The organism is Nocardia sp. CA-145437 (assembly GCF_050956485.1).
GTDB lineage: Bacteria > Actinomycetota > Actinomycetes > Mycobacteriales > Mycobacteriaceae > Nocardia.
In genome coordinates, this window is record NZ_CP191204.1 from 3124457 (window position 1) to 3350528 (window position 226072).

Sequence of the window (226072 nt, forward strand, 5' to 3'; positions counted from 1 at the left end):
CTGGCCGACCCCAACCTGCTGTTCGTGAACGCGGGCATGGTCCAGTTCGTGCCGTACTTCCTCGGTCAGCAGACCCCGCCCTTCGACACCGCGACCAGCGTGCAGAAGTGCGTGCGCACCGGCGACATCGAGAACGTCGGCGTCACCACCCGCCACAACACCTTCTTCCAGATGGCGGGCAACTTCTCCTTCGGCGCCTACTTCAAGCGCGGCGCCATGGAACTGGCCTGGTCGCTGCTGACCGGCCCGGTCGAGGACGGCGGTTACGGTTTCGACCCCGAAAAGCTGTGGGTCACCGTCTATCTCGACGACGACGAGGCCGAGCAGATCTGGCGTGAGCTGGGCGTCCCGGACGAGCGCATCCAGCGCCGCGGCATGGCCGACAACTACTGGTCCATGGGCATCCCCGGCCCCTGCGGCCCGTGCTCGGAGATCTACTTCGACCGCGGCCCCGAGTACGGCGTCGAGGGCGGCCCCGAGGCCGACGAGGACCGCTACCTCGAGATCTGGAACCTCGTGTTCATGCAGAACGAGCGTGGCGAGGGACGCGGCAAGGACGACTTCGAGATTCTGGGCCCGCTGCCCAAGAAGAACATCGACACCGGCATGGGCATCGAGCGCGTCGCGTTCCTGCTGCAGGGTGTCGACAACGTCTACGAGACCGACCTGCTGCGCCCGATCATCGACAAGGCCGAGGAGCTGACCGGACGCTCCTACGGTGTCGAGCACGCCGACGACGTCCGCTTCCGCGTCATCGCCGACCACGCCCGCACCGCCGCCATGCTGATCGGCGACGGCGTCAACCCCGGTAACGACGGCCGCGGCTACGTGCTGCGCCGCCTGCTGCGCCGCATCGTGCGCTCGGCCCGCCTGCTGGGCGCCGATCAGCCGGTGATGGGCGAGTTCATCAAGGTCGTCGCCGACCTCATGTCGCCGTCCTACCCCGAGCTGCTCACCGACTTCCAGCGCATCGAGAACGTCGCCGTCGGTGAGGAGGCCGCCTTCCTCAAGACGCTGAGCACCGGCACCAAGCTCTTCGACGAGACCGTCGACGAGGTGAAGACCAAGGGCAGCAAGAAGATCAGCGGCACCGACGCCTTCACCCTGCACGACACCTACGGCTTCCCGATCGACCTGACCCTGGAGATGGCCGCCGAGGCCGGCCTGCAGGTCGACGAGGAGGGCTTCCGCTCGCTCATGGCCGAGCAGCGCAAGCGGGCCAAGGAGGACGCGCTCTCGCGCAAGCACGCGCACGCCGACCTCACCGTCTACAAGGAGTTCGTGGACCGCGGCGCGACCGAGTTCACCGGCTTCGACGAACTGGCCACCGAGGCCACCGTGCTCGCCCTGATCAAGGACGGCGTCCGGGTCCCGGTCGCCCAGGCCGGGCAGGACGTCGAGGTGATCCTGGACCGCAGCCCGCTCTACGCCGAGGCCGGCGGCCAGATCGCCGACCGCGGCTCGCTGAGCTCCTCGCACGGGCTCAAGGTGACGGTCAACGACGTGCAGAAGATCGCCAAGAAGGTGTGGGTGCACAAGTCCACCATCGAGGCCGGTCAGCTCACCGAGGGCGACACCGTGCTGGCGCAGGTCGACCCGACCTGGCGGCACGGCGCCACCCAGGGCCACTCCGGCACCCACATGGTGCACGCCGCGCTGCGACAGGTGCTGGGCCCCAACGCCGTTCAGGCCGGCTCGCTCAACAAGCCCGGCTACCTGCGTTTCGACTTCAACTGGCAGGGCGCGCTGACCGAGCAGCAGAAGGCCGACATCGAGGCGGTCTCCAACAGCGCGGTCGGCGACGACTTCCCGGTCAACACCTTCGTCACCGACCTGACCTCCGCCAAGAAGATGGGCGCCATGGCGCTGTTCGGCGAGAACTACGGCGACGAGGTGCGCGTGGTGGAGATCGGCGGACCGTTCTCCATGGAGCTGTGCGGTGGCACCCACGTGGCGCACTCCTCGCAGATCGGCCCGATCACCGTGCTCGGTGAGTCGTCGGTCGGTTCCGGTGTGCGCCGCGTCGAGGCCTTCGTCGGCCTGGACTCGTACAAGTACCTGGCCAAGGAGCGCGCGCTGCTGGCCGGTCTCGCCTCCTCGCTGAAGGTGCCCTCGGAAGAGGTGCCGGGCCGCGTCGAGCAGCTGGTCGAGCGGCTCAAGGTCGCCGAGAAGGAGCTCGAGCGCACCAAGATGGCCGCGGTGCTGTCCAGCGCCGGCACCTTCGTGGAGCAGGCGCAGCGGGTCGGCAAGGTGCTGCTGGTCGCGGCCGCCGCCCCGGCCGGGGTGGGCGCGGGCGATCTGCGCACCCTGGTGCAGGACATCAAGGGCCGCTTCGGTTCCGAGCCCGCCATCGTGGTGCTGCTCGGCAATGCCGACGGCAAGGTGCCGTTCGTGGCCGCGGTCACCAAGGCCGCCCAGGATCTCGGCATCAAGGCCGGGGACCTGGTGTCCGCCTTCGGTCCCGCGATCTCGGGCCGCGGTGGCGGCAAGCCGGAGATGGCGCAGGGCGCCGGCTCCGATCCGTCGGGCATCGAGGCGGGTCTGGCCGCCCTGCGGTCGCGGGTCGCCGAGCTCGCCGGGTAGATGGACGACTCCGACACATCGCGGCCGGAGCCGGGGACAGCACGGCCGGAGCCGGCCACATCGCGGACTGATTCGGGAGATTCCTCCGGATTTGCCCGGACGCCCACCGAGGCGTCCGGGGTGTCCGCGGACGGGCGCGGCTTCGCGTCCGAGCGGCCCAGTGTCGAGGCCGATCCGGGGCGTGGCCGCCGCATCGGCATCGACGTGGGATCGGTCCGGATCGGTGTCGCCTCCAGCGATCCCGACGGTCTGCTCGCCACCCCGGTCGAAACCGTGCCGAAGGCCAAGAAGGTCGCGCCCGGAACACTCGCGCCCGACCTGTCCAGAATTGCCGAGATTGTGCGGGAGTACGAGGCGGTCGAGGTGATCGTCGGCTTGCCGCGCACCTTACGCGGAGAAAGCGGCGCGTCGGCTAAGCTGGCGGCCACCTTCGCGGGACGTTTGCGGAACCTCATCGCGCCTGTGCCGGTGCGACTTTCCGACGAACGGTTGACTACGGTGTCTGCTGCACGTGCGTTGCGAGACAGTGGAGTTCGCGCACGCGGGCAGCGGCAGGTCATCGATCAGGCCGCCGCCGTGTCGATCCTGCAAGGATGGTTGGACGAACGGAGTGCCCTATTGAAGCCGCGTGGTGAGGACGCATGACCGACCGCTGGACGCGGGCCGAGGAACGCTACCGGCAGAACGCCGAACGGCGTTATCGCCGCGACGATCTCGATTGGTCCGAGGCGGACGATTACGAGGACGACACCACCGTCATCCCGCGCTACGAGGACGAGCTCTACGAGGGTGAGCCCTACGCGGGCGAGGAATTCGACGGCAATGCCCCGCTCGACCCCGAACCCCCGCGCCGCAGCGCTCCCCAGCGCACCGAGCGCGGACGGGCCGAGCGCGGCCGCCGCACCGAGCGGCCCGGCCGTGCGGGTGCGAAAGCGGGCGGTGGCCGGGGCCAGCGGCCCAAGCGTTCCCGGATGGCGTCGCGGAAAGCCGCCGAGCGCAAGCGCCGTCGCCGCAACCTGTTCGTCATCGCGGGCGTGTTCGCGGTCCTGTTCGTCGGCGCGGTCGGCTTCGCGGGCTGGAAGTTCCTGGGCAAGCTGAGCGGTCCCGAGGACTTCTCCGGACCCCAGGGCCCGCTGGCGATCATCCAGATCAAGCCCGGCGACACCGCCACCCAGATCGCGGACACCATGGCCGACAAGGGTGTGGTGGCCAGCAGCGGCGCGTTCTACGAAGCGGCCGTGCGCAATACCAACATGAACTCCATCCAGCCCGGGTACTACGCCATCCCCAGCCACAGCAAGGGCGCCGAAGCGGTGACCGCGCTGTTCGGCAAGGACGCCCGGGTCGGCAATGTGGTCATCTCCGAGGGCCGCCAGCTGCACGACTCCAGCGACGTCAACACCGGCGCCCGCAAGGACGGCATCTACCGCAAGATCGCGGAGGCCAGCTGCGTCGGCGCCGGCAGCGCCGCCAAGTGCGTCACCTACGAGCAGCTCGACCAGGCCGGGTCCACGGGTGATCCGATGGCGCTGGGGGTTCCGACGTGGGCGCTGGAACGGGTCAAGACCGTGCCGGACCGCTCACGTCAGCTCGAGGGCCTGATCGCCGGCGGCACCCTGGATTTCGATCCGACCGCGGGCCCGCAGGACATTCTCAAGCAACTGGTGACCGCGAGCGCGAGCAGTTACGAGGCGTCCGGGCTCATGCAGTCCGGCGCGGCCAACGGCCTGAGCGCCTACGACACGCTCATCGCGGCGTCGCTGGTGGAGCGTGAGGCGCTGCCGCAGGACATGTCGAAGGTGGCGCGGGTCATCGTGAACCGGCTCGCCGTGCAGCAGCCACTGCAGTTCGACTCCACCGTCAACTACGCGCTCGACAAGACCGAGGTCGCCACCACCGACTCCGACCGCGCGCACAAGACCCCGTGGAACACCTACGCCATGCCCGGCTTGCCCGCGACGCCGATCTCGGCGCCGTCGCTGGGGGCCATGCGCGCCATGGAGAATCCCGCGCCCGGCCCGTGGCTGTACTTCGTCACCATCGACAAGCAGGGCACCACGTTGTTCACGGAGAACTACAACGAGCACCTGCGCAATATCGAAAAGGCCAGGCAGAGTGGAATTCTCGACAGTGGACGGTAAGCGCAGGGCCGCCGTGCTCGGCAGCCCGATCGCCCACTCCCGTTCGCCGCAACTGCATCTGGCCGCCTACCGGGCGCTGGGCCTGGACTGGACCTACGAGCGCATCGAGTGCACCGGCGAGCAATTGCCCGGACTGGTCGACGGACTCGGCCCCGAATGGGTGGGCCTGTCGGTGACCATGCCCGGCAAGGTCGCCGCGCTCGGGTACGCCGACGAGCGCACCGAACGCGCGGAACTGGTCGGATCGGCGAACACGCTGGTGCGCACCGACTCCGGCTGGCGCGCCGACTGCACCGACGTGGACGGCGTGCGCGGCGCGCTGGAAGGCGCGGGCGTGCAGGAGATCTCGCGTGCCCTGGTGCTCGGCGCGGGCGGCACCGCCCGGCCCGCGCTGCTCGCGCTGGCCGATCTGGGCGCGCACACGGTCACCATCGTGGCCCGCGACCGCGGCCGCGCCGCCGAAACCCTGGAATTGGCCGAGCAATTGGGCATGTCGGCCGAGATCCTCGGCTTCGACCCCGAGGGCCTGCTGTTCGTCTGCTCCGACGTCGACGCCGTCGTCAGCACCGTGCCCGCGGAAGCGGCGGCGGCCGTGGCGGATTCGGTGGCCGCGGCGCCGGTGGTGCTCGACGCCATCTACAACCCGTGGCCCACCCCGCTCGCCGCGGCGGTGGAACGGGCGGGCCACACCGTGGTGAGCGGCCTCGAGATGCTGCTGAACCAGGCCTACGGCCAGGTCGAGCAGTTCACCGGCAAGCCCGCTCCGCGCGCGGAGATGGCGGCGGCGCTGCGGGAGTGATCCCGCGGCTCGGCTCGACCGCCGCCGCGTGTCGGCCCCGGATGGGTGCTGACGGCCCGGTCGGCTATGGTTCTGTAACAAGTTTCAGTTCATTCGGTTCGGCCGGACGGCCGCGCGGGTTAAGGTGATCACATGAATGCGTGGGTGTTGCGCGCCGTGGGCTTGGGGGCGCTGACCGTTGTGCTGGAGACGCTGCTCGGAGTGGGCATGCGGTACTGGCCGACCGCGGGTGTGTGGATGCGCATCCTGGCTCTGATCGTCCTGGTCGGCGCCGTGGTGATGTGGGGCCTGCTCGACGGCCGCGCCGACCGGCGCGCCAACCCGGATCCCGAGCACGGGACCGACCTCACCATGCGCTGGCTGAAGGCGGCGCTGGCCGCGGGTGTGGGCTCCCAGCTGGTGGCCTGGATCCTCGACTTCGTCCCGGGCTTCGATCTCGGCGACCAGGGCCTGGTCTTCAACGTCACCTCGGCCGCCGCGTTCATCGTGCTGCTGATCTTCATCCCGAGCATGCTCGGCGTGGTGCTCGGCCGCTGGCTGGTCGGCCGCGAGGGCACGAAGTCGGCCCCCGCCGCGCCGACCCAGGAGCCGGTCAGCGCCTGACGCTCCCGCTGAACTCGACCCCGCGCCACATTCCTTGTGGCGCGGGGTTTTTCGTATGGACAGTCGCGGCACGGTTCACCCCGGCGCCGCGAGGCCGAGGAGTTGCCGGGTCCGCGATGGCATCGTGGGGGCAGAATGAGGCTATGGATACTGTCACCGCTCTTGATCTGCGGAGACTGTTGGCCGCAGACGACCCCGATGCATGTCTGGTGCTGGCCGAAGGCCGCACGCAGGTAGCCACCGGCGCCGACGCGCCGGGCATGAGGCTGATCGACCGGTCCCAGGTGCTGGCTCGGCTGGGCTCGGATCCGCAGGAACTGGCGCTGGTCGAGTACGCGGCGCTGCTGGACTCCGAGATCCGGATGCAGGGCGGCTGACCCGCCCGGATACGACGAAGCCCGTCGCCGATTCCCGGCGACGGGCGTCGTCGTGACTACCGCCGTGTCCTACGCGCGGGCCGCGTCCTACAGCAGGATGGCTCCGCCGGTCGGGCCGTCCTCGCGGGCGATGGCCGAGTAGGCCGCGGCCAGCAGGCTCGGGTCCGGGCCCTCCAGCCGGCCCGGCTTGGCCAGGCCGTCGAGCACCACGAAGCGCAGCACGCCCGAGCGGGTCTTCTTGTCGGTCTGCATGGCGTCCATCAGCTGCGACAGCGCGTCGGCGTCGTAGGTGGTGGGCAGGCCGATGCTCTCCAGGATCGCCTTGTGCCGATCGGCGGTCTCGTCGTCGAGACGCCCGGCCAGGCGGCCCAGCTCGGCGGCGAAGACCAGGCCGACCGAGACGGCCGCGCCGTGCCGCCACCGGTAGCGCTCGCGGCGCTCGATCGCGTGACCCAGGGTGTGGCCGTAGTTGAGGATCTCGCGCAGATCCGATTCCTTCAGGTCGGCGGCCACCACCGTGGCCTTGACCTGGATGGCGCGGCGCACCAGCTCGGGCAGCACGTCGCCGGTCGGGTCCAGGGCGGCCTGCGGGTCGCGTTCGACCAGTTCCAGGATCACCGGGTCGGCGATGAAACCGGCCTTGATGATCTCGGCCATGCCCGCCACGATCTCGTTGCGCGGCACCGTCTCCAGCGTGGCCAGGTCCACCATGACCGCGGCGGGTTCGTGGAAGCAGCCGACCAGGTTCTTGCCCGCCTCGGTGTTGATGCCGGTCTTGCCGCCGACCGCGGCGTCCACCATGGCGAGCAGCGTGGTCGGGACGTGCACGATGTCGACGCCGCGCATCCAGGTGGCGGCCACGAACCCGGCCAGGTCGGTGGCCGCGCCGCCGCCGAGGCTCACGATCAGGTCCTTGCGGGTCAGCCCGATCCGCCCGAGCACCTCCCAGCAGAACCCGGCGACCTGCAGATCCTTACCGGCCTCGGCGTCCGGGATCTCCACCCGGTGCGCGTCGATCCCCTTGTCCACGAGGGCCTTGCGCACCACCTCGGCGGTCTCGGCCAGCGGCGGCTGGTAGAAGATCGCGACGGTCCGCACCGCGGACCGCCCGGTCACCTCCTCGACCAGATCCCCGAGCAGGCCCCGCCCGATGATCACCGGGTACGGGTCCGCGGTACGAACCTCGATGCGAGTCGGCTCGCTCATGCTTGCTGCTCCGATTCTGCTTGTGCGGATTGATCTGCGCTGTGCTCGGCGCGCGCCCGCGCGCGTGCCCGCCTGGCGCGGGCGCGGCGGGACCGGCCGCTACCGGGCGCAGCCACGGTGCCGGAGGCCCGGTCCGAACCTGGTTGCGCGGTGGGAGTGTCCGGGCGCGCGGCGGCTGCGGTGGTCTCGGACGCCGGTGACGATGCTGCCTGGGATGAACTCTGGCCGCCGGTGATGGAGTTCGAGGGCGCACCGGCCGCGCGTGCGGCGCGGCGACGCCGTCCGCCGACCGGTCGCTCCGAGACGGCGGACCCCGGTTCGGTGGCCGGTGCGGCCGTGGAAACCGCGGCGGGCGTACCGGATTCGGCGACCCGGCCGCCCCGGCGGCGCGAACGGCGGTTGCGGCGACCACGTTTCGTGGTGTCGGATCCGTCGGCGGGGTCCTCGGACCGGCCGCCGGGGCTGCGGCCATTGCGCTCGGGAGCGCTGGAATCGGCGGTGGCGGTGGTCGTTTCGGGTCCCGTCGCGGGGTTCTCGCCGCGGCTCTTGCCGCCCCGGCGGCGTTTGCGGCGCGCGCGGGAGCGGGAGGACGCCGCGGGCTCGGCGGGCGTGGTGTCGGTGGCCGGATCCTCGGGGCGCTCGACCGGCTCGATACCGAGTTTGGCCAGGATCATGCGGACGACGCGGCCGGGGCTGCGGCCGTCGGTGCGGACCCGCACGGTCGCCACCTCGCGGTAGAGGGGGCGGCGGGTCTTCATGAGTTCGCGGTACTTCTTCGCCGGGTCGTCGCCGTTGAGCAGCGGGCGATTGGTGCTCGCGCCGGTGCGGCGCAGGCCCTCGCCGACACTGATCTCCAGGTAGATGACCGTACGGTCGCGCAGCAGCTCGCGCGTCGCCGCCGAGAGCACCGAGCCGCCGCCCAGCGACACCACGCCGTGTCCGGCGAGGACGGCGTCGCGGACGACCTCTTCCTCGATGCGCCGGAACTCCGGCTCGCCATCGGTGGCGAAGATCTCCGGAATCGTGCGCCCGGTGCGCTCCTCGATTCCGGCGTCGGTGTCGTACAGCTCCACGCCGAGCTCACGGGCCAGCTTGCGCCCGATGGTCGATTTGCCCGCGCCCGGCGGGCCGACCAAGACGACATTCGGTGCGGGCCGGTCGGTTTCGCCCGGCGCCGCACTGTCCTCGGTGGTCACTGCCCGGCGTTGCCCGGAATGTGCGGGCGGGCGTTGATCCGCTTCAGGTAGGCGTGGATGTTGTCGATGGTCTCGGGCAGCGAGTCGCCGCCGAACTTCTCCAGCACCGCCTGCGCCACGACCAGCGCCACCATGGCCTCGGCGACCACACCGGCCGCGGGTACCGCGCACACGTCGGAGCGCTGGTGAATGGCCACCGCCTCCTCGCCGGAGGTCATGTCCACCGTCGACAGCGCGCGCGGCACCGTCGAGATCGGCTTCATGGCCGCGCGCACCCGCAGCGCCTCGCCATTGGTCATGCCGCCCTCGAGGCCGCCGGCCCGATTGGTGGAGCGCAGCACGCCGTCGGGTCCCGGGCGCATCTCGTCGTGGGCCTGGCTGCCGCGCCGGCGCGCGGTCTCGAAACCGTCGCCGACCTCGACGCCCTTGATGGCCTGAATGCCCATGAGGGCGGCCGCCAGCCGCGAGTCCAGGCGCGCCTCACCGGAGGTGAACGAGCCCAGACCGACCGGCAGGCCCTCGATGACGACCTCGACCACACCGCCGAGGGTGTCGCCGTCCTTCTTGGCCGCCTCGATCTCGGCGATCATGGCGGCCTCGGCGTCCTTGTCGAACGCGCGCACCGGCGACTCGTCGATGGCGTCCAGATCCGCGGCGGTCGGCACCACACCGGTGGTGTCGGCGGCCGCGCCGATCGACACCACGTGCGAGATGACCTCGACCCCGAGCGCCTGACGCAGGAAGTTCTTGGCGACCGTGCCGGCCGCGACGCGAGCCGCGGTCTCCCGGGCGCTGGCGCGCTCCAGCACATTGCGGGCGTCGTCGAAGCCGTACTTGAGCATGCCCGAGTAGTCGGCGTGGCCTGGCCGCGGACGGGTCAGCGGCGCATTGCGCGCCAGCTCGGCCAGCTCGGCCTGATCGACGGGGTCCGAGGCCATGACCTGGGTCCACTTGGGCCACTCCGAGTTCGCCACCTCGATGGCGACCGGTCCGCCCATGGTGCGGCCGTGCCGCACGCCGCCGACCATGGTCACCACGTCGGCCTCGAACTTCATCCGCGCGCCACGCCCGTACCCGAGTCGACGCCGGGCCAGCTGCGCGCCGATCTCGGCGGAGGTCACCTCGACACCGGCCACCATCCCCTCGAGGATGGTGACGAGAGCAGGACCATGGGATTCTCCGGCAGTTATCCAGCGCAACACGAGTGACATCCTTTCATGAATACCGAGGTGCCCGGACACACGGCCCGCGCGACGCCCGATGTCAGCGCCCGGCCAGCAACGCCGCCACGCTCGCCGCGCACATGGCGGGCCCGTGCGGGAGTGTCGCGGCGGGGGACCACGGCCTCCTGCTGCCCGGCCACCACGCTGGGGCCGGGGCGAGCGGGCGGCGGGTGCCGACGGTGGGCGTCATGAGCGTTCCCACCGCGACGCAGGCGGTCAGCATCGGGGCCGCGAGCGCGGCCCACGACCAGGTCTGGGCGCCGCCCAGGGCGGTCGCCGCGCCCAGGCCCAGCGCGAGCTTCACGTCCCCCGCGCCGAGGGCGGCCGGGCATAACAGGTGCACGACCAGGTAGGGGAGTGCGAGCATCAGCCCGCCCAGCACCGCCAATCCGGGTGTGCCCACGGCGAATCCGTAGCCGAGGATCACCGCCGCCCCGGGCAGGGTGAGGGTGTCGGGCAGCCGGCGCTCCCGCGCATCGAAGGCGCTCAGGGCCGCGCACCACACCGTGAGCACCAGCATCGCCGTAGAATCCATGCTTCGAGGTTCTCGCGTCCGCGGCCAGCGTGGGACCTGCCATCGCGAAATGTGGATAACTGCTTCGGTTGTGAATACCGGGGTTTCCCTCACCACCCCATTCACGTGTTGCGGGCCCGTGTCGCGGCGTGTCGGCGGTAGCTTTGACGCATGTCTGCTGATCACGATCCGGCCCGGCGACCCGACTACGCGCTGCGCCGGGCCAACCTGCGGAATCTGCTGGTGGAGAACCGTGTCGACGCGCTGCTGGTCACGGACCTGATCAATATCCGGTACCTGACCGGTTTCACCGGGTCGAACGCCGCGCTGCTGGTCTACGCCTGGGATTCCAGCGAGGACCGCACCATCATCAGCACCGACGGCCGCTACCTCACCCAGGTCGGCGTGCAGGTGCCGGATCTGCGCGCCGAGATCAACCGGTCGTGCGCGCGCCGGGTGATGGAGATCGCGGGTGAGTGGCAGACCGGACGGGTCGGTTTCGAGAGCCACGTGGTCACCGTCGAACAACATCGCGGCCTGGCGGCCCTGGGCACCGGTCTGGACCTGGTCCCGGTGTCGGGCCTGGTCGAGCAGCTGCGCATGGTCAAGGACGACTACGAGGTGGACTGCCTGCGCGCGGCGTGCGACGCCGCCGACGCGGCCCTGGCCGCCCTGCTCGAACGCGGTGGTCTGCGTCCGGGTCGCACCGAGCGGCAGGTGGCCCGCGATCTGGAGTGGCTCATGTTCGAGCACGGCGCGGAGGCGGTGTCCTTCGAGACCATCGTGGCGGCGGGCGCGAATTCGGCTGTCCCGCATCACCGTCCGACCGACGCGGTGCTGGCCACCGGCGATTTCGTGAAGCTCGACTTCGGTGCGGTGTCGCACGGCTACCACTCCGACATGACCCGCACCTTCGTCCTGGGCGAGCCGACGGACTGGCAGCGCGAGGTGTACGACCTGGTCAGCGCCGCGCAGAAGGCGGGCCGGGAGGCCCTGGCCCCCGGCGTCTCCACCCAAGCCGTCGACGCCGCCTCGCGCCGGGTGATCGAGTCGGCCGGTCACGGCGACCTGTTCGTGCACGGTCTGGGCCACGGCGTCGGCCTGCAGATTCACGAAGCGCCCGGAATCGCCAAAACCGGCACGGGTACACTGCTGGATGGCGTGGCGGTGACCGTCGAGCCAGGTGTGTACTTCCCCGGCCGCGGTGGCGTCCGGATCGAGGACACGCTCGTGGTTCGCCAGGGGGGCCCGGAGCTGCTCACCCGCACCAGCAAAGACCTGACCGTCGTCGACTGACGCGCGGTTGCAACACCACGGCGAGCCGTGAATTGGACACAGAGTAGGAGATCCGAGGACAGTGGCGGACACCAGCGACTTCAAGAACGGCCTCGTGCTGAAGATCGACAATCAGCTGCAGCAGATCGTCGAGTTCCAGCATGTGAAGCCGGGTAAGGGTCCCGCCTTCGTGCGCACCAAGCTGAAGAACGTGGTCTCGGGCAAGGTCGTCGACAAGACCTTCAACGCCGGCGTCAAGGTGGAGACCGCGACCGTCGACCGTCGCGACATGACGTACCTCTACCACGATGGTGAGGACTACATCTTCATGGACGGCGACACCTACGACCAGATCCACCTGGGCGAGGCGCTGCTGGGCCGCAACGCGGGCTTCCTGCTGGAGAACATGGCCGTCCAGATCGCCATGCACGAGGGTGAGGCGCTGTTCGTCGAGCTCCCGGTCGCGATCGACGTCATCGTCACCCACACCGAGCCGGGCCTGCAGGGCGACCGCTCCTCGGCCGGCACCAAGCCCGCCACCGTGGAGACCGGCGCCGAGGTGCAGGTGCCGCTGTTCATCAACCAGGGCGACAAGCTGCGCATCGACACCCGCGACGGCAGCTACATCAGCCGCGTCAACAACTGACGCGACGGATAATGTCTTCCGTGGCCGATCAATCGGACAAGAAGTCTTTCAAGAAGCTCGGCGCACGGCACAAGGCGCGTCGGCGTGCGGTGGATCTGCTGTTCGAGGCGGAGGCCCGCGACATCGACCCGGCGGACCTGCTCTCCGAGCGGGTCTCCCTGTCGGTGCGTGAGGAGTCCATCGCGCCGATCAACCCCTACACCCGTGTCCTGGTCGAAGGCGTAGCCGACGATCTGGACCGGGTGGACGGCACCATCGAGTCGTACCTGTCCCAGGACTGGACGCTGCCGCGGCTGCCCGCCGTGGACCGCGCCATCCTGCGGGTCGCGGTGTGGGAGTTGTTCCACGCCAACGACGTTCCGCCCGTGGTGGCCGTGGACGAGGCGGTGGAGCTGGCCAAGGAGCTGTCCACCGACGATTCCCCGTCGTTCATCAACGGCGTGCTCGGCCAGGTGGTCCAGGTGGCTCCGCAGGTGCGGGCCGCCGCCGCGGCCACCCGCTCGACCGTCGCCGACGACGACAAGTAGTTCGAAGGAGAAGCGCAGGGTGCGCAAATATCTGGTCATGGCCATGCGCACCCCGCGCTTCGACGATTCCGTCGTCGTTCCGCACAAGGAATGGCTGGCGGCGGTCCGCGAGCGCGGACAGCTGGTGGAAACCGGCAAGTTCACCGACGGCAGCGGCGGCGCGTACGTGATCACCGCGGAGAATCTGGCCGCCGCACAGGAATTGATCCTCACCGACCCGATTCACACCACGGGCGCATCGGAACTGACCGTGTACGAGTGGGAGATCACCGGCTGAGCTCGGCTCGCCGCGTCACGGACCTGCGTTCAGTCCGTCCGGTCCAATTCCGCGAGCTTGTGCGCGATCCCGCCGCGACCGGTGAGTCCCAGTTTGCGCAGGACGCGACCCAGGTGGTCTTCCACGGTGCGCGGGCTCAGGAAGAGCTTCTCGGCGATGTCCTTGTTGGTGAGTCCCCGCGCCGCCAGCTCGGCGACCTCGCGTTCACGTTCGCTCAATATGGTCGCGCCACTCACACTGCGATGACCCGCCAGCTTGCGTTGCGCGGTGGTGGCGGCGGTGAGTAGCTCGTGTGCGCCGGCAGCCGTGAATTCCTCTCGGGCGGCGGCGATTCGCGCGGTCGCGGTGGCGAAATCGCCTCGCTTCCCGTCGATTTCGGCGGCCACCAACATGGCCTGGGCGCGAAAGACCGGCATCCCGGCCTGACCGTAGTGCGCGATCGCCGCCGTGGCCGCCCGGGCGGCGGCCTCGAGATCGCCTCGGGCACAGAGATATCCAGCGCGCGCCCGCGCGGCCGAGGCCCGCTGTCCGGGCAGGTCGAGCCGTTCGGCCACGTCGTGGGCCCGCTCCACCAGCGCCCCCGCCGCGTCGAGGTCGCCGTGGGCGAGGCAGGCCAGTGCGCCGACCGCGAGCTCCGCGGCCCGCATCGGATGTTCCCGCGACGCCGCGTCCACGGGTTCCGGTGTCACGGCCGTATCGGCGACGGGCTCGGCGGAGCCCATCGACGACGGTGCGGTCGCAACCCGGGGGAGTGCGACAGACGTTGTGGCGGTGGGCAGGTCGGATGCCATGGCTTCGGTGGCCCGGGGCCGGGCCGGATGCGGTAGCCGCGCGGCAATTTCGGCGAGGGCCGCGTCGACGGTGGCGCACCACCACCGCATGGCGGGCCGGGGGAGGGCGTCGAGGGTGCGCCACCAGCGCAGCACCTCCGTGGCGGGCGCGGTGTCCTGGAGGATGCGGAGTTTGACGGCCCCGGCCAGTGGCGCGATGCCCGGGTATCCGTACAGCCGTGCGGTTTCCAGGGCGTCCTCGGCGGCGGCGAGCGCGTCGTCGTAGCGGCCGAGCTTGGCGAGGGAGTAGGCGTGGACGGTGTGCAGCTCCGGCAGTACGAAGCTGCGACCGTGCCGGTGGCTGACGGTGATAGCGCGTTCGATGTGTGTGAGGCCGGTGCGCTGGTCGTCGAGGAAGTACGCCATCCAGCCGAGCGCCGCTACCGCGTGCACGCCGTCGAGCAGGCGAGTGTCGTTGAGCTGCGCGAATTCTCGTTCGGCGATGCGGTACTCGGCCCGCGCCGCGCTCAGGTCCAGGCCGTTGAGTTGCCCCATGCTGCGCAGGGTGCGTGCCGCCGCTCGAATCGCCGGATCCCGCACGGCTCCCGACGCGAACAGCGCCCGAATCCGCACCTCCGCCTCCCGATCGCGGTTGTCCTGGGACTCCAGGATCGCCAGTTCCAGCTGCACCGAACCACTCTCGCCCGGATTCAGCCGTTCGACCGCCGATGCCAGCAGCTGTCGCGCACTGTCGATCCGGCCGAGAATCCGCTCGCATCGCGCGTACAGCAACACTGCCTCGTTGCTCGCCGGCTCTGCGGGGACGTCCGTCGCCGGCAGAAGTGATTCCAGCACGTCCCGTGCCCGCTCGGCGGACCCGGACAACAGCAGCGCCCGCCCGAGCAGTAGTCGTGTCGCGTCCGCATCGTCGTCGAGGGCGGTGGTGGCACCGGGTGAGCCCGGGTCGGGGGCACGGTTCGGGGTGAGGCGGAGGGCGGCTTCGATCCAGCGGGCGCTGGTGGCGGGGGCGGTGGCGAGGGCTTGTTCGGCGGCGCGGATCAGTTCGGTGGCGGCGAGGTCGTCGCGGCTGCCGAAGGCGTGTTCGAGGTGGCGGGCGCGGCTCAGGACCGGGGCGTCGACGGTGCGCAGGAAGCGGGCGGCGCGGTCGTGGGCGGCGGCGCGCCAGGCGGGACCTGCGAGGCGGTAGGCGGCGGTGCGCATGAGGGGGTGGCGGAAGGCGAGGGTGCCGCCGGTGACGGTGAGCCAGCCGCGACGGGCGAGATCGTCGACGGCGGCGTCGAGGTCGGTGCGCGTGACTTCGGCGGTGGCGCCGAGCAGTTCGGTATCGGCGGTCGCGCCGCAGACCGCGGCAGCCTGGGCGACGAGTTGTTCGCGGGGCGCCAGATGCGCGAGTTCGGCGCGCAGGGTGCGGTCCAGTGCCGCGTGCCCGAACCCGGTGTCGACACGATCGTCGCGCAGTGCCTGATCCAGTTCCGCGGGCGTGAGTTCGGCCAGGACCTGCAGGTACAGCGGATTGCCGTGGGCCGCGGCGACGAGCCGGGCCCGGTGCGCCGGCGTCAGGTCCGGGAGCAGCGCGGTCGCCTCGTCCGTGGACAGCGGCGGCACGCTCAGGTGGGTCACGTCGGCGCGCGGGCTCCGCAGGGCGGCACCGAGTTCGGCGGGAAACTGTCCGGTCCGATAGGCGAGGACCACGGTCGCGGGCATCGGCGACTGCCGGATCAGCACGGCCAGCACCTGTAGTGACGCCGGGTCTGCCCACTGCGCGTCATCGATGATCAGGACCGTGGGAGTGCCTGCGAGCCGGTGCCGCAGCCACCGCGCCGACTCCCTGGTGTCGGCCGTCGCGATCCCGTGATCCGGTGTGTGGCCGCCGGGATCGCCCCCGCGGGCATCGCCGTTGCCTTCGCCGTAGCCAGGGGCGTCGTGGTCGAGTTGGTCGGCGAGATCCAGCAGCGCCTGGCGGGGCGTGGACCGCTCGTACTCGGTGGCCGCGACCGTGATCGCGCGCAGCCCCGCCGCGCGGGCATGCCGCACGGATTCGGCCAGGAGTCTGGACTTTCCGATGCCCGCCGGACCCTCGACCAGGAACACACGGTGCCGGCCCCGCACGTGGTGGGTCGCGTCCAGTGCGGCGAGTTCGTGAACGCGGCCGACGAATGGCTCGATCACGCACTCCTTTCCGGGCGAACGGTCCCGAGCGGAGCCTAGCTCGACGCCGGGTTCGGGCCGATGCCGGGCCGATCCCGTGGTTCCACGGATGCTCGCCGATCGCGGTCCGGGTTTGGTTGTCGGGGTTCGAATGATGACCGGTGAGAGAGGTTCGTGGCAACGATGCAGGTGAGTTCGGTGGGAACGCGGCGCTGGTGGCGGCTGATTCCGGTGGCCGTGGCGGTTTTCGCACTGGCGCTGGCGGGTTGCTCGGTCGTGCAAAAGGGTGCGGACAGCATCAAGGACGCGGGCAAGTCCGAGACCGGACGTTCGAAGGTCGGCGATTGCATCAACGTTATCGAGGGGTCGATGATCAATTCCAAGACCGAGCCGGTGGACTGCGCCTCCCCGAAGGCGGTGTACAAGGTGGCCAAGCACTCCAGCGCCAAGGCCGAGTGCGCCGCCGATTACACCTCCTACGAGGAGACGCTCAACGGCGCCTCGATGGCCTACCTGTGTCTGGCGCCGAACTTCCAGCCGGGCGCCTGCTATCACGAGAGCATGATGACCGGCTATCAGTACGCCGAATGCGGCACCAGCAACGCGAGTTTCCAGGTGCTGACCCGGATCGACGGCCAGTCCGACGAGAACCTGTGCGGCGAGGAAGCCGACAAGGTCATCACGCTGACCGAGCAGCCGACGACCTTCTGCCTGAAGGACCTCTGAGCTCCGCTCAGCCGGCGCGCAGGATGATCGTGCCCTGGGCGGCGCGATCCTCCAGCAGCCGGTGGGCGTGCGCGGCCTGGTCGAGCGGCAGCACCCGATCCACCAGCGGCGTCAGCGAACCCGTCGCCGCCCGCCGCAGGGCGGGTTCGCGGGCCGCCGCCACCCCGGCCAGCCAGGCCGGACCGGAGCAGCCGGTGAGCGTCAGGCCGCGCATGATCAGATCCATCGCGCCGACCTGCGCGGGCGCGCCGGACAGGAAGCCGTAGCTGAGCATGCGCCCGCGCAGCGGGGTCATCAGGTCCAGGAGTTCGAGCGCGGATTCGCCGCCGACGGAGTCGAAGACGACATCCAGCGTCGCGCCGCCGAGCAGGTCGGCCAGCTGCCGCGTCCAGCCGGGCGTGTGGTGGTCGACGACGAGGTCCGCACCGAATTCGCGTGCCCGCGAGGCCTTTTCGGGACCACCCGCGGTGGCGATGACGCGGGCCGCGCCGTACTCCTTGGCGAGCTGGGTGAGATAGGCCCCGACGCCGGTGCCCGCCGCTTCGACGAGGATGGTCTCGGTGCCGGTGAGCCGTGCGGTCTCGAGCAGGGGAATGGCGACCGACCCGCTCATGGCGACGGCCGCGGCGCCGTCGGTGCTCAGTCCGTCGGGAATCGGGGTGGCGGCGTGGGCGGGGACGCGGACCTGTTCGGCGTAGGTGCCGAAACTGTTGCTGCTCACCACGACTCGCTGCCCGACGAGTGCGGCGTCCACGCCCGCGCCGACTTCGGTGACGACGCCCGCGGCCTGGGTGCCGAACACGAGGGGGAACTGCACCGGCAGCGGGAACGCCCCCGACCGCATCATGGTCTCGGGGAACAGTACGGGAATCGCCTCGGCGCGCAGCAGGATCTCCCCGGCCTGTGGGCGCGGCGCGGGGACCTCTCCGGCCACCAGGACGTCGGGTCCGCCGGTACCGGTCAATAGGATTGCTTGCATGGAGAACCTCACAAGTTGACTGACGGTCAAGATATGTCTGCGAAGATATTGACCGTCGGTCAAGTTGTCAATGGAAGTGGTGATATGAATCCGCCCAAGGAACGCGCCGACGCGGCCCGCAACCGTCAGGCGATCCTGGCGGCGGCCCGCACGCTGTTCGCCGAGGAAGGTGCGGATGCGGCGACCATGGACCGCATCGCCGCCGCGGCGGGGGTGGCCAAGGGCACGCTGTTCCACCGGTTCGGCAACCGTGCGGGCCTGCTGTACGAGCTGGTCGCGGAGGGAGCGGTCGGTTTGATGGAGGCGGTGACCAGTGGTCCGCCGCCGCTGGGCCCGGGCGCGCCCGCGGGCGACCGCCTGCTCGCCTACTTCGACGCCATGACCCGGCTGATCGCCGACGACCTCGAACTGAACGTCGCCTACCAGGCGCTCCCGCCGCATCCACGCCGCGATGAATTCCACGCCTTCTGGGCGAACCACATCAGCACCCTGCTCCGCGAGATCCGCCCCGATCTCGACGCCGAGGTGGTCGGCGGTCTACTGCTCGCGCCGCTCGGCGGTGAACTGGTGCCCTACCTGGTCCGTTCGGGCCAGCGCGACCGCCTCCTCGACGGTGTCCGGCAACTGGTCCTCTCGGTGATCGATCAGCCCGCGGCGTCGTAGCTTTCGCGGGCCGCGAGCACATCCTCGATATGCGTCTCGGCCCAGTTCTTGATCGCCCGCATGACCGGCAGCAAACTCTGCCCGAGTGCGGTGAGCCGATAGTCGACCCGCACCGGGACCGACGGTGTGACGGTGCGGCTCACCAGTCCGTCGCGTTCCATGCCGCGCAGGGTCTGGGTGAGCATCTTCTGGCTGACGCCGGCGACGATGCGATTGAGATCGCTGTATCGGCGGGGACCGTCGGCGAGCGCGTTGAGCAGCAGGCTGACCCATTTGTCGCTGATCCGGTCGAGCAGGTGCCGGGTGGGGCATTCCTGGATGTAGGCGTCATAGTCGCGCCGGGCCTCGGTGCGCCGCTGGGCGGCGGTCTTGGTCGCCATGACTCTCCCTGACGTTCGGTACGCACTCCGAGGTGCGTACTTCCCGATGGAGAGTAACACTCCCTAGGTTCGGTGACGGGGTGGGAAACCGTACAGCGGAGGAGATTTCACATGCGTACCGTCATCGTTCGATCGTTCGGAGGCCCCGAGGTGCTGGAGGTGGCCGAGGTTCCGGTGCCCGCGCCGGGCCCCGGGCAGGTGCGGATCCGGGTCGCCGCCGCGGCCGTGCAGCCGGTCGACCTGCACACCCGCTCGGGCGGATTGGCCCAGGCGGGTCTGATGCCGGCCCGCGAGGTGATCGGCTTGGGCTGGGATGTCGCCGGGACCATCGACCACATCGGTTCCGGTGTCACGGAATTCGCCATCGGTGACGCGGTGTTCGGCCTCTCCGATCGGCTCGATGTAGCCCTCGGCACACACGCCGACCAGGTGATCCTGGATTCGTCGGCCGTCGCCCTCGCACCACGCACGGTCTCCGCGGTCGAGGCGGCGACGGTCCCGCTGAACGCTCTCACCGCCGCGCAATCCCTGGACCTGCTCGGCCTGGCCCCCGGCGCGACGGTGCTGATCACCGGCGCGGCCGGCGCGGTGGGCGGCTACGCGGTGGAACTGGCCGTGGCGCAGGGCATTCGAGTGGTCGCGACGGCGGGGTCCGCCGACGCGGACGCGGTGCGCAAGCTGGGCGCGGAGTTCTTCGTCCCGCGCGGCGAACGACTCGGTGACGCGGTGCGGGCGCTGGTCCCCGGCGGTGTCGACGGCGCGCTCGACGCGGCGGTGCTGGGCGTGGAGGCGCTCGACGCCGTCCGTTCGTCCGGTGCGTTCACCGCCCTGGTGGGTGGTGCCGAACCGGCGGCGCTGCGCGGAATCCGGGTGGCCAACACCTGGATTCGAGCCGACGGCCGCCGCCTGGCCGAGTTGGCGGCCCTGGTCGACGCGGGCCGCCTGACCCCGCGCGTCGCCGAGACCTTCCCACTCGACCGCGCCGCGGACGCTCACCGCCTACTGGCCGCGGGGCAGCTGCGCGGTCGCCCGGTGCTGATCCCCTGACGCTCACCGAGCCGGGCCGAATCCAGGCCGGCGTTTCCGCGTTGGCGGCTCGTCGCGCGGATGGTCCCGGCGGTGGTGTGCCGGACCGCGTTCAGGCGAAGGACCACACGGCGGCCGGGCGTCCGGTGGCTTTCACTCGGACGCGTTCGCCGGTGCGGGACAGGCCGGGCAGCGCGGCCAGGGTGCGGTTGAGGTTGCCCGGATCGGGTTTGGCGCCGTGCAGGGCGGTGGTGAGGCCGACCGCGCGGGTGGCGGTGAACTGGTCGCCGGTGAGGGCGCGGGTGAAAGTCAGGTCCTTCCACAGCATGTCGGCCAGCCGGTCCCGGGCGGCGGCGACGATCTGATTGTGGTCGAACGCCAGCGGCGGGACCGCGTCGAAGGGCACCCAGGTCGCGGTGTCGGATTCGTGTGCTCCGACGACCGCCCACATGGCGATGGACAGGGTCGGGCCACGCGGGTCGCGGTTGGGTTCGTCGAAGGTGGCGACCTGTCCGACGGCGAGGATGGCGTCCTCGGGCACCCCGAGTTTGGTGTGCACCGCGCGGTGGGCGGCCTCGGCGAGGCGTTCACCGAGGCCGAGCAGCACGCCCGGCAGCGCGAGCTCTCCGGCGAACGGTTCCCACCGCCGCGCGGCGATGCCGAGCGTGGCGGTGGGGTCGTCGGGCCCGTAGCGCAGGGCGATCACGTCGATGGATACCGCGGATTGTTGCTCCACAAATGGACAATCATGCCTGAGCGGTGATCCGGACCGTGCGATCGGCTCGATCCGGGCCGTGGGCGGTGAGCACCACCGGCGCGCCGAGTTCGGCCTCCAGGTAGCCGGGGACGTCGCCGGGCAGGTCGGCCAGGGCCGGGGTGGCGGCGCTGAGCAGATCGGTGAGTCCCCGCTGGTGCTTCAGGTCCTGCCAGACCCCGCAGTCGAGCCGGTCGACGCAGCCGTCGGGGGTGAGATACCCAGTGGCGGTGCGGATGTCGCCGACCGCGTCGAGGTGGTTGACGGCCAGCCCGTCGATCCCGCCGCAGGCGTCGATCGCGTACCGCAGCAGCAGCGGATCGAGGTGCCCGCGCCGGAACGCGCCCTGGTAGACGCCGGTTCCATTGTGCGGCTCGGGAATCGACAGCGCGGGGTCCTCGGTCGGGAAGGGCCCCGCCCCGTGCCGCGTCAGGTAGGCCCGGGTCACGCCGAGCACGTAGCCGGGAGCCCCGATGCGCGCCAGCATGTCCCGCGCGTTGCGGGGTTCCACGGTCGACCAAGTCGTGTACGGGTGGGTTCCGCGCCATTCGTCGAGCAGCACGCCCTGCGCGCCCTCGAAGACCAGCCGCCCGCTGCGCGCGAACCCCGCGAGCTGCTCACCGGGCAGGATGGCGACCGCGCCGGCGAAGGCGGTGTACGCCGCGACCAGATCGTCGATCGGATCGTAGCGGTGCCGCCCACCGGCGAGCAGCGGCGCGTAGTGCTCCTCGAGCGCGATCAGTTTGCGCCGCAGCACATCCGGTCGCGCGCAGTCGGCGACCCGCGGCGCGTCGTGGTCGAGGGCGTAGCTCGCGGTCTCCCCGATGCCGATGCCGCACGAACCGTGCCGGGCGGTACCCCTCGTATCCTCCCGGCAGCGGTTGGCGGCCCCGTGGATCGGCGTGGTGAGCAGCGCGCGTTCGTCGACGTAGAGCAGCGACAGCGGATCGGCGACCCCCAGCGCGGCGAGTTCGCGGGCCTCGGCCGCCAGCGTCAGGGGCTCGACGAGCATGTGCCGCGACAGCAGGGTCGGCACCCCCGACAGGGTGCCGGACCCGAACTGCCGGAAGGTGTGGTGGCGGCCGTCGGCGACCACATTGTGGGCGGCCTGCGCCCCGCCGTTGAACCGCACCACCGCGGCCACGTCGAGCCCGGCCCGCGGTGAGCACAGCCAGTCGACGGTGGCCCCTTTCCCGGCGTCACCGAAGCCGAGATCCACCACGATCAGGTGCCGGTCGCCGAACATGAGCTTTCCCTTCGTTTTTCGTGATCAGAGATCGACGTCGTCGGTTCCGGTGGCGGCGGGCAGCGCGCCCACGCTGCGGCCGCGGCGGACCCCGCCCAGCGGTGCGAGCGCCCTGCCGACCGCGTCGGCCTCACCGGTCGACCCGATATCGCGCAGGTCGGCCAGCCCGGCCCCCAGATCGACGCGGTCCTCGCCGATCCCGATGGTCAGCGCGATGAGCTCGCACACCGCGGCCGGATCGTCGAGCCGCAGGAATCGCTCGCCCAGCAGCTCCCGCCAGTGTTCGGCGATCTCCGGATCCCGGTAGTAGCTGGACTGATTGGGCAGGATGTAGTGCACGTTCCACCGGTCGCCCAGCTCCCGGTAGATGGAGTCGACGGCGATATCGCTGCGCACGTCGTCGCCGATGACGGCCTGGATGTGTCGCGCGGGCAGGCGCTTCTTGTTCAGCTCGTCGCCGACGATGAACAGGTAGCCCTTGCGTCCGCGCTTCTCCCACGCGTCGGTGACGGTGTGGCGGGCGATGAAATACGCCGCCAGCTCATAGCTTTCGGACTTCTGCCCACCGCCGCCGCCTTCGAGCAGGATCAGCCGCAGCTGTTCGTCCATGCGATTGTCGGATTCGAACTGCCCGACCTGCAGCGGCACCCGGTCGCTGTCGGCGTCGCCGATGGCCCCGAACAGGATCTGCGGATCGTCGGCATATCCCTTGCGCTGCAACAGTCCGTGCAGTGTGGCCAGCTTCTCCTGCATGACCCGCGGCACCCGGCCCATGGATCCGGTGACGTCGAAGAGCACCGCGATGGGCAGTGAGTTGCCGTGGTCGTCGGAGTCGCGCGACTCCCGCATGCCCACCCCGAACGGATCCAACGTCGGGTGCGCCTTCCACTGCTCCCACGGCGTGGACCGCATGTCGGCGGTGTAGCCGAAGTCGTCGAGTCCCGAGGCCGCGCGGAAGGTCCGCGCCGCGTCGTAGGCGCTGTCGTCCCAGCTTCCGTAACCCATGGTGATCACTTACCTTTCGTGAGCTCGAAGGGCCGGAAGCGGCGCTTCCCGTAGAGCCGGTCGAGCAGGTCGTCGAATTCGCCGAGCAGGTCCGCGGCGTCGGGCCGCAGTCCGGGATCGGCTTGCAGGCACCCGGTGGCGTAGGCGCGCATCGGGTCGGGCGCGCGGTCGCCGAGCATGGTGAGCATGAGGCGATGCGCGAGGTGGACGTCGGTGGCGGGGGAGACCGCGTCGCGGATCTCGGGCGGATAGTCCAGCGACTTCAGTGTGGCCGCGGCGGGATTGCCCGGCCGGGTCGCGAAAGACCAGCCCACCAGCACGATTCCGTGCAGTCTCGGATGGACCAGCACATTGGCGGGGCTGATCGCGGTGTGCACCCAGCCCGCCAGCTGCGCCCCGGCGAGGCAGCGCAGCAGCCGCCGGTGCATCCACGCGTAGTCGCGCGGGTCGAGCCCGTCCGGATAGGCGGCGCGGACCTCCTCCATCGTCACGAAGCCGTCGGTCAGGCCGGCCAGCACATTGACCGTGCGCTGCTCGCCGGTGCCCGAGTCGAGATGGTCGACGGTGTCGACGAGTTCGGGGAAGTACGGCCGCAGCCACGCGTGCTCGTCGGCCACGGTCGCGATGTCGCGCAAGGCGTTTCGCTCACCGGCCAGCAACCGGTTGGCGGCCGCGCGGCGCGGGATCTTCACCACCCGATCCGAGCCGGAGCGGTACACGTCGGCGATGGATCCGGCCGCGTGCAGCGCGCCGACGGGATGCCGCCCGCGCGCCCCGGTCACCTCGAAGGCGGCTTCGTCCAGGTCCAGCCACCGCTGGTACAGCTCGGAGAGCCGGGCGAAGGCGGCGCCCGCGGCCGCCGCGTCGACAGCTTCGACCCGGTCGGGGTGGACCAGCGCGGCCAGCCGGTGATACCGGCGTCGAGCCGTCTGTCTGCTCGTGGAATCCGTTGCGGCGAAACCGAAGAGGTCTTCGGGCCGCCGAGCCGCCCGGATGGTCTCCACGGTCTCTCGCGCTGTCGTCATGGTTTTAGGTTAGATGACTAAAACTAGGAACGCCAGCGATTTCGCCAACTTTTTGTAGTTTCGACAAAAACGCTGGTGGTCACTGGTTTGCTGTCTCGAAACTCGTGCTGCGGCAGCGGGACTCGGTCCGAGTCAGCGGAAAGTGGCCATGCGATTTGTTCACTTTCCCCACATCGGATGGCCGCAGAGCATTCGTCGTTCCGGCGCATGGCGGTTCTTAATATTGCGCGGCCCCGGCGGTGCTGCCGGGGCCCGCTCGAGTCCTTCAGGAGGATCTGTGTTCAGGAAGCGCATCGCTGCCGCCGTCATGTCGGCCGCCGCGTTCATCGGTATGGCGACGTCCGCGGTCGTCAATTCGTCGGAAGCCGCTGCGGCGGGCAGCGTTCCGGTGTTCGACCACATCGTGCTGGTGATGTTCGAGAACCATTCGTACTCGCAGATCAACGGCAGCTCCAGCGCGCCGTACTTCAACAACCTGGCCGGGCAGGGCGCGAAGTTCACCCAGTCCTACGGCGTCACCCACCCGAGCGAGCCCAACTACCTCGCGATGTTCTCCGGCTCCACCCAGGGCGTCACCGACGACAGCTGCCCGCACACCTACAGCGGCAACAACATCGCCAACCAGCTGCTCACCGCCGGCAAGAGCTACAAGAGCTACTCCGAGGCCATGCCCTCGGACGGCTACACCGGCTGCTCGAGCGGCACCTACCGTCGCAAGCACAACGCGGTCCCGAACTTCAGCAATGTGCCCGCGAGCGCGAACGTCCGGTTCAGCACCTTCCCGACCGACTTCTCGACCCTGCCGACGGTCTCCTACATCGCCCCCGACATGTGCAACGACATGCACGACTGCTCGGTCGGCACCGGTGACACCTGGCTGAAGAACAAGATGGACGCCTACGCGCAGTGGGCCAAGACCCACAACAGCCTGCTCATCGTCACCTTCGACGAGGACAACGGCGGTTCGTCCAACCACATCTTCACCACCTTCGTGGGCGCGCACACCCAGGTCGGCAGCTTCTCCAACCAGATCAACCACTACAACGTGCTCAGCACCATCGAGAGCGCCTACGGCCTGACCCACCTGAACCCCGCGGCGGAGATCACCAACGTGTGGAACTGACCGTTCACCGGGCAACCGGACCGATCGGCAGCTGACATGACCCCGCTCGCGGACCCGACGATGTGTCCCGAGCGGCTTCCCGGCGACTCCCTGAGGTAGTACACCCATGTACATGTCCACGATCGACCGCCCGCATTCCGGGGGCGACGACGCGACACCGTCGCGCCGCAAGGCGTTCTTCCTGTTGAGCGGCAATGTGTTCGCGCTCGGCGCCGTCAGCCTGGTCACCGACATCTCCTCGGAGATGATGACCGCGGTGCTGCCGGTGTACCTGGTCGTCGGACTGCATCTGAGCCCCGCCGCCTACGGCGTCGTCGACGGCACCTACACCGGCGCGACCGCGCTGCTGCGGCTGATCGGCGGCTACGTCGCCGACCTGACCAACCGCCGCAAACTCATCGCCGGACTGGGCTACGGCCTGTCGGCGATCGCGAAACTCGGCATGCTGGCCGCGGGCAGCGCCGTCGGCGCGATCAGCGCGGTCATCGCCGTCGACCGCACCGGCAAGGGCCTGCGCACCGCCCCCCGCGATGCCCTGATCACGCTGTCCACCCCGCCACGGCTCTACGGCCGCGCGTTCGGCGTGCACCGGACGATGGACACCATCGGCGCGTTCGCCGGACCTTTGGTCGCGATCGGCATCCTCGCCGCCACCGCGCAGGCCTACGACGCGGTGTTCGTGGCCAGCTTCTGCATCGCCGCGTTCGGCGTCCTGATCCTGGTGTTGTTCGTCCGCGACCACCGCGACGAGCAACCCGCCAAGGGCGCGGTGTCACCCCGCGCGCTGGGCGGGCTGATCCGGCTCGCACCGGTGCGCAGGCTGGTGGCCGCGGCCTGCCTGGCGGGACTGGTGACCATCGGCGACGGCTTCGTCTACCTGTTGCTGCAGCAGCGGGAACACCTGAGCGTCAGCTGGTTTCCGCTGCTGGCGGTCGGCACCAACCTGTCGTACCTGGTGCTGGCCACCCCGCTGGGCATGCTCGCCGACAAGATCGGCCGCCTGATCGTGGTGCTCGGCGGCTACACCGCGCTGGTGCTGGTGTACCTGCTGCTGTTCGGGCCGTTCGGCGGCACCGCACTGCTGGTGGTGGTGCTCGCGCTCTACGGCCTGTTCTACGCCGCGACCGACGGCGTGCTGATGGCGCTGGCCGGTCCGGTGCTGCCGAAAGCCCTGCGCACCACCGGGATCGCGCTGATCCAGACCGGGCAGGCGCTGTCGTACCTGGTGTCGTCGGTGCTGTTCGGGCTGGCCTGGAGCCTGTGGGGTCCGGAGAACGCGAGCCGGGTCGCCGCGGGTCTGGTGGCGGTGGCCGTGGTCGTGATCGCCCTGCTGCTGCGCGGCGTCCAGGCCGCCGGGACCGTCGAGGACGTTACCGAGACCGCGGAGGAGCACGCGTGAACCGTCGCATCGTACTGGCCCTGCTCGGGGCGGTCGTCCTGGCCGCGGTCGCCGTCGGCTACGGCGTGGTCACCGGGACGCGCGCGCAACCCGCCACCGCGTACGAAGCGCTGAACATCGCGCCCGGGCCCCGAATCTTGTTCCGCAGCACCGCGGCCGAGAGCAAGGGCCATGTGGCGATGGTGTCCGCCGCCGACCCGGGCGCGGCGCGCTCGGTGTCGAAACTCGAATGCCTGCGCGTGGCCGCGGCGGCCGGGACCGGCATCTGCCTGCGGCCCGACGGCCCGCTGGCCACCTTCCAGGCCGCCATCCTGGACGCCGATCTGACCGTGACGCGGGAGATCCCGCTGGTCGGCGTGCCCAATCGCACCCGATTGTCCGGCGACGGGCGGATGGCGGCCTGGACGGTGTTCGTGGCGGGCGACTCCTACAACAACGGCCGCTTCTCCACCCGCGCCGGACTGGTCGACCTGACGACCGGCGACATGATCGATTCCCTGGAATTCCTGTCGGTCGTGGTCGACGGCCGCCCCTACACCGCCGCCGATCTCAACTTCTGGGGCATCACCTTCGCCGCGGACCACAACACCTTCTACGCCACCATGTCCACCGACGGCCGCCGCTATCTCGTGCAGGGCGATATGGCGGCGAAGACCGTCCGCACCATCGCGCAGAACGTGGAATGCCCGTCGCTGTCGGCGGACGGCAAGCGGATCGCGTTCAAGTCGGCGAACGACGGCGACCCCGCGAAGGGCTGGCGGCTCTCGGTACTGAACCTGGCTTCGGGCGTCCGCACCCCGCTGGCCGAAACCCGGAGCGTGGACGACCAAGCGGCGTGGCTGGACCCGAACACCATCGGCTACGCCGTCTCGCGCGGCGGCGATGACGCCGACATCTGGGCGGTCCCGGCCGACGGCTCGGGCAGTCCGCGGCTGCTCGTGCCGCACGCCGAATCGCCGGCGGCCCTGGGCTGAACGGCCCGCGGCCCCGCGGGAACCAGTATCGACATATTCGGCCAATCCGGTCGTCAGAATGTCACTGGAGCTCTACCGGCCACCGCCGGGGCCGCCGTTAGGGTGAGAGAAATCCTGTCGTCCACTCTCACCAAGGAGATCATGATGGTTGCCGCCGACTCGGCGACGGACGGTGCCGCGCGCCTGGAGACCCTGATCGCGGGCGTGGCCACGGCGGCCCAGGCCTGGGATCTGTTCGACAGCCTGCCGCCGGTGGACGTGGACGAGGTCACCACCGGTCGCTGGCGCGGCGCGGAAGTGGGCACCGGCCACCCGTGGGACGGCATGCTGGTCGAAACAGGCTGGTACGGAAAGCAGTTCGACAGCGCCGACCATGTCCAGCCGCTGCTGTTCCGGGCCCCCGACGGCGAGATCTTCCCGGTCGACCCGCGCCGGGTGCCGCTGTTCCTGGCGGGCAGGGTGCCGGTGACGGCCCTGTCCCCGGTACGCCGCTCCCTCGGCGTGCTGCGGCCGATGCTGCGGACGGCCGCCCCGAAGGCTCGACTGCGGAATCTCGAGTTCCGTGGAAAGTCCAGCGCCGCAATGATCTACGACCACCTGCCGATCATCGACATCTTCCGCCGCGTCGACGCGGACACGCTGCTCGGTGTCATGGATATGCGCGGACTCGGCGAACCGTATTTCTTCGTCCTGTACCGCGACCGCTAGCCGCGGTGCGACGGCTGTGCCCGAGCCGGACTCGTCCTACCATCGACGGTGACGGCGTCTTCGGCTCGGGAGGTCCCGATGGAACGCACGACCTGTCTCATCGCCGGTGGGGGACCGGCGGGCATGTTCCTGGGGCTGATGCTGGCCCGGGCGGGCGTCGAGGTCACCGTGCTGGAGAAACACGGTGACTTCCTTCGCGACTTCCGCGGCGACACCGTGCACCCCACCACCCTGGACCTCATCGAGGCCCTCGGCCTGAGCGAGGGCTTCGCGAAACTGCCGCAGCGGCGGCTCACCTCGATCCAGACCCCGATCGGCGGGCGGCTGGTTCCGCTGGCGAGCTTCGACCACATCCCGGGGCGGCACAAGTACATCGCCATGGTGCCGCAGTGGGATCTGCTCGATCTGCTCGCCCGCGCGGGCGACAACGAACCGACCTTCCGGTTGCGCATGCGGACCGAGGCCGTCGACCTGCTGCGCACCGGCCCGACGGTGACCGGCGTCCGCTATCGCACCGCGGACGGCGCGACCGGGGAGATCCACGCCGACCTCACCGTGGCCGCCGACGGCCGCGGTTCGGCGCTGCGCGCGGCGGCCGGTCTCGGCGGTCGCCAGTGGGCGACGCCCTTCGACGCCTGGTGGTACCGGATCCCGCGCCACGGCACCGATCCCGCCGGACTGATCCCGGTGGTCAGCGCCGACCGCGTCGCCGTCCTGTTCGATCGCGGCGACTACTGGCAGAGCGCGACCCTCATCGCGAAAGGCAGTGACACGCGGCTGCGGGCCGAGAAGCCGGTCGGCGAGATCATGCGCGCCCTCGCCGAGGTGGTCCCGTGGCTGGCCGACCGCGCCGACGCCGTCCACGACTGGGACGAGGTGAAACTCCTCGACGTCAAACTCGATCGGCTCGACCACTGGTACGCCGACGGACTGCTCTGCCTCGGCGACGCCGCCCACGCCATGTCACCGATCGGCGGGGTCGGCATCAACCTGGCAGTCCAGGACGCGGTGGCCGCCGCCCGCATCCTCGCCCCCAAACTGCTGTCCCACACTGTCACCACCGCCGACCTGGCCCGCGTCCAGCGCCGCCGCCGGCTGCCCACCGCCGTCATCCAGGGCATGCAGCGCTTGGCTCACGCGCAGGTCGTGCGGCCCGCGGTGTCGGGCCGGTTGAATATCGCCGACCTCCCGCGAACGCCCTTGCCGCTGCGGATCTTCCGCCGCATCCCGGTCCTGCGCGAACTCCCGGTCTTCCTGGTGGCTCGTGGCGTCGTGTCCGAACCGATCCCGGAATTCGCCCGCGCTACCGGACGCCGCGCGGACGGAACTGGATGCTGATGCGCGGCCCCACCGGCCGCCTCGTCTTGGGCACCGCGTGCTCCCAGGTGCGCTGACACGAGCCGCCCATCACGATGAGGTCCCCGTGTCCGAGCGCGTATCGCACACTGGCCCCGCCGCCGCGCGGGCGCAGCAGCAGCGACCGCGCCGCACCCACCGACACGATCGCCACCATGGTGTCCTCGGTCGCCCCGCGCCCACTCGTGTCCCCGTGCCAGGCGACGCTGTCGTCCCCGTCGCGGTAGTAGCACAGGCCCGCCGTGGTGAACGGCTCGCCGAGTTCCCGGGAGTAGAACGCGCTCAGCGCGTCGCGTGCCTCGGTGAGGATGGGGTCGGGTAGCTCGCGCTCTTCGTCGTAGAACGACAGCAGCCGCGGCACATCCACCACTCGGTCGTACATGGCCCGCCGATCCGCCCGCCACGGCACCTGGCTCGCGAGCCGCTCGAACAGTACGTCGGCCCCGCTCAGCCAGCCGGGCAGCACATCCACCCACGCGCCGTCGCCGAGCTCGGTACGCCGGACCGAATCCAGCGCACCCAGCTCGACCTCCCCGAACCCGTCGAGCAGAGATCCCTGCAATGGCGTCGACATGCGCACGAAACTACCACAGTTCGAACATGTGTTCCCATCGAATTACCGACTCCGCGCCGCGCGCGTGTGCTACTTTTCGCTCTGGGTCCACAGGCATCACCACCACTTCCGGAGGTTGAGACATGGATCAAGAGACACTGCTGCAACTCGCCGCCGATGAGCTCGCCAAGCGGTCGCTCAGATTCCGCGAGATCGAGATTCTCGACTACGTCCCGACACAACCGGATCGGGCACTGCTGTGCCAGGAAGGCTGCGTGCGGGTCATCGTCGCCCCCGAAGGCGATCCGCTGCTGCAACGGGTGCGAGAGGCCGTCACCCTGCGCAACGGCGACGATATCGACCTGATGGAGAATGCGATCAAGCCTCGTTTCGAGGGGCGTACCCAACTGTCGCCCTATCAGGCCTGGCGGTTGCTCGAGCGCGCTCCGGTATTCGCGACCATTCGATACGGCGGCCGCACCCTCGCGACGAACGTCTTCCCGCCCGACGGTCTCGGCCTGGTAGTCCTGGACAATCCGTACAACGGTGGCGCGCTGAGCCCGACACATCTGACCCTGGTCGAGCACCGGCGCGAAGGTACGGACGCCGGGTTGCAGGCCATAGCCCTCAGATTCGAGCCGCGGCTGACCCCGGCCGAACGCGCCGCCCTGGCGCAGGTGCCCGAGGACCAGCTGGAAGGCAACCTGACCATCAACGCGAGTTGTTGCGACAACGCCACCTTCATCATGTGGGCCGCCATGGCCGTCACCGTCGCGGTCATCTGTACGGCCGCGGTCATGGCCGACGTGGACGAACAGCAACATCTGACGGACGAGCGGATACGGAGTCTGGGCCCGGCGGCCACGGCGCGGGAACTGCTCGACATCCGGCGCGAAGCCCTCGGGCACGTGCACTGACATGACGCTCGATGACCTGATATTCGTCGCACTCGCGATATTTCTGTCGTCGTGGCTGGCGCTGTCGGCGCTCTGCCAGATACCCCGGGACATCGAGAAATGGGAGGCCACCCGGTGGGAGCGGTGGATCCGCACCCGCGACGTCTGCGGACTCGTCCCGCGCTGGCACTTCTTCGCGCCGACACCGGCCACCGATGATCTGCATCTGCTGTACCGCGATCGATTGCCGGACGGGCGCATCACCCGCTGGCGTCAGATACCTCCGGGCGCGTCACCGAAATGGATCGGTCCGGTGTGGAATCCGCGCCGACGGCAGAACAAGGCGCTGATCGACATCTCGGTCGAACTCGGGAAGACGGCCGTGTCCCTGGCCGGCGACACCGCCGGGATCCAACTCTCGCTGGCGTATATCGCGACGCTCAACTTCGTGAGCGGTCTGCCGCGGGACTACCGCGCCGACGGCACCCAATTTCTCATCATGCGGTCGAAGGGAATGGACGAGGACGTGGACCACGACGTGATCTTCCTGTCGCCCATGCATTCGTCCGAACCCGCGCTGAGCGCCCGGTAGTCGGCCGATGTTCGCTCCCTCGGACGCGCTGTATCTGTCGGCGGCGATCGCTTCGGTCGCCGTCGTCATCGGATCGTCGGAGCGGCTGGCGGCGCCCCGGCTGCTCGCCGACGGCGCCCTCGCCGGATGGCCGGTCTCGGCCACCAGCATCCCCTTGCTGACCAGGAGGTCCTTCCAGAGCAGCGTCGGACGGCTGCTGGTCTACCCGCGAGTGCTCGGCCTCATCGCCGCCTGTCTGGCCTGCGCGGTGCTGCTGGTCCTGCATCCGTCGTCCGCTCTGAACGCCTTGGCGGCCACCGTGATCGCGGTGACCTACATTCTGCTGAGCATGCGTTCCCGCTTCGGCGGTGATGGGGCGGACCAGATGACGATCGTCGTCTTCGTGGCCCTGGCGCTCGCCTTCGCCATCGGGCAGGAGCGCGCCGAGGTGATCGTGCTCTGGTTCATCGCGGCCCAGGTGTGCCTCGCGTATGTCACCGCGGGGGTGGCGAAGCTGGTCAGCCCGGTGTGGCGGAGCGGCACGGCACTGCCGGAGATCTTGGCGACCCGAGCCTACGGGCATCGGCGGGCCGCCAAGCTCCTCGCGCGTCATCGCACCGCCGCGGCGGCGATGTGCTGGTCGGTGATCCTGCTGGAATGCGGTTTCCCGCTGGTCCTACTCGGTATCGGACCGCTCACCTGCCTGCTCGTGATCGGCGGCGCTCTCCTGCACATCGGCACCGCGATCCTCATGCGCCTCAACACTTTCCTGTGGGCATTCCTGGCCACCTATCCGGCGGTCATCTTCTGCGCGACGGCTTGATCAGGCCCGCACCTGATCGTGCTGCTCCACGAATCCGAGGAAGCGCGGAATCACCGTTTCCGGTATCGCCCACAGCATTTCGTGCCCGACCCCGGGGTAGATCTCGATATCGGCCGCCGGAATGCACGCCCGCGCGTGCGCCGCGGCCGCGTGCGCGTCATTGGCGATCGTCTGCTCCCCGAACAGCACCAGCATCGGCGCGGTGACCCTCGACAGCTGCTCGTCGGGCAGCAGCCGCGACCACGGCATCGCGATGCGGAACTTCAACGCGGCCAACGTCAGAGTCCACATCTCCTCGGTGAGCTTCACCCCCGGAGTCAACCACTCCATGAACTTCTCCATCTTCTCCCGAGTGGGTCGGATCCCGCCGAGCAGGAACTTGAACAGCAGCCCCCACTTCGGCTTGGCGAACGACGCCGCATCGGGTTCGAGCATGGTGATACTGGCCAGCCGATCCGACCGCTGCGACGCGAACAGCAGCGATATCCACGATCCCCCCGAATACCCGGCCAAATGCACCCGCTCGGCCCCGATCCCGTCGAACACCTCGACCAGCCACCGCACGATGTCGTCCTGCCCCTTCAATGGCGCGGTCTGCTCACTGCGCCCCGCCCACCCCAGCGGATCCACCGTGTACACGACATGCTCCCGCGACATCTCCTCGATGAACGGCATCCAGAACAACCCCATCCCCGGCATCCCGGGCAACAACACGATCGGCACCCCCTCGCCATTGCCGGACCTGCGCACTCGCGTTGTGCCGAAAGAGGTCTCGACATCGAGGTCGGTCGCCGCCACCGGCCACTGCGCGGCCAGGTCGTCGTAGGCCCGCAGGTAGTCCGCCTTGGCCTGCGCGTTCTTGAATCGCCCGATCTTGGCCATGTGAGCCTCCCCGTTCATCATCGTTGATGATACGAACGTACCATAAAAATGATATGGGCGTACCATCAAAATCTTCGTTGCCCCAGAAGTAGTGAGAGAGCTGGTCAGATGCCTCGTTTGGTCGATCACGAGCAGCGTCGTCGGGAGATCACCACTGCCGCACGGACTGTCATCGCCACCGGTGGGCTCGACGCCGCGACCTTCCAGGCGGTGGCGGCCGAGGCGGGGATCTCGGTGCGGCTGATTCAGTACTATTTCGGGACCAAACGGGAGTTGATGCTCGCCACGCATACGGCGGTCGTGGCGGACTTCGGGGTGGGGTTCACCGAGCAGTTCACCAAACTCGGGCCCGAGGCCACGCCGCGGGAGATCATCCGGACCTTCGCAGTCGGACTCCTGCCGCTCGATGATCAGCGGCGGCAGGACAATCTGGTGTTCGCGGCCTTCCATGCGGCCAATCTGACCGGGAACACCGTCACCTCCGACGAGATGATGGGGGCGCCGCGCTATCTGGTCACCGTGATCACCGACCAGCTGCTGCGCGTTCGGGGGGCCGAATCCGATACGCACACGGCGGAATTGGACGCCGAGATCATCGTCGGCGGGGTCAGCAGCATCACCCAGTTCGTGCTGGCGGGTGGCGCTACCCGGGAGCGGGCGGTCGAACTGCTCGACCGCCTGCTCGACAGGATGCTGCCGTAAGGGCGGTCAGCCCTGCTGGTCGCCGATATGGGCGCGGACGAAATCGACCACGGCGTCGGTGAATTCGTCATTGGCGTCGCTGGCTGCGGTGTGGGCGGCGGTGCCGATCTCGATGTACTCGGCGTGCGGGGTCAGGGCGCGGAAGGCCGTGACGCCCTCCTCGCTGACCACGTCGGAGAGCGCGCCCCGCACCAGCAGGGTCGGGATGCTCAGCTGCTTCGCCGCGTTCTCGAGGGCCTCGGTGTGCACGTCGATCTCCTCGCCGCGTCCGTCGCGCGGGCCTCCCATCATGGCCGGATCCCAGTGCCAGTACCAGCGGCCGTCGGCACGCTTGCGCAGATTGCGTTGCAGCCCTTCGGGATTGCGGGGCCGGCGGCGGTGGGGGAGGTAGGCGGCGACGGCGTCGGCGGCCTCCTCGAGGCTGGCGAAGCCCTCGGGATTGCTGGAGAGGAAGTTGATGACGCGCTCGACGCCCTTGCGTTCGGGGCGGGGCACGACGTCGACGAGGACCAGGCCGGTGATGCGCGCGGCCTCGGGGTGGGTGGTGGCCATCAGGCCGGTGAGCCCGCCCATGGACGCGCCGACGATGAAGGCGGGCTTGCCCAGTTGTTCGAGCACCGCCATCAGATCCTCGACCATGGCCTCGCGGCGGTAGTTGCCGTCCGGATCCCAGTCGCTGTCGCCGTGGCCGCGCGCGTCGAGCAGCACCGCATGCATGCCCGCTTTGGCCAAGGCCAGTCCGGAGTCCTTCCAGGATCCGCGGGTCTGCCCGCCGCCGTGGAGAAATACCACCAGTGGGCCGTCCTGGGGTCCCCAGCTGTCTCCGGCGATGGTGATGCCGCCGTACCCGCGGAAGTTGACCCGGGCGGGTTCGGTGAATTCAGCGTCATTGCTCACTCTCCGAGCATCGCACACGTCGGTATACGGTGTATGACAACCGGCCGGTAGCTAGGACCGGGGGAGTGATCAGGCGGCGTGAACCCCGCCACACTGGCCGGACGACCGTATTGCTGCGGACTTGCCGGTGACCCCGGCGAACGCGGGTTCCGGCAGGTCGCGGCGGGTACGGCGGTGGTGCGCCGACCGCGGACGCGCGGGGGGTGCGGGGTCGGGGGCGCATTCGCGCGCTGGTAGGGTCACTGCCCGAAAGACATCCTTTAACGGACCGTCCCGTGAGGCGGGGAAGGAGGTCGGCATGGCTGTGCCCGAAGACCGGGCGGCCAAGTCGAGCGCTGCCGAGTTCTCGCAGCGGCACGACCCGGACCGGGTCGAGACCGGACGCGAGCTGCTCTCCGATTCCGACGTCGGCCGGACCATCGCCCGCATGGCGCACCAGATCATCGAGAAGACCGCCCTGGACTCCGGTGATCCGCAGGTTGCCCGCGTGGTGCTGATCGGAATCCCCACCCGCGGAACCACTCTGGCCCATCGCCTGGCCGGCCGGATCGAGGAATTCTCCGGCGTCCGCCCCGCGATCGGCTCCCTCGACATCACCCTCTACCGCGACGACCTGCGCTCCAAGCCGCACCGTCCGCTCGAACGCACCTCCGTGCCCGAGGGCGGTATCGAGGACGCCCTGGTCGTGCTCGTCGACGACGTGCTCTTCTCCGGCCGCACCGTGCGCTCGGCGCTCGACGGCCTGCGCGACCTGGGCCGCCCCCGCGCGGTGCAGCTCGCCGTGCTCATCGACCGCGGCCACCGCGAACTTCCCATCCGCGCCGACTACGTCGGCAAGAACGTGCCGACCGCGCGCACCGAGGACATCTCGGTGCTGCTGCGCGAGCACGACGGCCGCGACGGCGTGTACCTGCGCCAGGAGGGTGACGCCCAGTGAAGCACCTGCTCTCGGTCACCGACCTGGACCGCGAGACCGCCAACGGCCTGCTCGACGAGGCCGAGCGGTTCGAACAGGCGCTGCTGGGCCGCGAGGTCAAGAAGCTCCCGACGCTGCGCGGCCGCACGGTCATGACCGTGTTCTTCGAGAACTCCACCCGCACCCGGGTCTCCTTCGAGGTCGCGGGCAAGTGGATGAGCGCCGACGTCATCAATGTGAGCGCGTCGAGTTCCTCGGTCTCCAAGGGCGAATCGCTGCGCGACACCGCCCTGACCCTGCACGCCGCGGGCGCGGACGCCCTCATCGTGCGCCACCCCGCCTCCGGCGCGGCGCATCAGATCGCGCGCTGGTTCGCCGAGATGGACGAGGCCGCGAGCGGTTACGCCGGTCCCGGCCCCGCCATCATCAATGCCGGTGACGGCACCCACGAGCACCCCACCCAGGCGCTGCTGGACGCGCTGACCCTGCGTCAGCGCCTCGGCGATCTGGAGGGCAAGCGGATCGTGCTGGTCGGCGACATCCTGCACAGCCGGGTCGCCCGCTCGAACGCCTTCCTGCTCAGCACCCTGGGCGCCGAGGTCGTGCTGGTCTCGCCGCGCACCCTGCTGCCGGTCGGTGTGGAGGCCTGGCCCGTGCGGGTCTCGGACTCCCTGGACGCCGAACTGCCCGGCGCGGACGCGGTCATGATGCTGCGCGTGCAGGCCGAGCGCATGAACGGCGGCTTCTTCCCGTCGGCGCGCGAGTACTCGATCCGCTACGGCCTCAACGAGCGCCGCATGAAGATGCTCGACGAGCACGCGGTGGTCCTGCACCCCGGGCCCATGCTGCGCGGCATGGAGATCGGCTTCTCCGTCGCCGATTCCCCGAAAGCGGCTGTGCTGCAACAGGTCAACAACGGAGTCCATATGCGCATGGCGGTGCTGTTCCGCCTGCTGGTCGGAACCGACGAGGTGGTCGCGTGATCGGGTCAGGCCCGGAGGCGGAAGCCTGCGTAACCACGCAGGGCCCCCGAGTGCGCGGAAAGGAAGCAGCATGAGCATCCTGATCAAGAACGTCCTTCTCTACGGTGAGGGCGACGCGGTCGACGTGCTGGTCGCCGACGGCGAGATCCGTGAGATCGGCGCGGGCCTGAGCGCCCCGGACGCCGAGATCGTCGACGGCAAGGGCCAGTTCCTGCTGCCGGGCTTCATCGACCTGCACACCCACCTGCGCGAGCCGGGCCGCGAGGACACCGAGACCATCGAATCCGGTTCCGCCGCAGCCGCTCTGGGCGGCTACACCGCGGTGTTCGCCATGGCCAACACCAGCCCGGTCGCCGACACCTCGGTCATCACCGACCACGTGTGGAAGCGCGGCCAGGAGGTCGGCCTGGTCGACGTGCACCCGGTCGGAGCGGTCACCGTCGGCCTCGAGGGCAAGCAGCTCGCCGAGATGGGCACCATGGCCGCCGGCGTCGGCGCGGTGCGCATGTTCTCCGACGACGGCCACTGCGTCTACGACCCGCTGATCATGCGCCGCGCCCTGGAATACGCGAACTCCCTGGGCGTGCTCATCGCCCAGCACGCGGAGGAGCCGCGCCTGACCAAGGGCGCCGTCGCCCATGAGGGCCCGACCGCCTCCCGTCTGGGCCTGGCCGGCTGGCCGCGCGCCGCCGAGGAGTCCATCGTGGCCCGCGACGCCCTGCTGGCCCGCGACGCCGGAGCCCGCGTGCACATCTGCCACGCCTCCACCGCCGGCACCGTCGAACTGCTGAAATGGGCCAAGTCCCAGGGTATTTCGATCACCGCCGAGGTGACCCCGCACCACCTGCTGCTCGACGACTCGCGGCTGGAGACCTACGACGCGGTGAACCGGGTGAACCCGCCGCTGCGCGAATCCTCCGACGTGGCGGCGCTGCGTCAAGCCCTCGCCGACGGAGTCATCGACTGTGTCGCCACCGACCACGCCCCGCACGCCGACCAGGACAAGTGCTGCGAGTTCGCGGCCGCCCGTCCCGGCATGCTGGGCCTGGAGACGGCGCTGTCGATCATCGTGGAGACCATGGTCAACCCCGGACTGCTCGACTGGCGCGGTGTCGCGCGGGTCATGAGCGAGAACCCGGCGCGGATCGTGGGCCTGGACGATCAGGGCCGGCCGCTCGCGGTCGGCGAACCCGCCAACCTGGCGCTGATCGACCCGGCCGCCGAATGGACGGTGGAGGCGAACGAACTCGCCTCGATCGCCCGCAACACGCCCTTCCAGGCGATGACCCTGCCCGCGAAGGTGACCGCCACCTTCCTGCGCGGCCGGCTCACCGCCCGGGACGGCAGGATCGTCGCCGGATAGCGGCGGGTGGGGAACCCAGCAATGAACGGTCAGGAGCCGGAGGCGGAAGCCTGCGTAACCACGCAGGCTCCCCGCTCATTGCTCAATGGACACGGAGAACCGTCATGCGACTGTTGCAAGTGCTGATTCTGCTGGCCTTGTTCGTGCTGTGCCTGGGACTCATGTACTGGGCGTGGACGGGCCGGGCCAAGAAGCAGGCGGGCGCGATCGGTGACCTGCCCGCGGTGCCCGCCGACTGCGGCGCGCAGCTGCTGGAGCCCACCACGGGGCTCTACCTCGGCAGCACCCTCGCCCCCAGCTGGATTCAGCGAATCACGGTGGGCGACCTGGGTTTCCGCGCCACCGCGGAGCTGACCCGGTTCGAACGCGGCATCCTGCTCGAGCGGGATGGCGCGGCGACGATCTGGATTCCGCAGGAATCCATCACCGCGGTGCGCGCCGAGCGCGGGCACGCGGGCAAAGTGATGACAGAAGACGGTGTGCTGGTGATTCGCTGGACGCTGCCGACCGGGACCGAGGTGGATACCGGTTTCCGCGGTGACGACAAAGCGGTGTACCCGGCATGGACCGCAGCAGCTACGAAGACGGGAGACGAGGCATGAGCAGCGGAAATACTGCCGTGATGGTGCTCGAGGACGGCCGCGTGTTCCGCGGGACGACCTTCGGCGCCGTCGGGCAGACCCTGGGTGAGGCGGTGTTCTGTACCGCCATGACGGGCTATCAGGAGACCCTCACCGACCCCAGCTACGACCGCCAGATCGTGGTGGCCACCGCGCCGCAGATCGGCAACACCGGCTGGAACGACGAGGACGACGAGTCCTCGAAGATCTGGGTGGCGGGTTATGCCGTGCGCGACCCCGCGCGCCGCGCCTCCAACTGGCGCGCCAACCGCACCCTGCAGGCCGAGCTGGAGAACCAGAACATCGTCGGCATCGCGGGCATCGACACCCGCGCGGTGGTGCGGCACCTGCGCACCGCCGGTTCCATGAAGGCGGGCATCTTCTCCGGCGATTCGCTGGCCGACTACGAGGAGCTGGTCTCCCGGGTCAACGGCCAGCAGTCCATGCTGGGCGCGGACCTGGCCGGTGAGGTCTCCACCGACGAGATGTACACCATCGACCCGATCGGCGAGCACCGCTTCACCGTGGTCGCGGTCGACCTGGGCATCAAGTCCAACACCCCGCGCATGTTCGCCCAGCGCGGCATGCGGGTGCACGTGGTCCCGTCCAACGTGACCCTGGACCAGATCAAGGAACTGAACCCCAACGGCGTGTTCCTGTCCAACGGCCCGGGCGACCCGGCCACCGCCGATGCGCAGGTCGCGCTGACCCAGGGCGTCCTGGGCGAGGGCATCCCGCTGTTCGGCATCTGCTTCGGCAACCAGATCCTGGGCCGGGCGCTGGGCCGCAACACCTACAAGATGAAGTTCGGCCACCGCGGCATCAATGTGCCGGTCGTCGAACATCATTCGGGCCGGATCTCGATCACCGCCCAGAACCACGGCTTCGCCCTCGAAGGCGAGCGCGGCGAGGTCTTCGACACCCCGTTCGGCAAGGCCGAGGTCAGCCACGTGTGCGCCAATGACGGTGTCGTCGAAGGCGTGCAGCTGGTGAACGGCAAGGCCTTCTCCGTGCAGTACCACCCCGAGGCCGCGGCCGGACCCCACGACGCCGCCTACCTGTTCGACCGTTTCGCCATGCTGATGGAAGGAGCCTGATGCCACGCCGTACCGACCTCAACCACATCCTGGTGATCGGCTCGGGCCCGATCGTCATCGGCCAGGCTTGTGAGTTCGACTATTCGGGAACCCAGGCGTGTCGCGTCCTGCGGTCCGAAGGCCTGCGCGTGTCGCTGGTCAACTCCAACCCGGCGACCATCATGACCGACCCGGAGTTCGCGGACTCGACCTATGTCGAGCCGATCACCTGGGAATTCGTCGAGAAGGTCATCGCCAAGGAGCGTCCCGACGCGATCCTGGCGACCCTCGGCGGTCAGACCGCGCTCAACTGCGCTGTCGCCCTGCATGAGAACGGCATCCTCGAGAAGTACAACGTCGAGCTGATCGGCGCCGACTTCGAGGCCATCCAGCGTGGTGAGGACCGCCAGAAGTTCAAGGACATCGTCGCCAAGGTCGGCGGCGAGTCCGCGCGCTCCAAGGTCTGCTTCACCATGGACGAGGTCCGCGAGACCGTCGAGGAACTGGGCTTCCCGGTCGTCGTGCGCCCCTCGTTCACCATGGGCGGCCTGGGCTCGGGTATGGCCTACAACCACGAGGACCTCGACCGCATCGCCGGCGGCGGCCTGGCCGCATCGCCGACCGCGAACGTGCTCATCGAGGAATCCATCCTGGGCTGGAAGGAATTCGAGCTCGAGCTCATGCGCGACCGCAACGACAATGTGGTCATCGTCTGCTCGATCGAGAACGTGGACCCGATGGGCGTGCACACCGGTGACTCGGTCACCGTCGCCCCGGCCATGACCCTCACCGACCGCGAATACCAGAAGATGCGCGATCTGGGCATCGCCATCCTGCGCGAGGTCGGTGTCGACACCGGCGGCTGCAACATCCAGTTCGCGGTGGACCCGCGCGACGGCCGCCTGATCGTCATCGAGATGAACCCGCGCGTGTCGCGCTCGTCGGCGCTGGCGTCCAAGGCCACCGGCTTCCCGATCGCCAAGATCGCCGCCAAGCTGGCCATCGGCTACACCCTCGACGAGATCGTCAACGACATCACCAAGGAGACCCCGGCCTGTTTCGAGCCCACGCTCGACTACGTGGTCGTGAAGGCTCCGCGCTTCGCCTTCGAGAAGTTCCCGGGCGCCGACACCACGCTGACCACGACCATGAAGTCGGTCGGCGAGGCGATGTCCATGGGCCGCAACTTCTCCGAGGCCCTGGGCAAGGTGCTGCGCTCGCTCGAGACCAAGGCCACCGGCTTCTGGACCCTGCCCGACGGTGAATGGACCGACGTGCAGGCCATTCTCGACGACCTGAAGGTCCCCACCGAGGGCCGCATCTACCAGGTGGAGCGCGCGCTGCGCCTTGGCGCGAGCATCGAGGACACCGCCGCCGCCTCCGGCATCGACCCCTGGTTCGTCGCCGAGGTCGCCGCCCTGGTGGAGCTGCGTCAGGAGATCATCGACGCCCCCGTGCTGGACGAGCCGCTGCTGCGCACCGCCAAGCACTACGGCCTCTCCGATCGCCAGATCGCCGCGCTGCGACCGGAACTCGCCGGTGAGGGCGGCGTGCGCGAGCTGCGCCACCGCCTGCAGATCCGCCCGGTGTTCAAGACCGTCGACACCTGCGCCGCCGAGTTCGAGGCCAAGACCCCGTACCACTACTCGGCCTACGAGCTCGATCCCGCCGCGGAGTCCGAGGTCGCGCCGCAGCGGGAGCGCGAGAAGGTCATCATCCTGGGCTCGGGTCCGAACCGTATCGGCCAGGGCATCGAGTTCGACTACTCGTGTGTGCACGCCGCGCAGACGCTGTCGGCCGCGGGCTACGAGACCATCATGGTCAACTGCAACCCGGAGACGGTCTCGACCGACTACGACACCGCCGACCGCCTCTACTTCGAGCCGCTCACCTTCGAGGACGTGCTCGAGGTGTACCACGCCGAGACCGAGTCCGGCACCGTCGCGGGCGTCATCTGCCAGCTGGGCGGGCAGACCCCGCTGAGCCTGGCGCAGCGCCTCACCGACGCGGGCGTGCCCGTGGTCGGCACCTCGGCGGCGGCCATCGACCTGGCCGAGGACCGCGGCGAGTTCGGCGATGTGCTGGTCGCGGCGGGTCTTCCGGCCCCCAAGTACGGCACCGCCACCACCTTCCCGCAGGCCAAGAAGATCGCGGCCGAGATCGGTTACCCGGTGCTGGTGCGCCCGTCCTACGTGCTGGGCGGCCGCGGCATGGAGATCGTCTACGACGAGGCCACCCTCGCCGACTACATCTCCCGCGCCACCGAGATCACCCCGGACCACCCGGTGCTGGTCGACCGGTTCCTGGAGGACGCCATCGAGATCGACGTCGACGCCCTGTGCGACGGCGACGAGGTCTACCTGGGCGGCGTCATGGAGCACATCGAGGAAGCCGGCATCCACTCCGGTGACTCGGCGTGCGCCCTGCCCCCGATCACCCTGGGCCGCAGCGATATCGAGGCCGTGCGCCGCTCGACGGCCGCCCTGGCCAAGGGCATCGGCGTGAAGGGCCTGCTGAACGTGCAGTACGCGCTCAAGGACGACGTGCTCTACGTCCTCGAGGCCAACCCGCGCGCCAGCCGCACGGTGCCGTTCGTCTCCAAGGCCACCGCGGTGCCGCTGGCGAAGGCCGCGGCGCGGATCGCGCTGGGCGCCACCATCGCCGACCTCCGCAAGGAGGGCCTGCTCCCGGCCGAGGGCGACGGCGGCACCGTGCCGATCGAGGCCCCGGTCGCGGTCAAGGAAGCGGTTCTGCCGTTCCACCGCTTCCGCCGCCCGGACGGCTCCGGCATCGACTCGCTGCTCTCGCCGGAGATGAAGTCCACCGGTGAGGTCATGGGCATCGACGCCGACTTCGGGACCGCCTTCGCCAAGTCGCAGTCCGCCGCCTACGGGTCGCTGCCGACCGAGGGCACCGCGTTCGTGTCCATCGCCAACCGCGACAAGCGCGCCATGGTGTTCCCGGTCAAGCGCCTGCACGACCTGGGCTTCCGCATCCTCGCCACCGAGGGCACCGCGGAGATGCTGCGCCGCAACGGCATTCCGTGCGATCGGGTGCGCAAGCAGTCCGACAACGCGCCGGACGAGGCCGGCATCGTGGACATGATCAAGGACGGCGACGTCGACATCGTGTTCAACACGCCCTACGGCAACAACGGCCCGCGCGTGGACGGCTACGAGATCCGCACCGCCGCGGTCGGCGCGAACATCCCGTGCATCACCACCGTGCAGGGTGCGGCCGCGGCCGTGCAGGGCATCGAGGCCACCATCCGCGGCGGCATCGGCGTGCGCTCCCTGCAGGAACTGCACGCGGTGCTGCGCGGATGAGCGCCTCCGGCGCTGAGCGGATGAGCGCCTCCGGTGCTGCGCGGACGACCGGCTTCGGGCTACGGCTGCGGGAGGCGATGCGCGCGCACGGACCGTTGTGCGTGGGCATCGACCCGCATCCGCCGCTGCTGCGGGCCTGGGGCCTGAGCGAGGACGCCGCCGGGGTGGCCAAGTTCGCCGACGCCTGCGTGCGGGCGTTCGCGGGCCGGGTCGCCCTGGTCAAGCCGCAGGTGGCGTTCTTCGAAACCTACGGTTCGGCCGGAATGATGGTGCTGGAGGAGACCATCGCGGCGCTGCGGGCGGCGGGCACCCTGGTGCTGGCCGACGCCAAGCGCGGCGATATCGGCTCCACCATGGACGCCTACGCGCACGCCTGGCTCGGTGACGGCCCGCTGGGCAGCGACGCGGTCACGGTGTCGCCGTATCTCGGATTCGGTTCGCTCGCACCGGCTCTGGAGCTGGCCGCGGCCAACGGGCGCGGCGTGTTCGTGCTGGCCGCGACCTCCAATCCGGAAGGCGCCGAGCTGCAACGCATCACCGGCGCGGACGGCCGCAGCATCGCCCAGCGCATGGTCGACGATGCCGCCGCGGCCAATGTCGGGGCCGAATTCGGTTCCGTCGGTGTGGTTGTCGGCGCGACCCTGACCGAGGCCCCGGACCTGAGCGCCCTCAACGGGCCCATCCTGATGCCGGGTGTGGGCGCGCAGGGCGGGGGAGCGGACTCCATTCGCGCCCTGGTGCCCGCGCGCGACCTGGGCGCGGTGCTGCCCAATGTCTCGCGTGAGGTGCTGAAGGCCGGTCCGTCGGTGGCCGCGCTGAAGGAGAAGGTCGCCGAGCTGTCGGAGGAGTTCGCCTTCCTGCAGCGCTGATTCCAGAACACAGTTACTCGCGGCACCGGGTCCGATCCGGTGCCGCGAGTGTTTTCGGAGGGATATCCTCCGCTTCCTTGTCGCGGCGGATACAGTGGCCTCATGTCTGCCGCGATGCCGCCCAAGGGAATTCGCCGTGCGCTCGTCCTGGGTGGAGGTGGTGCGGTCGGCCTGAGCTGGATGGCGGGTGTCGTCATCGCCCTGCGCGCGGCCGGAATCGACCCGGCCGCGGCCGACCGGATCGTCGGCACCTCCGCCGGAGCGGTCGTCGGCGCGGCCCTGGCCGCGGACGTCGACCTGAACCTGCTGTTGCGGCGGCCCTCCACCGAGACCGCCGAACTCGAGCCGATCGAGTTCGACCCGAACAGCTTCGGCGAGATCCTCGGCCTGCTCGGCACGCCCGGTCTGGACCCGGCCGAGGCGCGTCGGCGCGCGGGCGCCCGCGCCCTGGAGATGAATCTCGGCGATCCGGCCACCCACATCGCCCGCATCGGCGCGTTCGTCGGCCACAGCGACTGGCCCCAGCGCGATCTGCTGATCACCGCGATCAGCGTCGACACCGGGGAACTGCAGGCCTGGACCCCCGGCGGCAAGGCCACCCTGCCCGAGGCGCTGGCGTCGAGCACCTCGGTTCCCGGTGTCTTCCCGCCCATTCCGATCGACGGCGTCCACTACTTCGACGGCGGCATGCGCTCACCCATCAACGCCGATCTGGCGGCCGGAGCCGAGCGGATGCTGGTCATCGAACCCCTGGCGCACCTGTTCCCGCACGCCCCCTCCGACCGCGACCTGGGCGGCGCGGCAACGACGTTCATCGTCCCCGACGTTGATGCCATCGCCGCCTTCGGCCCGAACCTGTTCAGCGCGGACGCGCTGGTGCCCGCCTACGAGGCGGGGGTGCGGCAGGGCGGGGAGGCGGCGCCCGGGCTGCGGGATTTCTGGCGGGCCTGAATCGGACCGCTCAGTAGAAAGGTGGGATTTCTCATGTCCGATGCCGCCCTCGGCCTGCTCTCGTACGCCCAAACCCGCATCCTGGTCGACGATTTCGCGTCCAGCTTCCGGTTCTATCGCGACGTGCTGGGTCTGCGCCTGAAGGCCGAGATCGAGGGTGACGTGCCCGAGACCGAGGAAGGGCCCTACGCCTGCTTCGCCGTCGGCACGCAGGATCTCGCGCTGTTCACCCGCGCCTACATGGACGCGGCCATCGGCGCCGAGCACCGGCCGCGCGGCGAGATCGATACGGCCGTGGTGGTTTTGCGGGTCGCCGATGTCGACGAGGCGATCGCCGTGCTGCGCGAGCGCGGCGCGGTCGTCGTCGGCGAGCCCGCCGACCAGCCGGCGTGGGGCATGCGCGTGGGTCACGTGCGCGCACCCGAGGGCACGCTCGTGGAGCTGTGCCAGTACGCGGATTGATCCGATCCTGTTCGCTCTCGGCGAACCATCCGGCGGCCCGATCGAACGCTTGTCCGGATCGACCCGCTCCCGCCCGCCCGGGCGATGGGCGGGTTCTCGCATGTATCGGCCGGGTTTCGCGCGTCAGCGGCCGCCTGAGGGGCGGAAACGGGCCGCTCGGGCGTCGTCCCCGGTGGCCGCACCGGGTCCGACCTGCATCGAAGGGTGTCTGATTTGCGAGTTTTCAAGGTCTCGGAACGGGCCCCGGTGATGCGCGACACGCGCTACGGATTCGAACGACACGCCGAGAAATCCAAGAAAAATCCAGGTCGCGTGATTACAGCTCGGTCACGGTTTCATCCGGGGCCAGTCCGGCCCCTCGAACGCGCGGTCGAGAAACCCAAAAACCCCTGGCCGCAAGGCTATTCGCGGCCGTGCGCGGCCGTGGGGCGCGCCCGGTGCGGCGGCGCCCGCGGCGGTGTGCATCCGGCCCGGTCGCGCGCCGAATCACGCGCTGACCTGGGGGGTGGGTTCGCAATCGGCAAGCGTCGTGGGTACGGTCGCTGAGACCACCGGGTTACCGGAGGTAGATCAAGCAATGAACGATGAGACGGAGGAACCGTGGCCCTTCCCCAGCTGACTGACGAGCAGCGCGCCGCTGCTTTGGAGAAGGCGGCTGCCGCTCGCCGCGCTCGGGCGGAGCTCAAGGAGCGCTTGAAGCGTGGTGGCACCGATCTGAAGACGGTCCTTGCGGACGCCGAGAAGGACGAAGTCCTCGGCAAGATGAAGGTTTCGGCCCTGCTCGAGGCCCTGCCGAAGGTTGGCAAGGTCAAGGCTGCCGAGATCATGAGCGAGCTCGAGATCGCTCCCACCCGCCGCCTGCGCGGACTGGGCGACCGGCAGCGTAAGGCGCTGCTGGCCCGGTTCGACTTCAGCGCCGAATAATCCGAGGGTGGTCGAACACACTCGGAAGGGTCGACTGGTAGTACTGGTCGGCCCCTCGGCCGTCGGCAAGTCCACCGTCGTGCGCTGCGTGCGCGAACGACTGCCCGAATTGGTATTCAGTGTGTCGGCCACCACCCGGGCTCCGCGGCCCGGGGAGGTCGACGGTCAGGACTACCACTTCGTCACCCGCGAGAAGTTCGACGCCATGATCGACGGCGGCGAAATGCTCGAATGGGCCGATATCCACGGTGGACTGCAGCGGTCGGGCACCCCGGCCGCACCCGTGCGGGAAGCGCTCGCCTCCGGACACCACGTCCTGATCGAGGTCGACCTCGAGGGCGCGCGCTCGATCCGCGAATCCATGCCGGAGGGCCTGCTGGTCTTCCTGGCCCCACCCAGCTGGGACGAGCTGGTGTCCCGCCTGACCTCGCGCGGGACCGAATCGCCCGAGGTCATCGAGCGTCGGCTACAGACCGCGCGCACCGAACTGGCCGCGTGTGACGAGTTCGACATCGTGATCGTGAACGACCACGTGACCAGCGCCTGCGAGCAGTTGGTATCGTTGTTCGTTAGCACAAATTCGGGGTCCTAGTTCTCGAACTGCGGAACCCGAACATCCGGCTCGTCTTCGAAGTGAGCCGGGAAGCCATCCTTCCGAACAACCCCGCAGGAGCCTTCCTAGTGAGTACGGACCTCAAGACCGTTCCCGCCTACGACACTCCGGTCGGCCTCACCAACCCGCCGATCGACGAACTCCTGGAGCGGACGTCGTCCAAGTACGCGCTGGTCATCTACGCGGCCAAGCGCGCGCGTCAGATCAACGATTACTACAACCAGCTCGGCGACGGCATTCTCGAATACGTCGGTCCGCTGGTCGAGCCGGGTCTGCAGGAGAAGCCGCTGTCGGTGGCCATGCGCGAGATCCACGCCGACCTGCTCGAGCACTCCGAAGGGGAGTAAAACCGCGGTGACCCGAGTCGTCGTCGGCGTCGGCGGCGGTATCGCCGCCTACAAGAGCTGCAACCTCGTGCGCCGGTTCACCGAAACCGGGCACGAGGTTCGTGTCATTCCCACCGAGTCGGCGTTGCAATTCGTCGGCAAGGCCACCTTCGAGGCGCTGTCCGGCCATCCCGTGCACACCGGTGTCTTCGCCGACGTGCCCGAGGTGCCGCACGTGCGCCTCGGCCAGGAGGCCGACCTGGTCGTCATCGCCCCCGCCACCGCGGACCTCATGGCCCGCGCCGCCCAGGGCCGCGCCGACGACCTGCTCACCGCGACGCTGCTGACCGCGCGCTGTCCGGTTCTGTTCGCCCCGGCCATGCACACCGAGATGTGGGAGCATCCGGCCACCCGGGCGAACGTGGCGACGCTGCGCGCGCACGGCGCGACCGTGATGGAACCCGCCTCGGGCCGCCTGACCGGCACCGATACCGGTCCGGGCCGGCTGCCCGAGCCGGAGGAGATCTTCGGTCTGGCCCGTCTGCTGCTCGAGCGCGCCGACGCGCTGCCGCGTGACCTGGAGGGCCGCCGCGTGGTGGTCTCCGCCGGTGGCACCCGCGAGGCGCTGGACCCGGTCCGCTTCCTGGGCAACCGGAGTTCGGGTAAGCAGGGCTACGCGATCGCCCGCCTGGCCGCCCAGCGCGGCGCGCAGGTGACGCTGATCGCGGGCAACACCATCGGCCTGGAGGCTCCGGCCGCCGTCGAGGTGGTGCACGTGACTTCCGCCGACCAGCTGAAGGTGGCCGTCGACAAGCACGCGCTCGGCGCGGACGCCGTCATCATGGCGGCCGCGGTCGCCGACTTCCGGCCGGTCAACGTCGCCGCGTCCAAAATCAAAAAGGGTGCGGGCGAACCGAATTCGATCGAGTTGGCCAAGACACCGGATATCCTTGCCGGGTTGGTTCAGTCCCGTCGCGACGGACACCTACCGGGCACCGCGATCGTCGGCTTCGCCGCCGAGACCGGGGACGAGCACGCCGACGTGCTCACCCACGCCCGGGCCAAACTGGCCCGTAAAGGCTGCGACCTGTTGGTCGTGAACGCCGTCGGGGAGGGGAAGGCCTTCGAGGTCGACACCAACGACGGCTGGTTGCTCGGCGCCGACGGCACCGAGATCGCCCTGGACCACGGGTCCAAGGCCCTACTGGCTAGCCGAGTGCTCGACGCACTCGGTCCTCTGCTCCGCTGAAGCCTCGGCACCGCAGGGTTCGGACGGCTGCCGCGCAGGTCGCGGCGGGTGTCTGAGTCACAATGTGCTCGTCACGGTGGCGCTCGCCCCTGTGACGCGCATATTGGAATAACCTGAGACAAAGGGTTGTGCGATGGCGCGGAGACGCTACTGTCGCCACCCGATACGAGAAACCCGTTGAGGGAGAGGGAACAACTGTGCGCACGTCTGGCAGCCGCCTATTCACCAGTGAGTCGGTGACCGAAGGTCATCCCGACAAGATCTGTGATGCCATCAGCGATTCCATCCTCGACGCGTTGCTCGCGGCCGATCCGCGCAGCCGGGTCGCGGTGGAGACCCTGGTGACCACCGGTCAGGTGCACGTGGCCGGTGAGGTCACCACCTCGGCCTACGCCGATATCCCGACCATCGTCCGCGAGAAGGTCCTGGAGATCGGATACGACTCGTCCGCAAAGGGTTTCGACGGCGCGTCCTGTGGCGTGAACGTCGCGATCGGCGCGCAGTCGCCCGATATCGCCCAGGGCGTGGACACCTCGCACGAGGCCCGCGTGGGCGGCGAGGACGACGAGATCGCCCGTCAGGGCGCGGGCGACCAGGGCCTGATGTTCGGGTACGCCACCGTCGAGACCCCCGAGCTGATGCCGCTGCCGATCTCGCTGGCGCACAAGCTGTCCCGGCGTCTGACCGAGGTCCGCAAGACCGGCGTGCTGCCGTACCTGCGGCCCGACGGCAAGACCCAGGTCACCATCGAGTACGACGGCGCCATTCCGAAGCGCCTCGACACCGTGGTCATCTCGACCCAGCACGCGGCCGACATCGACCTGGACAACCTGCTGGCCCCCGACATCCGCGAGAAGGTCGTCGACGCGGTCCTGTCCGAGCTGCGGCTGCCCAACCCGCTCGACACCTCCGACGTGCGCCTGCTGGTCAACCCGACCGGCAAGTTCGTGCTCGGCGGCCCGATGGGTGACGCGGGCCTGACCGGCCGCAAGATCATCGTCGACACCTACGGCGGCATGGCCCGCCACGGTGGCGGCGCCTTCTCCGGCAAGGACCCGTCGAAGGTGGACCGCTCGGCCGCGTACGCCATGCGCTGGGTCGCCAAGAACGTCGTCGCCGCCGGCCTGGCCGAGCGGGTCGAGGTCCAGGTCGCCTACGCCATCGGCAAGGCGGCCCCGGTCGGCCTGTTCGTCGAGACCTTCGGCACCGAGCAGATCGACCCGATCAAGATCTCCGACGCCATCGGCGAGGTCTTCGACCTGCGTCCCGGCGCGATCATCCGCGACCTGGACCTGCTGCGCCCGATCTACGCGCCGACCGCCGCCTACGGCCACTTCGGCCGCACGGATGTCGATCTGCCGTGGGAGCGCACCGACCGCGCGGAGAAGCTGCGCGCGGCCGCCGGGCTGTAATTGACCGGCACCCAACAGTTCTCGACGGGAGCGTCGGGCACGGAGTCCCCCTCCGAGCCCGACGCTCCCGCCGTCGTTGGCACCGCTCCCAGCGTCGTTGGCACAGCACACCCCATCGCCCGCGTCCTGCCCCTGCTCGAACCCGCCCACCTGGACCGCGATTTCGACTACGTCGTCCCTCCTGAGCTGGACGAAATCGCCCAACCGGGCGTCCGGGTCCGAGTTCGCTTCTCCGGCCGCCTCATCGACGGCTACCTCCTCGAACGCCTCGAAAGATCCGCCCACACCGGCAAACTCGTCCGCCTCGAACGCGTGGTGTCGGGCGAGCGCGTCCTCACCCCCGAGATCCTGAAGCTCGTCACCGCCGTCGCGGCCCGCTACGCCGGCACCCGAGCCGACGTCCTGCGCCTGGCCATCCCGCCCCGCCACGCCAAGGTCGAAACCGAGGGCACGGAGAAGCCCGAAAAGCCCAAGCGCACCACGAAGAAGAGCACCGCCGTCGATCCGATGACAGCCCCGGGCGGTGTGGTCGACCTCGACGCGATCGCGCCCGCCGGCCCGCAGCAGCCGGGCGATGCGGCCGCCGCGTCGGTCAGCGCGGCACACCGAACCGCTGATTGCATTGCCGCGCAGACTGATCCGCGAGACGTCGAGGCCGCGTCCGCTGACTCCGACACCGCAGCGTCCGGTGACTCCGACACCGCAGCGACCGGCGGCGCTACCGGCGGTGGCGTGCCCGGCGACGCCGCCGACGGCGATGTCCTCACCCGCGGCGAGCCGGTCGCCGGTACGGGCTCGGAGCAGGTGCGGACTCCCACGACGGTCGAATCGGCGAGCATCGAGGCCGCGGTCGCTCCTGCGGACACCGCGGACGATCCTGCCGCACAGCACGATCGGTCCGCGGCCGTGGACGGAACCGAGGCCACGCCGGCGGCATCGAACAGGGCGATCGGGCCGAGTGCGGTGAGCGCTGCTTCGTCACAGTCGTGGGTGTCCGAGTTCGCCGAGTGGGGCCGGTATGCGCACGGGCATTCGTTCCTGGGTGCGCTCGCGGCGGGACGGGGGCCGCGGGCCGGGTGGCAGGCGTTGCCGGGGGAGGATTGGGCCAAGCGGCTGGCGGAGTTGGCGGCGGTGACCGTGCGGGGTGGGCGCGGGGCGGTGATCATGGTGCCGGATCAGCGGGATCTGGATCGGGTGCTGGCGGAATGTGTCGCGCTGATGGGGGAGTCGGCGGTCGGGCTCGCTGCGGGGTTGGGGCCGTCGGCGCGGTATCGGCGGTGGTTGTCGGTGCTGCGGGGGCAGGCGAAGGTGGTGGTGGGGACGCGCAGTGCGGTGTTCTCGCCGGTGCGGGATCTCGGGTTGATCGCCATCTGGGACGACGGGGACGACACGTTCGCCGAACCGCGGTCGCCGTATCCGCATGCGCGCGAAGTGGCCATGCTGCGGGCGCACGAGACGGGGGCGGCGTTCGTGGCGGGCGGGTTCGCGCGGACCGCCGAGGTGCAGGCGATCGTCGAATCCGGGTGGGCGCACGACCTGCTCGCGGATCGGGCCGTGGTGCGGCAGGCGATGCCGCGCATCACCGCGCCCGGCGACACCGACGCGGCCTTGGAGCGGGATCCCATCGCGCAGGCGATCCGCATTCCGGCGGTGGCGTTCATGGAGGCGCGCAAGGCGCTCAAAGCCGGTGGGGCCGTGCTGGTTCAGGTGCCGCGGCGCGGCTACATCCCCGCCCTGTCGTGCGCGAAGTGCCGGACCCCCGCGCGCTGCCGCCACTGCAATGGACCCCTGGCGCTGCCGGACTCCGCGCCGGCGTCACGTGGCGCATTGCGCACCGGGCGAGAGGGCGTCGCCGAGGCGCAGAGCCCGGCCTGCCGCTGGTGTGGAATCACCGAGGCCGCGTTCCGCTGCGGATCCTGCGGGTCTCGTGCGCTGCGGGCGGTCGTCATCGGTGCGTCCCGCACCGCCGAGGAGCTGGGTCGCGCGTTTCCCGGTGTGCCCGTGCGGGGTTCGGGCGGTTCCGCGATTCTCGACTCCGTCCCCGAGGGTCCGCAGGTGGTGGTTTCCACCATCGGCGCGGAACCCCCGGTGCCCGGCGGCTACGCGGTCGCCATGCTCCTGGACGGCTGGGCCCTGCTCGGCCGCGCCGACCTGCGCGCCGCCGAGGACGCCCTGCGCCGCTGGATGTCGGCCGCCGCCCTGGTCCGCTCCGACGGCCGGGTCATCGTCATGGCCGACGCCGGTCTCCCCACCGTGCAGGCCCTGGTCCGCTGGGACCCGGTGTGGCACGCCGGTTTCGAGCTCGACCAGCGCGTCGAGGTCCGCTTCCCGCCCGCGGTCCGTTTCGCCGCCATCGACGGCACCTCCGACTCCATCGCCGAATTGCTCGGCGAGGCCGAGCTTTCCGGCGATGTCGAAGTCCTGGGCCCGGTGCCACTGCCCCCCGGTGCCCGAAAGCCCTTCTCCTCCGGCGACTCTCCCGCCGAGGTGGAACGCATGATCCTGCGCGCCGACCGCTCCGGCGGGGCCGCCCTCTCCCGCGCCCTCACCGCCGCCCAGGCCATCCGCAGCACCCACCGCTCCGACGCCCCCCTGCGCGTCCAGATCGACCCGATCGACATCGGCTAGCGTCGAAACAAGATCAGGGAGCTCCCGGCGCGGAATGATGTCCGCATCATCGCGCTGACTGCTCCCTGATCCTGTTCAAGCGCTGGTGATTTCGTCGCGGGGGAGGGCGGCGAGGGTGGTGAGGGCGTTCAGGAAGCCGCGGCGGTCGGCGGCGGGGAGTTTCGCGAGCAGGCGATCCTCGCGCGCCTGGATCTCGGTCTGTGCCGCGTCGCGCAGGCGACGACCCTCCGGGGTCAAGGCCAGCAGCCGCGCCCGGCGGTCGGCCGGATCGGGGCGACGTGCGATGAGCCCACGTTCCTGCAGGTCGTCGAGCACCGCGATGATCCGTGTCTTGTCCGCCCCGATCTCCTGCGCCAGCACCCCCTGACCCCGTGCCGGGCCTTCATCCAGATGCAGCAGTACGACATACGCCCACATGGTCAGCCCGTGCCCGGCCAGCACCGGTTGTTCGGCCGCCATGAGGGCGCGGCCCAGGGGGACGATCATCGCTGCGAGGTCCGGACGGTCTGTCATGCGGACCAGACTATGCGGCGAGCCGGTGCGTCCTGTCGATCGTCTCGCCCGCGCGGGTCAGGACGGCGTCGGCGTCGAAGGCGTCGGCCTGCCAGGAGTCGAGGCCGATCCCGATGCGGCCGCGCCAGGCGCGCACGATCTCGGTGTGGACGGGCCAGCGCACGAAGCGGCGCATGTCCCGTTCGAACTCCCACACGGAGATCGAGCCGCCCCGGAACTCCGCGGGCCGGCCCCACAACCACAAACCCACCGCGCCCTGCATGACCGGCCACGTCCGGCCCAATTCCAGCCCCGCCGTATAGATGTCGCGTGCCTCGGCCTCGGAGTCCGCGAGGAAGTCGGTCACGCTGACGAACACCGGACCCGGACGCCGATCGTTCGGGCCGGGATTCCAGGGCATGAGCACGGTGCCTTCGGAGAATGTTTTCGTATGCATGTGTAGACGATAGGCGGATGCATACGAAATAATCAATGGTGACGTCAGCGGAAGGCGGGGGCCACCCGGGCCGCCCATTCCGCGTACGAGGTCGCGGGCCGTCCCAGCACCTTCTCGACATCGCCGCTGACGAGCTGCTCCTCCGGTGTCGGCTCACCGATGATGTCGAGCGTGTGATCGGCGACCGGCGCCGGCATGAAGCGCAGCATGTTCTCCCGTGCCTGCGCCCGGGTGAGTTCCACGAACCGCAGCGATTCCCCGAGCGTGTCCGCCAGCGCGTCCGCCTGCCCGCGCGGAGTGACGAGTTCCGGCCCGGTGACGGTGTAGTACTGCCCGTGGTGACCGTCCTCCCGGAGCGCGGCCGCGGCCATGGCCGCGATATCGCCCGGATCCACCTGCGGCAGACCGACGTCCCCGAACGGCGCGGGAATCATCCGCTGGGCCCGGACCGGTTCGATCCAGGCGAAGGTGTTGCTGAAGAAGCCGCCCGGCCGCAGTACCGTCCACTCCAGTTCGGAGTCGGCGAGCGCCTGCTCGAAGGCGATGCTGCGCGCGTAGCCGTCGCTGTCGGGCCGGGTCACCGCGCCCTGGGAGGACAGGAACACCACGCGCTGGACACCTGCTGCCGCAACGGTTTTCAGTACCTCGGCGGGTGCGGGGCCCTCGACCAGCTGCGGTCCGGTGATGAGCAGGAACAGTGCCCGCGCACCCGCCGCTGCCTCGGCGAGGCTGTCGAGATCTCCGATGTCGGCGCGGCGGTGCTCCGCGCCCTCGGGCAGGTCGATCGGTTTCTCGCCCCGGGATACCGCGACCACTTTCTCACCGGCCGCGGCGAGTTCCCGCACGAGGGCGCCGCCGACATTTCCGGTTGCTCCGGTTACCACGATCATCTGTCTCACTCCTGAGTTAGTTGGCTGACTAAATCGAACATAGGCCATATGACCCGGCGTTGTCTATAGTTAGTCGTATGACTGACTCAGTGGTCCGGCCGGCGGGGAAGCGGGAGCGGCTCTCCGACGCCGCCGCCAAGGTCTTCCACGAACAGGGCGTGGAGAAGACGACCATCGCCGATATCGCGCGCGCCGCGCAGGTGCCGGTCGGCAATGTGTACTACTACTTCAAGACCAAAGATCAGCTGGTCCAGGCGGCGATCGGCGCGCACGCGCGCACCGGGCAGGAGATCATCACCGCGCTGGAGCAAGTCGACGGGCCCGCCGAGCGATTGAGGGCGCTCGTGCGCGGCTGGGTCGAACAGCGTGAGCTGGCCGCCCGATTCGGTTGCCCCTCGGGCACTCTCGCCACCGAGCTCGACAAGCGCGCCGACGGACTCGAACGCGAACTAGCTGATGTCATGCGCGGACTGCTGGACTGGATCGAAGCGCAGTTCGCTGCCTTGGGGCGCACGGACTCCCGCGAGCTCGCCGTCGCGCTGTTGGCGGCGTACCAGGGGATCTCCCTGCTCACCAACACCTTCCGTGACCCGGCGATGATGGCGGCCGAGGGTGCGCGCCTGGAACGCTGGATCGACTCACTGGTTCCGGCGACGTAGCCGGGGTCGAGCGCGCCAACCGGTTCGGGGCGTTCGACGCGTGCCAGGTCGCCGGAAGAATCGTGCGGCGTCGCCGCACGCACCGGATTCCATTCAGGCGGGCTGGGATTGGGCGGGCCGCACACTCCACCGTCCCTCGTCGCGCAGGATGCGGACGGGGTGATCGAAGCAGGCGCTGATGTGGTCGGTGGTGAGCACGCGTTCGACCGGTCCGGCCGCGAGGGTGCTACCGTTGCTCAGCAGCATGGCATGGGTGGTGCCGGGTGGCAGTTCCTCCAGATGGTGGGTGACCAGGACCGACGCCAGCTCGGGGTGGCTGCGCTGGAGCAGGTCCACCCGCTCCAGAAGTTGTTCTCGCCCGGCCAGATCCAGGCCCGTGGCCGGTTCGTCGAGCAGCAACAGGAGCGGACTGGGCATCAGTGCGCGGGCGATCAGGGTGCGACCGCGCTGGCCTTGGGACAGGATCTGCCAGTCGGCGTCGCGGCGGTGGGACAGGCCCAGGAGATCGATCAGTCGGTCCGCCTCGGCCAGTTCGGCGGGGGAGGGCTGCCGGCGGGGGATCAGGGCCGCGGTATTGGTCGCGCCGGTGAGGACGACCTCGCGGACGGTGAGGTCACCGCTGGGGACGTGGCGCGGGTCGACATGGCCGATCCCCGCCCGCAATGCGCGCATGTCGACGCGGCCCAGTCGCCGCCCGAGCACTTCTACAGTTCCCCGTGTCGGATGCTCGAACGCGCCGAGCATCCGCAGCAGCGTGGTCTTGCCCGCGCCGTTCGGGCCGAGCAGCGCCCAGTGCTCACCGGCCCGAACGGTGAGCGAAACCCCTTGCAGGATAGGGTTTCCGCTCCGCAGCACCGTCACGTCGTCGACATTCAGTACCGGTTCCGCCATGTTCACAGCCTAACAAACGCCTCAGACAAGCGGAGGTGTGTCCGTATTTGACGGTTTGCTGTGCATTCGCTGTGTAGGGTGGCGGCATGGCGATCGACGCGGTGCTGTTCGACTTCTCCGGGACACTCTTCCGATTCGACGACGCGGCCTTCCACGGCGCGCGCCTCACCGATGCCGGCGGCCGCCTGCTCGACTCCCACGAGATCGCCGAGATCATGCGCCGGATGACCGCTCCCGTCGGGCAGTTCGTCGAGTTCGACGCCGATGGCCAATACGCCTGGGAGAACCGGGATCTCGATCCCGTGCTGCATCGCCGCGCCTACCTCGAGGTGCTCGGGCAGTCCGGTGTCCCCGAGCCGCAGGCGATCCGGCTCTACGAACTCATGCGCGACCCCGGGGAATGGTCGCCGTATCCGGACGCCGGTGAGGTGCTGCGAGCGCTCCACGAGCGCGGTCTGCGCGTGGGTGTGGTCAGCAATATCGCCTTCGATATCCGCCCGGCCTTCGCCGCCCGCGGCTGGCTCCGATATATCGATGAATTCGCGTTGTCGTACGAAATCGGTGCCGTGAAGCCGGATGCGCGCATCTTCGAGGCGGCCCTCGATGCCCTCGGTGTGGCTGCCGGTCGGGCCCTCATGGTCGGTGACAGCCTGGAGGCCGACGGCGGCGCCAAGGCGCTGGGCTGCGCGTTCGCCCTGGTCGAGCCGCTGCCGACGGACGATCGCGCGACCGGGCTGTGGGATGCGGTCCGCGCGCACGACCTCCTTTCTCCATAGCCGCCAAACCAGTCGGTTCGTGCTCCGGTTCACCCTTGCTCCGGATAGATTGTCGATATATCGTCGATAGCAGCAAATGCAACGACGAGCCTTGAGGGAGGCACGACCATGGAACACATGGACAACATCGAACGGGGCCGCGGCCCCTGGCGGCGACGCGGCGACGAGCAGCAGGGCCCCGAACATCCGCGGATGCGTCGAGGTGGGCCTCGCGGCCCGCGCGGTGAATTCGGCCCGCACCGTCACGGCCACGGCCGTGGATTCGGCCCGGACTTCGGACCCGGCTTCGGTCCTGGGCCGCACTTCGGTCGCGGCCGCGGTCGCGGCGGACGCGGCCGACGCGGCGATGTCCGCGCCGCCATTCTGCTGCTGCTGCAGGAGCGGCCCATGCACGGTTACGAGCTGATCCAGCAGATTCGCGAACGCAGCGAGGATGTCTGGCGTCCCAGCCCCGGCTCCATCTACCCCGCGCTGGCTCAGCTCGAGGACGAGGGCCTGGTGCTCATCGAGAAGGTGTCGGGTCGAAAGACGGCCAAGCTCACCGAGGCCGGACTCGAGTACGTCGAGACCAACCGCACCGATCTGGGCGACCCCTGGCAGGACGTCAAGGACGGCGTCGGCGATCAGGCTCTCGACCTGCGCGGACTGGTCGGTCAGCTGATGGGCGCGGTGGCCCAGGTGGCCGCCGTCGGCACCAAGGATCAGGCGGCCAAGGCGGCCGAGGTGCTCACCGAGGCCCGCCGATCGCTGTACCGGATCCTCGCCGAGGACGACACACCCGAAAAGTGACGGGTCCGAATCACCGGAAACCACCGGGACTTTCGGCTCGAAACCGGTCAAGATCGTGACATGGGACAACAGCGCCCCATGCGATCTTGTGACATGGGACAAAAGAGGAACCGGACGCGTGGTGCATTCCTGTGCCGCGTCGCACCGGTGGGGGTAGTGGCGTTGGCGGCCGCCGTGATCGGTACGGCCGCCACCCCGCCGGGGACCTACGCGCGGGCCGAGCCGGCCGCCGCACCGGTCCTGCGGGTGCCTGCTCAGCAGGGGCCGCCGCAGACCGGGCATCTGGCGGCGGCCAAGTATCTGAAAGAGCATCCGGACACCGCGCCCCAGGGCGCCAACGACTTCGGCTGCACACCGACCGCCGAACATCCGCGGCCGGTGATCCTGGCACACGGCACCGATTCCTCGGCCTACTCCGACTGGTCGGGCCTGAGCCCGCTGCTCGCCAAGGCCGGGATCTGCGTCTTCGCCCTGAACTACGGCGGCAAATCCGGCAAGGACACCTTCGGCACCGAGGATGTGTGGGCCAGCTCCGCGCAGATCGGCGTCTTCGTCGACCAGGTGCTCGCCGCCACGGGGGCCAGGCAGGTGGATCTGGTCGGTTTCTCCCAGGGCGCGAGCGTGACTCGCTACTGGATCAACAAACTCGGCGGCGCGCCGAAGGTCGGGCAGTGGATCGGGATGGCCTCGCCCAGTTACGGCGGGATCATGTACGGGCTGGTGCCGATCGCCGACGCGGTGCCGGGCATCTACAAGCTCGTCGAGTTCGGCTCCTCGCTCGCCGCCGTCCAGCAGGCCGCGGGATCGCCGTTCATCACCGACCTCAACGCCGGCGGCGACACGGTGCCGGGTGTGAAATACACGACCATCGGCAGCCGGGTGGATGAGATGATCCAGCCCAACACCAATATCGCCCTGCGCGGTCCGGGCGCGACCAATATCGTGCTGCAGGATCTGTGCGAGGCCGACCTGACCGGGCATTTTCACCTGGTCTACGACCCGTTCGCGCAGCAGCTGGCGGTCAATCTGCTCGATCCCGGACACGCCGTGACACCGGCCTGTGTGCCGGTGCCGTTCGGCACCGGGATCAGCGATGTCGTGTTGGCGGCGCATTCCTGATCGGGGTGGTCACGGGCGTCCGTAAAATGAGACGACCGTATTCGTTCGCTATCGGGAGCTGCCCGTGACCATCCAGCCTGTCCGCCTGTTCGGCGATCCGATCCTGCGCGCCCGCGCGGCGGAGGTCGAGACGTTCGACCGGGAGGTGCGCCAGCTGGTCACCGACCTCATCGACACCATGTACGAGAGCGGGGGCGTCGGCATGGCCGCCCCGCAGATCGGGGTCGGGTTGCGGGTATTCGTCTACGACACCGGCGACGCCCAGGGGCATCTGATCAACCCGGTCTTCGAGGTCGAGGGCGAGGAGACCCAGACCGGGCCCGAGGGCTGCCTGTCGATCCCGGGCGTGCGTTTCGACGTGACCCGGCCGATGACCGTGCTGGCGCGCGGCGTCGACCTGGACGGCAAGCCGGTGGAGTTCCGGGCCGAAGGGCTGCTGGCGCGCTGCGTGCAGCACGAGACCGATCACCTCGACGGCGTGCTGTTCCTGCAGCGGCTGGAGTCGGCCTTCCGCAAGGAGGCCATGCGCACGATTCGCGAATCGTCTTGGTTCACACAGGGAATCACGGTGCTGCCCGCGTCCGAGATCGGCGGCGGTCGCCGCGCCTCGGCCGGTGGCCGGGAACGGAGCCGCTGATATGCGTCTGGTCTTCGCGGGAACCCCCGAACCGGCGGTGCCGTCGCTGCGGCGACTCATCGAATCCGAGCGACACGAGGTGGTCGGGGTGGTGACCCGGCCCGACGCGGTGGCCGGACGCGGCCGCAAGATCACGCGCTCGCCCATCGGGCAGCTGGCCGACGAGCACGGGATTCCGGTGTTCACGCCGCGCAAGCCGTCCGAGCCCGAATTCATCGCCCAGCTCACCGAACTCGCGCCGGACTGCTGCCCGGTGGTGGCCTACGGCGCCCTGCTGCCCGAAACGGTGCTCGCGATTCCCCGGTTCGGCTGGATCAACCTGCACTTCTCGCTGCTGCCCGCCTGGCGCGGCGCGGCGCCGGTGCAGTCGGCGCTGCTGGCGGGTGATGAGTACACCGGCGCGTCCACCTTCCTGATCGAGAAGGGCCTCGACACCGGGCCCGTCTTCGGCACCATGACCGAGAAGGTCGCGCCCGCCGACACCGCGGGCACCCTGCTCGAGCGTCTCGCCGACAGCGGCGCGGTGCTGCTGGAATCCACCCTCGACGCCGTGGAAGACGGTGCCGTGCAAGCGGTTCCGCAGCCCCTGGACGGCATCTCCTACGCCCCCAAGGTGGAACCGGAAGCGGGGCGCATCCGCTGGGACCAGCCCGCCCTCGCCATCTCCCGCCTCATCCGCGCGGTCACCCCCGCGCCCGGCGCGTTCACCGAGATCGACGGCAAACGCCTCAAACTCGGCCCCGTCGAACTCGTGGAGGAAACCCTCCCGCCCCGCACCATCGATGTGCGCAAGTCCGGCGTCTTCATCGGCACCGCCACCACGGCGGTTCGCCTCACCCAGGTCCAGCCCCAGGGCAAACGCATGATGCCCGCCCTCGACTGGGCCCGTGGCGCCCGCCTGGAACCGGGCACGGTGACCGAATGACCAACCCCGACAACAACCCTCCCCGCCGCCCCTTCCGCCGCTCCTCGGCCGGGTCGGCCGACGACTCGAACCCGACCCGCGGCTCCGACAGCGGTGACCGCCGCGCGGGCTACGGCCGCGGCGATCGCCCCGCCGGAGAGCGCGATTCGGGCTCGAACCGCTCCTCGGGCGGCCTGCGCGGCCGCGACGGCTACGGCTCGCGTGAGGGCGGTGGCCGTGGCCGCTCGGGCGGGTACGACCGCTCCGGCGGTTCGGAGCGATCCGGCGGCGGGCGTCGGAGCGATGACGGACGCGGTGGATTCGCTGCGAGCGGACGTGATTCGGGGTCGGATCGGCCGGGCGGCGGCGATCGGCGTGGCGGCGGGCGTGACCGGGCCGACGCTGCCTCGGGTGGCCGTTCCTCCGGCGGCAATCGCGGTGGCGGGCAGCGCAAGCCGTCCGATCGCGAACGGGCCGCGGGGAAGAAGGATCGGGGCTCCAAGCAAGCCGGTGCCGAGGCGCGCGCGAGTGATCCGGGTGCCGCGGCGGCGCGGCGGGCGGAGAAGGCGGGGGCCGATCCGGTCCGGATCGTGGCGCGGGATGTGCTGCGGGCGGTGCGGGAGCGGGATGCCTACGCGAATCTGGTGCTGCCGGGGTTGTTGCGGGAGCGGAAGATCAGTGGGCGGGACGCGGCGCTGGCGACCGAGTTGGCCTATGGGGCCTCGCGGTCGGTGGGGTTGCTGGACGCGGTGATCGCCGATTGCGCGGGGCGCGACGTCGCGGAGATCGACGGGCCGTTGCTGGATGCGTTGCGGCTGGGGACCTATCAGTTGCTGCGGACCCGGATCGGGGCGCATGCGGCCGTCGATACGTCGGTGGCGCTGGTGCGCGCCGAGTACGGGCAGGGCCGGGCCGGGTTCGTGAACGCGGTGCTGCGGCGGGTGGCCGAGCGCACTCCGGAGGAGTGGGTGGAGCGGCTCGCGCCGTCGGATCCATTGGGGCACTTGGCGTTCGAATTCGCACATCCGGTGTGGATCGCGCAGGCGTTCGCGGACGCGCTCGGCGCGCGGGCGGGCGAGCTGCGCGACGTGCTCGAAGCGGACGACGCCCGGCCGCTGGTGCACCTGGTGGCGCGGCCCGGCGATATGACCGCCGAGGAACTGGCACTGATCACCGGCGGCGAGGAAGGCCGCTGGTCACCGTACGCGGTGTACCTCGACGGCGGTGATCCGGCGAAGCTGGAACCGGTCCGCGAGGGCATGGCCGCGGTGCAGGACGAGGGCAGTCAGCTGGTGGCGCTGGCGGTCACCCGCGCACCCCTCGAGGGTGAGGACGGCGGTCGCTGGCTGGATCTGTGCGCGGGTCCGGGCGGTAAGACCGCTTTTCTGGCCTCGATCGCCGAGATCGACGGCTTCCGCGTCGATGCCGTCGAACCGGCCGAGCACCGTGCTGACCTGGTCCGAAAGGCCACTCGAGGCATGCCGGTCGACGTGCACGTAGCTGACGGCCGCGACTCGGGCCTGACCCCGGGCTTCGACCGCATCCTCGTCGACGCCCCGTGCACCGGCCTGGGCGCACTGCGTCGCCGCCCGGAGGCGCGCTGGCGCCGCCAGCCCTCCGACGTCCGTGACCTGGTCACCTTGCAGCGTGAACTGCTCACCGCCGCATGGGATCTGGTCCGCCCGGGCGGCGTGGTGGTCTACTCGACCTGTTCTCCCCACCTGCCGGAGACGGTCTCGGTGGTGTCGGACATGGTCCGCCGCACCGGCGCCGAACAGCTCGACACCCGCGAGCTGCTTCCCGGCGTCCCGGAACTCGGCGACGGCCCCGGCGCCCAGCTGTGGCCGCACCGCCACGGGACCGACGCCATGTTCCTCGCGGCCCTGCGCAAGCCTCTGGACGCGTAGCCGCTCGAACACCGAAAGCCCCTGCGGCGTGATGACCACTCACCGCCGCAGGGGCTTTCGCATGTCCCGTCGGGGTCCGGGGCGCCGTCTCAACCGGTCGCCGCAGCCTACCTCGGCACCCACCGTGCCACCGGCAATCCCGCGCGGACCGCCTCCCGCATCGACCTCGCCGTCGAATTCGGCCCGGCCTCGGCGGTCCCAGTGGCCGGTCCACCTGGCCGGCTATGACCGGCCGCGAGCACCACCATCCGAATGACGGAGCGTTCGCCCAGGCGGGTTGCTTCCACCTCGGTTGGCCGGGCCTCCCGCACGCGGGATGTCCTCGCTGGCGGAGCATGCATGTCCGGCTCGCAAGGGCTGCTCGGCCACTGGGATTCGGGTGACATCGCAGATCCACCAGTCGCTGCGCGCCGTTCCAACCCAGGGGTGACCGGTGAGTCGAGGTCGCCCGCCTGGAGTGGCGGGGTCACTCGCGGGCGGATTGCTCCCGCAGGCGGGCGAGGGTCTTGGACAGGATGCGGGAGACGTGCATCTGGGAGATGCCCATCTGCTGGGCGATCTGCGTCTGGGTCATGGATTCGAAGAATCGCATGGTCAGGATGCGGCGTTCGCGTTCCGGCAGACCGGCCAGCAGCGGGCGGATGGCGACGTATTCCTCGACACGGTCGAATTGGGATTCTTCCTCGCCGAGGGTGTCGAGCAGTGACGCCTCGGTGTCGCGGCCGACGGAGACGGCGTCGATGCTGCTGGGCTGGTACGCGTTTCCGGCGATGACCGCCTGGGTGACCTCGTCGGCGTCGATGTCGAGGGCGGCGGCGATCTCCTTGGCGGTGGGGGAGCGGCCCAACTGCTGGGAGAGCGCGTCGATCGCGGAGCCGATGCGCAGGTGGGTTTCCTTGACGCGCCGCGGCACCCGCATGGCCCAGGTGTTGTCGCGGAAGTAGCGGCGCACCTCGCCCATGATGGTGGGCACCGCGAAGGACAGGAAGTTGGAGCCGCGGGAGATGTCGAACCGGTCCACCGCGTGCACCAGGCCGACCCGCGCGACCTGGGTGAGGTCGTCGAAAGGCTCACCGCGGCCGCTGAATTTGCGGGCGATGTGGTCGGCCAGCGGGATGCACCGGTTGATCAGCTGTGAGCGCAGGGCGGCGCGCCCCGCGGATCCCGGTGCGGCGGCGGCGAGTTCCTCGAACAGCAGCGCGACGTCGTCGTAGCCGGAGACGGTGCGCGCGACCTCCTCCGCCTCCTCGGCGTCGACGGTCTCCTCGGCGCTGTCCTCGGCCGGTTCCTCGGGTTCGGGTTTGTCGGGGGCTTCGGTGTCGGCGGTCGGATCCTCGGGCCGGGCCGCGTCGTCGGGGGAGGGGAACACGTCTTCTCCGGTCACTACGCCTTCCCCCGGACCCGCCGGAACTCCACCGCCGTCGGGTATCCGGAGATCGCCGGATCGAAGGGTTCCTGGGTGGCGGTGACCTCGTCGCAGAGGGTCCGCAGCACATGCCAGCCGAAGCTGCGCTGGTCGGGTAGCCCTTCGGCGGCGGCGGTGCCGCGGACCCGCACGATCAGGTCGGACTCGCCGACGGTGAACAGACACTGCAGCGTGGACCCCGGGGCGGCGATGGCGATCAGGGTGGAGGCGGCCTCGTCGACGGCGAGCCGGATGTCGGCCACCTCGTCGAGGGTGAAATCGCTGAGCAGCACCAGGGTTTCGGCGAGTCCGCGCACGATGGGCAACTGGGATACGGAGGCGGCGACACCGATTTCGACCGGTGTGCCGCGCAACCCTTGTTCCGCCGAAATGTTGATCACCCTGTAGAGGCTACCCATTCCGGTGCGCGGCAATCAGCCATTCCCGTGACGCGGGACGCACTCGGTGGTGCCGATAGACTGCCGCGTGTGTGCACCTCTTCCTCCCCGTTCCAGCGTCCGGCCCCGATGATCGCCCCGTCCATCCTGTCCGCCGACTTCGCGAACCTCGCGGCCGAGCTGCGGGCGATCGAGGGCGCGGACTGGGTGCACGTCGATGTGATGGACAACCATTTCGTGCCGAACCTGACGATGGGCCCGCCGATCGTGCAGAGCCTGCTGAAGGTCACCGACATTCCGATGGACTGCCATCTGATGATCGAGGACCCGGAGCGCTGGGCCCCGTGGTACGCGGAGGCGGGCGCCTACAACGTCACCTTCCACGCCGAGGCCACCGACAACCCGATCGCGGTCGCTCGTGACATTCGCGCGGCGGGCGCCAAGGCCGGACTCTCGGTGAAGCCGAACACCCCGATCGAGCCCTACCTCGAGATCCTGCGTGATTTCGACACCCTGCTGGTGATGAGCGTCGAACCCGGTTTCGGCGGACAGTCTTTCATCCCGCACGTGCTGGACAAGGCCCGTCAGGTGCGCCGCCTGGTGGACGCCGGTGAGCTGCGCCTGGTGGTGGAGATCGACGGCGGCATCAACATGGACACCATCGAGCAGGCCGCCGAGGCCGGAATCGACTGCTTCGTGGCGGGTTCCGCGGTGTACGGCACTCCGGATCCGGCCGCGACGGTGGAAGCCTTGCGGCAGAAGGTGATCGCCGTCGAGGCGGCGTCGGCCCAGTAGCTCGCGGACGCCGCCGGGATCGGCGCTCAGTGCTCGAGGAGCGCTTCGATCACCGATTCCAGCGGCGGCACCGTGTCGATGGTCTCCGGCGACCGGATCCAGGTGCGGTAGCCGGTGCGCTCGTCCTCGGCGGAGGGGAGCACGACCTGGGCGCCCGGGCAGGCGATGGTGGCGTAGAGCCGGAACAGGGCCGCGGTCACCGCGGTGCTGAGCGTCTCGGGCCGGGCGGGACCGGTGATGAAGGTCCAGCGCCGGGCGCGGGGGTGGTGCACCACCGGCCCGGCCAGATCGGCTTGGGTGAGCCGCTGGCGGACGCGTTCGCCGAGGTCGGCGGGCATGGTGACGGCCCCGTAACGACTGCCTATCTCCAGCAGGATGTGCCGTGATGTCGGATCGATCGATGCCGGCAGGTGAAATTCGCGCCGGTACTGCACGCAGCGAACTTCGAGTGTCGAATCGAGAAGCGTTGTCACGCCACACCCCTGACTGTGCCGATTGTGTTGTGTGCCACCTGGATCCGACCCGCGCGGGGTCCAACTTCCTTCGGTTCGTTTGCTGGCGTAGATCGTCACCCGGCCCGGCCGGCCGTGGACGCGTTGACCGTTCTGCTCTGAACTGCTCGCGGAGAGTTGAACTGTTGGAATCAGCTGCATAACAATCTTGCGACCATTTTCGCTGCCGCGCAAGATTCAGGTGTAAGCGAGTCGTGGATTGGGTAACTCCCGGCGTTGGGCCCGGTCAGGCCATGGATAAATCCACTCGATTCCGATCCTGCAATAGGTGATTCCGAGCAATTCGGGCAATTTACTGATCGCAAGTTGGCTTATGCCCGATTTCGTCCATCCACCGGTATCCAACGCTCCAGTGAACGAGGCCGCATGTCGCCTACGACTGCGCGTCGTTAGGCTGAGGGGGACGGCCGTCCGTGCGGGAATACCGCGTGTGGGGCGCGCTGTTGGCTCGAGCGAGTACGCAGTCGCGATCAGGGAGAGGTACGCATGTTCACAGGCATCGTCGAGGAGCTGGGCGAGATCGTCGCCACCGAGCGGCTGGACGATTCGGCGCGGCTGACCATCCGCGGCCCCCTGGTGACCTCCGATGCGGGACACGGTGATTCGATCGCCGTCAACGGCGTCTGCCTCACCGTGGTGGACCGCGAGGTCGTCGGCGACACGTTCACCGTCGATGTGATGGCCGAGACCCTGGACCGTTCCAGCATCGGCGCCCTGGCCGCGGGATCCCGCGTGAACCTGGAGCGCGCCGCGGCGGTGAACAGCCGCCTGGGCGGGCACATCGTGCAGGGTCACGTGGACGGCACCGGCACCATCGTCTCGCGCACCCCGCACGAGAACTGGGAGGTCGTGCGAATCTCGTTGCCCGACAGCATTGCCCGCTACGTCGTGGAGAAGGGCTCGATCACCGTCGACGGCATCTCGCTGACCGTCTCCGGCATCGGCGTCGCCGAGGACGCCTTCGCCGACGGCGGCAAGGACTGGTTCGAGGTCTCGCTCATCCCCACCACCCGCGAGCTCACCACCCTGGGCACCGCCCCGGTCGGCACCGTCGTGAATCTCGAAGTCGACATCATCGCCAAGTACGTCGAGCGGCTCGTACAGCGCGGCTGACCGGACCCGCGACGCCGGAGGCGGCGCAATTCGGGCACTGCCTTACTGTAATGAGGCACCTAATTCGAGATGGAGCACAACAGACGTGACCAGGTTCGACACCGTAGAGCGCGCAGTCGCCGACATCGCCGCCGGTAAGGCGGTTGTCGTCGTCGACGACGAGGGCCGGGAGAACGAGGGCGACCTCATCTTCGCGGCGGAGAAGGCGACCCCCGAGCTGGTGGCCTTCATGATCCGCTACACCTCCGGTTACATCTGTGTGCCGCTCACCGGGGCGGACTGCGATCGCCTGGGCCTGCCGCCGATGTACGCGGTCAACCAGGACCGGCACGGCACCGCCTATACCGTCGCCGTCGATGCCCGGGAAGGCATCAGCACCGGGATCTCGGCCGCCGACCGCGCTACCACCATGCGTGTGCTGGCCGACCCCACCGCCAAATCCGATGATCTGACTCGTCCGGGGCATGTGGTTCCGTTGCGCGCCAAGGACGGTGGTGTGCTGCGTCGTCCCGGCCACACCGAGGCCGCCGTGGATCTGGCCCGGATGGCCGGACTCAGCCCCGCCGGAGTCATCTGCGAGATCGTGAGCCAGAAGAACGAAGGTGATATGGCGCGCACCGACGAGCTGCGCGTCTTCGCCGACGAACACGATCTGGCGCTCATCTCCATCGCCGACATGATCTCCTGGCGCCGCCGCAACGAGAAGCACGTCAAGCAGGTCGCCGAGGCCAAGCTGCCCACCGAGTTCGGCGACTTCCTGGCCATCGGCTACGAGAGCGAATACGACGACGCCGAGCATGTCGCGCTGGTGATGGGCGAGATCGGCGACGGCCGCGACGTACTGGTGCGCGTGCACTCCGAATGCCTCACCGGCGACGCCTTCGGCTCCCTGCGCTGCGATTGCGGCCCGCAGCTCGACGCCGCCATGGAGCTGATCGCGAAGCAGGGCCGCGGCGTGCTGCTCTACATGCGCGGCCACGAGGGCCGCGGCATCGGTCTGCTGCACAAGCTACAGGCGTACCAGCTACAGGACAGCGGCGACGACACCGTGGACGCCAACCTGAACCTGGGCCTGCCCGCCGACGCCCGTGACTACGGCATCGGCGCGCAGATCCTCGTCGACCTGGGCATCACCTCCATGCGGCTGCTCACCAACAACCCGGACAAGCGCGCCGGGATCGAGGGCTACGGTCTGAGCATCAGTGAGCGCGTGGCCATGCCGGTGCGCGCCAACAAGCACAATCTGCGGTACCTGCGCACCAAGCGGGATCGGATGGGCCACGACCTGGTCGGCCTGGAAGACCTGGACCTGGGCGAGACCGCGAACTGACAACCGAGAGGGCGGAACAACGATGAGCGGTACCGGCGTACCGGCTTTCGAGCTCGCCGATGCCAAGGACCTCAAGCTGGGGATCGTGGCCTCGCGCTGGCACACCACCATCTGCGACGCGCTGGTCGCGAACGCGGAGAAGACCGCCCGCGAGGCGGGCGTCGCCGACATCACCGTGGTCCGGGTCGCCGGCGCTATGGAGCTGCCCGTGGTGGCGCAGGCGCTGGCCCGCAGCCATGACGCGGTGGTCGCGCTCGGCGTCGTGATCCGCGGCGGCACACCGCATTTCGAGTACGTGTGCGATTCGGTGACCGCGGGTCTGACCCGGGTGTCGCTGGACGAGGGCACCCCGGTCGCCAATGGCGTGCTCACCGTGAACACCGAGGAGCAGGCGCTCGACCGCGCGGGCCTGCCGGGTTCGGCGGAGAACAAGGGCGAGCAGGCGGCCGCGGCCGCGCTGGACGCCGCGCTCACCCTGCGCGAACTCACCGCCTAGTCATGCCCGTCGTCCGGATCTGGAAGCGCGGCGGCTCCGAGGAGGAACCGCCGCGCGACCCCGCGACGACGGAAGGGCCTGCCGAGCAACCGACGCGGGCCGGTAGCGAGCAGCAGAAGCCGGAGTCCGATCCACCCATGGCAGAGACGAAGCCCGACACCGCAGCGAACACCGACGGCGAGTGGGACCTCGAGGTCCGCCCGCGCCACGCCATCATCACCGTGCGGATCGTGGCCGCGGTGCTGGCCGCCGTCTTCATCTTCGGCGGCATCGTGTTGCGCCAGGGCTCCACCGGCGTCAACTTCCGGGTCTCCGATCAGATCGGCCTGGCGGCGTTCGGCCTGGTGCTGGCGGCGGGTGTGCTGACCTTGACCCGGCCCCGGGTGCGGGTCGGCAAGCGCGGGGTCATGGTGCGCAATATCGTCGGCGACAGCGAGTTCGGGTGGCAGGACATCCGCGGGATCTCCTTCCCGGACAAGAAGTCCTGGGCCCGGCTGGAGCTGGTGCACGACGAGTACGTGCCGATGATGGCCATCCGCTCCAACGACAAGATGCGCGCGGCCGAGGCCATGGACCGGTTCCGCGAACTCGGCGCGAAGTACACCGGCGAGAACAAGTAGGCCATCCGTCGCCGAGCCTTCGTGGCCACGGCGGACGGATGGCTGTGCCTCGCCCGATCCGGTTCGGAATCAGTTCTCCGCGAAGGCTTTCGCGGTCTCCGGCGGTTGCGCGGGGACGGACTGCACCGCGCGCCGCACCGGGATCAGCACCGCGATCAGCGCGGCGACCAGGCACACGACGCTACCGATCAGGAACACCGTGCGGAAGCCGTGCTCGGTCGGGATGCTGTGGCTGCCCATCTGCACACTCATCTGCGCCAGCACCGCGCCGACCACCGCGGCCGAGACCGAGGTGCCGATCGAGCGCATCAGGGTGTTGAAGCTGTTGGCGGCCGCGGTCTCCGACTGCGGCACCGCGCCCATGATGAGCGCGGGCATCGCGCCGTAGGCGAAGGCGACGCCGGTGCTGCAGATGATGTTGACCACCACCAGGCCCCCGATGGACCCCATCAGCGGCAGTGCCACACCGTAACCGGCGGCCATGATCAGCGTGCCGGTGACCAGCGTGGTCTTCGGGCCGCGCGCCGCCGACAGCTTCGCGCCGATCGGTGAGATGACCATCATCATGATGCCGCCGGTGGCCATCCACACGCCCATCATCACCATGGACTGGCCCAGGCCGTAGCCGAGCGCCTCGGGCAGCTGCATGAGCTGCGGCAGGCTCAGCTGCAGCGCGTACAGGCCGACGCCGACCGCGATGCTGGCCAGGTTGGTGACCAGGACCTGCGGGCGAGCGGTGATCCGCAGATCGACCAGCGGTTCGGGGGAGCGCAGTTCCCACCAGCCCCACACCAGCAGCAGCACCAGGGCCGCGGCGAACAGTCCGAGGGTCGAGCCGCTGGTCCAGCCCCAGGCCGCGCCCTTCGACACCGGCAGCAGCAGACACACCAGGGCCGCGCCGAGCAGGAGCGCGCCGGGAACGTCGAAGCGGCCCGACGGTCCTTCGGAGGTGCCCTCGGGGACGACCAGGACGATGAGCGCGGTGGCGATCGCCACGAGAACCGCTGCGACCCAGAACATCACACGCCAGTTGCTGTACTCGGTGACCGCGGACGCGATCGGCAGGCCGAGCGCGCCGCCGATGCCCAGCGACGAGCTGATCAGCGCGATGGCCGAACCGAGGCGCTCGGGCGGCATCACGTCGCGCAGCAGGGCGATGGCCAGCGGGATGGTGCCCACGCCCAGGCCCTGCAGCCCGCGTCCGATGATCATCGGGATCAGCGAGGTCGACACCGCGCAGACGATCGAGCCGACCATGATCGGAATGGTCGAGGCGATGAGCATGCGGCGCTTGCCGTACATGTCGCCGAGCCGTCCCGCGACCGGCGTGGCCACCGCCGCCACCAGCAGGGTGATGGTGACGACCCACGACGCGTTCGACGCGGACGCGTCCAGGATTCGGGGCAGGTCGCCCAGGAGCGGGACCACCAGCGTCTGCATCAGTGAGGCGACGACGCCGGTGTAGGCCAGCACCGCGAGGGTGCTGCCGGCGCGTGTGGGCTCCGGCGGGGCGCCGGCAGACCGAGCAGCGGACTCGGGTCTGGTCATAGGGGTTCTCCTCATCATCGATCTATGTGCACTATACACATCATGTGCATGATGCATAATCGATGTCCGGCGCCCGTCACACGTAGGGTGTGGGGACCGCGGAAAGGATGGAATTGACCAAGCCCACCGAATTGCTCGAGTTCGAGACCATGCTGTTCGGCCGGTACAGCCTGATTCCGCGCAAGGGCGACAACGGCCTCGACCGCAGCGCCTATCTGCTGCTCAGTCTGCTGCGCGGGGAGGGGCCGATGTCGATCGGTCAGCTCAGTGACACGCTGGGGCTGGATGCCTCCACCCTCAATCGGCAGACCGCCGCGCTCCTGCGCGCGGACCTGGCCGAACGCATCCCCGACCCCGACGGCGGCATCGCCCGCAAGTTCCGGGTCACCGCCGAGGGGGTAGCCCGGCTCGATGCCGAACGGGCGCAGAGCCTTCGGCATCTCGACGAGATCCTGGCAGGCTGGTCCGACGAGGACGTGTCGGCGCTCGCGTCGTTGCTGGCCCGATTCAACGCCGATATCGAGAGCTACCGCGGTAAGCACTGGCCTCGTTCGTGAGGCTCGACCCGTCCGGCTCGCGGTCGGGCGCGCCTGAGGCGGCCTAGCGCGGGCCGCCGAGCACCGCGCCCTCGCGGCGGGGATCCGCGCCGCCGATCCAGCCGTCGCCGTCGCGGGCCAGCGCCGAGAGCCCGCTCGATTGCGGCGCCACCGATACCTGATCGCCGGACGCGCGCAGCTTCTGGACCAGTGCGTCGTGGTCGCCGTTGTCGGTGGCGTTCACCGCGGGGTGCTCGCCGCCCACGTTCGTGGTGGGCGTGTTGGCCGCGCCGAAGTCGATCATCGACACCGCCTGCTGCGGATTCAGCCCCCAATCCAGCAGGGCCACAAGGGTTTTCACCACGAACTGGATGATCACCGCCCCGCCCGGCGACCCGGTGACATGGCTGAGCGCGCCGCGGCTGCCGTCGGGATTGCGGTCGAACACCAGGGTCGGGGCCATGGAGCTGCGCGGCCGCTTGCCCGCGTCGATGCGGTTGGCGACCGGCGCGCCGTCCTTGTCCCGGGGTTCGGCGGAGAAGTCGGTGAGCTGGTTGTTGAGAATGAACCCGTCCACGAAATGGAAGGACCCGAACGCGGATTCGACCGTGGTGGTCATCGACGCCGCGTTGCCGTACTTGTCGACGATCGAGATGTGGCTGGTGCCGTGTTCGGGCTGCTGCGGCCCGTTGCCGACCGGGACCGGCCCGAAGTCGCCCGGCTGGGCGGTGCCCAGGCTCTTGCTCGGGTTGATGAGCGCGGCCCGCTGCTTCAGGTAGTCCGGATCCAGCAGGGTCTGCGGTGAATTGCCCGGCAGCGGAACGAAATCAGAGTCGGCGATGTACTTGTCGCGGTCGGCGTAGGCCAGCCGCTCGGCCTCGGCGATCAGGTGCACGGCCTCGGCGGTGGGTCTGCCGCCGTCGCGCGCGGCGCTGCTGTCGCCGGACACGTCGGTCGGTTTCATCGCGGCCAGATCGAAATTCGACAGGATGCCCAGCGCCGCCTCGACGGCGATGCCGCCCGAGGACGGATTCGGCATGCCGCAGATCTCGTGGCTGCGATACGGCGAGCACACCGCGGTGCGCTTCTTGGCCTGGTACGACGACAGATCCGCGAGCGCCAGCAGTCCGGGGGTGCGGCCGCCGGAGGTGGTGGCGGTGGTGTCGACGATGTCGGCCGCGATGGCCCCGGTGTAGAAGGCGTTCGCGCCGTCGGCGGCGATGGCCGAGAGGGTCTTGGCGAAGGCCGGATTCACCAGCGTGGTGCCGGCCTGCTTCGGATTGCCGTCGGGGAGCAGGAAATACGCGCGGGCGGCGTCGTCGCGGGCCAGATCCGCGGTGGACGCCGCGATCTGGGTGGCCATGCGCGGGGAGATCGTGAAGCCGCCGTCGGCGAGGTTCACCGCGGGGGTGAACAGGTCGCGCCAGGGTTGCCTGCCGTGCTCGGTGTGCGCGAGTTCCAGCATGCGCAGCACGCCCGGCACGCCGATGGAGCGGCCGCTGGCGCGCGCGTTGGGTTGCGGCACAGTGTGATCGGTGGGGCTGATGTAGCGCAGGTAGTCCTCGGTGGCGGCCCGGGGCGCGGTCTCGCGGCCGTCGTAGGCGTCGACGGTCCTGGTCGCGGCGTCGTAGTACATGAGGAACGCGCCGCCGCCGATGCCGGTGGCCTGGGGCTCGACCAGGTTCAGCACGGTCTGCGCCACGATCAGCGCGTCCGCTGCGGTACCGCCGTCGCGCAGCACCCGGCAGGCCGCCTCGGTGGCGACGGGATTGGCGGTGGAGACCGCGAATCCGCCGGTGCGCACCGGTGTCATGCCGGTCCGGTAGCCGGTGGCGACCTCCGGACGCAGCGCCAGATTCGTGGTACTGGGCCCGGCCGGAACACCGGAGGTGACCGGAGTTCCGTTGGGGGACACCGTGCACGACGCGCTCTCGTTCGTCGCCGACGAACAGGCGGTGAGCATTCCGATCGACAGCAGCAGTGCGGCAGCGCCGCTCCCGGTTCGTCGCAAGCGCCTCATGACCGGACTCTAGCCCCGGGAGCGCGCGGGGGCGGCGGTTTGACCGGTCTGCTCACCTATGGATCATCAGCACTTCCATGGCAATCGCTGATGAATCGGCTCGAATCGCTGCTCGAACAGCTGGAAACGACCGCGCTGACCCGGCCCGGAGCGCCGACACGGCTGTCAGCAAACGACAGGGTACTCTCGGACGGCCTCGTTTCACGATAGCGGAGGGTTAACCCGGCGTATGACCGAGATCCGGACAACTGCCACCAGCCTCAATGCCGAGGACAGCGGCTACCACAAAGCCCTGAAACCCCGGCAATTGCAGATGATCGCCATCGGTGGCGCCATCGGCACCGGCCTGTTCCTGGGCGCCGGCGGTCGCCTCGCCAATGCCGGGCCGTCGCTGTTCCTGGTGTACCTGATCTGTGGCGCGTTCGTCTTCTTCATCCTGCGCGCTCTCGGCGAACTGGTGCTGCACCGCCCGTCCTCGGGCTCGTTCGTCTCCTATGCGCGCGAATTCTTCGGTGAGAAGGCCGCATTCGTGGCCGGGTGGATGTACTTCCTGAACTGGTCCATGACCGGCATCGTCGATACCACCGCGGTCGCCACCTATCTGCACTACTGGGGTCCCTTCCAGCCGGTCGCGCAATGGCTGCTGGCGCTGGGCGCACTGGTCATCGTGCTCGGCATCAATCTCGCGTCGGTGAAGTGGTTCGGCGAGATGGAATTCTGGGCCGCCATGATCAAGGTGCTCGCCCTGGTCACCTTCCTGGTGGTCGGCACCGTCTTCTTCGCGGGGCGGTTCGAGGTGGACGGCCAGGCCACCGGCTTCGGCATGATCTCCGCGGCGGGCGGCTGGTTCCCGACCGGCGTGCTGCCGCTGGTCACCGTCACCTCGGGCGTGGTGTTCGCCTATGCCGCCGTGGAAATGGTCGGCATCGCGGCGGGCGAGACCGAGAACCCGGCGAAGATCATGCCGCGCGCCATCAATTCGGTCATCCTGCGTATCGCGCTGTTCTATTGCGGTTCGGTGATTCTGCTCGCGCTGCTGCTGCCCTATACCGCCTACCAGGCGGGGGAGAGCCCGTTCGTCACCTTCTTCGCCAAACTCGGTGTCGCGCACATGGGCTCGATCATGAATTTCGTGGTGCTCACCGCGGCCTTGTCGAGTTTGAACGCGGGCCTGTATTCGACCGGCCGCATTCTGCGTTCGATGGCGATGAACGGCAGTGCGCCGAAATTCACCGCGCGCATGTCGAGTGCGGGTGTGCCCTATGGCGGAATTCTGCTCACCAGCGGCATCGCATTGTTCGGTATCTGGCTGAATTACATCGTGCCGTCGCAGGCGTTCGAAATCGTGCTGAATGTTGCCTCGCTGGGCATTCTGGCGTCCTGGGCGACCATTGTGCTGTGCCAGTTGAAGCTGTTCTACCTGGCGAAGCAGGGTCTGGCCGAGCGGCCCGCGTTCCGGATGTTCGGCGCTCCCTATACCGGGATCGCGACACTGGTGTTCTTGGGGTTGGTGCTGATCCTGATGGCTTTTGACCGGCCGGTCGGTACGTGGACGGTGGCCAGCCTGGTGATCATCGTGCCCGCGCTCGCCATCGGGTGGCGCATCGCCAGCCCGCGGGTGCTGGCCATCGCCAAGATGCGCGAGGGCTACACCGGGGAATTCCCCGTCATTCCGCCGATCCCCATGGACGACAAGTAGTTTCCGGCTCCCGGTAGTACGCTGGGAAACTACCTCCGGACCTGGTCTTTCAACGGCCGCACGCGAAATAGCGTGCGGCCGTTATGTGTTCGAGATCACTGTATGCAGAGTGCACCTATCGGCTGTGGTCATGGTCATAACTTCGGGAATGAGATTGTCCGGACTCTGAACATTTGGTTAGCGTCTGGTTCGGCGGGTCGCAGGGGGCACGCCACCAGGGGTTACTCAACGAGGAGTGCTGTGAGTTCGTTATCGGCTGTTGCCGACGAGGTGGAAATGACACCGACAGTCACGGGGAACGGCGTTCCTGCCACATTTTTCGAGCGGGTGATCGACGGCGTGCGGGGGTTGCGCCGCGAGAGCGCTGCGGCCGAGGTGCCCGCCAAGGTGCGCGAAACTCAATTCGCCGCCCTCGGCGCGATGGGGCTCGCGATGCTGCACTGCCTGCTCTCGACCACCGGCGGCCTGGACTGCGTCGCGGGCAGCATCGGTCACTTCTTCGCCGCCTGGGTCACCGGCGGCATGGCGCTGCTGTTCGGCTTGCGGTCGCGCTGGATCTGGGTGACCGCGCTGGGCGTGTCCAGCCTGCAGGTCTTCCTGGGGGTGTTCACCCTGATGTCGGCCGAAATGCCCACGGGCGTTGGGCCGTTCACCGTGCTCGGCGGCATCATGGTCTCGGGCATCGTGCTGGCGCTGCTGCTGCGCCGCGACTGCTACCGCTGGTTCGCCGTCGACTGACGACGGTCGCCGCCCACCGGAATCCGGTGGGCGGCAACCGAAATCGTCACTTCAGGGTGCGGCCCAGGGCCCGGCCCGCGGCCCGGCCGGAGAAGATGCAGCCGCCCAGGAAGGTGCCTTCCAGCGCGTTGTAGCCGTGCACCCCGCCGCCGCCGAAACCGGCGACCTCACCCGCGGCGTACAGCCCCGGGAACGGGGTGCCGTCGGGGCGGATGACCTGCGAGTCCAGATTGGTCTGCAAGCCGCCCAGGGTCTTGCGGGTCAGGATATTGAGCCGCACGCCGATCAGCGGGCCGTGCGCCGGATCGAGGATCTTGTGCGGCGTGGCGACCCGGCCGAGCTTGTCACCCAGGTAGCGCCGCGCATTGTTGACGGCCATGAGCTGGGCGTCCTTGCTGAACTTGTGCTCGACGTCCCGGTCGCGCGCCACGATCTGACGTTCGATGTCGGCCGCGTCCAGCTGCGGGCCGCGCGAGATCTTGTTCATCCCCGCGATCAGTTCGGGCAGCGTATCGGCGACGACGAAGTCGACGCCGTGCTGCTTGAACGCCTCCACCGGACCCGGGGCGCCCTTGGCCACCCGGCTCTTGAGCGTGAGCTTGAGATCCTTGCCGGTGATATCGGGATTCTGCTCCGAACCAGAGAGCGCGAACTCCTTCTCGATGATCGACTGGGTCAGGATGAACCACGAGTAGTCGTGGCCGGTGGCCAGGATCTGCTTCATGGTGGCATTGGTGTCGAAACCCGGGAAAGCCGGTGCGGTCATGCGCTTTCCGTTGGCGTCGAACCACAGCGACGACGGCCCGGGAATGATGCGGATGGCGTGGTCGGGCCACACCGGATCCCAGTTGTGGATGCCCTCGGTGTAGTGCCACATGCGATCCCGGTTCACGATCCGCCCGCCCGCGGCCTCGGTGATGCCGAGCATGCGGCCGTCGACGTACGCCGGGACGCCCGCGATCATGTGCTCCGGGCACGGCCCGAGCCGCTCGGTGGGCCAATTGCGCCGCACCAGTTCGTGATTGTGGCCGATGCCGCCGGAGGAGACGATCACGGCGGCGGCGCGCACGTCGAACTCGCCGGTCACGGTGCGTGAGGATGCGACGCCCCGGTCCTCGGTGGAAGCCTCCAGCACGCTGCCGCGCACGCCGGTGACGGCGTCGTCCTCCACGATCAGCTCGTCGACGCGATGCCGGAACGCGAATCCGACCTGACCGCGCCGCTCGGCCTCGAGCACGGGTTCGAGGAACACGCGCACGACCTCGGGTCCGGTGCCCCAGGTGAGGTGGAAGCGCGGCACCGAATTGCCGTGCCCGTCGGCGGATTCGCCGCCGCGTTCGGCCCAGCCGACCAGCGGCGTCACCCGCAGCCCGAGGTCGTACAGGTACTGCCGCTTCTCGGTGGCCGCGAACTCCACGTAGGCGCGCGCCCACTGCCGCGCCCAGTGGTCCTCGTCCTCGCGGTCGAAGCCGGCCGAGCCCAGCCAGTCCTGCATGGCCAGCTCGAGGCTGTCCTTGACGCCGAGCCGCCGCTGTTCGGGGCTGTCCACGAAGAACAGTCCGCCCAGCGACCAGAACGCCTGCCCGCCCAGGTTGGCACGGTTCTCCTGATCCAGAATCAGGACCCGCTTGCCCGCCTTGACCAGCTCGTGCGTGGCGACGAGCCCGGCCAGACCGGCCCCGACCACGATGACATCCGGGTTCTCGATCATGCCCATTTCCTTGGTGTCGAAGTTCGATACACGAATGTATCGAACGAGGTGGCTGCTGTACAGATGCTCGATACAGTCGTGTATCGAGCCGGGTTGTCGGTGGGTCGTGGCATGGTTCGAGTGTGCCGACATCGCCGACCGGATCCCTGTCACTCGCGGCGGCGCGCCGCATCGCACTCGCGGCCCAGGGGTTCGGGTCCGCGCGACCCAGCGCACCGCCCACCCGGCGCACGGTCATGAAGGTCCTCGACAGCACCCGGCTGCTCCAGCTGGACTCGGTGTCGGCGGTGGTGCGGGCGCACTACGCGCCGGTGTTCAGCCGTATCGGGGCCTACGACCGGACCCTGCTCGACGAGGCCGCGTGGGGGCACAGCGCGCGCAAGCCGCGGCAGCTGATCGAATACTGGGCGCACGAGGCGGCGCTGATCCCCGTCCAGGACTGGCCGCTGATGCGCTGGCGCATGGTGCAGTACCGGCACGGGCGCTGGAACGGGATGCGGCAAGTGCTGGAACGCAATCCGGGTCTGGCCGACGATGTGCTCGGCGTCGTCAAGGAGTACGGACCGAGCACCGCGGGGGAGATCGAACGGCACCTGGAGCTGGATCGGCCACGGGCCAAGGACAATTGGGGCTGGAACTACAGCGACACCAAGGTGGTGTGCGAGGCGTTGTTCGCGGCCGGGGAGCTGACCGTGCCCCGCCGGGTCGGCTTCCAGCGGCACTACGACCTCGCGGCCGGCGTCCTACCCGCCGACGTGGTTTCCCGCGAACCGGACGAGGCGGACGCGATCCGCGAGCTGGTGCGGCGCGCGGCCCGGGCGCACGGCGTGGGCACCGAGACCGACTTGCGCGACTACTACCGGCTCACCCGCCGCCAGACCGAGCCCGCCATCGCCGATCTGCTCGACAGCGGGGAATTGGAGCAGGTCACCGTGCAGGGCTGGGACAAGCCCGCCTACCTGCACACCGAGGCCCGCGCGCCCCGCCGGGTCACCGGCGCGGCCCTGTTGTGCCCCTTCGATCCGCTGATCTTCTTCCGCGATCGCACCGAGCGGCTGTTCGACTTCCACTACCGCATCGAGATCTACACGCCGGAACACAAACGGGTGCACGGCTATTACGTCTTCCCGTTCCTGCTCGACGGCGAACTGGTCGCGCGGGTGGACCTGCGCGCCGAGCGCGCGAGCGGGCGGCTGCTGGTGCCGGGCGCGTTCGCCGAACCGGGACGCGATCACGCCCGGATCGCCGGGGCGCTGGGCCGTGCACTGCGGGAGATGGCGGACTGGCTGGAACTGGACACCGTGGAAGTGGGCGAAAAGGGCGATCTCGCACCGTGTTTGCGGCGCGAGATCGCCTAGCGCTCCAGGCGCGCCCGGATGACCGATGGTTCAGAACGGGCCGTCGGTCCAGGCGTTGAGCACGATGCCGTTCTTGCCCTCGCCCCTGCACTCGATGGTCATGGGGATGAGCGGCCGCGGTGAGTCGCCCACGATGTAGGTGGGGGACTGGTAGCCGTTACCGACCTGCCGTGCCCCGAGGCACTGCACCACCGCGGCGTACCAGGTGTCCGCGGGGCAGGTGAAGGTGGCGGTATCGAGTGTCCGGTCGATACGGCAGGGCGAATCGGCGTGTGCGGCCGGAGCCGCCACCGCGATCAGGCCCGCCGCGCCGATGCCGAGTGCGGACCCGATCGCCAGCGACCGGCGGCGCGGGTGGAGATGGTGATGGTTCGTCATCGATCAGGCTCCCTCGTGTACGGACAGATCAAGCGAAACGGTTCGTCCATACTGACCCGCGAGACCCTCCGCACCGTCGAAACTCGCGGAGATCGATGTTCCGGCGTGGCGCGCTCGATCAGGCCGCCTGCAGGTCGGCCGGGGGATTCAGCACCGCCCCACCACAGAACAGGGTGGGCGCCCGGTACCCGGCGAGCTCCCCGGACACCAGGATCGACGCGTCGGCGGACTCGGCCGTGGCGGGCACGGACACCGCCATCAGGGCGGCCGCGGCCAGGCAAACCGCTCCCACGATGGCGAGTGAGCGGCGGCGAGTGCGCAGACGGCTCATGTGGGGTTCCCTCTCCTGATGAATGATCTTGTCCATACTTCGTCGCCGAGAGCGCCGCGGATGGGGTGCCCGAGGCTGCGCCCCGGATGGGGTGTCGGAGGCACTGACTAACCTGGACCTGTGGCAGATCCCGCGACCTACCGGCCCGCCCCGGGCACCATCCCCGTCGAACCGGGCGTCTACAAGTTCCGGGACAAGTTCGGCCAGGTCATCTATGTCGGCAAGGCGAAAAGCCTGCGCCAGCGGCTGAACTCGTACTTCGCCGATGTGGCCGGGCTGCATCCGCGCACCAGACAGATGGTGACCACCGCCGCCGGCGTCGAGTGGACCGTGGTGTCCACCGAGGTGGAAGCGCTGCAGCTGGAATACAACTGGATCAAGGAATTCGATCCGCGCTTCAATGTCCGCTACCGCGACGACAAGTCGTACCCGGTGCTGGCGGTCAGCCTGAACGAGGAGTACCCCCGCGTCTTCGTCTACCGCGGCGCGCGCAAGAAGGGGGTGCGGTACTTCGGGCCGTACGCCCACGCCTGGGCCATCCGCGAGACCCTGGATCTGCTGCTGCGGGTGTTCCCGGTGCGCACCTGCTCGGCCGGAGTCTTCAAGCGGCACAGCCAGATCGGGCGGCCGTGCCTGCTCGGCTACATCGACAAGTGCTCCGCGCCCTGCATCGGCCGGGTGAGCGCGGCCGAGCATCGCGACATCGTGGACGACTTCTGCGACTTCCTCTCCGGCAAGACCGACCGTCTGGTCAAGCAGCTGGAACGCCGTATGCACGAGGCCGCGGACGAGCTCGACTTCGAGAACGCCGCCCGGCTGCGCGACGACGTGCAGGCGCTCAAGCGCGCGCTCGAGAAACAGGCGGTGGTGCTGGGCACCGGCACCGACGCCGATGTCATCGACTTCGCGGTCGACGAGCTCGAGGCCGCGGTCCAGATCTTCCACGTCCGCGACGGGCGGGTGCGCGGCCAGCGCGGCTGGGTGGTCGACAAGTCCGGCGACGCCATCGACGCGGCGGCGGCCGGGGGTGAGCTGCCCGCGCTGGTCGAACAGTTCCTGACCCAGTTCTACGGCGAGCAGACCGCGGTCGCCGCGCAGAGCGGTGACGAGCAACCGGGTGCGGTGGTTCCGCGGGAAGTGCTGGTCCCGGCCCTGCCCAACGATCACGAGCAGGTGCAGCAGTGGCTGTCGGGGCTGCGCGGGTCGGCGGTGCAGCTGCGGGTGCCCCAGCGCGGGGACAAGAAGGCCCTGGCCGAGACGGTGCAGCGCAATGCGCGGGAAGCCCTCGCCCAGCACAAGCTCAAACGCGCCGGTGACCTGACCGCGCGGTCGGCGGCGCTGCAGGAACTCCAGGACACCCTGGACCTGGACAGCGCCCCGCTGCGCATCGAGTGCGTGGACATCTCGCACGTACAGGGCACCGATGTGGTGGCCTCGCTGGTGGTGTTCGAGGACGGGCTGGCCCGCAAGTCGGAGTATCGGCACTACACCATCAAGGAGGCCGCCGGGGAGGGCCGCTCCGACGACGTCGGCAGCATCGCCGAGGTGACGCGGCGTCGCTTCGGCAAGCTGCGCCGCGAGCTCGACGCGGCCGAGGCCGCCGAGCTCGAATCCGATTCCGAGGCAACCGAACCCGGGCTGCCCGGCATCGACCCGAAGACCGGCAAGCCGCGCCGCTTCTCCTATCCGCCCAACCTGTACGTGGTGGACGGCGGTGCGCCGCAGGTGAACGCGGCCGCGGAGGTGCTCGACGAGCTGGGCATCACCGATGTCGCGGTGATCGGCCTGGCCAAGCGCCTGGAAGAGGTGTGGGTGCCCAACGAGCCGGACCCGGTGATCATGCCGCGCACCAGTGAGGCGCTGTACCTGCTGCAGCGGGTGCGCGACGAGGCGCACCGCTTCGCCATCACCTTCCACCGCTCCAAACGGTCGCGGCGGATGACGGCGTCGGCGCTGGATTCGGTGCCGGGCCTGGGGTCGACTCGCAAGACGGCGCTGGTGACGCATTTCGGATCGGTCGCCAAGCTCAAGGAGGCTACGGTGGAGCAGATCACCGAGGTCCCGGGCATCGGCGTGGCGACGGCCAGGGCGGTCCTGGACGCGTTGCGTCAGCAGTAGAGCGTCGGCGTTTCGCGGCGCGTCGGACGGGGACCCACCGGGTAGAGTGCGACACGCCGAACGGGAAATTTGCGACACGCCGTGTGTGCTGGTCGGGAGCGGAAATCACAGCTGTGTTGCGCTCCCGTCGCTCGCCTGCCGGGTTCGCGGGCGTCGGTGCAGGATGATCGAGGGAACTCCAGACACGAACCGGTAGGACATGACGCGCGTCGAAGACAGCACAGCTACTGCCGAGAACAGCCCGGCAACCGAATCAGGCGAGTCCCAGCCGAATCCCCGCAAGGGGCGGCCCGGTTCCGAACCCGCTCCGGTCGAGGTGGTCATCGTGACCGGCCTGTCCGGCGCCGGCCGCGGCACCGCGGGCAAGGTGCTCGAGGACCTGGGGTACTACGTCGCCGACAATCTGCCGCCCGAACTGATCGGCCGCATGGTCGATCTGGGCCGCTCCGCGGAACCACCGATCCGCAAACTCGCGCTGGTCATGGATGTGCGCAACCGCTTCTTCACGGGGAATCTGTCCGCGGTGGTCGAACAGCTGCGGTCCGCGGGCGTGCGCACCCGCATCCTGTTCCTCGAGGCCTCCGACGACGTGCTGATCCGCCGCTTCGGCTTCGCGCGCCGCCGCCACCCGCTCCAGAGCGAGAGCGCCGACGGCACCCTGACCGCCGGCATTGCGGCCGAACGTCGCCGCCTCGACCCGGTGAAGACCGCCGCGGACGTCGTCATCGACACCACCGCGCTGTCGATCCACCAGTTGCACCGCAAGCTCGAGGAGGTCTACGGCGGTGACGCCGCCACCGTATTGCAGTTGACCGTGCAATCGTTCGGGTTCAAGTACGGAGTGCCGCTCGACGCCGACATGGTGTTCGATTTGCGTTTCCTGCCGAATCCGCATTGGATTCCCGAACTCCGCGAAAAAACCGGGCAGGACGCCCCGGTCAGCGAGTATGTGTTGTCGCGCCCGGGCGCACAGGACTACCTGAGCACCGCGCACCATCTCGTCGACCTGACGACCGAGGGCTACCGCCAAGAGGGGAAGCGATACATGACCGTGGCAGTGGGCTGCACCGGCGGTAAACACCGCAGTGTGGCGATAGCGGAGGCGCTGGGCGACGCGCTGGCGGGCCGTGCGGCGGAGAGCGATTCGGGTGCCGAACTACCTGGAGATGTGGTGCGCGTGGTCCACCGAGATCTGGGGCGGGAATGAGTGAGAGCACTTCCGGCCGCACCGCCAATCCCGCCTTCGTGGCGCTCGGCGGTGGGCACGGGCTGTACGCGACGCTGACCGCCGTGCGGCGGCTCACGCGCAAGATCACCGCGGTGGTCACCGTCGCCGACGACGGCGGCTCTTCGGGACGCTTGCGCGCCGAACTGGGCATGCTGCCGCCGGGCGATCTGCGAATGGCATTGGTGGCCTTGGCCGAAGAGGCCGACGGGCACTGGGCGCGAACTTTGCAACACCGCTTCGGCGGCACCGGCGCGCTGGCCGGGCATTCGGTCGGCAATCTGATTCTGGCGGGCTTGACCGAGGAGCTGGGCGACCCCGTCGCGGCCCTGGACGAGGCCGGAAAGATTCTGCGGGTCACCGGAAGAGTGCTACCCATGTCGCCGATCGCGCTGACCATCGAGGCGGATGTCTCTGGGCTGGAAGGCGATCCGCGGGTGAGTCGCTGCATCCGCGGTCAGGTGGCGGTGGCGACCACGCCGGGCAAGGTGCGCCGGGTGCGGCTGATTCCCTCGGATCCGCCCGCCTGCCCCGAGGCGACCTCGGCGATCGAGCACGCGGACGTGGTGGTGCTGGGCCCCGGGAGCTGGTTCACGAGCGTCATTCCGCACGTGCTGGTGCCGGATTTGCACGAAGCGCTCCTGCATACGCGGGCGCGGAAAGTGCTGGTGCTCAACCTCGCTGCCGAACCGGGCGAAACGGCCGGATTCTCCGCGGAACGGCACCTGCATGTATTGTCCCAGCACGCACCGGATTTCACAGTCGACCATGTTGTGGTGGACTCAGGTTCCGTACCCGAGGGTAGGGAACGCGAACATCTGGCAAGAGCTGCCGAACAGCTGCGTGCGCGAGTAACCTTCGCTGATGTCGCCGAGGCGGGGACGGACCGGCACCACCCCGGAAAGCTTGCCGCCGCACTGGATCAGGTGATCCGGCAACCTCGGCCGGAATCAGCAGGGCTTCGAGTCGAAGGACGGCATATGGGCCAACGTGTGCGGTCCGGGTTGGGTGGAAAGGAGCGCGTCTCGTGGCGATGACAGCGGAAGTGAAGGACGAGCTGAGCCGGCTCTCTGTATCACAGGTGAGCTCGCGCAAAGCGGAATTGTCCGCGCTACTGCGGTTCGCCGGTGGATTGCACATCGTCGGCGGTCGGGTGATCGTCGAAGCCGAAGTGGATATGGGTTCCATAGCGCGTCGGCTGCGTCGAGAGATCTTCGAGCTGTACGGATATGGCTCGGATGTGCATGTTCTCGGCGCCGGAGGGCTCCGGAAAACCTCCCGGTATGTAGTGCGAGTTTCCAAGGAAGGCGAGGCGCTGGCGCGCCAGACCGGTTTGCTCGACGTGCGCGGCAGGCCGGTCCGGGGTCTGCCCGCGCAGGTCGTGGGCGGCAGCATCGGTGACGCCGAAGCGGCTTGGCGCGGGGCGTTTCTCGCGCACGGCTCGCTCACCGAGCCGGGCCGGTCCTCGGCGCTCGAGGTGAGCTGCCCCGGGCCGGAGGCGGCGCTCGCGCTCGTCGGCGCGGCCCGGCGCATGGGCATCTCGGCCAAGGCGCGCGAGGTGCGCGGCACCGATCGCGTCGTGGTGCGCGACGGTGAGGCCATCGGCGCCCTGCTCACCCGCATGGGTGCGCAGGACACGCGGCTCACCTGGGAGGAGCGGCGCATGCGCCGCGAGGTCCGGGCGACCGCGAACCGGCTGGCCAATTTCGACGACGCGAACCTGCGTCGGTCGGCCCGTGCGGCGGTCGCGGCCGCGGCCCGGGTGGAGCGCGCGCTCGAGATCCTGAGCGACGATGTGCCCGACCACTTGGCCGCCGCCGGCAAGCTGCGCGTGCTGCACCGCCAGGCCTCCCTGGAGGAGCTGGGGCAGCTGGCCGATCCGCCCATGACGAAAGACGCTGTGGCGGGCCGGATCCGGCGGCTGCTGTCGATGGCGGACCGGCGCGCCAAGGAACTCGGTGTGCCCGACACCGAAAGTGCGGTCACCGCAGAGCTGCTCGAAGAGGCCTGAAACGGCCGCGGTGCCGCTTACACTGAGCGGAACCGCACGGTGATTCCGTCCGGAAGCGTCGCAACCCCCTGGTCGCGACGCTTCCGGTCGTCTGTGGCGAAAATGATCGTTTTCGTATGTTCACCGTGGCGGGGGTGTGTCCGTGATGTTTCTGTTACAGGGCTAGGGTTAGCACCGCAACGGAAACGATCCGCAAAGCTGAGGAGCGAAAACGTGACTGTCCGGGTAGGTATCAACGGCTTCGGCCGTATCGGGCGCAACTTCTTCCGAGCCGTCGAGGCGCAGAAGGCCCTCGGCACCACCGACATCGAGATCGTGGCGGTCAATGACCTGACCGACAACAAGTCGCTGGCGACCCTGCTGAAGTACGACTCGATTCTGGGCCGCCTGCCGCAGGACGTTTCCCTGGACGGCGACGAGACCATCGTCGTCGGCGACCAGCGCATCACCGCGCTGGCCATCAAGGAGGGCCCCGCCGCCCTGCCGTGGGGCGACCTCGGTGTCGACGTGGTCGTCGAATCCACCGGTATCTTCACCGACGCCACCAAGGCCAAGGGCCACCTGGCCGCCGGCGCCAAGAAGGTCATCATCTCCGCGCCCGCCAAGGGCGAGGACATCACCATCGTGATGGGCGTCAACGACGACAAGTACGACGGTTCGCAGAACATCATCTCGAACGCGTCCTGCACCACCAACTGCCTGGGCCCGATCGCCAAGGTGCTCAACGACTCCTTCGGCATCGAGCGTGGTCTGATGACCACCGTGCACGCCTACACCCAGGACCAGAACCTGCAGGACGGCCCGCACTCGGATCTGCGTCGCGCCCGCGCCGCCGCGCTGAACATCGTGCCCACCGGCACCGGCGCCGCCAAGGCCATCGGCCTGGTGCTGCCCGAGCTGCTCGGCAAGCTCAACGGTTACGCGCTGCGCGTGCCGGTTCCGACCGGTTCGCTCACCGACCTGACCGTCGACCTGGCGCGCGCCGCCTCGGTCGAGGAGATCAATGCCGCCATGAAGGCCGCCGCGGACGGCCCGATGAAGGGCATCCTGAAGTACAACGTCGACCCGATCGTCTCCTCCGACATCGTGACCGACCCGCACTCCTCCATCTACGACGCGCCGCTGACCCAGGTCATCGACAACCAGGTCAAGGTCGCCTCGTGGTACGACAACGAGTGGGGCTACTCCAACCGTCTCGCCGACCTCGTCGGCCTCGTCGGCAAGTCCCTCTAAGCGCCGATGACGATCAAGACTCTCCAGGATCTGCTGAACGAGGGCGTCGAGGGCCGCGGCGTGCTGGTGCGCTCGGACCTGAACGTGCCGCTCGACAACGGCGTCATCACCGACCCGGGCCGCATCATCGCGTCCGCGCCGACCATCAAGGCGCTGGCCGAGGCCGGCGCCAAGGTCGTGGTGACCGCGCATCTGGGCCGCCCCAAGGGCGAGCCGGACCCGAAGTTCTCCCTCGCCCCGGTCGCCGCGCGACTGGCCGAGGAGCTGGGCCGCAATGTCCAGCTGGCCGGTGACGTGGTGGGCCAGGACGCGCTCGCCCGTTCCGAGGGCCTCACCGACGGTGATGTCATGCTGCTCGAGAACATCCGTTTCGACGCGCGTGAGACCAGCAAGGACGATGCCGAGCGCACCAAGCTCGCCAACGCCCTGGTCGAACTGGTCGGCGACGACGGCGCTTTCGTGTCCGACGGCTTCGGTGTGGTGCACCGCAAGCAGGCGTCGGTCTACGACGTGGCCAAGCTGCTCCCGCACTACGCGGGCAACCTGGTCGCGGCCGAGACCGAGGTGCTGAAGAAGCTCACCGAGGACCCGGCCCGCCCGTACGCGGTCGTGCTCGGCGGCTCCAAGGTCTCCGACAAGCTGGCGGTCATCGAGGCGCTCGCGCCGAAGGTCGACACGCTGGTCATCGGTGGCGGCATGTGCTTCACCTTCCTTGCCGCACAGGGCCTTTCGGTGGGCACCTCGCTGCTGCAGGAAGAGATGATCGACACCTGCAAGGGCCTGCTCGACAAGTACGCCGACGTCATCCACCTGCCGGTGGACATCGTGGTGGCCGACAAGTTCGCCGCGGACGCGGAGTCGAAGACGGTGCCCGCCCACGAGATTCCGGACGGCTGGATGGGTCTGGACATCGGCCCCGACTCGGCCGCTCGCTTCGGCGCGCTGCTGACCGAGGCCAAGACGGTGTTCTGGAACGGCCCGATGGGCGTGTTCGAGTTCGAGAAGTTCTCGGCCGGTACTCGCGGTGTCGCCGAGGCGATCGCCACGGCCACCTCGAAGGGCGCGTTCACGGTCGTCGGCGGTGGCGACTCCGCCGCGGCGGTGCGCACCCTGGGTCTGCCCGATGACGGTTTCTCGCACATCTCCACCGGTGGCGGCGCGTCGCTGGAATACCTGGAGGGCAAGGAACTCCCCGGTCTCGCGGTTCTGGAGGACTGAGCCATGGCACGTAAGCCTTTGATCGCCGGCAACTGGAAGATGAACCTCAACCACCTCGAGGCCATCGCTCTGGTGCAGAAGATCGCGTTCGCGTTGCCGGAGAAGTACTTCGACAAGGTCGACGTCACGGTGGTTCCGCCGTTCGTGGACCTGCGCAGCGTGCAGACGCTGGTCGAGGGTGACCGTCTGCTGATCACCTACGGTGCCCAGGACGTCTCCACCCACGACGAGGGCGCCTACACCGGCGAGATCAGCGGGTCCATGCTCGCGAAGCTGGGTTGCAGCTTCGTCGTGGTGGGCCACTCGGAGCGGCGTCAGTACCACAACGAGGACGACGCCACCGTGCTGGCCAAGGCCAAGCAGGCGCTGAAGTACGGCATCACCCCGATCGTCTGCATCGGTGAGGGCCTGGGCGTCCGCGAGAGCAAGACCCACGTGGAGTACAACCTCGAGCAGCTGCGCGGTTCGCTCAAGGGCCTGACGGCGGAGGAGATCTCCAAGGTCGTCGTCGCCTACGAGCCGGTCTGGGCCATCGGCACCGGCAAGGTCGCCACCCCGGCCGACGCGCAGGAAGTCTGCGGCGCCATCCGCAAGGAGCTCGCCGAACTGGCGAATCCCGAAGTGGCCGCGGGCGTCCGCGTGCTCTACGGCGGTTCGGTCAACGCCAAGAACGTCGGCGAACTGGTCGGTCAGGCCGATATCGACGGCGCCCTGGTGGGCGGCGCGTCGCTGAAGGGTGACGAGTTCGCCACCCTCTCGGCCATCGCCGCCGGCGGTCCGCTGCCGTAACGGTTTCCGTCGCACAGGGCCGGGCATCCCACGGATGCCCGGCCCTTGTCGGCAGAATGACCGGTATGAGCGACTGGAATACGAACATCATCAACGAGTTCCGGGCCAATGCGGGCCGGGTGGGCGGGCCGTTCGAGGGCGCGCCGATGATCCTGGTGCATCACCGCGGCCGCAAGACCGGTCGTGAGCTGGTCACGCCCACCATGTACATGGCCGATGAGCAGGACCCGGCGGTCGTCTACGTCTTCGCCTCCAAGGCGGGCGCGCCGACCAACCCGGACTGGTACTACAACCTCACCACCGCTGGGAAGGCTCAGGCCGAGATCGGCACCGAGACCTTCCCGGTCGTCGTCACCGAGGTGAAGGGCGCGGACCGCGACCGGATCTACGCCGAGCAGGCCCGGCGGTATCCGGGATTCGCGGAGTACGCGGAGAAAACGGCCGGAATCCGGGCTATTCCGGTGCTGGCGCTGCGTCGCGTCTGAGGTCGGTGGACCGGTCGGGCCCGGCCTCGGATGAGGCCGGGGCTCGGCTCGCGGACGGCCGGGCGCGCAGGGCTGCGGCCCGATCGGTGAGGATGCGGTGACGACGGGCGGTCATCGCGTCGGCGGGGGATGCGCCCGAGATGAGGGCCCGGTGGACGGCGTAGGCGTCTTCGAGCGCGTCGCGGGCGCCCACTCCGGCGGCGGGGGTGATGGCGTGGTCGGCGTCGCCGATCAGCAGGATCCGTTCACAGGGCGATGCTGCGTCTTCGAGGGGGATCGTGCGGGCATTGCTGACGTGGACCGACGCGGTGGCGCCCAGGAACGTATCCACGAGCGCGAGGTTGGAGGGACACGCGGCGCGGATGCGATCGGCCCATTCGGATACGGGCCTGACGCCGGACGCGGCACCGCGGTCGGGCAGGGGTGGCGCCACGATGCGGACGAACCACAGGGCCGCCGAATCACCCGGCCGCCAGAGATGGCCGAGCGTGCTGAAAACCCTACCGGTGGAATCTGTTTCGGCGAAGAAGTGCAACGTGGCGGGGGAAGTGGGGAGTTCGACCGGCTCGGTGGTCATGCCGTACACGACGTTGTCGCCGGTGTAGACGGGGACGCGAGTGGGTTCGATGTGGGACCGGACTACCGAATCGATGCCGTCGGCTCCGATCAGTAGGCCATCGGTGACGTCATCGGTGAGTGCCGACCGGGTTACCGCCAGGCCGTAGTGCGTTCGCGCGCCGGACGACTCGACGAAGCCGTGCAGGACGCGCATCAGATTGTGGCGCAACCAGAATCGGTGGCCGCGGCTGGGGGAGGTGCCGTGCCGGCCCGCGCTGTCGGCGTAGGAGAGTCCGCCGGTCAGCGGGTACGACGCGGCCATCAGCGCGTCGGTGTTCACGCCGAGGCCGGTGAGGGCATCGTGGCCGCGGCCGTCGATGAAGAGGAACGCCCCGGCGTCGGTGCGCGCGGACCGCTCGTAGAGCGTCACTTCTGCGCCGCGGCGCGCGAGTGCGCCTGCCAGGGCCGAGCCCGCGATGCCCGCGCCGATGACGGTGGCCATTCGAACCTCCTTTCAGCCGTCCATGATGCGGGGTAATGCTGCGCCCGAACGCGAGTCCGGCCGAATCGCGGCATGTCATGGGCTGTGTCGCCCGTACCTGCCCGGTTTGCGTGGATCGACGGCTAGGTGACTGTGAATCCACTCTTGACAGTAACTGTCATAAAGGGAGATGCTGTCGGTGAGGGAAGGAGGTCTGCGGATGTCACTACGGGAGCGGCAACGGCGGCAGATCCGGGCCGAGATTCAGCGGGCGGCGTTCGAGCTGTTCGCGGCGCAGGGATTCGGCGAGGTGACCACCGAGCAGATCGCGGCGGCCGCGGGGGTGTCGGCCAGTACCTATTTCCGGCATGTGCGCAGCAAGGAGGATCTGCTGCTCGATCCCGTGCGTGAGGGCGGGGCTCGGATCGTGACGCTGCTGGAAGAGCGGGACGAAGCCGAATCCGCGGATGTGGCGCTGGCGCAAGCGATTCTGACTCGATCCACGAGCTCGGCCGCACAGGACCTGGAGCAGTGGCGGGCGGCGTTCCAGACCGCACCGCACCTGCTGGAGCGAGTCGCGCTGATCACGCCGGAACATCGGGCGCGCTTGGTCGAGCTGGTCGCGGAGCGGATGGGGCGGGACGCGGGCCAGGACAGCACCCCGGGCCTGCTGGTGCATCTCATGCTGGCGGCGGCGGAGTTCGGATACCTGCAGTGGCTGCGGAATTCGGCGCATCCGGAGATGTCGCTGGCGGTGTGCGTCGAGGGCGCGCTAGACGCCGTGACCGGGGAGCGCTGGCGCGGCTGAAAAGCCTTGGCGTGTCAGTGAACAGCTTCGAACAGAACGAACAGGGTGAGGAACAATGCAGGACGACAAGGCGACCGGCCAGAGCTTCGATGTGATCGTGGTGGGATCCGGTGCGGCAGGGATGGCGGCGGCGCTGACCGCCGCGAAGCACGGGCTGTCGACGGTGATCGTCGAGAAAGCGGCCTACTGGGGTGGGTCGACGGCGAGATCCGGTGGCGGTGTGTGGATTCCGGGCAACTCGGCACTGCGAGGATCCGCTCCGGCCGATGACCTCGAGGCCGCGCGGGTCTATTTGAAGGACATCATCGGTCCGGGCGTGCCGGCCGAACGCATCGACACCTTCCTCGACCGTGGCGCGGAGGCGTTCGACTTCCTCTCAGCGCACTCGCCGATGCGCATGCGGTGGGTTCCCGGCTATTCCGACTACTACCCCGAGGCTCCGGGCGGCCGCTCGCACGGCCGATCGGTCGAGCCCGCGCCGTACAACGCCACCGGTCTGGGTGCCGAATTGTCCACCCTGGAACCGGATTACGTGCGAGCCCCGAAGAATGTCGTGATCACCCAGGCCGAGTTCCGGCAGCTGCACCTGGGCCTGCGCAACCCGCGCAGCCCGCTGACCGGGGCTCGCGTCGCGGGCCGCTGGCTGGCGGCGACCGTGCTGCGCCGCCGCGTCCTCGCCCGCGGCCAGGCCCTGAGCGCCATGTTGCGCGCGGGTCTGCTGGCGGCGAACGTCCCACTGTGGCTGGAGACGCCGCTGCTCGACCTGCGTACCGAGGACGGCCGGGTCACCGGCGCGGTGGTGCGCCGCGACGGCCGCGAGCTGATGCTCACCGCTCGCCGCGGCGTGATCATCGCGGCGGGCGGTTTCGAGCACAACGAGGCCATGCGCAAGCAGTACCAGCGCGAACCCATCGGCACCGACTGGACCGTCGGCGCGAAGGCCAATACCGGCGACGGTATCCGCGCGGGCGAGAATGCCGGTGGCGCGGTCGAGTTCATGGCCGACGCCTGGTGGGGTCCGTCCATCCCGCTGCCCCGGCTGCCCTGGTTCTGCCTGGCCGAACGCAACCTGCCGGGCAGCATCGTGGTCAACGAGCGCGGCGAGCGGTTCATGAACGAGTGCCTGCCCTATGTGGAGGCGACCCACGAGATGTATGGCGGCGAATACGGCCAGGGTACGGGCCCGGCGGAGAACCTGCCCGCCTGGCTGATCTTCGACCAGCGCTACCGCAACCGCTACCAGTTCGCGGGCGTCCCGCCCCGGCAGCCGCTGCCGGGCCGCTGGTTCAAGTCGGGCGCACTGACCCGCGCCGACTCGCTCCCCGAACTCGCCGAGAAGATCGGCATCCCGGTCGAGAACCTCCGCGCCACGGTGACCCGTTTCAATGAATTCGCCGCCGCCGGAACCGATCCCGACTTCGGCCGCGGCAACAGCGCTTACGACAACTACTACGGCGACCCGCGCAATCGCCCGAACCCGAACCTCGGCGCGCTGGAGACCGGTCCGTATTACGCCGCCAAGCTGGTCCCCGGTGACCTCGGCACCAAGGGCGGCCTGAGCGCCGACACCGACGGCCGCGTCCTGCGCGCGGACGGTTCGGTGATCGAGGGCCTGTACGCGGCGGGCAACGCCAGTGCCCCCGTCATGGGCCACACCTACGCCGGTCCCGGCGCGACCATCGGCCCCGCCATCGTCTACGGCTACCTCGCCGCCCTGCACGCGGCGGGCAAATAGCCGCTCCGGCGTCAGCGCCGGCACCGGGCCGCTGTCGAGCGTGAGAACGGCAGCGGTGGCGGTGGTCGCGGGGCGAGCTGTCGCGCTGCCGCCCAACTGGATTCGATCTACACCGTCCATGCGGTGTCGGCGACGAACACGCGGTGCGGATTCGCGATCCGCCCGACGGATGCCCCCGTGAAGGGTTACCGTCGATAGGGTGTTCGGCATCATCCGGCCCTGCCGTCACCGGTTGGGCGAGGAACTCGGGCGGGCGTGGCTGGCGCAACTGTGCGGCCTGTGCCTGGCTTTGCGGGACGACCACGGTCAGAGCGCCCGCATGGCAACCAATTACGACGGGCTGATCATCTCGGCCCTGGTGGAGGCGCAGTCCACCGCGCCGCCCACGCGCCGAGCGGCCGGGCCCTGCCCGCTGCGCGGCATGCGACGCGCGGATGTCGCCACCGGTGACTGCGTCCGGCTGGCGGCCACGGTCTCACTGGTCCTGGCCGCCGCCAAGGTGCGCGATCATGTCGACGACCACGACGGGGTCGCGGGCACGGCCGGATTCCGTCCTGCCGCCCGGCGGATCGCACAACGCTGGGCCCGTCAGGGTGAATCCACCGGCGCGAGACTGGGTTTCGATACCGGCGTCCTGGTGACGGCGGTGGACCGGCAGACCGAGATCGAGGCCGCCGCCGCGGTGGGCACCCCGTTGCTCACGGTCACCGAACCCACCGAGACCGCCACCGCGGCCGCCTTCGGGCACACCGCGATCCTGGCGGGCCGCCCCGGTAATGTGGCCGCCCTGACCGAGGCCGGCCGATTGTTCGGCCGCATCGCGCATCTGGTCGACTCGGTCGAGGATTTGACCGATGACGTGGCCCGCGGCACATGGAATCCGCTGGTGGCCACGGGTACCGATGTCGCCGAGGCGCACCGGCTGTGCGTCGATGCTGTGCTGGGCATCGAATTGGCTTTGGCGGAAGTGGAATTCACCGATTCGCGGCTGATTCACAAACTGCTGAAACACGAATTGGGTCGCTCGGTGACCCGGACCTTCGGTGGCTCCGCGCCCGCGTGCGCGAATCATGCCGTCATCGCGCCGCGGTCGCGGTGGCGTCGGCGCGGTCCGGACCCGTGGGGCCCACCGCCGGGCTACGGCGGATACGGCCCGGGGCCCGGCTATTACGGGCGCGCGCCGCGTCGCCGGAGCGGTTGCTGCCTGCCGTGCTGTGAAGGCTGCGTGTGCTGCGGTGAGGGCTGCTGCTGTTGTGGCGAGGGCTGTTGCTGCTGCGAGGAAACCTGCTGCGACTGCTGAGGTCGGCGCGGGTGTGGTGAGCCGCCCCCACCGGGTGGGCGGCTCACCACTCGCGTATCAGTGCGACGAGCCCGAGGCGGAGCCGGTCGGGATGAAGCCGCCGATGCTGCCGGTGCTGAAGTTCGAGGAGCCGGACACGGTGGTGGTGGTGTCCAGGGTCCAGGTGCCGCAACCGCTGGTGAAGAAGGCGACATCGGTGGACTTGATCTCGACGGTGGCCTTGCCGCCGACCGCGCCGCCGGCCTCGATGGTGGCGCCGGTGCCGCCCGCGAGCGAGGACAGGCGCGCCCAGGCGCACAGCTGAGTCGCGGTTGTGGTCTTATAGACGCCCGGCTGGATATCGATGCCGACCTTGAAGGTGGAGTCGGAGCCGATGACGGTGGCCAGCGACGCCTCCGCGGTGCCCGCGCCGGCGAGCAGGGCGGCGGCGGTGAGCGCCAGGCCGTTGGCCCAGAGTGCCTTGTTCATGGTGAAATCCTCAGTGTGTGAAACGAGAGCGTTTCGCAGGGTAATGGGTTTCCCATTCGCCGGGAGGGTTTTCCGTAACGTGGCGTAAACGGCCATCGGCGAGATCTGGACATCGGCTCCCGCACACGGCGCGCGACACCGATAATGTGCTGTGTGGCAGGGCAATTCGTTCCCATTCCCGATTGGTTCTCGCGTGACAATCAGGACTGCGGCATCGCCGTCGCCGACCTGAGCGGTCAGGGCGCACTCGACATCGTGGTCCTCATGGTCGACGACCCGGCCGGCCAGAACAGTGGAAGCTACCGCGTCGGCCACCCCCTCGCCGCCGACGGCACGGCCGGGGAGTGGGGACCCTGGCTGGCGGTGCCCGACTGGTGGGGGTGGGAGAACCAGGGCGCGGGCATCGCGGTCGGCGATCTGAACGGCAACGGCCGCCCCGACCTGGTGGTCTTCCTCGTCGACAACCCCGCCGGCCAGAACCAGGGCTACTACCGCATCGGCCGCGACCTCGCCCCCGACGGCGCCGTCACCGGCGGCTGGACCCCTTGGCGGCAGATCCCGGACTGGTACGGCTGGGAGAACCAGGGCGCCGACATCGGCCTGACCAGCATCGACGGCGAACCGGTCCTGGTGGTGCTGACCGTCGACAATCCCGACGGCCAGAACAGCGGCCGATTCCGGCTGGCCAAGGGCCTGGCCGCGGACGGCTCGGTCGGGCAGTGGACGCCGTGGCTCGAGGTGCCCGACTGGTGGGGCTGGGAGAACCAGGGCGCGGGCCTCACCGTCGCCGACCTGGACGGCGACGGCCGCCCCGAGCTCATCGTCTTCACCGTCGACCACCCGCCCAACGGGAACGGCGGGCGGTACACCGTCGGCTGGGGACTGGACGGGACCGGGCATTGCGTGGACGGCTGGAGCCGTTGGTCGCCCGTGCCCGACTGGGGTTTCGCCGCCAACCAGGGCGCGGCCGTCGCGCTGCTGCCCGGCGCGGGCGAGCTCCCGAAACTGGTGGTGGGCACCATCGATCATCCCGCGGGCGGCAACTCCGGCTACCTGCGCGTCCTGGACCTCGATACCGATCTGTCCGCCGCGGCCACCCAAGGCGCTTGGCGCATACTGGATTTCGGCACCGAGGTGAATCCGGTGCACGCGGCGCTGCTGCACACCGGTGACGTCTTGTTCTTCGCCGGATCCGGCAACGATCCGGACCGGCTCGACGCCCACGAGTTCCGCACCCGGGTCTGGCACTACCCGAATCCCGGACTGGCCGCGCCCGCCACGCCCATCGACCTGTTCTGTTCCGGACAGGCGTACCTGCCGGACGGGCGGGTGCTGGCCGCGGGGGGAACCGGGCAGTACGACCCGTTCTTCGGCCTGCGCGACACCCTGATCTTCGATCCGGCGACGCTCACGTGGACCGCGCAGCCCGATATGGATTACGGGCGTTGGTACCCCACCCTGACAGCGCTGAAAACCGGGGAGGTGGTGGCTGTTTCGGGTCTCGGCGCGGACGGGTTCCTGTCGCAGACACCGGAACTGTTCGATCCCGAGAAGCTCACCTGGTCGAAACTGCCCGTGCCCGGTCCGATCCCGATGTACGCGCATCTGGTGCTGCTCGCCGACGGCCGCATCTTCTACACCGGCGGGCAATACGGCACCAATAACGGGATGCGGCCCTCGATCTGGGATCCCGTGCTCGGTTCGGTCACCGAGGTGCCCGGCCTCTACGATCCCGAATCCCGCAGCCAATCGACCAGCGTGCTGCTGCCGCCCGCGCAGGCGCAGCGGGTCATGATCCTCGGCGGCGGCACCGTCGACGCGCACGGCCCCGGAATGGCATTGTCCGACACGCGCATCGCCGACCTGAGCGCCGCCGTACCCGCCTACCAGGCGGGTCCGCCCATGACCTACGCCCGCATGCACGTCTGCGCGGTGGTGCTGCCGGACCGCACCGTGCTGGCCACGGGCGGTTCGGCGATGGAGGAGATGGCCGACGCGGTCCCGCCCAGCGGGGAGATCTACGACCCCATCGCGGAAACCTGGACCCCGACCGCCCCGCAGCGGGTGGCGCGGCTGTACCACTCGGTGGCGCTCCTGACTCCCGACGGCACAGTGGTGACGGCCGGATCGAATCCGCAGCGCAAGACCGAGGAACTGCGCATCGAAGTGTTCTGGCCGCCCTACCTGTTCCGGGGCGCTCGACCGGAATTCGAGATGACTTCGGGCACAGCGGAATACGGTGCGACCCTGACGCTGACCACGTCGGCCGCCGTCCGCGAGGTGAGCCTCATGCATCCCACCTCGTGCACCCACTCCTGCGATAACAATCAGCGCCTGATCGATCTGCCGATCACCGCGACCGGGGCCGACACGGTCTCGGTGGCCATGCCCTCGAATCCGGCGTTGGCGCCGCCCGGCTGGTACCTCGTGGCGGTCGTGGACACCGACGGGATTCCCTCGGTCGGCCAATGGCTGCGACTGGGGGTGGCCGCGCCTTCGCCGGTGTGACCGCGAACGGGAGCCGCCGGACTACCGTGGAAGTATGACCGCGGAGTACGAGTACCTGCTCGTCAAAACCGATGGTGACACCGTCACCATCACCATGAACCGGCCCGATCGGCGTAATGCGCTGTCGGCCGATCATCTGTCCGAACTGCTCGCGGCGTTCCGGGCGGCGGGGGAGACCGACGCGTCCGGCATCGTGCTGGCCGCGGCCGGGCCCGTGTTCAGCGCGGGCCATGATTTCGCGGATGTCGCGGCGCGGGACCTGCTCGGTGTTCGCGATCTGCTCACGTTGTGCCAGGCGGTCATGACCACCCTGGAAGAGGTTCCGCAGGTGGTGATCGCGCGGGTGCAGGGGCTCGCCACCGCGGCTGGTTGTCAGCTCGTCGCCTCCTGTGACCTGGCCGTCGCCGCCGACTCCGCGGGCTTCGCGCTGCCCGGTGGCAAGGGCGGCTGGTTCTGCCACACCCCGGCGGTTCCCGTCTCGCGGTCCATCGGCCGAAAGCGCTTGATGGAGCTGGCGCTGACCGGCGATGTGATCGATGCTCGGACCGCCGTCGACTGGGGTTTGATCAATTACGCGGTACCGGCCGCCGAGCTCGACACCGCCGTCGCAGACCTGCTCGGCCGGGCCACGCGGGGGAGTCGCGCCAGCAAGGCGCTAGGCAAGCGCACCCTCTACGCGCAGCTCGACCGCCCCGAGGCGGACGCGTACACGCTCGCGCGGGAAGTCATGGCCGCCGCCTCCCAATTGCCCGGCGCGAGTGAAGGAATGGCCGCCTTCCTGGAGAAGCGCTCGCCTGTCTGGCCCGATTGACGGGGCGAGGCCGACCATCGCGCTCAGTCGCGTCTCGGCTGATTCAGATCACGGGTATCCAAGTCTGTAGATATTGCAATCTGAATATGGATTGCGAAAATGTCGCGGCTGCCGCGAGACCCGGCGTGAGTTCCGCGGGCAACCGCGGCTACGAGGATGCGGCCGAGCCGAATCGGGCTGCGAACGCGGCACGATTGGCCGAGACGGGGGAGCGGTCCCACACCGCGAAGACGACCCGCTCGAAGGCGGCGCCGTGCGCGCGCAGCGCGAGGTCGAACGCTTCGGCGACCTCGTTCGGGTCATTGCGGAACACGCCGCAACCCCAGGCGCCGAGCACCAGTTCGCGCACCCCGTGATGGGCGGCGACGGCCAGTACTCGGGTGGCGCGTTCGGCGAGGAGGCCGCGCACATCGACCGGGTGGCCCGAACGGTCCGCGAGCGCACCGGCATTCGGGGCGGGCGAGGTCAGGAAAGAGGTCGTGAACGGGTGCGGGTCGAGTTCGCCGCGGTCGTCCCGGATGACCGGGACCTCGGGAGCGTAGATGACGCGATGGCTGTAGCCCAGGTCGTCGGAGGCGCGGTGGGCTTCGTAGTAGCGGGGTGCCTCGAGCAGGCACCGGTAGAGCAGTGCGCTGCGGCAGAGATCCTCTTCCTGGGCGCGGGCGCCGCGAATGTAGCCGCCGCCGGGGTTGCGAGCGGACGCGAAGTTGAGTACCGCCAGGCGTTTTCCGCCTTCGGTGTGGAGTCGGCGCGCGGCTTGGACGCTGCCTTCGGCGGTGACCTCGGGGCGTCCGGTGAAGGGTCCGGTGACCGGTGTGCCGAGGTCTTCCTCGGGCTCGTGGCAGAGGGTCCCGGCGCGAGCCTGGGTCAGCGGGGCGCTGATGTCGACGAGGGTCCCGTCGCTGGTGTGGTAGCTGCCGAGCGTGGCGATCTGCTCGTTCTCGGTGGCGATTTGTCGTGGGCTGGTGGTCATTTCGCCGACTCTACGGCCCGGTTCCGGAACCGTCATCCGAATTTTAGTCGCTGACACCAATACTGGTCGGCGCGGTGGGAGAACCGGAAGTGTCGGGCCCGCCGCCTACGATGTGGCCATGAGCGGCTCCCAGCGTTTGCGGATCGTCCCGTCGCAGTTCGCGGTGGATCATCTGCCGAATTCGACGTTTCCGGAGGACGACGAGTGGATCGCGCTGGTGCGAGCGCCGGAGGGGCTCACCGTGATTCGTGAGGCGCCGGCGTGGGCCGAGGGGGAGACCTGGAAGGGCTTCTACGGCATCGACGCCGGGAGTCTGAACTCGCCCGGCACGCTGGCCGCGCTGATCGGGCCGCTGGCGGAATCGTCGATCCCGGTGTTCGTCGCCTCGACCTTCCATGCCGATCTCATCCTGGTTCCGGCGCATCGGCTGGAGGAGGCGTCGGCGGCTCTGCGGGACGCGGGGCACCGCCTGGCGGAGTGAGGCCGCTCCCGGCGCGGCTCGGCGGACCCGGACAACGCCAAATGTTGTGAGGTCGTGCCACCCACATTACTGTCTACGTACGTAGAACGTACGAATGGCGCGCCGAGGTGAGGAGACGTCGGACGTGAGTGCACGAGGCTTCGGCGATCTGGAATCCGTCATCATCGAACGGATCTGGGATCGCCCCGAGAAGACGACGGTTCGCGAGCTGTTCGACGAGCTGGCCGCCGAGCGCGACATCGCGTACACCACCGTCATGTCCACCATGGACAACCTGCACCGCAAGGGCTGGCTGGAGCGTGAGCGGGTCGGCAAGGCCTACCGCTATTGGGCCAGTCTCAGCCGCGAGGAGTACAGCGCGCGGCTCATGCGCGAGGCGCTGGGCAGCGGCGGCCGTTCGGAGTTGGTGCTCGCGCATTTCGTGGAGCAGATGAGCGCGGAGGAGTCCGAGGGACTGCGCGCGGCGCTGCGGAAGTTCACGCGCGGCAAGCGCTGATCGTCGGGGGCCGGTGGCCCGGCCTGTCGTAGGCGCGGCGCGAGTTCGGCGTGTCGGGCGTTTCGATGGCGCGAACCCCATGCGTGTCCTGTCCTTTTGCTCCGTATTCGCCTCGCGCGGACGTGAACCCGGTCACGGGGTTGCTACGAACTACGTACGTAGATAGTAGATTGTTTCGAGAGCGTGTCAACCAGGTTCCGGCGCGATGACCTCGCACGGCGCCAGGGCCGCTCGACCGGTGAAAGTGACGGCGCAACAGTCGAATTCGGGCAGGAGGTGGCGGCGTGAGCCGTGGCAGCGGTTCGGGCCGGTTCCTGTGGGGACTGCTGTTCGCCGTGCTGGTACTGGTCGCCGCGATCACCGACTGCGCCGCCGGGGCGGGCGCCGACCATTCGCCCGGATTGAGCCATGCCCAGACCGCCGGAGTCTCCGGCGAGCCGCTGGGCGGCGAATCCGCACACTGTGACCCGCATGTCGAGCACGCCATCCGTTCGGTGTCACCCGGCGAGGAGCATGCTCCGGAGTTCACCGCCGAACGGATCGCGGTCGAGGTCGGTCTCGCGAACCAAGGTGTCGCCACCGCCGTCCACGGGGTGCGCGGACCGCCGGGAGGTGCGGTCGGCGGCCGATTACTGCTGACGCGCTTGTGTATCGCCCGACGCTGATCGGTCAGCGGCAGGCCGGGGCCCAGCGCCCGCGGCCGGAGTCCGTTGCCGTGCACGTCATTCCGCCCCCCGTGGCGATCCGATACCGAAAGCGACAGTCATGGACCGAGGTCTGCTCGACGAATTCGACATGCTCACCACCAGCTCCGGCTTGCCCGTACTGGCCCGCGAACCGCGCGCCCTGGTCGGCAATACGCCGGTCCTGTGGGTGGGCGAGCCCTTCGCGCCGGCCGGGCGCGGCTTCTGGGCCAAACTCGAAGGCCGCAATCCGGGCGGCATGAAGGACCGGCCCGCATTGCACATGGTGCGTCGTGCCCGCGAGCGCGGCGAGCTCGCACCCGGCGCGCGGATCATCGAATCATCCAGTGGCACTCTGGGTCTGGGGTTGGCCCTGGCCGGGCTGGTGTACGGGCACCCCGTGACGGTGGTGACCGATCCCGGCCTGGAACCCATGGTCGCCCAACTGCTCGCGGCCTACGGTGCGAGGGTGGACCTGGTGCGGGAACCGCATCCGGACGGCGGCTGGCAGCAGGCGCGCCGTGACCGCGTCGCCGAGCTCCTGGCGGCGGAGCCGGGTTCCTGGTGCCCCGACCAGTACAGCAACCCCGACAACGTGGACGCCTATGAGTCCCTCGCGCGGGAGCTGATCGAGCAGCTGGGCGGCGTGGACGTGCTGGTGTGCGCTGTCGGGACCGGCGGCCACTCCGCCGGCATCGCGCGCGCCCTGCGCCGCACCGATCCCGCGTTGTCGCTGATCGGCGTGGACACCGTGGCCTCCACCATCTTCGGTCAGCAGGCCGGTCCCCGCCTCATGCGCGGGCTCGGGTCGAGCATCCATCCGCGCAATGTCGACTACGCCGCCTTCACCGAAATCCATTGGGTCGCACCGGCCGAGTCGGTGTGGGCCTGCCGGACCCTGGCCTCGGGCTACCTGTCCAGTGGCGGCTGGAGCGTCGGCGCGGTCGCGCTGGTGGCCGGGTGGGCGGCCCGCACCCAGCCTGAGGGCACCCGCATCGCGGCCGTCTTCCCGGATGGTCCGCACCGCTACTTCGACACCGTCTACAACGACTCCTATTGCGCCGCACACGGTCTGCTGGACGCGGGCCAACCGGCGGGTCCCGATGTGATCGCCCATCCCCGCGAGCGGCAGGTCGAACGATGGACCCGCTGCACGACCGTCATCGACCCCCGCATACCCGAGCGCGCGCGTGACGCGACCCCGGGACCGCTGTCGTGAGTGTCCTGGCTAAGTTTCGCGGGTTCGACAGGGCGGCCCAGCTGCTCATGGTCAACCAGTTCGGCATCAATCTGGGCTTCTACATGCTCATGCCCTACCTGGCCGGATACCTGTCCGGCCCCCTCGGGCTGGCGGCGTGGGCGGTCGGGCTGGTGCTGGGGGTGCGCAACTTCTCGCAGCAGGGCATGTTCCTGGTGGGCGGCACGCTGGCGGATCGGCTGGGGTACAAGCCGCTGATCGTGGCCGGATGTCTGTTGCGGACAGCGGGTTTCGCGCTGCTGGCGTTCGCCTCGGATCTGCCGAGCCTGATCATCGCCTCGGCGGCGACGGGTTTCGCGGGCGCGCTGTTCAATCCGGCGGTGCGCGCTTATCTCGCGGCCGAGGCGGGGGAGCGGCGGGTGGAGGCGTTCGCGGTGTTCAACGTCTTCTATCAGGCCGGGACCTTGGCGGGCCCGCTGGTCGGATTGGCGTTGCTGGCGTTGGATTTCCGGGTGACGGCGGCCGCGGCGGCGGTGGTGTTCGCGGCGCTGACCGTCGCCCAGTTGTTCGCGTTGCCCGCGCGCCGCGCGGCCGAGTCCGCCGTGCGGACCTCGGTGCTCGAGGATTGGCGCACGGTGGTGGCGAATCGCCGGTTCGTGGCGTTCGCGGCGGCCATGGTCGGCTCGTATGTGCTGTCGTTCCAGGTGTATCTGGCGCTGCCGTTGCAGGCGGAATACCTGGCGGGGGACCGGGCGCAGGCGGTGACCTCGGCGTTGTTCGTGATCTCCGGTGTCGTGGCGGTCGCGGGCCAGTTGCGCATCACGGCCTGGTTCCGCGGCCGGTGGGGGACCGGACGCGGTCTGGTGGTGGGGGTGGCGCTGCTGGCGGTGTCGTTCCTGCCGTTGGCGATCGTGCCGTCGAGCGGGATCTTCGGTGACGCGGTGGCGCTCGGCGCGCTGCTGCTGGCGGCGGTGGTGCTGGCGGTGGGGACGGCGGCGGTGTTCCCGTTCGAGATGGACACCGTGGTGTCGCTGTCGGGAAGTCGGCTGGTGGCCACGCATTACGGCTTCTACAACACCGTCGTGGGCATCGGAATCCTGATCGGCAACCTGGTCACGGGCGCGCTGCTGGGCGCGGCGCACGCCGCGGGCGCGGAGTGGGCGGTCTGGCTGGGATTGGTGGTGATCGGCGCGATCGCGGCCGTGGCGCTGGCGGTGCTGGACCGTTCGGGACGCGAGCCCACGCGCGGCGGCCGCCATCGTAAACGCCCGTCGCACGGGATGCCCCCGTCCGGCCGGGTGGTCGATTACCCGACCCAGCCGCTGTCGGCCCGGCGCTGACATCGCCCACTGTCAGGTCAGGCAGACCTCGATGCCGATGGTGGCCGCGATGAGCGCGGCCACCGGAATGAGCATGGCGGTCAGGGTGGCGGCCACGGCCGCGGTGCGCGAGTGGGACCGGGCGACATCGGCCGGTTCGGACAGTCGCCGCACACGGGAGCGCAGCACCGCGTGGGTGGTGTCGGACTGTTCGGGCAGCGCGGCCATGGTGAGCAGGGCCTGCAGGACCGTGTCGCGGCCGTGGATGCGCGCGGCCGCGTCGTCGGCCAGCATTTCCAGCAGGCGCGCCACCTCGGCCGCGCCGATGGTGAACAGGTCGACCCGCGGCAGCACGGTGGCCAGGCCGCGGGTCAGGCTGAGCAGCAGGTGGTGGCGTCCGGTCAGGTGGGCGCGCTCGTGGGACAGCACCGCTTCGAGGTGGTGGTCGTCGAGGGCGGTGAGCACGCCGCGGCTGACCACGATCGTATGGGGTTTGCCCGCAACGCAATACGCGGCGGGATGATCCACGTCGAGGATCACGGCGTCCAGTTCGGGGTGGTGGCGTCCGGCCAGGCGGGCCATGCGCGCGTGCTCGAGTGCGCTGCGGTGCGATCGCCACAGGGTGGTGGCGAGCCGGAACGCGACCACCAGGCCCGCGAGGGCCGCGAAGAAGGACAGGATCAGCAGGCCGGTCTGCAGGTGGCGCCCGTAGTGGCCGATCGCCGCGTCGTGCAGGTGTAGGAGGCAGGTGTCGAGGAAGCGGGCCGGCAGCACCGAGATCTTATGGGTGCCGATGTCGACCACGATGATGGTCACCGTCACCGTCCATGCCAGCAGGGTCGAGATCATCACCGCCACCCACGCCGCGACCGCGATGCGCGGTGCGGCCCCCGACGCGCTGATCCGCCGCAGCACCCGGGGCGCGAGCACCGCGACCGCGAAGCCGTACAGCAACAGACAGACGGCGACACTCATCGGCCCACCCGCGATCGCGCGGCCCGCATCCGATCTCCTCCCGTGGAATCCGCCCGAGTGTAGGGGGCAAAACTGAGGACAGCCTTACTGTCGCGCGCGAGTTTGCGAATCGTGTGCGGGTCGCCACGTGCCCCTTGCGGGCGGTCCCGCGTCTACGGTATTACGTATCTACGTAGTTGATACGTAGATGGGCTGGGTGTCGTCCTCCGACGGCACCGGGGCGCCGACCGGAACCGGCGTCGACCACGGGCGGGGCCGGGCTTCCAAGCGAGCAGGCCCGGCTCCGTCCGTGGTCACCGGCGCGCGGCCAGCAGGCTCAGCGCGCCCGCCTCGATCGCATCCTCGTCCAGTAGCACCGACGATGCCGCCGGGCCCAGCGGCACGAAACTGTCGGCACTGGTGACCCGGGCGAGCCCGCCGTCGAATCCGGCGTCCAGCAGCGCCGCGCACACCGCCTCGGAAACGCCTCCGCTGCGGCGGGTTTCGTCGGCGACCAGCACCCACCCGGTGGCGCGGGCATGGTCGAGGAGATCCTCCACCGGCAGCGGGGCCAGCCAGCGCAGGTCCAGCACCCGGGCGTGGATGTCGCGCTCGGCCAGTCGCCGCGCCACCCGCAGGCTCATCGGCACCCCGTTGCCGAAACTCACGATGGTCAGGTGCGTGCCCGTGCCGTGGACCCGGGCCCGGCCGATCTCGGCATGGCGCACAACGGAAATCGGCGCGAGCCAGCCGCCGTCGCCGTCGCGATGCAGGTCGCGGGTGTGATAGAGGGCGATCGGCTCCACGAACACGCACACCCGGCCGTCCACCCGCGCCGCCGCCACACACGTGCGCAGCATCGCCGCGGCGTCGTCGGCGCGCGATGGCACCGCCAGCACCAGACCGGGGATATCCCGCAGCGCGGCAAGGGAATTGTCGTTGTGGAAGTGACCGCCGAAGCCCTTCTGATACGCCAGACCCGCGATGCGCACCACCACCGGATTGCGATAGCGGCCGCCGGAGAAGAACGACAGCGTCGCCGCCTCGCCGCGCAACTGGTCCTCGGCATTGTGGACGTAGGCCAGGTATTGGATCTCCGGGATGGGTACGAAGCCCGCCAAGCCCGCGCCGAGCGCGGTGCCCAGCACGCTCTGCTCGTCGAGCAGGGTGTCGAAAACCCGTCGCACGCCGAAACTTTGCTGCAAGCCCTTGGTGACTCCGTACACCCCGCCCTTGCGGCCCACGTCCTCGCCGAACACCAGCACGTCCGGGTCGCGGGCGAGCAGGTGCGCCAGGGTCTGATTCACCGCCTGGGCCAGGGTGAGCGGGTCGCCGTGCCCCGACTCGGGGCCCTCTGTGCCGCGCAGGGCGTCGGTGCGGACCGCCGCGGGCCGCGCGGGAGCCAAGGGGGCCTGTATTTCGGCGGCCGAGCCCAATTTCGGTTCGTGCCAGGCACTGTCGGCGGCCTTGGCGACCTGTTCGGCGATCTCGTCGTAGCGGGCCAGGATCGCGCCCGGGGTCGCCACCCCGGCGGTGACCAGCAGCCGGGCGGTCGCGGCCAGCGGGTCGCGGCGTAGATCGGCGGCCATGTCGGCCGGGCGCCGGTAGGCCGATTCGACATCGGAGCCCGCGTGGCCGAGCAGCCGCACCGTGCGCAGGCGCAGGAAGGCCGGTGTGCGGTGGGCGCGAACATGATCGGCGGCCGCGGTCGCCGCCGCCAGCGCCGCGGGCAGGTCCGCGCCGTCGGCGTCGAAGTACGCCAGGCCGGGGCGTGAGCCGTAGGCCTGTTCGATCCAGGTGCGCGGGGTGGGCACGCTGATGCCCAGGCCGTTGTCCTCGCACACGAACAGGATCGGCATGGGCACGCCCTGGTGGGCGGTGTGGATCGCGGTATTGATCGCCCCGGCGGCGGTCGAGTGATTGGCCGAGGCGTCGCCGAAACTGCACACCACCACCGCGTCGGTGGGCCATTCGGTGCGCAGCCCCAGCTGTGCGGCCCGCCCCAGCGCGAAGGCCAGGCCGACCGCGCGCGGCAGATGCGAGGCGATGGTGGAGGTCTGCGGGATGATGTGGGCGGGCTTGCTGCCGAAAACCTTGTGCCGCCCACCGGAAATCGGGTCGGCGGCCGCCGCGGTCACGCCCAGCAGGACGTCGCGGATCGGGTCCAGGCCCGGGACCTGCCGGGTGCGGTGCACGAAGAACGCGCCCGAGCGATAGTGCAGCAGCGCCGGATCGGTGACCCGCAGCGCTGCCGCGACCGCGGCATTGCCCTCGTGCCCGGCCGATCCGATGCTGTAGTAGCCGTGCCCGTCGCGGCCCAGCCGCCGTGCGGCCAGATCCAGGTGCCGGGAGGTGGCCTGGGAGTCGAACAGCGCCAGGGCGAGCTCACCGGTGAGTCCGGAGGCGGTGTCGATCGTTTCCCCCTGCGCGCGAGCCGGTCCCGGTGTCGCCGCGGCGACCTCCGTGCGAAACCACTGATCCAGATCCGCTTCGCGGTCGTTGATGACGCCCTCCCATATGCCCTATAGGTCGCGTACGCCGGGAACTCAGCGTAGAGGTGACGCGGCGCCACCTGCGGCAACATCCGATCCCTCGGCCAGTCCGTCCAGCCTGCCGCGAATCGGCGCGGCCGGGGACCATTTCGCGAAGATGTCGCCGGACGGCGGGGAGGGGACCGCCCGGCGACATCACCTCGTTACTTGCTCGAGCCGGTGCCGCCGAGCAGGGAGCCGAGGCTGCCGGTCCCGCTGCCGGTGTCGACCCCGCCCGCGGCGGTGGCCACCACGACCGAGGCCCGGTCCGAGGACGCGTTCACGGTGCCCTGGCCGGAGTACTCGGCGGTCAGCGTGCGCTGGCCCGCGGTGGCCGGAGTCCACTGGATGGTGGCGGTGCCGTCACCGGAGACCTGCGCGGTGCCGACCACGGTGTTGCCGTCCTTGAAAGTGACACTGCCACCGGCAGTTCCGGGCTTCACCGTCGCGGTCACCGCCACCGCCTTACCGACCTGCGCGCCCGAGACCGGGGACAGGGTGGTGGTGGAGTCGGTGTTCTGGGCCGGGGCCTCGGCCACGGTGACCTGCGTGGACGTGGTGGAGCCGGTGACGCCGTCGCGGCCGGAGAAGGTCGCGGTCAGGGAGTGCGCGCCCGCGGTGGCCGGGGTCCACTGGTAGGCGGCGGTGCCGTCGTTGCCCACCGGGACGACCGCGAGGGAAGCGTCGCCGTCACGGATCTCGACGGTGCCGCCCGCCGCGGCCGGGCTCACCGTGGCGGTCAGCGTGGTCGCCTTGCCGACCTGCGCGCCCGAGGCGGCGGTCAGGCTCACCGTCGAGGTCTGGTTCTGCTCGGACACCTGCGCGGTGATCGTCGCCGAGGCCGACCCATTGGCGGCCGCGGTGCCCGCGTACTTCGCGGACAGGCCGTGGTCGCCCTTCACCGCGGGGGTCCACTGGAAGGTCGCGGTCCCGGCCGCGTCCAGCGCCCCGGAGCCGATCTTCGTTGTGCCGTCGAAGAAGTCGACCGGGTCACCCGCCGCGCCGCCGGTGACGGTCGCGGTCAATGTGGTCGCCACACCGACGCGCGCGTTCTGCACGGGGGCCAGCGTGGTGGTGGTCGCGTTCTTGCCGACCGTGATCGAGGGGCCCTTGGTGCCGTAATTGCCCGAACCGAGCGACCCGCCGTAATCCATGCCGCTGGTCAGCGCCGCGCCGCGCGCGCAGTCGTGTCCGACCTTGTACTGCACGGTGAAGATGGGGGAGCGGTGGAAGCCGGGGCGGTTCTGCACGGACCACTCGGTGACCCCGAACGACACGCGCACGTAGCCGTAGCCATTGCCCTCGTCGGCATTGACCTCGGGATTCGCGTACGGGTAGTCGCCGTCATTGCCGGTCATCTTGGCCGAGCCCGCCACATAGGTCAGGCACGCCGCGTGCCGGTCCTTGATGTTGTAGAGGAACTCGTCGGTCCAGCTGGTGCGCTCGAACTTGGTGCTGACCGTGACGGTGTCGCCCTCGGCGGGAGTGGTGTTGCTGACGGTGCGGGTGAACTGCGAGGAGCCGTCGCTCCAGGTGATCGTTCCCGGGTCCGCCTGGGCCGCGCCCGCGCCGAACAGCGCCAGCGCGCCCGCCGCCGTGGTGGTCGCCGCGCAGGCGGCCATACCGCGCGCAATAACTCTGTGTGCCATGGATTTCCTAGATGTTCGATGGTCTACGCCCGCGGAGCTGGTCCTCGGCGTGGAAATGAACATTAGGGTCGTCGGGCCGCAGAGCTGAAACATTGAAATGCCGTTAGTTCACAACATTCCGTTGTCAGTCGACCATGCATAAAAGACCATGTAGCGCAGGGCTTTCGGGCAATGGCACAAAGCGTCAGCCCGGCCACGAACCCTTACTCATCAGCTCCGCGATCAAGGCGGCGATATTCCACGCATCGTCCCCACCACGATGATGTGTTCCCTCCAACGCCAGCCCGGACAGCCGCAGCGCGCCCGCCATGCCGTAGGGGCGTTTGGTCTCGTGCGCCGCGGAGAACGCCAGTTTGGCATTGGTGTGCTTGCGACCGAACGGATAGCGCACACCTGTGCCCTGGCATTGCGCGGTGAACTGTTTGCGGTCGTAATCGCCCCAACTGGCCCACGGCCGCGAATCGGCGTGAAATTCGGTGCGCAGCCGTTCACACGCCTCGGCGAAAGTAGTGCCCGTACTCACCTGTTCGGGAGTGAGTGTGGTCAGGCTCGTGCAGAATTCACTCACCGCCGAATGCTCGGGCCGCACCAGAATGCTGTGCTTGCTCACCCGTTCCCTGGTCACGGTATCGAGCACGCACACCCCGATTTCGATGATCTCGCTGGGCTGTCCCGGCGGGTTCGGTCCCGCCCAGCAGGTGGCCTCCACATCCACCACATTCAGGAATCTCGTAGTCGTCATGGAATCGGACGCTAGCGCGCCGATACCGTCCGGCGACAATGATTTTCGCCGGACCCGGTCTCACTCGGCGCGCAGTTCGATTCCGGCGCCATTACCCGCGTTACGCAGGGTCAGCACGTCGGAATCGATGGTGGCCTCGGCTTTCCCGTCCAACGCCTCGAGGACCTGCCGCTCGACCTCCATGATCTCGGGGGCGCACATCATGCGGGTGGTGGCGATGGAGAAGGTGACGTCCTCGCCGTCGATCGCGGCGGTGCCGGTCATCTGATTGCAGCCCGCGCTGCCGGAGACCTTGCCGTCGGGGGTGATCGTCAGGGTGGGGCGAACCTCGTCGAGAGTGGCCGAACGGATCTTGGCCTGCGTGCGCAGCAGGGTGGTCACGACCCAGGTGGTGCCGACCAGCGGCTTGTCGGGGTGGGCGACCTCGCGGTCGAGCATGGTGACCGTGGAGCCGCTGCCCTTCACCGTGAGCGTGTCGCCGGACAGGGTCCAGGTGGGCTGGGAACGCAGCAGGGCACTCTGCCATTCGTCGGCGCCCGCCAGATCGCCGGGGCACGCCATCAAGGTCGACGACAGCTCGCCGACCTGCATCGTAGTGCCCTGCAGGTCGACCGAACCGTTGGCGGTATTGCAGCCCGAGGACGCCGAGACCCGGCCCTCGGTGAAGGTCAGCGTCAACGGCCCGCCGCCCGGGATCGGGGTCCCCGACACCGCCGTCGAGACGAACGTGCGACCGGCCAGCGAGGCGGGCGGCGTCTCGTCCCCGCCGCCGCCCGACGAACATCCGGCGGCGGCCAGGGCGGTCAGTGCGAGCAGGATCGAAACCCGGGTTGCCGGCATGAACCCGATCGTACGGCCGCTACATCGGCATCCCGAGCGCCGACGCGAGGGTCTGCCCGATCGTGTTCACGAACGCGCCGACCGCGCCCGGGTCGAGAATGCCGGAATACACATCGCGGTTGTGGCAGCCCTGCGGCGCGGGGACGCCATGGAGGCGGTCATCGATCCACAGCGCCGCGCTCGCGGTATTCGACACCGCCGCGATGCCGTGCTCGCTGAACAGATCACGCGTGTACTGCACCCGGGCGCTCGGGTCGTGGCAGTAAATGTCATACGTGTTGTTGACCGCGTTGAGCGGCATCACCTCGTCGAAAGTGCCCTCATAGATATAGAGCGGCGCGAGCGGCGTCCCGCGGCGGCCCAGACTCAGCTCGTCGAGCACCGGCTGCACCTCCGGCGCCAGCATCGGATCACCGGGATAGTCGAACAAGCCCTTGATGTTCACGAACGGGAACGCCGCGAATTGCAGCGCCACGCACTGGTTCTCGTGCACCAGCCGAGTGGCCTTGCCCAGCGGGTTCATATGGTCGGCGATGAAGCGATCCACCTGCGGATACTCCCGCGCCACGCCGAACAGGCCGCCCAGCACCGCGCCGCCGAAGCTCGACGTGCCGTTGTTGTAGTCGATGGCCGCGCGGATATCGGCCATCAGCCCGCCCGCCGCCGCCCCGGTCAGCGTGAGCTCGGGCGCGTAGGTGGGCTGCAACTCCGCGGCGTGCGCGGTCGGGATCGCGCCGCCCGAGTAGCCCCACAACGCGACCCGGGTGTCGGTGCCCGGCAGGCCGGCCGGATCGAAGCGCTCCGCGGCGCGAATCCCGTCGAGAGTGATCCGCCCGCCCAGCGGGCCCACCGCGTACGCGGCGTTCGGGCCCTCGTGATCGGGGATCACCACCGCGTGCCCGAGCTGCAACATGGCCTGCACCTCCACGAATTCGGCCTCCATCACCGGATTCAGTGGATTGGGCAGCGAACCCACGCGGAGCGTGTAGGAGGGTGCGCAGTTTACCGACAAGGAGTCCTCGGCCATCTGGAACGAGACCAGCCCGCGCTGCACGCTCGGTGCGGGCCGATGCGGCACGACCACCGTCGCCACCGCCGCGATCGGCTCGCCCCGGGTGTTCGTGCTGCGATACGACAACTGCCAGGCATCGGCATTGAGCGGCAGCAGCCACACATTGGCGAGGGTCACCTGCCGCGCCGCCAGGATCTCTCCCGGCTGCGCGGCCGCCACCCGCGCCGGATCCGGTTGGTAGAAGCCCGGATCCAGATATGGCGGCGCCGGCGGGATCGGGAACGGCAGGTTCGGTTGCACCGGCACCGGATCGGCGCCCGCGGTCACCGTCGGGCAGAACGCCACGGTCATTCCCGCCGCGATCGCCGCACACGCCCTCGCGATCGTCCTGGTCCCCGTCATATCGCACTCCTCCACGCCGCTGCGGCGGCCGCGTACCCACCCGCCCAAGAAAGAGAGTGGGTATTTCCTAAGTTGCGCGGCGACCATATGCCGCCTGCGGCGAATGTGTCAACGGTCACCGTGGTCCGGATATTTGCTGCCCGTGTTCACGGGGCAGGATGGGATGTCGTGAGCGAAGTTTCCCGCCCGCGGCGCACCCAGCAGGAGCGCCGGGCAGCCACCGTGGCCAAGCTGGTGGACGCCACCATCGCGGCCATCGGTGAGGTCGGCTACCAGCGCACCACCGTGCAGGAGATCTGCGGCCGCGCCGGACTATCGGCCGGGGCCATGTTCCGTCAGTTCGACACCCGCCTGGACCTCATCGTGCGCACCGCCGAGGAGATTTTCGCCCGCCAGCTCATCGGCTACCGCGTCACCATGGAACAGCTTGGCGCCCAGGACAATCCACTCGACGTCGCACTGCGGTTCCTGCGCCAGGCCCAGCAGTCCAACCTCACCCACGCGCTGCGCGAGATCTTCCTGGCCGCCCGCTCCGACACCGAACTGCGCGACCGCGTCGCACCCATCGCCGAGAACTACTACCGCGAGATCGTGGCCGCCCTCGACGCCAGCGGCGTCCTCGCCGACTTCCCCGCCGACCTGCGCGAATCCATCTTCTTCATGATGCTGCACCTTTTCTCCGGCGAGGCCGTGGTGCGCGGGGTGTATCAGCGCCCCGATCTCGATGTCGCGATCCTGCGTCTGGTCGAGGACATGCTGGCGGTTTACTCCCGGCACACCACACCGCCGAGTTGACCTTGCCGCTACGTCAACTCCTACCGTCGAGCCCATGAGCGAACACCCCGACATCGACCGCACCATCTACCCCATGCCCATGTTCGCCACCTTCCAGGTGCGCGACATCGCCGCCACCACGGCGTTCTACGAGGCCGCCGGATTCATCGCGCTGGCAACCATTCCCGGCGACAACGGTCCCGTCGTGGTGCACCTGCGCCGCATGAAGTACCAGGACCTGCTGCTCGTCCCCGGCGAACCCGTCCCCGGCAGCACCATCGTCAGCTTCTCCGCGGGCGGCGAGGACCTCGCGACCCTCGCTTCGACCCTGCGCGAGCACGCCTTCCCCGGCGTGACGATCACCGGCCCCACCGACACCGCGTGGTACACCAGCGATGTCACCATCACCGACCCCGACGGCAACCGCGTCATCCTCACCGCACCCCGCCTGGCCGAACTCGACCACGCCAAGGAATGGGCGGCCACCTTCGAGGGCGACTGGGTCGGCAAACACTGACGGGAGACCTTCATGGAGTGGACGATTCAGCAACTGGCCGACAGCGCCGGCATCACCAGCCGCACCCTGCGCCACTACGACGAGATCGGCCTCCTCCCACCCGCCCGAGTCGGCCACAACGGCTACCGCCACTATGACACCGACTCGGTCTCCCGCCTCCAACGCATCCTCCTGCTGCGCGAACTCGGCCTGAGCCTGCCGACCATCGCCGAAATCCTCGACCGCGCATCCGACGAGGACCCCGCGGATGCCGAGGACGCGGCGCTACAGGCCCACCTGCGCCTCCTCGAAGCCGAACGGGCCCGGATCGACACCCGAATCCGGGCCCTCCGCCACACCCTCGACACCCGCGCCGGCGCCGAAGGCTCCCTGCGCATGATGCTCGAAGGCTTCAACGACCCCTACCGCGACGACGTCATCGCCCGTTGGGGCGAGGAGGCTTTCGAAGCCAGCAACCAGTGGTGGCACGCCAAATCCCTCCAGCAACAACGCGATTGGAAACGCGACCTCGACGACATGATCGCTACCTGGATCACCACCTGGAAATCCGGCCATACCCCCGACTCCACCTCCGCGCAATCCCAAGCAGCCCGCCACATCGCCTGGTTCCGAGCCATCCCCGGAACACCCCTCGCCGACGGCGACCGCGAGCGTTCCATCGCCATGGTCACCGCCATGGCCGACATGTATGCCGACGACGACCGCTACGCCGCCGCCTACGGCAACCCGGACTGCGCAGCCTTCGTGAGGGATTCACTCGAGGAATACGTCCGTCGCTCCTTGTGAAATCCCGATCCCCGGCGGCCGAGACGACCGCCGGTTCCCCGAAACCTATCTCTCGCAGGCGATCCCATCACCGTCGCGGTCGAGCCCGGAGCGATAACCGGGATCACCCCGCCGAAGCGGCGCGGCTCCCGCCCGCTTGGCCTCAGCGCAACTGCCGTAATACACCGACGGAGCATTGGTCGTCTGGGGCGCCGGAACCGGTGCGGGCGGCTGCGCCACAGCCGGTGGCTGCACTGCGGTCGGCGGTGCCGCCGGGGCAACGAACGGCACCGGCGCCGGAGGCGGCGCGACCTCCGTCGACGTGCTCAACGGCGCAACCTCCGACGTCGTCACCGTGGTCGTCGTCGTACTGGTAGGCGGAGCAAGGGTAGTGGTCGTCTGCACCGAGGCCGGCGAGGTACTGGCAACACCGGCAGGTGACGACGACGCCGGTCCGCAACCGGACATCAACGCCGCCCCAACCGCGGCAGCGGCGACAACGGGAACGCTACGACATAGCAATCGCACAACGTGGCCTTTCATGCCGACCGACCCTGCGCCATTTCCCTGCGCCTGTACACCTTTCAGCAACCCCTTGGCACAATCTGTCCCCACAACCCCGACCTTCCCGGCAAACCGGTCGGGTGAAATTCAGTTGCGAGCCTTCAGCCCTCCTGCGAATGTGATTACACCGCAAACTCAACCGAGCGCGGTGAGAAGGGAAGGTTCCGGTCTGTGGAGGCCAGCCGGTCTTGAAAACCGGAGGCGGGCATTGTGTCCCGGGGGTTCGACTCCTCAACTTTCCGCGATGGAAGATAAACCGGTCAGGCCGGCCGGAACCCGTTGCTAGCGGTGTTGAGCCTCAGGGCTTGGGATTCGAGTTCTCTGTCTTCCGCAGGGTCCGCCGAATGGCGGATCGTGGAGCGGTGTAGCGCAGTTAGGTCAGCGCGGTGGGCTCATAATCCACAGGTCGTCGGTTCGAATCCGACCACCGCCACCAACCGGTTGAGCACATGGTGTGCACGGAGGCTGTAAACCTCCCGCCTTCGGGCACAGGTGGTTCGATTCCATCCGGCCGGACTCATGGCGTAGTTGCTCTGTCGGGATGGGCAGCCTGATTTTCACTCAGGAACCACGTCGGTTCGACTCCGACCTACGTCACTCGAAGCTGCCGACGCCGGCGACCGTCGGTTCGCGGGGCGGGAAAGCCTATTTCGCGCCGGCCGACTTGACCGTCACGGTGATCGGCTGCTTCTCGGCGACCAACGCGCCAGGATCGGGCGACTGATCTTTCACGACCCATGCCGAGTTGTCCTGGCCGTCGAGGACGTTGCGTCCGTCGGGCGCGGTCGCCGAGGCGATCAGGAAGCACGCCGCGTCGCCGGCCCGCGCCGCGTCGAGGCGCTGCCCCCGCAGATCCGGCATGGCCACCGGCCACGCCTTCGCATCACAGTGCACCGAATCCGCTGAGGCCGACGTCGGCGACGCTGGACTCGATGTCGTCTCGCCCCCGGGGTTGCAAGCCGCCAGCAGCGGCACAGCAAGGGACAGCGCAGCTACGGCAATCGCTCTCATGTGAACTCCTCATCCGACGTCGCGACCCTATCGCCACACCGGCCACCGCGCTCGGTTTCACGCGGCAGCGGCGCGATTTACCTGCGCCACAGTCGAGTCGAGTCGCGCCGCCGAGCCCGAGCGCCTCGATCGAACAGTCGCGGTGTTACATCGCGCGCGCGATTGAGCGGCGGCGAAAGTGGAAGGTTCCGGCCCGGTAGGGGACGGCCGGTCGTGGAAACCCCGACACTCCGGCGGAAACAGCAACAGCGACGACGAGTTGGCGAAAAATGGAATGCGGCGAACCAGCCACTATCGGTCGATTCGAAGGAGCGTGTGCGATGTCGCTGAAGTATCCGCCCAACCCAGAATGGACCGTACGGACTGTCCGCAACGAGGATGGCACTACGACGACCACGACGGCGGTCAGAATGGAAGTCCGCACGGTGGACGACACCGGCAAGGTAGTCGAAACCGCGTCGCTTCTTCGGCGGCGCCGGGCAGGCAGCGAAGCATCCCAGCCGCCGGCTTCCATAGCTGCGGACGCCGCGGACTGCGGCGACTGTGAGCCCACAGCCCTCGAAGTAGAGGGCCCGGAGGGCCACCAGCAAGTCGTTGCCTACAGTCTCGAATCCTGTGACGACGAGTGGTGCTACTACGGCTCACCGGGCGGGGTCGCCTAGCTCTCCGGAACCACACCAGGCTCAACCAGCTCGCCGCCTGGGCAATTGATCGGAAGACGGTGGCCGAAAGGCGTTGTGGGTGAAGGATCGGTGGCATGAGCGAGTTGCGGGATTGGCACAAGCCCACGCGTACGTACGAGGTGCAGCCGGACGGTCGGGCCGTGTTGCGAGTGATTCTCACCTGTGGCGATCAGGCCTACGCGGTCACCCCCTGGCATACCGGTCGAGAGCCCATGATCCTGTCGGCGGCCGAGATCGCGCGCGACTGCGACCTCCCGGTGAGCGAGGTCGCCGGGAGGGAGTTCCTGGCGACGGGTGACTTGCAGGGGTTGCGCGGATTCGAGCTCGTCTACGACCCGCGGCTGTAAACAGGGCGCCGCCGCAGTGCTGTCCGCCGTGGACGCGGCGTCGCGTACGACAGTGCGCCGTGCTCGAGGCCGGGCACGGCGCACTGTTATCGGGCGACGGTTACAGACCGCCGGTGTTGAGCAGTCGGTTTATCGTGGGTGTGGCATTGGGGTTGGGGTTGAGCTTGGGTTGCACCACGTTCTTGGTGGATTTGTCCTTGATCCAGTTGGCGATCGTCTGCCAGTAGGTGTCGCCGTAGGTGGACTTGTAGAGGGCGCCGACTCCGGCGACCATCGGGGCGGCGAATGAGGAACCGCTGGACTTCACGAAGCCGCCGCCGATCGCTGGGAAGGGGACCTCGCGTCCGGGCGCGTACAGCTGGACGCAGGGGCCCCAGTCCGAGCTCTGGGCGGCGCGGTCCTCGCTGTCGGTGTGGGCTACCGCCACCACTCCGGCGGCGTCGGCGGGAGAGCCGAGGCAGGCGTCGGCGTCACGATTGCTGGTGGAATTCGCGATGAACAGGCCGGAGTCGGCGAGGGCGTTGAAGACCCCGCGAAGATACGCCGCCTGGACATTGTCGAGGAATGAGCCGGTCCCGTTGACATTCAAGGAAATATTCACCACGGCGGGCTTCTGGTGATGCGCCTGTACCCAGTCCGAGGCGTTCAGAATCGATGAAAGGTCGGCCGTCCCATCGCATCTCGTGATCCGGACGGAAACCAATTTCACCTTCTTGGCCACACCGAACTTGGCTCCGCCCAGCACACCAGCCACGCCGGTGCCGTGCTGGTAACCCCCGCAATCGAGGGTAGGCGCGGTGCTGATCACCGACATGCCCTCGGAGGCTCGCCCTTCGAAGTCCGGATGACTCACATCGATGCCACCGTCGATGACGTAGGCCGTGACACCCGCTCCGGTGGCGGTGGTGGTGTAGCTTCCGTCCAGCGGCAGCGCCGACTGATTGATTCGGTCAGCTGCCCACCCCGGGCCCGGTTCGGTGGTCGGGGTATAGCCGTCGATGCTCGAGGTCGCCGCGATGACCCGGTCCTCGAGGATCATCTCGACCGCCGAATTGCCCTGCAGCGCTTCGACTTGAGGCTTCGACAGCTTCGCCGCGAAGGACCTCAGCCCGGCCGACTTCACGCGGGTTTCCTTGATCTTCGCCTGTGACAGCACATCGTCGATGTTCGCCCCCTCTTTCACGGAGACGACATAGACGTCCGGGATGCCACGCCCGGGTTGTGCCCGATCCACCGAGATCGTCGGTGTGGGCGCGGCAGGTTCGGCGCCGGCGGGAATCCCCCCCGCGGCGGGTATGGCGAGCACCGCGACCAGCAGTGCCAACCAGGTCTTCTTCACTTGTTTAACTCCCCATTTGTAGAACGCCTTGTTCCCCTGGCCGATCAGTTCGACCAGCCGGGAACGCTACTGAGCGCAGAAAGTGAATGGTGCGCGTTTCACTTGAATATGACCGGCGTCACTCTCGCTGTCACGGCCGGATCCTCTTATGGCAGTAAACATTCGGTGACCCCAGAGGGCCGTGAAGGCTGCGATGCCTGGCCTGCGTAGCGCGCAGCGCGGGATGAGAGACAATCGATCATGCGCACTTCCACGGTCGTAGTGCTCGCTGTCGCCGCCGCGGTGCTGGTCGCCACAGACGCGTCCTCGCTGTATTGGGTCTTGTGGGCCGCTCTGGTCGTGGTCGCGACCGCACTCTGGCTGGTCCGGCGATGATGACCATCGAACAGTTCATCGCCCGGCGGCTCGAGCGGCAGCAGGAAGCCGCCGAGTTCGCGGTGAGCCTGGAGCGCGATTTCCGGGACTCCGGTCGCGAGATCAAATACGAGTGGGTGCGCCTCGTGCGGCCCAAGCACAGCCGCTCCGCCCCGTCGACGGTGTTCGTGCCGGGCACGTTGACACCGAAGCAGACGCTGCGGCACCTGGCCGTGCTGCGGCTGATCGTCAGCGAGCACACGCCCGACGCGCAACACCGATGCTCGGTATGCCGTGACCCCGGCGACCGCGGCCCGGTGGCCTGGCCCTGCCCGGCCGTGCGCGCGATCGCCGCCCTCTGGTCCGACCACCGTGACTACAGTCCCGAGTGGGCGGTTGATCGGCCATGATCGATCGAGTCGGGCCGGACCAGGGCTGATTGCTGCGCGCCCGCCCGCACCTCATCGCGTGCTTCTACGACATGCGGCGACCTGGACCGGTGTATCGGATCAGCGTCTCCGCCGCGGCGCGGATGTCTGGGCGCCGAGCTGTCCGAACATCGCGATCACGCCGCCGATGGCGAAGACGGCGAATCCGGTTGCTCCATCCGCGGGGTGGCCGCTGGACTGCATCGAGAACATCATGGTCAACCAGCCGATGACGGCGATTACCGTACCGACCCACAAGAGCGTCCGTGTCCACATGGGCGCCCTCGACATGTCGTCGGGGGACGGCACATCGACGTGGTTGTTGATGTGTTGGTTGATGTCCTTTCCCGCGGCCATGCCGGTGTTCCCCGTCAACGTGACGGTGGAAACCGAGTTGTCGAAGGCGACGATCATTGCCCGTCCGTTGAGGCCGTCGAGTTTCTGCTGGATCTCGGTGAGGCTGTGGGCGAACTGCTCATCCGTCGCGGCTTCGCGAGTGATCGCCTCGGCCATCTGGTTTCGTGACCGCACACTGTCGGGGTTCTGTTGAAGCTGCGTAACAGACTGGATCCCGATCCTGCGGCTGACGAGATCGGTCAGCGACGTGAGGGCTAGATCGAAGTGACGGTCGACCCACTTTGCGCCGGCAACTCCTGCCGCCGTGGCGAGATAGGCCACGATCGCCTGGACGTCGAAGTCGATCACGATGAGCTCCTTTGGTAGTCGCAAGATGCAACGTACTTGCGGGATCGCTCGCCGCGGTCACTGCGTTTCAACTGTTGATCACGAAATGTTTTGTAAGGCAAGCTAATTCATAAACGTCAGCATGGTGACGCGGGATATTCGGACCGAACGTTCTTTACGATGATCCCGCCCGTCCTTGGCTCTACGCGCACCACCGATGCTCGGTAGTCATCCCGGTGAGTACACGTTTCGAGAAGACGCCTGAAGTACTCGGCGATAAGGCTGTTGTGCGGCCGCGGTGCACCAGTGATTCCCCACCGTGTATCACCTCGGGCAACGACATGGCGACGATCGGCTGGTCGGAAGCCCCTCAGGGGTAGCGTTCGAACCAGGTTGGCGGCGAGAGGAGGGCTTGCTCGATGCAGACGTCCGTGAAGGCGGCGCCCGGGAATCTGCCGCTGGAGTTGACGAGTTTCGTCGGTCGGCGCCGGGAGGTCGCCGAGGCGCGGCGGTTGCTGGCGACCTCGCTTTTGGTGACGTTGACGGGCACCGGTGGCGTGGGAAAGACCCGGTTGGCGATGCGGGTCGCGGAGGACTCCCGGCGGTCGTTCGCCGACGGGGTGTGGTTCGTTCCACTCGGTGAACTGCACGATCCCGCTCTGGTGGCGGAGACCGTGACCGCCGCGCTCGGACTGCCGGATCAACCGGGCCGGTCGTTGTCCCAACTGCTGATCGATCACTTCTCGACCAGGCAGGCGCTGTTGGTCCTGGACAACTGCGAGCACCTGCTGGGTGCTGTCGCGGAGTTGGTGGAGACGCTGCTTCGGGCGTGTTCCGGGGTGCGGATCCTGGCGACGAGCCGGGAGCTGATCGGGATGGACGGGGAACGGATGTTGCAGGTTCCACCGTTGTCGGTTCCGGACGACCAGTCTCCGCTGCTCGAGGCGATGCCCCAGTACGAGGCGGTGGCATTGTTCGCCTCCCGGGCGGCCGCGTCAGTGCCCGACTTCGCCCTCAGTGAGGCCAATTGTGCTGAGGTGGCGGGGATCTGCAGGAGGCTGGAAGGGCTTCCGTTGGCGATCGAGTTGGCGGCGGTGCGGATCCGGGTGTTGTCCGCCGGCCAGATCCTGCAACGGTTGACCGACCGGTACCAGTTGCTCACCGTCAGTTCCAGGCTCGCGCCCACCCGGCAGCAGACGTTGCGGTCGTGCGTGGACTGGAGCTACGAACTGTGCACCGAGCAGGAACAGCAGCTGTGGGCCTGGCTGTCGGTGTTCGTGGGCGGATTCGAGCTCGACGCGGCCGAGGGCGTCTGTCCCGAGGAGGTGGTCGGAGACGACCTCCTGGACACGGTGGCATTGCTTGTGGACAAGTCGATCCTGAGCCGTGAGCAGGTCGGCAACGTCGTTCGCCTGGTCATGGCCGAGACGATCCGCGACTACGGCAGGGAGAAACTGCGCGAATCCGGCGACCTTTCCCGGGCGCGGCAGCGGCACCTCTCGTGGTATGAGCGGTTGGTGAAGCGGGCCGAGATCGACTGGATCGGCCCCGACCAGGCGGGCTGGATCGAGCGATTCGATCGGGAGCAGCCGAATCTGCGGGGGGCGCTGACGTTCAGTATGACCGAATCGGTCGTCGCCACCGACCCGGATGTCACGGCGCGCATGGTGAACGCCTTGTGGCTGTTCTGGCAGTGCCGGGGTCTGTTGACGGAAGCCCGGCACTGGATGGGCCGCTGCCTCAACGGCTCCGACACCGCGGGGGCCGAGGAACGCGTCAAGACGTTGTACGGTGACTCCTTGTTCGCGGGGATGCAGGGTCAACTCGATGAGGCCGCGGCTCTGGCGGTGGAATGCTGTTCGCTCGCAGAGCAATTGGGGCGCGCGGAGTCGATCGAGATCGCGAACTACGCTCGAGGATATCTGGCGATGTTCACCGGAGACCTCGCGGCGGCGGTCGAGCGGTTCCGGTCGGCCCTCGCCGGCGCACCCGCCGCCGGCTCCCACCTGACCGGGACCGGACTCCAGATCGCACGATCGATAGGCGGGATTCTCGGCCTGGCGATCGCGAGCGGACTGTCAGGGGACGATGAGACCGCGGTCGCCTGTCATGAGCAGGTGCTTGCGATCACCGCACCGCGTGGTGAGTCCGTCTACCGTGCGTACTCGTCGTGGGCTCTCGCGCTGGCAGCACTGCGGGCGGGGGACACCGATCGGGCAACAGCCCTCGTGGAATCGGCGTTGCGGCTCCTCCGGCGGGTCAAGGACCCGGTCGTGACGGGCTGGTGCCTCGAGTCGTTGGCCTGGGCCGCGATACGTGAGGACCAGTCGACCCGGGCCGCCGTCCTGATGGGCGCCGCGGCGACGCTCGCGCAGACGGTCGGAAGGATCTCGGTGACGCTCCCGAACCTGCTCGACAACCACGACGAGTGCGAGCAGCTCACCCGCGAGGCACTCGGGAACCGCGCCTACCAAGACGCGTTCCGCGCCGGAACCGACATGAGTTTCTACGAATCCATCGCGTACGCGCTCGGCGACGGCCCTGCCGACGAGCCCCCGGTGACCCCGGACGCACCGGTGTTGACCCGCCGCGAGACCGAGGTCGCCGACCTGGTCACGAAGGGACTGACCAACAGGGAGATCGCCTCCACCTTGGTGATCTCGCCCCGCACAGCCCAGGGTCACGTCGAGCGCATCCTGAGCAAGCTCGGGTTCACATCGAGAAGCCAGATCGCGGCCTGGGTTACCGAGAAGCGGAAGTGATCGGCTGCGGGCCAGTATTCGAACATAGTTGCGAATGCTGGCGCGCGTGCGGCACGCCATCGAGCATTGCGGAATGTTTGCTGAGCGAACTGTTGAGAAGTGCGTCCAGCTGCCCTGCCTGGTGCGGAATGATCTTGTTCTGCGCCTTGGCTTCCGGGACATCGCGGGCGTGCAGTGTCAGATCTCGTGCCACAATTTTGCGGGACATCGCGGGACGGTCAGTGGCGGGCCGGGGCACGCCCGATGAACGTGCCCCTCACCAGGGGGTTGGTCAAAAGCACCCCTGACGACCACCTATACTCCCTGGAATGCGGATGTTCCTGGATATCCTCCTAGTTATCACCAGCGTGCTGCTGGTGCTGCTGGTGCTGTTGCACCGCGCCAAGGGCGGAGGTCTGTCCAGCCTCTTCGGTGGTGGAGTGCAGTCGAGCCTGTCGGGCTCCACTGTCGTCGAGAAGAACCTCGACCGGATCACCATCTTCCTCGGCGTGATCTGGCTGATCTCCATTCTGGGGATCGGCCTCGAAATCAAATTCTCCTAAGTCCACAGCTTCCGTAATCGCCCGGGCGCCCGCGAAGGTGCCCGGGCGATTCGTCATGTCAGCTCCGATGACCGTGGACCGGTGAGAGATTCGCCAGGGCGGCCGACAGTGCGCGGCGGGCGTCGGCGCGGCTGATGGGGGTGTCGTCGTCGAGGGCGGCCAGCTCGATGGTGAGGAAGTCGCGGATCAGGTCGGACATGCTGACGCCACGGTGGTCGGCCTCGGCGCGGATGCGTTGATCCATGGCGTAGGGGAGCCGGACCGTGCGCAGCACCGTGACGGGGGTGTCGGGGCCGGGGAGGTCGGGTTCGGGGGCGTCCTCGTCGAAGGTGAGGCTGTCGAGGAAATCGCGCGCCTCGGCCGCCGTGTTCGGGTACCCCTGGTCCGGATGGTCACTCATGGTCCGCCTCCCATTGTTCGAACTGGGCGAGAAGCCGTCCGGTCACCGGCCGGACGCCGATGACCTGCTGGTCCCACTGCGACAGCGGGCGAACCACCACCGCGAGCGGCAGCCCGGCGCCGGTGCGGCCGATGATCATGAGGGCGGGTAGTCCGCCCGTCCCGCGCACCGGTCGCGGCCAGCGCCGGCCGGGTCCGGTCAGGACCCGCAGGACCTCCTCCGGCGCGACACCGAGCCGGGCCGCGACGTCGAGGGCCCACTCTGGAATCTCATATCCCACGGCCGCATAATACGATCGTAAAACAGCTGGTCGCCACCTGTCGACCAGAGTTTCGAGAGAATCATGGGCGCGTCGATCGCGGGCGTGTTGCCGGGGCGGCGTCCTCGACACGCGGGACGAGGCGCGCCGCACCAGGCATCATGAACGCATGGACCCGGTGAAAACGGTCGCGCCGAGCCTCGCGGGGGTGCTGGACCGCAATCTGTTCTGGATGGTGTGGAACACCGTGCTGGCCTGGATCCCGGTGGCGCTGGCGCTGCTGGTGTTCCGCCGCCCGCCCGAAGATGAACGACGACTACCGATTTCGCCGTTCTGGTGGGCCGGTGTCGTGCTGTTGCTGCTGTTCCTGCCGAACGCGCCGTACGTGGTGACCGATCTGGTGCATCTGCGCGACGACATCCGCGCCGCGGGCAACGGCCCTGTGGTGACGACGATCCTGCCGGTGTACGGCGTGTTCATCGTGTCCGGATTCGTCGCCTACTACCTGGTGCTGGCCGAGATGGGCCGATTCCTGGCGGCGCGCGGACTGGCCGCGTGGCGGACCCCGGTGACCCTCGCCGTCCATTTGCTGTGCGCGGTAGGCGTTTTCCTGGGCCGCTGGGTCCGGCTGAACTCGTGGGAGCCGGTGGTGCAGCCGCGCGGCACCTTCGACCGCATGATGCTGGCGTTGAGCTGGAACTGGGCCCCGGTGCTGATCGCCGCGGTGTTCGTGGCAACGGCGTTGGGCCACTTCGTGACCCGTGCCGTGGTGGAGGCGGGCGTGGACAGCGCCCGACGGGGCGCCCGGCTGATCCGAACCCGCAGGTTCGCCTAGCCGGACGCCCGCGGGGGATCAGGCGATGCCGAGGCGCTCGGCCGCCAGGACCCGGATCGCCTTCTTGTCCGGCTTGCCCAGACCGGTCAGCGGCAGCTGCTCGATGACCAGCACGTGCTTGGGCACCTGCACCGAACCCTTGCGCTGCTTGACCGCGGCCTGGATCTCGGCGGTGACGGTCTCGACCGCGGCCGGATCGGCGGCGGTGGCCGCGTCGAGCACCAGGACCGCGGTCACGGCCTCACCCCACTGGGGGTCCGCCACACCGACGACCGCGACTTCGTGCACCAAGGGGTGTTCGGAGACAACGTCTTCCACCTCACGGGGGAACACATTGAACCCGCCGGTGACGACCATGTCCTTGGAACGCCCGACGATGAACAGGAATCCGTCCTCGTCCTGACGCGCCAGGTCACCGGTGCGCAGCCACCCGTTCTTGAAGGTGTCCGCGGTGACCTCGGGCAGGTTCAGGTAGCCGCCCGCGAGCAGCGGCCCGGAGACACAGATCTCGCCGACCTCGCCTTGGGGAACCTGCTTGTCCTCACCGTCGAGCAACGCCACCCGCACCGCGGTGGAGGGCCGGCCGCACGAGGTGAGCCGCGCCTTGTCGTGCTCGTCCTTGCCCAGGTAGCTGATCGCCATCGGCGCCTCGGACTGCCCGAAGTACTGGGCGAAGATGGGCCCGAACCGATCGATGGCCTCCTGCAACCGATTCGGGTCGATCGCGGACGCGCCGTAGTACACGGTCTCCAGCGAGGACAGGTCCCGCGTCTTGGAGTCCGGGTGATCGAGCAGCGCGTACAGCATCGACGGCACCAGCATGGTCGCCGAGATCTTGTGCTCCTCGATCGCGCGCAGCACCTCGCCCGCGTCGAATCGCGGCAGCACCACGCACTGCCCGCCCAGCAGCACGACCGGCAGGAAGAACGCCGCGCCCGCATGCGAGAGCGGCGTGCAGATCAGGAATTTCGGCTGCTTGGGCCATTCCCACTCGGAGAGCTGGATCTGCGTCATGGTGTTCATGGTCAGCGCCGTGCCGATGACACCCTTGGGCTTGCCGGTGGTGCCGCCGGTGTAGCTGATCGAGATGACGTCCGAGGGCAGCAGTTCGGTCGCCTCGACCGCCCGCGGCTCGTACTTGTCGGCGGTGGCCAGCAGATCCACGCCGACGTCGGCGAGCTGCTCGGGCACCGGACCCAGCACCAGGATCTTGGTCAGCGTCGGCACCATGTCGACGAGTTCGCGGGCGCGCTGCACGAACGCCGGGACCGGGTCCAGGATCAGTGTCGAAATGCCCGCGTCGGCAAGCACATACGCGTGATCGTCCAGGCCGCCGATCGGGTGCAGCGCGGTGCGCCGCGAGCCCACGATCTGACCGGCGCCGATGGTGAACAGCACCTCGGGCCGGTTCAGGGCGAGCACGCCGACCGGGGTGCCGGTGGTGACGCCGTGCTCGGCGAAGGCGTCGATGTAGCGGCTCATGCCGTCGAGCACCTCACCGCCGGTGAGGATGTGGTCGCCGAGGGTGAGCACCGGACGGTTGCGATGCCGCTTCAGCCCGGCCACCAGGGCGTGCCCGTTGTGCACGGGCAGCCGGAGCATGGTGTCGGGATCGATTGCACTCATGGGGTTCTCAATTCATCCGATGGTCACGCCGTGTGGGCCGCGTACAGGGTGACGACGACCGCGCCGCCCAGGCCCAGATTGTGCGCCAGTGCGGTGCGCGCGCCCGCCACCTGACGGTCGCCCGCGAGTCCGCGCAGCTGCCAGCTCAATTCGGTGCACTGCGCCAGGCCGGTCGCGCCGAGCGGGTGGCCCTTGGAGATCAGGCCGCCGGACGGGTTGACCACCCAGGTGCCACCGTAGGTCGTCGCGCCCGACTCGACCAGGGCTCCGGACTCGCCCTCGCCGCACAGGCCCAGCGCCTCGTAGGTGATGAGCTCGTTGATGGAGAAGCAGTCGTGCAGCTCGATCACGTCGACGTCGTTGACGGTGATCCCGGCGCGCGAGAACACCTTCGACGACGCGGCGCGAGTCATGGGCGCGCCCACCACGTCGATCATGGAGCCGGTGGAGAAGGAGGTGCCGTCGTCGGTGGCCAGCTCCTGGGCCAGGATCTCGATGGCCTGGCCCTCGAGGCCGTTGGCCTTCACGAACTCCTCGCTCACCACGACCGCGGCGGCAGCGCCGTCGGACATGGGCGAGCACTGCGAGCGGGTCAGCGGGCCGTGCACCGGCTTGTCGCCGAGCACCTGCTCGAGGGTGTACGCGTCCTGGAACTGCGCGAGCGGGTTGTTGGTCGAGTGCTGGTGGTTCTTCACCGCGACCGCGGCCAGCTGCTCGGGGGTGGTGCCGTAGCGCTTCATGTGCTCGAGGGCGGCATTGCCGAAGAACTGGGTGGTGATCGGCGCGGCGGAGAACTCGAAGTGCTCCCTGTTCACCTTCAGGTGGTGGTCGACCGTGGTGACCTTCGGCTTGGTGGCCGGGCCCGCCATGGCCTCCTTGGTCATCTGCTCGAAGCCGACCGCCAGCGCGACATCGGTGATGCCGGAGGCGACCCACTCGCGGGCGAACATCAGCGCGGTGGAGCCGGTCGCGCAGTTGTTGTTCACGTTCACGACCGGAATGCCGGTCAGGCCGATGTCGTAGAGCGCCCGCTGACCGGCGGCCGAGGGCTGGAAGACGTAGCCGACCGCGGCGCGTTGCACCTGGTCATAGGTGACGCCCGCGTCCTTCAGCGCGCCGTTGACGGCCTCGGCGACCATCTCCGGGTAGGTCCACTCGCGGGAACCGATCTTGACGAACGGCGTCATGTTCACGCCGACGACGAAAACGCGTCGCATTGGGTTGTCCACTCCTGTTCTTCGGGAACGTAATTCGGGTGTCTAGTCGGCGCGCGGGACGCGGCCGTCGATGTCGGTGAAGCCGTACGCCTCGGCCAGGTCGGCGACCTTCCAGGCTTTCCCGGTGCGCGCCAGGCGATCCGGGTCCGCGGCCAGGGCGGTGACGGCGCGGCCGGCGAAGTGCGGGGTCTCGGCCTGAACCAGGTCGAAGGTGCCCTCGCCGGGCAGGGTGACCAGGCGGCGGCCCTGGGCGTCGGCCGGAACCATCTGCAGCAGTTCGGTATTGACGATGCCCGGCCAGATCGATACCGCGGTGGTGCCGGTGCCCTCGAGGTCGTGGGCCATGTCGGCGGTGAGCCGGTCCACGGCGGTCTTGCCGACCCCGTAGACCGCGTTGTGCATGTGACGGACCGCGCCGGGGGAGGACACGCTCACGATCAGACCCCGCGACTCGATGAGCAGGGGCGCGGCGAAAACGCTGGCCACGTAATGGGATCGGACGCCGATGTCGAAGCCCTCGTCCCAGGCTTTCGGCGGCACCTCCCAGAACTTGCGCCCGATCCAGCGTGCCGAGGCGGGGGAGTTGTAGACGTTGTTGACCAGGACGTCCAGGCGGCCCTGCTCGTCGCGGATCTGCGCGAAGAGTTTCTCCACCGCGGCGTCGTCGCGGTGATCGCAGACCACCGCGACCCCGTGCCCGCCGAGGGCGTCGATCTCGGCGGCCGTCGCGGCGACGGTGCCCGGCAGGTGCCCGGCCGTGACGGTGCGCCCGGTGACGTACACGGTCGCCCCGGCCGCGCCCAGCTCCAGGGCGATGCCCTTGCCGATGCCCCGGCTGGCCCCGGTCACCACCGCGACCGTTCCGGCGAGAATCTTGGGTATTTCGCTCACGACCTCTGGACATTACCTTGAAATAGGAACGTGTTCTAGAAATTGGAGGCGGAGTGGAACTGACGCATCGGACGATCGACACCGGGGAGGTCCGCCTGCACGTCGCGGATCAGGGCGAGGGCTTCCCGGTCGTGTTCTGTCACGGGTTCCCGCACACCTGGTACATGTGGCACCACCAGCTCGACGCGGTCGCCGCCGCGGGCTACCGTGCCCTGGCCCCCGACCTGCGCGGATACGGCCGCACCGAGGCCCCCGCGGACCCGGAGGCCTACACCAACGCCGCCGTCATCGGCGACCTGACGGCCCTGCTCGACGACATCGGCGCCGACAAGGCCGTCTTCGTCGGCCTCGACTTCGGCGCGCAACTGGTGTGGGAACTGAGCCTGCGCGCCCCCGAACGGGTCGCCGGCGTCGTGGTCCTGAACAACCCGTTCGCCCCGCGGCCCCCGCGCCCGCCGTCGGCCTTCTGGACCAAAGCGGCTGAACGCCACTTCCTGCACCTGTCGTACTTCCAGACCCCCGGCGTCGCCGATGCCGAACTCGCCGCCGACCCGCGTGCCTTCCTGGCCCGGGTCTACTACTCGCTCTCCGGCGATTACCACTACCTCGACACCTGGAAGAACCCGCCCGGGCTCGGCTACCTCGACGTCCTCCCGCAGGCCCCCGCCCTGCCCTGGCCGTGGCTGTCCCAGGCCGAATTCGACACCCTGGTCGCCGATTTCGAGCGCACCGGCTTCACCGGCGGCCTCAACTGGTACCGCAACCTCGACCGTAACTGGGAACTGACCGAGGCCTACGCCGACGCCAAGGTGGAAGTCCCCACCTACTTCCTCTACGGCGAGAACGACCCGGACATGGAGGGCTTCTCCGGCCGCGACCCCCTGGCCACGCTCCGGGCCAATGTCACCGACCTGCGCGAGGTCCGTGATGTGCCGGGCGCGGGCCACCTGGTCCAGCTCGAACGCCCCGACGCCGTCAACGAATTCCTGATCGAGGCGCTGAAGGGTCTCGACCTCGACCGGTAGCCGCGTGATGATCGACCGGCGCGGGCCGGTCGATCCCCTCGGTTAAGCTGTCCGCCTTGTGGAATCCTCGGTGAATCTCGATGGGGGCTTCGGTGCGCTCATCGGTTTGGACATGGTCGAGTTCGACCGCGACGGTGCGCGCAGCGTCTGCCGGCTCACGGTCGCGCCCCAACACCTCAATCCCCATCGCGTGCTGCACGGCGGGGCGATGTATTCGATGGCCGACCAGGGCATGGGCGCGGCGGTGTACTGCGTTCTGGGCGAAGGGGAATCCTGCGCCACCATCGAGGTGAAGATCGTCTACCTCGCCGCGGTGCGCGGCGGCGTGGTCGAGTGCGAGTCCCGGGTGATCAACCGGGGCAAGCGCGTCATCGCCCTGGAGTCGGAGATTCGGAACGAGGGTCGCCTCGTCGCCAAGGCGCTGGGCACCTTCGCGGTCTTCCCGGCCCGAACCGACGCATAGCGGTCGGCGGGCACGCTGCGGGCTCGTAGTCGAATTCAGTTGACGGCCCGGCAGTTCTGGCCGCTCGTGACCGGAACCGCCGTGGTGGCCGGAACGCCTAGCGTCGGCGCGGGGACCGTGGTCGGCGGCGCGAGCGGCGGGCACGACCCGTGCGCGCGCCGCGCTCTCGCAGGGTGACGTCGCCGCGACACGTATCCGATCCCGACCTGGACACGCCGTGTCCAGCCATTGGGTTCGCTCGTATGTGCGACTAATTGGCGGAACTGTGGCTAGGGTCGTGAGCATGCTGTCCGGCAGGAAATTTCGGGTGTGGTTTACACCCGAACAAGAGTATAAGGCGGGGGAGTTTGGTGACGCCTGCCGGTATGTGTGGAATGTTGGGTTGGAACAGCGCCGCGAGTACCGCAGGCGCCGTGCGTCTATTGGCTATGTTCAGCAAGCAAGGGAGCTCGCCGCCGCCAAGCCCGAGAACCCATGGTTGAAGGCGGCGCCCGGCCACGCGCTGCAGCAGACTCTGATGGACCTGGATCGAGCTTGTTTGAGGTGCGGTCCATTTGCCGTGCAATGGCGATCGACGCGTCGCTGGATGCCGTCGTTCAGGTTTCCCGAGGGCAGAAAGATTGCTGTCGAACGTCTCTCCCGCCGGTGGGGACGAGCAAAGCTGCCCAAGCTCGGATGGGTCAAGTTCCGGATGTCCCGCGCTCTCGGTGGACCGGTTCGATCGGCGACGATTTCTCGCTCCGGCAATTACTGGTACATAGCATTCCTCGTGGAGGATGGGACGTGCACGCCAGAACGGCATTCGCGGCCGGGTACCGCCATCGGGCTGGATCGGGGCGTCGTGACCGCGGTGGCATGTTCGGACGGAGTGATGTTCAACCGAGCGTTTACTCGATCTGGTGAGGGTCGCCGCTACCGTCGGCTGGAACAACGTCTTGCAAGGCAGCGGAAGGGTTCCGGAAATCGGATGCGCACGCTTGCCTCGATGCGTGCAGTCCGCGGTCGAGAACGTGCGCGACGTGCGGACTTTGTCGCAAAGACAGCGGGCGCACTGGTGACGAAGAACGCCCTTGTTGTGTTGGAGGATCTGCGCATCCGGAACATGACCCAAAGCGCACGGGGGAGTCTCGCAGCGCCGGGCGCAAAGGTGGCGCAAAAGGCTGGGTTGAATCGAGCCATCCTCGGCAAGGGCTGGAACCAACTGGAAGTTGCCCTCATCAGTGCCGCCCGATACACGGGTAGTCGGGTACTGAAAGTCCCGGCAGCCCATACGTCGCAAAAGTGTTCTCGATGTGGTTATGTGGACTCGAAATCGCGTGAGAGCCAAGCACGATTCCGGTGCACCCGCTGCCGTTACACCGTGAACGCGGACGTAAATGCTGCACTTAACGTTCTCGCCGCCGGACGGGCGGTGACAGCCTGCGGAGACCTCGGGGTTGCCCGGTCTGTGAAACAGGAACCGCTAGCCCTCACCGGTTAGAAATCTCTTACGAGTGTGTGAGAGAGGACGTCAAGAGGAGGCCCGGTCATGGCAGCAGTAGAAGCGCGAATTCACGCATTCACCGACGACGCGCTCGGCGACCACGATGGAGTCGCCATCGCCACTTTGATCCGGCGGGGGGAGCTCAGTGCCGCCGAGGTCGCCAAGGCGGCAGGCGAGCGGGCGGCCCGGGTGAATTTGGAATTGAACGCGGTGGTGGTGGACCTGGATACGCCGCTGGTGTCGAGCGAGCGGGACGCGCTGCTCTACGGCGTGCCTACCTACGTCAAGGACAACACCGACGTCGCTGGCATACCGACCCAGCACGGCAGTGCGGCGTGGCGGGCGCGGCCCGCGAAAGCGCACGGACCCTTCACGAAACAGTTCCTCAGCACCGGGATGACCGTGCTCGGGAAGACCACGTTGCCGGAGTTCGGGCTGAACGCCACGACCGAATTCGCCGATGCCGCACCGACACACAATCCGTGGGCCACGGGATACTCCTCGGGCGCGTCCTCGGGGGGCGCGGCCGCCATGGTCGCCGCGGGCGTGGTGCCGATCGCGCACGGCAATGACGGCGGCGGCTCGATCCGCATCCCGGCCGCCTGCTGCGGGCTGGTCGGATTGAAGCCGACCCGCGGCCGCCACATCGACGGCCCGCAGGCTCGGTCCATGCCGATCAACCTCGTCTCCGAGGGCGTGCTCACCCGTACCGTCCGCGACACGGCCACGTATTTCGCTGCCGCCGAGCGCTTCTGGCGGAATCCGTCGCTGCCGCCGGTGGGCCTGGTCGAAGGTCCCGCGCAACGCCGCCTGCGGATCGGGGTGCTCACCGAACCCATCACCGGCGCCCCGCTCGACCCGCAGGTCCGGGCCGTCCACGACGACACCATCGCCCTGCTGGAGAGTTTGGGCCACGAGGTGCGTCCCCTCCCGTACCCGGTGGATCGCGGCTTCGCCGACGACTTCGCCACCTATTGGGCGATGCTGGCGTTCCTGTTGGGCCGCACCGGCAAACTCACCCTCGACCGCTCCTTCGACGCCGCCCGCCTGGACCCGTTCACCCGTGGCCTGGCCGCGCGGTTCGGCGGATCCGCACTGCGCTCGCCCGCGGTGCTCTACCGGCTCTCCCGCATCCGTCAGGCCTACGCCGCGTCCTTCCGCGATGTCGAACTCGTGGTGTCCCCGGTGCTGGCGAGCGTGACGCCGCACCTGGGCTATCTGAGCCCCGACCAGCCCTTCGACGAGGTCTTCGAGCGCCTGCTGAACTACGTCACCTACACTCCGCTGGCGAATGTGACCGGTGCGCCGGCCCTGTCGCTGCCCCTGGGCGCGTCCGCCGACGGCCTCCCCATCGGCATGATGTTCTCCGCCGCGCACGGCGACGAACGCACCCTCCTCGAACTGGCCTACACCCTGGAGGCGGAGCGGCCCTTCCGTCGCATCCAGGAGTGATACAGCAATTCGGCGCACTAGACGGTGACGGGCCGTAGCGCGTCCGGTGTCAGATCCTTCAGCGTCGGATACCCGTCCACCGCCATGATCAGATCCGCCTCCGCCAGCAGCGTGCGCAGCACGTGCACGATCCCGTCCGCCCCGCCCAATGCCAGCCCGTAGGCGTAGGGCCGTCCGATGCCGACCGCCGACGCGCCCAGCGCGAGCGCCTTGATGATGTCCGCGCCGGACCGCACCCCGGAGTCGAAGAGCACGGGCAGTCCGTCCGCGGCCGCCACCACGCCCGGCAGCATGTCCAGGGCCGGGAGCCCGCCATTGGCTTGGCGGCCACCGTGATTGGAGCAGTAGATGCCGTCCACGCCCAGATCCTTGGCGCGGCGGGCGTCATCGGGATGACCGATGCCCTTCACGATCAGCGGCAGCTTGGTCAGCGACCGCAGCCACGGCAGGTCGGCCCAGGTGAGCGGATTACCGAAGACCTGGATCCAGCGCAGGATCGCCGTCTGCGGATCCTCCTCCGGCGACTTGGCCAGGCTCGCCCGGAAGACCGGGTCGGTGAAGTAGTTGGCCAGGCAGTGCCCGCGCAGCTGCGGGAAGTTGCCGGTGGACAGGTCACGCGGCCGCCACCCGGTCACCCAGGTGTCGAGGGTGACGACGATGCCCTGGAATCCGGCCTTCTCGGCGCGCTCGACGAGGCTCGCGGCCAGGTCACGATCGGTGGGGGTGTAGAGCTGGAAGAAGCCGGGGGTGTCACCGAATTCGGCGGCGACATCCTCCATCGGATCCACCGTCAGCGTGGACGCCACCATCGGCACCCCGGTGCGCGCCGCCGCTCGCGCGGTCGCCAGGTCCCCGTGCCCGTCCTGCGCGCACAGCCCGATCACCCCGACCGGCGCCATGAACACCGGTGCGGCCCAGGTGCTCCCGAACAACTCGACGGACAGGTCGCGCTCCTTCGCGCCGACGAACATGCGCGGCATCAGCCCCCAGCGATCGAACGCCGCCACATTGGCATTCTGGGTCCGCTCGTCGCCCGCGCCGCCCGCCACGTACGAGTACACCGACGGCGGCATCGCCGCCCGCGCCCGCTCGGCCAGATCCGCGTAGCTCACCGGCATCGCCGGCACCACCCCGCGCAACCCGTTGAAGTAGATCTCGTTCTGAAAATCACCGAATGCCACGCGCAACCTCCTTGTTCACGCACCCGCCGCCGGAGCGCCCTGTCATTCTGCCAGCAGACCCTACCGGTGGGTAAGAAGTTGGGTGGCGGGACCTGCCGCACCCCGCGTGGTCTCTCGACCAGCGGCAGGTCCCGCCGGCGCTCGGCGCGGAAACCGGAGCTCAGCGCACCGGCGGATTCCAGCGCGCGGCCGGGGCGAACACCCCGGCCGGGTCGTAGCGGCGGCGCGCGTCGACGAGGCGTGCGCGCTGCGGCTCGGTCCAGGCCGCCAGGGTCTCCGACGACCCGCCGAGCGGATTCAGGCCGAAGTTCGGCGTGGCGGCGTCCAGACTCCACCGGTCCATCGCGGCTGCCACCTGGTCGAGCGCGGCCGGAACCACTTCGGCGACCGGCGGGGCGAGCACGCCGACCGCGAAGACCTGGAACGCCGCGTGGCGACCCGCGATCGTAGTGTGCGACTGCGACTCTCGCGCGATCGCTCCGCCGAACACCCGGATCTCGGCCATGCCGATCGGGGCCCCCACGACCGCCCCGAGCAGGGCGTCGAGCGCCGCGTCCGGCAATTCCCGCAGCAAGGTCCCCCGATCCAGCGCGGGCATCGGGTGGGTCGGATCATTGTGAATGGAAGCCAAAGCCGTGTAAGGCATTTCGGCGACGGTGTCCATCAAAGGCGCGGCCACCGGACGCAGCGGGGCCAGCAGCGCGGCCCCCTCGGCGGCGTCGCCGACATGGGCGTAGCGCAGGGTGAGCACGGTGGCCCCGCGCAGCGGTTCCGGAATCTCCAGCAGCGGCGGCAGATTCAGGATCGCGACCGAACTGGTCACCGTCTCCGGCGCCGCAGCCACCCAATTCCGCCACGCCCGCAGCACGACCGCCGCATCCTCGATGCGGTACGTGAGGCTACCGGCGTACAGCGTGTGAATCGGGAAGAGCCGGAACGTCATCTGGGTGACGATGCCGAAGGCCGCGCCCCCGCCCAGCAGGGCCCGGAACAGTTCGGGTTCGGAGTCGGGGGTGACGCGGCGCAGGGTCGCGTCGGCGGTCACCACCTCCATGGCGGTGACATGGTCGGCGGCGAAACCGTAGGTGCGCGCGATCGGGCCCAGACCGCCGCCGAGGGTGTACCCGACGACACCGACGCTGGTCGAGGACCCGGCGAGCCCGGCCAGCCCGAACGGGGCGGCGGCGTCGAGGACCTGCTGCCAGCGCACACCCGCGCCCACGGTCGCCGTCCGCTGATCACGGTCGATCGAGACCGCGTCCAGCAGGGTGGTGTCGATGAGGATGCTGTCGGCGGGTGTCGGCAGCACCCCGTGCCCGGTGGCCCGCACCGCGACGGTGTACCCCGTCTCGACGGCGACGCGGACGGTGGCCGCCACGTCGGCGGCGCTGCTGGCCACCACGACGGCCGCGGCCGCGTGCTCGATCGCCGCATTGAATCCGGCCGCCGAGCGCTGATACCCTTCCTCGCCGGGGGTGTGGACGGCACCGGCGACGGCGGCGCGCAGGCGTTCGACGACGGTGGCGGCCGGAATCGGATGTCGGTCGAGGCCGGCCGGCGCGGCCGGATCGAAGACGCTGGACATGGGGCTCCTGAAAGTCGATGGTGCTGATCGACATCCAGGAGACCGCACGACGCTTATCGCGAACTTAGCTGCCGCCCAGCATCACCGGCGGTCCCGGAGGCGAGGGCGCTGACCAGCGCGTTCACGTCGGCGCGAGTCAATATCGCGCCCGCCGCCACACCCGCCTCGAACTCGGCCTCCGACAGCGCCGACCGAACCTCGGTGGCCTCGCGGACCGCATCGACCGGATCCATCACCTCCGGCAGGAATCCGATCCGGCCACCCAGGGCGCGGACCGCCCCGAGCATCCGGGCGCCGTCCGCGGGACGGCCGCTGCGCGCCGCGAGCGCCGCGGCCAGCTGCACCATCACCAGCCACGACGTCACGTCCCCGTCCAGTTCCAGCGCGGTCTGCATGGTGCGCAACGCGGTCCGCGCGTCGGCGATGTCACCGGCGTCCAATGCGCAGCGGGCCAGCGTCCACGACGCGGAAGCCCCCGACCAGCGATGCCCGCAGCGCTCGGCGACCGCCACGGCCTCCCGCAGCGCTGCCCGAGCCTCCTCGGGACGATCGGTGAACCGCAGGATCATGCCCTCGATCATCAAGGCCTCCGCCAACTGCCATGGTCTGCCGTCCGCGCGGGTGGCGGTGACAGCGGCCGCGGCGGTGACGGCCGCCTCGGGTGTGGGCTCGGCGATCGCGCGCATGTAGGTGGTCCACGACCGCATCCAGGCGGCGGTGTCGAGATCGCCCGCGGCTGCCGCCACCCGCTCGGCCCGTGTGGTGGCCGCCGCGCCCCGGAGCGGATCACCGGAAAGATAGTGCAGCCCGCCCAATCCGCCGAGCGCCAAGGACAGGGTCCCGGGTTCGACCCCGTGCCCGGGCGCTGCGGTCGCGTCGAGGGCGCTGCTGATGGCCGCGATGCCCTCCGCGATGAACCCGCGCCGGTACCAGAACCAGTGCAGGGCCGCGGCCAGCCGCAGCACGTACCCGGGGTCGCCGGCCGCGACAGCGGATGCGATGGCGGCACGATGCTCGGCGACATCGGCGCCGAGCGCGTCCATCAGCTCCGCCGAGCGGGCGTCCCGCAGATGGACCGCGGCGGCCTCCGCCCGGTCCAGCACGCAGCGGCGGTGCGCCGCGCGCACCCGCTCCAGCTCGTCGGCTTCGCAACGGGCGAGCGCGAATTCGCGGATGCTCTGCAACATCCGGTAGCGGCGCGGCGACGACGCGGGCTGCACCCGCAGCAGCGACCGGCGCACCAGACCGGTCAGCGGTTCCAGCACGGCCATCGAGTTCGCGACACCGTGTACCGCTGCGGCGGCGTCGATATCGAAGCTCCCCGCGAAGACCGCGACGTCGCGCAGCAGCCGCGCTTCGGTGGGGTCGAGCAGCCGGTAGCTCCAGTCGATGGCGTCCGAGAGGCGGCGCTGTCGCACGGGTGCGGTGCGAGCGCCTCCGGCCAGCAGCGTGAACCGGTCGGCCAGACCATCGGCGATCTGCTGCTCGGACAGCACCCGCAATTGCGCGGCGGCCAATTCCACCGCGAGGGGGATGCCGTCCAGGTCGGCGCAGATCCGCCGGACCGGTTCGCGCACCGACTCGTTCAATGACCAGCCGGCCACCACGCCCGCGGCCCGCGCGGCGAACAGCTCGACGGCATCGGACTCATCGAGCGGCGGTACCTCGACGACGTGCTCGCCGTCGACCGCGAGCGGCTCGCGGCTGGTGGCGAGGACCCGCAGGCCGGGGCATCGGATCAGCAGGGTGTGCACCATGTGGGCGACCCCGTCGAGGACGTGTTCGCAATTGTCCAGCAGCAGTGTGCCTTCCCGGTTCGCGACGATGTCGGCGAGGCGATCGGGTGTGCTCGCGCCGAGGACCTGCAGTGACTCGGCGATCGTGCCGGCGACCAGGTCATCGGATTCGACCGGGGCCAGATCGACCCACCACGGCTCGTCCTCGGAGCCCGTGACCCGGGGCAGCCTCCGGCAGGTCTCGACCGCCAGCCGAGTCTTGCCGACGCCGCCCGTGCCGACCAGGGTCACCAGGCGGGCCGCGCCGACCGCGCGGCCGATATCGTCGAGTTCGGCCGTGCGGCCGACCAATTGGGTCCGCGGCACCGGCATGGGACAGGCCGCCGCGGTCTCGGGCACGGTGACGACAACCCGGGCGGGGGCCTCCGATCCGCGCAGCAGCTCCTCGTCATGGCGCAGGATGGCGGTCTCGAGCTCACGTAGCCGGAGCCCGGGTTCGATACCCAGCTCGGTGTCGAGCCGGTCGCGGATATCCCGCAGTGCCGCCAGCGCGTCGGATTGGCGTCCGGCCCGGTAGCGGGCCAGCGCCGTCAACTCCCAGACACGTTCGTCGAGCGGATGCGCGACCGCCAAGGCCTCCGCGTCGAGCAGCGCGGCTTCGGCGCGGCCCGTCTCGAGCCGCAACTCCACCAGCGCTTTTCGCGCCCGGAGCTCGAGCGCGGTGAGACGTGCGATCTCCGGCCGCACGAAGTCGGCGTCGGCGATATCCGCGTACGGCGCGCCGCGCCACTCGTCGAGCGCAGCCTCGTACGCCCGCAGCGCTGTAGCGGAATCACCTGTGGCGCACGCTGCTTCGGCCGTCGCGAGGTGCCCGGTGAAGCGATGCGCGTCGATTCGGTCGGCGGCCAGATCCAACTGATAGCTGGTGGCGGACCGGACGATCACGCCCGCCGCGCCGCGTCGGCGGTCGGGCTCGAGTCGATCGCGCAGCTTCGAGATCCCGAAATGCAGTGATCCCACCGACGGTTCCACGGCGTCGTGCCACACCTGCTCGAGCAGCCGATCCGCCGACACCTCCCGCGGGAACGCCGCGATCAATGCCGCCAGCAAACTCCGCTGCCGCAGCCCGCCCAGATCGACCGGCCGTCCCTCGACCGTGGCCGCCAGCCCGCCCAGGACGTGCAAACGCACCCGCGGCCGCGCACCGATCTCCTCGCCGTCACCCGGTAGATCACCCACGAATCACCTCACTAGCTCTCACTCGGCAATCTATCGCTGTGAGAACCGTGAAACGTATCAGCGTGCCGCGCCTAGCCGTCGGCTTCCGGTGCCGGATAGCCGATCAGCCCCCGGGCATGGCCGAGCGCGTGGCGTCCGGCGATCATGCCGGGGGACAGCGATTGCCGGGCGATCGCGCCGCCGAGGGCCCGGATCTCGGCGAAGGTGATCGGCTGCCCGGCCGCGGCCGCCAGCAGCGCGTCGATGGCCGGGACGGGCATCGGATGGTCCGGGTCATGGTGGATGCAGGTGGTGTCCAGCACTGGTGTGGCCACCTGCCGCAGCGGCGCGAGCAACTCGGCGCCCCGGGCCGGATCTCCCGAGTGGGCGTAGCGCAGGTGCAGGACCGTGGCCCCGTGCAGCGATGCGGGGAGGACGGGGACGGCGGGCAGGTTCAGCACCGCGACGGAACTGGTGACGCAGTCCGGCGCTGTCGCCAGCCAGCCCCGCCAGGCCCGCAGTACGGTTCCCGAGTCCTCGACGCGATAGGTGAGACCACCCGCGTACAGGGCGCCGGATCTGGTCGAGACCAGGACGGCGGGAACGGCATCCGCGGCCGGGTGCCGGTAGGCGTCGGCTCCCGGCGTCGGCACCGCGCCTGCGACCGCCGCCCGCACTCGCTCGGCGACCCGATAGGCCGGAAGCGGACGCGCACCGGTGGGCGCGGGCGGATCGCAGACGCTGGACATGAAGCTCCTGTCACTCGACGGGGTCGTTGACGTCCAGCAGAGTGCCTGCCTCTTAGCGCGAACTTAGCGCCCTGCCCGGCAGCCTCGCGGGCTCGCCGAGAATAGAGCTGACCAGCACATTCACCTCGTCGCGGGACATCGTCGCGCCCGCCGTCAAGCTCGCCTCGAATGTCGCTGGGGGCAGCGCGTTCTCGACGGCGGCGGCCTCACGAGCCGCGTCGATCGGGTCCATCACCTCCGGCTGGAATCCGATCCGGACGCCCAGGGCACGGACCGCGCCGAGCAGGCGGGCCCCGTCGGTGGGCCGGTCGGTGCGCATCGCCAGGGCCGCGGCCAGGTGAGCCATCACCAGCCACGAGGTGACGTCGCCGTCGAGCTCGACCGCGGTGTGCATGGTGCGCAGGGCGGTTCGGGCTTCGGCGTGGTCGTCGGCCTCGAGGGCGCAGCGGGTCAGGGTCCAGGAGGCCGAGGCGACGGTGAGGCGGTGGCCGCAGCGTTCGGCGACCGCGATCGCCTCGGTCAGGGCGGCGCGCGCCGCGGCGGGCCGATTCGCGTAGCGCAGGATTCGGCCCTGCACCATGAGCGCGTCGGCCAGCTGCCAGGGGCGGCCGTCGCGGCGGGCCGAGGCGACGGCCACGGCGGCGTCCGCGGCCGTGTCGCGGGTGGGGTCGGCGACCGCGCGCAGATAGGTGGTCCAGGTGCGCATCCAGGTGGCCGTGTCGCGATCGCCTTCGGCGTTCGCGAGGGAGGCGGCGCGCTCCGCCATCGCCACGCCGCGCACCGGATCGCCGGAAAGATAATGCAGCCCACCCAGTCCGCCCAGGGCGAGGGACAGGGTCGCGGCGTCCACGCCGTGGTCGGGTGCTTCGCTCGAGGCGAGCGCCGTCGTGATGGCCGGGATGGCCTCCTCGATGAATCCGCGCCGGTACCAGAACCAGTACAGCGCCGCCGCCAGCCGCAGCACGTACGCGGGGTCGCCGGCGGCGAAGGCGGAGGCGATGGCGGCGCGGTGTTCGGCGACATCGCGGTTGAGCGTGTCCATCGACTGCGCCGATCTGGCGTCGCGCAGATGCGCGGCCGCGGCCTGCGCCCGCTCCAGCACGCACTGCCGGTGCGCGGCCCGGGCCCGCTCGAGCTCCTCGGCTTCGCAACGGGTGAGCGCGAATTCGCGAATCGTCTGCAGCAGCCGGTACCGGCGCGGTGACGAGGCGGGCTGGACCCGCAGCAGGGATCGCCGAACCAGACCGGTCAGCGGGGCCAGGACGGCCATCGACGAGCTCGCCCCGTGGACGGCGGCGGCCGCGTCGATGTCGAAACTTCCGGCGAAGACCGAGATATCGCGCAACAGCCGCGCTTCGGCGGGATCGAGCAGCCGGTAACTCCAGTCGATGGTGTCGGCCAGGCGGCGCTGCCGCACGGGCGCGGTGCGTGAACCTCCCTCGAGCAGGGTGAACCGGTCGGCCAGACCGTCGGCGATCTGCTGCTCGGACAGCACCCGCAGCTGGGCCGCGGCCAACTCCACGGCGAGCGGGATGCCGTCGAGGTCGGCACAGATACGCCGAACCGGTTCGCGCACACGGTCTTCGAGGCTCCAGCCCTCGACCATGCCCGCGGCCCGCGCGGCGAACAACAGCACCGCCTCGGACTCGTCCAGCGTCGGAACGTCGATGACGCGCTCGCCGTCGAGGGCGAGCGGTTCACGGCTGGTGGCGATGATGCGGACCCGCGGGCAGCGGGTCAGCAGGACATTCACCACCTCGGCGACCCCATCGAGGACGTGTTCGCAATTGTCCAGCAGCACCGTGCATTCCTGCGTCGCGACAATGTCGGCGAGCCGCGCGGGGGTGCTCGCGCCCCGCACCTGCATGGCCGCGGCCACGGTGGCGGCGACCAGTTCATCGGATTCGACGGGAGCCAGATCGACCCACCACAGCTGATCCCCGGTGGCCGGGTTCCTCGGCAGGCGGCGGCAGGTCTCGACCGCCAGCCGGGTCTTGCCGACCCCGCCGGTACCGACCAGGGTCACCAGTCGGCTCTCGCGCACCGCGCGATGGATCTCGTCGAGTTCGTCCGCACGCCCGATCAATTGGGTCCGAGGAACCGGCATCGGGCAGGTCGCCGCGATCAACGGGGTGACGGCATGGACCGCGGCCGCCGACCCGGGCAGCAGATCCTCGTCATGGCGCAGGATCGCGGTCTCCAGCTCGCGCAACCCGACTCCCGGCTCGATGCCGAGTTCGGTGTCGAGCAGCCGCCGCACATCCCGCAATGCCGCCAGCGCCTCGGACTGCCTCCCGGCCCGGTAGCGCGCCAGCGCCGCGAGCTCCCACACCCGTTCGTCGAGCGGATGCGCGGCCACCAGCGCCTCGGCGTCGGCGAGCGCGGCCTCGATCCGGCCGGCGCCGAGTCGCAACTCCACCAAGGCTTTCCGGGCCCGCAGTTCCAGCCCGGTCAGCCTCGCGATCTCCGGCCGCACGAAATCGGCGTCGGCGATATCGGCGTAGGGCGCGCCCGTCCACTCGCTCAGCGCCGTTTCGTAGGCGCTCAGCCCGGCCGCGGAATCCCCGGCCGCGCAGGCCGATTCGGCGGCGGCGAGCCGTCCGGCGAAGCGGTGCGCGTCGATCCGGTCCGCGTCCAGGGCCAGCTGGTACCGCGTCCCGGACCGCACGATCACCCTTTCGGCGCCGCGCCGCCGATCGGGTTCGAGCCGGTCGCGCAGCTTCGAGATCCCGAAATGCAGTGAGCTGACCGAAGGCTCGGCCGCATCGTGCCACACCTGTTCGAGCAGCCGGTCCGCGGACACTTCCCGCGGATAGGCCGCGATCAGGGCCGCGAGCAGACTCCGCTGCCGCAACCCGCCCAGGTCGACCGGCCGCCCCGAGACCGTCGCGGCCAGCCCACCCAGGACATTCACCAACACCTCCGGCCGAACGCCGACCCCCTCGGCGTCACTCGGCGGACCACCCACGAATCACCTCGCTACTACTCTCCCGCAATCTATCCCGCCGCCCGCGCGGCGGCGTGGACGGGCGTTCAGTAGTGGGCGTTGAGGTATTCCGCCGCGTGGGTCGTCCACAGCACGTTCGTGCCGGGCATGTTGTGGCCGGAGTACCGGACGTGCTCGCCGTCGGGCCACGGCGTCAGGTAGCCGAGCAGGCCGCGCATCGCGGTGGTGTAGCGGTCCAGATTGGCGACCGGATTCTGGAGCAGGAAGTTCAGCAGCTCGTGGAACAGCATCGGGGTGAGGTTGCCGATGCGCGCGCCCTCGACGAGGGAGAAGGGGGAGATGGCGGTGTCGATGGCGCGCAGCGGGGAGTCGCCGGGGGAGGAGGTGATGATGTCGTCGGGGTTGGCGTACTCGCGCACGTCCAGGCCCACCGGCCAGGAGCCGCGCTGCCCGTGCAGGCCGTAGGTGTGCGGCGGGCACAGGTCGCCGACCGACTGGCCCTTGCGGCGCATCGGGTTGGCGATGTTCACCGTGAACGCGATCTCGAGCGGCGACCCGTCCACATTGGTGTAGACACCCGCGCGCACACCCTGCAGGATCGTGCTGGCCACGATCCCGCCGAGCGAATAGCTCAGCAGGCCGCACACATTCGGCGAATCCTGGATGGCCTTGACCCCCGCCGCGACCCCGAGCCGCACCGAGGTGTTCAGCGAGGAGCCCCAGGTGCTGGGCACCGGGCCGATCTCGGCGGGCCAGTCCGGTTCGAACGTGCTGAACTTGCTCGGGTCCAGCAGCTTGGCGACATCGTGCAGCATGCCCGCCGGTGCCCCGTCCGAATTGCGCTGCTCCCCGGTGCCGCGCAGGGTGATGATGTCGATCATGGCCTTCCCCTCCATGCACCGAACCTTTCGGCGCGGATTCGACGATAGAAGCGTCCTACCAGCTAATCGCGAGTAGTCGGCTACCCGTTTACAGCGGTCGAGCCGATCAGGGCATGCGGGGACGCCGTGCGTCGGACGGGGGAGGCCAGGATGTCGGCGGAAACGACGAACGGCGGGCCCGGATCGATCGATCCGGGCCCGCCGTCGCGGGAACTAGCGCGGCAGGTCCGCCGCGGCGCTCTCGTCCAGCAGCCAGGTGGTGGACTCGGTGCCGATAGCACCCGCCGCCGGGATATCGAGCGGCGACGCCCCGTTGAGGGCGGCGGCCACCGCGGCCGCCTTCGCCTCACCGGACACGATCAGCATGACGTGGCGCGACTTGCGGATCGCGGGCAGCGTCAGCGTGATCCGCACGGCCGGCGGCTTGGGCGAATTGGTCTCCGCGACAACCAGCTCGTGTTCCTCGCGGGTGGCGTCGGTGTGCGGGAACAGCGAGTTGATGTGCCCTTCTCCGCCCATGCCGAGCAGGTGCAGGTCGAACGCGCCGTGCTCGGCCAGGTGCGCGTGCACGGTGGCCGAGTACTCGCCCGCGGCCTCCAGCGGGTCCGGATAGTCGCCGCTCGAGGTCTCGGTCGGGTGCACCCGGGACGGGTCGACCGGGACGTGGTCGAGCAGCGCGTGGCGGGCCTGGAGTTCGTTGCGCTCCGGGTCGCCCGTGGGCACGAAACGCTCGTCGCCCCAGAAGATGTCGAGCTTGGCCCAGTCGATGTCGCCGGGGGCCTTGCGCACCAGTTCCAGCAGCGCGATGCCGGTGCCGCCGCCGGTCAGGACCACCGAGGCGGAGCCGCGCAGCCGCTGCGCCTCCACCACCTGCGCGACGAAGCGGGCGGCCGCCGCCATCACCAGATCGTCGACGGTGGTGAAGGTTTCCGTGACGGCGGGCTTACTCATAGGTCACCCTTTCGATTCCGGTGAGGGCCTCGGCATAGATGTCGTCGGCGTCGAGGTGACGCAGTTCCTCGGCCAAGCAGTCCTTGGTCTCGCGGCGCGCCAGCGCGAAACGCTGGTCGGGTTCGCCGGTGCGGGACAGGGTCGCGGTGCGGCCGTGCTGCGGGCGGGAGATGGCGATCGACACCGAGGGCCGGTGCATCTCCACCTTCAGCTCGCCGGTGCGCCGCACCACCGGGCAGTCCAGCCGCGCGGCCAGCCAGCCCGCCAGCATGTCCAGCGCCGGTTCTTCCTTCAGGCCCGAAATCGTCACCGACTCAACGGTTTCGAACGGGGCCTCGTCGAGCGCCGCCGCCAGCAGCGCCCGCCAGTAGGTGACCCGGCTCCACGCCAGATCGGTGTCGCCGGTCGCGTAGGAGTGCCGGCGACCCTTGATGGTGGCCTGCGGATCGGCCGCGAAAGTCGCGTCGGTGATCCGGCGGGTAGCCAGGCGGCCCACCGAATCCCTGGACGGGAACTCCGGCGCGCCCCGCGGCCACCACGCCACCACGGGGGTGTCGGGCAGCAGGAACGGGATCACCACGCTGGCCTCGTGCGGCACCAGATCGCCCTGCAGCCGCAGCACGATCACCTCGGCCGCGCCCGCGTCGCCGCCCACGCGGATCTGCGCGTCCAGCCGCGTCTGGGCCATGCGGTCGCCGCGGGCCAGCACGATCACCCGGCACGGGTGTTCACGACTGGCGTCGTTGGCCGCGTCGATGGCGTCCTCGGCCTCGGAGCTGTCGAGGGTGCACACCACCAGGGTGAGCACCCGGCCCATGGTGACCACGCCATTGGATTCCCGCAGTTGCACAAGGCGTTTCGACACCTCGCGGGTATCGGTGTCGGGCATGTCGATGATCATCGGGCGGGCTCCTGGGTGGGTGTGGTCACGGCCGCCGCCATTCCCGCCCGCTGCGCGCGAGCATCTCGTCGGCGGATTCCGGACCCCAGCCGCCCGCCTCGTACGGGTCGGGTTTGCCGGTCGCGGCCCAGTGTTCGAGCGCGGGATCGAGGATGCGCCAGGACAATTCGACCTCCTCGTTGACTGGGAACAGCGACGGCACCCCGAGCAGCACGTCCAGGATGAGCCGCTCGTAGGCCTCGGGGGAGTCCTCGGTGAACGCCTCGCCGTAGCTGAAGTCCATGTTCACGTCGCGCACCTCCATGGACGACCCGGGCACCTTGGACCCGAATCGCATGGTGATGCCCTCGTCCGGCTGCACCCGGATGACCAGCGCGTTCTGTCCGAGTTCCTCGGTCATGGTCTGGTCGAAGGGCAGGTGCGGGGCGCGCTTGAACACCACCGCGATCTCGGTGACGCGCCGGCCCAGACGCTTGCCGGTGCGCAGGTAGAACGGCACGCCCGCCCAGCGGCGGGTCGCCACGGACAGGGTGATGGCGGCGTAGGTCTCGGTGCGGGAGTTGGGGTCGAAGCCCTCCTCCTGCAGCAGGCCCACCACCGGCTCACTGCCCTGCCAGCCCGCCGTGTACTGGCCGCGCGCGGTCGTCTCATCCAGCGGCGCAACGAGTTTCGTCGCCGAGAGCACCTTGATCTTCTCGATCTGCAACTGCTTGGGCTGGAAGCTCACCGGCTCTTCCATGGCCGTCAGCGCCAGCAGCTGCAGCAGGTGATTCTGGATGACGTCACGGGCCGCGCCGATGCCGTCGTAGTACCCCGCGCGACCACCCAGGCCGATGTCCTCGGCCATGGTGATCTGCACGTGGTCCACATAGTTGGCGTTCCAGATCGGATCCCACAGCTGGTTGGCGAAGCGCAGCGCCAGAATATTCTGGACCGTCTCCTTGCCCAGATAGTGGTCGATGCGGAACACCGACCGCTCCGGGAACACCGTGTTGACCAGCGCGTTGAGTTCCTGCGCGCTGTTCAGGTCGTGCCCGAACGGCTTCTCGATCACCACTCGCCGCCACGGATCCGGTTGCCCCGCGGGGGAATCGGTCGGCTTGGCCAGCCCGTTCTTGGACAGCTGTTCCAGCACGATGGGGAAGTCGCTGGGCGGGATCGACAGGTAGAAGGCGGTATTGCCGCCCGTCCCGCGATCCCGGTCCAGATCCTTGAGGGTGGTGGCCAGCTTGTGGAAGGCCGCGTCGTCCTCGAACGTGCCGCGGACGAAACGCAGACCCTCCTTGAGCTGCTGCCACACCTCCTCGCGGAAGGGGGTGCGCGCCGAGGACGACACGGACTCGTGAACCAGGTTCGCGAAGTCCTCGTCGGTCCAGTCCCGGCGCGCGAATCCGATCAGCGAGAAGCCCGGGGGCAGCAGCCCCCGGTTCGCCAGATCGTAGATGGCCGGCAGCACTTTGCGCCGCGACAGGTCACCGGTAACGCCGAATATCACCACGTTGCACGGTCCGGCGATGCGGGGCACCCGGCTGTCGCGATCATCGCGCAGCGGGTTGGGCATCGCGACCGTCGTCGCCGCGCGAGCCACGGTCAGTTGCCTCCCGCGACCTGCAGCTTTTCGGTGGTGGCGTCGAGCAGTTCCTGCCAGGAGGCGACGAACTTGTCGACGCCCTCGGTCTCGAGCACACCGAACACGTCGTCCAGGTCGATGCCCACCGCGACCAGCTGGTCGAAGACCGCCTGTGCCTGCTCCGCCTTGCCGACGGCCGCGTTCGGCACGATGACGCCGTGGTCGGCGACGGCCTCGAGGGTCTTCTCCGGCAGCGTGTTCACCGTGTCGGGGGCGACCAGCTCGGTCACGTACATGGTGTCGGAGTACTCGGGGTTCTTCACCCCGGTCGAGGCCCACAGCGCGCGCTGCTTGTTGCCGCCCTGCGACGACAGCTTGTTGAACACGTCGGTGTGCTTGCCGCCGTCGAAGATGTCCTGATAGGCGGCATAGGCCAAGTGCGCGTTGGCGATTCCGGCCTTGCCGCGCAGCGCCAGGGCCTCCGGGGTGCCGATGGCCTCGAGCCGCTTGTCGATCTCGGTGTCCACACGGGAGACGAAGAACGAGGCGACGGACTGGACCTTGGCGATGTCGTGTCCGGAGGTGGTGGCGTTGCGCAGACCGTCGAGGTAGGCGCCCATCACCGCGATGTAGCGCCGCACCGAGAAGATCAGCGTCACGTTCACGCTGATGCCCTCGGAGATGACCCGGGTGATGGCCGGCAGGCCGGCCTCGGTCGCCGGGATCTTGATGAACAGGTTGGGCCGGTCCACGATCTTCCACAGCTCGATGGCCTGGGCCACCGTGCCGTCGGTGTCGAAGGCCAGGCGCGGGTCGACCTCGATGGAGACGCGGCCGTCGACGCCCTTGGACGCGGCGAAGACGTCGGCGAACACGTCGCAGGCCGCGCGCACGTCATCGGTGGTGATGGTGCGGATGGCCGAGTCGACGTCCGCGCCGCGCGCGGCGAGCTCGGTGACCTGCTCGTCGTAGGCGTGGCCCTTCGACAGCGCGCCCTGGAAGATGGTCGGGTTGGTGGTGACACCGACGACATTGCGGGAGTCGATCAGGCCCTTCAGATTTCCGGACTTGATGCGATCGCGTGACAGGTCGTCCAGCCACACCGAAACCCCGGCGGCCGACAGGGCCGCGGTGTTCGTGTTCTGGGTCATGACAACTATCCCTTCACCTTGGCGAGCGAGCGGGTGGCAGCGGCGACCACGGCATCGGCGGTGATGCCGAACTCGCGGAACAGCGTCTTGAAGTCGGCCGAGGCACCGAAGTGCTCGATGGAGACGTTCTCACCGGCGTCGCCGGTGAAACGGTGCCACGGCATCGCGATGCCGGCCTCCACCGTGACGCGGGCCCGCACCGACGGCGGCAGCACCTCGTCGCGGTAGGACTGCTCCTGCGCGTCGAACCACTCCACACACGGCATGGACACCACGCGGGTGCCGATGCCCTGTGCCTCGAGCGTAGCGCGCGCGTCGACCGCGAGCTGCAGTTCCGAACCGGTGGCGATCAGGATTACCTGCGGTGTGCCGGTGGAGGATTCGGCCAGGATGTAGCCGCCCTTGCGGACGCCCTCGTAGCTGGTGCCCTCCTGGATCGGCAGGTCCTGACGGGTCAGCGCCAGCGCGGACGGGCCGTCCTGGTGCGGCGGCTCGGAGACCAGGAAGTGCGAATGCCGTTCGGCGCTATCGCGTTCCAGGATGGTGCGCCAGGCGTAGGTGGTCTCGTTGGCGTCGCCCGGGCGGACCACGTTCAGGCCGGGGATGGCGCGCAGCGCGGCCAGGTGCTCGATCGGCTGGTGGGTGGGGCCGTCCTCGCCCAGGCCGATGGAGTCGTGGGTCCACACGTAGGTGACCGGGGTGCGCATGAGTGCGCCCAGGCGCACCGCGGGACGCATGTAGTCGGAGAACACCAGGAAGGTGCCGCCGTACGGACGGGTCGGTCCGTGCAGGGCGATGCCGTTCAGGATCGAGCCCATGGCGTGCTCACGTACACCGAAGTGCAGGGTCCGGCCGTACGGGTTGGCCTTCCACGCGCCCGTGGAGATCGACTCCGGGCCGAAGGACGCCGCACCCGGCATGGTGGTGTTGTTGGACTCGGCGAGGTCGGCCGAACCGCCCCACAGCTCCGGCAGCACCGGGGCCAGCGCCGCGAGCACCGCGCCGGACGCCTTACGGGTCGCCATGGCCTTGCCCGGCTCGTGCACCGGCAGGGTCTCGGTCCAGCCCTCGGGCAGGCGACGCTCCTGCAGGCGGTCGAACAGCGCCTTGTTCTCCGGGTTCGCGGCGGCCCACGCCTCGAACTGCTCCTGCCAGGCCGCGCGGGCGGCCTTGCCGCGGTCGGCGACATTGCCGCGCGAGTGCGCGATCACGGCGGCGTCCACGTCGAAGCTCTTCTCCGGGTCGAAGCCCAGGATCTTCTTGGTGGCCGCGACCTCGTCGACGCCCAGCGCGGCGCCGTGCGAGGAACCGGTGTTCATCTTGTTCGGGGCCGGGAAGCCGATGATGGTGCGCAGCAGGATGATCGACGGCTTGTCGGTCACGGCCTGCGCGGCGGCGATGGCTTCCTCGATGGCGGTGACGTTCTCGCCGCCCTCGACGGTCTGCACGTGCCAGCCGTAGGCCGCGTAGCGCGCCGCGACGTCCTCGGTGAACGCGATACGGGTGTCGTCCTCGATGGAGATCCTGTTGTCGTCGTAGAAGACGACCAGATTGCCCAGCTGCTGGGTGCCCGCCAGCGAGGACGCCTCGGAGGTGACGCCCTCCTCCATGTCACCGTCGGAGGCGACGACATAGATGAAGTGATCGAACGCACTCTCGCCCTGCGCCGCTTCGGGATCGAACAGGCCGCGCTCACGCCGCGACGCCATCGCCATGCCCACCGCCGAGGCCAGGCCCTGGCCCAGCGGGCCGGTGGTGATCTCGACGTGGTCGGTGTGGCGGTACTCCGGGTGGCCCGGGGTCAGCGAGCCCCACTTGCGCAGGTGCTCGAGGTCGGTCAGCTCGAGACCCATGCCGGCCAGGTACAGCTGGATGTAGAGGGTGAGGCTGGAGTGGCCGCACGACAGAACGAAACGGTCGCGACCCACCCACGCCGGATCCGCCGGATCCAGGCGCATCACGCGCTGGAACAGGGTGTAGGCCAGCGGAGCGAGGCTCATCGCGGTGCCCGGGTGGCCGTTGCCGGCGTTCTGGACCGCGTCGGCGGCGAGGACCCGGGCCGTGTCGACGGCTCTGGTGTCCAGATCGGTCCAGTCGGTGGGGTGGTTCGGCTGAGTGAGCGCGCGGATGTCGTCTGTGACTGACACGACCGAGGTTCTCCTGACCATTCGTCAACGATGCGGTTGTGGGCGGCGGCGGGAATCGCTGCGTTCGATCCGGGTGCGACGCGGCCGCACCGATCTACAACCACCCTAAAGGGCGGCGTTTCGTGGTCATAAGGGAACCCGCATTCACTTGCCGCCGCGTCGTCGGTTCGTGGCGTTTCGCGGACCTGTTCGTGACTGCCCGGTGTACGCGTCGCGAACCGGTCTCGGTGCGCGTCGGGGTGGACCTGGTCGGGAGCATGGTCGCCGTGGGTCTACCATGCTCTGTAGTAGTGGCCGCGCCGCACCGTGTCCGGATTTCGCACCGGACCGGGTCTGGATCGCGCACCACTGAATCCAGACCGATCGGATGATGCACGGCGTGCGAGGAGAAACTGTGGGGATTGGGCAACAGCCGGGTGGCGCTCACGGCTCCTCCGGGGCGGTGCTCGCCGACCGGGTGACGGGTAGCGGCCCGATCTCGGCGGCGACCAGGCGGGTGCTCGCCTACATTGCGCTGACCAAGCCCCGGGTCATCGAATTGCTGCTCGTCGCAACGATTCCCACCATGCTGCTGGCCGACCGCGGCAATGTCGACATCCGTCTGATCCTGGTCACCCTGTTCGGCGGCTGGATGGGCGCGGCCAGCGCCAACACCCTCAACTGTGTCGCCGACGCCGACATCGACAAGGTGATGAAGCGGACCTCCAAGCGTCCGCTGGCCCGCGAGGCCGTCCCCACCCGCAACGCCTTCGTGTTCGGCGTCACCCTCGGCTTGGCGTCGTTCGCCTGGCTGTGGTGGCAGGCCAACCTGCTCTCCGGCGCGCTGGTCGTGGCGACCATCCTGTTCTACGTCTTCGTCTACACCCTCGGCCTCAAGCGCCGCACCTCGCAGAACGTGGTGTGGGGCGGCGCGGCGGGCTGCATGCCCGCCCTGGTCGGCTGGTCCGCGGTCACCGGCACTATCGGCTGGCCCGCGATCGTGCTGTTCCTGGTCATCTTCTTCTGGACGCCGCCGCACACCTGGGCGCTGGCCATGCGGTACAAGGAGGACTACAAGGCCGCGGGCGTCCCGATGCTCCCGGTCGTGGCCACCGAGCAGACCGTCACCCGGCAGATCGTCCTCTACACCTGGGCGACCGTGCTGGCCACCTTCGCCCTGGTCCCCGCGGCGGGCGTGATCTACGCCGCGACCGCGCTGGTCGCGGGCGCCTGGTTCCTGTTGATGGCGCACCAGCTGTACTCCGGTGTCCGCAAGGGCGAATCGGTCAAGCCGCTGCGACTGTTCCTGCAGTCCAACAACTATCTGGCCGTCGTGTTCTGCGGTCTGGCCGTGGACTCGGTGCTGGGCTGGAACACCATCGGACACACCCTCTTCGGCTGGTCCTGACCCCCGCCGCCGGGCGGCGGCGGTGAATTTTCGGGCGTGCGTGTCGATTCGGCCCGTCGCTGTTCGATGGGAAGGTGAAGGGCGGAACCTCCGCCCTCGCACCGAGAGGAACAGCCGCCCGATGACCGAACACATCCTGGCTCTGCCCGACGTCGACCTCGCCTACGATCTGCGGGGACCCGCGCTGTCGGAGAGCGCGCACCGGCCGCTGCTGATGATCGGCCAGCCGATGACCGCGGAAGGTTTCACCGCGCTGGCGGCGTACTTCCCGGACCGGACCGTCATCACCTACGACCCGCGCGGGCTCGGCCGCAGTGTCCGCAAGGACGGCCGGACCGACAACTCCCCGACCGTGCAGGCCGAGGACGTCCACGCCCTCGTCGCCGCCCTGAACGTGGGCCCGGTGGACCTGTTCGCCAGCAGCGGCGGCGCGGTCACCGCACTGGCCCTGGTCACCGCCCATCCCGGCGATGTGACCACTCTCGTCGCGCACGAGCCCCCGATCATCACCGTGCTGCCCGACGCCGAGGCCGCCGCCCGCGCGCAGGCCCAGGTCCGCGACGCCTACCAGGCCAAGGGCTCTTTCGCGGGGATGGCCGCCTTCATCGCCCTCACCTCCTGGCAGGGTGAATTCACCGATGCGTACTTCGCCCAGCCCCCGGCTGATCCGGCCATGTTCGGCATGCCCACCGAGGACGACGGCACCCGCGACGACCCCCTGCTGTCCGACGCGTCCTGGGCCATCACCGGCTACACCCCCGACCCCGCCGCACTGCGAGCCGCGCCCACCCGCGTCGTCATCGCCGTCGGCGAGGAGTCCGCCGGCACCTTCACCGCCCGCACCGCCGAGGCCACCGCCGCCCTGCTCGGTTCGACCCCGGCCGTCTTCCCCAGCCACCACGGCGGCTTCAGCGACCCCGACTCCGGCTACCCGGGTCAGCCCGAGCCCTTCGCCGCGCGGCTGCGCGAGATCCTCGACACGGATCAGGGCTGAGGCCCGCAACCCCGAACGGTCCGCCACGGTGATCCGTTGGCGGACCGTCGGTCTGGAGGCCGGCGCTCGGGAGCGGGCTCTAGGACACCTTGGTGAGCCAGACGTGGGTGACGGCCGCCGTGGCGAGCATGTCGCTGACCCGGTAGCTGGGCAGCGTGCCGAGGTTGTCGAACAGGCGCTCACCCGTGCCGAGGAGCGTCGGGACGATCGTCATGTGCAGGTCGTCGATCAGCCCGGCGGCGAGGAAGGCGCGCACCGTGCTCGCGCCGCCGCCGAGCCGCACATCCTGGCCCCGCGCCGCCTCGAACGCCTGCGCCAGCACCTGCTCGGGCGTGCCGGAGACGAAGTGGAAGGTGGTGCCGCCCTTCATGGGCAGCGCCGGGCGCGGGTGATGGGTCATCACGAAGGTGTCGTGGTGATACGGCGGGTTGTCGCCCCACCAGCCGGTCCAGGAGTGGTCGGGCCACTCGCCGCGGACCGGGCCGAACATATTGCGGCCCATGATGGTGGCGCCGATATTGACGTCACCGGCGGCGAGGAAGTCGTTGTCGGGCCCGGGATCGCCGCCGGGCTCGCCGATCATCTCGCGGCCGTAGCGGGTGCGGAACACCCAGTCGTGCAGGCGTTCTCCACCGACCCCGAGGGGCGTGTCGGGACCCTGATCCGGGCCGGCGGCGAAACCGTCCAGGGAGACGGCGTAATTGTGGACGCGGAGCTTCGGCATGGCGCGAGCCTCTCGGGTGAGTGGGCGGCGGTTCCGCCCCTACCCTCTCATCGAACGGCGATCCGCTCGATCGACACGACCGACCGGATCAGCGGCAGGGCTGCAACGGGAAGCAGGCGGGCGGCACCGTGGTCTTGGGCAGCGTCGGATCGACGGAATGCCCGGACGTGGGGCTGTCGACGACAGCCGAACGCGTCGGCTGCGGCTGCTTGTCCGGCGACTTCGTCGGGGTGCTCCCGCCGCCCACGCAGGCGATGGCGATCAAGAGAATGACCAACGCCAGCAGCAGCCCGCCGAGGATCGGCAGGTCGCGACGGCGCTTGCGGCCGCCCCCGCTCGGCTGCGGCTCGTTCCAGAGGGGGAACCGGTCGCGCTCCTGCTGGGCGGTCGGCACCGACCATTGCGGGGGACCGGACTGGGCGGGCTCGGGCCGGATCTGGGGGCCCGCGCCGATGCCCGGCCGGGGCTGCGGCGGCTGCCCGGCCGGTGGCGGTCCCGGCGGTCGTCCGGCCTGGGCCGCACCCGGAACAGGCGTCGGGGGTGGCGGGGTGCGGCCGGGTCCCTGCGGGGGTTCGGAAGTGCCCGCGAGTGCGCGGTAGGCCCGCTCGGCGGCGGTCGCGGAGGTCGCGCCCGCGATGGCGGCGCCGACACCGGGACCGCGCCCGGCGGCCGATTCCTGCTGCGCCACAGGGCGATCGCCCGGCCGGGGCGTGCCCGAGGCGCCGCTCCGGGATTCGGCGCTGCCGTGACCGGTCGCGCCCGGCTCCCGCTTGGACAGCGGGGGTCTGCTGTCCTCGGGGATCGAAGCGGCCGGCGGCACCGAGGGAACCATCACCTCGGTGGGCCGGTTCGCGAACGGCAGCGGTGCGTCGCGCGCGGAGTCCGGTACGGGGAAGCCCTCCGACACCAGGTCGGAATACGTTGCGGCGGCGGCGAACCCGAGCGCGCCCAGCGCCTGCCCGACCTGCGCGGCGTCCCACGACGCGGGCGCGCCCTCGGCGAGGGAGGTGAAATAGGCGCGCAGGGAGGACGGGCCATCACCGATGAGGACGTCTATACCCGTTGGCAGATCGCCCTTTTCCAGCTTGACCCGGCTGCCCAGCTGCGGAACCAGCAGCACCAGCCCGCTGACCGGCACCGCCTCCCGGCCGGGGGCCGAACGCAATTGCTCGGCCAGGTCCATGGTCTGGCGGTGCACCCCGTCGAGCGGATCGCCGTCGCCGTCGATCGGCGCGGGCTCCCCGTCCACGGTCCACGGCTCGTCTTGTGCGCACGACAGCGTCCCGCTGACCCGCTCGGTGAATCCGTGCACCCCGACCACCACACAGGTCTGCGGCGTCCACACCACCACGTCGGCGTCCTGGCACTGCACCACGGCGATGCCGGGCACGGCGTGCGGCCCGCTCCAGGATTTGAGCCAGTTCACCACGGTGCGCTCGGTGCTCGACAGCCGCGACGGGTCGTCGTTACGGACCTTCACCAACATCCCAGACCACCTCTGACCGATGCGCCTCTACCTGCCGGCCGCCCGAACCCTCGCCGCGACCACCTTACGGGGTCGCGACTCCCTCGCGTGGCCGAAAATGTTCGGTCCGGGCGAATCGTCTTGCGCGGCAGCATGATCATTCTGCACGGTTCACCCGGCGCCCGGGTTCCCAGGGGTTGCACAGCTCGGGACCGGGAACCCGGGACCCGCGAGCTACCGCGCGGTAGCGGTGCCGACGGCGCCGAGATGGCCGTCGGGGCGCACGATCATCCAGGTGCCGTCGGTGGCGTCGTAGCCGCGGCGCGCGTGCCCCTCGGCATCGCTGAATTCGCCCTCGACCAGCGCGGTTTCGGTTCCGATCAGGCGTACGGTCCGCAGGTCGGTCACGGGGGAGCGGTCCGGATCGCCGGTCGTGTCCCGCCCGAACACCAGCAGGGTGGCGTGCGGACCGCGGAACAGGTCGAACAATCGGACGGTCTTGCCGTTCGCGTCGATCAGCGGTGCGTCCGGTGCGCGGTCCCCGGCCCGCACTGCGGGCGAATTGTCCTGAGCGTCCCGATAACTGATGTCGAGCTGATGGGTGCCCTCCCGATCCATGGCGTCCGGATCGCCCTTCACGGTCTTGTCGAGCAGCTCGGAACTCAGGCCCAGCACCCGTGCGGCCACCGCCCGCCGCTCGGTCTCGTAGCTGTCGAGCAGGGCGTCGGTCGCGGCCCCCGGATCACGCAGCGCGGCCGCGAGTTTCCAGCCCAGGTTGTAGGCGTCCTGAACGCCGGTATTGAGACCCTGCCCGCCGGTCGGGGGATGCACGTGCGCCGCGTCCCCGGCCAGAAACACCCGCCCGGACCGATACCGCTGCGCCAGACGGACATTCGGCCGCCACACCGTCGACCAGCTCAGGTCGCTGAGCACGATGTCGGCGCGGCGCGACCGGCGCGTCACATGCTCCTGCAACACCTCCAGGCCGGTTCCGGAGTCGGCGTCGAGTCCGGTCGCGAACTGGAATTTCCGCCCGCCGGGCAAGGGCATCAACGCGATTCCGTCCATGGGGGAGTCGGAATCGGCGAACCAGTAGCCCACCGAATGATCGAGCGCGTCCGCGCACACATCCCCGAGCAACAGGCGAATCGACTCGTCGGTGACGCCCTCGAACGCGATCCCGAGCGCCTTGCGCACGGTGCTGCGCCCGCCGTCCGCGCCCACCAGGTACCCGGCCCGCACCTGCTCGGTCACGCCGTCGTGTTCCAGCCTCACCGTCACCCCGTCCGGGTCGGCGCTGAAATCGGCCAGCGCCGTGCCGGATTCGACCCGCACGCCGAACTCCGCCAGCCGCTCGCGCAGTACCCGCTCGGTGTCGGCCTGGGCGAGCACCCACGGATTCGGGTGCGGCACATCGGCGCTGGGCTCGCGCCAGGCGCTCATCCGCCGCTCCATCACGAACTCCCCGTCCAGGTGGACCAGCAGCGGGGCCTGCGGCGCGCCGTGGGCGAGCACCGCGTCGAGTACGCCGAGATCGTCGAAGACCTCGAGGGTGCGCGGCTGTAGTCCGTCCCCGCGCGATCCGGCGAAGAACTCCGCGGCGCGGTCCACGATGCGCACCGCGACCCCGCGGCGCGCCAGATCGATGGCGAGGGTGAGCCCGGTCGGTCCGGCTCCCGCGATGATGACCTGCGGATTCATGACAACTCCAATACTGAATGCAAATTCACTGAACTGGAATTCAGTATTCTGGGTGGTACCTTCCGCTGTCAAGGAGGTGGATCGTGGCAGCACGCCGCAGTGAGAGGTCGGCCGAGACCGAGCAGGCGCTCAAAGCCGCCGCCCGGCGGCTGTTCGCCGAGCGCGGCTACCTCAATACGAAGATCACCGACATCACGGCCGCGGCCGATCGCGCCGCGGGCTCGTTCTACAACCATTTCGCGAGCAAGGAAGAACTGCTCCAGGCGCTGCTGAAGGACCTGGCTGACGAGAGCGACATCTCCGCCGCCGATCCCGCGCACATCGCCGACTTCACCGATCCGGCCTCGGTGCGCTTCCACATCGCGAGCTACTGGGCCTTCGCCCGCAAGAACTGGCCGGTCCTGCGCGCCGTCCAGCAGGCCGCCCTGGTCAACGACGACTTCGCCCGCATCGCAACGCGTTTCGCGACCGAACAGCGCGACGAGGTGGCCGACCATCTCGACGGCTTCGGTCCGGCGGGCCCGCGCCTACCCGGCTCCGACGACGCGAGCCTGTCCATGATGTTCGCCTCGGCGACGGGCCTGCTGCAGGCGGTCGAGGAGGGCGGCCTGACGCTCACCGACGAGCAGGCCGTGGACGCCCTCACTCGATTCATCTACCGCGGCCTCACCGGCCGCGATCCGGACTGACGAAAACCTCAGGGCACCAGCACGATCGAGCCCGTGGTCCGGCGACCCTCCAGGTCCCGGTGCGCCTGCTCGGCGTCGGCGAGCGGATAGCTGCCGCCCACCCGCACCCGCAGCGTCCCCTCGGCGATGGCGTTCATGATATCGCCTGCCCGCCACAGCAATTCGGCCCGATCGCGGGTGTAGTGCACCAGTGTCGGCCGGGTCACGAACAGTGAGCCCAGCGGGTTGAGCCGCTGCAGATCGAACGGCGGCACCGGCCCGCTCGCCCCGCCGAACAGCGCCACCATGCCCCGGATCCGGGTCGCGGCCAGGCTGGATTCGAAGGTGGACGCGCCGACCCCGTCGTAGGCCGCGGCCACGCCCTCCCCGTCGGTGAGTTCGCGGGCGCGCGCGGCGATGTCGTCGTCGTAGCGCAACACGTCGGCTGCCCCGGCCTCGCGCGACAGCTTCTCCTTGTCGTCGGTCGACACCGTGGTGATCACCCGCACCCCGCGCGCGCTCAGCAGCTGGGTCAGGATCAACCCGACCCCGCCCGCACCCGCGTGCACGAGCACCGTCTCGCCCGGCTCGGGCCGGTAGATCGACTCGATCAGGTAGTGCGCGGTCATGCCCTGCAACAGCGCCGACGCCGCCACCGGCGCGTCCACCCCGGCGGGCACCGGAATCGCCACGGCCGCAGGCACGACCACCAGTTCGGCGTAACTGCCCGGCGCGGCCGCCCACGCCACCCGGTCCCCGACCCGGAAGTCGGTGACGCCGTCCCCGATCGCCTCCACCACGCCGCTGCCCTCGGCGCCCGGGATGTAGGGCACCGGCTGCGGGTAGCGCCCGGTCCGAATGTAGGTGTCGATGAAGTTGATTCCGATGGCCTGCGTCCGCACCAGCAGCTGCCCCGGACCCGCCTGCGGGTCGGGCACCTCCACCAGCCGCAGGACCTCGGGACCGCCGTGCTCGGAAACCTGGATGGCGCGCATGCCGACCAGTCTGACACCGGCGCGGAATCGGCGTGTGCGGCGGCACGCCGAGTGTGAGATGCACGGCGGTCCATGGACGCTGATTTACCGGTGGGTAAACTGCGACACATGAGCGCTACCGCCGCCCCGGCACCCGAGAAGCTGTCGCCGTCCGTCGTGGATTCCGTCAAGGGATTCGTCGCCGAGCACGGCGGTTCGGCGACCGCGGTGCTGCAGCCCATCGGCCGCGTCGGCGTCCGGGTCACCCTCGTCGGCGCCGACGGCGTGCTGGGTGACCGGGTCGTCGGCTCGCTGGAGTCCGCCAAGTCCCTCGTCGAGACCGTCGACGGCCTGACCGAGGCCGACGAATGGGACCGCGAGCTGATCTCCAAGGTGACCCCCGCGAAGGGGCACTGGGCCAAGATGGCGGGCTGGGTCGCGCGTCAGAAGCGATTCCCCAAGGCGCGCAACGAGAAATGACCGCGCCCGCAGCAGGCGGGGGCGGAAAGGACCGGAACGACGTGCCGGGTCGGGTGACCAAACAGGCGCAGTTGCGGTCGGCCCTCACCACCCTGTGCGCCACCCTGCGTCCCGGTGAGATGCTGCCCAGCGAACGCCAGCTCTGCGACGACTACCGAGTCAGCCGCATGACCGTGCGCGAGGTGCTGGGCCAGCTCGAATCCGAGGGCGTCATCACCCGCGTCCCCGGCAAGGGCACCTTCGTGGCCGAACGGGTGGCCCGATCGCGGCTGCACATGGCGTCGTTCACCGACGACATGCGCCGCCTGGGCCGTACCCCCGGCACCGTGGTGCTGCACACCGATTACGCGGTGCCGCCCGCCGCGTCGGCGAGCGCGCTGGGGCTGGCGGCGAACACCAAGGCGTATCACCTGGTCCGGCTGCGGCTGGCCGACGGCCTGCCCATGTCGATCGACGACGGCTGGTACCGCGTCGATCTGCTGCCGGATCTGCTGGACCATGAACTGACGCAGTCGCTGTACGCGCTGCTGTCGCGGGAGTACGACTGCCCGATCGACCGGGCCGAGCAGAGCGTGCGCGCGGTGGCCGCCGACGAACGGCACGCGGGCTGGCTGGGCACCGAAACCGGTTCCCCGCTCCTGGCTTTCGACCGGATCTCGTACTCGCGTGATCGGGCCGTCGAGCACGCGCAGTCCTGGTACCGGGCCGACCGCTACCAGGTGTACATGACCGTCTCGGCCGAGGACGCCTAGCCTTTCGACGCCTGGAAACGACTGAGCCGCTGCCCCGTCCGGGACAGCGGTTCTTGTCGTCGCGGGGTCAGATGGTGAAAAGGACCGCGCCCGTGGCGATCTCACCGGCGGTGACTCCGCGGGCCGAGCCGGGGGTGCTGTCCATGACCACCACCGGCACCGCGGCACTCAGGCCCAGGCGGCGAACCGCGTTGGGGGAGAAGGTGATCAGCGGATCGCCGACCTCGACCCGATCGCCCTCGGCGGCCTTGACCTCGAACAGATCCGGCTTGCCGACGGTGTCGATGCCGACGTGCAGCAGCACGCCGGTGCCATCGGCGGTCACGATGACCGCCGCGTGCGGGTGCAGCTTCACGATCGATCCGGCGACCGGGGCGACCACGGTGGTCGCGGCATCGGTGTCGGGCGGTTCGATGGCCGCGCCCGCGCCCACCATCTCCGCGGAGAAGACCGGATCGGGAACCTCGGACAGGGGCATGGAGCGGCCGTCGAGCGGTGCGAGAATCTCGGTGCTCATGGCCGTCAGATCATGTCGTTGATGTCTTCGGCGAGCGCGTCGGCGGTGGGGCCGACGACGACCTGCACCGCGTCGCCCATCTTCACGACGCCGTGCGCGCCGGCGGCCTTGAGCGCCTTGTCGTCGACCTTGCCCGCGTCCTTGACCTCCACGCGCAAGCGGGTGATGCAGCCCTCCACCTCGACGATGTTGTCCGCGCCACCCAGGCCCGCGACGATTTGATTCGCTTTCGACATATTTCCTCCGTGCGTGTCGAGTAGACAAAGCTGGTTATAACCAGTATATGTCTGGTTATAACCAGTGACGCTAACTGATCGTAGGCAGTGCGCGTGACACCATTCACAAACTGAGGACCCGCCATGGCCGACGCCGCCGCCGAGAGCTCTCGTAAGAAGCTCGATCTATCCGGACTGCAGAAGCTCGGCCGTAGCTTGATGCTGCCGATTGCCACGCTACCCGCCGCAGGACTGTTGCTGAGGCTGGGACAAGACGACATGCTCGGCCGATTCTCGCCGCTGCACTCGGTCGCCGCGGTCCTCGCGGGCGCGGGCGGAACCCTCATCGACAACCTTCCGCTGCTGTTCGCGGTAGGTATCGCCATCGGCTGGGCGAAGAAGTCCGACGGGTCCACCGCGCTGGCCGCAGTGGTCGGCTACCTCGCCTTCACCGGCGTCCTCAAGGCCATGTCGCCGGTGGTGCTGGATGGTAGCTGTGGTCCGGTGCTTGGCTGGTTGTTCCGTGCGGCGCACTGGGATTGCCCCGTCGTGGCCGACATGGCCACCGCCAAGGCCTCGCAGCTGGTGAACTTCGGTGTTCTCGGCGGCATCGTCATGGGCTTGACCGCGGCCTCGCTGTGGTCCCGCTTCCACCGCACCCAGCTGCCCGATTACCTCGGCTTCTTCTCCGGCCGCCGCCTGGTGCCCATCCTCACCGCGTGCGCCGCCGTCGTCATCGGCGTGCTCATGTCGTTCATCTACCCCGCCTTCAATGCCGCGCTCACCTGGCTGGGCACCACCGTCGCCGACAACTCGGTCGCCGGTGGCGGCGTGTTCGGCTTCGCCAACCGCATGCTGCTGCCGCTGGGCCTGCACCACATCATCAACTCGGTGGTGTGGTTCGTGATCGGCGACTACAACGGCGTCCACGGCGACATCCCGCGCTTCCTGGCCGGCGACCCGTCCGCGGGCACCTTCATGACCGGCTTCTTCCCGATCATGATGTTCGGCCTGCCCGCCGCGGCCATCGCCATCTGGCGGCACGCCCGCCCGGAGCACCGCAAGATGATCGGCGGCATCATGCTGTCCACCGGTCTGACCGCGTTCCTCACCGGAATCACCGAGCCGCTGGAGTTCTCATTCATCTTCGTGGCGTGGCCGCTGCTGCTGATCCACGCCCTCTTCACCGGATCGGCGCTGGCGCTGACCAACGCGCTGGGCATCCACGACGGCTTCACCTTCTCGGCCGGCGCCATCGACTACCTGCTGAACTTCGGCAAGGCCACGCACCCGCTGCTGCTGATCCCGATCGGACTCGGGTACGCGGCGCTGTACTACGTCACCTTCAGCTTCATCATCAAGCGCTGGAACCTGCCGACACCCGGCCGGGAACCGGACGAGTCCGAAATCGAGAAGGAGAACATCGCAGCATGATCACCCGAACCGCCGTCATCGCCTCGAAGACCGGACTGCACGCTCGGCCCGCTGCCCTGTTCGCCAAGGCCGCCGGGGAGGCCGGTGTGCCCGTGAAGATCTCGAAGGAGGGCAAGGATCCCGTCGCCGCCAACTCGCTGCTGCAGATCATGACCCTCGGCGCCGAACAGGGCGACACCGTCACCCTGCACGCCGAGGACGGGGCCGAGACGGCCCTCGATAAGCTGGTCTCGATGCTGGAGACAGATCTTGACGCGTGAGGTGCGCGGCGTCGCCGCCGCCCCCGGGATCGCGATCGGATCGGTGAAGTGGCTGGCCGCCGCGCCCGTCACCAGTCCGGACGACGCACCCGGGAGCGACGTCGAAGCCGAGATCGCGCGCGCGGACACCGCATTCGAGACCGTCGCGGGCCGGTACTCCACGCAGGCGCTCGAGGCCGCCGGGCCGGCGGCCGACATCCTGTTCATGACCTCCGCGCTGGCCGCCGACCCGGCCCTGCTGGACCAGGTGCGCGCCGAGATCCGGGGCGGGACGCCGACCGCGCATTCCGTCACCCGGGCGGTCGCGCACTTCGGGGAACAGCTCACCGCGCTCGGCGGGATGATGGCCGAACGGGCCTCGGACCTGCGTGACGTGGGGCAGCGGGTGGTCGCGGAACTGCTGGGCGTGGATCCGCCCGGAATCCCGGACAGCGCGACGTCTTTCATACTCGCCGCCCAGGATCTCGCGCCCGCGGACACCGCGACGCTGGATCCCGAGCGGGTGATCGGGCTGCTCACCGTGGCGGGCGGGCCCACCTCGCACACCGCGATTCTGGCCAAGGCCCTGGGCATTCCGGCCGTGGTGGCCGCGCCGGACGCGGCCGGGATCACCGAGGGCACCGAGATCGTGCTGGACGGGACCGCCGGTGTGGTGGAGCTCGAACCGAACGCGGGCCGTCGCCAGGAAGTCGCGGCTGTTCGGGCGCGTCAGGCAGACGCGCCGACCGGTCCGGGGCGCACGTCCGACGGCCACGCGGTGCCCCTGCTCGCCAATGTCGGCTCCGCCGCCGATGCGCGGCTAGCCGTCGAACTCGGGGCCGAGGGCGTCGGCCTGTTCCGGACCGAATTCCTGTTCCTGGACCGGAAATCCGCGCCCACCGTGGCCGAGCAGACCGAGCGATACGCGGAGATCTTCCGGGTCATGGGCGACCGGCCGGTCATCGTCCGCACCCTCGACGCGGGCTCGGACAAGCCGCTGCCGTATCTCGACCTCCCGGACGAGGAGAACCCGGCACTGGGTGTGCGCGGACTGCGATTGAGCAGCGTCGATGAGGGGACGCTGCTCGGCCAGCTCGCCGCGATCGAGGCCGCGGTCAAGGCGACCGGGACCCCGGTCAAGGTCATGGCGCCCATGGTCGCCACCGTGGAGGAGGCGGCCTACTTCGCCGCCCGCGCCCGCGAGGCCGGGCTCGAAACGCCCGGCATCATGATCGAGATCCCCGCCGCCGCACTGCGTTCCGAGCAGCTCGGGGCGGAGGTGGAGTTCTTCTCCCTCGGGACCAACGACCTGTCGCAATATCTGTTCGGCGCGGACCGGATGTCCTCGGCGGTGGCGGCGCTGCACGATCCGTGGCAGCCCGCGCTGGCCGCGACCATCGCCCTGGCGGTGTCCGGGGCCGCGAAGCAGGGCGTGAAGGTCGGGGTCTGCGGGGAGTCCGCGTCCCATCCCGACTTCGCCTGTGTGCTGGTGGGTCTCGGGGTGGAGACGCTGTCCATGGCGCCCCGCTCCCTCGCCGGGGTGCGCGCCCGGCTCGCGTCGGTGACCCGGGCCCAGTGTGCAGCCGCCGCGGCGGCGGTGGTGTCGGCCCGCACCGCCGCGGACGCCTTATCGGCCGCGCGAGCCGCCCTGGGGGCGGATACGTGAGGACCACCCTGCGGGGCCGGGTCGTCACACTCACCGAGGTGGGCGAGCTCGCCGACGGGGTGGTGTCGTTCGACGGCCCGTTTCTCGACTATGTCGGTCCGGCAGCGGAATTCGACGGTCGGCTGCCGGAGACGAACGAGGAGTCGCCGATCATCCTGCCGGGGTTGATCGACGTGCACTGCCACGGTGGCGGCGGATTCGGCTTCCCCGAGACCGATGCCGAGGGTGTGGCCGCCGCCGCCCGCTATCACCGTGGGCGCGGCACCACCACCCTGGTCGCCTCGCTGGTGTCGGCCACCGAAGCCGAACTGCGCGACCGCATCGATGTGGTCGGCACCGCCGTGGACGCGGGACTGCTGGCCGGTATCCATCTGGAGGGTCCGTTCATCAGCGAGCACCGGTGCGGGGCCCATGACCCGGACCGCATCCTGCCCGGTGATCCGGCTTTGCTGGAGCGGCTGCTGGACTACGCGGGCGGGCGCATCCTGTCGGTGACCGTGGCCCCGGAAACCGCCAACTTCGACCAGGTCGCCAGCGTGCTCGCCGACGCGAATGTGATTCTCTCCCTGGGACACACCGTCGCCGACTACGCCCGGTCGGTGCACGCGCTGCGACGCGGGCGGCGGGTGTCGATCACCCACCTGTTCAATGCCATGCCCGAGCTGGCGCATCGCGACGCCAACTTCCTCACCGCCGCCATGGCCGCCGCCGGGCGCGGGGACGTGGTGGCCGAGGTGATCGGTGACGGCGTACATCTGGCCGACGGGGTCGTCCGCATGGTCTTCGACACCATCGGCCCCGACAATCTGGCCCTTATCACCGATGCGATGGCCGCCGCGGGTCAGCCCGACGGCCGCTACCAGTTGGGCAGTCTGGATGTCGTCGTGAAGGACGGCGTCTCCCGCATCTACGACCCGAACGGTGAGGGACCCATCGCCGGTGGCACCGCCACCGCGTCGGATGTCCTGCGCCGCACCGTCTTCCAGGCCGGTGTCGACCTGACCGCGGCCGTGACCGCCGCCTGCGCCACACCCGCCCGGCTGCTCGGCCTGGCCGGTGACCTCGGCGCGCTGTCGGTGGGGATGCGCGCCGACCTGCTGGTCACCGACCACTTCCTGGATCCCGTGAGCGTGTACAAGAACGGAGCGATATGGAACTCGTGATCACCGACAACGCCGCCGAGGCCGGTGTTCTGGCCGGCCGCATCATGGCCGACCACGTCCGCCGCGGAGCCCGCGCCATCGGATTGGCCACGGGGTCCTCGCCGTTGGGGGCGTATCGGGAGCTGATCCGGCAGCACCGGGAGGAAGGGCTGAGTTTCGCCGGGGTGCAGGCGTTCCTGCTCGACGAGTACATCGGCCTGCCGCCCGGGCACCCCCAGTCCTACCGCCAGTTCATCCGCGACGAATTCACCGCCCACGTCGACTTCGCCGACGCCGACGTGCACAGCCCCGACGGCAATGCCGCCGACATCCCCGCCGCCGCAGCCGATTACGAGCGCGCCATCGCCGCGAACGGTCCGATCTCGGTGCAGATCCTCGGCATCGGCGCCAACGGCCACCTGGGCTTCAACGAGCCCGGCTCCTCGCTGCGCTCGCGGACCCGCGTGAAGACCCTGACGCCGAAGACCCGCGAGGACAATGCCCGCTTCTTCGACGACGACCTCGCGCAGGTGCCCACCCACGTGCTCACCCAGGGCCTCGGAACCATCAGCGACGCGGGCCATCTGCTGATGATCGCCACCGGCGAGGGCAAGGCCGAGGCGGTCGCGACCGCCGTGGAGGGCCCGGTCTCGGCGTTCTGCCCCGCCTCGATCCTGCAGATGCATCCGCACGTCACGGTCATCGTCGACCCGGCCGCCGCGGCGAACCTGAAGGCCGTCGACTACTACCGTTTCGCGGTCGCGAACAAGCCTTCCTGGCAGAGTTTCTGACCGCTACGCGCCCGCCTGCATGGCCGCGAACGGGGCCATGTCGAAGTAGTCCCGCCACGCCGCGATCTTCCCGTCGCGCACCTCGAACACGCCGGTGACCGGCAGTTCGATCTTATTGTCGCCGAGGCTGAATCGATCCGTGCGCTCATTGAGCACGATGTTGCCGGTGACGGCCTGATGGTGGATCGAGAACTCGATCCCGCCGAACGCGCCGATGAACCCGCGCAGGAACTCCAGGATCGCGGCCTTGCCGACGAACGGATCCATCGGAATATTGTGGTACACGGCGTCCTCGGTGAAGAACTCCGCGATGGATTCCGGTGTGCCGGTGAGCCATTCGGCGCACAACGCGTTGACGACCTCGGCGGGGGACTGGCTGGAGTGTTCGATGCTCACTGCTGCGGGAGACCTTTCCTGCGACGGACCTGACCTACAGCAGCCAAACTCCCGCCCCACCCCGGCACTGTCAACCCTCTTCTCGCCGTGAGACTCGACCCCATCCCTGTCTCATCGACCCGCCCCGGCCTGCCGCTGCGCGAAATCCCTCCTCACCGCCAATAATGGTCCAGTGACCGAGCGCGCAGCGAGCCGCACCGCCATCCTGGTCTGCGAGGGCCGGGCCGTCGCCGACGGCCGACTGGGTATCGGGAGATTCTCCGACCCGATCGCCACCGAACTCCTGACCGACGACGAACGCGCCCTCGTCACCCTGGTCCGAGCCGGCGCGGTCCCGGCTTCTTTCGGCCCCCGCATGGAATACGAACTCCTCTCCGCCACGGCCGAAGTCATGGCGGTCCGCACCATCGCCATCGACGACGCCGTGCTGGCCGCGGCCAATCCCCAACTCGTCATCCTCGGCGCGGGCTTGGACGCCCGCGCCTGGCGAATGTCCGACCTGCGCGGCACCCCGGTCTACGAAGTCGACCACCCGTCCTCCCAGGCAGAGAAACGTGCCCGCCTCGGCGACCACGAATCCATTGCCGACATCCACTTCGTCGCGGTCGACTTCGCCAAGGACTCCCTCCCCGCCGCCCTGGCCGCCGCCGGCCACAACGACTCCGTCCCCACCACCTGGATCTGGGAAGGCGTCGTCCCCTACCTGACCCCGGCCCAGGTCACCGCGACGGTAGCCGCGATCGCGCAGTGCAGCGCCCCGGCCAGCCGCCTGATCGTCACCTACCCCACCCCCAACCGCGCCTACAAATACGGCCGCAAGGCAATGCAACTCATCCTCACCCTCTCCGGCCGCCCCAACCCCATGGCCCACGAACCCCAACGCTCCACCTGGACCCCCGCGGCACTGGCAACCCTTCTCGCGACCCACGGCTTCACCGTCACCGCCGACCGAGACCTCGAATCCCTGGCCGTGGAAACGAAAGTCGAGGGCAAACACCGCTCCCTCCGAGCCGACGGCCACATCCTCACCGCCGACCGACTCTGAATCTGCGCTAGCAATTCGCGCGGTGAATTTGCGGGAGGATTCCGCCGCGCGCACGCGTGCCGCCCTGGTCGACAGCGGTTTGCGGCTGGCCGAGAGTCTGGGTCTGGCGGCGGTCAGCGTCAACATCCTGGTCGCGGAACTGGGTGTCTCGAAGGGCACGTTCTTCCACCACTTCGGCTCCCGCGCCAACTACCTGCTGGCCCTGCACCGCGAATTCCACGAGCGCCTGCAAGCCGATATCGACGCCGCGATCGCCCCGCACCCGCCCGGCCGCACCCGCCTGCTGGCGGGCTCCACCGCCTACCTCGACGCGTGCCTCCGCGACCGCGGCGTGAAAGCGCTCCTCCTCGAACGCCACGCCGACCGCCGCCAACCCGCCGTCCGAGTCGCCCCCACCCACTTCCTGCGCTGACAGTTCAGCGTCGAGAATCGGCGGTCGCCGCAGCCTCGGACGCGTAGTGGGAGGTCACCGCCTCCTGACCCGTGTAGTTCGGCCCCGCCGACGGGTCCGCGCCCAGGTAGTGGAAGTCCCACCGGGGCGTGCCGTGGCCGGTCCGGGTCAGACGGTGGGTTCGTGCGGAGTAGCTGAAACCGTTGTGACGCAGGGCTGTCGAGAGCCGGCGGCCCAGCGGGGACCCGGTGGCATCGCGAATCGCGGTGGCGTCGAAATTGATCGCGAGGTGGCCGTCGGGCGCGAGCCACGACGACATGCGGCTCAGCGCGTCGAGTTTGTCGCCGACATAATGGATGGCGTGGACGCTGGTGATCAGGTCGATCGGGGCGTCGGGCTCCCAGGACAGGACCGAACCGGTGACCAGGTCGACGCCGGGGCGAGGTGTTCCGCCGAAGTAGCCGACCAGGTCCAATCCGGTGATCCGGGTGTGCCCCGACAGGGCCTCCGCCGCCTCGAAAAGCGCCAGGGCGCTGCCGCATCCGACATCGAGCCAGCGCTGTGGGCCCGGCCGTGCGCTCAGCCAGGCCGAGGGGTCGAAGCCGAGTTCGCGGCGATAGGCGGGGAGGCGGCGGTCGCGGTTCATGGCGGAGTTCGCCACTACCGCAGTCCGTTCCAGGTGGGCGTCGTCGAGCAGGTCGGGCACGCTACCCATCTTGCCGGGTGTGGATGGACGTCGACCAGGCGCTCGCTCAGCTCCGTTCGGGTGCGGTGAGCAGCGCCAGGACCGTGTTGATCTGTTCGGATGTCGGGGTCGGCAGGCTGTCGTGGCCGTGGATGAAACCGATGCCGAGATAGACCATCGCGCCCGCGCGCAGCCGGGCGGCTTCGGCGTCGAAACCGAGTTCGGTCAGGGCGGATTGGATGACCTGGAAGATGCGGCGGTCCAGTTCGCGCACGGCGTCGGCGACCTGCGGGCGGGTCCGTGACCACTCGCGCACCGTGGCCTCGACCAGCCAGTTGCGTTCGACGAGCAGCGCGCCCATCGCTTCGATGCGCTGTTCCACCGGAATCGAGTCGACCGCGGCGAGGTCGGCGATCACCCGGGCCTGGGTGGTGATCCAATGGTCGGCCATGGCTTCCTCGAGCCGGCCGATGTCATCGAAATGCCAGTAGAAGCTGCCCTTGGTGACCCCGAGTTCCGCGCACAGGCGCGGAATGCGCAGCGCGGACGGTCCTTCGCGGGCCAGCAAGGCCAGCGCGCCGTCCACCCAGTCCTCGTAGGAGAGCCGGGGGGCGCGGCCTCCGGTGCGTGCGGTGGTCGCCGAATCGCGCTGCTGTGTTTCGGCTTTCCTGGACCTGCGCGGTGTGGCGGCCGCGCGCGGTGGCTCGGCGGTCATCGGGGCCTGTTCATGGTCTGCACTCCTCGATCGTAGAAGGCGGATTCCATACTTCAGGGTACCGATTCCATACTTTGGAGTATGGTGTGATCCGTTCAGGATCGGATCGAAAGGATCCTCATGTCGGTGGACACTCCCTTGCCTCCCACTGCTGACCAGCCCGTTCCGGCGCGCTGCCCGACCGCCTTCCGCTATTGGGAAGGCCGGAACACGCCCGCCGCCAAGCGTTTCGAACGCCTTCTCACCGCGCTCACCGGCCGCGGGCCGTTCCCCACCGATGCGCAGGCGAGCGCCTTGTGCGAGGACCTGTTCACCGGTGACCCGGTCGCCGAACGCTTCGTGGCCGAGGTGATACACGGCGAGGCCGGACCGCGGGCCGGGCGGGCCATGCTCGACACCGCGCTCGCCTCGGGCCTCGACGCGGTGCCCGACGCGCCCGCGGCCATGCGGGAGCTGTTCGCCGAGTTCGACACTCGTCCCGCCTGGGTGGACCCGGACCTGGTGGAGCAGGGCGCGGCCATCTGGCGGCGGTGGGGCACCATGCTGTTCAGCTTCGCCGGCGCCGAGACCCTGGAGATGTACACCGAGGCGGCTGTCGCCACCCCGCTCTCGCTGGCCGGCGGATACGCCGGGGACAGCGCGCTGCGGCGCTTCCTCGAGACCTGCCGCTTCTGGATCGACGTCTCCCAGCCGGGCGCGCTGCTGACACCCGGGTCCGCCGGCCGCGCCACCGCGATGAAGGTCCGGGTCATGCACGTCTCGGTGCGGGCCCGCGTCGCCGGACATCCGGAATGGGACACGCAACGGTGGGGGTTGCCGATCAGCCAGACCTACCAGCTGCTGACCCTGCTCGGCGGCAGCGTCACCCCGGCCCTGGGCCTGTGGCTGCTCGGCTATCAGACCACGCCCTCGGAAATCCGTGCGCTCCTGCACTTCCAGCGCTACCTGGGCCATCTGCTCGGCGTGCGGGTGCGCTGGTATCCCGAGTCGATCGCCGACAGCCTGCGGGTGCTGGCCATGACGATCGTCGCCAGATCCTACGACGCGGGAGCCCACGGCGCGGAGCTGATCGAATCGTATCCGGCGGCGTTCGCACCGCGTGCGAATCAGCATGGGCTGCAACGTGTGCGCGCCGCCTACGGCTACCGGATCAACTCCGTCTACGCGGCGATGTACATGGCCCCCGGCACCCGCCGCCGCTACCGCATGCCCGCGGTGTTCCCGTGGATTCTGGTGCCGGTGGCACGGTTTCCGCTGATCACCGCGATGGAACTGGCAAGGCGGACCTGCCCGCCGTTCGCGCGGCTGCACGAGCGGGTCATGGTGCGCCACCGGGAGAACTGGTATCGCGCCCAAATGCTGGGCCGGGAAGCGCAATTCGACGCCACCGGCGCGTTGCGGCGCTGAAAGGAGCCGGACAGTGACGAGCATCGGGATCACCGAGGCTTGGAACGGGCCGGGACGTCGCGACGGCGTCCTCACGACAGTCGAACCCCATCACAACGGATGGCATCCATCGCCGAGCCGAATGGCGTTCGAGCACTGGTACTTCGACGCGCAACTCGACAGCGGCCACGTCGTCGTCGGCTTCCTCATCAAACGCCGCCCGGAGGACCTGCCGTGGGCGCGGCCCTGGGTCGAATTGATCGTCTACACACCCGACGGCGACCGGCTGCAGACGTCCAAACGGTATTCGCCCGCGGCGACCAGCTTTTCGGCCGACCGGTGCGATGTGCGCATCGGCGACAATCGTGCCTGGTCGGAGGTCGCCACCGACGGGCTGCCCAGGCATCACGTCCGCCTGGCCGAAGATGGCCTGGCCTTCGAGCTGACCTTCGAGAACGAGACGCCCGCGTGGATGCCGGGCAAGGGCGAGACTCGCTTCGCCGGAGGCGAGAGCTTCGGGTGGATGGTCGGCGCACCGCGTGCGAGAGTGCACGGCACGCTGGAAATCGATGGGCGACGGTCGACGGTGACCGGCCGCGGCTACGCCGACCACAACTGGGGCGCCGGCGATATGAAACGCATCATCGACCGCTGGCACTGGGGTCGGCTCTACACCGACGACTACTCGTTGCTGTACGCGCAGGTTCTGACCCAGCCCAGGCAGGGCTCGCACGCCATCGCGCCGTTGATGCTCGCGTGTCAGGACGACGTCGTGTTGTCCACGGGCGAGGCGGTTCTCACCGAGGGGCCGAAACGCCACGACCCGATCGCCGGGCGCGACTATCCGGAATGGATCGAGTTGCGTGTACCGGACCAGCTGGATCTACGCCTCACCGTCGACGCGGTCATCCACGCTCACGACCTGCTCGACGACGTCCCGCTCGTGCGATCGCGTGCCCTGCGCCCGCTCCTGCACAGGCTGATCGGCCACCCGGCCTACTTCCGGTTCCGGTCCACCTTCGAGTTGACCGTCCACAACGGTGGCGCGCCCTACCGCGAATCCGGCACGACGCTGCACGAACTCGTCGCCCTGCGCTGAACCGCGCGGCAGGCGATCGCGAGTGCGAGACCTACGCGGCGCTCCGGCCCGCCGGAATCGGAGCCGAGTCGGGCAGCGGTTCGCGGGTGCGCATCGCGGCCCACAGGGCGGCGGTGGCGGCGATGCAGGCGGCCGCGCCGCCCACGTGGACGACGACCAGCACGGCGGGCACGTGGGTGAAGTACTGGACGATGCCGACCAACGCCTGCCCGCACACCAGCGCGATCACCAGGATCATCCGCTGACGAAGGGTCTTGTTCATACCGATCGCGGCCAGCCCGCAGGCCAGTCCGACCAGCAACGAGAGGTAGGCGACGAGAAGTTCGGCGTGCAGGTGCACCAGGGTCACGATCTCGACCTGGAGGCGCTCGACCTGTCGCTCGGCGCTCTTGTCACCCGCGTGCGGGCCCGCGCCCGTGACCAGGGTGCCCGCGATCAGGGTGGCGGTCATCGCGACACCGCTCAGGGCGGTGAGCAGCCGCAGCGGCCGGGGCACCCGCACGGTGTCGATGCCGTCGTCGGGTTCGCCGACCTTGGCCCACAGCAGCGTGGCCAGCCACACCATCAGCATCGACGCCAGCAGATGCACCGCGACCGTCCACCACAGCAGCCCGGTGCGCACGGTGATACCGCCGATCACGGCCTGCAACACGGTGCCGCCCGGCATCAGCCACGCGTAGATCTGCACCTCACGCCGCCGCCGCGCCCGGGTGACCGCGAGCACGATCGCCGCGGCGGCCAGCGACACCACGAAAGTCAGCATGCGATTGCTGAATTCGACGACCTGATGCACCACCGGCACCTCGGCCACCGCGGTCGGCACGAAGCTGCCGGGGAAGCACTGCGGCCAGGTGGGGCAGCCCAGTCCCGAGGCGGTGACGCGGACGACCGCACCGGTCACCGAGATTCCGGCCTGGGACAGGATGACCAGGAAGGCGATCAGCCGCTGCACCCGCAAGGAGGGCATCGGGAACAGGTCGGCAAGTCGCTGGAAGGCGCGAGACAGCACGCACCGATGGTAGCGGGGGCGTATTTCGCCCCCTCACCCGCCCTACTACAACGTGTCGTTAAACACCCGGTCGCGGACCGGGTTTCGCGGCCGTCTCAGTCGAACTTGAAGAACCGGGTGGCCAGCCACCCCGCGAGACCGCCCCAGCCCGCGAGCACCGCCAGCCCGTACCAGTCGACGCTGGTGCGCATCGCCCGATCCAGACATTCCGACAGCGCCCCGGACGGAATGATCCGCGCGATCACGCTCACCGCGCGCGGCAGATCGTCGGACATGAACACCAGGCTCGCGGTCCCGAGCATCACGAACCACAGGATGTTGGCCAGCGCCAGCACCACCTCGGCCTTGAGCGTCCCGCCCAGCAGCAGCCCCAGCGCCGCGAAGGTCGCGGTCCCGAGCCCGATCACCACCGCGCCCAGCAGCAGCCCGCCCAGCGACGGCCGCCAGCCCAGCGCGGCCCCGATGCCGCCCAGCAGGATCGACTGCAACACCACCACGATCAGCACGGCCGAGCATTTGCCCGCGACGATGCCCCACCGCGGCAGGGGAGTCGCCCCGAGCCGCTTCAACGCCCCGTATCGCCGATCGAAGCCGACCGCGATGGCCTGCCCGGTGAACGCGGTCGACATGATCGCCACCATCATCACCGCGGGCACGACCCGATCCACCCGATGCTCGCCCAGCCCGCTGACCGGCAGCAGCGTCAGCCCGATCAGCAGCGTGATCGGAATGAACATGGTGAGCAGCAGCTGTTCCCCGTTGCGCAGCAACAGGATCAGTTCCATGCGGGTCTGCGCCGCCAGCATCCTCGCGCGCGTGGTCGGCTGGGGCGCGGGGGAGAAGGTGCCCGCCGCGAATCGGTTCTCGGTCTCGGTCACCCGCGCAGCTCCCGCCCGGTCAGTTCGAGGAACACGTCTTCCAGCCGGCGCTGGTCGATGCGAATGTCGGTGGGCAGCACGTCGATTCGCGCGCACCACGCGGTCATGGTGGCCAGCACCTGCGGGGTGATGTCGCCTTGCAGCAGGTAGGAGCCGGGCGCGGTCTCGCGCGGGGTGAACCCTTCCGGCAGCGCGGCTTCCAGTAGCGACAGGTCGAGTTTCGGGGGCGCGGTGAACGCGAGCCGCCCTTCGGCGCCGTGCGAGGTGACCTCGGCGGGCGTGCCCTGGGCGACGACCCGTCCGTGGTCGATGATGACCAGCTGGTCGGCGAGCTGTTCGGCCTCGTCCATCATGTGGGTGGTGAGCAGGACGCTGACCCCGTCGCGGCGCAGCGCGTCGATCAGCTCCCACACCAGATGGCGCGCCTGCGCGTCCAATCCGGCGGTCGGCTCGTCGAGGAACACGATCTCGGGCCGCCCGACCAGCGCGCACGCCAGCGCGAGCCGCTGCTGCTGCCCGCCCGATAGTCGCCGATACGGCGTCCGGCGAGCGTCCTTGAGTCCGAGCGTGTCCAGCAGCCAGGCCGGGTCGAGCGGATTCGCGGAGTAGGACGCGACCAGATCGAGCATCTCCCCGGCCTTGGACCCCGGATACGCCCCGCCGCCCTGCAGCATCACCCCGATGCGCGGTCGCAGCTGATCGGAGTCGGCGATCGGGTCGAGCCCCAGCACCCGCACGCTCCCGGCGTCGGGAGACACGAACCCCTCGCACATCTCGGTGGTGGTCGTCTTGCCCGCCCCGTTGGGTCCGAGCAGGGCCAGCACCTGCGCGCGTTCGATGTCGAAGCTGATGCCGTCGACCGCGGTGGTCTCGCCGTAGCGTTTCACGACGCCGTCGACGTGTACGGCGGGTCCGGATGCTGCGGTCACGAGGACACACCGTAAGGCGTGGGCTGCTGTGACCGAGCCGACACCCCCGGCTGATTGCGCCACGGCAGCACATTTCGGGTGAGGAAGATCAGGGAGCCGCCGACGATCAGGGTGGCGATGGCCGATTCGACGATCTGGAAGACGTAGAAATCGGCGCCGCGCGGCATCACCATCACGGAGACGATCACCGACAGGACGACCGCGGGGACCCGGAAGGCGGGGCGGTTCGCCCACGCGGCGAGGGGGACGATCGCCCACAGCAGGTACCAGGGTTGAACTACCGGGAACAGCAGCACGATCGCGCCGAGTGAAACACCCAGTGCGCCGATCGGATTCAAGCGTCCGGTCCAGGCGGCGATGAGCATGCGCACGGTCACGAAGCCCGCGACGGATTCGGCGATGGGCCGGGTGATGTCGAGCAGCGCGGTGGTGTGGTCGCCGAGACCGAGTAGGACGCCGCCGAATCCGGTGATGATGCCGATGGCCGTCGGCAGCGACAGGTAGCTGCGCACTGCGGTCGCGGTGCCGACGGTATTGACCCAGCCGAATCCGAGCCCGCTGGCGTAACTCACGAACAAGGTGGTGGCCAAGGCGACCGCGCCGAGTACCGCACCCGCGAGCAGCACCTGTTTGAGTCCACGCCCCCAGCGCCGGGCCAGCGCCATGCCCACGAATCCGAGGCACACCAGCGAGGTGATCTTCACCGCCGACGACAGTGTGATCACCACCGTGCCGAAGATCAGCAGCGCCCACGCCCGCCGATCGAACTCCGGTGAGTCGTCGATGGCCCGCAGGCAGAACTCCAGGCCCGCCAGCATCAGTCCGAGCATGAGCGCGTCATTGTGCACGCCGCCGACCAGGTGGAACAGCACCAGCGGATTGGCCGCGCCCAGCCACAGCGCGCTCACCGGCGCGACCCCGCAGCGACGCGAGAGCCGCGGCAGCGCCCACACGATCAATGCGACGCCGGCCAGCGCGAGCGCCCGGTGCAGCCACACGCCGAGCACGATGTTGTCGCCGGTGATCTGCGCGATCCCGCGACCCATCCAGAGGAACAGCGGCCCGTAGGGCGCGGCGGTGGAGCGCCAGATATTGGGCACATTGTTGGTCAGCACATTGTCGAGCCCGAGCCCGTCGACCGGCCCCACCGAATACGGGTCCAGGCCGCGGTTCGCGATCTCGCTCTGCGCCAGATACGAATACACGTCATTGCTGAACATGGGCGGCGCGACGCTGAGCGGAATGATCCACAGCAGCAGCGTCCGATCCATCTGCGAGCGGCTGAGCCGGTGCCGCGGATCCCCGCCCCACCCGCCGACCGCGAAGCGTCCCAGCAGCAGCCACGCCATGATCACCAGGACGGTGCCGATCATGCACATGGCCAGCGTGGAGGTGCCGGCGCGGGCGAAGAAGCCGAGCACCCGCAGCCCGGAGGTCGGGTTCTGATGCACCGGCTGCGCCCCGACACCGAGTGCCGAGATCGCCATGATGACCGCGCCGGTCGCCCCGAGCAGCCGGATTCGCATCAGCTGCAGGGTTTCTCGCCGGTCCAGGCCGGGCACGTCGTGGTCGACACTGTGCAGCACGGCGACGGTGTGATCGGCGGCGGGGACGTCCAGGCCCAGGGCCCGGCGTCCGATATCGATGACTCTGCGCCCCGCGCCTTCCGCTACCGCCACAGGACCGAAGCCTAGTCCGGAGCCGCGGGTCGGACGCCGATCGCATGGCCGTAGCGGGGGGTCGAGGGTGTGCCCGATGGTTGCCGTCGGTCACACCCGCTTGCCTCAGATACCCCTGGGGGTATAGTCGTGACATACCCCTGGGGGTATGGAAGGAGTCTCAGATGCGAAGTACGACAGTCGGCGACGCCGACGCTTCTCCGAGCACGGCCGCCCCCGGCGGTCTCCTGGGCCGCCTCGGCGCGGTCATGGCCGGCCGCGCCCGCTGGGTGTTCGGCTTCTGGCTCATCCTGTCGGTGGCCCTCGGCGCGGCCGCGCCCTCGGTGTTCGACTCCCTCGCGGGCGCGGGCTGGCAGGCCGACGGCTCCGAATCCGTGCAGGTCCGCGACCTCGCGCAGGAACACTTCGGCGGCAACTCGGCCGCCGCCGTGCAGGTCGTGATCCACTCCGACACCGCGACCATGGACAGCCGTGACGCGCAGCGTCTGGTCACCGACATCACCGCGGTCCTCCAGGCGGACAGCCGCTTCGGCGCGATCGTCGCGCCCACGCCCGGCCAATCGGTGAGCCGCGACGGCCACACCGGCATCCTGCTGGCGGGCGCGAACGCGAGCACAGACGACATGGTCACCGCGGTCACCGACCTCGGCCCGAAGCTGAAGAACCTCTCCGCCGACGGCTTCGACATCTACCCGACCGGCTCTTCCGCGTTGTGGAGCGACTTCAACAAGGCCAACCACGACGCGATGATGAAGGCCGAGATGTTCTCCTGGCCGGTCACTCTGGCGATCATGGTGCTGGCCTTCGGCTCCTTGGTGGCCGCCGGTCTGCCGCTGCTGTTGACCCTCACCGGTCTGGTCGCCTCCGCGGGCGGGCTGGTCCTGCTCAACCAGATCACGCCGATCTCGGTGTGGGCCATGAACTTCGCCATGATGTTCGCCCTCGCCTTGGGCATCGACTACGCGTTGTTCCTGGTCTCGCGCTTCCGCGACGCGATCCGCGGCGACACCCCACCGCGCACCGCGGTCGCGGTCACCATGGCCACCGCGGGCAAGGCGGTCCTGCTCTCCGGCCTGACCGTGCTGGTCAGCCTGTCGGCGGTGCTGGTCGTGCCCGCGCCGGCCGTGCGCACCATGGCGGTCGGCATCATGTTCGCCGTCTCGTTCGTCCTGCTGGCGACGCTGACCCTGCTGCCCGCCGTGCTCGGCGCCCTGGGCAAGCGGGTGAACGCGGGCTCGCTGCCGTATGTGGCGCGCCAGCAGCATCGTTCGCCGGTCTTCGCCCGGTGGGGGCAGTTGCTGCACCGCCACCCGTGGCCGTTCGCCATCGGTTCGCTGCTGGTGCTGATCGCGCTCGCGATTCCGGTGACGAGCCTGAAGGTGGCCATGCCCTCGATTCAGGTGGTGCCCGCGGATTCGTCCGTGCGCCAGGGCTACGAATTGGTGCAGCGTGAGTTTGGACTGGGCGCACCGGGCATGCTGCAGATCGTGGCCCCGGCCTCGGACGCCGCCGATGTCACGCGAATCGCGGCCTCGGACAGCCGGATCGGCATGGTCTCGCCGCCCCAGCCCGCGGGCGACGGCAGCGGACTGGTCATGATCCAGGCGACTCCGAGCGTCGATCCCTCGGATCCGGCCATGGGCGACATCGTCGACTCCCTGCGTATGGCCCTCCCGGCCGACGCGTTGGTCGGCGGCGCGGTCGCCGAGAACCTGGACCTGCAACAGGCCTTGAACGACTACCTGCCCCTGGTCGTCGGCATCATCCTGGTGCTGGGCTTCCTGCTCCTGCTGGTCGCCCTGCGCGCCCCGCTCATCGCGCTGCTCGGCGCGGGCGTCAGCCTGCTGTCCACCGCGGCCGCGTTCGGCGTGGCGAAGCTGGTGTTCCAGGACGGCCACGGCGCGAGCCTGCTCGGTTTCACCCCGCAGGGTTTCCTGGACGGCTGGGGCCCGGTGTTCTTCTTCGCCATGATCTTCGCGATCGCGATGGATTACACGGTCTTCCTGCTGGCCACGGCGAAGGAGCATTACGAGCGCTCGGGTGATCCCGCGGTGGCTCATATCGACGGCATCGCGCATTCGGGCCGGGTGATCGCGGCCGCGGCGGCGGTCATGGTGGCGGTGTTCTTCACCTTCGCCCTGGCCGATCCGCTGCCGCCGAAGGAGATGGGCATCATTCTCGGCGTCGCCGTGCTGCTGGACGCCGTGCTGATCCGCCTGATCCTGCTGCCGGTGCTATTGCGCCTGACCGGGCATGCCGCCTGGTGGTCGCCGCGCTGGTTGCGCAAGGTGCTGCCGGACATCAGCTTCTCGCACTGAGATAGCAGCGTCGCGGATATCGGCGTCGCGCACTGAACGGTGGGGGCCGTGGGGAAACGGTGAGCCCGCTCTCACGGCCCTCGCATACCCCCAGGGGTATGATGGAGTCATCGAACTCAGGGAAGGAACCCTCATGATCGGCGACGAAGACAGCATCGCATTGGTCCTCAACCGCCTGCGCCGCGCACACGGCCAGCTCGCGGGCGTGATCTCCATGATCGAGCAGGGCCGCGACTGCAAGGACGTGGTCACCCAGCTCGCCGCGGTCTCGCGGGCGCTGGACCGCGCGGGCTTCAAGATCGTGGCCACCGGTCTGCGCGACTGCCTGACCGGCGAACAGGCCGAGGGTTCGGAGCCGATGACGGTCGAGGAACTGGAGAAACTCTTCCTGGCGCTCGCCTGACGCCGGGATCGAAAGGAAGTCATGATGACCGCGACCCGCCGCTGGACCATCGACCGCATCGTGCCGGTCCTGGCCGGAACCATGGTGCTGCTCAGCATCGCGCTGGTGCTCGCGTTCTCGCCCTGGTGGCTGCTGCTGACCACGTTCGTGGCGGCCAACCTGCTGCTCTACGGGTTCGTCGGCTGGTGTCCGGCGACCCTGCTCCTGCGACGCTTGGGGGTGCCCCGGACGGGCAGCCCCGCAACGGAAAGGACCGCGTGATGACCCTCGCCCTGTCGACCACCCTCTACACCGATTTCGCCACCGCGGTGGAGCGCACCCGGAAGGCCCTGTCCGAGCAGGGTTTCGGCATCCTCACCGAGATCGACGTCACCGCCACCATGAAGCAGAAGCTCGACGCCGACCTGGAGGATTACCTCATCCTGGGCGCCTGCAACCCGCCGCTGGCCCACGCCGCCCTCGAGGTCGACCGCCAGATCGGGCTGCTGCTGCCGTGCAATGTGATTGTGCGCGAGGACCGTTCACACGAGGGCGCGGTGCTCGTCGAAGCCATGGACCCGCAGCTGCTGGTGCAGGTCGCGGGCGATCCCGGGCTGAAGGAGGTGGCCGACACCGCCGCCGCCAAGCTCGGTGCGGCCATCGCTGCCCTGGGCTGATCCACCCCGGATCCGGGCCGCTCAGGCCCGGTAGCTCCACTGCCCGAACACGATTCGCCCTGCCGGTGTCGGACCCCGCTCATACTCTGGATGAATGGTGTCCGATTCGAAACGGCGAATCGAGGCGGCCGCGGCCGGGTTGCTAGCCCGGCACGGCTACCACGGATTCGGGCTGAAGAAGTTGAGCGAGGCGGCGGGGCTGCCGTATGGGTCGATCTACCACCACTTTCCGGGCGGCAAGGAGGAGATCGCGGTCGCGGCCATCACCGGCACCGGGGTGCTGGTCGGCCGCATGATCCGGCAGGCGCCCGGCGATGTGTTCGATACCGCGGCAACGCTGTTCGATTTCATGGCCGGGAAGCTGGACGAGACCGACTGGACCACCGGCTGTCCGGTCGGCACGCCCGCCCTGGACGGCGGAAGCGACGTCGAATCAGTGCGCACGGCGTGCGTTTCGGCATTCGATGCCATGGGGCGCGGCTTCGCCGAACTGCTGATCGAGCTGGGGCTGGAGCCGGGGGAGGCGCGGGGCCTGGCCACCACGGTGGTCGCGGCCTACGAGGGCGCGACCATCCTGGCCCGGGTGCGGCGCACCGACGAGCCGCTGCACACGGTGTCGCAGTCGATGGCCCGGCTGCTGCGCCTGAGTCTCGCCGAAGCCGTTGCCGTCGAGGCGCATTCACCCTGAGGGGCTTCCCGATCACGCGGTGAAATCAGGCACCGTGAGCCTCAGGCGCGCCAGCACCTCCGGCTCGGCGATCACGTCGATGGCGGTGATCCGCTCGGCGGTGATGGTGAAGGCCATGACCTCCGGCGATTCGCCGTGCGACACCACGAGCGCGCCCGGCCGACCATCGATCAGAATGACCGCCGAGAACTCCTCGCGCCGCGCGAACCCGGCCGCCAGCCGGGCCACCACCCGCGTGCCCTGCGCGGTGACCGGCACGGATCCGGGCGCGGCCACCCGGTCGGCGGACACCATGATCTCCGGATCCAGCACGGTCAGCGCCGCCTCGATGTCTCCGGCCCGGACCGCGGCCAGGAAGGCCCGCACGATCCGGTCCTCCCGCAGCGCCTCGGGCCGCAGCCCGTCGCCGTCGTCGAGCACCCGGCGCCGGGCTCGGCCGGCCAGCAGTCGCGCCGCGTTCGGCGTCCGGTCCAGGATCTCGCCGATCTCGTAGAACGGCACCGCGAACATGTCGTGCAGGACGAACGCGACCCGTTCGGCGGGCGGCAGTCGCCGCAGCAGCACCAGTACCGCCCGTTCCAGTTCGTCGGTGAGGATCGCCCGGTCCTCCGGGGTTTCCAGGATCGCGGCCTCGGGAAACGGCTCCGGCGCGCCGGGCCCGAGCGGGAACCGGTCGTCGACCCGACGGCCGCGCAGCACGTCCAGGCAGATCCGGGAGAGCGCGGTGGTGAGCCAGCCGTCCAGATTGCGGATGGTGTCGATATCGGTGCGGCTCAATCGCATCCACGTGTCCTGCACCGCGTCCTCGGCCTCGCCGGACGCGCCGAGCATCCGGAAGGCCTGGGCGGTCAGGCGGGCGCGCCGCCGCTCGAATCGGGCTGCGGGGGATCCGGAGTCGCTGACCGACATATTTCGTGCTCGCCGAACGTCGCGGTGACATGACTACACACACCATCGTCACACGAATCGTTCCCGACCGCGCCTTCCTCTACTGGACCTCGACCGTGCTGGTCGCCGCCGAACTGGTGGTGGGCGGCTGGTGGGATGTCGCCCGGACCGCGAATGTTCGCGAGGTCGTGGCGGCACTGGGCTATCCGACCTATTTCCTGGTCATCCTGGGCGTCTGGAAGCTGCTCGGCGCGGTGGCGCTGCTGGCCCCGCGGCTGCCGCTGGTGAAGGAGTGGGCCTATGCCGGGACCTTCTTCGTCTATTCGGGAGCCATCGCCTCGCACCTGACCACCGGGGAGAAGCTCATCGAGGTGCCGATCCTGCTCGTCATGGCCACATTGACTGCCGTCTCCTGGGCGACCCGTCCCGCCGATCGCCGATTCGTCCCTGGCAAGCCCGCGGGAACGGACGCATCGGCAACTATCTAGCTACCGGACGGCCCGAATTCGGTTACAGTGACCTTCGATCATGCTCGGTCCCGGCACGGCGAACGGAGCGATGATGGGCCGCAACTCGGTTGCCAGTCAATTGGTGGACGCCCTCGTCGCCGCCGGCGTCCAACGGGTGTACGGACTGGTCGGCGACAGTTTGAACCCCTTCGTCGACGCGCTGCGCCGCACCGAGGGCATCGACTGGGTGCACTGCCACAACGAGGAGAGCGCCGCCTTCGCCGCGGGCGCGGAATCGGTCCTCACCGGACGCCTCGCCGTCTGCGCGGCCAGCTGCGGGCCCGGCAACACCCACCTCATCCAGGGCCTCTACGACGCGCACCGCAATGGCGCCTCGGTGCTGGCAATCGCCTCGCACATCCCGAGCCGCGAGATCGGCACCGGCTTCTTCCAGGAGACCCACCCCGAACGACTCTTCGTGGAATGCAGCCACTTCTGCGAAATGGTGAGCACCCCGGCGCAGATGCCGCGCCTGGCCACCATCGCCATGCAGACCGCTCTGGGCCGTCACGGCGTCTCGGTCCTGGTCGTCCCGGGTGACGTGTTGAGCGCGGACGCCGAGAACCGTGGCCGCCCCTCGGATCTGGTGACGTCCGCGGCCACCGTGGTCCCGCCCGCCGAACAGGTCGACCGCCTCGCCGAAGCCATCAATGACGCCGACACCGTCGCCCTGTTCGCGGGCGCGGGTGTGCGCGGCGCGCACCCGCGGGTCATGGCCCTGGCCGAGCGCGTGCACGCCCCGATCGGCCACGCCCTCGGCGGCAAGGAGTGGATCCAGTTCGACAACCCCTACGACGTCGGCATGAGCGGCCTGCTCGGCTACGGCGCCGCCTACGAGGCCACCCACGAAGCAGATCTGCTGATCCTGCTCGGCACCGATTTCCCCTACGACACGTTCCTGCCGCAGGACGGCCGGGTCGCCCAGATCGACCGCGACCCCGCCCGCATCGGCCGCCGGGCGATCGTCGACGTCGCCGTGCACGGTGACGTGGCCGCGACCATCGACGCGGTACTGCCACTGCTGCACCAGAAACCGAGTCGCGCCTTCCTCGACGACATGCTGCGCCGCCACGCCTCATCCCTCGAGAATGTGGTCGACGCCTACACCCACGACATCGACCACCACACGCCCATCCACCCCGAGTACGTCGCGTCGCTGATCGACGAAATCGCCGACAGTGAAGCGGTTTTCACCGTCGACACCGGCATGTGCAATGTCTGGGCCGCCCGCTATCTGACCCCCAACGGCCGCCGCCGCATCATCGGCTCCTGGCGGCACGGCACCATGGCCAACGCGCTGCCGCACGCGATCGGCGCGCAGTCGGCCTTCCCTGGGCGGCAGGTGATCTCGCTGTCCGGCGACGGCGGCCTGGCCATGTTGATGGGGGAGTTGCTGACGGTCTGGCGGCACCGGCTGCCGGTGAAGATCGTGGTGTTCAACAACTCCACCCTCGGCATGGTGAAACTCGAGATGCTCGTCGACGGCCTGCCCGACTATGGCACCGATCAGGAACCGGTGAACTACGCCGAGATCGCCGCGGCCGTCGGTATGCCCGCGATCCGGGTCACCGACCCCGCTCAGGTGCGCGGCGCGCTGACCAAGGCCTTCGCCGAACCCGGGCCGATGCTGGTCGACGTCGTCACCGATCCGAACGCGCTGTCACTGCCGCCGAAAATCGATGCCGCACAGGTGAAGGGCTTCGCCTTGGCGGCCGGCAAGATCGTGCTGGCGGGCGGCGTCGGTCGCATGGTCGACATGGCCCGCTCCAACCTCCGCAATATCCCGCGCCCGTAACGAGCGCGCAGGTCTTGTCAGGTCTTGTCCACGGGCCCGGCGCGCATACGGCGCCGCACCGGGCCTGGTCGGTGGGGACTACTTGTCCCAGAGGGCGGCGTAGCGCATCGTGCCGTTCACCATGTACTTGCTCAGGTGCTCCAGCTTGTAGCCCTGGTTCGACAGCTGCGTCGCGGTGGCGTTGTAGGTCGCGAGGTCGATGTCGTGCCGGGCTTCCCACGCTCGGCCGTCGGTCTTCTCCCAGATGGCGACGAAGCGGGAGGAACCGTTGACCTCGTAGCCGTTCACCAGGGTCGGCCGGTAACCCTGCGCTTTGAGCTGGTCGAAGGTCGCCTGGTACTGGGCGGAGGTCAGGCCGTGGCGGGCCTGCCAGGCGCGGCCGTCGTTCAGCACCCAGGTGCTGGAGTAGCGGGGATCGCTACCGCTGGTGGCGGTGATGTCGGTGAGCCGGTAGCCCGCGGCGGTCAGCTTGTCGAATTCCGCCTGGTGCTGCGCGCCGGTCAGGTTGGATCGGGTTTCGGTGAACTTCACGTGGGTGCCGTTGTCGACCGTGGTCCCGCCGGCGTTGAAAGTGACCGTCCAGAACTGTTTTCCGTTCTTGTAGATCGCCGAGACGCCGACGTTCTGCAATGCGCCGTCCAGGATGATCGCCTTGTGCGTGGGCGAGTTCTTCCACCAGGTCATGGCGTCGGACGGGGTGACATTGGTGCCGTAATAGTTGATCTCCGCGATCTTGGACGAGTTCGCGGGGACACCGCACTGGGCGAACCGGGTCTTGATGTCACGACCCAGCGAGTCCACGTGGTTGGCCGGTGCCACACCACGATTCGCGCTGTCGTTGCCGGCCCACTCCGACGGGCGCGCCATGGTCTCGCTGTACGTCAGGGCCCGCAGGCCCGCATCGGTGCGCATCTTGTTGATGGCGGTGAAGACTTCGGGCTCTTCACCATTGAGTTTGAGCGCGGCACTGTCGACATCGCAGTGGGTGAACGTCTCGGCGTGGGCGGCCGGGAGGGCGAACAGGCTCACGCCCGCGGCGACTGCCAAGGCTGCTGCGGCGGTGGTCTTGATGTTCACGGGGCATTCCTTGTGCTGGTTGGAGGAGGTTCGCACAAAGGGTCCCGCCGCCCGCGAATGGATTTCTAATGACGGACCAACGGTTGGTGCCTCAGGGGCACGGCTGCTGAAGCCGGCCCCTCGGGCGAGAGGCGGATTCGGTCAGGAGGCGAGGGATGCGCGCGCGGCCACGGCCTCGCCGGTCAGCTCGACCGAGCGGACGCGGTCGTCGATGTTCTGCGCGTGGTGCGCGAGGATGAGTTCGTCGGCTTGAATTCCGCCCGCGAAATCCTCGAGGTAGTCGACCACGTCGGCGGGCGTGCCGACCGCCGTGTAGGTGGTCATCGCCGCCAGATGGCGGCCGTTGGGGGAGGCCAGGAAGGCGTCGATCTCCTTGTCGGAGAAGTCCATGCCCGCCGCGCCCCGCTTGATGAAGGCCCGGGTGCGCGCCCGATACGAGACGGTTTTCTGTTCCTCGGCCACGTCGCGATCCTCGGCCGCGAACACATTGACCCCGGCCATCACATACGGCTCGGCCAACTGCTCCGACGGGCGGAACCGCTCCCGATACTCGGTGACCGCCTGGTGCAGCGCGTCCGGCGCGAAGTGCGAGGCGAACGCGTAGGGCAGTCCCAGGTGCGCGGCCAGCTGCGCCCCGAACAGCGACGACCCCAGAATGTAGAGCGGCACAACGCCTTCCGCCCGCGGCACCGCCTGCACGCCCGGAATCCGGCTGTTGCCGGTGAGGAACCCCTGCAATTCGAGCACGTCCTGCGGGAAGGTGTCCGCCGAGGACGGATTGCGCCGCAGCGCTCGCATGGTCTCCTGATCACTGCCCGGCGCCCGCCCCAGCCCCAGGTCGATCCGCCCCGGATACAGCGATTCGAGCGTCCCGAACTGCTCGGCGATCACCAGCGGCGAGTGATTGGGCAGCATGACCCCGCCCGCACCGAGCCGGATGCTGTCGGTGTGCGCGGCCACGTACCCGATGAGCACGCTGGTCGCGCTCGAGGCGATCGACTTCATATTGTGGTGCTCCGCGTACCAGACCCGCCGATGCCCACTGCGTTCCGCCGCCCGCGCCAGCGCCACGCTGTGCTGGAAGCTGTCGCGCGCGGTCTGCCCGGGCGCGACCGTCGCCAGGTCGAGGATGGATACGGCGAAGGGCATGCTAGCACCGGCTTTCGTGGATCGGCTGTTCGTCGGACGGCGGGCGGGGTGCGCCCACTTCTCAGTACTAATTCGATCAGCGTCGAACTTATGCCCGCCCGCCGGATTTCTGGTGCCCGCGCCCCCGGCCCGCGCCGGCAAGCGACCGGTCGGCTACCGGAATGCCGCCGCGTGCTCCGCCGCCCAGTCCCGGATATCGCGCGCCGGTCTCCCGGTGAGGTCGGCCACCACGCTGGTGACCAGCTCCGAGGGCGGCCGGAACTCGGCCATCGACAACAACACCTCGATCAGGTGCACGGGCAATCCGGCCGCTGTCATCGACTCCCGCGCGACGCCCACGGGCTGCGCCTCGAATCGCAGCTCACGCCCCAGCGCCGCCCCGATGGCCTCTACCTGCTCGGCCCGGCCGACCACTCGCGGCCCGGTCACGAGGTATTTCCGCCCGGCGTGCCCGGGCTCGGTGAGCAGCCGCGCGGCCACCGCGGCGACATCCCCTTCGTGCACGACCGCGCTGGGCGCGACCGCGAACCCGCGCACCACCGCACCCGCGCGGATCTGACCCGCCCAGCTCAGCGCATTGGACGCGAGGGTGTCCGCGCGCAGCACCGTCCACTCCGAGGCGTGCGCTTCGACCACCGCCTCCATCTCCGCGTGCAAGAGCGGAATCAGATCCGATTGCGGCCCTTCGTCGTTCACGGTGGTCGACGACAGATACACCAGCCGCCGGTCCGGTCCGCTCAACGCCCGCACCGCGCGTTCGGCGTTCCCGGTGTCGTGGAACGGCCAGATGAGTAGGACGGAATCGACCCCGTCGGCGGCCGCCGCCAGCGAGCCCGGTTCGGCCAGATCGCCGCGCACCACTTCCACCTCCGGTGGAAGCCCCGCGGCTGCCGGATCCCGGACCAAGGCCCGAGTCCGCACACCCGCCACCGTCAGATCCGCGACGACTTTTCGGCCGACTTTTCCCGTCCCGCCCACTACGAGCACACTGTTCACACCGTCCAGAACCCCTCATGACCGGCCCTGATTTCCGAATTGCCGGGATGTATATGGTGTGCCAGCTCACATGCGATGCCATATCCCCAGGTCGCGCATTTTCGGTCAGGGGACCCTTACTGGATCGTGGAATGGAATTCCGTCACACTTGTGTTGTGAAAACCGTGGGTTTGCGGAACGCGGAACAAACCGGGCACCAGCACGACGGTGCCCGGTCTGTTGTCGTGTCCGGGCCGGCGGGTGAGGGACACACGCGCGAAGCTGTCGTCAAGCTGCTGTTGGAGGAGGGCCCGATCACCGCGACCGCCATCGGCGAGCGGCTGGGTCTGAGTCCGGCGGGCGTGCGGCGGCATCTGGACGCGCTCATCGAGTCCGGTGAGGCGCAGGCGACCAGGTCGGCGCCGTGGCAGCAGAAGGGCCGCGGTCGTCCCGCCAAGCAGTACCAGCTGACGGCCACCGGCCGGGGCCGCCTCGCGCACGCCTACGATGACCTCGCCGGAGCGGCCATGCGGCAGTTGCGGGAGATCGGCGGCGATCAGGCCATCGCCGATTTCGCGCGCAAGCGGGTGGCGTCCATCGTGGCCGGGGTCGGCGATCTCGCCGTCCACGCCCCGGCCGAGACCGAGGCCAAGGCGGAGGAGATCGCGGAAGCGTTCACCGATGCCGGGTTCGCGGCCTCGACTCGGAAGGTCGGCGCCGGCGTCCAGATCTGCCAGCACCACTGCCCGGTCTCGCACGTCGCCGAGGAATTCCCGGAGTTGTGCGCGGCCGAGCTGGAGGCCTTCCGCGCGATTCTCGGCACGCATGTGCAGCGCCTGGCGACCATCGCTAACGGTGACTGCGCCTGCACCACGCACGTTCCCCTCATTGCTTCGCCCGCTATGCCCGATACCGCCCCCGAAAGTTCCGCCCAGACCCCCGTTGTGCAGCCCGCAACGACTTCTACACATGACTCCGGAAGGAGTGCCGAATGACGACGACCACCGACCAGGTGCAGCCGCTGTCCCAGGAAGAGACCATCGCGTCCCTGGGTACCTACGAGTACGGCTGGGCCGACAAGGATGTCGCCGGTGCCGCTGCCAAGCGCGGACTGTCCGAGGAGGTCGTGCGCGACATCTCGGCCAAGAAGAGCGAGCCCGAGTGGATGCTCGACTTCCGCCTCAAGGCACTGCGCATCTTCGACAAGAAGCCCATGCCGGGCTGGGGCTCGAAGCTCGACGGCATCGACTTCGACAACATCAAGTACTTCGTGCGCTCGAGCGAGAAGCAGGCCGCGTCCTGGGAAGAGCTGCCCGAGGACATCAAGAACACCTACGACAAGCTGGGCATCCCGGAGGCCGAGAAGCAGCGTCTCGTCGCCGGTGTCGCCGCCCAGTACGAGTCCGAGGTCGTCTACCACTCCATCCGCGAGGACCTGGAGAAGCAGGGCGTCATCTTCCTCGACACCGACACCGGTCTCAAGGAGCACCCCGAGCTGTTCCAGAAGTACTTCGGTTCGGTCATCCCTTCGGGTGACAACAAGTTCTCCGCGCTGAACTCCGCGGTGTGGTCGGGTGGCTCGTTCATCTACGTGCCGCCGGGCGTGCACGTGGACATCCCGCTGCAGGCGTACTTCCGCATCAACACCGAGAACATGGGTCAGTTCGAGCGGACGCTGATCATCGTCGACGAGGACGCCTACGTTCACTACGTCGAGGGTTGCACCGCGCCCATCTACTCCTCGGACTCGCTGCACTCGGCGGTCGTGGAGATCATCGTGAAGAAGGGCGGCCGCTGCCGCTACACCACGATCCAGAACTGGTCGAACAACGTCTACAACCTGGTGACCAAGCGCGCCAAGGCCGAGGCGGGCGCGACCATGGAGTGGGTCGACGGCAATATCGGCTCCAAGGTCACCATGAAGTACCCGGCCGTGTGGATGACCGGCGAGTACGCCAAGGGCGAGGTGCTCTCCATCGCGTTCGCCGGTGAGGGTCAGCACCAGGACACCGGTGCGAAGATGCTGCACCTGGCGCCGCACACCTCCTCGAACATCATCTCCAAGTCGGTGGCGCGCGGCGGTGGCCGTGCCTCCTACCGCGGCCTGGTGCAGGTGAACAAGGGCGCCTACGGCTCGAAGTCGACCGTGAAGTGCGATGCGCTGCTGGTGGACAACGTCTCCCGCTCCGACACCTACCCCTACGTCGACATCCGCGAGGACGACGTGACCATGGGCCACGAGGCGACCGTCTCGAAGGTGTCCGAGGACCAGCTGTTCTACCTGATGTCCCGCGGTCTGACCGAGGACGAGGCGATGGCCATGGTGGTGCGCGGCTTCGTGGAGCCCATCGCCAAGGAGCTCCCGATGGAGTACGCCCTGGAACTGAACCGCCTGATCGAACTGCAGATGGAAGGAGCCGTCGGCTGATGGCCGTCGACAACGTTGCCGAGGCCGCTGAGGCTCGTACCCCTGCTCTGAACAAGGGCGAGGTGTTCGCGTCGTTCGACGTGAACGCCTTCGAAATCCCGTCGGGCCGTGACGAGGCGTGGCGCTTCACCCCGATGCGCCGCCTCAACGGCCTGCACGACGGCACCGCCGTGCGTGACGGTCAGTCGACCGTCGAGGTGACCGCGCCCGCCGGCGTCACCGCCGAGACGGTGGCCCGCGCCGACGCCCGCCTGGGCCAGGGCGGCACTCCCACCGATCGGGTCGCCGCGCAGGCGTACTCCGGTTTCGAGCAGGCGACCATCGTGTCGGTCGGCGCGGAAACCGAAGTGGCCGAACCGGTTACGGTGACCATCACCGGTCCGGGTGCGGGCAAGGTCGCCTTCGGCCACACCCAGATCCGTCTGGGCAACTTCGCGCGCGCCACGGTGGTCATCGACCAGCGGGGCAGCGGAACCTACGCGGAGAACGTGGAATTCATCCTCGGTGACAGCGCCGCGCTGAACGTGATCGTGGTGCAGGACTGGGCCGATGACGCCGTGCACGTCACCGCGCACCACGCCATGCTGGGTCGCGACGCCGTGTTGCGCCACACCAATGTCACCCTCGGTGGCGATCTGGTGCGCCTGACCGGCAATGTCCGTTACGCGGGCCCGGGCGGCGACGCGGAACTGCTGGGCGTGTACTTCGCCGATGACGGCCAGTTCTTCGAGCAGCGCCTGCTGGTCGATCACTCGCAGCCCAACTGCAAGTCGAACGTGCAGTACAAGGGTGCGCTGCAGGGTGATCCGACCTCGGACAAGCCGGACGCGCACACCGTGTGGGTCGGCGACGTGCTGATCCGGGCGGCCGCCGAGGGCACCGACACCTACGAGCTGAACCGCAACCTGGTGCTCACCGACGGTGCGCGCGCCGACTCGGTGCCGAACCTGGAGATCGAGACCGGCGAGATCGTCGGGGCCGGACACGCCTCGGCCACCGGCCGTTTCGATGACGAGCAGCTGTTCTACCTGCGCTCGCGCGGTATCCCGGAGGAGGTCGCCCGCCGCCTGGTGGTGCGTGGCTTCTTCTTCGAGGTGCTGCAGAAGATCTCCGTCCCCGAGGTCCGGGAGCGGCTCGAGGCGGCCATCGAGGCCGAGCTCGCCGCTGTCGGAGCTTAATAGGCGCTGTCGGCGTCTGACACCAACTTCCCATCCCCGCAAAGGAATCCGATTCGATGACCACCCTGGAAATCAAGGACCTGCACGTCGAGGTCGCCAACCCGGACGAGAACGCCGAGCCCATCAAGATCCTCAAGGGCGTGAACCTGACCATCAAGTCGGGTGAGACCCACGCGATCATGGGCCCCAACGGTTCCGGCAAGTCGACCCTGTCCTACGCCATCGCCGGCCACCCCAAGTACACCGTCACCCAGGGCACCATCACCCTCGACGGTGAGAACGTGCTGGAGATGTCGGTCGACGAGCGCGCGCGTGCCGGCCTGTTCCTGGCCATGCAGTACCCCGTCGAGGTGCCGGGCGTCTCGGTCTCGAACTTCCTGCGCACCGCCGCCACCGCCATCCGTGGCGAGGCCCCCAAGCTGCGCACCTGGGTCAAGGAAGTCAAGGAGGGCATGGCCGAGCTGGAGATCGATCCGGCCTTCGGTGAGCGTTCGGTCAACGAGGGCTTCTCCGGCGGTGAGAAGAAGCGCCAGGAGATCCTGCAGCTGAGCCTGCTCAAGCCGAAGATCGCCGTGCTCGACGAGACCGACTCGGGCCTCGACGTCGACGCGCTGCGGATTGTTTCCGAGGGTGTGAACCGTTACAAGGAGCGGGAGACCGGCGGCATCCTGCTGATCACCCACTACACCCGCATCCTGCGCTACATCAAGCCCGACTTCGTGCACGTGTTCGTGGGCGGCAAGATCGTCGCCGAGGGCGGCGCCGAGCTGGCCGAGGAACTCGACGCGAACGGCTACGTGCGCTTTACTTCAGCTGCTGTAGGAGCCTGAATATGACCAGCACCGTGGGGACTCTCGACATCGCCAGGATCCGGGCCGACTTCCCGATCCTGAGCCGGACCGTGCGTGACGGGAAACCGTTGGCGTACTTGGATTCCGGTGCGACGTCGCAACGTCCGCTGCAGGTGCTCGACGCCGAGCGGGAATTCCTGCTCGAGCACAACGCGGCCGTGCATCGCAGCGCGCACCAGCTCGCCGAGGAGGCCAACGAGGCCTACGAGGCGGCGCGCGCGGCGATCGCGGCGTTCGTCGGCGCCGGCCCGGACGAGATCGTGTACACCAAGAACGCGACCGAGTCGCTGAACGTGGTGGCCTACGCCTTCTCCGACGACCGCTTCCCGTACCACGTGGGTCCCGGTGACGAGATCGTCATCACCGAGCTCGAGCATCACGCGAATCTCGTTCCGTGGCAGGAGCTCGCGCGCCGCACGGGTGCGACGCTGAAGTGGTACGGCATCACCGACGACGGCCGCATCGACCTGGATTCGCTCGAATTGTCGCCCGCCACCAAGGTGGTGGCGTTCACGCATCAGTCGAATGTGACCGGCGCGGTCGCCGACGTCGCCGAATTGGTGCGCCGGGCAAAGGAAGTCGGCGCGATCGTCGTGCTGGACGCCTGCCAGTCGGTGCCGCACATGGGCGTGGACTTCAAGGAGCTGGGCGTCGACTTCGCCGCCTTCTCCGGCCACAAGATGCTGGGCCCCTCGGGCGTCGGCATCCTGTACGGGCGGCGTGAGCTGCTCGAGGACACCCCGCCGTTCATCACCGGCGGCTCCATGATCGAGACCGTGTTCATGGATCACTCGACCTTCGCCCCGCCGCCGCAGCGGTTCGAGGCGGGCTCGCAGATGATCTCGCAGGTCGTCGGATTGGGCGCTGCCGTCAAGTATCTCGGCGAGGTGGGGATGGATGCGGTTGCGGCGCACGAGCACACGCTCGTCAGCGCGGCGCTCGAGGGCCTCGGCGCGATCGACGGTGTCCGGATCATCGGCCCGACCGAGAACGTGAACCGCGGCGGCGCGGTGTCGTTCCTGGTGGACGGTATCCACGCCCACGATGTCGGCCAGATCCTCGACGACCAGGGTGTCGCCATCCGCGTCGGTCACCACTGCGCGTGGCCGCTGCACCGGCATTTCGGCGTCGCCGCCACCGCCCGGGCCTCCTTCGCGCTGTACAACACGCTCGACGAGGTCGATCAGCTGGTGGCCGCGGTGCGGAAGGCCCAGAGCTTCTTCGGAGTTGCATAGACCATGCGCATGGAGCAGATGTACCAGGAAGTGATCCTGGACCACTACAAGCACCCGCACCACCGGGGGCTACGTGAGCCCTTCGGCGCCGAGGTGCACCACGTCAACCCGACCTGCGGTGACGAGGTGACCCTGCGCGTGCACATCGACGACAACGGCGATGTGAAGGACGTGTCCTACGACGGCCAGGGCTGCTCGATCAGCCAGGCCTCCACCTCGGTGCTCACCGATCAGGTCATCGGCCTGCCGGTGCAGCAGGCGCTGAAGGTGGTCGAGGAGTTCGACGCGATGATCACCGGCCGCGGCACCGTCGAGGGTGACGAGGACGTGATCGGCGACGGTGTCGCGTTCGTCGGCGTCGCCAAGTACCCGGCCCGCGTGAAGTGCGCGCTGCTGGGCTGGATGGCGTTCAAGGACGCCGTGGTGCGGATAGCCTCGGCCGAGGAAGCCAAGAAGACGATGGGCAACGGGGAGAAGCGATGAGCGAGACAGAGCAGCAGGCCACGGAACTCACTCCCGAGGAGCTGCAGCACCTCGACGACATGGAGGAGGCGATGCGTGATGTCGTCGACCCCGAGCTCGGCATCAATGTCGTCGATCTGGGCCTCGTCTACGGCATGGCTTTCGAGGACGGCATCGCCAAACTCGACATGACCCTGACCTCCCCGGCCTGCCCCCTCACCGACGTCATCGAGGACCAGTCCCGCAACGCCCTGGTCCGCTCCGGCCTCGCCGAGGACCTGCAGATCAACTGGGTCTGGATGCCCCCGTGGGGCCCCGACAAGATCACCGACGACGGCCGCGAACAGCTGCGCGCCCTCGGCTTCACGGTGTAAACGGAACACACTCCGACGATGCGGATCGATCCCTGGTGGATCGGTCCGCATCGTCGTTTCAGTGGCCCAGTGCCTCGTTCAGGAGGGCTCTGGCTGTGGCGCAGAGGATCTCGGCGGCCTCCGGGCGGGGGAGGGCGGCTATGTCGACGAGCCAGATGAAGGATTCGATGCCGGTGGCGGAGCGGATGGCGATGGCCAGGCGGTGGATGTCGATGTCCGGGTGAGTGATTCGCAGGGGTTCCAGCGCGTGTTCGATCCAGCCGATCACCCGGCCGCGGCGGAGCGGCGAGGGGTTGCCCGCGGCGGGGTCCAGGGACAGGCGCAGGGAGGTGCGTAGTTCGGGTTCCCACTCCAGGTTGATGCGGACGCATTCGCGCATGACGAGGTCGAGGCGTTGGCGCGGGTCGGTGGGGGCGGGGTCGGGGAGCAGGGTTTCCCGGTCGATCTCGGGGCGTACGGCCGCGAGGAGGGCGCGCTGGTTGGGGAAGTAGCGGTAGGCGGTGGTGCGGGAGATGCCGGCGGCCTGCGCGGCGTCCTCGACGGTCGGTATCGCGCCCTGCGCCAACAGCTTCCGGGTCGCGGTGACCAGGGCCGTGCGGGTGCGGGATTTCTGGTTGGTGCGCCCGGTGTTCTCATATGGTACGGCCATGCCCATGATGGTACTCTGATCCCATATCGAGTCCCGGAGGGCTGCTATGAGCACCGATCCCGCTGTCGTGAATCCGGACCTGTACCGGGTCGTCTTCGAGAACGAGCGCGTGCGGGTGCTGGAGTACCGCGACAAGCCCGGCGACCGCACATCGCCCCACCGCCATCCCGACAGCGTCCTGTACCCCTTGAACTCCTTCCGGCGTCGGATCACGGCCAATGGCGAGCAAGTGGAGGTGGAGCTCACCGCGGGGCAGGTGCGGTGGCTCAGCGCGCAGGAACATTCGGGCGAGAACATCGGCGAGGGGGAGACCCACGCGCTGTTCATCGAACTCAAGGAGCCGGCACCGGCGGCCGGGGACACGGTGCTCGGGCCTTCCGAGATGTAGCGCGCTGGCGTGTTACGGCCGGTCGTGCCGGGGTTCGGGTGGCGACTCGCCGTACGATTCTTCGGTGACCTATGACGACTTCGACGGATTCGAGCATCTCGACACCTCCACGTTGCCCGAACGCCAGCAACGCATCCTGTGCAGCATTCGGGATTGGGTGCAGCGGCACGGGTATTCGCCGAGTACTCGGGAGATCGGGGACTCGGTCGGCCTGAAGTCGGCGTCATCGGTGTCGAGGCATTTGCGTGAGCTGGAGGAGCGCGGGTTCCTCAAGCGCAGTGAGTCGGTGACGCGTCCCATGGACGTGCGGCTGTTCCTGCGTGCGTCCGCGCCCGCGCGGCGGCAGGACGAGAACTCGGTGCCGGTGCCGGTCGTCGGCGATATCGCGGCCGGTACCCCGATCCTGGCGGAGGAGCACACCGACGATGTGCTCTCGCTGCCGCGGGAGCTGGTGGGCCGCGGCACCGTGTTCGGTCTGCGGGTGCGCGGCGACTCCATGGTCGACGCCGCCATCTGCGACGGAGACATCGTCGTGGTGCGCAAACAGCACGAGGCGCACACCGGCGAGATCGTGGCCGCCATGATCGACGGCGAGGCCACGGTCAAGGTCTACAAGCGCGCGAACGGGCATGTCTACCTGGAGCCGCGCAATCCCGCGTACCCGGTGATCGATGGTGACAATGCCCAGGTACTGGGTAAGGTCGTCTCGGTCATGCGCCGGGTCTGAGCGTCTGGCATGATGACCGCCGTTATCACCATCCATCCCCGGGGAGTATCGAATGTCGTTGCTGCGCAAGGCCGGTGTCGGCCTCGCCGTTACGTCGATGGCCGCGATGGGCACCGTGGCCGCCGGATCCGCCTCCGCGGCGGAGAACGGCGAGCCGGTCTTCATCGCGACCTCCGGTGACCTGTACGGCGCGCTGGCGCTGTCCAAGAGCACCGGGAACGTCGCGTATGCCGTGAACTACGGCAGCTGGGACGCCGCGGACTCCTCCGCGGTCAGCCAGTGTGGCGGCGGCGACTGTGCCGTCGTCGTGCACTTCGCCAATGCCTGTGGCGCGGTCGCCCAGGGCGCCGACACCCGCTTCGGCTGGGCGTGGGCGCCATCCAAGGTGGAGGCCGAGTCGGCCGCCATCAATGTGCTCGGCAAGAGTGCGCCGGGTTTCCCGGACACGGGTTCGTCCTCGCCGCGTCAGGCCAAGGTCATTCTCTCGGCCTGCACCGACAACGCGAGCTGACGTTCCACGAAACACTCATGCGCCACACCGGATTCGTCCGGTGTGGCGCTGTTTTGTTTGCCGGAGTCCATTTTCCAGCAACACGCCGGGCTCGGCGGCGATGATTTCCCCGTGGACGACATCACCTACGAGGACACCCGCTTCGCGTTGCACGCGGCGGCCGAACTGCTGATCGCCGGTCCGCAGTATCGCCGGTTCGGCAGCATCCGCATGCGCATCGTGCTGGGCGGATTCACCGGCATGAAGTGGCCGGTGTCGGTGACGGGCACCGATCTGGTGTGGCCGCAGGGCCGGACCCGCCTGCACGGCACCTACAGTGACCTCGCCTCGACCGCCGGTTTCGAGGCCGACGGCCCGCCGGACGGGCTGTACTCCGACGGCACCCGGATGGATCCGGACGAGCCGTTCAAGGTCGACTCCGCGGCCGCCACCGCCGTGCACGACTGGTTCGCGGTGGGGGACACCGCATTACGTCGTTTCGCCGCCGAACAGCAGCCGGTGCTGTGGCCCGAGCACTTCGACCTGTCGGTGGCGGTCGACGAGGTGAATTACGGTGTCTCCCCAGGCGACTGGGACAACCCGACGCCCTACGCCTACGTCGGCCCGTGGAGCCGCCGCCGCGGCGAGTTCTGGAACGCGCCCTTCGGAGCCATGCGGCCCCGCACCGAAGTCGCGACGGTACAGGGCCTCATGGAGTTCTTCCACGAGGGCAGAGCCCATGCGGCACAGGACAACTGACGTCAGCGGTAGTGGGCCTTCAGGACGTCGCCGCCCTCGGTGCCGAGCAGGAGCGTGCGCGCCGGGGCCGGGGCGACGGCCACGGAGGTGAGCGGCTGCCCCGACAACAGGGTGCAACTGGTGTGCGTGACCGGATCCGCGAGCACCAATTGCCCGCTGCCGGTGGCGATGTAGAGCAGCCCGTCGACGATCGCGAGGTCGTCGGGCAGCAGCGGGCCGGACAGGGGAGCGGGGGCCAGATCCACGGCCACCGTCGCCCGCGCGGGATCGTCGATCGGCAGGGCGACGACCCGCGCGGTCGGGCTCTCCAGCAGCGTCACGTAGAGGATGCCGCCCGCGGCGACGATACCGTCGGCTCCGAGGCCGAGGGCCGCCAGCGCCGTATGGCTGCGGGTGGTCCAGTCGGCGTCGATGCTGCCGTCGGGCCGGATCCGTACCACGGTGTTGGCGGAGGTGTCGGCCACGTACAGGGTGCCGTCGGCGTCGAAGGCCGCGCCGTTGGCTTGTCCGAGCCCGGTCACGAACACCTCGGGCTTCGGTTCGGCGGCGGCGGGATCGAACCGCACCACGCCGCTGCCTCCCGAGAGTCCGGACAGCGGTGAATTGCCGAAGGTCGCGTACATCAGCCCGTCCGGGCCGCGCCGGACCGCACCTGGACCCTGCACCGGCACACTCGCGACCGGGCGGGCGTCCCCGTCGTACTTCTCCACCACGTTGCGCTGCGCGCGCGAGACCCAGAAGCTCCCCGTCGCCTCGTCGAACGTCAGGTTCTCCGACCAGTCGAGCAGCGGAGCGCGGGTGGGCAGCGCCACCCGCGCCTCGGTGGGCGCGCAGGAGACCGATCCCGCGATAGGTGCTCCGGGCGCCTCGGCGGCGGCTTGGCCGCCCGTGCCGACCGGCCCGCTCATCACGGCCGTCATCGCCAGCAGCGCAGCGGCACCCGCGAAGAAGCGTCGTCCCCGAGAATCCAATTGCGGCGCAACGGCATTCGGTAGCGGTTCCGGCATCGACGCGTTCCTTTCGCTGGCTGGTGATCGCGGCCAGCGTATATCGGCCATTGCGGCCCAGCAATGCGGCTCGGACCGTGATTGCCCGACACCGACCCGTGAGACGGCCTCGCCACCCGCGTCCGTCCGGCGACAGGCCGCGATGGCTCGGCGGAGTAAGCGGCGGGGCGAGTGCTCGCGCGGTTCGCCGAGCGCGCAGGTGAGGGGTGCACGTCGCGGACGCACCGCGCCGACATGCGTGCGCACTCGGCTGCTACGGGGCCGGATGCGTCGGTAGCGGTTCGGTGGACTGATCGGCCAGCGCCGCTTCGACATTGGCGAGTCCGGCGCGCACGCCGAGGCCGTATCCGTCCTCGTCAAGCGCGTCCAGGCGGGCGTGGGCGGCGGTGAGGTGCCGCCGGGCGGTGTCGAAAGCGCCGAGGCGGCGGTAGTTGTCGGCCAGATTGAGGTGGAGCGAGGGGTAGAAGCCGCGCACGCTCAGGCCGGCGTGATGGGCCTGAGCGCGTTCGTCGGTGAGCGAGTCGGCGGCGTCGAGGGCGCGGAGGTCCCAGGTGAGGGCGTCGGCCGCGTGGTCCTGCAGGTCGGCGAGGAAGTGCGCCAGCGACACTCGGTGCAGGGGGTCGCCGCCCGCCCCGATCTCGTCCCACAGCGAGGTCAGCTGTTGGCGGGCCGTCGCCGGATCACCGTGGCGTCCAAGGGTTACGGCGTCGTTGATGGCGGTCATGGTCGGATCGGGGGCGGTCATGACGGCGACCGTAGCGGGCGGGACCGACAACTAGCGGGCGGGACGGCCGTGGCGTCCGTCGCCGGTGATGCGGCCGCGGCGGATGAGGTCGCGTTTGGTGCCGGGGCCGAGGGTGACCTGCTCGTCCTCGCCGGCGACGCGGTCGTCGGGGTTGGGGCGCACGAACAGGGTCACGGTGGTGCCTTCGGAGAATCCGTTGCGGCGCATCATGGCCGCGGAGGCGGTGTTGTGGATCTCGACGTCGGTCACGATGCGGGCCGCGCCGTGCCGGAACAGCAGGTCGCAGCAGGCGGTCATGAGTTTGCTGGCGACACCGCGCCCCTGCACCTCGGGGGAGACGGCGATCCACTCCAGGTAAGCCCAGTCCTCGCGGAGCTCGAATTCCATGGAGGCCAGCACGAATCCGACCACCTGATCCGAATCCACCGCCACCCAGCAGGATTTGCCGGGGCTGTCGAGGTGTTCGGCGACCGAGGTCAGCGACCACGACGTGTAGGGCTTGGCCTGGGTGTCGAACACCTGGTAGCCGAGGTCGATGACCTGCCGCAGGTGTCCGAGCCCCATGGGCACGACGGCGATGTCCGGGTGGATGGATATGTCAGGATCCATGCCGCTAGTTTGCCAGGTGGGTGCTGGAGGCTCAGGCACCCTTGCGGGTCTGCTTGGCCGGAGCCTTCTTCGCGGCTTTCTTGGCCGGCTTCTTCTCGGCGGCCTTCTTGGCGGGGGCGGCCTTGGCGGCCGGGGCCGATCCGGTCTTGCGCCCGGACGCCTCGAGGCTGCGCTGCAGGGCCGCGACCAGGTCGACGACCTCGGCGTCCATCTCCGGGGCGGCCGCTTCCGGCGCCCGGGTGACCTTGCTGGAGCCGCTGGCGATGGCCTCGTCGAGCAGCTTCTTCAGCTCGATCTGGTATTCGTCCACGTAGAGGCCGGGATCGAAGTCGTCGGACAGCGTGTCGACGAGGGTCTCGGCCATCTTCAGTTCCTGCGCCTTGGGTTCGGCGACGCCGTCGAGTTTGTCGAAAGCCACCGACCGCACCTCGTCGGGCCACAGCAGGGTTTGCAACACCATGACCCCGTCGCGCACCCGCAGCGCGGCCAGCCGCGTCTTCTGCCGCAGGGTGAAATGCACCAGCGCCACCCGGTCCACTCGTTCGAGGGTCTTGGCCAGCAGCACATACGCTTTGGGCGTGGTGGAATCGGGTTCCAGGTAGTAGCTCTTGTCGAAGAGAATCGGATCGATCTGTTCCGAGGGCACGAATTGCAGGACCGGAATTTCGTGCTTCTCCGCGGCGGGCAGTTTCGCGAAGTCCTCATCGGTCAGAATCACGCGATCACCGTCGGGCGATTCGTAGGCCCGATCGATATCGGAATACTGCACCGGCTGCCCGTCGACGGTGCACAGCCGCTCGTACCGAATACGCCCGCCGTCGGCGGCGTGCACCTGGTGGAACTTGATGTCGTGGTCCTCCGTGGCGGTGTACACCTTCACGGGGACATTGACCAATCCGAACGCGATGGAGCCCTTCCAAATGGACCGCATAGTCCGATCGTACTTGGGCGGTGGGCTCCGGACGGGGAATGCCATCGACTCCCGCCACGGTCGAGGCGTTCGGGCGCGATAATGAGCCGATGGGTCGTCGACTCGCTGATTCGAGCACCCGCCCCCGGCTGGCCGCCCCCGACGAGGGCATCGGCCTGGATGAGCTGGCGCTCGCGGCGCGCAATCACGGACTGCCGCTCGAGGCGCTGCGGTACGACATCACGCCGCCGGGTCTGCATTACGTGCTGACCCATTTCGACATTCCTTTCGTCCCGCCGAACGAGCCCTGGCAGCTGAAGATCGGGGGCCGGGTACGGCGTCGGCTGCGGCTGGATGTGGCCGCGCTGAAGGCGCTCCCGCAGGTCACCACGCGGGTGACGCTCGAATGCGCGGGCAATGGCCGGGCCTTGCTGACGCCGCGTCCGGTGAGTCAGCCCTGGCTGCTCGGGGCGGTCAGCACCGCCGAGTGGACGGGTGTGCCGTTGCGGCTGCTGCTGTCGGAAGCCGGTGTGGAGGCCGACGCGGTCGAGGTGGTCTTCACCGGCGCGGATCACGGGGTGGAGCACGGGGTCGAACAGGACTATCAGCGGGCGCTGCCGGTCGAGGTGGCCATGGGTGTCGAGGCGGGGGTGCTCGTCGTCTACGAGATGAACGGGGCGCCGCTGCCGCCGCAGCACGGCTATCCGGTCCGGCTGATCGTGCCCGGCTGGTATGGCATGGCGCATGTGAAGTGGCTGCGGGAGATCACGGTGACCGACACTCCGTTCACCGGGTACCAGCAGGCGGTGGCGTATCGGATCCGGCAGGACGCCGATGAGGCGGGCGAGCCGGTGACCCGGATCGCGCCGCGCGCGCTGCTGGTTCCGCCCGGCTTCCCGGATTACATGTCGCGATCGCGGGTCGTGCGACCGGGCCCGGTGCCGCTCGAAGGGCGAGCCTGGTCGGGCCGGGCGCCGGTCACCCTCGTCGAGGTGAGTACCGATGGCGGGCACCGTTGGCAGGCGGCGCGGCTGGATCCGGACCAGGGCCGCCGATGGGCTTGGCGGCGCTGGCATTTCGACTGGACCGCGACCCCGGGCGACCACGTCCTCGGTGCCCGGGCGACCGATGCCGATGGCAACACCCAGCCGCTGGACCATTCCTGGAATCGCGGTGGTTTCGCCGTGAATCTGGTCGAGCGGGTCCCGGTGCTCTGCCTGGAGGCCGACGAGTGACCGGGACCCGTCGGGGTCAGGCCACCCGGCGGTCGGGCTCGCTGCGGTAGCGGGAGTGGTCGCCGTCGATGCCGAGGGTCTTCCACAGTCGCTTGGTGACCGGGTTCATCAGGCCCAGTTCGTCGGCGAGAGAACGCATGTCGCCGAAATAGCCGGTGAGGATCTTCGACGCGGTCGGCGACTGCCAGAACGCTTCCTTGATGACCGCGCGCGGAATGTCGAAGGTGCGCGCGAATTCCGGCGGCGGGGCCATGATCTCCCCGGCGAGCCAGCGCATGGCGAGCGGGAAGGCGATGCCGCAGAGATTCTGGTACATCGGGCTGCGTCGCGGGATGTGCCTTTTCAGGAACTCGTTGGCGAAGGAGATGTGCCGGGCTTCCTCGGCGATATGGATCTCCATGCAGCGCACGACCGCGGGCGGCAGATTCGCGCCGTTGCGGATGACGGCCTTCTGATAGTGGTCGATCGGTTCCTCGCCGCCGAGAATGCCGATGAACAGAATCGGCCAGGCGTATCCGCCGGCAACTCCGATGAGCGGTGAGAGTTTCCGGAAGAAGGGCCGCATTCCCGGAACATCGACGCCGATCCGATTCACCAGCTCCTGGAACATCTGGATGTGGTTGCACTCCTCGGTCATTTCGTGGAGGCAGTAGCGAAACTCCGGCGACCCGTTGGGCAGCTTCATGATGTACTGCATCATTCCGCGGATCAGAATGCTCTCGAAGGCCGCGCCGACCTTGATGGCATTGGCGATCCGCCACTTGCCGATCTCGATCTGCCGTTCGATCGGCTGGTCCCGGTACCAGCGGGTCGCGCCCAGCGGGTCGATATCGGGTTGCAGCACCCAGCGCGGATCGTGCGGGTCGATCGCGAATTCGGGGGAGTCCCAGGGGATATCGAGATACGGATCGAACCGGCGGTACACCGATCCCTCCGAAAGGGTGTGGAGCACATCCGCGTACGCGTGTGCCTCGGTACCTGCGTCCGACCTCGTCGTCAGAGCCATCGTTGCCTCCTCGTCTGTGTGCCGCCCCGCCCGGGCTCTCCGCGGCCGTGGCCTGTCCTGTGCGGTGCGACACACTCCAAGGTAAGTGCTAATCCAAGTTACACACAAGACCTCTTCGGTCACGTGTCATGAAATTTCCGCGCGTTCGACGGGTCGAGCCGCGGTTTCGGCCGGTCGCGGGGACCCGGGGCGCTGCGTGACTGCCAGGATCACGGCCCCGGCCAGCGCGAAGAGCAGCGACCAGAGCGCGCCCACGTGCATGGCGTGAACGAAGGCGTGATCGGCGGCGTCGGCGAGATCGGGACGGCCGAGCACGGCCGCGACGTGCCTGGCCTGCTCGGCAGAGGCGCCCGCGGGCTCCCGCGCGTCCTCGGGCAGCGTGCCCAGTGCGCCCTCGACGCCGGTCCGGTAGGCGATCGCCATGATGGTGCCGCCCAGCGCGATACCCAGCACGCTGCCGGTTTGCCGGACGGTATTGGTCACCGCGGATCCGGCGCCGGCGCGGTCGAGGGGCAATGTGCTCATCAGCGCACTGGTCACCGGGCCGATGACCAGGCCGATCGAGAGGCCCTGGATCGCGGATCCGATCACGTTCCAGACCACGGGCGTGTGCAGGCCGAAGAACGCGAGGCTGCCCATGCACAGCGCTCCGACGGTGAGGGCGGTCGCCGAGACCGCGCGCAGCGACCAGCGCCGGACCAGGCGGATGCCCAGCGGCCCGCCGATGATTACGCCGACGGCGGCGGGGGAGTTGATCAGACCCGCGGCCAGTGGTGAGAAGCCGCGCGCGCCTTGCAGATAGAACGCGCCGTAGAACCCGGCCGCGGTCATGGCCAGGAACAGCAGCCCGAGTGTGGCGTTGCCGCCGCCGAAGACGCGATCGGCGAGCAGTCGCGGATCGAAGCTGGGCTGCGCGGACCGCATTTCGACGATGACGAAGCCCGCGAGCAGGGCCAGTCCGGCGGCGATCGGTGCCCAGACCTGGATCGAGGTCCAGGCCGCGAGCTGTCCGGCCCGGATCAATCCGTAGGCGAGGGCGGTCAAGCCGCTGATCGACAACGCGAGACCGGTCAGGTCCAGCGTCCGCGGCGTGGGGCTGCGGAAGTTGGGGACCAGGGCTGCGATCCCGATCAGCGCGACCGCGACGACGGGTACGTTCACCAGAAACACCGAGCCCCACCAGAAGTGGTCGAGCAGCACTCCGGCGAGCAGCGGTCCGGCCGCGAGCCCCACGCCGGCCGAGGTGGAGAACAGTCCGATCGCGGAGGCGCGGGCCGGTCCGGTGAACGTCCAGGTCACCGTCGCCATGGTGGCGGGCATGATGAGCGCGCTGCCGACGCCCATGACCGCGCGGGCGGTGATGAGCTGTCCCGGATTCCCGGCGTAGGCGGCCCAGATCGAGGCGGCGGCGAAGATGATCAGTCCCGCGGAGAGGACGCTGCGGTGTCCGTAGCGGTCGCCGAGCGCTCCGGCGCTGAACATGAGCGCGGCGAAGACGAGGGTGTAGGACCCCGAGGCCCATTGCAGCTGTGCGGGATTCGCGCCGAGGCCGCGGACCGGGTCGGCGAGGGTCTCGAGGGCGGTGGCGAGGATGGTGTTGTCGAGCCAGATCAGCAGGGAGGACAGCAGGAGGACGGCGAGGATGAGCCGCTGCCGGGTTTTCGGCAGCGTCGCGGGCACGGCCATGGATACCTTCGCTAAGATTGGTAGGAACCTGACGATCGCCAGTGTGGGTGATTGTAAGGAACCTGTCAATCTCTGGAAAGGGTTGTCCCGGTGAGCTGTTCCGGATCGCAGGGTGGATCCCTGACCTTCATGGTCCGCACGGTGTGGCTGAGCATGCGCTCGGCCATCGGTGACGAGCTGGCGGAATTCGGGCTCACCACCTCGCAGTACGCGACGCTGATGATGACCCGCGAGCAGGGCGGAAAGTCGGTCTCCGACATCGCCCGCGACGTCGGCAGCACCCGTCAGGCCGCCAACGAGATGCTGGGCGGCCTGGAGAAGGCGGGCCTGATCGAACGTCGCCCCCACCCCACCGACCGGCGCACCCATCAGATCTTCGTCACCGATGAGGGCCGCGCGGTCTACGCGAAGGCCCATGCCGCGGTGAACCGCCGCGAAGCCGAACTGGAAGCCGACTTCACACCCGAACAGCGCGCCGCGGTCCGCGAATGGCTCACCGGCATGGCCGAAGCCTGCCGCTGAGCCGAAGGGTGATCGCGGCGCCAGACGCAAGCGGTTTGCCACGATGCGGGAAATTCCGCCGCCAAAGGATCGGCCTGATCGCAACTCTTCGGCGAGTGGGACCGGCCGCCTTACCGTTCCGGCACCAACTCTCCCGGGAGGACTGTGCCGATGAGCGAACCATGGCAGACCAGGACCGACGTGCTGGTGATCGGCGGCGGACCCGCCGCGTGCTGGGCGGCGGTACACGCCCGGGAAGCGGGGGCGGAGGTGGTGCTGGTCGACAAGGGCTACTGCGGAACCAGCGGCGCCACAGCGCCTTCGGGCACCGGCGTCTGGTACATCGCCCCCGAGACCGCCGCCCGCGCCAAGGCGAAGGCCAGTCGCGAGGCGCTGGGCGGGCATCTGGCCGACCACTATTGGATGGACCGGGTCCTCGATCAGACCTACGTGAACATGAACCGGCTCGCCGTCGAGGGCCGCTACCCGTTCCCAGCCGATCCCGAGACGGGCGAGTCCCTGCTCACGGGTGTGCAGGGACCGGAGTACATGCGGCGCATGCGCGCCTGGGTGAAACGGCTCGGCGTGCGGATCCTCGACCACGCCCCGGCGCTGGAACTGCTGGTCGACGCCGACGGCGTCGTCCGTGGGGCCGCCGGATATCAGCGGCACGCCGAGCGGGACTATCGCGTGGTGGCGGGCGCGGTCGTGCTGGCCACCGGCGGCTGTGCCTTCCTGTCCCGGGCCCTGGGCACCAATGTCGACACCGGTGACGGCGCGCTCATGGCGGCCGAGGCCGGAGCGCGGTTCTCGGGCATGGAGTTCTCCAACGCCTACGGCATTGTGCCCAAGGGTTCGACCATCACCAAGACCGCCTACTACGGCTACGCGACGTTCTTCCACGCCGACGGCCGCGTCCTCGAGGGCGCGGGTTCGGCGCAGGGGCGGTCGGTGATCGCCCGGACCCTGTTGTCGGAGCCCGTCTTCGCGCAGCTGGACCGAGCCGACGCCGACGTGCAGGCCCGAATGCGGCTGGGTCAGCCCAACTTCTTCCTCCAGTTCGACCGCCGGGGGATCGACCCGTTCACCGATCGCTTCGAAGTGGACCTGCTCGCCGAGGGCACGGTGCGCGGCACCGGCGGGATCGATGTCGTCGACGACGACTGCGGGACAACGGTTCCCGGCCTGTACGCGGCGGGCGACGCGGCGACCCGGGAGCGGATCTGCGGCGGATTCACTGGCGGCGGCAGCCACAATTCGGCGTGGGCCATGTCGTCGGGGAGTTGGGCGGGCTCGGGAGCGGCGCGGTTCGCGCGGCGCTCCGGACGGGTCGATTCTGCCGCGGTCCAGGGCATCGGACGGGTCGGATTACGGCCCGAGACACCCGAATCGGTGTCCGCGGACGAGGTGGTGTCCGGCGCGCAGCACGAATTGATCCCGTTCGAGAAGAACTATCTGCGCCACGGTGACCGCATCGTGCCCGCACTGGCCGAACTCGATGCCCTCTGGGAGCGGGCCGCGCGTGGCCTCGGCGGCGGGTCCGGCGCGGACCGGGTCCGCGCCCGGCAGGCCGCCGCCATCACCGCCGTCGGTCGCCTGATGTACCGATCCACTCTGGCGCGCACGGAGACTCGCGGTATGAGCAAACGCGCGGATCACCCGGAGCTGGATCCGGGCCAGCACCACCACATCCTGTCCGGCGGTCTCGGCGAGGTGTGGACCGCGACGTCGGCGACCGCACCCGTCTCGGCGGCGGTGGCGTCATGATCGAGTTGGTGCGCGCCGCGGACTGCATCGCCTGCGACAAGTGCGTCGACGTCTGCCCGACCGACGTCTTCGACCGCGCCGAGAGCGGAATCCCGCTCATCGCACGGCAATCCGACTGCCAGACCTGCTTCATGTGCGAGGCGTACTGCCCGGCCGACGCCCTCTATGTCGCGCCCGACGCCGCCCCGCTCGCGGACCGCGACGCCATCCCCGAATCCCACATCGGCCGCTACCGCGAGCAGCTCGGCTGGGGAAAGGGCCGCGCCCCGGGCAGTCTCGTCGCGGTCGGCCCGGCCCTGCCGCACGGCGCCCTGCCGCCCCGGCTGATCGAGACCGGGCGATCGGCCACATGACCGAGACGTCGCCGATGCCGAACGTCCCCGCCGCCGTCGGCAGCTGGAACCCGGCAGCGGACGGGGTGCGGGAGCCGAGATCAGCGATGGCGCAACCAGATACACGCGCCCGTCCAGACCATCGCCGGAATGCCGATCTTCCGGCGGCCGCGCCAGGACGCCGCGCCGGCCACCGGCGCGTAGTGCCCTGAGTTTTCGGTGCAGTCACATCCGCGTCGCTGTGATTGCCTCCAATGCCGGGCCGCCCGCCCTCGCCCGCGCCCGGTGCGACTGCGAGGGTTCAGCGCAGGGCCAGGGCCAGGAAGAAGTCGACGCGGTCCTCGAGGCGGGACAGGTCGCGGTTGGTCAGTTCCTCGATGCGCTGGATGCGGTAGCGCAGTGTGTTCACGTGGACGTGCAGTAGATCCGCGCATTTGGTCCAGGAACCGGAGACTTCGAGGAAGGTCTCGAGGGTGTGGACCAGGTCGGCGCGGTTGTCCTGGTCGTAGACGCGCAGGGGGTCGAGGAGGCGCACCCGGAACATGCGGCGGACCTCGTCGGGGACGCTGGCCAGCAGCAGCATGTGGGTGGCGAGTTCGTCGTGGCGGACCACGCTGGTGGGTTGCTGTCGTTCGGCGGCCATGCGGCGGGCGTAGCGGGCCTCCTCGACCGCGCCGCGCAGCCCCTCGCCGTCGACCGCGCCGCTGATGCCGACGGACAGGCGGCTCAGTTGCAGCCCGGGTTCGAGGGCCTCGATGGCGCGGTGGATGTGGTCGTCGAGGGCCTGTTCGTCGCCGAGCGCGACCAGCAGGATGACCTCGCCGTCCACGACGCCGATGGCGGGGCTTCTGCCGTACAGGATTTCGCGCAGCACCGCGCGCAGTTCACCGGGCCGCACCGCGCCGGAGTCGGCGGTCGCGGCGACGGCCAGGTAGCGGTCGGACAGGCCCAGCCCGGTCAGTTCCAGTCGCGAGATGATGTCGGCGGACTTGGCCTCGGACATGATCAGTTCGATCAGTTCCTGCGCGAGGCGGCCCTCGGCGCTGTGCCGGTCGTCGTGGCGGGCGCGTTCGAGCGACACCACCGCCGCGAGTTCGCCGATGAGCGCGCGGCGTTCCTCGGGCCAGTCCTTGAAGTCGCTCTCGAAGACCAGGAACCAGTCCGCGATCCGCGAGGTCGCGTCGGCGTCGACGGCGAACAGTGTGTACCGGATCTGGTTGTGGGACAGCACATGTGGCAGCCGCCGCGCGCTCAGGAACGCCGACCGCACCTGCTCGGGAAGGTCGCGGGTGGGCCCGGCGACCACGCGGCCGATGGACGACACCACCCAGCAGCGGGTGCCGAGGGTGCGGTGGACCAGGTCGAGGACCGAGTCCAGTCCGCCGCCGGACACCAGCTGCCGATGCCGGTCCAGAATGGCGCTCAGGTCCGCGGCCCGCCCGGAGGACAATTTCCGGTTGATGGTCTCGGTGACGGTCGCGAACGCGATCCGCTCCTCGACGCGGAACAGCGGGATTCGGTGTTTCTGACAAGCCGCGACCAGATCCTCGGGCGCTTCGCCGTAGAGGGCGTCACCGGCGGCGAGCGCGGCGACCCGGGCGCGGGCGAGCGCGCCGACGAAGGTGTCGCTGTCCTCGGGGCCGTGCCGCCATTGCAGCCCGGTGAGCACGAATTCGCCGCCGGAGAGGTACCGGCCCGGGTCGAGCATGTCGGTGGTTACGACCCAGCGTACGAAGCGGTCCAGCTCGTCCTCTCCGGAGACGAGCCGCAGGCCCAGATCGTGCATGGTCAGCAGGGAACGTAACCGCATGATTCTCGAGGCTAACAGTGAGTGACGCGACGGTTACCGAACTTGGATGTAACTACGAACGCGCCCCTGTGAAGCAGGCCACAGGTTCGGAGGTCTCGTCCTATCGAGCATGACCACCCCCCGGGTTTAGTGGTTGACACACGCCAAACACGGATGGAGGTCGGATGTCGAGTCGCCTGGAATGGCTCGGTTCGCTGCCCCTGGAAGAAGCCGAGACGCACCTGCTGACCTGCAACGCGTCGCGGACCTGGGCTCGCAAGATGGTGGCGAACCGGCCGTACGCGGACGAGTCGAGTCTGATCGCCGCGGCCGTGGCAGGGGTCGCCGAACTGAGTTGGGCCGATGTCGAGGAAGCGCTCGACGCGCACCCCCGCATCGGTGAGCGCGAGGCGGCCCGGCACCAGTCCGAGCGTGAGGCGCGGTGGTCGGCCGACGAGCAGTCCGGAGCGTCCGAGGCCGACGCCCGGGTGCTGGCCGAGCTGGCCGCCGGGAACCTCGCCTACGAGGAACACTTCGGCCATGTCTTCCTGATCCGGGCCGCCGGCCGCAGCGCCGCCGAGATGCTCGCGCAGCTGCGGCACCGCCTGGGCAACCCGGTGGCCGAGGAACACCGCGTGGTGCGCCACGAGCTGGCCGACATCACCGGCCGCCGGGTGCGCAAGCTCCTGGAGGAGCGATGAACGACCCCCGCAACTGAGTCCCTACTCCTTCTCTACGTACCGGGGCAGCCGAGGCTGTCGTACCTGCGCAGAACCGATATCTAGAGGAACGCAATGGATTTCCTACAACCGGGCAGCTGGGCCGAGGCGCTCCAGCTGAAAGCGGAACGCCCCGAGGCGGTTCCGATCCAGGGTGGCACCGATGTGATGGTCGAGATGAACTTCGACGTGCACCGCCCGGACGCCCTGCTGGATCTGAACCCGTGCCGGGAGCTGTTCGGGGTGGACGAGCAGGCCGACGGCCGCATCCGGCTCGGCTCCGGTGTCCCGTTCGTGAAGATCATCAACCGGTACCAGGATCGCCTGCCCGGTCTGGCGCAGGCCTCGCGCACCGTGGGTTCCCCGCAGATCCGCAACCGCGGCACCGTGGGCGGCAACCTGGGCGGCGCGTCGCCCGCCGGCGACGCCCACCCGGCGCTGCTGGCCGCGAACGCCGTGGTCGAGGTCGAGTCGGCCGCCCGCGGCACCCGCATGATCGACATCGACGACTTCTACGTGTGGGTCAAGAAGAACTCCCTGGAGCCGGACGAGCTGATCCGCGCGGTGTGGCTGCGCCCCGCCTCGGGCCCGCAGTACTTCTCGAAGGTCGGCACCCGCAACGCGATGGTGATCGCGGTGTGCTCGTTCTCGGTTGCCCTGCACGCGGATTCGCGCACGGCGGGCGCGGGCATCGGCTCGGCCGGTCCGACCCCGATCCGTCCGGTCGAGGCCCAGGACTTCCTGGCCGCCAACCTGGACTGGGACAACGGCGGCGCGCTGAACGAGGAGCTGGCCCACGAGTTCGGCCGTCTGGTCGGCGCCGCGGCCAAGCCCATCGACGATGTGCGCGGCACCGCCGACTACCGCCGGCACGCGTTGTCGGTGATGGCCCGCCGGACCCTCGGCTGGGCGTGGAACGACTACACCGCGGAGAGGAGGGCGGCCTGATGCGTATCGACTTCACCGTCAACGGATCCCAGGAAACCGCCGACGACGTCTGGGAAGGCGAGAGCCTGCTGTACCTGCTGCGCGAGCGGGTCGGCCTGCCCGGCGCGAAGAACGCCTGCGAGCAGGGCGAATGTGGTTCCTGCACTGTCTATCTGGACGGCACCCCGGTGTGCTCGTGCCTGGTGGCCGCCGGTCAGGTGCAGGGCCGTTCGGTCCGCACCGTCGAAGGTTTGGCCGACGGCGACAAGCTCGACCCGATGCAGCAGGCGTTCGTCGAGGCCGGCGCCGTCCAGTGCGGCTTCTGCACGCCGGGCCTGATCGTGCAGGCGCACGACCTGATCGAGCGCGTGCCGAACCCGTCGGACGTCGAGATCCGTGAGGCGCTGGCTGGAAACCTGTGCCGCTGTACGGGTTACGAGAAGATTCTGGATGCCGTGCGCATGGCGGCCGAGCGGAAGGCGGCGAAATGAGTACTGCATCGCGAAGCGATTCCGTCAGGGGTGGCGGTGGGGCGACGGGCGGGCGCAAGCTCGTCATCGAGAACGCCTATATCGCACCGGTCGTCGGTGCCGAAATCCCCAACGGCTATCTGATCGTCGGCGACGACGGCCGGATCGAAGCTCTCGGCGCAGGACCTGCGCCGATGGTGGTGGGTGCTGAACGCCTCTCCGGCACCGGCTGCCTGGTGACCCCGGGCCTGGTGAATACCCACCACCACCTCTACCAGTGGGCCACCCAGGGCCTGTTCCAGGACGCCACCCTGTTCGAGTGGCTGACCGGGCTGTACCGCCTGTGGGCCACCATGGACGCCGAGATCGTCTACGGCGCGGCCTCGGCCGGCCTGGGCTGGCTCGCGCTGACCGGCACCACCACCTCGACCGATCACCACTACGTGTTCCCCCAGGGCCGTGGCGATCTGTTCGACGCCGAGGTGCGCGCCGCCCGCGAGCTGGGCATCCGCTTCCACCCGTGCCGCGGTTCCATGGACCGCGGGCAGTCGCACGGCGGTCTGCCGCCGGACGAGGTGGTCGAGAACCGCGAGGAGATCCTCCTCAACACCGAGGAGATCATCAACAAGTACCACGACGCGTCGTTCGACTCGATGCTGCGCGTGGCCGTCGCCCCCTGCTCGCCGTTCTCGGTGTCCGAGGGCCTGATGGTGGAATCCGCCGCCCTGGCCCGTCAGCACGGCGTCCGCCTGCACACCCACCTCGCCGAGACCCTCGACGAGGAGGAGCACTGCATCGAGCAGATGGGTTGCACCCCGGTCGAATACATGGAGAAGCTGGGCTGGCTCGGCGACGACGTGTGGTTCGCCCACGCGGTGCACCTGCACGACAAGGACATCGCGGCCTTCGCGAAGACCGGCACCGGTTCCGCGCACTGCCCGACCTCCAACGCGCGTCTGGGCGCGGGCATCGCGCGAGTGATGGACCTGCTCGCCGCCGGCGCACCGGTCGGCCTGGGCGTGGACGGCGCGGCCTCCTCCGAACTCACCTCGATGGCGGGGGAGATGCGGCAGGCCATGCTGTTCCAGCGCGCCGTGCACGGCCCCCGCGCCATGACCGCCCGCCAGGCCCTCGAGGTCGGCACCCTCGGCGGTGCGCGGAACCTGGGCCGCCAGAACGAGATCGGCTCCCTCGAGGTCGGCAAGCTCGCCGATATCGCGGTCTGGAAGGTGGACGGCTTCCGCGCCGCCATCGAGGACCCGGTGTGCTCGCTGGTGTTCGGCCCGCAGCCGCCGCTGGCGCGCCTGCTCGTGGGCGGGAACACCGTCGTCGAGAACGACGAGCTCAAGACCATGCCGCACGATCAGGTCGGGCAGAACGGCGTGGCGGCGCGCAAGCGAATCATGAAGCAGGAGAACCGATGACCATCGCACGCACCACGCGGTTCCCCGAGGATGTCGCGATCCCGGGCGCCGGCGGCATCGGTGAGAGCCCGCTGCGTCCCGACGGCACCCTCAAGGTGAAGGGCGAGTTCGCCTACTCCTCGGACCTGTGGATCGACGGCATGCTGTGGGGCGCGACCCTGCGCAGCCCGCACGCCCGCGCCAAGCTGATCGGCATCGACACGTCCAAGGCCCTGGCCATGCCCGGCGTCCACGCCGTGCTCACCCACGAGGACGTGCCCGGCCGCAAGGTCTACGGCCTCGACCACACCTGGGACCAGCCCGTGCTGGCCTTCGGCGAGGTGCGACACCACGGTGAGGCCATCGCCCTGGTCGCCGCCGACCACCCCGAGATCGCGCGCCGCGCCGTGGCCGCCATCGAGGTGGAATACGAAGTGCTGGAACCGATCACCGACCCGATGGCCGTGATCGAGGACCCGGTCGGGCTGGCCGTGCAGGAGCGCGGCGGCATCGCCCGCTACCAGCCGGTGCGGTCCGGTGACATCGAGATCGGCAAGACCCTGGCCACCGTCGTGGTGAGCGAGGAGTTCGAGGTCGGCATGCAGGACCAGGCCTTCCTGGGCCCGGAGTCCGGCATGGTCATCCCCAACGAGGACGGCTCCCTCGACTTCTACGTCGCGACCCAGTGGCTGCATTGGGATCTCACCCAGATCGGCCCCTGCCTCGGGCTGAACGAGGACCAGATCCGGATGACCATGTCCGGCGTCGGCGGCGCGTTCGGCGGCCGCGAGGACCTGTCCATGCAGATCCACGCGGGCATGCTGGCCATGCGTACCGGCAAGCCGGTCAAGATGATGTACAACCGCCAGGAGTCGTTCTTCGGCCACGTGCACCGGCATCCGGCGCGCATGCGCTACGAGTACGGCGCGACCGCGACCGGAAAGATCACCTACGCCAAGGTTCTCATCGTCCTCGACGGCGGCGCGTACACCTCGGCCACCCAGAACGTGATCGGCAACGCCGCCTCCCTGGCGCTGGGCCCCTACGAGGTCCCGCACCTGGAGATCGACGCCTACGGCGTGTACACCAACAACCCGGTGTGCGGCGCGATGCGCGGATTCGGTGTCGTACAGGCGTGTTTCGCGCACGAGTCGATGATGGACAAGCTCGCCGAGGCCCTCGACATGGACCCGGTGACCGTTCGCCAGGTGAACGTCGTATCCCAGGGCTCGAAGCTGGCCACCGGTCAGATCGTGCACGCGCCGACTCCGCTGGTGGAGATGCTCGACAGCCTGCGCGAGATGGAACTGCCGGAATCCGTGGATACCTCGGATATCCGCAACCTGCCCGGCGGCGCGTCCCAGACCACCCACGGCGAGGGCGTGTACCGCGGCGTCGGCTACGGCGTCGGCATCAAGAACATCTGCTTCTCCGAGGGTTTCGACGACTACTCGACCGCCCGCGTGCGCCTGGAAGTGATCGGCGGCGAGCCGGTCGCGCTCGTGCACACCGCCGGCGCGGAGGTCGGTCAGGGTCTGATCACCCTCGAGGCGCAGATCGCGCGCACCGAACTGACCGTCGACCGCGTGGTCAGCCACCCGTCGGACAACAATGTCGGCAGCTCCGGTTCGTCGTCCGCCTCGCGCCAGTCGTACATGACCGGCGGCGCGGTGATGACCGCCTGCCGCGCGGTCGCCGACGAGCTGTTCGTGCTGGCGCGCAAGAAGTTCGACGTCCACGGCTTCATGCACCTCGACGGCGGCAAGGTCGTCAAGAACAACGGAGAGGTGGTCGCGTCGATCGAGGACGTCCTCGGCGACGACGTGATCGACCTGACCCGCGAATACCACCACCAGCCCACGACCGGTATGGACAAGATCACCGGTCAGGGCTCGAGCCACACCCAGCTCGCGGTCTGCGTGCACCGGGCAGTGGTCGATGTGGACACCGAACTCGGGCTCGTGAAAGTCGTTGCCCTGGACGCCGTCCAGGACGTCGGCAAGATCATGAACCGGCTCTCGCTGGAAGGCCAGATCCACGGCGGCTCCATTCAGGGCCTGGGTCTGGCGGTTATGGAGGAAATTCAGGTCACCAACGGCAAGGTGCGGAACCCGTCCTTCACGGACTACTTGATTCCCACCATTCTCGATACACCTCCGCAGAAGCTGGAGATTCTGGAGAACCCGGACCCGCACGCCCCCTACGGCTTGCGCGGCGCGGGCGAACCGCCGACTCTCTCCTCCACGCCCGCGATCGCCGCAGCGATTCGCGACGCCTGCCGCAAGCGGGGCGGCACCGGAAACATCAACCGCGTGCCCGTGCGTCCGGAAGACATCATCCGGAACAGTTGACTAACAGGGGCAGACCGCGCCTCCCACACCAGTGGAGCGCGGTAGGGACCCCACAACACCGAATCCGCGGCCCGGGGATTACCCAGCACCCCCGGGCCGTTGGTCGGCTACGCCCATAGGAGGGCAGCCATGACCCAGACTCAATCACCGATCACCACCCCGGAAACCGGGGGGTCCGCGCTCGAAAAGTTCTTCAGGCTATCGGAGCGCAAGACCACCATAACCCGTGAAATCCGTGGCGGCATCACCACATTCGTCGCTATGGCGTATGTCATATTGCTGGTCCCGCTAATTCTCGGCGGCGTCGCCGACTCGCACGGGGACAAGCTGAGTATCGCTCAGCTGACCACCACGACCGCCTTCTCCGCCGGTCTGACCACCGTCCTCATGGGCCTGGTGGGCAATGTGCCCCTCGCATTGGCCGCCGGTCTCGGGCTGGTCCCCGTCGTCGCCTACCAGGCCGCGCCGCACATGACCTGGCCCCAGGCCATGGGTCTGGTGGTGCTGATGGGCATCGTCATCGTCATCCTGGCCGCGACCGGCCTGCGGACGATGATCATCAACGCTATTCCACTGGCCATGAAGAACGCCATCGGCGTCGGCATCGGCATGTTCATCGCCATGATCGGCCTGGTCTCCTCCGGGGTCGTCGGCCACGGCGCGCCCGGCGGTCCTCCGGTGACGCTCGGCGTGGACGGGCACCTGGCCGGTTGGCCCACCGTGATTTTCGCGGTCGGCCTGCTGCTGATGCTCGGGCTGTTCATCCGCAAGGTGCCGGGCGCGATCCTGATCAGCATCGCCATCTCCACGGTGCTCGCCATCGTGGTCAACGCCATGGCGAAGATCGATCCGAAGGCGTGGGGGACCGTCGTCCCCGAGAAGCCCAAATCGCTGTTCGCCTCTCCCGATTTCGGTCTGATCGGCCACATCGACCTGTTCGGCGGCTTCGCCACCGCGGGCGCGGTGACCGCCACCGTGGTGCTGTTCACCCTGGTGCTGACCGGCTTCTTCGACGCCATGGGAACCGTTTTCGGCGTCTGTGACGAGGCGGGTCTGACCGACGAGAAGGGTCAGGTGCCCGGCATGGGCAAGATCCTGACCACCGACGGTGTCGCCCAGATCGTCGGCGGCCTGTCCGGCGGCGCGGGTTCCACCGTGTACGTCGAGTCCGCGACGGGTGTCGGTGAGGGCGCCCGTACCGGTCTGGCCAGCGTGATCACCGGCGGATTGTTCTGCGCCGCCATCTTCTTCACGCCGATCGCGGCCGTGGTGCCGATCCAGGCCGCCGCTCCGGCCCTGGTGCTGGTCGGCGCGCTCATGATGACGCAGGCCCGCAAGATCGACTGGAACGATCTCGAGGTCGCGGTGCCGGCCTTCATCACGATCGTGCTCATGCCGTTCACCTACTCGATCACCAACGGTGTCGGCGCGGGCCTGATCGCTTACACCGTGATCAAGCTCGCTCGCGGGAAGTACCGCGACATCCATTGGCTGGTGGCCGTGGTCAGCGTCGTCTTCGTCGCCTACTTCGGTATCAACGGCATCGAATTGGCCCTGGGAGGCTAGCCATGCGCGACATCGCGGCACAACTACTGGAATGGCACGCGGCGGGCAAGGACTACGCCGTGGCCTCCATCATCGGGATCGGCGGCTCCGCGCCGCGGCCGATCGGCGCGGCCCTGGCCGTGGACGCCGACGGCACCGTCGTCGGGAGCATTTCCGGCGGCTGCGTCGAGGGCGCGGTCTACGAGTTGTGCCGCGAGTCGCTGGCTACCGGCGCCACCATCCGGGAGACCTTCGGCTACAGCGACACCGACGCCTTCGCCGTCGGATTGACCTGTGGCGGAACGATTCAGGTGTTCGTCCAGTCGGTGACCGACGCCAACCGCGACGCGGTGGAACAGGTCCTGCGAGCTGAGGGGGAGGCCGTGGCCATGGTCCGCGACCTCGACAGCGGCGCCGTGATGGCGCTGGGCACCTGGTGGAGTTCCGGCCACGAGTTCGACGATCGCGTGATCGCCGAAGCCCAGGCCATGCTCGACGCGGGCACGACCGCGGTGCGCACCATCGGATGCGGGTCCGATGCTGAGTTGGATGGGCGGCCCGCCGCCGTCACCGTGTTCGTGGAATCGCATGTGCCGCCGCCGCGGATGATCGTCTTCGGGGCGATCGACTTCGCGGCCGCGGTGTCCCGGATCGGCAAGTTCCTCGGCTACCACGTCACGGTGTGCGACGCGCGGGCGGTCTTCGCGACGCCCGCGCGCTTCCCCGACGCCGACGAGGTGGTCGTGGAATGGCCGAACAAATATCTGGCCCGGACCCGGGTGGACGCCCGGACCGTGGTCTGCGTACTCACCCACGACGCCAAATTCGATGTGCCGCTATTGGAGGTGGCGCTTCGCCTGCCGGTGGCGTTCGTGGGTGCGATGGGATCCCGGCGGACACACGAGGACCGCCTCCAGCGGCTTCGTGCGGCCGGGATGACGAATGCCGAACTGGCGCGGCTGAAGTCGCCCATCGGATTGGATCTCGGCGGGCGTACCCCGGAGGAGACGGCTGTCTCCATCGCCGCCGAGATCGTGGCGGTCCGCCGTGGGGGCACCGGAGTGCCTCTCGGTACCCACGGCGGACCCATCCACCGCGACGCGGTCGTGGTGCCGGAGGTGATCGTCCCGGACTCCCCGGACGCCCTGCGGATCACCGCCTGAACTGTGATCGTCCGACCGAGAAGGAGCCCACGGCTATGCCTCTGATCTTCCTGAACGGGGGTGCCATGCGCGGCGAACCCCTGAACTACCTGCTCGAGGGCGCGCCCTGCGCAGGGGAGGTCACCACCGCGCCGCAGTACCGCTTCTACTCGGTCGGCGACCGCTTCCCCGGCCTGCACCCCGTCGCCTACGGCGGGGCGCCCATCACCGGTGAACTGTTCGACGTCCCCATGGAGGTGCTGCGCAACCGGCTGCTCCCGGCCGAGCCGCCGGAACTGGAACTCGGTGTGATTGCCTTGGACGACAACCGCTCGGTGCTGTCCATGCTGCTGCGGCGACCGGTCATCTCCGACCCGCAGCTCATCGACATCACCGATTACGGCAGCTGGCACACCTACCGGGAGGAATCGACACGATGAAGTACACCGCCGACGGGTCGTTGCGGAAATTCGACGCGCACTGCTCGATCCTGTTCGCCGATCTGCCGCTGCTGGAACGTCCGGCGGCGGCGAAGGCGGCCGGGTTCGACGCCGTCGAATTCTGGTGGCCGTTCGGCGAGAACCCGGTGCCGGGGGACAAGGACGTCGACGCGTTCGTCTCCGCTGTCTCCGACGCCGGTGTGCGGCTCATCGGTCTCAACTTCATCGACCTGGTGCCCGTGGGCCGCGGCCTGGTCTCGGTGCCCGGGCGGGAATCCGAGTTCCGGGACAATATCGACGTCACCGTCGGCATTGCCGAACAGCTGGACTGCCGGTCCCTGAACGCCTTGTACGGCAACCGGATTCCGGATGTGGACCCGCGGGCGCAGGACGAGCTGGCTCTCGAGAACCTCCGCCTGGCCGCCGATGCCGCGGCCCGCATCGATGCCCAGGTCGTGCTCGAGGCGCTGAATTCGATCGAGTCACCCGACTATCCGATCGTCTCCGCCGCCCACGCGATTCAGGTCATCGACGAGGTCGGCGCGCCGAACCTCCGATTCCTCTGCGATCTCTACCATCTCGCCCGCATGGGTGAGGACCTGTTCGCCGTGATCGCCACCTACGCCGACCGCTTCGGGCACGTCCAGATCGCGGACGCCCCCGCCCGCAGCCGCCCCGGCACCGGCACCCTCGACTTCGAAGCCCTCTTCACCGCCCTCGACACCGCGGGCTACGACGGCTGGATCGGCCTCGAATACAAAGACCTCGACCATGATTGGAGCTGGATCGCATGACCCCCGCCCCGGCCGCAGCCCTGGCGTGGACCCCGCACGGGCACTGCGGCATCACGCTGCCCGCCGGCTGGGTGATCGAGCGCTTCACCGTCCAGCTTCCGGTCGTGGACGACCTACCGACCACTCACCCCGCGCAGGGAGCCGCTGACCGATGAGGGGTCAGCGGTTCCCGCGCTCACTGGGTCAACGCGTCGTCCAGGACGACTGTGTAGATGGCCTTGTCCCTGGGATTCGACTCCACCCCGGCCAGGATCTCGTCCAAGAGCGGGGCTCGCGCCAGACTCCCCGCCCCGTAGTACCCGGATCCCCGGGCACTGGCCAGCACCGCGTAGATCACCGCCGCGTACAACTGTGCCCGCGGCGCGATCACATGCCCGCCCCCGGACTCGTGCGCCCGCAACCGCTCCTCGACCGCGTCGATAACATCCCGGAGGACGCCGATCTCCACCTCGGCCATATCGTCCATCTCAGTTCCCCCGAAGCGGTCGCCGCGGTGGCCTGCCCATCCGCACCAGATATGTCTTGGCCTGTAACTTGGCCGGGCACACGGTAATCGGACACTCCGCATGTTCACGAAGTGCGCGATTCGCCGCATCCACATTCATCACCGCCAGGGCACTGTGCCCGGTCGCTGGAAGCCCGAACATCGTTGGAACCTCCCGTCATACGGGTACTGGACGAGATTCAGGAAACCATTGGCGATCGATTGGAACAGGTGATTTGGACGTTTCGGATGCATCTGGGTCCAAAAAACCTGGATATATTCCGATTCCGGCGTAGCCTTCGGACCGCAATGGACCGCGCCGCGTTCCGAATTCCCGAGGACGGGAGCACAACCCCTAACCCCTTCCGCCGAGTGGCGCACCCTGGAGGGGATTTGTCCAGGTTCGCCTCCAGGATGTGCCACTCGACGGGTGTCAGCCGTTGGTGATGGAGCGGACCGAGACGCGCCAGCGGCCGTCGACTCGGACCAGGGTGTCGGTGTATCTGCCCATACCGATCACGCGCGGGGCGGTTGTGGTGTCGGCGAAGAATTGCCAGACGGATTCCGCGCGGGCGGAATCCGGGCCGAGCAGGGTGATGGCCGTGCAGCTCGTTACGTGGCGGGTTCTGGTTCCAGGGCCGGCGATGCCCGCGTCGCGCCGGGCCTGCGCGCTGGCCGCGATTTCTGTTGCGCCACGGAAGATCTGCGGTGCGCGACCGGACTCGGCGTCGCCTTCGCGCTCCCAGACGGCGTCGGCCGTGTAGTGCTCGAAGTACTCGTCGATGGGGCCCTCGTCGGCGAGATGGGAGAGGTGGGCGAGCAGGGATCGGATCTGCTCGGCGTGGTCGGTCATGTGGTTGTCCTCGTCCAGGGCGGCTAGACGCCGTAGCCGCCGTCGATGTCGAGCTTCTGGCCGCTGATGAAGTCGGCTCGGTCCGAGGCGAGGAAGCAGACCGCCTCGGCGATATCCTGGGCGTCGCCGAAACGGCGCAGGGGGATGTTGTTCTTGGTGACCTCGAGGGCGTGGGCGTCCAGGTCGCCGGAGGCGATGAGGCGGTCAGCCATGCCGTCGGTCGTCATGCCGGGGCCGACGCAGTTGGCGCGCACGCCGAATCTGCCTTCCTCGGCGGCGATTCCGCGCACGAGCGCCTCGACCGCGCCCTTGGGGGCGATGGACAGGCCGTCGCGCACTGGGAAGCGGGCGGTGCCGGCGGTGGTGATGGCGACGATGCTGCCCTTGGACTCGCGCAGGTGCGGCAGGGCGGCGTGGACGGCGTTGAAGAAGCCGGAGACGTCGTCGACGATCTGGCCGCGGAAGTCGGCCGGTGCGATCTTGCTCAGGTGCCGCATGGGCACGTGCGGGCCGGCGGCGTAGACGAGCGTGTGGAGGCCGCCGAACTCCGCGGCGACCTGGGTGACGACTTCGCCGGTCCGGTCGGCGTCGGACAGGTCGAGCTGCCAGGCCCGGGCGCGCGGGCCGGCAGTCTGCGTAGTGGTGAGGAGCCCGTCGAGGGACTGTGGCGAGCGGAAGTAGGTCAGTCCGACGTGGCTGCCGCGTTCGAGCAGCATCCGCGCGCACGCTCCACCGAGCCCGCCGCTCGCGCCCAGGACCAGCGCCGCGCCTGCCCGGTGACTGAAGTCGTCCACGATTCCTCCTCGGTTGCTCCACTCTGTTCATAGCGAACGGGCTCAAACCAAGCAAGTGCTTGATTGTTTACCGGGACGAAGGGGAGTAAGTACATACGTCATGCGGGATGCTTTTCAGTTCGTGCTCGGATTTCTCATCGTCCTCACGGTGGTGACGTTCGCCAGCGGATTCGGCTACACCAACCCGTATGGGCGGTTCGCCAAGGATGGTGAGCGTTTCGCGGTGCGGGGGCCGTGGGCGTGGCTGTTGTTCGAGAACCCGCAGTGGTGGGCTTTCACCGTCACGTTCTGGTTGGTCGTGAAGGATCCGCAGCCACCGGCGGTGGTGTTGTACGCGCTGTGGCAGGTGCACTATCTCTATCGCGGGCTGGTCTATCCGCTGCTGCGGGCGTCCACCAAGGGATTCCCCGTGTACGGGATCGCCTTCGGAATGGTGTTCAACGCCGCCAACGGATTCGTCAACGGGTACGCCGTCGCCGACTCGCAGCACCTGCGGGACTCGGGGTGGTTCACCGACCCGCGCTTTCTCGTCGGGCTGGTGGTGGCCGTGGCGGGCTGGGTGATCAACTTCCATGCCGACCGCGCTCTGATCGCTTTGCGCGGTGACGGTTTCACCGGCTACCGCATCCCGTACGGCGGCGCGTTCCGCTGGGTGTCGAGCGCGAACTACTTCGGTGAGCTGGTGCTGTGGATCGGCTGGGCGCTCATGTCGTGGACGTGGGCGGGCCTGGTGTTCGTGTTGTTCACCGTGGCCAACCTGCTGCCGCGGGCGGTGTCCACGCATCGGTGGTACCGCGAACGGTTCGAGGACTATCCGAGCGACCGCAAGGCGATGATTCCCTACCTGATCTAGAACCTGCCGGGGGAGGCCACCCCGGCCGCGAGGACGCGCCGCAGCCGCCAGGGCAGTGCCGCGAACAGCGAGGCCATGGCCGTCGCGGTGCCGCGCAGATCGTCGCGGCCGGACAGGTAGGCGCGCTGGGCGGAGATCGGCAGCGCGAAGAAGGCGTCGAAGAACAGCGGGAGCTCGGCGGGCGGAAGCGCCAGCACAGCGCGTAATCCGGCCCGGCGCAACAGGTGTACGGCTCGGGCCGAGGCGGGCCAGACTGATTCTCCGGCCAGTACGCTGTCGGCCAGCCGCAGTGACGTGGCGACGCTGTAGCCGGTGGCGGGATGGGTGAAGGCTCCCGCCGCTCCGAACATGGACCGGTTCGGTTTGCCGCCGTGGACGGGGAAGCGGACCCGTTCGACGGGTTCGGCGCCGGTGAGAGTGATTCCGCGGGAACGCAATCGATGGGTCAGGCGGGCCTCGAGGGTTCGCTGGCCGAGGGCGGGACGCCCGGCCAGGCAGGTCTCCTCGAGGAGAATGCGGTCCTCGTCCAGGGGGACCGCGTAGAGGAACGAGCGCGGCTCGGTGGGGGCCGCGCCGTTGTCGTCGCGCCAGTCCATGAACAGGGTGTCCGTATCGGGGTACCGGGCGCGGTCGGTGATCACGCCGTAGGCGGTCTGCTCGGCGAGGCCGGGGGAGCGGGAGATGCCGCGCGCGTCGATGACCCGGCCCGCGGGGAGGGTGTGGCCGGAGGCGAGCCGCACCGAGGGGAGTTCCAGCCCGTCGTGGCGGTGGCGGGCCGCGCTGTCGATCGCGGTGACCGAGTCCTGGATCAGGCGCGCGCCCGCGATATCGAGCGAATCCTGCAGTGCCGCAGTGTCGAAGACGATATAGGGCCGATCGATCTCGATGCGGCGGGTCGTCCAGGCCACGGGCCGTTCGATTCTCGTCGCGACGGCCGCGTCGGCGACCCACTCGGGCAGCTCGTCCGCCCATGCCGCGTAGGTCGCCGTCCACCGTCGGCGCGGGTGCGGATCGACCACGGTGACCGTCAGCCCGTGCGCCAGGGCGCGGTGGGCGAGGGCCCGTCCTGCCGGGCCCGCGCCGCAGATGAGCAGATCATCGGTCACCCCGTGATTGGATCATGCCGGATCGCCCGCATACTCTTCGGGAATTGAATGCCGGGCCGGGGAGGGCTCGGGCCGTCCGCGAAAGGTGATCAGATGACCTATCCACCAGCCGGATCCGGGGGCGATCCCACTGTCCACCGGCAGCCGCAACCCGGCGAGCCCGATGCCGCCTGGTGGGATCAGCCCGCCCAAGGAACCGGTGGACACCAGGTCCAGCAGCCCGGCTGGCCGGGGCAGCAGCCGGCCGACCCGCAGGGCTGGCAGCCGACGCAAACGAATTGGCCTGCGCAGCAGGGATATCCGCAGGCGGGCCAGCCGCAGGACGCGGGGTACGGGCAGCCGCCGGGATTCGCGCAGAGCCTGGGGTATGGCCAGCAGCAGCCGCTCGGTTTCCTGCCGGCGACCGGGGTTCCGCAGCAGCCGGGTTATCCGCCGCAGCAGCCGAAGTCGAACACCGGCCTGATCATCGGCGTGGTGCTGGGCGCGGTCGTGCTGCTGGCGGTGGCGGTCGGCGCGATCGTGCTCGTCTCCGGCGGCGACGAGGCCACCCAGGCCGGCGCCACCTCCACCACGGAGAGCCCGACCCTGGTGCCCGCCACCTCGGCCCCGCCCCGCACCACCGCGACCACCTCCAAGGCCGCGCCCGGCGGCAGCCGCTTCAGCTACACCGAGTACGGCAAGGACTGGAACTTCAAGCTCGGTGACGTCGCCCTGCACGCCACCTACGTGACCGGCCAGGACTACGACTCCTGCGCCCCGATCGAGAAGGCCGGGAAGATGACCGGCCTGGGCTGCAAGCGCGCCTCCTCCATGGCGTGGAAGGCCGAGAGCGGCGGGCTCATGCTCACCCAGCTGGTTCTCACCATGTCGGACGACGCGAAGGCGTCCGCCGCGCACGACCAGTTCGAGGACACCGACCTGGAACTGCCTGACGGCAGCTACATCGCCGACTTCGAGACCGGCAAGTGGCGCGACGGCAGCCAGAGCAAGTTCGTCGTCGTCACCGTCGCCACCGCCACCGCCGCGGTCGACGAGGCCACCGTCAGCAAGTACCTGCAGTACCGCAACAGCGACACCCTCGGCGCGCTCGCCTTCCGCTGACCCGCTCCCCGAAACGACCGTGCCCGGCACCGAATCCCGGTGCCGGGCACGTCTTTTCGATTCCGACGCTCAGATGCCGCCGGTGGCCAGCAGACCGCCGTCCACGCGGATCGTCGTCCCGGTGATCCACGCCGACTCGTCCGACGCGAGGAACCCGATCAACTGCGCCACATCCTCCGGCGACCCCAGCCGCTTCATCGGATAGACCGCCGCGGCCGCTTCCTCGTCCGCCGAGTACAGCGCGTCCGCGAACTTGGTCTTGATCACGCCCGGCGCCACCGCGTTCACCCGGATCTTCGGCCCCAACTGCCACGACAGTTCCTCGGTGAGCCGGATGAGCGCCGCCTTCGACGCCCCGTATGCGGCGATCACCCCGGTCGAACGCAGCCCCGCGACGCTGGCCACATTCACCACCGCACCCCCGTGCTCACCCATCCACGCCTTGTACGCCTCCTGCACATACCCCAGCGCCGCAACGACATTCACGTCGAAGATCTTGCGCACGGCGTCGAGATCGGCCTCCATGAGCGACCCGTACACCGGATTGATTCCGGTGTTGTTGATCAGCACATCCAGCGACCCGAACTGCGCCACCGCGGCAGCGACCTGCTCGGCCCGAGCCGCCGCGTCCCCGGAGTTCCCGGCCACCGCCACCACCTTCCCCGCGTGCCCCAATCCCCGCAGCTGCTCCGCCGCCTCCTCCAGCGGCTCGGCCTTCCGGGCGGAGATCACCACATTGGCCCCCCGAGCCAACAGCTCCGCCGCCACCGCGAACCCGATACCCCGGCTCGCCCCGGTGACCAGTGCACTCTTACCCGCCAAGTTCTCACTCATGTGATGGCACGTTACTTCAGTCCCTGGGTGTGAGCGATCTCGCGAGGGGCTGCGGCAAAAATTGCTGACTAGTTGCCGAAGGGTTCGATTCGGTATGGTCGATACGGGAGAAGCGCGATACATCAGGGAAACACGCCGGCTCGACGCATGATGCAGGAGGCCAGATGTTGCATACCGATGTTCCGACGCGAGGCGAGATCAAGGCGCTGGCCGCCGAGGCCGAACCGTGGAGTGTCGCGATATACACCCCGACCGTGGCCGACACCGCGGCGCCGGACCAGAACCGCATCGCATTCTCGAACCATGTGCGCGATGCGCTGGGCGGGATCGATGATCGCCACGCCCGCGCGGCGCTGCAGGAAGAGTTCGACGATCTGGTCGACGACGAGGACTTCTGGCGATTCCAATCCAATACGCTGGTTGCCCTGGCCACTCCGGAACGGGTGCGGACCTATCGCCTCCCGAATCGCTTGCGGGAAGGCGTCTTCGTAGGATCCCGATTCAACCTCAAGCCGTTATTACGGGCGACCACCTTTCCACAGGCGGCCTTCGTACTCGCCCTGTCGGAGGGGGCTGTCCGCCTGATCGAAGTCAGTTCGGATGGCGGCGCCGAGGAGACTCGGATACCGGGTCTTCCGGTGAGCGCCGCCGATCACGCCCGCAAGGCATCGCTGAGCGGCCGTGCGCCCAAAGGCCGGATTCAGGGGACCGAGGGGCGCAAAGTGCGGGTGCGGCAATACGCCAGGGCCGTGGACCAGGGGCTCAGGGATCTGCTGACGGGGCGAGAAGTGCCGTTGATTCTCGCGGCGGCCGAGCCGATCGATTCGCTGTACCGGTCCGTCAACAGCTACCCGGACCTGCTGGCGGAATCCATTCCAGGCAATCCCGAGCAGCTGTCCGCGGCCGAACTCGGTGCTCGGTCCCGGATCATTCTCGATACCCACTACGCGAGCCAACTGGCCGACCTGCACGCCTTGTTCGACCAGCGACGCGGGGAAGGGCGAGCAACCACCGATATCGCCGATATCGCCCGCGCCGCCACCCTCGGCATGGTGGACACCTTGCTGGTCGACATCGACGTCACCGTGCCCGGAAAGGTCGCCGCGGATGACGGAGCGGTGACTCTGGAGACCGAATCGGATTCCGGCGCACCAGGTGTCGTCGACGAGATCAGCAGACGAGTGCTCCTGTCCGACGGCCGGGTGCTGGCGGTTCGCACCGAGGACATGCCCGACGGCACCCCCGCCGCCGCGATCTTGCGGTACCGGTTCTGAGTTCCCCCTGCGGTCGTCCGCCGAACACTGTCCGGCATGCGGAAACGCGGCGGCTGAACCGGGCACCTGGTGGCAGGAATCGGAATACCTGGGTCGGGCTCCGATTCGTGCCGCGAACCGAGTAGTCGCCTACGCGTGCTCGGCGACAGTGCGGCTCTAGAATCAGTTGTGTCATACCTGTTTTGGACCAGAAATGGTGGTGGTGACGGTCTCACGCCGCACACACCATGAGGAAGCCTGTTCCTGGATGGCGGCATTCCGGAACGGCCTGTATTAGTTTGTTTGCCTTGGCAAACCAAAACCTCGACGGGGGTGCGAGGTCATGCTGGTGAAGATTCATCACAACGGTGACGATGTACTGATCGCGTGGAAGCCCGACGGCTTCATCGCCGGGTGTCGCGGGTTCGCGCTGCTGCGTCGCCGCAACGGTATCGAAGAGGTGGTCAGCACCTGGGTCGGGTTCGAAGGCGACCAGGCCGTGGACGGTGAACGGCGAGCGTCCACGAACTGGCCGATCCAGAAGTATCAGTGGACCGATTACATGGCCGACCCCGGAGACAGGTTGGCGTATCGCGTGCTTCCGATGGTCGGTCCCGACAAGGCCAACCTTCGTCCTGATCCGGGCTCGGCCGGCGACTGGACCGATGAGATCACCCTCAGCCCGGAGGAGTCACCCGGTATCGAGGCGGTGTTCAACCGTGGAATCGTTGCCGCGCAATGGGTTTCACGCCGGTTGGGCGTCACAGGCCACGACCTGCAGAACGCAAAGTTGGAAACGGTGATCCGGACTTCCGGGGACCCGCTGCGGGACTATCTGGCCGGGCCGCTCGGTGCCCGCTTGTTCACGCTGCTCGAATCCGCGGCCCAGGACCACCGCGAGGTGTACGCGGCGCTCTACGAACTCGATGACCCGCAGCTGATCGCCGCGCTGGCGCGGATGGGTGAGCGTGCGCATGTCGTGCTGGCGAACGGGAGTGTGAAGAACCAGGGGGACGATCAGAACGCCGATGCGCGCGCCACGTTGCGGGGGCAGGTCGAGCTGCACGACCGAATGTGTTCCCCGCGTGCCTTGGGGCACAACAAGTTCCTGATCATCTGCGACCACGACGCCCGGCCGCGCTGGGTGTGGACCGGCAGCCAGAACTGGACCATGACCGGCCTGTGCACCCAGGCCAACAACTCGCTGCTGATCGACGATCCCGCCCTGGCCGAACAGTATCGGCAACAGTGGGAACGCCTGAAAGACGCCGGCGACGACACTCCCGAGACCCTGCGCGCCGCCAACAGCGCGCCGCGCGACCTCACGGTGGACCCGGCCCACCTGCGACTGTGGTTCACCCCGACCCGCGACCGCGTCGACCTCGAGGACGCCCGCACCGCCATTACCGGCGCTCGGACCGCCATCTTGTTCCTGATGTTCAACCCGGGCCCGAAGGACACCCTGCTCAACACGATCCTCGATGTCGCGCACACCGCTCATTCCGGGCGTCTCTACATCCGCGGCGTGCTCAATCAGGACCCCAGCACCACCGCCAACCCGGTGCACCTGTTCGATCAGGACAACACCGAACGGGCCGACTTCGACGTCGTGTTGCCCGCGGCGATCGACGCACCCACGGCCTTCTTCCGGGAAGAGCTGAAGAAGCTGGACCGCGCGTTCGCGATGGTGCACAGCAAGGTCATCGTCATCGACCCCTTCGGGCCGAATCCCGTCCTGCTCACCGGATCGCACAACCTCGGCCCGAAGGCCAGCGGCACCAACGACGAGAATCTGCTCATCATCCGCGACACCCCGGGCCTGGCTGACGCCTACGCCACCAACATCATGTCCGTGTACAACCAATATCGGTGGCGCTTCCGCCGGCACCTGCAACCCGTCGACAAGCGGTGGAAAGGTCTCGTGGACAGCGACTCCTGGCAGAACTGGCACCTCAAACCCGACAGCCCGCAGTACCGCGAGATCGACTTCTGGGTCGGACACGCAACACCGTGACCGCGGTCTCGGGAGCTGCCCCGCGGGCGGTTGATTCCTGATCCGCGGACTCCGTCGGTCAGTGCAATTCGATGTCGGAGATCACCAGGGGTGGCCAGGCGATCACCTCACCCACCAGCGATCCTGCACCGGTTCGGGATCGTGCCGTCACGCTGGATCGGTGCGGCAATACCGCGGACCGGAAGCGGCGACCGCCTTCGGTGCAGTCGCATATGTGGGCGGTGCAGCGGTGCTGGACTCATCTACGCGCACTCACCGCTACCACGGCTGTCCAACAAACCCACGACGACGGAAGTGTCTGCTGCGCAACCGAAACCCGTCACTATCTCGCGGGGTCGGGGCTGGATTACATCGGCAATACGCGATACTCGTTTTGGAACTGGACAGTTGGCCTGAATTCTGGAAGGGAAGGTAGCCTACGCTATCGAGATCGGTTCCTGGAGCTTCGAACTCCTGCAGGGTGATCCCGGACGTCTATCGCGACAATGGATTCAGAGCATCTCTACAGCAATTCTACTGGATCTTCTGTCAATTCGCGGACGGGTGACGGCACGGGTGGCAAGCTAATGGATTGTGACCGGTGTAGATACCAGCTTTGGTGCCAAGGCCGCGGCAGGTATTGCCAAACCGGTTGGTATTTGGTTTTGGCGCCGTATCCATCCTGAAGGTTCGTGCAGCTCGCCGGCAAGCCACACCGATGCCTTTGCCGGTACCATCCGGCGCCGGGAAACCATCCAACTCGATCAGTTGCGCGGCGGCCCCGACGCCGTGATGGATATGACGGTTCAAGAGCAATGCCAGAGCGACTCGACCAGCGAGTTGGCCTCTTGTCGAATGTTGGGCGACAGTGCCGGCAGCTACCGCCGTCGCGTCGACTGCCCGCTGTGGGTGAAGCCGGTGCCGGTAAAACAGCTCTGGCGGTCTGCTTGTTACTCGACCTGCTGCGCGTGCGTCTACCAGTTCCGCCACGAAGCAGACCAGCGATGGATCGCGCGGATCGAATGACGTTCTTGTTCAACCTTTGAGCACTCGGCTGTTGAGAGTGACTCGTGAGTTCTGCCCGATTGGAGAAGTGATGAAGGTCTGCGTCGTCGGCGCCGGCATCTCGGGGCTGTCCACCGCCCAGTATTTGTCGCGATACCACGATGTGGAAGTTTTTGTGTACGAGCAATCGTCGACGTTCGGTGGAAGGGCGAATATACTCGACGGCGGTGAGCATTGTCCGAGAGTGTTCTTGAACGACTACCACTATCTATTCGAGATCTTCAAAGACCTCCGGCTGAGTGATGGGTCGACGGTCTATGACTCACTGACCACGTTGCAACGCTACTGGGCGAGTAGCAGATCCGGCTGGGTCGAGCTATCCCACACGTACTCGATCTTCGCCGATGAGGTACCGATTGGTGACCGACTCCGGGTACTCCGCGCGAAGCGAATCTCGCCGCTGATCGCCGAGCAGGAATTCTCCGGAAACACGAACCGATATGGGTCGTGGCGCAACTACAGCCTTCGGTCGCTTCTCCGAATCATCATGAGCCTGGCCCGATTCACGAGCGTTTACGACCTCGGCGGCCGGACCGACCGAGTTCTGACCGGTCCGTGGGTGGATAATCTGCGGACGAGAGGCGTAACTCTCGTTACCGATACACCGGTCCTGTCCTTGCATCCCGACTCGTCGGGAGTGGTGGTAGAGCTCGCGGACCACAGCGAACGGTTCGATGCGGTCGTCGTCACCGCCTACGCCAGCGATGCGAGTCGGCTTCTGGAGTCGTCCGGGCTGCCACACCGCATCCCGCGTCTCAGCCACATTCACTGCAAGGTATTCACCCTCGTGCTGGACCCACGGGAGAAGATTCTCGAACGTGAACCCGCGATCTACAGTCGCCAGGGACTCAACATCCTCTTCCAGCCTCGCGCCAATCGATGCGTGGTGCTGTGCCTGCGCTCCAGAAGCACCAGCCGCGACTTCGTCACCGCGAGGCTGCGGGAATATCTCGACCTCGAGCACGACTTCGTTGAGGTCCGCGAACGCGACAACCAGGCGGACAACGAAGCGATCTTCAGCGCCGACTTCGTCGACCAGAATGCGATTCTGGTCGAGCCGGCACAACACATCTATTTCGCCGGGTCGTACACGAAGAACAGCTACCCGGTCGACTCGGGCGAAGGCGCGGCGCGGACGGCCTTCAACGCAGTCGAACGGCTCGCTGGAGACTTCCACCTGAGCCGGGATTTCGCTGGCCGAGCGATGGTTCCGAATGGTACGCCCTACCAGGTTCCACTCACGGTCTCTCAGCGCTACGCGCGCCGCGCGATCCTCGCCCTGGCCGGTCGCATCTCGGTCGGGGAGCTGGT

222 protein-coding genes, 3 tRNA genes and 1 pseudogene (2 of these 226 cut by a window edge) are annotated in these 226072 nt (G+C 69.1%); 140 read left to right on the forward strand and 86 right to left on the reverse strand.

Annotated elements, in window-relative coordinates; genetic code table 11:
• The 6 genes from alaS to ACQPYY_RS14495 all read left to right on the forward strand — a co-directional run.
• On the forward strand, window positions 1-2583 hold the 3' portion of the coding sequence (alaS, locus tag ACQPYY_RS14470; RefSeq protein ID WP_433594120.1) for an alanine--tRNA ligase. 84 nt of this gene lie to the left of the window's left edge; the window shows 2583 of its 2667 coding nt (coding positions 85-2667); the start codon falls outside the window, past its left edge; its stop codon occupies window positions 2581-2583.
• Window positions 2584-2703: 120 nt separating this feature from the next.
• Window positions 2704-3228 carry a Holliday junction resolvase RuvX gene (gene ruvX, locus ACQPYY_RS14475; protein ID WP_357083428.1) on the forward strand — a complete coding sequence of 175 codons (525 nt, stop codon included), beginning with the start codon at window positions 2704-2706 and terminating at the stop codon, window positions 3226-3228.
• Window positions 3225-4724, forward strand: a complete 1500-nt coding sequence (locus ACQPYY_RS14480; RefSeq protein WP_433594121.1) for an endolytic transglycosylase MltG — start codon at window positions 3225-3227, stop codon at window positions 4722-4724. The genes ruvX and ACQPYY_RS14480 overlap by 4 nt, the downstream gene beginning before the upstream one ends.
• The gene (locus ACQPYY_RS14485; RefSeq protein ID WP_433594122.1) at window positions 4699-5523 is read left to right on the forward strand and encodes a shikimate dehydrogenase; all 825 of its coding nucleotides are present in this window, start codon (window positions 4699-4701) and stop codon (window positions 5521-5523) included. Before ACQPYY_RS14480 ends, ACQPYY_RS14485 begins: the two co-directional genes overlap by 26 nt.
• A gap of 132 nt (window positions 5524-5655) precedes the next feature.
• Window positions 5656-6126, forward strand: coding sequence for a B-4DMT family transporter (locus ACQPYY_RS14490; RefSeq protein WP_433594123.1), 471 nt, complete (start codon window positions 5656-5658; stop codon window positions 6124-6126).
• Window positions 6127-6269: 143 nt separating this feature from the next.
• Window positions 6270-6503, forward strand: coding sequence for a hypothetical protein (locus tag ACQPYY_RS14495; RefSeq protein ID WP_357083417.1), 234 nt, complete (start codon window positions 6270-6272; stop codon window positions 6501-6503).
• Between the two features lie 87 nt (window positions 6504-6590).
• Here the strand turns inward: ACQPYY_RS14495 and aroB are convergent, their stop codons facing one another.
• From aroB to ACQPYY_RS14515, 4 genes and pseudogenes are all read right to left on the reverse strand, one after another.
• Window positions 6591-7709, reverse strand: coding sequence for a 3-dehydroquinate synthase (gene aroB / locus ACQPYY_RS14500; protein ID WP_357286055.1), 1119 nt, complete (start codon window positions 7707-7709; stop codon window positions 6591-6593).
• 656 nt (window positions 7710-8365) lie between these two features.
• Window positions 8366-8905, reverse strand: a pseudogene (locus tag ACQPYY_RS14505) (shikimate kinase); the annotation flags it as partial.
• On the reverse strand, window positions 8902-10116 hold the full coding sequence (gene aroC, locus ACQPYY_RS14510) for a chorismate synthase (protein WP_433594124.1): 1215 nt from the start codon (window positions 10114-10116) through the stop codon (window positions 8902-8904). The pseudogene ACQPYY_RS14505 and the gene aroC, both read right to left, overlap by 4 nt.
• 52 nt (window positions 10117-10168) lie before the next feature.
• Window positions 10169-10663, reverse strand: a complete 495-nt coding sequence (locus ACQPYY_RS14515) for a prepilin peptidase (protein WP_433594125.1) — start codon at window positions 10661-10663, stop codon at window positions 10169-10171.
• A gap of 150 nt (window positions 10664-10813) precedes the next feature.
• Here ACQPYY_RS14515 and ACQPYY_RS14520 point away from each other — a divergent pair, with 150 nt between their 5' ends.
• The 4 genes from ACQPYY_RS14520 to ACQPYY_RS14535 all read left to right on the forward strand — a co-directional run bounded on the left by ACQPYY_RS14520 (window position 10814) and on the right by ACQPYY_RS14535 (window position 13367).
• Window positions 10814-11938: a M24 family metallopeptidase gene (locus ACQPYY_RS14520; RefSeq protein WP_433594126.1), complete on the forward strand. Its 1125-nt coding sequence runs from the start codon at window positions 10814-10816 to the stop codon at window positions 11936-11938.
• Window positions 11939-11999: 61 nt separating this feature from the next.
• The gene (gene efp / locus ACQPYY_RS14525) at window positions 12000-12563 is read left to right on the forward strand and encodes an elongation factor P (protein ID WP_357286068.1); all 564 of its coding nucleotides are present in this window, start codon (window positions 12000-12002) and stop codon (window positions 12561-12563) included.
• A gap of 20 nt (window positions 12564-12583) precedes the next feature.
• Window positions 12584-13090 (forward strand): transcription antitermination factor NusB, encoded by a 507-nt coding sequence (gene nusB, locus ACQPYY_RS14530; RefSeq protein ID WP_357286071.1) that lies wholly within the window; start codon window positions 12584-12586, stop codon window positions 13088-13090.
• Window positions 13091-13109: 19 nt separating this feature from the next.
• Window positions 13110-13367, forward strand: a complete 258-nt coding sequence (locus ACQPYY_RS14535; RefSeq protein ID WP_379097761.1) for a YciI family protein — start codon at window positions 13110-13112, stop codon at window positions 13365-13367.
• 29 nt (window positions 13368-13396) lie between these two features.
• Here ACQPYY_RS14535 and ACQPYY_RS14540 read toward each other — a convergent pair whose 3' ends face one another.
• Window positions 13397-16327: a helix-turn-helix transcriptional regulator gene (locus ACQPYY_RS14540; RefSeq protein ID WP_433594127.1), complete on the reverse strand. Its 2931-nt coding sequence runs from the start codon at window positions 16325-16327 to the stop codon at window positions 13397-13399.
• Between the two features lie 162 nt (window positions 16328-16489).
• On the opposite strand from ACQPYY_RS14540, the gene ACQPYY_RS14545 reads away from it, so the two are divergent.
• Window positions 16490-17032, forward strand: a complete 543-nt coding sequence (locus ACQPYY_RS14545; RefSeq protein ID WP_433594652.1) for an LppU/SCO3897 family protein — start codon at window positions 16490-16492, stop codon at window positions 17030-17032.
• A gap of 7 nt (window positions 17033-17039) precedes the next feature.
• On the opposite strand, the gene ACQPYY_RS14550 is transcribed toward ACQPYY_RS14545, so the two are convergent.
• A complete protein-coding gene (locus ACQPYY_RS14550) occupies window positions 17040-18011 on the reverse strand; it encodes a quinone oxidoreductase family protein (protein WP_433594128.1) in 972 nt (323 codons plus the stop codon).
• Window positions 18012-18095: 84 nt separating this feature from the next.
• On the opposite strand from ACQPYY_RS14550, the gene ACQPYY_RS14555 reads away from it, so the two are divergent.
• Window positions 18096-18674 (forward strand): TetR/AcrR family transcriptional regulator, encoded by a 579-nt coding sequence (locus ACQPYY_RS14555; protein WP_433594129.1) that lies wholly within the window; start codon window positions 18096-18098, stop codon window positions 18672-18674.
• On the opposite strand, the gene ACQPYY_RS14560 is transcribed toward ACQPYY_RS14555, so the two are convergent.
• Window positions 18656-19054, reverse strand: coding sequence for a winged helix-turn-helix transcriptional regulator (locus ACQPYY_RS14560; RefSeq protein ID WP_379097774.1), 399 nt, complete (start codon window positions 19052-19054; stop codon window positions 18656-18658). The genes ACQPYY_RS14555 and ACQPYY_RS14560 overlap by 19 nt on opposite strands.
• Window positions 19055-19165: 111 nt before the next feature.
• Between ACQPYY_RS14560 and ACQPYY_RS14565 the strand changes: the two genes are divergently transcribed.
• Window positions 19166-20101, forward strand: coding sequence for an NADP-dependent oxidoreductase (locus tag ACQPYY_RS14565; RefSeq protein ID WP_433594130.1), 936 nt, complete (start codon window positions 19166-19168; stop codon window positions 20099-20101).
• A gap of 91 nt (window positions 20102-20192) precedes the next feature.
• Here ACQPYY_RS14565 and ACQPYY_RS14570 read toward each other — a convergent pair whose 3' ends face one another.
• From ACQPYY_RS14570 to ACQPYY_RS14585, 4 genes are read right to left on the reverse strand one after another with little or no spacing between them, the layout of a single operon-like run.
• Window positions 20193-20816: an NUDIX hydrolase gene (locus ACQPYY_RS14570; RefSeq protein WP_379097780.1), complete on the reverse strand. Its 624-nt coding sequence runs from the start codon at window positions 20814-20816 to the stop codon at window positions 20193-20195.
• 10 nt (window positions 20817-20826) lie between these two features.
• Window positions 20827-22080: an adenylosuccinate synthetase gene (locus tag ACQPYY_RS14575; protein WP_433594131.1), complete on the reverse strand. Its 1254-nt coding sequence runs from the start codon at window positions 22078-22080 to the stop codon at window positions 20827-20829.
• A gap of 24 nt (window positions 22081-22104) precedes the next feature.
• Entirely contained in the window at window positions 22105-23085 is a 981-nt protein-coding gene (locus ACQPYY_RS14580; protein ID WP_433594132.1) for a hypothetical protein, read from the reverse strand.
• A gap of 5 nt (window positions 23086-23090) precedes the next feature.
• A complete protein-coding gene (locus tag ACQPYY_RS14585) occupies window positions 23091-24110 on the reverse strand; it encodes a hypothetical protein (RefSeq protein ID WP_433594133.1) in 1020 nt (339 codons plus the stop codon).
• Window positions 24111-24387: 277 nt separating this feature from the next.
• Here ACQPYY_RS14585 and ACQPYY_RS14590 point away from each other — a divergent pair, with 277 nt between their 5' ends.
• The 5 genes from ACQPYY_RS14590 to ACQPYY_RS14610 all read left to right on the forward strand — a co-directional run bounded on the left by ACQPYY_RS14590 (window position 24388) and on the right by ACQPYY_RS14610 (window position 29652).
• Complete coding sequence (locus tag ACQPYY_RS14590; RefSeq protein ID WP_379097790.1) at window positions 24388-25233, forward strand: alkaline phosphatase family protein; 846 nt, start codon at window positions 24388-24390, stop codon at window positions 25231-25233.
• A gap of 112 nt (window positions 25234-25345) precedes the next feature.
• On the forward strand, window positions 25346-26632 hold the full coding sequence (locus ACQPYY_RS14595; protein WP_433594134.1) for an MFS transporter: 1287 nt from the start codon (window positions 25346-25348) through the stop codon (window positions 26630-26632).
• Window positions 26629-27606: a TolB family protein gene (locus tag ACQPYY_RS14600; protein WP_433594135.1), complete on the forward strand. Its 978-nt coding sequence runs from the start codon at window positions 26629-26631 to the stop codon at window positions 27604-27606. The genes ACQPYY_RS14595 and ACQPYY_RS14600 overlap by 4 nt, the downstream gene beginning before the upstream one ends.
• Before the next feature lie 144 nt (window positions 27607-27750).
• On the forward strand, window positions 27751-28314 hold the full coding sequence (locus tag ACQPYY_RS14605) for a DUF4334 domain-containing protein (RefSeq protein ID WP_433594136.1): 564 nt from the start codon (window positions 27751-27753) through the stop codon (window positions 28312-28314).
• A gap of 78 nt (window positions 28315-28392) precedes the next feature.
• Window positions 28393-29652: an FAD-dependent oxidoreductase gene (locus ACQPYY_RS14610; protein WP_433594137.1), complete on the forward strand. Its 1260-nt coding sequence runs from the start codon at window positions 28393-28395 to the stop codon at window positions 29650-29652.
• On the opposite strand, the gene ACQPYY_RS14615 is transcribed toward ACQPYY_RS14610, so the two are convergent.
• Window positions 29618-30244 (reverse strand): alpha-ketoglutarate-dependent dioxygenase AlkB, encoded by a 627-nt coding sequence (locus ACQPYY_RS14615; protein ID WP_433594138.1) that lies wholly within the window; start codon window positions 30242-30244, stop codon window positions 29618-29620. The genes ACQPYY_RS14610 and ACQPYY_RS14615 overlap by 35 nt on opposite strands.
• A 122-nt stretch (window positions 30245-30366) precedes the next feature.
• On the opposite strand from ACQPYY_RS14615, the gene ACQPYY_RS14620 reads away from it, so the two are divergent.
• Genes ACQPYY_RS14620 through ACQPYY_RS14630 form a run of 3 tightly spaced genes read left to right on the forward strand, consistent with a single transcriptional unit; the run spans window position 30367 to window position 32513 of the window.
• Window positions 30367-31140, forward strand: coding sequence for a hypothetical protein (locus tag ACQPYY_RS14620; protein ID WP_433594139.1), 774 nt, complete (start codon window positions 30367-30369; stop codon window positions 31138-31140).
• A gap of 1 nt (window position 31141) precedes the next feature.
• Entirely contained in the window at window positions 31142-31711 is a 570-nt protein-coding gene (locus tag ACQPYY_RS14625) for a hypothetical protein (RefSeq protein WP_433594140.1), read from the forward strand.
• 7 nt (window positions 31712-31718) lie between these two features.
• Window positions 31719-32513, forward strand: coding sequence for a hypothetical protein (locus tag ACQPYY_RS14630; RefSeq protein ID WP_433594141.1), 795 nt, complete (start codon window positions 31719-31721; stop codon window positions 32511-32513).
• Here ACQPYY_RS14630 and ACQPYY_RS14635 read toward each other — a convergent pair whose 3' ends face one another.
• A complete protein-coding gene (locus ACQPYY_RS14635; protein WP_433594142.1) occupies window positions 32514-33413 on the reverse strand; it encodes an alpha/beta fold hydrolase in 900 nt (299 codons plus the stop codon).
• A gap of 90 nt (window positions 33414-33503) precedes the next feature.
• Here ACQPYY_RS14635 and ACQPYY_RS14640 point away from each other — a divergent pair, with 90 nt between their 5' ends.
• Window positions 33504-34097, forward strand: coding sequence for a TetR/AcrR family transcriptional regulator (locus tag ACQPYY_RS14640; protein WP_433594143.1), 594 nt, complete (start codon window positions 33504-33506; stop codon window positions 34095-34097).
• A 6-nt stretch (window positions 34098-34103) separates the two neighbouring features.
• Here the strand turns inward: ACQPYY_RS14640 and ACQPYY_RS14645 are convergent, their stop codons facing one another.
• A complete protein-coding gene (locus ACQPYY_RS14645; RefSeq protein WP_379097825.1) occupies window positions 34104-34994 on the reverse strand; it encodes an alpha/beta fold hydrolase in 891 nt (296 codons plus the stop codon).
• A 298-nt stretch (window positions 34995-35292) separates the two neighbouring features.
• Here ACQPYY_RS14645 and pyrR point away from each other — a divergent pair, with 298 nt between their 5' ends.
• From pyrR to ACQPYY_RS14720, 15 genes are all read left to right on the forward strand, one after another.
• The gene (gene pyrR / locus ACQPYY_RS14650; protein ID WP_357083329.1) at window positions 35293-35931 is read left to right on the forward strand and encodes a bifunctional pyr operon transcriptional regulator/uracil phosphoribosyltransferase PyrR; all 639 of its coding nucleotides are present in this window, start codon (window positions 35293-35295) and stop codon (window positions 35929-35931) included.
• Window positions 35928-36893, forward strand: a complete 966-nt coding sequence (locus tag ACQPYY_RS14655) for an aspartate carbamoyltransferase catalytic subunit (protein ID WP_379097828.1) — start codon at window positions 35928-35930, stop codon at window positions 36891-36893. The genes pyrR and ACQPYY_RS14655 overlap by 4 nt, the downstream gene beginning before the upstream one ends.
• A gap of 70 nt (window positions 36894-36963) precedes the next feature.
• Window positions 36964-38256, forward strand: a complete 1293-nt coding sequence (locus tag ACQPYY_RS14660; protein WP_433594144.1) for a dihydroorotase — start codon at window positions 36964-36966, stop codon at window positions 38254-38256.
• Window positions 38257-38360: 104 nt separating this feature from the next.
• Window positions 38361-38858 carry a transporter gene (locus tag ACQPYY_RS14665; protein WP_357286134.1) on the forward strand — a complete coding sequence of 166 codons (498 nt, stop codon included), beginning with the start codon at window positions 38361-38363 and terminating at the stop codon, window positions 38856-38858.
• A complete protein-coding gene (gene carA / locus ACQPYY_RS14670) occupies window positions 38855-39973 on the forward strand; it encodes a glutamine-hydrolyzing carbamoyl-phosphate synthase small subunit (RefSeq protein WP_379097837.1) in 1119 nt (372 codons plus the stop codon). Before ACQPYY_RS14665 ends, carA begins: the two co-directional genes overlap by 4 nt.
• Window positions 39973-43278: a carbamoyl-phosphate synthase large subunit gene (gene carB, locus ACQPYY_RS14675; RefSeq protein ID WP_433594145.1), complete on the forward strand. Its 3306-nt coding sequence runs from the start codon at window positions 39973-39975 to the stop codon at window positions 43276-43278. The genes carA and carB overlap by 1 nt, the downstream gene beginning before the upstream one ends.
• Entirely contained in the window at window positions 43275-44147 is an 873-nt protein-coding gene (pyrF, locus tag ACQPYY_RS14680; RefSeq protein ID WP_433594146.1) for an orotidine-5'-phosphate decarboxylase, read from the forward strand. Before carB ends, pyrF begins: the two co-directional genes overlap by 4 nt.
• 102 nt (window positions 44148-44249) lie before the next feature.
• Window positions 44250-45098 (forward strand): patatin-like phospholipase family protein, encoded by an 849-nt coding sequence (locus ACQPYY_RS14685; RefSeq protein ID WP_433594147.1) that lies wholly within the window; start codon window positions 44250-44252, stop codon window positions 45096-45098.
• 33 nt (window positions 45099-45131) lie between these two features.
• Window positions 45132-45560 (forward strand): VOC family protein, encoded by a 429-nt coding sequence (locus tag ACQPYY_RS14690; protein ID WP_433594148.1) that lies wholly within the window; start codon window positions 45132-45134, stop codon window positions 45558-45560.
• A 600-nt stretch (window positions 45561-46160) separates the two neighbouring features.
• On the forward strand, window positions 46161-46484 hold the full coding sequence (gene mihF / locus ACQPYY_RS14695) for an integration host factor, actinobacterial type (RefSeq protein ID WP_033086940.1): 324 nt from the start codon (window positions 46161-46163) through the stop codon (window positions 46482-46484).
• Window positions 46485-46491: 7 nt separating this feature from the next.
• Entirely contained in the window at window positions 46492-47076 is a 585-nt protein-coding gene (gene gmk, locus ACQPYY_RS14700; RefSeq protein WP_357286150.1) for a guanylate kinase, read from the forward strand.
• A gap of 89 nt (window positions 47077-47165) precedes the next feature.
• Window positions 47166-47444 (forward strand): DNA-directed RNA polymerase subunit omega, encoded by a 279-nt coding sequence (rpoZ, locus tag ACQPYY_RS14705; protein WP_213556271.1) that lies wholly within the window; start codon window positions 47166-47168, stop codon window positions 47442-47444.
• A gap of 7 nt (window positions 47445-47451) precedes the next feature.
• Entirely contained in the window at window positions 47452-48672 is a 1221-nt protein-coding gene (gene coaBC, locus ACQPYY_RS14710) for a bifunctional phosphopantothenoylcysteine decarboxylase/phosphopantothenate--cysteine ligase CoaBC (RefSeq protein WP_433594149.1), read from the forward strand.
• 197 nt (window positions 48673-48869) lie between these two features.
• On the forward strand, window positions 48870-50084 hold the full coding sequence (metK, locus tag ACQPYY_RS14715; protein WP_379097858.1) for a methionine adenosyltransferase: 1215 nt from the start codon (window positions 48870-48872) through the stop codon (window positions 50082-50084).
• Window positions 50085-50198: 114 nt separating this feature from the next.
• Complete coding sequence (locus ACQPYY_RS14720) at window positions 50199-52712, forward strand: primosomal protein N' (RefSeq protein WP_433594653.1); 2514 nt, start codon at window positions 50199-50201, stop codon at window positions 52710-52712.
• Window positions 52713-52787: 75 nt separating this feature from the next.
• Here ACQPYY_RS14720 and ACQPYY_RS14725 read toward each other — a convergent pair whose 3' ends face one another.
• From ACQPYY_RS14725 to ACQPYY_RS14735, 3 genes are read right to left on the reverse strand one after another with little or no spacing between them, the layout of a single operon-like run.
• Window positions 52788-53225, reverse strand: a complete 438-nt coding sequence (locus ACQPYY_RS14725; RefSeq protein WP_433594150.1) for a MarR family winged helix-turn-helix transcriptional regulator — start codon at window positions 53223-53225, stop codon at window positions 52788-52790.
• Between the two features lie 10 nt (window positions 53226-53235).
• Entirely contained in the window at window positions 53236-53661 is a 426-nt protein-coding gene (locus ACQPYY_RS14730) for a hypothetical protein (RefSeq protein ID WP_433594151.1), read from the reverse strand.
• Window positions 53662-53705: 44 nt separating this feature from the next.
• On the reverse strand, window positions 53706-54551 hold the full coding sequence (locus tag ACQPYY_RS14735) for an SDR family oxidoreductase (protein WP_433594152.1): 846 nt from the start codon (window positions 54549-54551) through the stop codon (window positions 53706-53708).
• A 77-nt stretch (window positions 54552-54628) separates the two neighbouring features.
• Between ACQPYY_RS14735 and ACQPYY_RS14740 the strand changes: the two genes are divergently transcribed.
• Window positions 54629-55210 carry a TetR/AcrR family transcriptional regulator gene (locus ACQPYY_RS14740; protein ID WP_433594153.1) on the forward strand — a complete coding sequence of 194 codons (582 nt, stop codon included), beginning with the start codon at window positions 54629-54631 and terminating at the stop codon, window positions 55208-55210.
• A 93-nt stretch (window positions 55211-55303) separates the two neighbouring features.
• Here the strand turns inward: ACQPYY_RS14740 and ACQPYY_RS14745 are convergent, their stop codons facing one another.
• On the reverse strand, window positions 55304-56101 hold the full coding sequence (locus ACQPYY_RS14745) for an ABC transporter ATP-binding protein (protein ID WP_433594154.1): 798 nt from the start codon (window positions 56099-56101) through the stop codon (window positions 55304-55306).
• 86 nt (window positions 56102-56187) lie between these two features.
• Between ACQPYY_RS14745 and ACQPYY_RS14750 the strand changes: the two genes are divergently transcribed.
• The 6 genes from ACQPYY_RS14750 to ACQPYY_RS14775 all read left to right on the forward strand — a co-directional run bounded on the left by ACQPYY_RS14750 (window position 56188) and on the right by ACQPYY_RS14775 (window position 62233).
• Window positions 56188-56877: an HAD family hydrolase gene (locus ACQPYY_RS14750; protein ID WP_433594155.1), complete on the forward strand. Its 690-nt coding sequence runs from the start codon at window positions 56188-56190 to the stop codon at window positions 56875-56877.
• 192 nt (window positions 56878-57069) lie between these two features.
• Complete coding sequence (locus tag ACQPYY_RS14755; RefSeq protein ID WP_379100229.1) at window positions 57070-57666, forward strand: PadR family transcriptional regulator; 597 nt, start codon at window positions 57070-57072, stop codon at window positions 57664-57666.
• Window positions 57667-57759: 93 nt separating this feature from the next.
• Window positions 57760-58785 (forward strand): esterase/lipase family protein, encoded by a 1026-nt coding sequence (locus ACQPYY_RS14760; protein WP_433594156.1) that lies wholly within the window; start codon window positions 57760-57762, stop codon window positions 58783-58785.
• Window positions 58786-58849: 64 nt separating this feature from the next.
• Window positions 58850-59422: a peptide deformylase gene (gene def / locus ACQPYY_RS14765; RefSeq protein ID WP_379097881.1), complete on the forward strand. Its 573-nt coding sequence runs from the start codon at window positions 58850-58852 to the stop codon at window positions 59420-59422.
• A 1-nt stretch (window position 59423) separates the two neighbouring features.
• Complete coding sequence (fmt, locus tag ACQPYY_RS14770) at window positions 59424-60347, forward strand: methionyl-tRNA formyltransferase (RefSeq protein WP_379097884.1); 924 nt, start codon at window positions 59424-59426, stop codon at window positions 60345-60347.
• 569 nt (window positions 60348-60916) lie between these two features.
• On the forward strand, window positions 60917-62233 hold the full coding sequence (locus ACQPYY_RS14775; RefSeq protein ID WP_433594654.1) for an RsmB/NOP family class I SAM-dependent RNA methyltransferase: 1317 nt from the start codon (window positions 60917-60919) through the stop codon (window positions 62231-62233).
• Window positions 62234-62699: 466 nt separating this feature from the next.
• Here ACQPYY_RS14775 and ACQPYY_RS14780 read toward each other — a convergent pair whose 3' ends face one another.
• On the reverse strand, window positions 62700-63617 hold the full coding sequence (locus ACQPYY_RS14780) for an RNA polymerase sigma factor SigF (RefSeq protein ID WP_433594157.1): 918 nt from the start codon (window positions 63615-63617) through the stop codon (window positions 62700-62702).
• On the reverse strand, window positions 63617-64039 hold the full coding sequence (locus tag ACQPYY_RS14785) for an anti-sigma factor (RefSeq protein WP_379097892.1): 423 nt from the start codon (window positions 64037-64039) through the stop codon (window positions 63617-63619). Before ACQPYY_RS14785 ends, ACQPYY_RS14780 begins: the two co-directional genes overlap by 1 nt.
• A 126-nt stretch (window positions 64040-64165) precedes the next feature.
• Between ACQPYY_RS14785 and rpe the strand changes: the two genes are divergently transcribed.
• Window positions 64166-64831 carry a ribulose-phosphate 3-epimerase gene (rpe, locus tag ACQPYY_RS14790; RefSeq protein ID WP_379100233.1) on the forward strand — a complete coding sequence of 222 codons (666 nt, stop codon included), beginning with the start codon at window positions 64166-64168 and terminating at the stop codon, window positions 64829-64831.
• A 26-nt stretch (window positions 64832-64857) separates the two neighbouring features.
• Here the strand turns inward: rpe and ACQPYY_RS14795 are convergent, their stop codons facing one another.
• Entirely contained in the window at window positions 64858-65304 is a 447-nt protein-coding gene (locus tag ACQPYY_RS14795) for a hypothetical protein (protein ID WP_433594158.1), read from the reverse strand.
• Between the two features lie 525 nt (window positions 65305-65829).
• On the opposite strand from ACQPYY_RS14795, the gene ACQPYY_RS14800 reads away from it, so the two are divergent.
• From ACQPYY_RS14800 to ACQPYY_RS14815, 4 genes are all read left to right on the forward strand, one after another.
• Window positions 65830-66456, forward strand: a complete 627-nt coding sequence (locus ACQPYY_RS14800) for a riboflavin synthase (RefSeq protein ID WP_379097898.1) — start codon at window positions 65830-65832, stop codon at window positions 66454-66456.
• Between the two features lie 85 nt (window positions 66457-66541).
• A complete protein-coding gene (locus ACQPYY_RS14805; RefSeq protein WP_357286194.1) occupies window positions 66542-67786 on the forward strand; it encodes a bifunctional 3,4-dihydroxy-2-butanone-4-phosphate synthase/GTP cyclohydrolase II in 1245 nt (414 codons plus the stop codon).
• 22 nt (window positions 67787-67808) lie between these two features.
• The gene (gene ribH, locus ACQPYY_RS14810; RefSeq protein WP_357083247.1) at window positions 67809-68282 is read left to right on the forward strand and encodes a 6,7-dimethyl-8-ribityllumazine synthase; all 474 of its coding nucleotides are present in this window, start codon (window positions 67809-67811) and stop codon (window positions 68280-68282) included.
• 137 nt (window positions 68283-68419) lie between these two features.
• Window positions 68420-68902: a PH domain-containing protein gene (locus tag ACQPYY_RS14815; protein ID WP_379097903.1), complete on the forward strand. Its 483-nt coding sequence runs from the start codon at window positions 68420-68422 to the stop codon at window positions 68900-68902.
• A gap of 69 nt (window positions 68903-68971) precedes the next feature.
• Here the strand turns inward: ACQPYY_RS14815 and ACQPYY_RS14820 are convergent, their stop codons facing one another.
• A complete protein-coding gene (locus tag ACQPYY_RS14820) occupies window positions 68972-70450 on the reverse strand; it encodes an MFS transporter (RefSeq protein ID WP_433594159.1) in 1479 nt (492 codons plus the stop codon).
• Window positions 70451-70557: 107 nt separating this feature from the next.
• Here ACQPYY_RS14820 and ACQPYY_RS14825 point away from each other — a divergent pair, with 107 nt between their 5' ends.
• A complete protein-coding gene (locus ACQPYY_RS14825; protein ID WP_433594160.1) occupies window positions 70558-71007 on the forward strand; it encodes a MarR family winged helix-turn-helix transcriptional regulator in 450 nt (149 codons plus the stop codon).
• 43 nt (window positions 71008-71050) lie between these two features.
• Here the strand turns inward: ACQPYY_RS14825 and ACQPYY_RS14830 are convergent, their stop codons facing one another.
• Window positions 71051-73006 (reverse strand): gamma-glutamyltransferase family protein, encoded by a 1956-nt coding sequence (locus tag ACQPYY_RS14830; RefSeq protein ID WP_433594161.1) that lies wholly within the window; start codon window positions 73004-73006, stop codon window positions 71051-71053.
• A gap of 229 nt (window positions 73007-73235) precedes the next feature.
• Here ACQPYY_RS14830 and ACQPYY_RS14835 point away from each other — a divergent pair, with 229 nt between their 5' ends.
• A complete protein-coding gene (locus tag ACQPYY_RS14835) occupies window positions 73236-74705 on the forward strand; it encodes an amino acid permease (protein ID WP_433594162.1) in 1470 nt (489 codons plus the stop codon).
• Between the two features lie 240 nt (window positions 74706-74945).
• Window positions 74946-75443: a hypothetical protein gene (locus tag ACQPYY_RS14840; protein WP_433594163.1), complete on the forward strand. Its 498-nt coding sequence runs from the start codon at window positions 74946-74948 to the stop codon at window positions 75441-75443.
• Window positions 75444-75489: 46 nt separating this feature from the next.
• On the opposite strand, the gene ACQPYY_RS14845 is transcribed toward ACQPYY_RS14840, so the two are convergent.
• On the reverse strand, window positions 75490-77154 hold the full coding sequence (locus ACQPYY_RS14845) for an FAD-binding dehydrogenase (RefSeq protein ID WP_433594164.1): 1665 nt from the start codon (window positions 77152-77154) through the stop codon (window positions 75490-75492).
• A 122-nt stretch (window positions 77155-77276) separates the two neighbouring features.
• Here ACQPYY_RS14845 and ACQPYY_RS14850 point away from each other — a divergent pair, with 122 nt between their 5' ends.
• Window positions 77277-78512: a winged helix-turn-helix domain-containing protein gene (locus ACQPYY_RS14850; RefSeq protein ID WP_433594165.1), complete on the forward strand. Its 1236-nt coding sequence runs from the start codon at window positions 77277-77279 to the stop codon at window positions 78510-78512.
• A 30-nt stretch (window positions 78513-78542) separates the two neighbouring features.
• On the opposite strand, the gene ACQPYY_RS14855 is transcribed toward ACQPYY_RS14850, so the two are convergent.
• Window positions 78543-78890 carry a hypothetical protein gene (locus tag ACQPYY_RS14855; protein WP_357286222.1) on the reverse strand — a complete coding sequence of 116 codons (348 nt, stop codon included), beginning with the start codon at window positions 78888-78890 and terminating at the stop codon, window positions 78543-78545.
• Window positions 78891-79008: 118 nt separating this feature from the next.
• A complete protein-coding gene (locus tag ACQPYY_RS14860) occupies window positions 79009-79221 on the reverse strand; it encodes a hypothetical protein (RefSeq protein ID WP_433594166.1) in 213 nt (70 codons plus the stop codon).
• A 120-nt stretch (window positions 79222-79341) separates the two neighbouring features.
• Between ACQPYY_RS14860 and uvrC the strand changes: the two genes are divergently transcribed.
• The 8 genes from uvrC (at window position 79342) to ACQPYY_RS14900 (ending at window position 88300) form a co-directional block, all read left to right on the forward strand.
• The gene (uvrC, locus tag ACQPYY_RS14865; RefSeq protein WP_379097932.1) at window positions 79342-81339 is read left to right on the forward strand and encodes an excinuclease ABC subunit UvrC; all 1998 of its coding nucleotides are present in this window, start codon (window positions 79342-79344) and stop codon (window positions 81337-81339) included.
• Between the two features lie 199 nt (window positions 81340-81538).
• The gene (gene rapZ / locus ACQPYY_RS14870; protein WP_379097935.1) at window positions 81539-82546 is read left to right on the forward strand and encodes an RNase adapter RapZ; all 1008 of its coding nucleotides are present in this window, start codon (window positions 81539-81541) and stop codon (window positions 82544-82546) included.
• Window positions 82543-83601, forward strand: a complete 1059-nt coding sequence (locus tag ACQPYY_RS14875) for a gluconeogenesis factor YvcK family protein (protein WP_379097938.1) — start codon at window positions 82543-82545, stop codon at window positions 83599-83601. The genes rapZ and ACQPYY_RS14875 overlap by 4 nt, the downstream gene beginning before the upstream one ends.
• Complete coding sequence (gene whiA / locus ACQPYY_RS14880; RefSeq protein WP_120736392.1) at window positions 83592-84575, forward strand: DNA-binding protein WhiA; 984 nt, start codon at window positions 83592-83594, stop codon at window positions 84573-84575. Before ACQPYY_RS14875 ends, whiA begins: the two co-directional genes overlap by 10 nt.
• A 213-nt stretch (window positions 84576-84788) precedes the next feature.
• On the forward strand, window positions 84789-85808 hold the full coding sequence (gap, locus tag ACQPYY_RS14885; protein ID WP_357083207.1) for a type I glyceraldehyde-3-phosphate dehydrogenase: 1020 nt from the start codon (window positions 84789-84791) through the stop codon (window positions 85806-85808).
• A gap of 6 nt (window positions 85809-85814) precedes the next feature.
• The gene (locus tag ACQPYY_RS14890) at window positions 85815-87026 is read left to right on the forward strand and encodes a phosphoglycerate kinase (RefSeq protein ID WP_379097944.1); all 1212 of its coding nucleotides are present in this window, start codon (window positions 85815-85817) and stop codon (window positions 87024-87026) included.
• A 3-nt stretch (window positions 87027-87029) separates the two neighbouring features.
• On the forward strand, window positions 87030-87815 hold the full coding sequence (gene tpiA / locus ACQPYY_RS14895) for a triose-phosphate isomerase (RefSeq protein ID WP_357286240.1): 786 nt from the start codon (window positions 87030-87032) through the stop codon (window positions 87813-87815).
• A gap of 56 nt (window positions 87816-87871) precedes the next feature.
• A complete protein-coding gene (locus tag ACQPYY_RS14900; RefSeq protein ID WP_379097949.1) occupies window positions 87872-88300 on the forward strand; it encodes a nitroreductase/quinone reductase family protein in 429 nt (142 codons plus the stop codon).
• On the opposite strand, the gene ACQPYY_RS14905 is transcribed toward ACQPYY_RS14900, so the two are convergent.
• A complete protein-coding gene (locus tag ACQPYY_RS14905) occupies window positions 88269-89360 on the reverse strand; it encodes an FAD-dependent oxidoreductase (RefSeq protein ID WP_433594167.1) in 1092 nt (363 codons plus the stop codon). The genes ACQPYY_RS14900 and ACQPYY_RS14905 overlap by 32 nt on opposite strands.
• 199 nt (window positions 89361-89559) lie before the next feature.
• On the opposite strand from ACQPYY_RS14905, the gene ACQPYY_RS14910 reads away from it, so the two are divergent.
• The 3 genes from ACQPYY_RS14910 (at window position 89560) to ACQPYY_RS14920 (ending at window position 93182) form a co-directional block, all read left to right on the forward strand.
• Entirely contained in the window at window positions 89560-90147 is a 588-nt protein-coding gene (locus tag ACQPYY_RS14910) for a TetR/AcrR family transcriptional regulator (RefSeq protein ID WP_433594168.1), read from the forward strand.
• Window positions 90148-90202: 55 nt separating this feature from the next.
• Window positions 90203-91882 carry a 3-oxosteroid 1-dehydrogenase gene (kstD, locus tag ACQPYY_RS14915; RefSeq protein WP_433594169.1) on the forward strand — a complete coding sequence of 560 codons (1680 nt, stop codon included), beginning with the start codon at window positions 90203-90205 and terminating at the stop codon, window positions 91880-91882.
• A gap of 199 nt (window positions 91883-92081) precedes the next feature.
• On the forward strand, window positions 92082-93182 hold the full coding sequence (locus ACQPYY_RS14920; protein WP_433594170.1) for a DUF5685 family protein: 1101 nt from the start codon (window positions 92082-92084) through the stop codon (window positions 93180-93182).
• A 57-nt stretch (window positions 93183-93239) separates the two neighbouring features.
• Here ACQPYY_RS14920 and ACQPYY_RS14925 read toward each other — a convergent pair whose 3' ends face one another.
• Window positions 93240-93650, reverse strand: a complete 411-nt coding sequence (locus ACQPYY_RS14925) for a hypothetical protein (RefSeq protein WP_379097963.1) — start codon at window positions 93648-93650, stop codon at window positions 93240-93242.
• 153 nt (window positions 93651-93803) lie between these two features.
• Here ACQPYY_RS14925 and ACQPYY_RS14930 point away from each other — a divergent pair, with 153 nt between their 5' ends.
• Window positions 93804-96158, forward strand: coding sequence for a galactose oxidase-like domain-containing protein (locus tag ACQPYY_RS14930; protein ID WP_433594171.1), 2355 nt, complete (start codon window positions 93804-93806; stop codon window positions 96156-96158).
• Between the two features lie 34 nt (window positions 96159-96192).
• Complete coding sequence (locus ACQPYY_RS14935; protein ID WP_433594172.1) at window positions 96193-96969, forward strand: enoyl-CoA hydratase-related protein; 777 nt, start codon at window positions 96193-96195, stop codon at window positions 96967-96969.
• Between the two features lie 148 nt (window positions 96970-97117).
• Here the strand turns inward: ACQPYY_RS14935 and ACQPYY_RS14940 are convergent, their stop codons facing one another.
• Complete coding sequence (locus tag ACQPYY_RS14940) at window positions 97118-97942, reverse strand: TIGR02452 family protein (protein WP_433594173.1); 825 nt, start codon at window positions 97940-97942, stop codon at window positions 97118-97120.
• Between the two features lie 118 nt (window positions 97943-98060).
• Between ACQPYY_RS14940 and ACQPYY_RS14945 the strand changes: the two genes are divergently transcribed.
• From ACQPYY_RS14945 to ACQPYY_RS14965, 5 genes are all read left to right on the forward strand, one after another.
• On the forward strand, window positions 98061-98423 hold the full coding sequence (locus tag ACQPYY_RS14945; RefSeq protein WP_433594174.1) for an ACT domain-containing protein: 363 nt from the start codon (window positions 98061-98063) through the stop codon (window positions 98421-98423).
• A gap of 124 nt (window positions 98424-98547) precedes the next feature.
• The gene (locus tag ACQPYY_RS14950; protein WP_433594175.1) at window positions 98548-98919 is read left to right on the forward strand and encodes a BlaI/MecI/CopY family transcriptional regulator; all 372 of its coding nucleotides are present in this window, start codon (window positions 98548-98550) and stop codon (window positions 98917-98919) included.
• A gap of 284 nt (window positions 98920-99203) precedes the next feature.
• Window positions 99204-99584: a hypothetical protein gene (locus ACQPYY_RS14955; RefSeq protein ID WP_433594176.1), complete on the forward strand. Its 381-nt coding sequence runs from the start codon at window positions 99204-99206 to the stop codon at window positions 99582-99584.
• A gap of 100 nt (window positions 99585-99684) precedes the next feature.
• A complete protein-coding gene (locus tag ACQPYY_RS14960) occupies window positions 99685-100821 on the forward strand; it encodes a PLP-dependent cysteine synthase family protein (RefSeq protein ID WP_433594177.1) in 1137 nt (378 codons plus the stop codon).
• A gap of 47 nt (window positions 100822-100868) precedes the next feature.
• The gene (locus ACQPYY_RS14965; protein ID WP_433594655.1) at window positions 100869-102140 is read left to right on the forward strand and encodes an MFS transporter; all 1272 of its coding nucleotides are present in this window, start codon (window positions 100869-100871) and stop codon (window positions 102138-102140) included.
• Between the two features lie 12 nt (window positions 102141-102152).
• Here the strand turns inward: ACQPYY_RS14965 and ACQPYY_RS14970 are convergent, their stop codons facing one another.
• From ACQPYY_RS14970 to ACQPYY_RS14995, 6 genes are all read right to left on the reverse strand, one after another.
• Window positions 102153-103094 carry a M56 family metallopeptidase gene (locus ACQPYY_RS14970; protein WP_433594178.1) on the reverse strand — a complete coding sequence of 314 codons (942 nt, stop codon included), beginning with the start codon at window positions 103092-103094 and terminating at the stop codon, window positions 102153-102155.
• Between the two features lie 293 nt (window positions 103095-103387).
• A complete protein-coding gene (locus ACQPYY_RS14975; protein WP_433594656.1) occupies window positions 103388-105556 on the reverse strand; it encodes a thiamine pyrophosphate-dependent enzyme in 2169 nt (722 codons plus the stop codon).
• Window positions 105557-105768: 212 nt separating this feature from the next.
• Window positions 105769-107253, reverse strand: a complete 1485-nt coding sequence (locus tag ACQPYY_RS14980) for an Ig-like domain repeat protein (RefSeq protein WP_433594179.1) — start codon at window positions 107251-107253, stop codon at window positions 105769-105771.
• A gap of 184 nt (window positions 107254-107437) precedes the next feature.
• Window positions 107438-107995, reverse strand: coding sequence for an exonuclease domain-containing protein (locus ACQPYY_RS14985; RefSeq protein ID WP_433594180.1), 558 nt, complete (start codon window positions 107993-107995; stop codon window positions 107438-107440).
• A gap of 60 nt (window positions 107996-108055) precedes the next feature.
• Window positions 108056-108835, reverse strand: coding sequence for an META domain-containing protein (locus ACQPYY_RS14990; RefSeq protein ID WP_433594181.1), 780 nt, complete (start codon window positions 108833-108835; stop codon window positions 108056-108058).
• A gap of 19 nt (window positions 108836-108854) precedes the next feature.
• A complete protein-coding gene (locus tag ACQPYY_RS14995) occupies window positions 108855-110249 on the reverse strand; it encodes a lipase family protein (protein ID WP_433594182.1) in 1395 nt (464 codons plus the stop codon).
• Between the two features lie 168 nt (window positions 110250-110417).
• Here ACQPYY_RS14995 and ACQPYY_RS15000 point away from each other — a divergent pair, with 168 nt between their 5' ends.
• Genes ACQPYY_RS15000 through ACQPYY_RS15010 form a run of 3 tightly spaced genes read left to right on the forward strand, consistent with a single transcriptional unit; the run spans window position 110418 to window position 112326 of the window.
• Complete coding sequence (locus ACQPYY_RS15000) at window positions 110418-111044, forward strand: TetR/AcrR family transcriptional regulator (protein WP_379098005.1); 627 nt, start codon at window positions 110418-110420, stop codon at window positions 111042-111044.
• A gap of 34 nt (window positions 111045-111078) precedes the next feature.
• Window positions 111079-111540 (forward strand): VOC family protein, encoded by a 462-nt coding sequence (locus tag ACQPYY_RS15005; RefSeq protein WP_433594183.1) that lies wholly within the window; start codon window positions 111079-111081, stop codon window positions 111538-111540.
• 12 nt (window positions 111541-111552) lie between these two features.
• Window positions 111553-112326 (forward strand): MerR family transcriptional regulator, encoded by a 774-nt coding sequence (locus ACQPYY_RS15010; RefSeq protein WP_433594184.1) that lies wholly within the window; start codon window positions 111553-111555, stop codon window positions 112324-112326.
• A gap of 45 nt (window positions 112327-112371) precedes the next feature.
• Here the strand turns inward: ACQPYY_RS15010 and ACQPYY_RS15015 are convergent, their stop codons facing one another.
• Window positions 112372-112848, reverse strand: a complete 477-nt coding sequence (locus ACQPYY_RS15015) for an excalibur calcium-binding domain-containing protein (RefSeq protein ID WP_433594185.1) — start codon at window positions 112846-112848, stop codon at window positions 112372-112374.
• Window positions 112849-113025: 177 nt separating this feature from the next.
• Here ACQPYY_RS15015 and ACQPYY_RS15020 point away from each other — a divergent pair.
• The 3 genes from ACQPYY_RS15020 to ACQPYY_RS15030 all read left to right on the forward strand — a co-directional run bounded on the left by ACQPYY_RS15020 (window position 113026) and on the right by ACQPYY_RS15030 (window position 113466).
• A tRNA-OTHER gene (locus ACQPYY_RS15020) sits at window positions 113026-113111 on the forward strand.
• Window positions 113112-113227: 116 nt separating this feature from the next.
• Window positions 113228-113305 (forward strand) — tRNA-Met (locus tag ACQPYY_RS15025).
• An 85-nt stretch (window positions 113306-113390) separates the two neighbouring features.
• Window positions 113391-113466: transfer RNA gene (locus tag ACQPYY_RS15030), tRNA-Glu, on the forward strand.
• 48 nt (window positions 113467-113514) lie between these two features.
• On the opposite strand, the gene ACQPYY_RS15035 is transcribed toward ACQPYY_RS15030, so the two are convergent.
• Window positions 113515-113736, reverse strand: a complete 222-nt coding sequence (locus ACQPYY_RS15035; RefSeq protein WP_379098016.1) for a PASTA domain-containing protein — start codon at window positions 113734-113736, stop codon at window positions 113515-113517.
• Between the two features lie 464 nt (window positions 113737-114200).
• Between ACQPYY_RS15035 and ACQPYY_RS15040 the strand changes: the two genes are divergently transcribed.
• Entirely contained in the window at window positions 114201-114542 is a 342-nt protein-coding gene (locus ACQPYY_RS15040; RefSeq protein WP_433594186.1) for a hypothetical protein, read from the forward strand.
• Between the two features lie 95 nt (window positions 114543-114637).
• Window positions 114638-114910 carry a hypothetical protein gene (locus ACQPYY_RS15045; RefSeq protein WP_433594187.1) on the forward strand — a complete coding sequence of 91 codons (273 nt, stop codon included), beginning with the start codon at window positions 114638-114640 and terminating at the stop codon, window positions 114908-114910.
• Between the two features lie 100 nt (window positions 114911-115010).
• On the opposite strand, the gene ACQPYY_RS15050 is transcribed toward ACQPYY_RS15045, so the two are convergent.
• Window positions 115011-116249: a S8 family serine peptidase gene (locus ACQPYY_RS15050; RefSeq protein ID WP_433594188.1), complete on the reverse strand. Its 1239-nt coding sequence runs from the start codon at window positions 116247-116249 to the stop codon at window positions 115011-115013.
• A gap of 240 nt (window positions 116250-116489) precedes the next feature.
• Here ACQPYY_RS15050 and ACQPYY_RS15055 point away from each other — a divergent pair, with 240 nt between their 5' ends.
• The gene (locus tag ACQPYY_RS15055; RefSeq protein ID WP_433594189.1) at window positions 116490-116624 is read left to right on the forward strand and encodes a hypothetical protein; all 135 of its coding nucleotides are present in this window, start codon (window positions 116490-116492) and stop codon (window positions 116622-116624) included.
• Window positions 116624-117013 (forward strand): DUF6221 family protein, encoded by a 390-nt coding sequence (locus ACQPYY_RS15060; RefSeq protein ID WP_433594190.1) that lies wholly within the window; start codon window positions 116624-116626, stop codon window positions 117011-117013. Before ACQPYY_RS15055 ends, ACQPYY_RS15060 begins: the two co-directional genes overlap by 1 nt.
• Window positions 117014-117112: 99 nt before the next feature.
• On the opposite strand, the gene ACQPYY_RS15065 is transcribed toward ACQPYY_RS15060, so the two are convergent.
• Complete coding sequence (locus ACQPYY_RS15065) at window positions 117113-117736, reverse strand: hypothetical protein (protein ID WP_433594191.1); 624 nt, start codon at window positions 117734-117736, stop codon at window positions 117113-117115.
• Window positions 117737-118134: 398 nt separating this feature from the next.
• Between ACQPYY_RS15065 and ACQPYY_RS15070 the strand changes: the two genes are divergently transcribed.
• A complete protein-coding gene (locus ACQPYY_RS15070) occupies window positions 118135-120477 on the forward strand; it encodes an ATP-binding protein (RefSeq protein WP_433594192.1) in 2343 nt (780 codons plus the stop codon).
• On the opposite strand, the gene ACQPYY_RS15075 is transcribed toward ACQPYY_RS15070, so the two are convergent.
• On the reverse strand, window positions 120458-120685 hold the full coding sequence (locus tag ACQPYY_RS15075; protein ID WP_433594193.1) for a hypothetical protein: 228 nt from the start codon (window positions 120683-120685) through the stop codon (window positions 120458-120460). The two genes, ACQPYY_RS15070 and ACQPYY_RS15075, sit on opposite strands and share 20 nt — an antisense overlap.
• A 100-nt stretch (window positions 120686-120785) precedes the next feature.
• On the opposite strand from ACQPYY_RS15075, the gene secG reads away from it, so the two are divergent.
• Window positions 120786-121019 carry a preprotein translocase subunit SecG gene (gene secG, locus ACQPYY_RS15080; protein ID WP_154789531.1) on the forward strand — a complete coding sequence of 78 codons (234 nt, stop codon included), beginning with the start codon at window positions 120786-120788 and terminating at the stop codon, window positions 121017-121019.
• A 58-nt stretch (window positions 121020-121077) separates the two neighbouring features.
• Here the strand turns inward: secG and ACQPYY_RS15085 are convergent, their stop codons facing one another.
• Together ACQPYY_RS15085 and ACQPYY_RS15090 are read right to left on the reverse strand one after the other, a co-directional pair.
• Entirely contained in the window at window positions 121078-121419 is a 342-nt protein-coding gene (locus ACQPYY_RS15085; RefSeq protein ID WP_357083123.1) for a hypothetical protein, read from the reverse strand.
• Window positions 121412-121699, reverse strand: coding sequence for a hypothetical protein (locus tag ACQPYY_RS15090; protein WP_357286315.1), 288 nt, complete (start codon window positions 121697-121699; stop codon window positions 121412-121414). Before ACQPYY_RS15090 ends, ACQPYY_RS15085 begins: the two co-directional genes overlap by 8 nt.
• A 148-nt stretch (window positions 121700-121847) precedes the next feature.
• On the opposite strand from ACQPYY_RS15090, the gene ACQPYY_RS15095 reads away from it, so the two are divergent.
• The gene (locus ACQPYY_RS15095) at window positions 121848-122513 is read left to right on the forward strand and encodes a DUF1361 domain-containing protein (RefSeq protein WP_433594194.1); all 666 of its coding nucleotides are present in this window, start codon (window positions 121848-121850) and stop codon (window positions 122511-122513) included.
• Window positions 122514-122531: 18 nt separating this feature from the next.
• On the opposite strand, the gene fadD8 is transcribed toward ACQPYY_RS15095, so the two are convergent.
• Genes fadD8 through ACQPYY_RS15110 form a run of 3 tightly spaced genes read right to left on the reverse strand, consistent with a single transcriptional unit; the run spans window position 122532 to window position 126247 of the window.
• A complete protein-coding gene (gene fadD8, locus ACQPYY_RS15100; protein ID WP_379098045.1) occupies window positions 122532-124139 on the reverse strand; it encodes a fatty-acid--CoA ligase FadD8 in 1608 nt (535 codons plus the stop codon).
• 23 nt (window positions 124140-124162) lie between these two features.
• Window positions 124163-125356 (reverse strand): thiolase C-terminal domain-containing protein, encoded by a 1194-nt coding sequence (locus tag ACQPYY_RS15105; RefSeq protein ID WP_433594195.1) that lies wholly within the window; start codon window positions 125354-125356, stop codon window positions 124163-124165.
• Window positions 125357-125398: 42 nt separating this feature from the next.
• Window positions 125399-126247, reverse strand: coding sequence for an SDR family NAD(P)-dependent oxidoreductase (locus ACQPYY_RS15110; RefSeq protein WP_433594196.1), 849 nt, complete (start codon window positions 126245-126247; stop codon window positions 125399-125401).
• A gap of 53 nt (window positions 126248-126300) precedes the next feature.
• On the opposite strand from ACQPYY_RS15110, the gene ACQPYY_RS15115 reads away from it, so the two are divergent.
• From ACQPYY_RS15115 to ACQPYY_RS15130, 4 genes are all read left to right on the forward strand, one after another.
• Window positions 126301-127272: an alpha/beta fold hydrolase gene (locus ACQPYY_RS15115; RefSeq protein WP_433594197.1), complete on the forward strand. Its 972-nt coding sequence runs from the start codon at window positions 126301-126303 to the stop codon at window positions 127270-127272.
• A gap of 70 nt (window positions 127273-127342) precedes the next feature.
• Window positions 127343-127735 carry a PaaI family thioesterase gene (locus ACQPYY_RS15120; RefSeq protein WP_379098056.1) on the forward strand — a complete coding sequence of 131 codons (393 nt, stop codon included), beginning with the start codon at window positions 127343-127345 and terminating at the stop codon, window positions 127733-127735.
• Window positions 127736-128018: 283 nt separating this feature from the next.
• Window positions 128019-129215 (forward strand): RNA-guided endonuclease InsQ/TnpB family protein, encoded by a 1197-nt coding sequence (locus tag ACQPYY_RS15125; protein WP_433594198.1) that lies wholly within the window; start codon window positions 128019-128021, stop codon window positions 129213-129215.
• A 48-nt stretch (window positions 129216-129263) separates the two neighbouring features.
• Window positions 129264-130670 (forward strand): amidase, encoded by a 1407-nt coding sequence (locus ACQPYY_RS15130; RefSeq protein ID WP_433594199.1) that lies wholly within the window; start codon window positions 129264-129266, stop codon window positions 130668-130670.
• A 17-nt stretch (window positions 130671-130687) separates the two neighbouring features.
• On the opposite strand, the gene ACQPYY_RS15135 is transcribed toward ACQPYY_RS15130, so the two are convergent.
• From ACQPYY_RS15135 to tkt, 11 genes are all read right to left on the reverse strand, one after another.
• Window positions 130688-131851, reverse strand: coding sequence for a lactate 2-monooxygenase (locus tag ACQPYY_RS15135; RefSeq protein WP_433594200.1), 1164 nt, complete (start codon window positions 131849-131851; stop codon window positions 130688-130690).
• 160 nt (window positions 131852-132011) lie between these two features.
• Window positions 132012-133436 (reverse strand): FAD-binding oxidoreductase, encoded by a 1425-nt coding sequence (locus ACQPYY_RS15140; protein ID WP_433594201.1) that lies wholly within the window; start codon window positions 133434-133436, stop codon window positions 132012-132014.
• A gap of 53 nt (window positions 133437-133489) precedes the next feature.
• Window positions 133490-136411 (reverse strand): BTAD domain-containing putative transcriptional regulator, encoded by a 2922-nt coding sequence (locus tag ACQPYY_RS15145; RefSeq protein WP_433594202.1) that lies wholly within the window; start codon window positions 136409-136411, stop codon window positions 133490-133492.
• Window positions 136412-136482: 71 nt separating this feature from the next.
• Window positions 136483-137139: a hypothetical protein gene (locus tag ACQPYY_RS15150; RefSeq protein WP_433594203.1), complete on the reverse strand. Its 657-nt coding sequence runs from the start codon at window positions 137137-137139 to the stop codon at window positions 136483-136485.
• A gap of 52 nt (window positions 137140-137191) precedes the next feature.
• Complete coding sequence (locus tag ACQPYY_RS15155) at window positions 137192-140053, reverse strand: BTAD domain-containing putative transcriptional regulator (protein WP_433594204.1); 2862 nt, start codon at window positions 140051-140053, stop codon at window positions 137192-137194.
• 119 nt (window positions 140054-140172) lie between these two features.
• Window positions 140173-140982, reverse strand: coding sequence for a hypothetical protein (locus ACQPYY_RS15160; protein WP_433594205.1), 810 nt, complete (start codon window positions 140980-140982; stop codon window positions 140173-140175).
• Between the two features lie 198 nt (window positions 140983-141180).
• Complete coding sequence (gene pgl, locus ACQPYY_RS15165) at window positions 141181-141918, reverse strand: 6-phosphogluconolactonase (protein WP_387308474.1); 738 nt, start codon at window positions 141916-141918, stop codon at window positions 141181-141183.
• Window positions 141911-142819 (reverse strand): glucose-6-phosphate dehydrogenase assembly protein OpcA, encoded by a 909-nt coding sequence (gene opcA / locus ACQPYY_RS15170; RefSeq protein ID WP_433594206.1) that lies wholly within the window; start codon window positions 142817-142819, stop codon window positions 141911-141913. The genes pgl and opcA overlap by 8 nt, the downstream gene beginning before the upstream one ends.
• Window positions 142820-142844: 25 nt before the next feature.
• Window positions 142845-144380, reverse strand: a complete 1536-nt coding sequence (zwf, locus tag ACQPYY_RS15175; protein WP_433594657.1) for a glucose-6-phosphate dehydrogenase — start codon at window positions 144378-144380, stop codon at window positions 142845-142847.
• A 29-nt stretch (window positions 144381-144409) separates the two neighbouring features.
• Window positions 144410-145540, reverse strand: coding sequence for a transaldolase (tal, locus tag ACQPYY_RS15180; RefSeq protein ID WP_379098090.1), 1131 nt, complete (start codon window positions 145538-145540; stop codon window positions 144410-144412).
• 5 nt (window positions 145541-145545) lie between these two features.
• Window positions 145546-147687, reverse strand: coding sequence for a transketolase (gene tkt / locus ACQPYY_RS15185; RefSeq protein ID WP_433594207.1), 2142 nt, complete (start codon window positions 147685-147687; stop codon window positions 145546-145548).
• Window positions 147688-148057: 370 nt separating this feature from the next.
• Between tkt and ACQPYY_RS15190 the strand changes: the two genes are divergently transcribed.
• The gene (locus tag ACQPYY_RS15190; RefSeq protein WP_433594658.1) at window positions 148058-149074 is read left to right on the forward strand and encodes a heme o synthase; all 1017 of its coding nucleotides are present in this window, start codon (window positions 148058-148060) and stop codon (window positions 149072-149074) included.
• 121 nt (window positions 149075-149195) lie between these two features.
• Complete coding sequence (locus tag ACQPYY_RS15195; protein WP_433594208.1) at window positions 149196-150068, forward strand: alpha/beta fold hydrolase; 873 nt, start codon at window positions 149196-149198, stop codon at window positions 150066-150068.
• A 79-nt stretch (window positions 150069-150147) separates the two neighbouring features.
• Here ACQPYY_RS15195 and ACQPYY_RS15200 read toward each other — a convergent pair whose 3' ends face one another.
• The 3 genes from ACQPYY_RS15200 to ACQPYY_RS15210 all read right to left on the reverse strand — a co-directional run bounded on the left by ACQPYY_RS15200 (window position 150148) and on the right by ACQPYY_RS15210 (window position 153958).
• Window positions 150148-150792, reverse strand: coding sequence for a dihydrofolate reductase family protein (locus tag ACQPYY_RS15200; protein WP_433594209.1), 645 nt, complete (start codon window positions 150790-150792; stop codon window positions 150148-150150).
• 88 nt (window positions 150793-150880) lie between these two features.
• Window positions 150881-152278 carry a hypothetical protein gene (locus tag ACQPYY_RS15205; RefSeq protein ID WP_433594210.1) on the reverse strand — a complete coding sequence of 466 codons (1398 nt, stop codon included), beginning with the start codon at window positions 152276-152278 and terminating at the stop codon, window positions 150881-150883.
• Between the two features lie 213 nt (window positions 152279-152491).
• Window positions 152492-153958 carry an FAD-dependent monooxygenase gene (locus ACQPYY_RS15210; protein ID WP_433594211.1) on the reverse strand — a complete coding sequence of 489 codons (1467 nt, stop codon included), beginning with the start codon at window positions 153956-153958 and terminating at the stop codon, window positions 152492-152494.
• An 83-nt stretch (window positions 153959-154041) separates the two neighbouring features.
• Between ACQPYY_RS15210 and ACQPYY_RS15215 the strand changes: the two genes are divergently transcribed.
• Window positions 154042-154647, forward strand: coding sequence for a TetR/AcrR family transcriptional regulator (locus ACQPYY_RS15215; protein ID WP_433594212.1), 606 nt, complete (start codon window positions 154042-154044; stop codon window positions 154645-154647).
• Window positions 154648-154655: 8 nt separating this feature from the next.
• On the opposite strand, the gene ACQPYY_RS15220 is transcribed toward ACQPYY_RS15215, so the two are convergent.
• Window positions 154656-155621 (reverse strand): quinone oxidoreductase family protein, encoded by a 966-nt coding sequence (locus tag ACQPYY_RS15220; RefSeq protein WP_433594213.1) that lies wholly within the window; start codon window positions 155619-155621, stop codon window positions 154656-154658.
• A gap of 108 nt (window positions 155622-155729) precedes the next feature.
• Between ACQPYY_RS15220 and ACQPYY_RS15225 the strand changes: the two genes are divergently transcribed.
• Both ACQPYY_RS15225 and ACQPYY_RS15230 read left to right on the forward strand, forming a co-directional pair.
• Window positions 155730-156080, forward strand: coding sequence for a hypothetical protein (locus ACQPYY_RS15225; protein ID WP_379098148.1), 351 nt, complete (start codon window positions 155730-155732; stop codon window positions 156078-156080).
• A 41-nt stretch (window positions 156081-156121) separates the two neighbouring features.
• The gene (locus ACQPYY_RS15230) at window positions 156122-156832 is read left to right on the forward strand and encodes a GntR family transcriptional regulator (RefSeq protein WP_379098151.1); all 711 of its coding nucleotides are present in this window, start codon (window positions 156122-156124) and stop codon (window positions 156830-156832) included.
• Window positions 156833-156899: 67 nt separating this feature from the next.
• Here ACQPYY_RS15230 and ACQPYY_RS15235 read toward each other — a convergent pair whose 3' ends face one another.
• Window positions 156900-157349, reverse strand: a complete 450-nt coding sequence (locus ACQPYY_RS15235; RefSeq protein ID WP_379098154.1) for a PTS sugar transporter subunit IIA — start codon at window positions 157347-157349, stop codon at window positions 156900-156902.
• Window positions 157350-157354: 5 nt separating this feature from the next.
• Window positions 157355-157585, reverse strand: coding sequence for a glucose PTS transporter subunit EIIB (locus ACQPYY_RS15240; protein WP_213556172.1), 231 nt, complete (start codon window positions 157583-157585; stop codon window positions 157355-157357).
• A 123-nt stretch (window positions 157586-157708) separates the two neighbouring features.
• Between ACQPYY_RS15240 and ACQPYY_RS15245 the strand changes: the two genes are divergently transcribed.
• Genes ACQPYY_RS15245 through nagB form a run of 5 tightly spaced genes read left to right on the forward strand, consistent with a single transcriptional unit; the run spans window position 157709 to window position 162836 of the window.
• Window positions 157709-158998: a PTS transporter subunit EIIC gene (locus tag ACQPYY_RS15245; RefSeq protein ID WP_433594214.1), complete on the forward strand. Its 1290-nt coding sequence runs from the start codon at window positions 157709-157711 to the stop codon at window positions 158996-158998.
• Window positions 158995-159258, forward strand: a complete 264-nt coding sequence (locus ACQPYY_RS15250; RefSeq protein WP_433594215.1) for an HPr family phosphocarrier protein — start codon at window positions 158995-158997, stop codon at window positions 159256-159258. Before ACQPYY_RS15245 ends, ACQPYY_RS15250 begins: the two co-directional genes overlap by 4 nt.
• The gene (gene ptsP, locus ACQPYY_RS15255) at window positions 159248-160903 is read left to right on the forward strand and encodes a phosphoenolpyruvate--protein phosphotransferase (protein WP_433594216.1); all 1656 of its coding nucleotides are present in this window, start codon (window positions 159248-159250) and stop codon (window positions 160901-160903) included. The genes ACQPYY_RS15250 and ptsP overlap by 11 nt, the downstream gene beginning before the upstream one ends.
• Complete coding sequence (locus tag ACQPYY_RS15260; protein WP_433594217.1) at window positions 160900-162066, forward strand: N-acetylglucosamine-6-phosphate deacetylase; 1167 nt, start codon at window positions 160900-160902, stop codon at window positions 162064-162066. Before ptsP ends, ACQPYY_RS15260 begins: the two co-directional genes overlap by 4 nt.
• On the forward strand, window positions 162054-162836 hold the full coding sequence (gene nagB, locus ACQPYY_RS15265; RefSeq protein WP_433594218.1) for a glucosamine-6-phosphate deaminase: 783 nt from the start codon (window positions 162054-162056) through the stop codon (window positions 162834-162836). The genes ACQPYY_RS15260 and nagB overlap by 13 nt, the downstream gene beginning before the upstream one ends.
• Window positions 162837-162839: 3 nt before the next feature.
• Here the strand turns inward: nagB and ACQPYY_RS15270 are convergent, their stop codons facing one another.
• Window positions 162840-163232 carry a limonene-1,2-epoxide hydrolase family protein gene (locus ACQPYY_RS15270; RefSeq protein WP_433594219.1) on the reverse strand — a complete coding sequence of 131 codons (393 nt, stop codon included), beginning with the start codon at window positions 163230-163232 and terminating at the stop codon, window positions 162840-162842.
• 172 nt (window positions 163233-163404) lie between these two features.
• Here ACQPYY_RS15270 and ACQPYY_RS15275 point away from each other — a divergent pair, with 172 nt between their 5' ends.
• Together ACQPYY_RS15275 and ACQPYY_RS15280 are read left to right on the forward strand one after the other, a co-directional pair.
• On the forward strand, window positions 163405-164277 hold the full coding sequence (locus ACQPYY_RS15275; RefSeq protein ID WP_433594220.1) for a class I SAM-dependent methyltransferase: 873 nt from the start codon (window positions 163405-163407) through the stop codon (window positions 164275-164277).
• A gap of 22 nt (window positions 164278-164299) precedes the next feature.
• Entirely contained in the window at window positions 164300-164689 is a 390-nt protein-coding gene (locus tag ACQPYY_RS15280; RefSeq protein ID WP_433594221.1) for a TetR/AcrR family transcriptional regulator, read from the forward strand.
• Between the two features lie 4 nt (window positions 164690-164693).
• On the opposite strand, the gene ACQPYY_RS15285 is transcribed toward ACQPYY_RS15280, so the two are convergent.
• Together ACQPYY_RS15285 and ACQPYY_RS15290 are read right to left on the reverse strand one after the other, a co-directional pair.
• Window positions 164694-165383, reverse strand: a complete 690-nt coding sequence (locus ACQPYY_RS15285; protein WP_433594222.1) for a class I SAM-dependent methyltransferase — start codon at window positions 165381-165383, stop codon at window positions 164694-164696.
• A gap of 37 nt (window positions 165384-165420) precedes the next feature.
• A complete protein-coding gene (locus tag ACQPYY_RS15290; protein WP_433594223.1) occupies window positions 165421-166068 on the reverse strand; it encodes a TetR/AcrR family transcriptional regulator in 648 nt (215 codons plus the stop codon).
• A 120-nt stretch (window positions 166069-166188) separates the two neighbouring features.
• Here ACQPYY_RS15290 and ACQPYY_RS15295 point away from each other — a divergent pair, with 120 nt between their 5' ends.
• Both ACQPYY_RS15295 and ACQPYY_RS15300 read left to right on the forward strand, forming a co-directional pair.
• Window positions 166189-167475 (forward strand): oxygenase MpaB family protein, encoded by a 1287-nt coding sequence (locus tag ACQPYY_RS15295; RefSeq protein ID WP_433594224.1) that lies wholly within the window; start codon window positions 166189-166191, stop codon window positions 167473-167475.
• 13 nt (window positions 167476-167488) lie between these two features.
• Entirely contained in the window at window positions 167489-168553 is a 1065-nt protein-coding gene (locus tag ACQPYY_RS15300; RefSeq protein WP_433594225.1) for a lipocalin-like domain-containing protein, read from the forward strand.
• A gap of 31 nt (window positions 168554-168584) precedes the next feature.
• Here the strand turns inward: ACQPYY_RS15300 and ACQPYY_RS15305 are convergent, their stop codons facing one another.
• The 4 genes from ACQPYY_RS15305 to mptB all read right to left on the reverse strand — a co-directional run bounded on the left by ACQPYY_RS15305 (window position 168585) and on the right by mptB (window position 173048).
• Window positions 168585-169562, reverse strand: coding sequence for a COX15/CtaA family protein (locus tag ACQPYY_RS15305; RefSeq protein ID WP_433594226.1), 978 nt, complete (start codon window positions 169560-169562; stop codon window positions 168585-168587).
• Between the two features lie 95 nt (window positions 169563-169657).
• Window positions 169658-170440 carry an ABC transporter permease gene (locus ACQPYY_RS15310; protein WP_379098197.1) on the reverse strand — a complete coding sequence of 261 codons (783 nt, stop codon included), beginning with the start codon at window positions 170438-170440 and terminating at the stop codon, window positions 169658-169660.
• Window positions 170437-171369: an ABC transporter ATP-binding protein gene (locus ACQPYY_RS15315; protein WP_433594227.1), complete on the reverse strand. Its 933-nt coding sequence runs from the start codon at window positions 171367-171369 to the stop codon at window positions 170437-170439. Before ACQPYY_RS15315 ends, ACQPYY_RS15310 begins: the two co-directional genes overlap by 4 nt.
• On the reverse strand, window positions 171366-173048 hold the full coding sequence (mptB, locus tag ACQPYY_RS15320; RefSeq protein ID WP_433594228.1) for a polyprenol phosphomannose-dependent alpha 1,6 mannosyltransferase MptB: 1683 nt from the start codon (window positions 173046-173048) through the stop codon (window positions 171366-171368). The genes ACQPYY_RS15315 and mptB overlap by 4 nt, the downstream gene beginning before the upstream one ends.
• 164 nt (window positions 173049-173212) lie before the next feature.
• Here mptB and ACQPYY_RS15325 point away from each other — a divergent pair, with 164 nt between their 5' ends.
• From ACQPYY_RS15325 to ACQPYY_RS15345, 5 genes are all read left to right on the forward strand, one after another.
• Window positions 173213-175366 carry an MMPL family transporter gene (locus ACQPYY_RS15325; RefSeq protein ID WP_433594229.1) on the forward strand — a complete coding sequence of 718 codons (2154 nt, stop codon included), beginning with the start codon at window positions 173213-173215 and terminating at the stop codon, window positions 175364-175366.
• Between the two features lie 133 nt (window positions 175367-175499).
• The gene (locus ACQPYY_RS15330) at window positions 175500-175769 is read left to right on the forward strand and encodes a metal-sensitive transcriptional regulator (RefSeq protein ID WP_213556139.1); all 270 of its coding nucleotides are present in this window, start codon (window positions 175500-175502) and stop codon (window positions 175767-175769) included.
• 24 nt (window positions 175770-175793) lie between these two features.
• Window positions 175794-176030: a YgaP family membrane protein gene (locus tag ACQPYY_RS15335; RefSeq protein WP_379098205.1), complete on the forward strand. Its 237-nt coding sequence runs from the start codon at window positions 175794-175796 to the stop codon at window positions 176028-176030.
• Window positions 176030-176425, forward strand: coding sequence for a DUF302 domain-containing protein (locus ACQPYY_RS15340; RefSeq protein WP_433594230.1), 396 nt, complete (start codon window positions 176030-176032; stop codon window positions 176423-176425). Before ACQPYY_RS15335 ends, ACQPYY_RS15340 begins: the two co-directional genes overlap by 1 nt.
• Window positions 176426-176519: 94 nt before the next feature.
• Window positions 176520-177113 (forward strand): TetR/AcrR family transcriptional regulator, encoded by a 594-nt coding sequence (locus ACQPYY_RS15345; protein WP_433594231.1) that lies wholly within the window; start codon window positions 176520-176522, stop codon window positions 177111-177113.
• A gap of 12 nt (window positions 177114-177125) precedes the next feature.
• Here ACQPYY_RS15345 and ACQPYY_RS15350 read toward each other — a convergent pair whose 3' ends face one another.
• Entirely contained in the window at window positions 177126-178022 is an 897-nt protein-coding gene (locus ACQPYY_RS15350; protein WP_379098213.1) for a sigma-70 family RNA polymerase sigma factor, read from the reverse strand.
• A gap of 29 nt (window positions 178023-178051) precedes the next feature.
• Between ACQPYY_RS15350 and ACQPYY_RS15355 the strand changes: the two genes are divergently transcribed.
• Complete coding sequence (locus ACQPYY_RS15355) at window positions 178052-178489, forward strand: DoxX family protein (RefSeq protein WP_433594232.1); 438 nt, start codon at window positions 178052-178054, stop codon at window positions 178487-178489.
• Between the two features lie 73 nt (window positions 178490-178562).
• The gene (locus tag ACQPYY_RS15360; RefSeq protein WP_433594233.1) at window positions 178563-180305 is read left to right on the forward strand and encodes a pyruvate dehydrogenase; all 1743 of its coding nucleotides are present in this window, start codon (window positions 178563-178565) and stop codon (window positions 180303-180305) included.
• A 78-nt stretch (window positions 180306-180383) separates the two neighbouring features.
• Here ACQPYY_RS15360 and ACQPYY_RS15365 read toward each other — a convergent pair whose 3' ends face one another.
• From ACQPYY_RS15365 to ACQPYY_RS15375, 3 genes are all read right to left on the reverse strand, one after another.
• Complete coding sequence (locus ACQPYY_RS15365; RefSeq protein ID WP_433594234.1) at window positions 180384-181382, reverse strand: CAP domain-containing protein; 999 nt, start codon at window positions 181380-181382, stop codon at window positions 180384-180386.
• Between the two features lie 141 nt (window positions 181383-181523).
• Window positions 181524-182531 (reverse strand): LLM class flavin-dependent oxidoreductase, encoded by a 1008-nt coding sequence (locus tag ACQPYY_RS15370; RefSeq protein WP_433594235.1) that lies wholly within the window; start codon window positions 182529-182531, stop codon window positions 181524-181526.
• A gap of 153 nt (window positions 182532-182684) precedes the next feature.
• Window positions 182685-183527, reverse strand: coding sequence for an SDR family oxidoreductase (locus tag ACQPYY_RS15375; RefSeq protein WP_433594236.1), 843 nt, complete (start codon window positions 183525-183527; stop codon window positions 182685-182687).
• Between the two features lie 131 nt (window positions 183528-183658).
• Between ACQPYY_RS15375 and ACQPYY_RS15380 the strand changes: the two genes are divergently transcribed.
• The 7 genes from ACQPYY_RS15380 to ACQPYY_RS15410 are packed head-to-tail and all read left to right on the forward strand — an operon-like array spanning window position 183659 to window position 190034.
• On the forward strand, window positions 183659-184501 hold the full coding sequence (locus ACQPYY_RS15380; protein WP_379098227.1) for a helix-turn-helix transcriptional regulator: 843 nt from the start codon (window positions 183659-183661) through the stop codon (window positions 184499-184501).
• Window positions 184498-185934 (forward strand): Fe-S cluster assembly protein SufB, encoded by a 1437-nt coding sequence (sufB, locus tag ACQPYY_RS15385; RefSeq protein WP_379098230.1) that lies wholly within the window; start codon window positions 184498-184500, stop codon window positions 185932-185934. Before ACQPYY_RS15380 ends, sufB begins: the two co-directional genes overlap by 4 nt.
• Window positions 185934-187112: a Fe-S cluster assembly protein SufD gene (sufD, locus tag ACQPYY_RS15390; RefSeq protein ID WP_433594237.1), complete on the forward strand. Its 1179-nt coding sequence runs from the start codon at window positions 185934-185936 to the stop codon at window positions 187110-187112. Before sufB ends, sufD begins: the two co-directional genes overlap by 1 nt.
• 56 nt (window positions 187113-187168) lie before the next feature.
• Window positions 187169-187942: a Fe-S cluster assembly ATPase SufC gene (gene sufC / locus ACQPYY_RS15395; protein ID WP_379098236.1), complete on the forward strand. Its 774-nt coding sequence runs from the start codon at window positions 187169-187171 to the stop codon at window positions 187940-187942.
• A 2-nt stretch (window positions 187943-187944) separates the two neighbouring features.
• Window positions 187945-189198 carry a cysteine desulfurase gene (locus tag ACQPYY_RS15400; RefSeq protein ID WP_379098239.1) on the forward strand — a complete coding sequence of 418 codons (1254 nt, stop codon included), beginning with the start codon at window positions 187945-187947 and terminating at the stop codon, window positions 189196-189198.
• Between the two features lie 3 nt (window positions 189199-189201).
• The gene (sufU, locus tag ACQPYY_RS15405) at window positions 189202-189681 is read left to right on the forward strand and encodes a Fe-S cluster assembly sulfur transfer protein SufU (protein WP_379098242.1); all 480 of its coding nucleotides are present in this window, start codon (window positions 189202-189204) and stop codon (window positions 189679-189681) included.
• Complete coding sequence (locus ACQPYY_RS15410; protein ID WP_433594238.1) at window positions 189678-190034, forward strand: metal-sulfur cluster assembly factor; 357 nt, start codon at window positions 189678-189680, stop codon at window positions 190032-190034. The genes sufU and ACQPYY_RS15410 overlap by 4 nt, the downstream gene beginning before the upstream one ends.
• Window positions 190035-190092: 58 nt before the next feature.
• On the opposite strand, the gene ACQPYY_RS15415 is transcribed toward ACQPYY_RS15410, so the two are convergent.
• Entirely contained in the window at window positions 190093-190683 is a 591-nt protein-coding gene (locus ACQPYY_RS15415) for a TetR/AcrR family transcriptional regulator (protein ID WP_433594239.1), read from the reverse strand.
• 46 nt (window positions 190684-190729) lie between these two features.
• Here ACQPYY_RS15415 and ACQPYY_RS15420 point away from each other — a divergent pair, with 46 nt between their 5' ends.
• From ACQPYY_RS15420 to ACQPYY_RS15435, 4 genes are all read left to right on the forward strand, one after another.
• Entirely contained in the window at window positions 190730-191071 is a 342-nt protein-coding gene (locus tag ACQPYY_RS15420) for a cytoplasmic protein (protein WP_433594240.1), read from the forward strand.
• A 64-nt stretch (window positions 191072-191135) separates the two neighbouring features.
• Window positions 191136-191798 carry a transcriptional repressor LexA gene (lexA, locus tag ACQPYY_RS15425; RefSeq protein WP_433594241.1) on the forward strand — a complete coding sequence of 221 codons (663 nt, stop codon included), beginning with the start codon at window positions 191136-191138 and terminating at the stop codon, window positions 191796-191798.
• A gap of 52 nt (window positions 191799-191850) precedes the next feature.
• Window positions 191851-192309, forward strand: coding sequence for a DUF4189 domain-containing protein (locus ACQPYY_RS15430; protein WP_357082938.1), 459 nt, complete (start codon window positions 191851-191853; stop codon window positions 192307-192309).
• A 111-nt stretch (window positions 192310-192420) separates the two neighbouring features.
• A complete protein-coding gene (locus ACQPYY_RS15435) occupies window positions 192421-193047 on the forward strand; it encodes a hypothetical protein (protein ID WP_433594242.1) in 627 nt (208 codons plus the stop codon).
• A 2-nt stretch (window positions 193048-193049) separates the two neighbouring features.
• Here the strand turns inward: ACQPYY_RS15435 and ACQPYY_RS15440 are convergent, their stop codons facing one another.
• The 4 genes from ACQPYY_RS15440 to ACQPYY_RS15455 all read right to left on the reverse strand — a co-directional run bounded on the left by ACQPYY_RS15440 (window position 193050) and on the right by ACQPYY_RS15455 (window position 196339).
• On the reverse strand, window positions 193050-194054 hold the full coding sequence (locus ACQPYY_RS15440; RefSeq protein ID WP_433594243.1) for an SMP-30/gluconolactonase/LRE family protein: 1005 nt from the start codon (window positions 194052-194054) through the stop codon (window positions 193050-193052).
• A 253-nt stretch (window positions 194055-194307) separates the two neighbouring features.
• A complete protein-coding gene (locus ACQPYY_RS15445; protein ID WP_379098269.1) occupies window positions 194308-194799 on the reverse strand; it encodes a hypothetical protein in 492 nt (163 codons plus the stop codon).
• 30 nt (window positions 194800-194829) lie between these two features.
• Window positions 194830-195408, reverse strand: a complete 579-nt coding sequence (locus ACQPYY_RS15450; protein WP_433594244.1) for a GNAT family N-acetyltransferase — start codon at window positions 195406-195408, stop codon at window positions 194830-194832.
• 31 nt (window positions 195409-195439) lie between these two features.
• Window positions 195440-196339: a Ku protein gene (locus ACQPYY_RS15455; RefSeq protein ID WP_379098276.1), complete on the reverse strand. Its 900-nt coding sequence runs from the start codon at window positions 196337-196339 to the stop codon at window positions 195440-195442.
• Window positions 196340-196428: 89 nt separating this feature from the next.
• Between ACQPYY_RS15455 and ACQPYY_RS15460 the strand changes: the two genes are divergently transcribed.
• Window positions 196429-197553, forward strand: a complete 1125-nt coding sequence (locus tag ACQPYY_RS15460) for a sulfite oxidase (RefSeq protein ID WP_433594245.1) — start codon at window positions 196429-196431, stop codon at window positions 197551-197553.
• Window positions 197554-197569: 16 nt separating this feature from the next.
• Here ACQPYY_RS15460 and ACQPYY_RS15465 read toward each other — a convergent pair whose 3' ends face one another.
• Window positions 197570-198559: an AurF N-oxygenase family protein gene (locus ACQPYY_RS15465; RefSeq protein WP_433594246.1), complete on the reverse strand. Its 990-nt coding sequence runs from the start codon at window positions 198557-198559 to the stop codon at window positions 197570-197572.
• Between the two features lie 126 nt (window positions 198560-198685).
• A complete protein-coding gene (locus tag ACQPYY_RS15470) occupies window positions 198686-200245 on the reverse strand; it encodes an MFS transporter (RefSeq protein ID WP_433594247.1) in 1560 nt (519 codons plus the stop codon).
• A 90-nt stretch (window positions 200246-200335) separates the two neighbouring features.
• Here ACQPYY_RS15470 and ACQPYY_RS15475 point away from each other — a divergent pair, with 90 nt between their 5' ends.
• The 3 genes from ACQPYY_RS15475 (at window position 200336) to ACQPYY_RS15485 (ending at window position 202866) form a co-directional block, all read left to right on the forward strand.
• Entirely contained in the window at window positions 200336-200767 is a 432-nt protein-coding gene (locus ACQPYY_RS15475) for a MarR family winged helix-turn-helix transcriptional regulator (protein WP_433594248.1), read from the forward strand.
• 150 nt (window positions 200768-200917) lie between these two features.
• A complete protein-coding gene (locus ACQPYY_RS15480; protein WP_433594249.1) occupies window positions 200918-202513 on the forward strand; it encodes an FAD-binding protein in 1596 nt (531 codons plus the stop codon).
• Entirely contained in the window at window positions 202510-202866 is a 357-nt protein-coding gene (locus tag ACQPYY_RS15485) for a 4Fe-4S dicluster domain-containing protein (protein ID WP_433594250.1), read from the forward strand. Before ACQPYY_RS15480 ends, ACQPYY_RS15485 begins: the two co-directional genes overlap by 4 nt.
• Window positions 202867-203146: 280 nt before the next feature.
• Here ACQPYY_RS15485 and ACQPYY_RS15490 read toward each other — a convergent pair whose 3' ends face one another.
• Entirely contained in the window at window positions 203147-204655 is a 1509-nt protein-coding gene (locus tag ACQPYY_RS15490; RefSeq protein WP_433594251.1) for a PucR family transcriptional regulator, read from the reverse strand.
• A 164-nt stretch (window positions 204656-204819) separates the two neighbouring features.
• On the opposite strand from ACQPYY_RS15490, the gene uraD reads away from it, so the two are divergent.
• The 10 genes from uraD to ACQPYY_RS15540 all read left to right on the forward strand — a co-directional run bounded on the left by uraD (window position 204820) and on the right by ACQPYY_RS15540 (window position 214580).
• Complete coding sequence (uraD, locus tag ACQPYY_RS15495) at window positions 204820-205335, forward strand: 2-oxo-4-hydroxy-4-carboxy-5-ureidoimidazoline decarboxylase (RefSeq protein WP_433594252.1); 516 nt, start codon at window positions 204820-204822, stop codon at window positions 205333-205335.
• Between the two features lie 93 nt (window positions 205336-205428).
• Window positions 205429-206301, forward strand: coding sequence for an FAD binding domain-containing protein (locus ACQPYY_RS15500; RefSeq protein ID WP_379098304.1), 873 nt, complete (start codon window positions 205429-205431; stop codon window positions 206299-206301).
• On the forward strand, window positions 206301-206771 hold the full coding sequence (locus tag ACQPYY_RS15505; RefSeq protein ID WP_213556096.1) for a (2Fe-2S)-binding protein: 471 nt from the start codon (window positions 206301-206303) through the stop codon (window positions 206769-206771). Before ACQPYY_RS15500 ends, ACQPYY_RS15505 begins: the two co-directional genes overlap by 1 nt.
• Window positions 206768-208174: an 8-oxoguanine deaminase gene (locus ACQPYY_RS15510; protein WP_379098307.1), complete on the forward strand. Its 1407-nt coding sequence runs from the start codon at window positions 206768-206770 to the stop codon at window positions 208172-208174. Before ACQPYY_RS15505 ends, ACQPYY_RS15510 begins: the two co-directional genes overlap by 4 nt.
• Window positions 208171-210504, forward strand: a complete 2334-nt coding sequence (locus tag ACQPYY_RS15515; protein WP_379098310.1) for a xanthine dehydrogenase family protein molybdopterin-binding subunit — start codon at window positions 208171-208173, stop codon at window positions 210502-210504. The genes ACQPYY_RS15510 and ACQPYY_RS15515 overlap by 4 nt, the downstream gene beginning before the upstream one ends.
• Window positions 210505-210633: 129 nt before the next feature.
• Complete coding sequence (locus tag ACQPYY_RS15520; protein WP_379098313.1) at window positions 210634-212070, forward strand: NCS2 family permease; 1437 nt, start codon at window positions 210634-210636, stop codon at window positions 212068-212070.
• Window positions 212071-212072: 2 nt separating this feature from the next.
• The gene (locus ACQPYY_RS15525) at window positions 212073-213212 is read left to right on the forward strand and encodes an XdhC family protein (protein WP_433594253.1); all 1140 of its coding nucleotides are present in this window, start codon (window positions 212073-212075) and stop codon (window positions 213210-213212) included.
• Between the two features lie 35 nt (window positions 213213-213247).
• Window positions 213248-213631 carry an allophanate hydrolase-related protein gene (locus tag ACQPYY_RS15530; protein ID WP_433594254.1) on the forward strand — a complete coding sequence of 128 codons (384 nt, stop codon included), beginning with the start codon at window positions 213248-213250 and terminating at the stop codon, window positions 213629-213631.
• Window positions 213628-214425 (forward strand): hydroxypyruvate isomerase family protein, encoded by a 798-nt coding sequence (locus ACQPYY_RS15535; RefSeq protein WP_433594255.1) that lies wholly within the window; start codon window positions 213628-213630, stop codon window positions 214423-214425. The genes ACQPYY_RS15530 and ACQPYY_RS15535 overlap by 4 nt, the downstream gene beginning before the upstream one ends.
• Window positions 214422-214580, forward strand: coding sequence for a hypothetical protein (locus tag ACQPYY_RS15540; protein ID WP_433594256.1), 159 nt, complete (start codon window positions 214422-214424; stop codon window positions 214578-214580). Before ACQPYY_RS15535 ends, ACQPYY_RS15540 begins: the two co-directional genes overlap by 4 nt.
• Before the next feature lie 20 nt (window positions 214581-214600).
• Here ACQPYY_RS15540 and ACQPYY_RS15545 read toward each other — a convergent pair whose 3' ends face one another.
• The 3 genes from ACQPYY_RS15545 to ACQPYY_RS15555 form a co-directional block, all read right to left on the reverse strand.
• Entirely contained in the window at window positions 214601-214891 is a 291-nt protein-coding gene (locus ACQPYY_RS15545; protein ID WP_433594257.1) for a hypothetical protein, read from the reverse strand.
• Window positions 214892-215342: 451 nt separating this feature from the next.
• Window positions 215343-215762, reverse strand: coding sequence for a nuclear transport factor 2 family protein (locus ACQPYY_RS15550; RefSeq protein ID WP_433594258.1), 420 nt, complete (start codon window positions 215760-215762; stop codon window positions 215343-215345).
• Between the two features lie 23 nt (window positions 215763-215785).
• The gene (locus ACQPYY_RS15555) at window positions 215786-216556 is read right to left on the reverse strand and encodes an SDR family NAD(P)-dependent oxidoreductase (RefSeq protein WP_433594259.1); all 771 of its coding nucleotides are present in this window, start codon (window positions 216554-216556) and stop codon (window positions 215786-215788) included.
• Between the two features lie 100 nt (window positions 216557-216656).
• Between ACQPYY_RS15555 and ACQPYY_RS15560 the strand changes: the two genes are divergently transcribed.
• On the forward strand, window positions 216657-217409 hold the full coding sequence (locus tag ACQPYY_RS15560; protein WP_433594260.1) for a DUF1295 domain-containing protein: 753 nt from the start codon (window positions 216657-216659) through the stop codon (window positions 217407-217409).
• Here ACQPYY_RS15560 and ACQPYY_RS15565 read toward each other — a convergent pair.
• Window positions 217406-218515, reverse strand: a complete 1110-nt coding sequence (locus ACQPYY_RS15565; protein WP_433594261.1) for a lycopene cyclase family protein — start codon at window positions 218513-218515, stop codon at window positions 217406-217408. The two genes, ACQPYY_RS15560 and ACQPYY_RS15565, sit on opposite strands and share 4 nt — an antisense overlap.
• A 93-nt stretch (window positions 218516-218608) precedes the next feature.
• Here ACQPYY_RS15565 and ACQPYY_RS15570 point away from each other — a divergent pair, with 93 nt between their 5' ends.
• Window positions 218609-219616, forward strand: a complete 1008-nt coding sequence (locus tag ACQPYY_RS15570) for a hypothetical protein (RefSeq protein WP_433594262.1) — start codon at window positions 218609-218611, stop codon at window positions 219614-219616.
• A 69-nt stretch (window positions 219617-219685) separates the two neighbouring features.
• Here ACQPYY_RS15570 and ACQPYY_RS15575 read toward each other — a convergent pair whose 3' ends face one another.
• Window positions 219686-220450, reverse strand: a complete 765-nt coding sequence (locus tag ACQPYY_RS15575) for an SDR family oxidoreductase (RefSeq protein WP_433594263.1) — start codon at window positions 220448-220450, stop codon at window positions 219686-219688.
• Between the two features lie 164 nt (window positions 220451-220614).
• On the opposite strand from ACQPYY_RS15575, the gene ACQPYY_RS15580 reads away from it, so the two are divergent.
• From ACQPYY_RS15580 to ACQPYY_RS15595, 4 genes are all read left to right on the forward strand, one after another.
• On the forward strand, window positions 220615-221724 hold the full coding sequence (locus tag ACQPYY_RS15580) for a hypothetical protein (protein WP_433594264.1): 1110 nt from the start codon (window positions 220615-220617) through the stop codon (window positions 221722-221724).
• 322 nt (window positions 221725-222046) lie between these two features.
• Window positions 222047-223717, forward strand: coding sequence for a phospholipase D-like domain-containing protein (locus ACQPYY_RS15585; protein ID WP_433594265.1), 1671 nt, complete (start codon window positions 222047-222049; stop codon window positions 223715-223717).
• 573 nt (window positions 223718-224290) lie between these two features.
• A complete protein-coding gene (locus ACQPYY_RS15590) occupies window positions 224291-224722 on the forward strand; it encodes a hypothetical protein (protein ID WP_433594266.1) in 432 nt (143 codons plus the stop codon).
• Window positions 224723-224759: 37 nt separating this feature from the next.
• Window positions 224760-226072, forward strand: the 5' portion of a protein-coding gene (locus ACQPYY_RS15595) for an FAD-dependent oxidoreductase (RefSeq protein WP_433594267.1). The gene runs 1198 nt beyond the window's last position; 1313 of the gene's 2511 nt are visible here — the first part of the coding sequence; it begins with the start codon at window positions 224760-224762; its stop codon lies beyond the right edge, outside the window.

Bases quoted from the DNA above. Each gene is read 5' to 3' on its own strand.
- carB (WP_433594145.1), top strand. From the start codon at position 39,973: ATGCCACGCCGTACCGACCTCAACCACATCCTGGTGATCGGCTCGGGC.
- opcA (WP_433594206.1), bottom strand. From the start codon at position 142,819: ATGATCATCGACATGCCCGACACCGATACCCGCGAGGTGTCGAAACGC.
- ACQPYY_RS15515 (WP_379098310.1), top strand. From the start codon at position 208,171: ATGACCATCGCACGCACCACGCGGTTCCCCGAGGATGTCGCGATCCCG.
- ACQPYY_RS14575 (WP_433594131.1), bottom strand. From the start codon at position 22,080: ATGTTCGGCGACCGGCACCTGATCGTGGTGGATCTCGGCTTCGGTGAC.
- sufC (WP_379098236.1), top strand. From the start codon at position 187,169: ATGACCACCCTGGAAATCAAGGACCTGCACGTCGAGGTCGCCAACCCG.
- ACQPYY_RS14860 (WP_433594166.1), bottom strand. From the start codon at position 79,221: ATGAGCCGTCTGCGCACTCGCCGCCGCTCACTCGCCATCGTGGGAGCG.
- ACQPYY_RS15125 (WP_433594198.1), top strand. From the start codon at position 128,019: ATGCTGTCCGGCAGGAAATTTCGGGTGTGGTTTACACCCGAACAAGAG.
- ACQPYY_RS15055 (WP_433594189.1), top strand. From the start codon at position 116,490: ATGCGCACTTCCACGGTCGTAGTGCTCGCTGTCGCCGCCGCGGTGCTG.
- fadD8 (WP_379098045.1), bottom strand. From the start codon at position 124,139: ATGAGTGCAATCGATCCCGACACCATGCTCCGGCTGCCCGTGCACAAC.
- ACQPYY_RS15360 (WP_433594233.1), top strand. From the start codon at position 178,563: ATGGGCCGCAACTCGGTTGCCAGTCAATTGGTGGACGCCCTCGTCGCC.
- ACQPYY_RS14610 (WP_433594137.1), top strand. From the start codon at position 28,393: ATGGAACGCACGACCTGTCTCATCGCCGGTGGGGGACCGGCGGGCATG.
- ACQPYY_RS14750 (WP_433594155.1), top strand. From the start codon at position 56,188: ATGGCGATCGACGCGGTGCTGTTCGACTTCTCCGGGACACTCTTCCGA.
- pyrR (WP_357083329.1), top strand. From the start codon at position 35,293: ATGGCTGTGCCCGAAGACCGGGCGGCCAAGTCGAGCGCTGCCGAGTTC.
- ACQPYY_RS15005 (WP_433594183.1), top strand. From the start codon at position 111,079: ATGAGCGAACACCCCGACATCGACCGCACCATCTACCCCATGCCCATG.
- ACQPYY_RS15570 (WP_433594262.1), top strand. From the start codon at position 218,609: ATGACCTATCCACCAGCCGGATCCGGGGGCGATCCCACTGTCCACCGG.
- ACQPYY_RS15045 (WP_433594187.1), top strand. From the start codon at position 114,638: ATGAGCGAGTTGCGGGATTGGCACAAGCCCACGCGTACGTACGAGGTG.
- sufU (WP_379098242.1), top strand. From the start codon at position 189,202: ATGCGCATGGAGCAGATGTACCAGGAAGTGATCCTGGACCACTACAAG.
- pyrF (WP_433594146.1), top strand. From the start codon at position 43,275: ATGAGCGCCTCCGGCGCTGAGCGGATGAGCGCCTCCGGTGCTGCGCGG.
- ACQPYY_RS14495 (WP_357083417.1), top strand. From the start codon at position 6,270: ATGGATACTGTCACCGCTCTTGATCTGCGGAGACTGTTGGCCGCAGAC.
- carA (WP_379097837.1), top strand. From the start codon at position 38,855: ATGAGCAGCGGAAATACTGCCGTGATGGTGCTCGAGGACGGCCGCGTG.
- ACQPYY_RS14605 (WP_433594136.1), top strand. From the start codon at position 27,751: ATGGTTGCCGCCGACTCGGCGACGGACGGTGCCGCGCGCCTGGAGACC.
- ACQPYY_RS14665 (WP_357286134.1), top strand. From the start codon at position 38,361: ATGCGACTGTTGCAAGTGCTGATTCTGCTGGCCTTGTTCGTGCTGTGC.
- ACQPYY_RS14845 (WP_433594164.1), bottom strand. From the start codon at position 77,154: ATGATCGAGAACCCGGATGTCATCGTGGTCGGGGCCGGTCTGGCCGGG.
- ACQPYY_RS14560 (WP_379097774.1), bottom strand. From the start codon at position 19,054: ATGGCGACCAAGACCGCCGCCCAGCGGCGCACCGAGGCCCGGCGCGAC.
- ACQPYY_RS15500 (WP_379098304.1), top strand. From the start codon at position 205,429: ATGGATTTCCTACAACCGGGCAGCTGGGCCGAGGCGCTCCAGCTGAAA.
- ACQPYY_RS15195 (WP_433594208.1), top strand. From the start codon at position 149,196: ATGACCGAACACATCCTGGCTCTGCCCGACGTCGACCTCGCCTACGAT.
- ACQPYY_RS15400 (WP_379098239.1), top strand. From the start codon at position 187,945: ATGACCAGCACCGTGGGGACTCTCGACATCGCCAGGATCCGGGCCGAC.
- ACQPYY_RS15235 (WP_379098154.1), bottom strand. From the start codon at position 157,349: ATGAGCACCGAGATTCTCGCACCGCTCGACGGCCGCTCCATGCCCCTG.
- ACQPYY_RS15060 (WP_433594190.1), top strand. From the start codon at position 116,624: ATGACCATCGAACAGTTCATCGCCCGGCGGCTCGAGCGGCAGCAGGAA.
- ACQPYY_RS14935 (WP_433594172.1), top strand. From the start codon at position 96,193: ATGACCGCGGAGTACGAGTACCTGCTCGTCAAAACCGATGGTGACACC.
- ACQPYY_RS15325 (WP_433594229.1), top strand. From the start codon at position 173,213: ATGCGAAGTACGACAGTCGGCGACGCCGACGCTTCTCCGAGCACGGCC.
- ACQPYY_RS14620 (WP_433594139.1), top strand. From the start codon at position 30,367: ATGGATCAAGAGACACTGCTGCAACTCGCCGCCGATGAGCTCGCCAAG.
- ACQPYY_RS15370 (WP_433594235.1), bottom strand. From the start codon at position 182,531: ATGCCCTTCGCCGTATCCATCCTCGACCTGGCGACGGTCGCGCCCGGG.
- ACQPYY_RS14835 (WP_433594162.1), top strand. From the start codon at position 73,236: ATGACCGAGATCCGGACAACTGCCACCAGCCTCAATGCCGAGGACAGC.
- ACQPYY_RS14660 (WP_433594144.1), top strand. From the start codon at position 36,964: ATGAGCATCCTGATCAAGAACGTCCTTCTCTACGGTGAGGGCGACGCG.
- ACQPYY_RS14635 (WP_433594142.1), bottom strand. From the start codon at position 33,413: ATGAACGGGGAGGCTCACATGGCCAAGATCGGGCGATTCAAGAACGCG.
- ACQPYY_RS15240 (WP_213556172.1), bottom strand. From the start codon at position 157,585: ATGTCGAAAGCGAATCAAATCGTCGCGGGCCTGGGTGGCGCGGACAAC.
- ACQPYY_RS15070 (WP_433594192.1), top strand. From the start codon at position 118,135: ATGCAGACGTCCGTGAAGGCGGCGCCCGGGAATCTGCCGCTGGAGTTG.
- uraD (WP_433594252.1), top strand. From the start codon at position 204,820: ATGTCGAGTCGCCTGGAATGGCTCGGTTCGCTGCCCCTGGAAGAAGCC.
- ACQPYY_RS15380 (WP_379098227.1), top strand. From the start codon at position 183,659: ATGGAATTCCGTCACACTTGTGTTGTGAAAACCGTGGGTTTGCGGAAC.
- ACQPYY_RS15420 (WP_433594240.1), top strand. From the start codon at position 190,730: ATGAGCACCGATCCCGCTGTCGTGAATCCGGACCTGTACCGGGTCGTC.
- ACQPYY_RS15465 (WP_433594246.1), bottom strand. From the start codon at position 198,559: ATGGCTCTGACGACGAGGTCGGACGCAGGTACCGAGGCACACGCGTAC.
- rpe (WP_379100233.1), top strand. From the start codon at position 64,166: ATGATCGCCCCGTCCATCCTGTCCGCCGACTTCGCGAACCTCGCGGCC.
- ACQPYY_RS15095 (WP_433594194.1), top strand. From the start codon at position 121,848: ATGGACCCGGTGAAAACGGTCGCGCCGAGCCTCGCGGGGGTGCTGGAC.
- ACQPYY_RS14820 (WP_433594159.1), bottom strand. From the start codon at position 70,450: ATGACCAGACCCGAGTCCGCTGCTCGGTCTGCCGGCGCCCCGCCGGAG.
- ACQPYY_RS15335 (WP_379098205.1), top strand. From the start codon at position 175,794: ATGACCGCGACCCGCCGCTGGACCATCGACCGCATCGTGCCGGTCCTG.
- ACQPYY_RS15040 (WP_433594186.1), top strand. From the start codon at position 114,201: ATGTCGCTGAAGTATCCGCCCAACCCAGAATGGACCGTACGGACTGTC.
- tal (WP_379098090.1), bottom strand. From the start codon at position 145,540: ATGACCCAGAACACGAACACCGCGGCCCTGTCGGCCGCCGGGGTTTCG.
- ACQPYY_RS14625 (WP_433594140.1), top strand. From the start codon at position 31,142: ATGACGCTCGATGACCTGATATTCGTCGCACTCGCGATATTTCTGTCG.
- ACQPYY_RS15485 (WP_433594250.1), top strand. From the start codon at position 202,510: ATGATCGAGTTGGTGCGCGCCGCGGACTGCATCGCCTGCGACAAGTGC.
- ACQPYY_RS15550 (WP_433594258.1), bottom strand. From the start codon at position 215,762: ATGACCGACCACGCCGAGCAGATCCGATCCCTGCTCGCCCACCTCTCC.
- ACQPYY_RS14515 (WP_433594125.1), bottom strand. From the start codon at position 10,663: ATGGATTCTACGGCGATGCTGGTGCTCACGGTGTGGTGCGCGGCCCTG.
- ACQPYY_RS14555 (WP_433594129.1), top strand. From the start codon at position 18,096: ATGAATCCGCCCAAGGAACGCGCCGACGCGGCCCGCAACCGTCAGGCG.
- rapZ (WP_379097935.1), top strand. From the start codon at position 81,539: ATGACGCGCGTCGAAGACAGCACAGCTACTGCCGAGAACAGCCCGGCA.
- ACQPYY_RS15220 (WP_433594213.1), bottom strand. From the start codon at position 155,621: ATGCGCGCCATCCAGGTTTCCGAGCACGGCGGTCCCGAGGTCCTGCGG.
- ACQPYY_RS15330 (WP_213556139.1), top strand. From the start codon at position 175,500: ATGATCGGCGACGAAGACAGCATCGCATTGGTCCTCAACCGCCTGCGC.
- ACQPYY_RS14520 (WP_433594126.1), top strand. From the start codon at position 10,814: ATGTCTGCTGATCACGATCCGGCCCGGCGACCCGACTACGCGCTGCGC.
- ACQPYY_RS14550 (WP_433594128.1), bottom strand. From the start codon at position 18,011: ATGCAAGCAATCCTATTGACCGGTACCGGCGGACCCGACGTCCTGGTG.
- sufB (WP_379098230.1), top strand. From the start codon at position 184,498: ATGACGACGACCACCGACCAGGTGCAGCCGCTGTCCCAGGAAGAGACC.
- ACQPYY_RS15580 (WP_433594264.1), top strand. From the start codon at position 220,615: ATGTTGCATACCGATGTTCCGACGCGAGGCGAGATCAAGGCGCTGGCC.
- ACQPYY_RS14940 (WP_433594173.1), bottom strand. From the start codon at position 97,942: ATGACCACCAGCCCACGACAAATCGCCACCGAGAACGAGCAGATCGCC.
- ACQPYY_RS14760 (WP_433594156.1), top strand. From the start codon at position 57,760: ATGGGACAAAAGAGGAACCGGACGCGTGGTGCATTCCTGTGCCGCGTC.
- ACQPYY_RS15015 (WP_433594185.1), bottom strand. From the start codon at position 112,848: ATGAAAGGCCACGTTGTGCGATTGCTATGTCGTAGCGTTCCCGTTGTC.
- ACQPYY_RS15205 (WP_433594210.1), bottom strand. From the start codon at position 152,278: ATGTTGGTGAAGGTCCGTAACGACGACCCGTCGCGGCTGTCGAGCACC.
- ACQPYY_RS15510 (WP_379098307.1), top strand. From the start codon at position 206,768: ATGAGTACTGCATCGCGAAGCGATTCCGTCAGGGGTGGCGGTGGGGCG.
- ACQPYY_RS14480 (WP_433594121.1), top strand. From the start codon at position 3,225: ATGACCGACCGCTGGACGCGGGCCGAGGAACGCTACCGGCAGAACGCC.
- ACQPYY_RS15340 (WP_433594230.1), top strand. From the start codon at position 176,030: ATGACCCTCGCCCTGTCGACCACCCTCTACACCGATTTCGCCACCGCG.
- nagB (WP_433594218.1), top strand. From the start codon at position 162,054: ATGGAACTCGTGATCACCGACAACGCCGCCGAGGCCGGTGTTCTGGCC.
- secG (WP_154789531.1), top strand. From the start codon at position 120,786: ATGCGGATGTTCCTGGATATCCTCCTAGTTATCACCAGCGTGCTGCTG.
- ACQPYY_RS15075 (WP_433594193.1), bottom strand. From the start codon at position 120,685: ATGTCCCGCAAAATTGTGGCACGAGATCTGACACTGCACGCCCGCGAT.
- ACQPYY_RS14615 (WP_433594138.1), bottom strand. From the start codon at position 30,244: ATGTCGACGCCATTGCAGGGATCTCTGCTCGACGGGTTCGGGGAGGTC.
- ACQPYY_RS15105 (WP_433594195.1), bottom strand. From the start codon at position 125,356: ATGCGACGCGTTTTCGTCGTCGGCGTGAACATGACGCCGTTCGTCAAG.
- ACQPYY_RS14725 (WP_433594150.1), bottom strand. From the start codon at position 53,225: ATGACAGACCGTCCGGACCTCGCAGCGATGATCGTCCCCCTGGGCCGC.
- ACQPYY_RS14855 (WP_357286222.1), bottom strand. From the start codon at position 78,890: ATGACGAACCATCACCATCTCCACCCGCGCCGCCGGTCGCTGGCGATC.
- ACQPYY_RS15140 (WP_433594201.1), bottom strand. From the start codon at position 133,436: ATGTCCAGCGTCTTCGATCCGGCCGCGCCGGCCGGCCTCGACCGACAT.
- ACQPYY_RS14800 (WP_379097898.1), top strand. From the start codon at position 65,830: ATGTTCACAGGCATCGTCGAGGAGCTGGGCGAGATCGTCGCCACCGAG.
- ACQPYY_RS15295 (WP_433594224.1), top strand. From the start codon at position 166,189: ATGTCGGTGGACACTCCCTTGCCTCCCACTGCTGACCAGCCCGTTCCG.
- ribH (WP_357083247.1), top strand. From the start codon at position 67,809: ATGAGCGGTACCGGCGTACCGGCTTTCGAGCTCGCCGATGCCAAGGAC.
- ACQPYY_RS14815 (WP_379097903.1), top strand. From the start codon at position 68,420: ATGGCAGAGACGAAGCCCGACACCGCAGCGAACACCGACGGCGAGTGG.
- ACQPYY_RS14985 (WP_433594180.1), bottom strand. From the start codon at position 107,995: ATGACGACTACGAGATTCCTGAATGTGGTGGATGTGGAGGCCACCTGC.
- ACQPYY_RS14970 (WP_433594178.1), bottom strand. From the start codon at position 103,094: ATGAGTGTCGCCGTCTGTCTGTTGCTGTACGGCTTCGCGGTCGCGGTG.
- ACQPYY_RS15540 (WP_433594256.1), top strand. From the start codon at position 214,422: ATGACCCCCGCCCCGGCCGCAGCCCTGGCGTGGACCCCGCACGGGCAC.
- ACQPYY_RS15415 (WP_433594239.1), bottom strand. From the start codon at position 190,683: ATGGCCGTACCATATGAGAACACCGGGCGCACCAACCAGAAATCCCGC.
- ACQPYY_RS15560 (WP_433594260.1), top strand. From the start codon at position 216,657: ATGCGGGATGCTTTTCAGTTCGTGCTCGGATTTCTCATCGTCCTCACG.
- ACQPYY_RS14755 (WP_379100229.1), top strand. From the start codon at position 57,070: ATGCGTCGAGGTGGGCCTCGCGGCCCGCGCGGTGAATTCGGCCCGCAC.
- ACQPYY_RS14925 (WP_379097963.1), bottom strand. From the start codon at position 93,650: ATGAACAAGGCACTCTGGGCCAACGGCCTGGCGCTCACCGCCGCCGCC.
- ACQPYY_RS14685 (WP_433594147.1), top strand. From the start codon at position 44,250: ATGTCTGCCGCGATGCCGCCCAAGGGAATTCGCCGTGCGCTCGTCCTG.
- ACQPYY_RS15410 (WP_433594238.1), top strand. From the start codon at position 189,678: ATGAGCGAGACAGAGCAGCAGGCCACGGAACTCACTCCCGAGGAGCTG.
- ACQPYY_RS14580 (WP_433594132.1), bottom strand. From the start codon at position 23,085: ATGGGTTACGGAAGCTGGGACGACAGCGCCTACGACGCGGCGCGGACC.
- ACQPYY_RS15290 (WP_433594223.1), bottom strand. From the start codon at position 166,068: ATGACCGCCGAGCCACCGCGCGCGGCCGCCACACCGCGCAGGTCCAGG.
- ACQPYY_RS15190 (WP_433594658.1), top strand. From the start codon at position 148,058: ATGCACGGCGTGCGAGGAGAAACTGTGGGGATTGGGCAACAGCCGGGT.
- ACQPYY_RS14900 (WP_379097949.1), top strand. From the start codon at position 87,872: ATGACCGGTATGAGCGACTGGAATACGAACATCATCAACGAGTTCCGG.
- fmt (WP_379097884.1), top strand. From the start codon at position 59,424: ATGCGTCTGGTCTTCGCGGGAACCCCCGAACCGGCGGTGCCGTCGCTG.
- aroB (WP_357286055.1), bottom strand. From the start codon at position 7,709: ATGAGCGAGCCGACTCGCATCGAGGTTCGTACCGCGGACCCGTACCCG.
- ACQPYY_RS14905 (WP_433594167.1), bottom strand. From the start codon at position 89,360: ATGGCCACCGTCATCGGCGCGGGCATCGCGGGCTCGGCCCTGGCAGGC.
- ACQPYY_RS15490 (WP_433594251.1), bottom strand. From the start codon at position 204,655: ATGCGGTTACGTTCCCTGCTGACCATGCACGATCTGGGCCTGCGGCTC.
- ACQPYY_RS15505 (WP_213556096.1), top strand. From the start codon at position 206,301: ATGCGTATCGACTTCACCGTCAACGGATCCCAGGAAACCGCCGACGAC.
- ACQPYY_RS15085 (WP_357083123.1), bottom strand. From the start codon at position 121,419: ATGAGTGACCATCCGGACCAGGGGTACCCGAACACGGCGGCCGAGGCG.
- ACQPYY_RS15455 (WP_379098276.1), bottom strand. From the start codon at position 196,339: ATGCGGTCCATTTGGAAGGGCTCCATCGCGTTCGGATTGGTCAATGTC.
- ACQPYY_RS15160 (WP_433594205.1), bottom strand. From the start codon at position 140,982: ATGGAGGGGAAGGCCATGATCGACATCATCACCCTGCGCGGCACCGGG.
- ACQPYY_RS15130 (WP_433594199.1), top strand. From the start codon at position 129,264: ATGGCAGCAGTAGAAGCGCGAATTCACGCATTCACCGACGACGCGCTC.
- ACQPYY_RS14740 (WP_433594153.1), top strand. From the start codon at position 54,629: ATGACTGACTCAGTGGTCCGGCCGGCGGGGAAGCGGGAGCGGCTCTCC.
- ACQPYY_RS14890 (WP_379097944.1), top strand. From the start codon at position 85,815: ATGACGATCAAGACTCTCCAGGATCTGCTGAACGAGGGCGTCGAGGGC.
- ACQPYY_RS14735 (WP_433594152.1), bottom strand. From the start codon at position 54,551: ATGATCGTGGTAACCGGAGCAACCGGAAATGTCGGCGGCGCCCTCGTG.
- ACQPYY_RS15345 (WP_433594231.1), top strand. From the start codon at position 176,520: ATGGTGTCCGATTCGAAACGGCGAATCGAGGCGGCCGCGGCCGGGTTG.
- aroC (WP_433594124.1), bottom strand. From the start codon at position 10,116: ATGTCACTCGTGTTGCGCTGGATAACTGCCGGAGAATCCCATGGTCCT.
- ACQPYY_RS15480 (WP_433594249.1), top strand. From the start codon at position 200,918: ATGAGCGAACCATGGCAGACCAGGACCGACGTGCTGGTGATCGGCGGC.
- ACQPYY_RS15545 (WP_433594257.1), bottom strand. From the start codon at position 214,891: ATGGACGATATGGCCGAGGTGGAGATCGGCGTCCTCCGGGATGTTATC.
- kstD (WP_433594169.1), top strand. From the start codon at position 90,203: ATGCAGGACGACAAGGCGACCGGCCAGAGCTTCGATGTGATCGTGGTG.
- ACQPYY_RS15450 (WP_433594244.1), bottom strand. From the start codon at position 195,408: ATGGATCCTGACATATCCATCCACCCGGACATCGCCGTCGTGCCCATG.
- tpiA (WP_357286240.1), top strand. From the start codon at position 87,030: ATGGCACGTAAGCCTTTGATCGCCGGCAACTGGAAGATGAACCTCAAC.
- sufD (WP_433594237.1), top strand. From the start codon at position 185,934: ATGGCCGTCGACAACGTTGCCGAGGCCGCTGAGGCTCGTACCCCTGCT.
- ACQPYY_RS14825 (WP_433594160.1), top strand. From the start codon at position 70,558: ATGGAATTGACCAAGCCCACCGAATTGCTCGAGTTCGAGACCATGCTG.
- ACQPYY_RS15440 (WP_433594243.1), bottom strand. From the start codon at position 194,054: ATGCCGGAACCGCTACCGAATGCCGTTGCGCCGCAATTGGATTCTCGG.
- ACQPYY_RS15250 (WP_433594215.1), top strand. From the start codon at position 158,995: ATGATCACCCGAACCGCCGTCATCGCCTCGAAGACCGGACTGCACGCT.
- ACQPYY_RS15585 (WP_433594265.1), top strand. From the start codon at position 222,047: ATGCTGGTGAAGATTCATCACAACGGTGACGATGTACTGATCGCGTGG.
- ACQPYY_RS14875 (WP_379097938.1), top strand. From the start codon at position 82,543: ATGAGTGAGAGCACTTCCGGCCGCACCGCCAATCCCGCCTTCGTGGCG.
- ACQPYY_RS14690 (WP_433594148.1), top strand. From the start codon at position 45,132: ATGTCCGATGCCGCCCTCGGCCTGCTCTCGTACGCCCAAACCCGCATC.
- ACQPYY_RS15470 (WP_433594247.1), bottom strand. From the start codon at position 200,245: ATGGCCGTGCCCGCGACGCTGCCGAAAACCCGGCAGCGGCTCATCCTC.
- ACQPYY_RS15530 (WP_433594254.1), top strand. From the start codon at position 213,248: ATGCCTCTGATCTTCCTGAACGGGGGTGCCATGCGCGGCGAACCCCTG.
- ACQPYY_RS15535 (WP_433594255.1), top strand. From the start codon at position 213,628: ATGAAGTACACCGCCGACGGGTCGTTGCGGAAATTCGACGCGCACTGC.
- ACQPYY_RS14910 (WP_433594168.1), top strand. From the start codon at position 89,560: ATGTCACTACGGGAGCGGCAACGGCGGCAGATCCGGGCCGAGATTCAG.
- ACQPYY_RS15350 (WP_379098213.1), bottom strand. From the start codon at position 178,022: ATGTCGGTCAGCGACTCCGGATCCCCCGCAGCCCGATTCGAGCGGCGG.
- ACQPYY_RS14545 (WP_433594652.1), top strand. From the start codon at position 16,490: ATGCAGGTGAGTTCGGTGGGAACGCGGCGCTGGTGGCGGCTGATTCCG.
- ACQPYY_RS14640 (WP_433594143.1), top strand. From the start codon at position 33,504: ATGCCTCGTTTGGTCGATCACGAGCAGCGTCGTCGGGAGATCACCACT.
- ACQPYY_RS14595 (WP_433594134.1), top strand. From the start codon at position 25,346: ATGTCCACGATCGACCGCCCGCATTCCGGGGGCGACGACGCGACACCG.
- ACQPYY_RS15355 (WP_433594232.1), top strand. From the start codon at position 178,052: ATGACTACACACACCATCGTCACACGAATCGTTCCCGACCGCGCCTTC.
- ACQPYY_RS14945 (WP_433594174.1), top strand. From the start codon at position 98,061: ATGAGCGGCTCCCAGCGTTTGCGGATCGTCCCGTCGCAGTTCGCGGTG.
- ACQPYY_RS14990 (WP_433594181.1), bottom strand. From the start codon at position 108,835: ATGCCGGCAACCCGGGTTTCGATCCTGCTCGCACTGACCGCCCTGGCC.
- ACQPYY_RS15520 (WP_379098313.1), top strand. From the start codon at position 210,634: ATGACCCAGACTCAATCACCGATCACCACCCCGGAAACCGGGGGGTCC.
- ACQPYY_RS14585 (WP_433594133.1), bottom strand. From the start codon at position 24,110: ATGACGACAGCGCGAGAGACCGTGGAGACCATCCGGGCGGCTCGGCGG.
- ACQPYY_RS15150 (WP_433594203.1), bottom strand. From the start codon at position 137,139: ATGTCCAGCGTCTGCGATCCGCCCGCGCCCACCGGTGCGCGTCCGCTT.
- ACQPYY_RS15575 (WP_433594263.1), bottom strand. From the start codon at position 220,450: ATGAGTGAGAACTTGGCGGGTAAGAGTGCACTGGTCACCGGGGCGAGC.
- ACQPYY_RS15430 (WP_357082938.1), top strand. From the start codon at position 191,851: ATGTCGTTGCTGCGCAAGGCCGGTGTCGGCCTCGCCGTTACGTCGATG.
- pgl (WP_387308474.1), bottom strand. From the start codon at position 141,918: ATGAGTAAGCCCGCCGTCACGGAAACCTTCACCACCGTCGACGATCTG.
- ACQPYY_RS14995 (WP_433594182.1), bottom strand. From the start codon at position 110,249: ATGACGGGGACCAGGACGATCGCGAGGGCGTGTGCGGCGATCGCGGCG.
- ACQPYY_RS14830 (WP_433594161.1), bottom strand. From the start codon at position 73,006: ATGAGGCGCTTGCGACGAACCGGGAGCGGCGCTGCCGCACTGCTGCTG.
- ACQPYY_RS14745 (WP_433594154.1), bottom strand. From the start codon at position 56,101: ATGGCGGAACCGGTACTGAATGTCGACGACGTGACGGTGCTGCGGAGC.
- ACQPYY_RS14490 (WP_433594123.1), top strand. From the start codon at position 5,656: ATGAATGCGTGGGTGTTGCGCGCCGTGGGCTTGGGGGCGCTGACCGTT.
- ACQPYY_RS14980 (WP_433594179.1), bottom strand. From the start codon at position 107,253: ATGGCACACAGAGTTATTGCGCGCGGTATGGCCGCCTGCGCGGCGACC.
- zwf (WP_433594657.1), bottom strand. From the start codon at position 144,380: ATGCCCAACCCGCTGCGCGATGATCGCGACAGCCGGGTGCCCCGCATC.
- ACQPYY_RS15225 (WP_379098148.1), top strand. From the start codon at position 155,730: ATGAGCGCTACCGCCGCCCCGGCACCCGAGAAGCTGTCGCCGTCCGTC.
- ACQPYY_RS15010 (WP_433594184.1), top strand. From the start codon at position 111,553: ATGGAGTGGACGATTCAGCAACTGGCCGACAGCGCCGGCATCACCAGC.
- ACQPYY_RS15285 (WP_433594222.1), bottom strand. From the start codon at position 165,383: ATGGGTAGCGTGCCCGACCTGCTCGACGACGCCCACCTGGAACGGACT.
- ACQPYY_RS15210 (WP_433594211.1), bottom strand. From the start codon at position 153,958: ATGAATCCGCAGGTCATCATCGCGGGAGCCGGACCGACCGGGCTCACC.
- ACQPYY_RS15460 (WP_433594245.1), top strand. From the start codon at position 196,429: ATGGGTCGTCGACTCGCTGATTCGAGCACCCGCCCCCGGCTGGCCGCC.
- ACQPYY_RS15445 (WP_379098269.1), bottom strand. From the start codon at position 194,799: ATGACCGCCCCCGATCCGACCATGACCGCCATCAACGACGCCGTAACC.
- ACQPYY_RS14630 (WP_433594141.1), top strand. From the start codon at position 31,719: ATGTTCGCTCCCTCGGACGCGCTGTATCTGTCGGCGGCGATCGCTTCG.
- ACQPYY_RS15200 (WP_433594209.1), bottom strand. From the start codon at position 150,792: ATGCCGAAGCTCCGCGTCCACAATTACGCCGTCTCCCTGGACGGTTTC.
- ACQPYY_RS14960 (WP_433594177.1), top strand. From the start codon at position 99,685: ATGGACCGAGGTCTGCTCGACGAATTCGACATGCTCACCACCAGCTCC.
- ACQPYY_RS14730 (WP_433594151.1), bottom strand. From the start codon at position 53,661: ATGCATACGAAAACATTCTCCGAAGGCACCGTGCTCATGCCCTGGAAT.
- ACQPYY_RS14965 (WP_433594655.1), top strand. From the start codon at position 100,869: ATGGTCAACCAGTTCGGCATCAATCTGGGCTTCTACATGCTCATGCCC.
- ACQPYY_RS14565 (WP_433594130.1), top strand. From the start codon at position 19,166: ATGCGTACCGTCATCGTTCGATCGTTCGGAGGCCCCGAGGTGCTGGAG.
- ACQPYY_RS15245 (WP_433594214.1), top strand. From the start codon at position 157,709: ATGGCCGACGCCGCCGCCGAGAGCTCTCGTAAGAAGCTCGATCTATCC.
- ACQPYY_RS15525 (WP_433594253.1), top strand. From the start codon at position 212,073: ATGCGCGACATCGCGGCACAACTACTGGAATGGCACGCGGCGGGCAAG.